Raw genomic sequence first — 230686 nt, 5'->3', positions numbered from 1 at the left:
TCCATTACTGGAGCTTATGAGAATAGCTGAAACAAATGAGGTTAGTTGGGATGAATTTAAAGATGGATATAAGAATGATAGTATCTTTAATGTTACTCCTCATATTGTTAGTTTATTTTATAGACTAGATACAGCAGTCATGCTAGCAAACTTATTTATAGCACATTTGAAAATAAAAGATAAAGGTGTATTCTATAAAGAGCGGGTTAAAGCGCTTCATCACGAAATATATAAAAGTTTATAAGCAATGAGAACGAAGCTTTTAAAATAGGAATTGAGGAGAACATCATGAAATACAAAGTAATACTATTCGACGTAGACGATACATTATTAGATTTCCCTGAAACGGAAAGAAATGCATTACACAATGCGTTTGTACAGTTCGGCATGCCTACAGGGTATAATGATTATCTTGCAAGCTATAAAGAGATTAGTAATGGATTATGGAGAGATTTAGAAAATAAAATGATTACGCTAAGTGAATTAGCAGTAGATCGACTTAGACAATTATTTGCACTTCATAATATAGACGTAGATGCGCAGCAATTTAGTAATGTATATCTTGAAAACTTAGGGAAAGAAGTACATCTTATAGAAGGTGCAGTGCAATTATGTGAAAATCTACAAGATTGCAAGCTAGGTATTATTACAAATGGATATACGAAGGTGCAACAATCAAGAATCGGAAATTCGCCTTTAAGTAATTTCTTTGATCATATTATTATTTCTGAAGAAGTTGGTCATCAAAAGCCAGCACGTGAGATTTTTGATTATGCATTTGAGAAATTTGGAATTACGGATAAATCAAGTGTACTAATGGTCGGAGATTCGCTAACTTCTGATATGAAAGGTGGAGAAGACTACGGCATTGATACGTGTTGGTATAATCCGAGTTTGAAAGAGAATACGACAGATGTTAATCCAACTTATGAAGTGGAGAATCTGCTACAAATTTTAGAAATTGCAGAAGTGGCTGAAGAAAAGGTAGCTTCATTTTAATTGTATTGATATATTTTTAGTTACGGTCATATAGGTAAGAGCTGTGTAACAACTAGAGGTGAATAAAGGATGTTAACGTTTTTATTTGAGTTAGACAAGAATCTCCCGCAGAAGGATGAGCCACGGTATGTTGCTTATACAAATGGTTTTATCGAAGGGGATTTAACAATTTGTATGGGTGACAGAGTATTTTTTCAAAAATCATGTATGAAGGTTGCAGAGCTGGGCATTTATTTAGGTCAGTGGATGGAACAAGTTCAACACGGGCAAAACGTGCCTATGAAATATGAAACGGCTGACCGTGAAGAGGTCATTCTTGGCTTCTTCTATGAAGAGGATCATAACCAATGGAATGTTTCTTCCAGCTGGCAACAATTTGAACTTCAGGAGAGTATCTCGACTACAACATTAGTAGAGAGCGTTCAACGCTATTTATATGAGTTAAATAAGGAACTGCGCGTGATAGAATATCCTGTGACGTTTGATCAGTACTTAAGAGGAGAGCGAATGATGCAGCTCTCTTACAAACGACCGTGTGATAGCAAAGCAGATACGACGCCGATAGAGTTTTATAATGGAAGTGAGCAAGTAGGCGTAGTACGGGGTTATTATAAAAATACGTTGATGAGAGTGCTGGACTTCATTCCGAAAATTGGTAGTAATATCATTTATGAAATAAAGGATAGTAAGGGCAATATTCGCGTCATTGCAAAGGATGTAAGTAGGCAACGCCAAAGAAAGATTTTAGTAACGTACATCGATAATAATGATGCAGAGCATGAAATACTTGTATGTGACGGAAAGTTATTGGATGCAAATTTTATATTTACCTTTACATATAAGGCAGAAGAATATGTTGTTCATAAAACTTCATTTGGAATGGGAAAATTATTACGAAAAGGCTATGTAATCGCAGATTGGAATATTCGTCTTGAGGAAGATATGTATTACATCGAGATGAATGCATATGATGGAGATTACATGGAGGATCAATACTTACTATTAGGCGTATTTCATGCGGTTTTATATGGATAATCGATGAGAAATACCGTCATTCTTCTTGGAAAGAATGACGGTATTTTTTATTTATCCTCAAAAATAAAAATCTCATCAATCGTACTATGTAGTGCCTTCGCTATATCGTGAGCAAGTTGTAAGGAAGGATTGTATTTACCTTTTTCGAGATGACTAATTGTTTCACGTCGCACACCAACGCTCTTTGCTAAATCTTCTTGTGTCATGTTCAATTTGGCGCGGTATTCTTTTATCCTCGTTACGAACGCCATGGTGCATCTTCCATTTCATCAACAGGTTTATCATAAAAGAACATAGAAAAACCGAACGTAAGAATGAGTGTGCCGAAAATAAGAGCGATATCAATTTCTTGTAGCGCCGGGTTTGGAAATAACATTTCAATAAATATAATGATAGCGGTAGTTAGTAATGTAACGATAAATGCATTGCGACACGATTTATTGACAATTTGTTCAAACAGTTCATCGTGTTGAACTGTTCTATACGATGTGAAAAAGGAGAAGAAACAGAACATAGTAAACAATCCTTTTTCATAAAAAAATCCGAGGAAACCGAAGAAACCGAGAAATCCTAAATATTTTATCCAAGTTGTTTTCATGATAGGTCCTCCTTACGTTGTTAGAAATAAGTCACGTTATGTTACAAATATATCACAATTGGATAGGAATGGTAATAATAGTTTTCCAGTTTGCTTCATAATAATAGTAAAAAGAGGAAATATGCTGCGAAATAAAGAGGATAATATTGTAAAATGGTTGTAAGGAGGGGGAGGAAGAAATGCTAACTTGGATCATGATCGTTGTATTACTTGTAGTGATTACTGTCATTGCGACGGTGTTAATTGGGCGGAATGGTGATGCAAATTATAGCAAAGCGACAAAGGGGAATATTAAACGATTAACAATGATTTATATTATACTAGCTGTCGTTTTAGTTGTTGGATTAGGGGTGTATATTTATTTTAAAGGTTAAATAAACTGAAAAATGTAAAAATCTTAAAATAGAAGTATGCTATAATATCAATATAGTTATTTGGTAATTAAGGAAAGGATTGGATGGAATGATTGAAATTAAGAATGTGTCAAAAAGTTATAATGGGTCTACCTATGCAGTAAAAGATTTAAGTTTATCTGTACCTAGCGGCGAAATCTTTGGATTTTTAGGACCGAATGGTGCGGGTAAATCCACGACAATTAAGATGATTACTGGCATTCACGGGGTGGACAAAGGGACTATTACGATTAACGGAAAAAATATTATGGAAGAGCCGATGGAAGCGAAGAAGACGTTTGGTTATGTGCCGGATAGCCCAGATATGTTTTTACGTTTAAAAGGAATTGAATATTTAAACTTTATGGCTGATATGTATGAAGTGCCGAAAGAAGTAAGACAAGAACGAATAGAGTCTTTAGCGAAGAAGTTTGATCTTTATAATGCATTATCTGATCAAATTCAAAGTTATTCGCACGGTATGAGACAAAAAATCGTTATTATTGGTGTGCTCGTGCATGAGCCAGATGTATGGATTTTAGATGAACCGTTAACAGGGCTTGATCCGAAATCTGCATATATTTTAAAAGAAATGATGAGAGAACATGCGGATAAAGGAAAGATTGTATTTTTCTCTACACACGTATTAGAAGTAGCGGAAAAAATATGTGACCGGGTTGCTATTATTAATAAGGGGAATTTGCAGTTTAAAGGAAATTTAGATGAAATGAGAGATCATTTTAAATCCAATGAATCACTTGAAAAAATGTTCTTGGAGATGACGGGCAATGAGTAAAATTTGGACGTTAACGAAGGTACTATTAAAGTTAAATTACGCAGATTTTATAGCAGATAAGAAGAAGCGATGGGCGTATTTATTTTCATTTGCAGCTATTTTATTTGTTGGATTTTTAATATTTGGTTCGATGACGCACGGAATGTATGAAGGTCTGAAACAATTAGGGCAAGGGCCGGGAATGATTATTGCAATGGGACTTGCGATTGCGAGTATATGGGTATTTTTAATGAGTATAACGAACATTTTAACTGTATTTTACTACAGCAATGATATTGAAATGTTACTGCCGTTACCATTAAAACCAGCGCAAATTATTTCGGCAAAATTTTTAACGGTATTAATTACACAATACGTAATGAGTTCATTTATTTTATTACCAATCTTCATTACGTACGGTTTAAAAAGTGGCGCATTTATTACATATTACATATATATGATTTTTATTTACTTACTCTTCCCAATCGTGCCGTTAGTATTAGCTTCGTTACTGATGACAATTATTATGAGGTATACAAATATAGCGAAAAATAAAGATCGAGGAAATATATTTATTGGAATCGTAAGTATATTATTTATTGTAGGAATTAACGTATTTATGCAGTGGAGAAATAAAAGTGCGTTTTCTGGAGATGGGGCTGCGGAATACCTTGTAAATAATCAATCTTCTCTTTTAGTACAAATGACAAATTATTTTCCAACTACATATTTTGGAGCAGTGGCATTAGTAGAAAATGCAAATTGGAAGGGACCTTTATATGTAATAATCTTTGCAGTTATTTCATTTGTCTTCTTTGTGTTGTTTTATTACATAGCAGAGCGTACATATTTAAAAGGGGTTATTGGACTTTCAACGAGTACAGCAAAGAAACAAGTTATTTCGGCGGAAGGTTTACAGAAATCAACAGTACAAAGTTCGCATTTAAAAGCGTATGTGAAAAAAGAATTTAAAACGTTATTCCGTACACCACAATTTTTCTTAAATTGCATTGTACAAACTTTCGTTATGCCAATTATGTTGTTCTTTATTTTATTTGTGCAAGATGGAAACTTAAAGTTTATTACAGAGTATATTAACAATCCAGAGACAACAGGATTTGCAATTGGTGTTGGTCTTTGTGCATCGTTATTTTTAATGGGTAGTAACGTCATTGCAACAACGTCATTTTCGCGAGATGGAAGCTCTTGGTTTGTGAATCGTTATTTACCAGTAAAGGCTTCGGATATCTTTTTTGCGAAAGCAATCACTGCTTGGTTAATTAATGTAATCATTTTAGCAGTATTCGGTATTACGATGGCAGTTGTAGCTGGGATTTCTCCAGTCTTCATGATACTGTGGTTTTTACTAAGTGCGAATGGGTTACTGTTAATTAATTTAATCGGAACACGCTGGGACGCACAAACTGCAGATATTCATTGGGATACAGAGCAGAAATTATTTAAAAGTCGATATACAACTTTATGGAATTTTTTAGCTAATATTTTAATAGCTTTAATTATTGTGGGGGGAGTAAGTGTATTATACTTCTTCCTTCATGTCGGACTGTGGGTTATGTTTATCGTTTTATTTGTAATGTTTACGATTGTAAATTATATCTTTATTAAAATGTTAAAATTAGGTGCTGAACGTATACTGTCAAATATTCAATAAGAAGATAGATCCTCTGTATTCATGCAGGGGATCTGTGTATAGATGGAGGAGAAAAAGGTGAAGAAAATAGCAATTGTAACAGGGGCAACTCGTCTGAATGGAATTGGTGCAGCTGTATGCAAGGTGCTTGCTCAAAAGGGGATAGACATTTTATTCACGTACTGGCCAAAGTATGATAAAGCGATGCCATGGGGAATGAGTGATCAAGAACCCTTTTTGCTGAAAAAGGAAATTGAAAGTTACGATGTTCGATGTGAAATGGCAGAAATCAATTTATCGCAGTCTTATTCGCCAAATCGTTTGTTTTATATGGTATCAGAACGGTTAGGTGATCCATCTATTCTAGTTAATAATGCAGTATATTCTACTCATACGAGAATTGAGGAATTAGATGTAGAGCAGTTGGATAAACATTATACAGTTAATGTTCGGGCTACTATGCTATTAAGTTCATTGTTTATAAAACATTATTCACTTAAAACGGGCGGGAGTATTATTAATCTTACTTCAGGACAGTCAGTAGGTCCAATGCCAGATGAACTAGCATATGCAGCAACGAAAGGGGCAATTGAAGCATTTACAAAGTCAGTAGCACCAGTTGCGATGGAGAAGGGGATTACAGTGAATGCTGTAGATCCAGGACCGACGAATACAGGATGGATTACAGAGGAGCTGAAGCATCATTTAGTATGGAAGTTCCCGCAAGGTAAAGTAGGAGAACCGGTGGATGCTGCGCGCTTAATTTCTTTTTTAGTAAGTGAAGAAGCGAAATGGGTTACTGGGCAAGTCATTCACTCGAATGGTGGTTATTCATAAAAATATTATGTTAACAAATGTTGAGAAACAAAAAACGAAAGAAAATTTTATTTTTTTGTATAAATAAAATGTCAAGAAAGATAAAAATTTGATAGAAGAGTATATCGTCATATGAAGATAGTAATTCTTAATGTGACAATATACTCTTTTTCTTTTACTTGCAAGTAGAAAAATGAAGTAGAAGAAACTCGAATATTAAAATGAGTTTATCAGTTTTTGTACGTATTATTATGAAGATTACTGTCGGAAAGATGATAATTCGTATGAAAAGGGATTTTTTAAGGGGGAATCGAATCGTAAAGGGGAGGATAAATTATGTAAAACATAGGGGGATTTATATGAAAATGAAAAAGGTCGCTATCGCATCGATAACAATTGGTACAATGCTTACTATGGCAGCTTGTAGTCCTTCAGCAGATAAAGAAACGGAAAAGAAAGAGCAAGTAACTGCGCAAAATGATGGAGAAGCAAAAACGACAAGTGCAGATGAAGCGTCAAAAACAACGAAAGATACTGAAAAAGAAACAAATACTTCTTCAAATGAAAAAACAGATAAGGATGCAAAAAATACGAAAGAATCATCAGGAACAGAAAGTAATGGCAAAACGTCAACTCAAAACGAGAATGTAAAAACAAAAGAAAAAGAGACGACAGGAAAAACGAATGATCAAACGACTAGCGGGAAAACAACAGATACAAGCACAAGTACAAACAATAATGGAAAGACAACGAAAGATCCGAAGAAAAGTGTTGCTGTGAAAACGAATGTTAAAGAAGTTGTAGCATTAATTGATAGCTTGGACAAGCAGTTAGCTGCTAATCCGAAATTGGAAACAGTGAATAAGCTTGGCAAACAAATTAATGAAAAGTGGGATGTAATTGAAAAAGAGCTAGAGGCATCACATCCGACGGATTCTAAAACAATCGGTCAAAGTATGTATCCGTTAATTGTAGGAGCGGAGAAAGAAAAAATCGATATTAATAAAATGAAATCTTTAACGACGAAAACGAAAAAAGATTTAAATCAGTTATTGACGAAACTTTCGTAGTTTCAAAAGCCTACTCGTGTGAGTAGGCCTTTTTTGGTTGTTATACTGTGCATAGTATAACTTATTTATTTTCATTTTCAATTACGATGCGAAAAGAACTGAATGCTTGTTGACTGACATAATCTTCTTCGCTAACTTTAAAAGGAAATGGAAAAGCGACGAGTTGAAAATTACTTTCCTGATCCACTGAAGGCAATATGAAATTAAAGATTTGCCTCGTTTCAGGTGCAACTTTAGTATAAACGACTTTTCTATTGTTAAATATTTCAACTTGTTTCCAATCTTTAAAAGCCACGATTGCGTAAGTCATTTCATCATTCGTTTCATTACCGTTTGATAGGGTTAATTGCTTGCCTTCCTTTTCAAAGAAGACAGTTTGTAAGTTCTCTTCACGGTTCGTAACAAATAATGGTTCGTAAAGACCATCTTTTAAAATAGCATCTGGATTTATATGGGAGAGTTTTATTTTTTCGCTTTCTTTCTGAGGAGGATGCATTGAGTATCGCATACTTAGAATATCTTCTAAAATGGCTGCTTTATTTAAGTTATTATCTTTTAATTTGTATTCAGGTTTTTTAATTATTAAAAAGGTTAATTCACTTGCATTAGGAGAAGTGTGTAAAGAGATTTTCGTAGTCATTGAACTGTTTGGTTTCATATCAAAAAAATAGTGTGATATTTCATTAGTAGTATCTTCTATTTTAAAAGGTTTTTGTTCGTAATCTTCTAGAACAATTAATCCATATTTTCGGTTTTCGTTAATAGTATGTACGAATGATAATGATACATTAATTTTATTATCCTCACTAGTAATTGTACTACCGTTGTTAATATGTTGGCCTTGATTATCCTTCAATCCGTAAGAAATAGTATTGGTTTGTTGCCCTCTCTTATTTTCTTTAGAAGGTGGATGAGGTTGTATGATTGAAGTATTGAACAAAATATAAATTGTAAGTAATGAAATGAGTAAAACACCGATAATAATATATATTTGTTTCATAAATAGCACCTCAATATATGTAAAGTATTAGAGAAAAAAGATATGCAAGATGCATATCTTTTTTCTCTTTCTTACCAGAAGGCTTTTGTTTCGTGATTCACATCATTATAACCACTTAATTTATAGGTATGATTACCGATAGCGTAATCATCTCCATAATAAACGCTTGTGTTGGTCGCTGTAGCACTTACAAAGGATGATTTTTTTGCACTATTACTTTTCGTATTTACTAATGAGCCATCGCCATTGAAAGTTCTTGCTTTTGCATAAACATAGTCTTCGGTCGTAGTTGATTTCGATTTAGCAACTGCATATGGGTTACCAAAAAAGGGAGTATATACGCTAATGTTAGAGTCATTCTTAGGTGCAGCTGCAACAGTCAAACTAGGAACACTAGATGTTTTTGTTGATTGAATTGTATCAAAGTCAACTAAAACGGGCTGCCTGTCTACAGTATCGACCTCTGAAGCACTTGCGTTATTAGTAAAACCAAAACCTAAAACCGCTAACCCTAAAGTTGTCACCGATAAAGATTTTTTCATATTCACTAATTTTCCCACCTTTTTAAATTTTTGAGTTCGAACTCAATTCATACAATATATGAAAATTTCGAAACTCTCAATGGTTTATCCCATACTTAACTTTTCTTTTACTTTCGATTCAACATGTCTTCATTTGCAAAAAAGCGAATATATCTTCTAATGCTTAGCCAGCAAGGGATACAGGTTTAATTTTATGAAATTCATGTAAATTTAAATCTATTCATGTCAGAATCTCTGTTATTTTTAAGTTCATATGGGAAACTTATTAAAAAAAGGATGGTGACAAAAATGACAATCGATCGAATTTGTACAATTGGACCCGCAAGTAATAATAAAGAAACATTAGCACAGTTAATAAAGAATGGTATGAAAATTGTTCGACTGAATTTATCGCATGGCACGCATGAAAGTCATAAAGACATCATTCGTTTAGTGAAATCATTAGATGACTCTATTAAATTTTTGGGTGATGTACAAGGACCTAAAATAAGATTAGGTGAAGTGAAGGGAGGGCAAATTACACTTCAGGCAGGAGATTCTTTTATTTTACATACACAACCAGTTACAGGGAGTAATACAGAAGCAAGCGTTGATTATGAAGGAATTGCGAATGATGTGAAAGTAGGCAGTAGAATTTTAATTAATGATGGAGAAGTTGAATTAATTGTTGAAAAGATAAGTACGGATAAAATAGAAACGAAGGTAAAAACAGGTGGCAATATCTCATCTCATAAAGGAGTTAATTTACCAGATGCGGCTGTTCGTTTACCAGCTATTACAGAGAAAGATAAAAAAGATATTCAGTTTCTTTTAGAAGAGAATGTTGATTTTATCGCGTGTTCTTTCGTAAGAAAACCTAGTCATATAAAAGAAATACGAGATTTTATACAACAGTATAAAGAAACGTCACCTAATGTAATTGCAAAAATAGAAACGATGGAAGCAATCGAGAATTTTCAAGATATATGTAAAGAAGCAGATGGAATTATGATTGCAAGGGGCGATTTAGGAGTAGAGTTACCGTATCAATGCATTCCGCTTTTACAGAAAATGATGATTCAGGAATGTAATCGAACGAATACATATGTCATTACAGCAACACAAATGCTTCAATCTATGGTAGATCATTCTATTCCAACAAGAGCAGAGGTGACTGATGTGTTTCAAGCTGTACTGGACGGGACGAATGCAGTTATGCTTTCAGCTGAAAGTGCATCAGGAGAACATCCAATCGAAAGTGTGAGAACATTACGTCTCGTTTCAGAATTTGCAGAGCATGTTAAAAAAGATGGACCTTTTGCGATGAAAGATGTACTGGAGTTACTGCATAAATCACTGAATGAGTGATGAATAAAAAAAAGAGGGTGGATATGCATCCCCCCTCGTGTTTACTCTTGTTCTTGTTCATCTAAAATCTTATCAAAAGCAGCAGATACTTTATCAAACTCTTCATCATTTTCAATGTATGAAAACTCATTATCTTCTTCTACTTTTAAAAAGAAAATATCAATGTCTTCCTCAGTTTCTGTTTGGATATCTTCAACAAAGGCAACTGCAATATATTCTGCACCTTCGACATCCATTGCTCCAAGTACTTCTACTTCCTGATCCTCATTATTCTCATCGCTAAGTGTAAACACTTCGCCAACTTCAATATCAGACATATTCATTCTCCTCCTGTTCGACTCTAAAAATAGAGCACTCAAACTGTATACATACTAACATATCTTTCCATGAAAAACCAAATTCATACGTAAGAAAACAATTGATTCTTCTTTAGTATGAGTATACAGCTATTAGGAGCATTATTTGTCTGTGCTATATTACTTAATCCATTCAACAATTGTATCCATAGTCTGTCTTGTTTTATCACGCTTTGGCTCTTCTTTACGGTAACCAAAGGCAACCATAACTGATACTTCAAGATTATCGCCTTGTATAATGCCTTCTTGACGAAGTAAAGAATCTACTTCCTCTTTATCAAATCCTTCTATTGGACAAGAATCAATACCGATTTGAGCTGCACTCGTCATCATATTACCTAAAGCAATATAAGTTTGTTTAGATGCCCAATCAAATACAGCACGATCGGATTGTAATAAGTTAAAATCTGTTTCCTGGAACTTTTTGAAGAATTCATATCTAATTTTTTGAGTGTCTTCAGGCAATCCAATAATATCGTTCATCATATATTTAATATACTCTGCATCATAATGCATATCTTTAATGTTTCTTGAAAGAACAATAACAAAATGACTAGCTGTTGCAAGTTGCCCACCAGCGCCCCATGAATACGGTTGTAGTTTTTCTCTTAATTCTTTATTTTGTACGACAATAAATTTCCAAGGCTCATATCCAAAAGAAGAAGGAGATAATCTGCCTGTTTCTAAAATAAATTTAAAATCCTCTTCTGAAATTTTGTGCATAGGATCGAATTCTTTACATGCATGTCTGAAATGAAAAGCCTCCATAATCTTTTCTTTTGTAATTTCGTTTGTATTTGTCATAAAAGTTCCTCTTTTCATGAATTTATTTTTGTAAGTAAATTATATTTTTAAAGTAACATAGATACAAGTACGCACATTTATGTAGTATAGTATCAAAAAAGATACTATTGATAAGGGAAGGGATTTATTATGGATTGTTCAAATGAAAATAATATAAATTACCCATTTTTAAATAAATATTCTTGTCCAGTTGAAGCTATGGTTGAGGTGATTGGAGGGAAATGGAAAGGGGTAATTTTGTATCATTTATTAGATGGTACAAAGCGCTTTAATGAATTAAAAAGATTAAAACCAAATATCACACAAAGGATGTTAACGCTGCAGCTGAGAGAACTTGAAGCTGATGGGATTATACATCGTGAAGTATACCGTGAAGTACCACCTAAAGTTGAATATTCGTTAACTGAGCTTGGTGAATCACTACGTCCAGTGATTCTATTAATGATGGAATGGGCAACTCATAATATGGAGAAGGTTTTGGAGAGTAGGAATACACAAAATAAAAGTTAATAGGTAAAGTGCTATAGTAGAGACGGCTGTGGATTTTTCTTGAATTGGTAGTGGGATTGGAAAACCGTATATTATCAGAATAGGTAATGGGATGTTAAAGATTTGTAGGATTAGATTGATTATAATTATTTTATGTAAACTGATTGCTTGGTTATCTATAAAATGAAAATATCTACTTATCGTTGATATAGTGTAAGTTATGATAGATATATTCGAAAAATCGTTAATATAATTTCACTTACGAAGGTGTTGTTCGTTTAGGAAAAAGGGCTGTTATGCGCGGACAGCCCTTTTTTAATTTACCTGATTTACATTTTGAGCACATTTCACAATCATAACGTGCTAGGCATATTACAATAATTATTAAATGGATTATCTTTCAAAGAAGAAAGGGGAACCTTCATCTCACTACCTTCCTTCATATTCCGCAGCACAACAGTGTTTGTACTAAGTTCTTCTTCACCAATAATAAGCACGTAAGGGATATTCTCTTTATTGGCATAATTAAGGGCACGTTTTAATTTGCGTCCTGCTAGTTCAAGTTCAACTTTTAAGGAAGTGGTAGAACGTAATTGCTGGGCAATTTGTAAGCATTGTAATTCTGTCCCGAGTGGGATGATAAATAGATCCGCTGTAGATGAGATTGTTTCTTTCTGCGATAGTGCTGTATAAATAACGTCTAAACCGAATGAAATACCGACTGTTGGATAGTTCATATTATCACCACGGAATGCTCCGATAATGTTATCGTAACGGCCGCCACTACCTATGCTAGATGTAATTGAGCCATCTTTTAGGAAGATTTCATATACAGTCCCTGTATACATTGTGAGTCCTCTTGCTAAAAACGGATTGAATATCGTATTTTCATTTATTCCGAGAGCGATTAAATATTGCTGTAATTGTTGTAATTCGTTTACGCCATCGGCAACGAGTTGGTTATTGAAAGCTTCTTTAAAGTCAGCAATTGTAAGCTTTAGACAAGATAATACAGTATTACATATTGTATCAGCCATTTCTTCAGAAATTCCGCGCTCTAATACATCTTTTCGTACACCATCAATCCCAATCTTTTCGATTTTGTCTAATGATAAAATGACGTCACTCGTTAGTTCAGTAGGGATGTTAATGGACTCGAGAATACCGTTTAATAATTTTCGGTTATTATATTGAATCGTTACTTCTAAGTTTAACGTTCGGAATAGTTCAAACGCCATGCTCATAAGATCAGCTTCTGCCATGACGGATTCTACACCGACTATATCAACGTCGCATTGTATAAATTCACGGAATCTCCCTTGTTTAATTGGCCCATCTCGAAATACTTTCCCAATTTCATAACGTTTAAAAGGGAGGCGAATATTCGGATTCATCGCCACGACTTTTGCGAATGGAATGGTTAAATCGTATCGTAAGGCAAGGTCGCGTTTTCCTTGATCCTTTAGCGTATATATTTCTTTTAATATTTCATCGCCACCGCCGTACTTGTAAGACATAAGCTCATACATATTTAACGTTGGTGCCTCTAACGGTTTGCATCCGTATCGTTCAAACGTATCTTCACAAGCCCTTTTAATTTTATTTCGCAGCACTTGCTCCTCTGGTAAATAGTCTTTTGTGCCTTTTACATTTTTCATTTCCATTGTAATCACTCCTATTTTAAAATTAAAAAAAGCTATGCGGGTATAAAAATACCCACATAGCTTTATGAACGCTTCGTGGGTCAACAGGAAAAGCCCTGTACCCACGAAGAAAAATTTTTCTTCGGATACACGGCGTTACGTATGATGATGAAGTTGGAAAGAAGTATTAAAATTTCGCATTACAAATCTCTCCTTAACATAAGTTTTCCAAATTATATCAGATGATTTTTGAATTATCAATATTTTTAGTTTTGAAATATACGTGAAGTTATGTAGGAGAAATGGAAAAGGGTGTATAATAAAACTTAATAATATGAAATAACCTTTTAAGGAGAACGTTATGAAAAAAGATAAAACAAATGCGATGCGAATATTAGACAAAGAAAAAATTGAATATTCGATGATGTCATATGATCCAGACGATGGGAAAATTGATGGCGTATCAGTAGCCGAGAAAATTGGACGAGAAGTGAGAGAAGTATATAAAACGTTAATCGCTCAAGGGAATAGTAAAAATTATCATGTGTTTATTATTCCGGTAGATGAGGAACTAAATTTAAAAGCTGCCGCAAAAGCAGTAAGTGAAAAGAAGATTGAAATGATTGCTGTGAAAGATATTACAAAAGTGTCAGGATATATTCGTGGTGGTTGTTCACCAGTCGGAATGAAGAAGTTATTTTCTACATGTATTGATGAAAGTGCCCAATCACTTGAAACGATGATAGTAAGTGGCGGGAAAATTGGTATACAAATTGAGCTTAAAGTAGATGACTTGGCGAAAGTGACGAGAGCGCAGTTTGGAGAGGTAACGAAGTAAATATACATAGGAAAAGAAGTTCTTGTTTTATTAAATTTAGATAAAGATTTATAGGATAATTAGTCCATTATGAGGACGGATTATCCTTTTTTCTTGCTACTGATCATGAGACGTTATGTTAACCGAGTGTGTATACAATATTCAACCGAAAACAAACAACATATCAACTCTATAAAATGGTAAAATAGGGAAAAGGGCATTCTGAATAATACCTTTAGAAACCACTATTTATCACATAGGGGTTTTCAAAAAAGTAAAGGGGGGGGATAAATGAAATATATTAATGGATTGTACATAGCACTTATATTGATGATGTTCATTAATTTACTTAATTTCATAATTTTTGATAATAAATACTCAGGGATAACAATGTATCTTTCTTCCGTTATATTCATAATTGGGAGCGCATTTTTTGGAAGTGCAAAACGGCTTAAAATGAGTGAGAAAAAATAAACCTTTTAGGAGGTTATAATCATTAATGAAACAACAAGAACAAGTAATCTTTCGTGAGGTTCAGCGATCCCCAATTTGGGTATGGATACTCATATTAGGGATCTCCATGCTGATGTGGTATGGATTTATTCAACAAATTATTCTTGATATCCCGTTTGGAGATAAACCAGCTTCTAATGGTGTCTTAATTGTTATGTGGTTGTTGTTCGGGATTGCCTTTCCTGTATTAATGCTTGGAGTATTGAAACTGATCATTGAGGTCCGTGAAAAAGGTCTTTATGTCCGCTTTGTTCCTTTTCATTTTCAATATAAGCAGTACCTTTTCAAAGATATACACCATTATGAATGCATTACTTACAGTCCAATAAAACGATTTGGAGGATGGGGAATTCGTTTTAACCTTAAGAATGAAAAGGCCTATAACATGAATGGAAATAAAGGTATAGAGTTAAAGTTGCAATATAACACAGTAGTAATCGGCACTCAAAAATCAGATGAATTAAAAAAAGCACTGGACTCAGTACAAAAAGTATAATGAAAATTAAACTTTAACAAACGGGCACAATTCAACAATTTCTACTAGGTATACCTACTTTAAAAACAACTTAAATTTACTTCCAATATCGAAAATTATGTAAATAAGTTGTTCACTGGATTCCCATAGAAAACTGTGATGAGATGAAATGTTTGATTTTGAAGCACTTCAAAATCTTAGCTAGATGGCTATGTATCGGTACCGACATTAAAAAGGCAGGAACATATCAAATATGTTCCTGCCTTTGATTTTAGACAGATGTTTCCTAACAGTTGATTTTGTAAATGAAAGTCGAATTTAAATCCATATTTTGTGTGAAATATAAAACATATAATAAAAGTATGAGGTGATACAGTGAGAGAGATTCATATTCATAAAATCATTGCGAATAAGAGAAAAGAAAAGGGAATTACGCAGGAAGAGTTAGCGGCGTATATCGGTATTACGAAGGCATCTGTTTCCAAATGGGAGACGGGGCAGAGTTATCCGGATATTACATTTTTACCACTATTAGCATCATACTTTAACATTAGTATAGATGAACTAATTAGTTATACACCACAAATGGAGCAGGAAGATATTAAAAATTTATATCATCGACTAGCCGAAGCTTTTAGTGAAGAACCGTTTGATGAAGTAATGATGGAGTGCAGGGGAATAATCAAAAAATATTATTCTTGTTTTCCATTATTAATTCAAATAGGAATACTTTTTATTAATCATCACATGTTAACAGAGGACACGGATAGAGGAATTGAAATTTTAGAAGAGGCAATGAATCTCTTTAGCAGAGTGCAGGAAGAAAGTGACGATGTTTCTCTTGTGAAAGAGGCGGCATCGTTTCAAGCAACTTGCTATCTTATACTCAATAGACCAAATGAGGTGCTTCAATTACTTGGCGAAACGATACGTCCTAACTTTCCAGAGGAAGATCTAATCGCACAGGCGTATCAAATGCTTGGAAATACTGAGAAGGCAAATGAAGTGATGCAAATTAGTATGTATCAACATTTAATACAACTCGTTGGGACAATACCGAATTATGTAGTAGTAAATGCTTCAAGCGCTGAAAAAGTAGAGGTAATTTTAAATAGAGCTTTTATGTTAATAGATATATATGAATTAGAAACGTTACATCCCAATATGACTTTAAAAGTATACTATGCTGCTGCACAAGTATATTGCATGCAAGGGAATTTTGAAGGTTCATTAGAAATGCTACGGAAATATGCAGCGGTTTGTACGAATAGCTTCACAGTAAATAGCCTGCATTTACACGGCGATTCCTATTTTGATGCGATTGATGGATGGTTTGCAGAATTTCCACTTGGTGCTAAAACAGTTAGAAATGAAGAGATTATAAAGCGAAGCATGCTACAAAGCATTGCAGAGAACCCGGTTTTCGTTCCGATGAAAGATGTAAGAGAGTACAAAAATATAATAGCGAGTTTGAAATTCAAATTAGATATAACGGAATAGAAGGAGGATTAATATAATGATCTTTGATGAATATGAAGTAGCGGTAAAAAGTGAATTAACTTTGCAAGGTACGATTACAAAGCCAAAAGCTGGTGGGAAGTATGCTGCTGTTGTAATTATCGCTGGATCTGGAGAAGTTGATCGTGATGGAACGATAGTACCGCTAAAGCTTGAGTCGAACATATATAAAGATTTAGCACATGTAATGGCGCAACTTGGAGTAGTGACGCTCCGTTTCGATAAGCGCGGAGTAGGAAAGAGTAACGGAGAAATTCTGAAGACTGGAATGTGGGATTTAGTTAGTGATATAGAGGCCATGATAACGTATTTAAAAGAACAACCATTTGTTGATCCAGAAAATATCATTTTAGCTGGTCATAGTGAAGGGTGTATGTTAGCCACTGTAGTAAACGCAAGAACACCAGTTAATGGACTCATACTTATTACAGGAGCTGCAGAATCATTAGAAGAAGCTACAAAAAGACAAAGAGAAATTGCTTATAAAGAACTAAAAGAGCAGAAAGGAATAAAAGGAAAACTAATGCGTCTTCTTAATGTAGAGAAACGCGGAGAAAAACAGATGGAAAAAATAAAAGAGAAAATGATGAACACAGAAAAAGATACGATTAAAGTTGGTTTTAAACCGATGAATGCAAAGTGGTTTAGAGAGCATTTTCAGCATGACATCTATAAAGACTTACAACAAGTAACATGTCCAGTACTAGCTATTGCTGGTGATAAAGATATTCAGGCTGACCCTGAAAGAGCGAAGCGGATCGGTGAGTATGTGAAGGGTGATTCTGAAGTACGTGTAGTAAAAAATATGGATCATAGTTTAAAAAGTTTTGAAGGTGAATTTAAAGCATTAGAGTTTAAAAAGAATTATGAAGAAGGGGCAGGAAAGCCACTTCATCCAGAGTTGGAAGAAATAATTGTGAATTGGATGGATGCGCATTTTATCTCGCAACATGCGGGTAGAAAGATTTCCGGTTCAATATTAGGCGAAAGTGAGGAAGTCGGAAGGGAGAGTAATTGTCTGTAAAAAAAAACGGCTGTTGTAGGTTGATTTAGTTTAGTATATGAATTTATTTTTTTGCGAATTCATTCATTATAAAATGTTCGTTTTTATTAATTAACGCGATAAAAACGAACATTTTTTTATTTTAAATAAATTGGATAATTAAACTATAACATCAATGTGTATCGTTGAATATCATAATAATGTAATGGAGGTGGTGTTATATGGCTCTTACTACAGGACCAATTGAAAACGTAGGAAATCAACCTGCTAATGCAAATAGAGTTAGGGTAAAAATCCTTAACCGTACTGCGGGCCCGCTTACTGGAGTAGCTAGAGTTTTTAGACTTGACGGTTCATTAGTATTAATTGAACAGGTAAACTTCAATGTAAATTCTAATGCTTCTACTTTTGCAACTCTAAGTTTAGTTCATCCTGCTCTTGGACAAGCATTTGAATATGAAGTTCAAATTGTTCCTAATCAACCTGGTGGACTATATAGTGTTTATGGACTAACAGCTGACAGTGTTATCATTACTGCACAACGTATTGTGAACTCAGAATTGACACAGTTTCTTTAATTAAAATAGATTGGTGCCTACATGGTATCCAATCTATTTTTGTACGTATTATTCAGAGAAAGAAAGGTTTTACACAAAAATAAAGACAGTTATGGAAAAAGGAAAAGTCGAGCTATCATCTTGATTTTTATCCCGCTATTTGCCGGGCAGTAAGACCACCACCTCAAAATTCAGCGGAAGCAAAGAAGTTAGGTGAGGGAGGAACGAAATCCCACTGATTAAAGTTTCACTTTATCTGTTTTGTGGCACGGTTTTCTTTGAATGCTTTTTATTCAAACTGTTTTTTTAAGTATTTATCAAATATGCATTATTGCATAAATAAATTTAAATTTATAAGTTAATATTAAACTACTTTTTAATTGTAAAGAATATTTTAATAATCTTTACGGGAGAAGGATATTTCTTGTGAAAAGTAAAATTGTTTGGAAAGTAGATAAACAAAAAGTTTGGAAATGATATAAACTCAATAGAGTTTTGTATTAAATAAAAAGAAAAGGGTGGGTATGGGTTTCTAAAAGTTTTGGGGGGAGAAAGCATTTTTTAGTTAGTAGCTTCAAATTATATTTTAAAGGGGAATGGGTATATGAAGTTTCGAAATACAAAGATTGCTATGATTACGCTATCTTCATTTTTTATTTTAGGTTCTGCATCTCTATCATTCACAGATACTATACACGGTGAAGTAGCTCCTGCATCAGCACAAGAGATTATTGTAAAAAGTTATGACGATACATATTATAATAACGCAATAGGAAAAACGGGCTTAGAATTAAAGAAGGAACTGCATAATATTATTGATAATCATACAAAGTTATCATACAGTGCGGTTTGGGAAGCACTAAGAGATACTGATGAAGATCCAAATAATAAAAATAATGTGATACTCTTATATACTGGTCGTTCGCAAGGGAAGCTTACGAATGGATCAGGAGTAAATAACTGGAACCGTGAGCATGTTTGGGCAAAATCTCACGGTGACTTTGGAACGACTGCAGGACCTGGAACAGATCTACATCATTTAAGAGCGACGGATGTATCTGTAAATAGTTCACGTGGAAATTTAGATTTTGATAATGGTGGTGTGAATCATTCTGAAGCGACAGAATGTAAATATGATAGTGATTCTTGGGAACCTCGTGATAGTGTAAAAGGAGATATTGCTAGAATGCTGTTTTATATGGCTGTTCGTTATGAGGGGGACAACGGCGAAATAGATTTAGAACTAAATGAAAAAGTGAATAACAATAAAGATCCATACATGGGGAAACTATCGGTTTTATTAAAATGGAATGAACAAGACCCGGTCGATGATTTAGAGCGAAAGCGTAATGAAGTGATTTTTACAAAATATCAACATAACCGCAATCCTTTTATTGATCATCCTGAATGGGTAAATAAAATTTGGAACTAAGATTTTTAAAGGTATTATATTTTGATAGAAGGGATTGATCATTATGATCAATCCCTTCTTATATTTTTACTAGAATAAATGATTTTTATAGGATTGAAGAGGAGAATAGGATAGATATTTTATCAAGTTAATTATATATGGGTATTTTAGTACGGTCCCCACTCAATATTCACCCCAACAATAAGAAAAACAAGTCCAATGATAAACCAAATGAGTGCAAGTGGAGCCATGAAACGAATCCATTTTCCATAAGAAATCCCGCTCGCTGCGAGAACGCCCATTAAAACACCAGAAGTTGGATTTAAGCAGTTTACTACACCTTCCCCAAGCATAACAGCCTGTACTGTAACTTGGCGTGTAATATGCATGAAATCAGCTAATGGAGCTAATATCGGAATAAAAATAACCGATTCTCCTGTCCCGGATGAAATAAGGAAATGTAATGCGGCACTACTTACGTACATACCGATAACGCCAAATACAGGGCTTTGTCCTTCAAGAGCTTGTGCGAGTTGGTTAACGATTGTATCAAGTAATTTGCCTTGTTCTAAAATGACTGAAATACAACGAGCCATTCCAACGATTAGAGCACCGTAGATAAGATTTTGGCAGCCAGTTAGAAAAGTAGATGCGATATCGTTTGCTTTCATACCACCTATTATTCCGGCTGTAATTGCTATGAAAATAAAAGTAGCGGTCATTTCTGCGTCCGTCCAATGTAGACGAAAAGCGCCTATTAAAAATACAATTAACGATAAAGCTGAAACGAGTAAAATTAATTTATGACGTATCGTCCAAGGAACTTCTTTTTTCTCCGCTTCTTTTTCGCTTGAAAGAGCGTTACTTGGAAACCAGTTGTCGCCAAGAATGCTTCCTTTATTCGATTTTTTCAAGCACTTTACATACCAATTAATATAAAGGATAGTGGCAAGTAAAAAAGATATATAGATTGCGGTGCGTAAACCAATCCCGGAAAACATCGGAAGTTCTGCGATCTTTTGTGAAATGCCTAAAGGTGAGGGGGATAAAATAGTAGCATTAAAACCAGCATAAGTGCCTAAATAAATAATTGCTACACCGACGATAGCGTCCCATTTTAACGTGCGTGCAACGATGATACCGATGGGGATAAAACCGATAACTGAGTTAACGATAATACCAGTCGTTCCAAGAATAGAAAAGAGCGCAGCAACTATACAAATGAAAAGTAATTGCTGATTCCGAAATTTGTTAATAACATGATAGATTAAACCGTCAAGAGCACCTGTTTTTTCAAGAATTGCAATAGCTCCACCTGTAAATAAAATTAGAAAGATAATAGGAGCAGCAAGTGTCATTCCTTTTTCAATAGCGGTAAAAAAAGAAACAAATCCTACGGGTGATTGCGGAACAGAATGGTAGCTACCTGGTATTGTCGTTGTAACGGTCCCGTTTGTAACCCTTTTAAATTCTCCAGCAGGAACGAAGTACGTAGCAATGGCGCAAAGTAAGGCAATAAAAAATAGTAGTACGTACGCATCAGGCATTTTAAACTTTTGTTTACTAGGTTGTTTTTTTGCCTCAGTTTGTATTTGCATAAAATCCCTCCTTCTTCACTTTGTTAATTTTTAATATTCTGAATTTAATCTGTGAAATAGATTATAATAAAGGTAGCTTCTTAAGGCAATAGTTTTTGTATCCTTTTCCCGCACATACAAATTATTGCAATATTGGACAGGGAAACGATAATAAGCCAAGAATATGTTATGTAGAAAGAAAAAGGAAAAGAGGGAACAAGATGTGGAAAACTACTGATTTATGTGATGAATTTGAAAAGGAATTACAAATATGTCGACAGTCTTTTCGGTCTTTTGGGAAGAAAGAACAATTCTACGGAAAAATTGCAACTGTAAAAGTGAAAGATGATAATGTACTAGTGAAGGAAGGATTGCAAACATTACCAGAAGGAACAGTATTAGTTGTTGATGGCGGAGCGTCTACGAATTGTGCGTTACTCGGTGATAATTTGGCAGCTATTGCGGAAGAAAGAAAGCTAGCAGGAATTATTGTGAATGGGTATGTTCGTGATTCTAGTGAACTAAAGAATATTAATATTGGTATTTTAGCATTAGGAACGATGCCAAATAGAAGTGTGAAAGAAGGAAAAGGAGAACGAAATATTTCATTGCACTTTGGACAAGTAGAATGGAATCCAAATGAATATGTCTATGCGGATGAAGATGGCGTCATTATTAGTGAAAAGAGCTTACATAGTTAAGAGTTAATAAGTTATTATTCTTAGAAAATAAATCCGATAAAGCATGGACAAAATTCTTTGTCAATAGTAAAATAATACAGAAATTTAAAATTTACAGAATGTATAGGTTTATCGTTTTACGATAACTTAAATGGAAGTAAGTTGTGCCAAGAAAAGTGAATGTTATCACAATGATACGTTCATAAACAAAATTATTTTTCCTATACAAATATAGCCGCGAATAATGCGGGTAGGAGGTGTTGTACATTTTTGTTCGACACTTACAAAAAGAGAGTGTCAATCGCACGCCCTTGAAGGGCCTTTTTTTGTGTAAATGGTAGTAAGGGAGGAAATTTTGGGATGGCAATGTTGAAAAAATGGCTGCTTACGTCTTTAATGGCAGTGACACTTGTATTTGTTTCTTTTGCGAATACAGTACATATTACGTTTGCTGAAGGAAATACAGCAAAACTTGCAATTATTGGGGAATCACAAAAAGGCATTATGTTATGTCCGAAAGAAGAGCAAATTAAAGATGGGGAAACAGCTTTAAGTTTGCTGCAAAAGGTCATGGGGGACAAAGTAGAATCTGAAACGATGTCGTTTGGAACATATGTAAAAGGCATCGATGGTTTAATGGCCGGAGCTACAAGTGGTTGGACATACGATGTAAATGATACATCTGCACAAGTTGGGGCAGATAGTTATAAATTAGAGTCTGGAGATGTTGTTGTCTTTCGCTTTGTTTCAGACTGGAGCAATATGAGCCAGGAAACATTGAAAGAAACGTTAGATAAGTTCGGAACGTGTAAAACAGAAGAACCTAACGGTGGCAAAACAGAAGAACCAAAACCAGAAGGTCAAGACGGTAAAACACCAGATGGGAAAAATCAAGGTGACCAAGACGGTAAAACACCAGATGGGAAAAATCAAGGTGACCAAGACGGTAAAACACCAGATGGGAAAAATCAAGGTGACCAAGACGGTAAAACACCAGATGGGAAAAATCAAGGTGACCAAGACGGTAAAACACCAGATGGGAAAAACCAAGGTGATCAAGACGGTGAAAAACCAGATGGGAAAAACCAAGGTGATCAAGACAGTAAAACGCCAGATGAGAAAAACCAAGGTGATCAAGACGGTAAAACGCCAGATGGGAAAAAACCAGAACAACCACAGCAAGAGAACATTCAAGTTCCAAGTGCACAATTAAATGAAGCCATTTCTAAAACATCAGACAAGATGTTACAAGATGGAATTGAAAGTGATTGGGTAGCTGTAGCGCTTTCTCGTTCTGGAAAGAATGTGCCAATTGAGGCAAAATTAAATTATGTTAAGTCAGTAACTGAAAAAGTAGAAAAGCGCATTAATCGTTTTTCAGCGACAGATTTAGCTAGAACAATTATTATGATGAATGCAATGAGTGCAGACCCTAAAAATGTAGGTGGACATAATTTAGTTCAAAAATTGTATGAGTCAGATAAAGTGAATTCTGTTACAGGTTATGCATTTGCTTTACTTGCATTTGATACGAAGAAGTATGAGATTCCAGTTGAATCAAAATGGAACAGAGTTGCTCTAGTGGAAGCACTGTTAAATAATCAGCATACAGACGGTGGATGGACTTATAATAGTTCAGGTAGTAAAGATAGTGCTAGTAGCGTTGATGTAACAGGTATGGTTTTATCAGCATTAGCTCCTTATCAAGAGCGATCAGATGTGAAACCAGCTATACAAAAAGCTGTTGCGTATTTATATAACGAACAGCTGCAAAATGGCGGTTTTTCAGCTGATGGACAAGAAAATTCAAATAGTACTGCGCAAGCAATTATTGGATTATCACTTGTTAAAGATGTAGATCAAAATCGTCTTCATAAGGCAATGCAAAACCTATTATCATATCAACTTTCAAATGGTGAATTTAAATGGTTACCAAGTGATCAAAATGGTAACGGAATGGCTACAGAACAGGCTCTTTTAGCATTACTTCAATTTAAGGAAATGGGAAAATCTATTTATGATTGGTCTAATGTAGACGCTGGTGATGTAATTAAGCCAAAACCGATTGAAGAGCCAGAAAAGGTCGTTGAACCAGAAAATAATGTAGTAGAAAAAGAAGTTACTGAAGAACCGAAAGAACAAAACCAAGTACAACAAGAAACAAAAGATGAAAATCTAAAAGTAGTTGTAGATAACGAACCGGTTAAGAATAAAAAAATCGGAAACGGTAACAGTCTACCAAAAACAGGAGCATCTTCTCATAGTGCAGCAACAGAAGTAGGTATGGGTGTATTATGTATTACTTCTGCATATGTATTATGGAGACGTAAAGCAGCTTAACAAAAAATTAGGAGCAATTATTTGCTCCTAATTTTCGTATGAAAGGTGAGAGATAGGATGAGTAAGGTGAAATGGTTCATTTCTTTACTGCTTTCGCTTGGGCTACTTGCCGGATGTGAAGAGGCAGCTGTAAAGCCTGAGAAGAAGGTAGAACCGAAGCAAGAAGAGGTAGCGAAACAAGAAGAACAAAAAGATGAAGCGAAGCCGGAAGAAAAAACAGAAGAAAAGCAAGCTGAATCAGAGCAAAAGCAGCAAGAAGAGCAGAAAGAGAAACAAGAACAAAAAGTAGAAGAGAAGCCGAAAGAGGAAAAGCCGCAGGCACAACCAGAGGTAAAGAAAGAAGAGAAACAACAGGAACAACCGAAAGAACAGCCGGCTGTAAATAAGCAACCAGAGCAGCAACAAGCACAAGAAGAGAAACAACAACCGAAAGCACCAGAAGTAAAAGAAGAAGCAAAGGTTGTGAATCAGCCGAAAGAAACACCGAAGCAGGAGCAAAAGAAAAAGTCAGAAGAGAACAATAGTGTACCAGCTCCACCAACACCGGTACCACCATCAAACCCAGTGCCACCACCAGTACCACCAGTACCTAAAGCAAAACAAGTAACAATCTCGGTAAAAGGAAATAACGGATATATAATGGGTGCGAAAAAGATGGATGTACAAGATGGCGATACTGTGTATAAAGTATTACAACGTACAGGATTAGATGTTGATGCAAGCGGATCTAGAGATAGTATTTATGTAAAAGGTATTAATGATTTATATGAAAAAGATATTGCGGATACTAGTGGATGGAAATATCGTGTGAACGGTGCTTTTCCAAACCATAGTGCTGGTGTAGCTACGGTAAAACCAGGAGATACAATTGAGTGGGTATACGTATTACAATAAGAAAGGCATTCGGTAAAGGGCTATGAAAATAAGTTTTTCTTCTTTACATCCTTTTGTGAATTTTTTCTATTATATCGGGGTGATGATACTATGTATGATGTGTCTTCATCCTCTTTTTTTAATTGGAGCAATAGTATTAATTATTATGTTAAATGTGATGCAAGGAAATAGCGAAAAGATAAGAAAGATGCTACCGAGCACAATTGTTTTCTTTTTTATGGTAATTTTATTTAATTCGTTATTAACGCATAGAGGTCGAACTACGTTGTTTTGGTTAGGTGATAGCCGTATTAAGCTTGAGGCGATTATGTTTGGAATAGTAATGGGGTTATTACTAGTTGCAGTTATGTTTACGTTTGCGTCATACAATGATATTATTTCCAGTCATAAATTTTTATATTTGTTTTCAAGAATTTCACCGAAAGTTGCATTGTTAACGATGATTACAGTGAGATTTGTTCCTTTGTTTATAAGGCGATTAAAGAAAATCACACTCGTTCAAAAGACGAAAGGTGTGCAGGTAGATTCAGGTTCGATAATTGAACGCGTCAAAAATGGTATGCAATTGCTGCAAGTATTATTAATTTGTTCATTGGAAGATGCACTGCAAACGGCAGATTCTATGCAAGCTCGTGGATTTGGTGTAACGAAACGTACGACATATATTCGCTATAGAATGGAAAAACGAGATTGGTATACGCTCAGTTATTTAAGTATTCTATTTATAATTGCTATCATATGTAGTACGTATGGCGGAGGAAAGTTAATCATTTATCCGAAAGTCGAATCTATTTTATTTCAGCAATACGATGGGATGATGTTTATCGTATTTACGATGTTTATTAGTTTACCAATTATAATGGAAGGAAGGGAGTGGTTATGGTGGCGCATGCAGAAATAAACAATTTATCATTTGTATATGCTGATGAAAACGAAAAAGCGTTACAGCATATTTCTCTTTCTGTTCAAAAAGGAGAGTTTATTGCACTTGCCGGCGGATCAGGATCCGGGAAGACGACTTTATTAAAACATTTTAAAAAAGAATTACTTCCAATTGGTAAGCGTACTGGGGATACATATTATGATGGTACTTTATTAGAAAATGTACCTGATTTGTTATCTGCTCAAGAAATTGGTATGGTATTTCAAAATCCAGAAAATCAACTCGTAATGGATACAGTTATTCAAGAATTAGCATTTTCTTTAGAAAATATTGGGTTACCATCACATATTATTCAAAAACGAATAGTAGAGCTTATTAGCTTTTTAGGATTTCAAGATTTATTGCATCAATCTGTTCACACGTTATCTGGTGGGCAAAAGCAACTTGTTAATTTAGCTGCGGTATTAGTTATGCAGCCAAAGTTATTATTATTAGATGAACCGACAGCACAATTAGATCCAATTGCTGCAAAAGAGTTTTTAGGATTATTAAAACGGATTAATGAAGAACTTGGAATTACGATTATTTTAAGTGAACATCGTTTAGATGAAGTTATCCCGCTTGCAACACGCGTTGTTTGTATGGATAATGGCTGTATTATGTATGATGGTAGTCCTAAAACTGTTATTACGAATATGTGGGGAGTAGAAACATTCCGTCCATTTATTCCGCAAATTCCAAGGCTATTTTTAGAGTGGAATGTGAGAGATATTCCGTTTACGGTGCGAGAGGCGCAAATGAAAATGAATAATTTTTCAGCGATATCATATGTAAATGAGCCAATAGCACAAAGTGAAAAGCAAGAGGTAATTTTAAGCGCAGAGCATATTTCATTCCAGTACGAAAAAAATAGTCCGCTTATTTTACGTGATTTATCAGTTTCGATTGAAAAAGGAAAATGGGTAGCGCTCGTTGGGAAGAACGGTACAGGTAAGTCTACACTGTTAACAATTTTAGCAGGATTACAAAAAGCGAGAAGAGGGAAAGTAAAGTGGAACGGGAAAGTGATACATAAAATTGATTCGAAAGAACGGTTTAAAAGTATTGGGTATGTATCGCAGTATCCATATTATCATTTTACATTTGATACAGTGTGGGATGAGGTGTATGAACGTGCACGTGAATTATATGGAGAACAAGGAAAAGAAATAGCAGAAGATACGCTAAAACAGTTTTGGTTGTATTCGCTTAAAGAACGCCATCCGCATGATTGTAGCGGAGGAGAGCAACAACTTCTTGCATTATGTACAACGTTATTATCAAAGCCAACGTTATTATTACTTGATGAACCGACAAAGGGATTAGATCCATGGAAGAAAGAAAGAGTAGGAGAACTATTTAGGAAGCTGCAAAAAGAAGGAACAACAATTGTAATGGCAACGCATGACATTGAGTTCGCTGCGAAATACGTTGATCAATGTATGATGTTATTTGATGGGACAGTCATTATGAATGATGCACCGAAAGAATTTTTTAGCGGCAACTTCTTTTATACAACATCTATCAATCGATTCATTCGAAAAGAATTGCCATATGCATTAACGTGGGAGGATGTGTACGAAGCGTGTCCAAACGATATGTTGCATTCATAATATGTATTTTTGCAGTAATAATAGGCACATTACTCTTTACTACACTTATTATGGACGGTTATTACATGTTAAGTAGTTTGTTTTTATTAGTTGTTATTATGTTACCTTTCTATATCCGTTTTGAAAGAAAGGCGTTTGTTTCACGTGAAATTGTTCTCGTTGCTGTATTAGCAGCAATTGCAGCAGTTAGCCGCGTACCATTTTCTATTTTACCGAGTGTACAACCAACTTCTTTTGTTATTATCGTTTCTGCAATTGTGTTTGGAAGTGAAGCGGGTTTTATGATCGGTGCAACAGCAGCGATTGTGTCTAACATCTTTTTAGGGCAAGGTCCGTGGACGCCGTGGCAAATGTTTTCATGGGGTATGATTGGTTTTATAGCTGGATTATTGCGTAATACATTTTTAATGAAAAAGCTATGGGGAAGACTCCTGTACGGATTGTTTGTTGGATTTTTATTTGGCTGGATTATGAATTTCTGGGGACTTCTCGGTTTTATACGAGAGGCAACGTGGGAAACAGTCATTTCGTATTACATCGCAAGTTTTTATTTCGATTTGAGCCATGCAATTTCGAATGTTGTCTTCTTACTATTATTTAGTACTTCTTGGATTACGATTCTCACAAGATTTAAAAAGAAATACGGTATATTAGATAAGCATAACATAGCATAGAAAAGCATACTCATATAAGGTAGGGTCGCGACTTACATATTCGTTTGCCTCTTTCATGCTTCTTACATATTGTAAGGAGCATTTTTTATTGTCAAAAAATAGTCCAATATATATCCGTTACTATATAAAATTATTCGTATAATAATAGGTGAGAACTATTTTCAAAAGGGAGGTGTATAGTTAATGAAGTTAGTTATTCCGAAGCAACATGGTGCATGGGCGATGCTTGCTATACCATTTCTATTAAGTGTCATACTTGGAAAACCTACTATATATCACATTCCATTGTTTATAGCTTGGTTCTTTATCTATTTAGCTACGTATCCATTCCTTATGTACATAAAACAAAAACGAAAAAAAGAGTATTTACATGCTTCAATTGTATATTTTATTATTGCGTTCGTATTTGGGATGATTTCTCTATTATATGAATGGCGCATTCTTTTATTCGTAATAGTCATGATTCCACTATTTATAGTAAATATGCATTATGCTCGTCAAAAAAATGAAAGGGCACTATTAAATGATATTTGTGCGATCATTGTGTTTTGTGTTGGTGGGTTAATTAGTTATTATTTTTCAATGAAACAAATCGATCATACAGCATTATTCATTGCACTTATTTCATTCTTATACTTTTTAGGTAGTACGTTTTATGTGAAAACGATGATACGTGAGAAAAATAATCCGAAGTATCGTTTTATATCTTGGGGTTATCATATTCTATTAACAATCATTGTATTTGCAATTAATCCGTGGTGCTCCCTTATTTTTATACCAAGTGTCATTCGAGCCATTATATTGTATGGCAAAAAAATTTCTATTATAAAAGTAGGGATTTTAGAAATTGTGAATTCTGTATATTTTTTAATCATAACGGCAATAATTATGAAGTATGCCATTTGAAAAAACTTCCCACCTTATGATGGGAAGTTTTTTCAATCTTGTTCTAAAATGTGAACGGTGTAATCGCAGCGTTGAATAGCTTGTTCGATCGCATAAAGGGATTGCTCAATACGAGCGCGATTAAAATCTTTTTCAACAGTCTGTAATGCTTCTTCTAAACAATGTTTTGCTTCTTGTAATGATTGAAAAGAATCTTGTACATATCCGCGAGCATTTTGATGCATTTCATAATCCTCCTTGCATATTCATATATGTATAGTATGAACAGTAAAGAAGAAAATATTATTTGTTATATTTGTTTGACAATTAAAATGAAATTACGTATAGTAAGAATTAAGTGAATATTTTCTTATCCAGAGAGGTGGAGGGACTGGCCCGATGAAACCCAGCAACCGCGATGCAGGTGCTAATTCCAGCAGAACATATTTGTTCTGGGAGATAAGACGAAGATATATACGTAACTTCTTCTTATCGGAGAGGTTTTTTTGTTGCAAAAAAACCGATTACGAAAATTTATATTAAGAAGAAAGGGGTTGCGCATTGCTGTGACACTCGAAAAATACGTAAAACTGCGTAGTACAGTTTATGAATATATGATAGAGCAAGATAAGCCAATATCATTGTTAGATATTCAAGAACATATCGTTTCGCATCATGAAGGAAAATTCACGAAAAAGATGTTACATCAATTTTATTTATCAAGACTATTAGATGAACTGAAACTGGATGGGAAAATTACATTAGCTGATGAATATCTCTATACTGAAAAAGGGGTATTTTATAAGGCGAGAAAAGGGAGCTAAGCTCTCTTTTTTTAAAAATAACGGAGTATGTAGAGTAAAAGACTGCTTAAGCAGCCTGATACAGGGAATGGTGTTGAGTGTGTAGTGTCAAAAATTGAATGTGCCTGAAAGAGGCAATTCGTATCGGCTGCAAATGAAAAGAGACACCTTCGCCGAATAGGTGTCAGTCGTTTTGCAAAATAGACTTGCTATTTAACAGTTCTTAGAATAACATGCAGGGGTTTGGAAGTCAAAAGGGAATTAAAGGAAGGGGTACAATTATGTACGCTTACTTATTAAAAGATATAACGAAATGGATCCCAAAGTACGTTGTAGATAAGGGATATGAATATTATGAAGATGGACATGTAGAAGATGTTGAAATACAAGATAACAAAGTGTTTGCTTTCGTTACTGGAAATGCAGGGAATTATGAAGTAGTTATTGATCTCGAAGATTTTTCAAAAAGTAGTTGCGAATGTCCGTATGAAAATTATTGTAAACATATGGCGGCAGTTGTTTATGATATTCAAGGTGCTGGTGAGAGTGCAGTTAAAGAGAAACTGAAAGATTTAGAAAAAGAAGAGTTACTTACTGTATTAAATCGACTGTTGCAAAGTTCGAAAAACATGCAAATTGTAGAGAAGATGTTAAAGAAGGGGAAACTTTAACTTATAGAGGGAGTTGTTATGTAGTGAACGTACTAATTGTATACGCTCATCCTAGTCCTTCAAGTTTTAATGCGGCGATTTTAAATCATGTGCAAAAAGGACTACAGGAAACAAATCATTCAGTTACCGTACTTGATTTATACAAAGAACAATTTGATCCAGTCCTCGTATTTAATGAAGAGAAGAAAAGACGTGATTTAGTAAATGAAGAAGAAACAGCTCGATACAGAACGTTAGTAGAAGAAGCAGATACAATTCTATTCATCTATCCAATATGGTGGTGGGGGATGCCAGCTATTTTAAAAGGTTTTATTGACCGTATTTTCGTAGCTGAATTTGCTTATAAATATGAAGGGGCTCTGCCGAAAGGATTATTGCAAGGGAAAAAAGCGTGGGTTATTAATACGTTAGACTCGCCTCTATGGTACGTCGCATTGTTATATCGATCAGCAGATTGGATTATGATGAAGAGAGGTGTTTTACGTTTTTGTGGCATTCGTGATATAAAACGGTCAGTGTTTCAATCTGTGAAAACGAGTAAAGTATCAAAGCGCGAAAAATGGTTATTACAAATAGAAGAAAAGGCTCGTACATTATGAATGAAGTCGATCGTATTATAAACTGTTGTCAGTATGATAACGAACTTTTTCGAAAGTATATTACGTGTTTACTTCAATTGAAAAAATGCAGCGATACATTTCAACAAATTCAAATAGAGTTAAGAAATGATTATTTAATAAGAGGAATTTGTGAAAGAGAAGTAGATGAGGTAGTAAGGGGAAGTAAAGAATATGAAACATATTTTCTTCCTAAAGCGTTACAGTGGAATTTTTTGAGGGAACATCCATACTTGATTGGAAAAATTTGCGAAGATTTTTTTGCATTTGAGTCATTACATCTTACGGACATAGAGTGGAAGACAGTTATAAATTGCATGGGAAATAAATGATTTATTATGTAAAAAAGCTAGTATAAAACTAGCTTTTCGTTTAAATAAATAAGAAGCATAGACTAATGATAAAACCTGCATATAGTAAGTTCACAACGCAAAATCCCATAATGTCACGAGCACCTAAACCAGCTATCGCTAATGCTGGTAATGCCCAGAAAGGTTGAATTAAATTCGTCCAAGCATCGCCCCACGCAATGGCCATTGCAGTTTTTGCAGCAGGTACACCAAGTTCAGCGCCAGCTGGAATCATAATTGGTGCTTGCACGGCCCATTGACCGCCACCAGATGGAACGAAAATATTAACGATACCAGCACTTAAAAAAGTAAAGAGCGGGAAAGTTGATTCGTTTGAAATGCTAATAAAGAAATTAGAAATAGCTCCTCCAAGTGAAAGTCCTTCACTATTTGCTCCAATCATCATGCCCATAATTCCTGCGTAAAACGGAAATTGAAGTAAAATGCCAGAGGCACTTTTCGTAGAGTCTGAAAAAGCGCGAATATACTGAATCGGAGTGCGGTGGAAAATAAGTCCAGCAATTAATAACATAAAAATCACGATATCGAGAGTAAGATTAAATCCTTTCGTATAAAAGTAATTGAAAATATAAATGAGACCTAACAATCCAACACAAAGTGTAATAATGATGCTATTTTCCATTTTTTCAGCGAATGTATTTTTTTCTACTTCTTGAGCAGCAGCTTCTTCATGGAACACGCTAGGATCTACAGTTATCGTATGTTTTTCATCTGGATGCATCGCTTTATTAATGAGAGGCATCGTAACGAGAAAAATAATAACTGGAACGAGAGCGTATGGTGAGAATAACGTTTCTGTTATCGGAATTGCCTCTTTAATACTTCCAGCAGTCGTTTTAATTAACGTTTCACCGCCTGTTGCTAACGTAAGAGGGATAGAGGCAGAAAGACCGGCATGCCAAATGAGAAATCCAGAGTAAGAAGAGGCAATTGCTAGTCTATAATCTAATCCGTCCAGTTGCCTTGCCACTTCTTTTGCGTATAAAACAGATACAACAATTCCAAAGCCCCAGTTTATGTATGCACCAAGTAAACTTACAATGGAAATGGCAATAATACCTTGTCCATTCGTTTTCGGTAGTCTGGCAGCTTTCGTTAATCCTTTTTTAATAAGAGGAGCATTTGCTAAAGCAGATCCAGTCACGAGTACAAGTGCCATTTGCATAGAAAAGGCGAGGAGTCCCCAAATTCCATTACCCCAGTGATTAATCATTTCTACAGGTGTTTGGTGAATCGCAAACATACCAAAGCAGATAACGAAAACAGTTAGTAAACATGATAAAATAAACGGTTCTGGCAAGAAGCGTTGCACTAAGGCGACGCAACCATTTGTAAAGGAACGAAACAAAATAGATCAACCTCCTTATGTATATGTATTACAATTATTCGAGGTTATTTGGGAGATAATCTTCAATATAAAGAAAATTCAGATATTTATAAGAGTGGTAATTTATTGATAGATTGATATAGAGCCTCGTATCAGATTCTGCTTTTAATATACTAGAAGAAAAACGGTTGTAAATGGGGTAGCACTTATAGGGATAGTATAGAGAAAGGTTACTAGCTGGCTTCAAAGCAACTGTTGCAAACTGGTCAAAAAATAAAGTTCATCATCCCGGAAGAAACTCTATTTTCATCAATAGAAGAAATTTTCGACGAATATGAACAGACAATCTTTGTAAGGGAAGTGTTTTAACGAATTCTCCAAAAGGTGTGGATGTATTAGTTAAACACTTAATTAAACATGTAAACTGCTTATATAAATTTTGATAGGTGTGTTTGAAGCAGTTGTTCTTTCAGTATCTTCTAATATATAGGATTATAAATAAAATATCCCAACAAGAAGAAGCTTCCACTACTGTGGAAGCTTCTCTAAATGATGTGAAATATCAATATACATATTTGAGTAAACTGAATGTATTTCATTACTTGGCGTAGCGTTAGAAGAGAAGTGGACAATTACCATATTTGCTTTCGGATCGATGTAAAGTGTTTGTCCGTAACTACCTAACACTTCAAAAGCACCCTGTTCATTGTGGGGAATCCACCATTGATTATGATAAGAAATGGAAGCTCCAGGGCTAATTGCAAGTTCACCTTCTTGGACATTTTTTATATCTTCAGTAATAGAAGAAGGGAGAATTTGTTTTCCGTTATATTCCCCGTTGTTTAATAGTAATTGCCCGAATCTCGCCATATCTCTAGCAGTTGCATTTAAGCCAGCGCTTGCTTGTTCTATTTTCGTTTCATCTGTAACGTAATACGCGTTTTCTTCCATACCAATTTGAGACCAAATTCGTTCGCTAACATTTTCAGCTAATGATTTACCAGTAATAGTTCGAATAACCCAAGCGAGCGTTTCTGTTGATCCGTTATTGTAAGAAAAGGCAGAACCAGGCGGTGCAGTTTCTTCTGCTTCTTGTAACATATCATAAATTTTCATCGGACCGTCGTAATTTTTGCCGCGGGGTAAAATATTGCTAGCTAAATATAATTGTGCATCTTGATTTTCTAGCCCAGGCTGCTCATATCCGTGGGTCGGGTATTCTGCTGAAACTTGCATGTCCATTAATTGCTGAAGTGTCGCTTTTCCGAACGGTGTGTTTTTTAATTCTTTTATGTAAGTGTCAGCTGTTTTCTCTAAATCGATACGATTTTCTTCAGCGAGAGATTGTATAATTGCCCCGGTAAAGACTTTTGCTAATGATGCCATACCATGAGGTTCATTCTGTTTATACCCATTGAAATATCGTTCATATACAAGTTGTCCATTATGTACAACGACAAAAGCATCCGTTTTGTTATCGTCTAAAAGTTTTTTTAGAGGAGTTGTATTTCCGAATCTACGCTCCACAGCAAAATCGTCTAAGTTTTGCAATGCGAAAGGGAAGTGAGCAATTTGGTCAGGATTGTTTTTTACGTCATTAACTAAAGTGAATTCTTTCATATGGGTATACGACCAACGTAAGTAAGGGTCATTTAACCAGTTTTCTTTTGTCACATTATGTTTTGATGGGGTCGTTTTATTTTGTTTGAAGTAAGTAAACCCAAGCCCTGTAATTACAAATATGAATGTTAGTAAAAGTAAGAGTAGGGGAGATTTTTTTAGTTTCATATATGGCCCTCCTTTTTATTTCTACTATAAGTATACGCTCGTCTTGAAGGAAATACAAAATAAGGAAAGTAAACGGGGAAGTTTACTTTCCTTATTAACGTTAAGCGGAAATTTTTCCGTCTGTAGGTTGTTTTTTGAATTTTTGTTTTCGTCCGTGTAATCCATAATATAAAAGTAAAGTGAAAGCAACGATAATAGCTGCGATAAAATACATATTATGATAACTAGATTTCGCTGCGACAATACCTAAAATGAAAGAACCAAAGCCAATACCACTATCAAAGAATGAGAAATACGTAGCTGTCGCAGAACCACGTCTATGGTTTGGAGCAGCAGAAATCGCAATCGTTTGGAAACTCGGAATTAATGTTCCGTAACCTAAACCGATTAGCATACCTGCGCCAAGGAACCAAAATGAAGTTTGTGCTTGGCTTAATATGAACATTCCGATTGTGAAAATAATGATAGCAGGGTAAACAAGTACATTTTCACCGAAGCGATCAAAAATCTTTCCTGTAAATGGACGAGAAATGACAACGACAAGTGCATATACAATGAAGAAATAACTTGCAATTTCACTTAACCCGAGTTCTTTCGCATAAATAGGAATAAAGGATAAAATACCACTATAAGAAAAGGCTAAAACAAATCCTGTAAGTGCAATCGGAATAGAAGATGGTTCGATTAAGTCTTTCCATTTCATTTTTTCACGTTTTTGTTTGCTCACAGGTGCTTCATGCGGAATATTTACAAGTAGTCCTAATAAAAATGCAAGTAATGAAAATACGGAACAAACGATAAATAACACAGTAAACGAAAAATGAGAAATAATTGTTAAACCTAAAAAAGGACCAATTACCATCGGCAGACTCATAAATACGCCGAAATATGCAAGTGCTTCGCCTCGTCTATGAGCTGGCGCAACATCAGTTACAATCGTACCAGTAGCTGTCGTTGCCATCCCGAACCCAATACCGTGCAAGAAGCGAAGGGCAAGTAATAAGAATAAACTTTGCGCACCGAAATACATAACAGTAGCGGCTAAAAATAATGAAAGTGAAATAAATAATATTTTCTTTCTTCCTAAATCATCGAGCCATTTTCCTGTGAATGGTCTACATAAAACAGAAGAAATAAGAAACACAGTTGCAACTAAACCAATTTCCTCAGGTTTTCCTTTTAGGCCGTCTATTACATAGACAGGCAGAGTAGTCATAAGCATGTAAAATGTTAAGAAGAGAAATAGACTACTAAAACAAGTTCCGAGGAAATCCTTCGTCCAAAGTTTCTCACTTTGCATCGTCATCCCTCCAATTTAATCTAAATTTTTAATAATTTGTTGTAACACTTGAAATGCTTGATGTAAATCATCTTCATTAATACCTTCTAGCGTTTTTTCTTCGAAAGTATCAACTTCTTCTTGCCATACTGGAATCATCTTTATCGCTGTTTCGGATAAAGAAATGAGCTTCTCGCGGCGATCTTTACCTTCTGTACGAATAATCCATCCCATCGTTTCCATACGTGTTAACGTACGAGTCATCGTTGGTGATTCAACATTTAAATATTGGCATAATTCTGTTTGCGTACAAGAACCAGTTTGATTAATGCGGAAAATAACAGCCCACTGCGCACTAAATAATCCAGTTGGAGATACACGTTCATTAAATTTCTTCGTAAACTTTCGAGAAGTCTGGCTGACGATATGAAAAAAATGTTGTTTTTCGTCCATGTATTTTGATCCTTTCAAATTAGTTACCTAGCTAACTATATACTTTTTTATAATAATTGTCTAGTAATAGACATGTTGATTTATGTAAAAAATTCTTATAGGTTTTATGTTGCGAACGTATATTCTACGTGCTATTCTTTAATTAAGTAAAGAATTTTCTTTCTATTAAATAGAATGGGGGAACTTGTGATGATTAAGCCTGCAACAATGGAGTTTGTTTCACTATCGAACGGAGAAACGATTGCATATCAGGAAGTTGGAAGGCGAAATACAGATATTCTTGTACTCATTCACGGGAACATGACATCGTCACAACACTGGGATTTAGTTATTGAAAAGTTGCAAGATCAATACCATATTTACGCTCTTGATTTAAGAGGGTTTGGACAATCAACGTATAATCAGTCCATAGATTCATTACAAGACTTTGCAGACGATGTAAAATTATTTATCGACGAGTTAAAGCTAGAGAAATTCTCATTAATGGGCTGGTCAATGGGCGGTGGCGTTGCGATGCAATTTACAGCGAATCACCCAACTTTTGTAGAAAAGTTAATTTTAGTAGAATCAGTAGGAATGAAAGGATACCCAATTTTTAAAAAAGATACGAATGGGCAGCCGATTGTATCAAGTTTAGTAAAGACGAAAGAAGAAATTGCGCAAGATCCAGTACAAATCGCTCCAGTATTAGATGCGATAAAAAATATGAACAAACTATATTACCGTACAGTATGGAATCTATTAATATATACACATAATCAACCTGAACCGGACCGTTATGAAAAGTATTTAGATGATATGTTAACGCAACGTAATTTCGTAGATGTGAATTATGCGCTCATTACATTTAATATTTCAGATGAACATAATGGGGTTGTAGAGGGAAGTAAACAAATTCATCGTATTAAAGCGCCGACACTCGTCATACAAGGTGATAGAGATTATGTCGTACCGCAAGTAGTCGGTGAGGAATTAGCGAAACATTTGCCAAATGCAGAGTTGAAGGTATTAGAAGATTGCGGTCACTCGCCGTTTATTGATTGTTTAGATGTATTTATAAAACATGTAGAGGATTGGTTAGAATAGAAATAATCCCCGAAATGAACAGTATTGCATATACTATAACATTTGTATGTTAAAGGGGAGATTATCAATGCATCAACCATTTTTCATCGCTTATGCGCCATATAATCATTACGCATATACAAAAATGATGATAAACCCGCTGTATATGCAAGTTTCGCCAGCTGTAGTTCCTTTACAAATGCAATATCCGCAGCCACCAATCGCTAACGCACAGCAATACTTATATGGAACTGCATTTTATAAGAATCCGTATTTCAAGCAATTTCATAACAATGTGAAAGCGCAAGTTTGGGAAGGATAGGAAGCTAAAAGGTTCATTCTTTTAGCTTCTTTTTTATTGTGAATATTCGTACACGCATTTGAAAAAACAGTTTATAATGAAAAGTGGAAGCGTGAGAAGGAGAGGGACAAAGGATGTCAATGCGTTTTACATTTTGGATTATGGTTGGGATTGTAGCAATTTCTGGTTTATCACAAGGAATGCTCTTACCTGCCATTGCAATGATTTTTGAACAAGAAGGGGTTAGTTCAAGTATTAACGGTATTCATGCGACGGCATTGTACATCGGGATATTAGTTATTTCGCCGTTTCTTGAAAAACCGATGCAAAGGTTTGGAATGAAGCCAATTATTGTTATAGGTGGTTTTCTCGTTATTATTTCATTATTCTTTTTTACACAAACATTTTCGTTTTGGGTATGGTTTATCCTTAGATTTCTAGTTGGAGTCGGAGATCATATGCTTCATGTCGGAACACAAACGTGGATCACGACAACATCAGATCCAAGTAAAATAGGGAGACAAGTATCGATATACGGTGTATTCTTCGGAATTGGTTTTGCTGTTGGTCCGTATTTAGCAAGCACTGTGCAGTACGGTCTTGCAACACCATTTATTATATCTACTATACTTTGTTTAATAGGTTGGCTTTTACTACTTCCAACAAAAAATGCATTCCCAGCGCAAGATGAAAGAGAAGTGAAGAGTGAATCATCATTTTCTCGTTATAAACAAGTTGTTGGATTAGGGTGGATTGCGTTACTAGGACCACTTGCATACGGTGTACTTGAGGCCATGTTAAATAGTAACTTACCAGTATACGCACTTCGTAAAGGGTGGTCTGTTTCAGATGTATCCTTCTTATTACCAGCATTTGCAGTTGGGGGTATTATTACACAGATTCCACTCGGTATATTGAGTGATAAATACGGAAGGGATCGTATATTAACGTGGACGTTTAGCATAAGTACGGGCATTTTTCTACTTGCCGCCGTATTTGATCAATATTACTGGATCGTCTTTGCCTGCATGCTTTTAGCGGGTATGGTTATTGGATCGTGTTTCTCTTTAGGGCTTGGATTTATGACTGATTTATTACCGAGACACTTACTACCGGCAGGTAATATATTATCCGGAATCGCTTTTAGTTTAGGAAGTATTATGGGGCCTGTATTAGGCGGCGTATTTATAGAAAAAATACAGTATACAAGCTTTTTTATTGCGGTTATGATTATAATGGGAATTCTAGCAATGTTATACATGGTCTACATGAAGAATCAATTCGCATCAAGAAAAATAGAAAGTAGGTTAGGGCATGACAAAACAACCTAATAAAAAGAAATTTGAAGTACTTGAAAATGAAACAATTACAGACTGCTTAGCACGTATGGAACAAGAAGGCTACGCTCCGTCTCGTCGTATGGAAGAGCCGATCTTTCATGAAGTAAAGAAAGACGGCAAAACAGTAGTTGAGCCGTGCGGTAGGAAGATTGTTTTTGAAGGGAAATTGAAGTAATCCAATAACAAATTCTCTTTATCGTATAGAGCCATCCAATAGCTGGGTGGCTTGTTTTTTTATTAATCAATGAAGGAATTAATTAAAATGAATCTCCCTTTCATTTCTCCTAATTGGCTTCTTTATATGGGTCAAAAGATTGCTACTTTTTTCGTATATTGGTAAAATAAGTTCTTGGGTCTTACTTATTGTTATCGGTATAATGTTTGTCGCTTAACGTAAAGAAATTAGTTACAAAGATTCCATAATATTTAAAGGGGGTACAGCAACGATTCCCTCTTTTTGGAGCCACTCACAAACGTAAAGCAAGAGAAGAGGCTATATGAACTATTCTTCTATCTTGTTTAGATTAAACGAGTTACTGCAATTGGAACAGGTATATGAAACTAGTCGACATCCTGATGGATCATGTTTTTCTAGCAATCTATCAATTCTGATGGAATTGATAGATTGCTAGAGAATGGAAAATGATTATCTGTATATTCCGAAGCAGATGTAACAGAGTGTCCGTCCATAATTAAGGGTAAAACCAAAATACGTTGTTTTAAAGAATGATTTGTTAGAACTGGTTATAAGTAATAAAACAGAAAAGAGGATCACATGTTAGATACTTTACAGAGAAGTAAAAAGTTTTTTTTATTATGTCTTATTTTTTTAGTGCTTTTAACTGCTTGTGGTAATACAGATGTTAAGACATCTAAAGCTTCATTACCACCGGCTGAATCTAATATAGATACATCATTAAAAGCACCAAATTGGGTAGAGAAGAGTCCTATCCAACAGTCTCCTAATTTTACGGAAGATAAAAAAGTAAAATCGGTTGTGAATTTAATAGCAACGGGTGATAATTTATATCATGACGCAGTAATTAAAGATGGCAAACAAAAAGACGGTTCATATGATTATAACTATATTTATGAAAATATCAAAAAAGCTGTTAAATCAAGTGATCTTGCTATCGTGAACCAGGAGACTCCAATTGCAGGAAATAATCTAAAAGTACAGGGATATCCGACTTTCAATACACCTGAAGAAGTAGGCCAATCTTTAGTGGACACTGGATTCAATATAGTGACTCAAGCGACAAATCATGCTATGGATATGGGTATTAAAGGTGTTGCGAATACAAGAGAATACTGGAAGAAATATCCGGATGTTATCCCAGTAGGCATTAATGAGAGTCAAAACGAGCGTAATGAAATAAAAACGATTACAAAAAATGGTATTCGCTTTGCGTTACTAAATTATACATATGGTACGAATGGAATTAAAATTCCGGCTGATAAGTCTTGGGCTTTAAATTTAATTGATAAAAAAGCGATACAAAATGATGTGGAAAAGGCAAAGAGTAGCTCTGATATGGTGATTGTTATGGTGCATTGGGGAGTAGAATATACATCTACACCTTCAAAGCAACAAAAAGAAGTTGCTCAATATTTAACAGATTTAGGTGTAGATGTAGTAATTGGAAATCATCCACATGTAATTCAACCAATTGAGTGGAAACAAAATAAAGATGGACATGAAACGCTAATCTATTATTCTCTTGGAAATCTTATTTCTGCGCAAGAAAAATTAGAAACATTGGTTGGAGGATTATCTTATGTACAATTTGTTAAGTATGAAGATAAAACTTTTGGTATACGACAAGCGGCAATCGTACCGACAGTAACCGACTACGCTGATGGTAAGAAACAATTTAAAATTCAATTTTTAAAAGATTATTCGGATGAAGACTCTAAAAAACATGGAATTAAAAAATTTGTCGGCCCCGTTTCTTTGAAGGATTTCAAGGAGATTCCTAGGAACGTGTTGGGAAATTGGTATAAAGACTAATAAACAAAAAGGGAATGAGATACAATTAAAAAATTTATAATTTTAGCATTGGTATTGGCAATGGGATGGAGTCTTGCTGCTTGTAGTGGAAAGCAAACATCTCAGGAAACTACTAATAATAACGATAAAAATAAAAAAGAGATACATGCGAATAAAAAAGATGTTTTACCTATCTCTGATCCTAATGATTGGAGAATTATTCTTGTAAATAGAGAGCATATGTTATCAAAGGAACTAGGAATTGAATTAACAAGTATTACCCAAAATGCTAAGCCAAATATGAAAATAGATAGTAGAATTGCAACTTCCTATCAGGATATGGTAGCAGCTGCAAAAAAAGAGGGAATCAACCTTTATTTAAGATCAGGTTATCGAGCTATAAAATTACAACAAACGTATTATGATGCTTCAGTTAAAAGCTATAAATCTCAAGGTTTGTCGGACAAAGAAGCTAGTGCTAAAGCATTGGAATATCTTCAGTATCCTGGTGCAAGTGAACATCATACTGGATTAGCGTTAGACATTATTTCAGTTGAATGGCAGAATACTGTAGAAGATTTAAATGCAAAATTTGAAACTACCGATGCATTCAAATGGTTAGATAAGAATGCTGCAGAGTATGGATTTACTCTCCGCTATCCAAAAGATAAAGAGAATATTACTGGCATTAAGTATGAGCCATGGCACTATCGTTATGTAGGAAAAGAAGTTGCTGTTTATCTAAAAGAAAAAGGGTTAACTTTAGAAGAATATAACGAAAAAATTAAGTCTGGTAAGTAAAAATACACTTTGATTCTATTAAAAAGTCAGATTTGGAGGGTGTGTTAATCTTCCTCCTAGAATTGCGAAAACAGTGTATAATAATGTAAGCACGTATGAACCAGTTATCGTGTGAAACGATGTATGTATAAAAAAGTTACATTTATAAAAGAAGCAATGAAAAAGGATCTGATATTCATATCAGATCCTTTTTCATTCACAACATAGAATACTTACTTAACTAAGCCTTAAAGACTGCCTGCTTTTCAGGTACTACAATAGTAACCTCGCTTTTTTATTTTGGATGTTCGTTTTTCTTAGCTTGATAGACATGTGGAAGTAGTTCAAACAATGCGATTAGCATTTTTTTGTTTGCATGATTTGTGCACCGGATATTCACTATTGATTTCAGTTCAGTAATAACGAATTCTACAATAGATGACAGAACGTATATTTGGTATAATGGAAATATACTACTTAAAATAATGTACATGAGTTATAAAATCTATGTAAAGAGGTAAGGACTACATAACAATAACTAAATGTAAAAGTTCTAGTACATATAGGATTCAGTTCATGTTAAGCAAATTCGTTATGAGAAAGGAAAAGATGTAATGAATCAAATTTCATTTGAAGATTTATTTGAAGACGAAAAAGAAAATAAACAAGAAAAGGTAGAGGTAGCCGAGATACCTGCACCTTTATCAGCATTGCAAAAAGATATATTGGAATTAATGGATTCTGAAGAAATAAGTGCACTGGAGTTATGCGAACAATTAATACGATCTGGTAAAATATCAGATGAAAGATTTACAACGAATAAGCCAAAAGCATATGGACAAGTATGCTTAGCATTGGAAGGTTTTGTTACAGAAGGAAAGCTTACTTTTGTTAAAAACGATGAGAAAAGAGATAGGGTGTATAAAGTGAAAGAAGAAATTTCTAACATATAAGTTGTAAAGAGGGAAATGAATGATTTTTAGGGAGGTAGTTCATTTTCTACTTCTACATTAAAAAAAGGTGCCAATCTTTCTTGATTGACACCTTTTTTAATAATCTAACATCTAACGTATTTACGTTTGAAACCAACTCTTCCTCTATCGACTTCTTTCTGAATACTTTCGGAAGCATTTAACAAACTGCTTTTTTTATTATCACGTTTTACTTCAACTATACCAACTTCTTTTGCAGTCTCGACTGCTTTTTCGTGTAGTGGCACATATGAAATTGCTACAGTATTTATAAAATTATTCATAGCAGATTTTGTTCGTTCTGGCGCAGCATGAATTGTATTTTTTACAATTTCAAGCATATCGGAAATTTTGCTTTCGGCAAATTCATTGTCTTTGCGATTTCCTAAAAGCCAGCAGTAGCAACTCCAGCCCGCTGACATTCGTAGCTCATCCCCACTTGCAATCCATTTATCAGCAACGTCTTGGGCGATAGTTGACTCTGATAAAGTTACTGCTACCACATAATCAGATAGCATATAAAAATATGCCCCGTCCATCCAGCGATCAAAATCAGACTCATTCATAGCTTTTGGATCTGCAATAATGCCTGCAAAGTACATAGCATCGTAGTTACCTGTAGCATAAAGTTCCTCAGCTAACTCTTGATTTACTTTTATTTTCTTAGCGATTGGTTTCATAGCACCTGTAGCTACGCCAAAAACCGGCTCGTGTGCACCGTTAGAGATGTATGTTTTTTTCATTCTTTCCTTACCAAGGGCTTCAAGCTCTTGCATGACTGTTTTAAAATCCATAGCTGTGCACTTCCTTCCTTAATATAAGTAATCATCTAGCTTATATATTTTCAATTCTAATACTAATCGTATGTGAGTAGGATGTCTACTTTCTATAATATTCCCGTATTAATTTTGAAAGCCTAGCTATTCATACTTATGAGGATACTATATTAATGTAAAGGGAGGGACAATACGGATGTAAATAATATTTTATCTTTGGCTCTTTCTCTGTATTATCATGTTATTTTATAATAAGGAAATAAATAGCATTTTAAATTTAGTATGTGAGGTTAGTTATAAATGATAAAGAAATTTACTAGAGTAGTATTAACTATGGTTATGCCAATTGGTCTTATTACGGGTTGTGGGGTTACTGAAAAAACTGAAGCACAAAAGCCGAAAGTGGTACAAACGGAGAAAAAGGACTATATGGATTACTCATATGGTAGCAAAGGTATACTAGTAAGCGGAAAAGCGAAAGAACGGCAACAATACGAGATTGGATATATAGATGATAACAAGTTAATTGGGATTGATGAAAATATTGAAGACTGCATTATTTTAGATAATAAAGATGAAGCAGGCCTCATTTGGAAACAAATAGAGCGTGGATCTATCATTGAAGTGCAATACGGTAAGGATCGTAATGATATCGTAGGCGTGCAATTCGTAGGAGATCGTGAGCCATACGAAATTAGTGATAAGTTTGATCGAAATACGATAAACGAAATTGTCGGACAAGTTAAAGGTAATTTGTAATAGTATATAATGTGAAAGAAATAGCATTTACTATAGCTATTAAAGTGTGGATTGTTGAAAATGCTTTTGACGGTATTGGTAATTAGTTGTAAAATAATTTTTGTTGACGGATTTTGTAAAAAGTATGTTAGATGAAATTCATTTGTAGGGATGACATATAAATATTTTCTTAACGGGCATAAAATAATGAAATTTAAATATATAAATAAAAAGAAAATAAATTAGAAGTACATAGTAGATTCATATTTTTAAAATTAATGTGACAACAAAGGGAGGTTGAGATATATACACGGCGAAAATGTGTGTATATCTATTTATAATAATGAATAAGACAATCAAACAACAAGTAATCGCACTATCAACAAGTCTAGTGATTTTAGGGAGTGTACCTTTATCAGCATCAGCAGAAGAGATAAACAAATCTCAAACTGATCAACTAAATATTGCCCAAGGAGAACATGGAACGAGCGGATTAAATTATTCTAATTTCAAGTTGGCAGTTCCTGATTATGTACAAATTAACGAAGCAGAAGTATCTGAAAATGAAAAAATTCTTTTAGAAGAATATAAGCATAAACATGATGAAACAGAAGAATTAAACAAAATGAAAGATGCAAAGAAGGGGCAAGTAGCAGAAAAGGAAGCTATTTCAAATATTGAAAAGGCATTTGAATCTGTAGATGGTCGAAATGATGGATCTGATCGTCAAATGAAACCTGTTGCAAAGCCAAGAGGTATTCAATATAGTGCACCGAGTACGAAGAAATATGGAACACTTGCAGGAGTTCCATTTGTAGAGTGGATTGTTCCAGCAGGAAACTCTGATATTCGTCCTGCAAATCCGATGAAAGCACGTTACATTACAATTCATGAGACGGCAAATACGGCCGCTGGTGCTAATGCTGAAAATCATGCGAAATATCTATATAAGCAAGCAACGGAAGGCACTTTCCGAACAGCTTCATGGCATTTTACTGTAGACGATAAACAAATTTATCAACACTTACCAACAAACGAAAACGGTTGGCATGCAGGAGATGGAGATGGATCAGGAAACAGGGAGTCTATCGGTATCGAGATTGCGGTTAACCAAGACGGTGATTACAATAAAGCTTTAGAAAATGCAAAACGACTTGCAGGTTATTTAATGAACAAAGAAGGAATTGGTGCAGATCATATTTACAAGCATCAACAATGGAGCGGGAAAAAATGTCCTGACATTTTAATTTCACGTGGTAATTGGGCTGGTTTCGTACAAGGAATTCAATGGTATGCAAATATAAATACACAGATTGATACGCCTTTACAAGATAAAAATGACTCATTTGATCCAAATGAAAATAATCCAGCTGAACCTAGCATGGAACTAGTGGTAAATGGTAGTGGCATCAATGTACGTAGTGATGCGGGTATTGAACATCGTGTTGTACGTAAAGCTTCAAACGGAGATCGTTACAAAGTATTAGCGGTTAAAAATGGTTGGTATAAAGTAGGTAATGGAGAATGGATTTTCTATGACCCAAGTTGGATTAAAATTAACTACAATGTACCAAAGGAAGAAGTACAAAAGCCTAAGGAAGAAGTACAAAAACCAAAAGATGATATTACAGGTGGCTGGTTTGAAGGGCATATTCGTAAATTAAACAGTCTAGGTATTATGCAAGGCGAAGGCAATGGTGTATTTGCTCCATATCGAAATGTAACGAGAGCGGAGTTTGCGAAATTAATCTCGAATGCTCTTAAACTACCAGAGGGAAATAAGTCATTTGTAGATATCAATGAGGTACATCCATCACTTCATGACGGTATTAAACGTTGTGCAAGTGCAGGAATTATTAATGGTCGTGGTGAAGGGATTTTTGATCCTAACTCACCAATTACTCGTGAAGAAGTATCTATTATGATTGACAAAGCATTACGATATAAAGGAATTACAGGTGAGTTAGTAGCATTACCATTTACAGATAAGCATTTAATAACATACAAAGAATCGGTTCAACGATTATACAGCTTAAAGGTAGTTAATGGTATTGGAAATAATGAGTTTGATCCTCGAGGCACAGCAACTCGTGGTCAGGCGGCTGCCTTTATTGTGAAGATGTTAGATTCAATGCAAAAATAAAAGGAAACTTTAATCAGTGAGGGTCACTTTCATTGCAATAGAGCAGTTTATTCACCGAATTTTGAAATGAGAGTTTTACTGCCCGCAAATAGCAGAAGAAATTGTATGTAGAAGCTGACATTGGTAGAAGTAAAAAATAAGAAGAATTTGAAAGGAGCTATCCAAAATAATAATTTGGAATAGCTCCTATTTAGTAGGAAGAACAAATTGTATTTCATAGATTGTAATGCAGAATGCCCTTCCAAGCCCTTCATAAGCCCCTACCAAGTAATAAATCACTAAAAAAAACAAAAACAAAAACAACTACAAGAACAAAACAAGCGCGAAAAAATGAAACCGGCGTTGTAGTAGTAAAAAAAATTGTAATTCGAATGCCAAAACCATTCCCGCATTCCTATTTTTATAATGAAGGATTAAAATCTTCCTATTTACTAGCAAAGAGTGGAGGGAAACATATGGCGGTATACCGTAATGTGCAGGTGAACTTTTGGCAAGATGAATTCATATTAGATTTAACGCCAGAGGAGCGTTATTTTTACATATATTTGTTAACTGGTACGAAAACGAAGCAATGTGGTATTTACATATTACCGAAGCGTGTGGCAGAGCTTGAAACAGGTTATAGTATGGAGACTGTTGAGAAGTTGCTAAACAGGTTTGTTGAGTATGGAAAGATTTTATATGATACGGAAACGAAAGAGGTATTCATAATAAACTGGTTACACTATAACCCTATTTCAAATACGAATGTAGAAAAGTGCGTATTACGTGAGTTAAAGACTGTAAAAAGTAATGAGTTCATACATATCTTTTTACGTAAATGCCTTGAAGAAGAATACACGATTCCATTATTATTGCAGCATTTTGGTATGCCAAAAGAAGAGGATAATAGTAGTTCACAAGTAGTTATTGAAGAGAAAGAAGAAGCGGAAGAGGTAGAAAGTATAGAAGAGGACGTTCCAAATAGTGAAGTTTATAAGTTTTATGAACAAAATATTAGTAGTTTATCCCCATATATTGTGAAAGAATTGAAGAATTGGATACAAAGACTTTCTGGAGAGAAAGTGTTAGAGGCACTTAAAATTGCGTTTGAAAATAATCAGAAAACGTTAGCTTATGTGAAGGGGATTTTGAGGAATTGGTGTAGCAAAAAGTTAAAGGATTTTAGTGGGGAGAAGTGTGTAATGGGAAGTTTAGAGAGAAGGAAATGTATGTTGAGTAGTGTATTTTAATTTACATTAATTTAATGTAGAATATACGTTCGTTTTTGTGGGTTTTATGCTATACTACCATTAAATAAGGGTATTTTTATAATAGATAAAAAGATGCGGGGGGTACAAAGTTTGACTACTAGTACATCTGAGTTGTTTCAATATATTAATATGACAGAAGAACAGGAACAATTATCACTACGATATTTACAGACAAAAGAAGAAGAGATTTTAAAAGATATTGAACTAACGACGATTCGTGATCAAAAAAGAATCGATTTTGCGGAGCGATTTATAAACGATTTTAGGAAAGTACATAAACAAGATCCAGGTTTCTTTCGGTTATTTTATCATATACTCGAGGAGCAATTATTAAATGTTCTTGTAGTCCGTTTTGCGCATGTCAGTTTTTCTAAAATGAAGGTTTATTTAGAAAAAAGTGCACTACCTTTGGACAAACTTGTAGCAATTGCATGTAGGTATTTATCTAGTATTTCAAGTTACGTCAATGAAGCAGATGTTTTTCTTAGAGAGTTAACAAAAGAGAAACCGAACTATATAGAGGAACAATTACATACTTTACCAACTAAACAGCAATTAACATTACTTCTCGTAATGTTTGATGTAGAGTATGAAAAGTTTCGTACATATAGTTCTTTATTGAATGAGAGGTTAGAAGAACATACAGAATTTATATTGAAACTGCTAGGGGAAAAGGAAAAGGAAAAGGTTGAAGCAGTTAAATGGTATTTAAAAGGTGAAGATGATAGTGAAGTATTTATAGGTGGGAATTTACCGGAACATATTTGGCGGCTATTATTTTGTGTTCATAAACATTCGAATGTTGCGAGGCGATATATTGAGATATTGGCGAAGAAAAATGTTTGGGGTTTTATAAACTATGCAACACGTTATATGTGTCACACTCTTGGTTAGTCTCAAAACCACAAAAAAACTGGTAGTGTAAATAGAGAAACGTATGAAGAAATTCAAAGTTTTTGTACACAGTTTTGGATTTCTAAGGAAAGATTTTTTGCGCATCGTCTAAGGCAACATGATTTGAATAGTGAGGATTTTTGTAAGACGTATGAATATGAATTGCTATGCTTTATGTTGGAGGAAAATCCTGAATTTATTCAACAAACTTTGCAATATGTAAGTAAAATGAATTATCTCATCATCGCACGAACGCTAGCCGAAAAAGGATATGAGCTAAATAGAGGGAAAATGCGAGAAGAATTTTTTGTTGCTGCTTTGCAAATTAAATTGTCTACATTGCGGGATACATATTGTGATTATTTACTAGGGAAGTTGTCACTTGAGGATATAAAGCAAATACTTAAAAATCCGAAATATAGAAGTATGTATTGGGGTATGCCGGTGTTAGAGGTTGCGCTTCTTTGGGATATAGATGATGTAGCGAAAAGGAAAGCTGTACTTACACTACAGTTTGGAGATAATGATAGTGTTAATTTATACGAACTTCTTTACGAATGTTCTGTCAGAGGAGTAGAGCCGAAACAAGTATTAGAAGATCTGCTTTCGTATGGGTTAAGTAAGGAAAAACTTATCGCTTATGCAGTTGAAGAAGCTGCATGCTACAGTGAAGAGAGAAATAAGGCGAAGGAAGCGCTTGTTTGTGTAATTGTAAAAGAACAAGCATATATAATTGAACGGTTTGATGAGTATTCTGCTATGGCAAAAGCATATATTTTAGAAGAGTTAGCAAAGGATAACATGGTTAAAATGCGTCCGATTTTAATTAAAAGCTTAGGAGATTCATCTAAAAAAATGCGTGAGTCTGTAGTTAAACTGCTTTCAAAAGATGTAGAAGCTGCAGCAGATGTAGCAGTTGAACTTCATAATAAAAAGAAGATTGTTCGTGAAAATGTGATGAAAATACTAATAGAGTATAAGCTTGAAAAATATACGAAACTTGTACAGGAAGCTTTGCAAGAAAGTAAAAATGAATCTTTCGCAGGAAAATTCTCGTTTTTATTTCAAGCGGAGGAAGAAAAGATCGAAGAACTATGTGCACGTATTTTAACGGAACAAACAAGAAATTCACTTCTGCAATTGATTGGGGATGAGCCACAAATCCGTTTACGTGACTCTAATGAAATTGCTGATGCTGCAATTCCGTTAGCCTATTTACAACAGTATATTTCAGATGCTGTTATTGAGAAGAAAGAAACGGCAGAAGTAATTGGTAGAGCTTTAAATGAAGAGGACTTAAAAGAATATGTGCAAACAATATATCAAATATGGATTTCTCAAGACGCAGATGTGAAGAAGCGTGGAATTCTTTCGTTATACGGAATGTATAGTGACGACAAAATGGTCGACATACTTATAAAGCAAATTGATGAATGGGTGCTTCAAATGAGAGGAAAGATAGCAGCGGATGCCGTTCGTGCTTTAGGTTTGTCTTCATCTAAGCTTGCACTTATGTCTATTCATGCAATAGCATTTAAATATAAACATAAGCAAGTACGTAATGCAGCAAAAGAAGCGCTAAGTCTTGCTGCGAAAACACGTGGTATAACAGAGGAAGAGCTGGAAGATCAATTGGTGCCAGACCTTGGCTTTACTATACATGGTGAAAAGATAATTGATTTCGGGAATCGAAGTTTTACTGTCATTTTAACTACAGAGTCAAAAATTGAATTAGAGACAGAGGAAGGAAAACGTATGAAGTCACTTCCAAAGCCGAATGCAAAAGATGATGTAGAAAAGGCTGAAGAGGCTAAAAAAGAATTAGCCTCTTTAAAGAAGGAACTCCGAACTACTCTTTCAATGCAAAAACAACGATTAGAAGCGGCACTTTCGTTAAAGCGTTATTGGTCACATAATGCATGGAAGTCTGTATTTATGGATAATCCAATTATGAAGCAATTTTCTATTTCACTCATTTGGGGTGAGTATAAGGAAGGGAAGTTGCTGAACGCATTCCGTTATGCAGAAGGTGGCGTGTTCTGTACAATTGACGGGAAGAGTTATGAACTTTCATTTGGCACTGTTATTGGTTTCGTTCATCCGTTAGAATTGTCTGGGGCGGAGAAGGAATTATGGAAAGAGCAATTAGAAAGTGCGGGAATTGTTCAGCCGTTCCTACAAATTGAGCGTCCAGTGTTTGTAGTAGAAGAGAATGATGAGAGTGCTATTGAGAGATTTGGTGGTATTTTACTAAATGGTCGTTCGTTATTCGGTAAGATGACGAAGCTTGGATGGATCCGTGGATCTGTTCAAGATGGCGGTGTGTATTATACGTTTTATAAAGAAGATACTCGTACTGGATTAGGGGCAGAGCTTTCATTTAGCGGAGCGCCGATTGGTTATGAAGATGAAGAAGATGTATGTGTATTTGACATTCAATTTTATAAAGCAGGTACAGTGAAGCGTGGTTCATATGAATACGATGAGATTGATGATGAAAGACGCATTGTACCAAAAGAAGTAGATAAACGCTTCTTTAGTGAAATGTTATATGATGTCCAAGTAGCGACAGATTCAAATCTTGGGCATAATGAAAGTTGGCGTAGCGAACGATAAGAAAAACCCCCTTCATTGGTAGGAAAATGAAGGGGGTTTTTCAATGTCTTTAAAAGGTTCTTTCTCAAAAAGAAGCGAATAGTGTGAGAAAGGGGTGGTTATATGGAAGTCGTTATAAAGAAGAAACGAAAAAGGGGAAAAAGAATTTTTATTTGGGCTAGTAGTATCGTTCTTTTGTTAGTTATTTCCGCTGCGATTTTTTTGAACATATATACGCTGAAATCTATGCCAAAGATAGATGGAACGATAAAGCTAGAGGATTTACAACACGCTGTTACGGTGAAGCGGGATAGTAAAGGTGTCCCGCATATTAAATCGGAAAATGCACATGATTTATATTTTTCACAAGGATATGTACAAGCGCAAGATCGGTTGTTTCAAATGGATTTAAGTAGAAGACAAGCTTCTGGTATGTTAAGTGAAGTTGTTGGGGAAGCAGCTGTTGACCGAGATAAATTGTTTCGAACACTCGGTTTACGGCGAGCGGCCGAAGCTTCAGTTAGTCAATATAATGGAGAAGCGAAAGATGCCCTGCAGTCATTTGCTGATGGGGTGAACGCTTTTATACGTGAGGCGAAAAAGGAAAAGAAATTACCAGTTGAGTTTACTATATTAGGTTATGAACCTGCTGAGTGGTCAATTGTTGATACTTTAACGATTGGGAAGTATATGGCGTTTGACTTAGGAGGACATTGGCACGGACAGGCATTTCGATATTGGGCGCTGAAAAATCTTCCGAAAGAGCAAGCGAATGAGCTATTTCCTGCATATCCGAAAGATGCCCCTAGATTGCTAGCTGAACTGAAAAATACAAATGTGGACGTAGTACAAAGTTTTTCAAAAACGATAATTCCGCCGGAGTTTAACGGTAGTAATAACTGGGTTGTGAGTGGTGAGAAGAGTGCGTCAGGTAAGCCAATTTTAGCAGATGATCCTCATTTATCTCTTGCGACACCTTCTATTTGGTATCAAACGAGACTTGAAATGAAAGGTTTAAATGTGAGTGGCGTTATTTTCGCTGGAGTACCAGGTGTTATATTAGGACACAATGACAAAATAGCGTGGGGCGTTACGAATACGGGGCCTGATGTGCAAGATTTATATATTGAGAAGAGAAATCCTAATAATGAAAATGAATTTCTGTATAACGATAAATGGGAGAAAGCTACCGTTGTTGACGAGTCGATTGAAGTAAAAGGCGGGAAGACAATTCCTTATAACGTTACGATTACGAGGCATGGACCAGTAATTTCAGAGTTTGCGGATAAGGGGAAGGAGAAAACGAAAACCGTATTCTCTTTAAAGTGGACTGCTTTAGAACCGTCAGCTGAGCTAAAAGCTGTATTAAATATGAACAAAGCAAAAGACTGGACGGAGTTTGAAACCGCTCTTCAAGATTTCCATACACCAACGCAAAACTTTGTGTTTGCATCAAACGATGGCACGATTGCTTATAAAGCGAATGGAAATATACCAGTGCGTAAAAAAGGTGATGGTAGCTTGCCTGTTCCAGGATGGACAGATGAATATGAATGGGAAGGGTATATTCCATTTGATCAATTACCGAAAGTTGTAAATCCAAAAGAAGGGTTTATTTCAACTGCGAATAATAAAATTGTTGATGATGATTATCCGTATCATATTAGTAATACGTGGGCGCAGCCATATAGGCAAATGCGTATTCAAGAATTTTTGCAAGAGAAGGAAAAGTATACGGTGAAAGATTTAGAAGAGTTACAGATGGATCAAAAGAATTTATACGGGAAAGAGTTTACTCCTATATTTTTAAAAGAGTTAAATAAAGCATCTTTAAATGAGGTAGAGAAAGAAGGTGTAAACCAATTAACAAAGTGGAATTTTTACGATAGTAAAGATGAAGCGGCACCACTAATATTCCATTTATTAATGAAAGAGATTTTAAATACGTTATTTTCAAAAGAAATACCGAAAGATGTAATGGAGTTATTTAAAGGGAAGTCGCAAGTTGTGGATGAATTAATCCGGAAACAAGTAGCAGGAGAAAATAGTGCATGGTTTTCTAAGTACGGAGGTTTCACAAAAGTTGTGCATACATCGTACGAGAATGTAATGAAGAAATTGCAGAAGGAATATGGACCCGATGTTGGGGCCTGGAAGTGGGGCGATTATCATCAACTCGCTTTTACACATCCAATTTCGAAATCATCGAGTATGTTAGCAGTACTAGCTTTTAATCGTGAGAAACCAGTTCCGATTGGTGGGAGCCAAGTTACCGTGCAAGCAGCGAGTTACGGCGAAAACGGCATTGTAAATCACGGAGCGTCTTGGAGATTTATTATTGATACGAAAGATATGTCAAACGGTTATCATATCGTAGGACCAGGACAGTCGGGACATTTTAGAAGCGATTGGTATCATGATCAAATAGATGATTGGGTAAATGGCACGTATCATACGACTACATTGAATACGGAGGGGATAGAGGGGAAGGTGTTAAATTTAGAGCCGAAGTGATAGTGTGTTTTTGTTTGTGGAGGGGACTAGAAATAATCTTTTTGATAATGAAAGCTTATCATTTAGAACATAACCCAGTTCTTAAATAATTTTAACAGCCAGCCTACTATCATTTAATTTGATAGTAGGCTGTTTCCATCTTCGAAATATGCTGTAGCAACTTCTTCAGGATTACGATTATTTCCACATGCTGCAAGTGCTGTAACTAATAAAGCCATTACAACTATTAACATGATTATTCCAGTTTTGAGGGGAATTAGTTAACAAAGACCAGGTATTATTTGCAACAGAACGGTCCCTCTGTACCCCTTGTTTCGTCATTTTTCTACGCCATCCAACTTGACAAATGTTTTTTTATCAAACTACAATGAAAATCATTATCAATAATATAGGGAGGATACTTTTGTCAATAAATGAAAAACAATATATTTATAGGTTAATAACCAGATCTTGTTAAGTCGTATGTACTATTTTTAGTTTAGCGTTGCCCAGAATGTACACCAATTAATCTCGCGAATTACAAGAAAACTATTATTGAAATGAGGCGTGCATTGTGAAGTTGGACGTGAATGAGTTAGCAGAGTATCTTGCCAATAATCCTTTCCGAGTAGAAGGAGTATATCGTTATGCTAAAAACCCAGGTGTGCCTTGTGCTGAGTCTACAGATTCTTTCCTAGGATTTGTATTTCCACTTACAGGGAAGACGCAATTTCAATTTAATGGTACGCCGTATATCCTTTCCCCAGGAAAAGTTATACATGGGGGTGCAAAAATGACATTAGCCCATAAAATGCTTGGTGAAATAAACTGGGAATATATTCTTGTTTTATATCAGATAAGCAATTCAGAACGAGAAGACTCTTGCTTTACTCATCAGCATTTTGAATTATTAACAGGACAATCTCCTCGTCTTGTCGAATTACTTATGCGTCTTTGGGATGTGTATAATCAGCGTGGAGGCATTTCGATGCTTCAGACCGAAATGCTGTTTCGCGAAGCGTTGAATGAAGCTTTATTAAGTGTTGTCAATAGAGAAAACAACTATGAGTCGCATACTTTATTCGAACGAATATCTAGTTACGTTTGCAAATACTATTATAAAGATATTACAATACATATGCTTACAGAACAAAATAATGTTAATCGAAATCGTCTTTCTTACGTGTTTAGAAAGTATGCAGGTATGGGGCCAGCAGAATATTTATTGAACTATCGTATAAAGATGGCTCAAAAAATGTTATGTACAAGTGGTGTGCCTGTACAACAAATTGCGCAGGCTGTTGGAATCGCAGACCCTTTTTATTTTAGTAGAGTTTTCAAGAAGCGAGTTGGCATTTCGCCTACTAAATATCGCGAGAAGTTCATCAATAATCCATACTAATGTCAACAGGGGTCCATTCTTATTTGAAAATCACTGTTCTATACTTATGGAGAGTTAAAGGAAACATTGGATTGAAAGAACTTTCATTGAAATCACTCCTTTGTACTATCTGAATGAAAAGTTCTGGCCGGAGCATTTTCTTTTTAAGCGTAATGACGACTTTTTTACTTAGATTATTGTAATATAGTGGAAGTTAAAGATGAGGAGGGATTATTATCCATTACCAACCTATTAAACTAAATGACGAGTTATCTAAAATTAACGATTATTGGTATCCACGAGTGATTGGTGAAATGAATGATGATCAAATTCAGCTTTTTAAAGCTAATGGAGATTTTATATGGCATGAGCATCCTAATACGGATAAGCTATTTATTGTGCTTGAAGGGGAGATGTTCATCGATTTCCGTGATGGACAGGTGAAAATTTCTAAGGGCGAGATGTTTATTGTCCCGAGAGGCGTTGAGCATAAACCTTTCACTGAAAAGGAATCCCACATCATGTTGGTAGAGCCTAAAAGGGAAATGGATTGATAATCGTAAAAAGATAAAAAAGGAGCGGAAATCCGTTCCTTTTTTATTTATCTTACTATTTTTAGGAGCTTAGTATGAGTAAGATGTGAATAAAGGATGAATAGAATTTTTATCAATAAAAATTTATTGGATTTTTTGTGGAATATATATGAAACGTTGTATAAAATAATCAAGAAAGCCAAAAATTATAGGGGGAAAGTTGTGAAGAAAAATAAGAGTTTAATAAGTTTTTTAGGAGTGTTTATTATGTTGTTTTCTTTTTGTTTTCAAGGAAATGTACAGGCAGATGTAAATACTGTTCAATCTGGAAAAATCAAATCAGGAAACGTAACAGTATGGGAAGTTGGAAATGTAGCGAAAGTATTAGCGGATGTGGAGCGCTTAAATTTAAATACAGTAAATGTACCGATTCAAGTAGATATCCCAAATGTGACTTCTACTAACATGGTAATTAATCAAGCGCAAAAGCAACAAGCTATTATTTTAATTCAAGAATTATTAAAGCGTAATATTCAAGTTATAGTGGAACCGTTCCCGTATATTCAGCAGGGGAATGTTGGAGAGACAGAATGGAACCCAAGTAACATTAATGATTTCTTCTGGAATTGGAAGACGGTTATTCTGCAAGATATTTTTAATTCCATTACAAGTAAATACAATGTGTATGGACTGAAGATTGCTTCTAATTTCGTGAATATGGAGTATGCAGAAGGATACTGGAGCGATACAATTGATTTTGTTCGTAATCAGTATAAAGGAAATGTTTTGTATCAAATGAACTGGTGGTTAACAGCAAGCTGGGACCCTTCTTATGAAGCTAAGTTTAAAGAAAAAATCAATCGCCCGTATTTAAAAAAGGTGGATATTGTTAGTATTGATAGTTGGTTTGAAGTTTCAGGAAAAAGGAATCCAACATATGAAGAAGTGAAACAAAGTTTATTTGCGACAACAGTATATAATCGTGGGCAAAATGTTGTTCAGCAATTGGAACAATTACATAATGCAACAGGAAAGCCAGTTTACTTCGGTGGATTTAACGTTCCAGCGCGTGAACTTGGATTACAAAATCCATGGAATCCAGATGTTTCAAATGTGTTTTCGAAAGATGTACAATTAAATGGATGGCGTGCTTACCGAGATGTATTAGAACCGAAACCATATTTTAAAGGTTTTTCAATTTGGTTTATTGGCTCTAATGATAGTACACATGCGTATCAAATACATAGTAAAGAAGCAGAGGCAGTTATTAGCGGGTGGTACCGAAAATAATTTTTATAAAATAGGTAAGTTTTAAAGTTTACTACATATATTTCTAGTGAAAGGCCTTTCACCATCTTATCACCTAGGGGGCAATCATAATGAAATTTTTGTCTTACCTTACAGTAATTTTGGTGATTCTTGGCGGTTTGAATTGGTTATTGGTAGCGTTAGATTACAATGTAGTTGAGAAATGGTTTGGTTCTATGCCGGCGCTTGTGGACACTATTTATTGGCTCATTGGTCTTTCTGCTATTTATCAAATTTTTGATCGGTTCTTTACGAACGACTAGCTATTATTCTTTCATTATTAGAGTGTTAAGTACGATTATGTACTTAACACTTTTTTATATGTCCATAAAAAAGTCTGCACTTGCAAGCGATTCCATCGCGTCTTGCGCCGTAATAATAGAAAACAAATTGACCGTATATTATATTTTAGGTTATAATTCAGAAAGTTTAAAAAAATCAAATGAGAAATAGGGAGGTTATGAGGGTAATGGAGAGAGTCTATAATTTTTCAGCAGGACCATCAATACTCCCTTTGCCAGTTTTAGAGAAAGTGCAAAAGGAGCTTTTAAATTATAACGGGACAGGCATGTCTATTATGGAAATGAGTCATCGATCTTCTTATTTTCAAAGTATTATAGAGGAAGCGAGTAACTTAATTCGTGAATTAATGAGCATCCCTGATGAGTATGAAGTTTTATTTTTACAAGGCGGTGCGTCATTACAATTCTCTATGATACCACTGAACTTAATGAATACGTATAAAAAAGCTGGATACGTACTAACTGGCTCATGGTCTAAAAAGGCACTACAAGAAGCCGAAAAAGTTGGGGAAGTACAAGTGATTGCTTCTTCCGAGCAAGAGAAGTTTACTACGATTCCTAAACTGGACGGTTTATTAAGTGATGAAAAACTAGATTATGTACATATTACAACGAATAATACAATTGAAGGGACAAAATATGTGGAAATTCCACATGTAGAAAGAGTGCCGCTCGTTGCGGATATGTCCTCAAATATTTTATCAGAGAGATATGATGTTTCGAAGTTTGGTCTTATATATGCGGGGGCGCAAAAGAATTTAGGACCTGCGGGCTTAACGATTGCTATTATAAAAAGAGATTTAATTGGGGGAGCAGATCGCTCTTGTCCGACAATGTTAAATTATGAAACTTACAGTAAAAATAACTCCTTATATAATACACCGCCATCCTTTAGTATTTACGTAACAAAACTTGTACTAGAGTGGTTGAAAGAGCAAGGCGGAGTATCTGCGATTGAAGAACAAAATAGAATGAAATCTTCACTTCTTTATCATTTTTTAGATGAATCTAAATTGTTTACTTCACCAGTTGATCCTGCGTATCGATCACTTATGAACATTCCATTTACAACACCGTCAGAAGAACTTAACAATGAGTTTTTACAAAAGGCGAAGGAACGCGGTTTCGTTACGCTCAAAGGACATCGCTCAGTCGGCGGTATGCGTGCAAGTATTTACAATGCGATGCCAGTGGAAGGTGTAAAACAATTAGTAGATTATATGAAGGAATTTGAGCTTGAGAATAGATAGGGAGATGGGAATATGTTTCGTGTTCAAACGTTAAATCAAATTGCAGAAAAAGGTTTACAAGTTTTTACTGAAGAACGTTATGAAGTAGGGGATAAAATCAATCACCCAGATGGGATTTTGCTTCGTAGCTACTCTTTACATCAAGAAGAGTTTTCAAAAGACTTAAAGGCGATTGCAAGAGCTGGCGCTGGTGTAAATAATATTCCTGTCGAGCGATGTACAGAAAAAGGAATTGTAGTATTTAACACGCCGGGGGCAAATGCAAACGCCGTAAAGGAACTCATTATTGCCAGTCTTATTATGTCTTCACGTAACATTATTAATGGTGTAAGTTGGACGAAAAACTTAGAAGGTGAAGAAGTACCACAGCTTGTTGAATCAGGAAAAAAACAATTTGTTGGATCAGAAATTGCAGGGAAACGTCTAGGTGTTATCGGACTTGGCGCAATCGGTGCTTTAGTTGCGAACGATGCGTTAGCGTTAGGGATGGATGTTATCGGATATGATCCTTATATTTCAGTTGAAACAGCTTGGCGTCTTTCTACACATGTGCAAAGAGCGTTTAGCCTTGATGAAATTTTTGCAACGTGTGATTATATTACACTGCATATTCCTCTTACGAATCAAACGAAGGGGATTATTGGGGAACATGCTGTAGAGAAGATGAAAAGAGGGATGCGTCTATTTAATTTCTCTAGAGGAGAACTTGTAGATGAAAAGGTTCTTCAAAAAGCATTAGAAGAAGATATTATTACACATTACGTAACGGACTTCCCGAATGAAAATGTAATAAAGATGAAAAATGTAACAGCGACGCCTCACCTTGGTGCATCTACGTCTGAATCAGAAGAAAATTGTGCAGTAATGGCAGCACGTCAATTACGTGAATATTTAGAGACAGGAAATATTCGTAATTCAGTAAACTATCCAAACGTCGAGCTTCCGTATATCGGAAAGAAACGTATTACAATTATGCATCAAAACGTTCCAAACATGGTAGGACAAATTACAGGATGTTTAGCAGAACATCATATAAATATTGCTGATATGATTAATCGTAGTAAACATTCTTGGGCATACACAATGATTGATATCGATAACGGAATTGATGATATAATAAAAGAGAATATTGTAGAAAATATAAGCAAAATTACAGGTGTTGTAGCCGTTCGAATGATTGTGTAAAGGAGAGAGGAATGTGGCAAAAATACGACCGTTTCGGGCCATTCGTCCAGTAGAGGAAAAAGCAGCACAAGTGGCAGCTTTACCGTATGACGTATTAAATAGTGAAGAGGCAAGGGAAGTTGTAAAAGGGAATCCATATTCTTTCTTGCATGTTGATAAAGCAGAAATTGATTTAGATCCTGAACTGTCACCGTATGATGATCGGGTGTATGAAAAAGCGGGCGACAATTTAAAGCAATTTATACGAGAAGAAGTGTTCATACAAGATGAAGAGCCAGCGCTATATATTTATGAACTGACGATGCAAGGAAGAACGCAGTCAGGCCTTGTCGTTTGTACATCTATTGATGAATACGAAGATGATACAATTAAAAAACATGAAAGAACACGTCATGAAAAAGAGCTAGATCGTATTCGCCACGTAGATGTGTGTGACGCAAATACAGGTCCGATCTTTTTAACGTACCGTACAAAAGATGAAGTAAAGCATTTAATTAGGAGCTGGAAAGAAGAACATGCGCCAATTTATACATTTACAGCAGAAGATGGTGTTAAGCATGTTGCGTGGAAGATTGCAGATGAAGATGTAATTACGACTTTAGTAAACGCATTTGAAGATATTCCTAATCTTTATATTGCAGATGGGCATCACCGTTCTGCATCAGCTGCAAAAGTAGGACTTATGCGAAGAGAACAATATCCAAATTACACAGGAGAAGAGGAATTTAATTTCTTCTTATCCGTTCTATTCCCTCATGATGAATTATCGATTTGGGACTATAACCGAGTTGTGAAAGATTTAAATGGCTTATCAGAGGAACAGTTTTTAAATCAAATTACGCAGTACTTTTATGTAGAAGGAGCAACTGTTTCTCCGTATAAACCAAATGAGCCCAAATCATTTGGTATGTATGTAAATGAGAAGTGGTATAAGCTTACTGTGAAAGAGGAAACATTTGATGCAAATGATCTTGTTAGAGGTTTAGATGTATCTATCCTGCAAGATCATTTATTAAGCCAAGTGCTTGAAATACATGATCCGCGATCTGATTCACGCATCGACTTTGTCGGAGGAATCCGTGGATTAAAAGAACTAGAACGTCTTGTAAATAGCGGTGAATATAAAGTGGCGTTTTCACTATATCCGACATCAATGGAAGCTTTATTAGCAATCGCAGATGCCGGTGAAGTCATGCCGCCAAAATCAACGTGGTTTGAACCGAAACTTCGCAGCGGGTTGTTTGTTCATTCTTTAAAATAAATAGACTTCTTTAGTTAGAAAAACCGAAATGATTTTTAGTTTCGGTTTTTCTTATTTTACAAGTGTTTTTGAGGAGGGGTATGGATGAAATTGCAAGTAGGCGAAAAAATCACCTTTGAACGAACTTTTACGAAAGAGGATGTTGCGTTATTTACAGAAGTATCAAAAGATGAAGGCGTTCATCATGTTACACCAGATGAGCAGGGAAGATTTGTTGTACAAGGGCTGTTAACATCAACATTGCCTACAAAAATTGGCGGTGATTATAACGTATTAGCTCGCAAAATGGATTTTGAATTTTTACGTCCTGTTTTTAGTGGGGATACGATTCGTTGTGACGTAACTATTGAACAATTTGAGCCTGATGAAAAAAATCGTACAAAAATTATTGCGACGTTTATATGTAGGAATCAACTTGAAAAGGAAGTTATGAAGGGGAGTTTTTCGGGGATTATTCTTTAATTAGTAAAAAAAGAAATGAATAGGTGGGGGCATGATGTCTCTAGGGCGTAGATTTTTAATTCCCCCATGAAGAAAATTTTATGCATTGCTGAATACTGATAATATACTCTGTTCATTTTTAACTTGAATAAACTCGTCAACAAAAAGGACATTCCTAGTATTACAAGAAATGTCCTTTCCACTAAATTATAAGGTATTTTGCTGAAATTCAAACTCTAAAATTAGTTTACTAGTTTGACTTGTAAACTGATAATTATAGGATCCTCTCAGGTTTTCTAAGTTACCGGTAGCTTTAATAATTGTTCCTGGGGAATCTAAATTTCCTTTATCAAATATTCCTTGCTCTAGAGCTGTAAATGTCCCTTGTTGCCCCTTATAAATCCCTTCAAAGTGTAAAAATCCAGAAATTTTAGCAGTAGCTAAGTGACCATCATTTATATTTGAGTCTAAATAATATAATAAGTATTCAACAAAAGCCTTTCCTTTTAATTCCCCATCAATATCATATTCGACATGAGCAATATTAATAGGGAAATCTTTTTTATTATCATCGATTGGTTTTTCATCCCACTTACTTACTGTAAATGTTACTTCCATACACGTAAATCCCCCTTTATCATTTGAAAAGTACTAATTCACAGTCATATCTTATAGGAGTGTTTTTATTTATTTGAGCCCTGTCATATCGCCATCTTATTTCAGAATCACCTGCACCGCCCCATGAAGGACTTACTGTCGCTACGATATCTCCTGGCTGTAATCTCTTTGGCTTTATTAACATATGAATTCCGCCCCTATATAATTTAATGAACTACGGCTATACAAACCGTAGAGTTGAAGAACATTGTACATGACATTAGTTTCTCCGTCTTCAATAAGTTCACCTGCTGTAATTTGAGAATTTAGTATTAGTGCTGAATATAGGAATAATCTACAAATATTTTTTGCTAAAATTTATATTTGAAAATCACAGTATGCATCATTGCATGAGGAAAACGGTTGTTATTTTTATAACCTGTAACTATAATGATTACAGGTTGGTCGATACCAATCAAAAAAATAAAATCATCATGAATGGAGATGTTACATATGGGTATAAAAAAAATAATTTTAGCAGGTGCTTTAGGGATCGCAGCATTATCAGGAACAAATGTACCAGGATTAGAACTAACAAAAGCGAGTGCAGCTTCTATTGAATCGAATTTCTCAACGTTAGAAGGACGAGTAGTAGAAGTAGATAACGGTGTGATTGTTGTAAAATCTAAGCAATATGAGGAACCTGTTAGTGTGTATATTGATTCACTTTCAAACGTGAAAGTAGGAGATGAAGTAAAAGCTACTGGATCTATGATGCGTAATTTTACAGAATATATGGTTGCAACTGCAGTTGAAAATACAACAAACAAGTTAGGTATGCACATGAAAGAAGATGGCTCACCTAATTATGTAATTGGAGAAGTATCAAAAGTAGGAACGATGGAAGATGAGGGAGACGGTGCTACTAAATATGTTGTAGTTGAGTATCCATCGCTAAATGGGAAGAAAGATATTATTGATGTTTTCTTAACAAAGGGACAAGTATTTAATGTGGGTGAGAAAGTGAAAATTGATATGGAGTATGTGGGCTGGGGGGGTATTTCTATTAATTGGAACACAGTTGATCATATTGAAAAAGTTCATGAAGCAAAGACGAACGCTGAAAATAATGATGATGTATGGATTTGGTCTTAATAAGGCGAGTATAAGTCGTTATTTGCAATTTTCTCCAAACAATACATGTAAAAACTAAATGTATCATGCAGTACCCATCAAATTATTATGTGTATAACAATTTGATGGGTACTTTTTGTTTTGTGTTTTTTTGAGAATAACGGATTTCCAATAAGAATATGATGTTAACACTAGAGCGAAGGTGAAAAAATACAAGATTGAAAGAGGTGTTTAAGGGTGGAACAAGATGAGGTTTATTTACGAGCTAAAAAAAGGGTAGAGAATTTAAAAGCTTTTTACATTCATTTAACGGTTTATATACTAGTGAACTTAATGCTTTTTATTATAAATATAAGTTCTGATTCAAGTAAATTATGGTTTTTATATCCACTTGCAGGCTGGGGGATAGGTATCGTTATACACGGTTTGACAACTTTTCCAGTTGGGATATTTGGGAAAGAGTGGGAAGAACGAAAGATTAAAGAATATATGGAGAAAGATAAGTGAATTTATTTCTGAAACGTATGAATATAAAATCCCATATGAATTTCTATGATCACACGCTTGATGCGAAGTCTATTCTATAGCTTCGCTTATTTGCTTTGTATTTGAAGTTTGTGCGAGTGAGAGTGTTTATATTCATTTTTAGGCTGAATTGCATGTGAAATCAAAACTTTAGTTGTAGTACATAATAAATACAGTTATTTTACTTTCTTAATTACAAGTGGATATAGGATAAAGTTGACTTATCATCCTATATTAAAATAAAAATAAACCACTGTTCGATTTGAATATTCCACGATATAATGGTGAGAGTTTATGACAGAATAAATATTTACATAAGAAGTGAGGTACTGTATGAAAAAAAGAACGACAGACATTATTTTTATTATTATCGGTGCATTTCTTTTTGCGTTAGGTGTCAATTTATTTGTTATCCCGAACGAGTTTGGTGAGGGTGGAGTAACAGGTATCACGATTATTACGTACTATTTATTTGAATGGTCACCGGGCTTAGTTAACTTAATTTTAAATGCGATTTTGTTAATAGCCGGTTATAAATTTTTAAATAAGATCACAACAATTTATACAATCATTGCTGTAGTTACAAACTCACTATTTCTTCATTTGACAGAAGGTTGGACGATCGCTTCGGATGAAATGCTCGTAAATGCCATTTTCGGAGGTATATTTATTGGATGTGGGATTGGTCTAATCATTCGTGTTGGCGGAACAACTGCAGGTACTACGATTTTAGCGAGAATGACCCATAAGTATTTAGGCTGGAGTATTAGCTATGGTCTATTGTTCTTCGATTTAATCGTTGCGTTTTCATCTTATTTCATCATTGGTGCAGAAAAACTGATGATAACAATTATTATGCTATATGTAGCAACGAAAGTGATGGAGTTTGTAATTGAAGGTTTAAATCCGAAGAAAGCCATTACGATTATTTCTGATAATCCGAATGAAATTGCCGGGAAGGTAACTACCTTAATGGGCAGAGGGGTTACTGTGTACTCAGGTCATGGCTATTACACGAAAACTCCGAAGGAAATTCTTTATGTTGTTATTAATAAGCAAGAAGTAGTGAAGCTAAAGCGGATTGTTCAAACTACGGATCCGGCGGCGTTCATCGCTATACACGATGTTCGTGATGTGTTCGGAGAAGGATTTGTTGATATTTCGAAGGCTTAAAAATTGTTTTTGATTAAAATAATCTTAATACTAAAACGTGAGAATCTATTTTGAATAATCTTTTTTCAAAATAGATTCTTTTTCTTTTTCTTGCAAAAAATCTAATTGTTTCTTAATGTAGTGATGTAGAAGGATGAACGAGAGAGGGTTTAATGAAGATGATACATATTTTATTAGCTGATGACGATAAACATATTAGAGAGTTGTTGCATTATCATTTACAAAAAGAGGGATTTCAAGTTTTTGAGGCGGAAGATGGAAAGGTAGCGCAAGACGTATTAGAGAAGGAAAATATTCATCTTGCGATCGTAGACATTATGATGCCATTTGTTGATGGCTATACGTTATGTGAAGAAATACGGAAGTATCATGATATTCCTGTTATTTTATTAACTGCGAAAGACCAGTTAGTGGATAAAGAAAAAGGCTTCATTTCTGGTACAGACGATTATATTGTGAAACCATTTGAACCAGCTGAAGTGATTTTCCGTATGAAAGCTTTATTACGTCGTTATCAAATGCTGAGTGCAGATATTATTACGTTGCACGGAACGACAATTGATCGAAAAGGTGTGGAAGTAAAGTGTAACGGTCAAACAATTTTGCTTCCTTTAAAGGAATTTGAGCTATTATCACAACTTGCTAGTTATCCTGGAAGAACATTTTCAAGAGAAGAGCTAATTGAATTAGTATGGGGAATGGATTTTGAAGGGGACGAACGAACGGTTGACGTTCATGTGAAGCGGCTGAGAGATCGTTTCTCAAAACGAACGGATGATTTTCAAATTACGACAGTGCGCGGCCTTGGGTATAAGTTGGAGTTGAAATAAGATGAAATCACTATATTCTAGATTTGTATTTATGACGGTCGGCATTATGCTACTTAGTAGTATTATCGGCTTTTTATTAACGAACGTATATTATCAAGTGAAGTTAAAACCGTATAACAGTGAAAAGATTTTAAAGTATGCTGAAGAAGTTAAATCGTTATATGAAAAGCAAAGTGAAGAAAATCAAGAGGCGTACTTACATTCTATCGCAAAGTTAGGGTATGAAATTTATATTGTCGATGATCAAAAGAATGGAAAGCGTATCGGCAATGCGTTTCGTAAGACGTCTATTAGCGATGCTACTGTTCATAAAGTATTGCAAGGAGAAACGTTTAATGGTGTTTCTACGTATCCAACGCGTCTTTTTATTACAGGATTTTTCGATAATGAATTAATAAATAGTGTTGGTGTACCGGTAAAGCACGGTGATAAACAGTACGCATTATTTATTCGCCCCGACATTCAGAACCAATTTGGCGAAATGCGAATTTTCTTAGCGGTATTACTTGGGTTTATCGTACTATTAAGCATTATCTTTATAGCGATTGCAGCAGGTTATATCGTTCGCCCAATCCGTAAATTTACGAAGGCTACGCAAAAAATTGCGAGTGGGGAATATGAAATTGAATTAGATGTAAAACGAAAAGATGAAATAGGAACGTTATCTACAAGCTTCCAAAAGATGACGAAAAGTATAAAAGAACTAGATGAAATGAGACAAGAATTCGTTTCGAACGTTTCACATGAATTTCAGTCGCCGCTTTCTTCTATACAAGGTTTTTCAAAGACGTTGCAAACAGAAAAGATGAGTGAGGAAGAAAGAAATCATTACTTACAAATTATTGAAGGCGAAAGTAAGCGAATGTCTAGTTTATGTAAACAGTTACTTACACTCGCTTCATTAGATAAGGAGGAAAAGGTTTTACAAATAAAAGACTTTTCCTTACAAAAACAAATTAAAGACGTCATTTTTATGCTTGAATGGAAATGGCGGGAAAAAGATATCGCCGTTGAATTTGATGTGCCAGATATCACTATAAAAGGTGATGAAAACTTACTTCATCAAGTATGGAGTAACATTTTCACGAATAGCATTAAGTTTTCGAACGATGGTGGAACGATTGAGTTTTTCGTGGAAGAGTTAGAGTCTAACGTTATAATTTCTATATCAGACAACGGAATCGGTATGGAGCAAGAAGAAATGGATCGTATTTTTGATCGTTTTTACAAGGTGGATACAGCAAGGGCAAGAAACGTAGAAGGTAGCGGTTTAGGATTGTCGATTGTGCAGAAGATTGTTGAACTACATAAAGGGACCGTTTTGGTATATAGCACGAAAGGGGAAGGGACGACTGTTCGGGTGGAGCTTCCTAAATAGATGAAAGAGGCTGTTTCGGAACGGCCTCTTTTTTGTTCGTTAGTCTATGTGTAAAGTGAAAAGAGTTGTTTTAAAGATGTGAGTAATCCTAATCCATAATTGGACTTGTTTGTAGAATAAGATTAGGAGGAAGTTTATTTGAAAATGTAGAATCTCTACAGAGTTATAAGGATTTTATTGAAAATTTAGCTATTTAGGGAGGAAATTACTTTGAAACGAATTGACTTGTTATTAAACGTACTAGATTCAACATTCGATAAAGAGAGTTGGTATGCACCGTTTAAACATGCTATAGAAGGACTTACAGCTGAACAGGCTATGTGGAAACCAGCTGGAGAGACAACAAATACCATTTGGGAGAATGTTAATCATCTCACTTATTACAAAGAAAGACTTACTGCAAACTTGGAAGGACGTGAATGGACACATAATCTTGACGGTAATGACACCTTTTATCTTACTAAGCAATCTAATAATGATACGGAATGGAAGGAAGTCGTTGAACGCTCTGAAAATGCTCAGCGTAATTTAAGACAGGTGTTAAGTGCAATTTCTGAAAGAGAGCTTGAACAAAATTCACTTGAAGGTAAATTACTGGACATCATGCTTCATGATGCTTATCATACAGGCCAAATTATTCAATTAAGGAAAATGCAGAGGGCATGGCCATCAAAGCGTTAACGGAACCTTTTAGTTGGTGCTATTGTTGAATAAATTTTAGATATTCAAACGACTTTATTGTTATATTTTTAGTGAAGTATTTTACATCCAAAATGAAATAACTATATTTTTAACCCCGTCCCCAATTTAGAACGGGGTTATGTTTGGTTGCTATAAAGCCGCACCTTTCCCGCGTTCTTCCTTAAACCGAAGCTCAAAAGTATCCGCTGTAATTTCATCAGCTTTTGGAAAAGCCCGTAATTTCGGATGAAGTAGCCATACGAGGGAAATGAATAAAATCCCAATGCTAGCAAGCGCGAAAATGAGTTGGCTACTATATACATTCGCAGTGTATCCGCCAATTAAAGAGCCGAGTGGCATAGCAATTGTGCCCATGCTTCGTGTAACTGAATTGATACGCCCAAGATATTGGTTTGGAATTACAATTTGACCAATAGTCGCAAATAATATGTTGGTCGCACCAATTGGTATCCAAGCTAAGCCGAATAAAAAAATGGATAGCCATTGAAACGGTACAACCGTTGAGAGAAACCAAAAGAAAGCGCCAGTCGCAAAGCTAATAATGGAGACACGGCCAACATTATGTTTACCAACCCATGAACTGAATAGTGCTCCAATTAAACAACCGGCGGATATAGCGGCTAAAAAGAAACCATATAATTTTACACCGCCTAAAGAATCAGCGAAAGAAGGGAGTATTGCCATCGTCATACCGATTGAAAAATTAGCGACAACGGAACCAATTAAGAAGACGCCCATTAAGGAACGAAATACGATTGAAAACCCTTCTTTTAAATCAGTAAAATATTGTTTAGTTGAAAGTGTTGTGTCTGGTTCAGTTTGTTTTGGCATTTTTAATGAAAAGAACAAAAGGGCAGTAATCGCGAATGTAAAGGAGTCGATTACATATAAAGTAATGGCGCCAAATAGTGCTACTAATATTCCAGAAAGAGTCGTACAAATTAAATCAATGCCTTGATATGCAAATGAGAAGAGTGAATTTCCTTTTAATAATTGTGTTTTATGCAGTAGAAGTGGTAAAGCTTTTGATTGTGCGGGATAGGCGAATTGTTCAATAAAGGCTACGATTGGCATGATGATGAGTAGTAGGTGGACTGTTAGTAGGTCGAAGTAGTGTGTAATAGGAATGATTAAAATAAGAATGCATTGCAAAACTTGTGTGATGACGAGGGTGTTTTTTATTGACCATCTATCAACGAATGGACCAGTAAGAAATTGTAATGCAGAAGGTAATAACGTAAGGGAACCAGCCAATCCAGAATAAAAAGGATTACCACTTAATTTGTATACGAGCCACATCGCGGCTACATAATACAAACTATCTCCTATGTTGGTGAAAATTCTTCCTAAAAATAATAAGAGGAAATTCCGGTTTTTTAATATGTCCACTTTATCTACTCCTTTATAATAAATTTATTCGGTAAAATAAATTTGGCCGTTTATGTAAAAAAAATCGTATTACGATTTTTCTTCTTTTTTAATAAATTGCTGCATTGTTCTCTCAGCGATTTGAAGTGCAGTAGTAGAAATATAATAAGGTTTACTATTCGGATCTTTATCTGCACCTTTTGTGATTTCGTTTAATTCAGCCATTAATTCATAAAACTTTTTTACCCACACTTGAAATTGTTCTGGCGTAGCATCAAATTCCCAGCAGGATGAAACGTAATTCCACTTAGCTGGATCTTCACTTGCATTTCGTAATGTAAAAGCTTCTTCTGGTGCAGCGAGAATTTGGCTTTTCGTTCTTTCTATCATTTGTAAAAAGATTTGGCGACCTGATTCGCTTAATATTTCTAAATGAGGTAATAGATCTGCAGCAGGGGTGAAGCCTTTCGCGACAGATTGATAAAACTTTTGAATAATCCCATTCTTTTCTTCTGTATAAACGATCTCTATAAGACCATTCTTTTCTAATTCTTTTAAATGATAATGAATTTTCGCCCTTGAAATGCCGAATTTCTCAGATAGTAATTGTCCAGTATAAGGACGTTCGCATAGACGTATCATCATTTCGGCACGTAGTGGATCGCTTAATGCTTTTAGTTGGCTATAAGTAGTTAGTGTTAATACGGGCTTCAACATGATCAACTCCTTGAATTAAATTACTCGGTCAATATTATTTGACTGAATTGTATCAAGGATTCTATTTATTTTCAATACTTTCAGAAAATTTATTTTTTTACTCTGTAATCTTCTGTTCATATTCCGTTCATATTTCTTTTTTATGATTAGTGCATAGAAAGAAAGAGGAAGGAGCGAGCGAAATGTTTTTAGCTCTGCGTGAATTAAAACAATCAAAATTAAGATACGGATTAATCGGACTCATTATGGTGTTACTATCATTTTTAGTCCTTGTTATTTCAGGATTAGCAAATGGATTATCATATGATAATGCTTCATCGATTCAAAATATGGAGGCAAATAAGTTCGTTTTAGCAGATGATGCGGAAAATAAATTACTTCGTTCACAAATTAAGAAAGACGATGTAGATAACGTAGTAAATCAAGTGGGCGAGAAAGAGGCAGTTCCATTTCGGGTGAAAGTTTCAACGTATGAAAAGAAAGATAGTTCGAAAAAGGTTGATATCGCTATTTTCTCAAGTGAACGCGATACATTTTTAGAACCGAACATTGTAAAAGGTGAGAAGTTAGGTACAGCAAACAACGAAATGGTTGCTGATGAATCAATTAAAGAAAAAGGAATCGATATTGGGGATACAATTATCGATCCTGTTTCAAAGAAAGAATTTAAAATCGTCGGATTTACGAAAGATCAAATGTTTAGCCATACACCAGTCGTTTATGTAAATGAAGACGTATGGGGCGCTATTTCACAACCAAACCAAAAAGATTATAGTGCAATCGCACTTAATACAGATAAAGAAGTAAAAAATGCACACGTAATTGACAAAAAAGAAGTGCTGCAAAGTATTCCAGGATTTAAAGAAGAGCAAGGAACGTTAACGATGATTATTGCGTTCTTACTTGTAATCGCTGCATTACTAATTGGTGTATTCTTCTACGTCATTACACTGCAAAAAACACAGCAACTAGGTGTATTAAAAGCAATTGGTACGAAGAACTCGTATTTAGCAAATAGCTTAGTCGTGCAAGCGTTATTCTTATCAGTCGTTGCGATGGTAATCAGTATCGTTCTTGTACAAGGGTTAGAACAAATTTTACCAGCAGGTATGCCGTTCTTATTAACAACACCGATGATTGCACAATATGCAGCAATCTTTATCGTAATTAGTATTTTAGGAACACTTATTTCGTTATACCAAGTATTAAAAGTTGATGCATTAGAAGCAATTGGAGGCGGGATGTAATGACTTCATTATTGAAATTAGACAAAGTAAGTAAAGTGTACGGAGAAGGGAATACGGAAGTAACAGCCCTTCATCCGATGTCGCTTGATGTGAAAGCTGGAGAGTTTATCGGCATCGTCGGTCCTTCTGGATCAGGGAAAAGTACATTATTATCAATCGCGGGTGCACTATTATCACCGTCAAAAGGGGATATTTACATTCGTGATCAAAATATTACACAGTTATCAGAAAAGGAAATGACAGACATTCGTTTGAAAAAAATCGGCTTCATTTTCCAGTTCGCAAATCTTGTTCCATATTTAAATGTGAAAGAACAATTGCTTTACATTGCAAAGCTAAAAAAAGAAAGTAAACAAGAATCAGAAAAGCGTGCGGATCATTTATTAGCGGCATTTGGATTAGGAGAAAGAAAAAATCATTATCCAAATCAACTATCTGGCGGGGAAAAACAAAGGGTAGCAATTGCTCGTGCGTTCATGAACAACCCAGATTTAATATTAGCGGATGAGCCAACGGCAAGCTTAGACTCAAAACGCGCACGTGAAGTTGTTGAAATGATGAAACGTGAAGTGAAAGAGAGCCAAAAAGCAGCAATTATGATTACACATGATGAAAGAATGCTTGATGTATGTGATCGTATATTGACGCTGAGAGATGGACAGTTAATATAAAGAAAAAGGCCAACCGTACATGCGGTTGGCCTTTGTATAATTGTTTTTAATAAGTATAATGGCTTTATTTTGAGAATAAGGTTTTAATTTTATTGCGTGTTACTAATAAAATCCCGCCTAATACAGATAGCATTCCTAGAGCCATATTGTTTGATTGCTCGCTACCAGCGTTAGGAAGTTCTTTAGCGTTATTGTTTTTAGTACCATTATCTGCTTGCGTTTGTTTAGACTGTGATACTTCATTAATCTTGTTATCAACATTTTGCTTCGTTGTATGTAACTCAGCTAATTTGTCGTCAATTTTTTTCTCAGTATGCTTAAAGTCGTTGATTTTAATATCTAAGTCTTGTTTTTTCTTTGATAAATCATCTGAAACAGTTTGTTTCGATTGTTTAATTTCGTTAATTTTATTGATTAAATCTTGTCTAGCTTCTTGTAAAACAGCTAGTTTGTTTTTTACATCTTGTTTAGCTAATTCTAAGTTAGCGGAAAGACTGTCTAAATTGCCTTTAATTTTCTTAAGTTCCTCTAACGTATTACCAGTATTCGGCTTGTTTTCTTTTAGTTCAGCGAGTTTGTCCTCAGCAGTTTGTTTCGCTTTCTTTAACTCAGCTAATTTTTCATCTACTTGTTTTTTAACTTCCTTAAGTTCATTAACCTTTTGATCAATGTTCTCTTTATGTTGCTTCATTTCATTCACTTTTTCATCGACAGTTTGTTTATGTTCTTTAATCTCATTCACTTTGTTATCGATATTTTGCTTATGTTCTTTTACTTCAGCAACTTTATCTTCTACTTGTTTTTTATGCTCTTTAATTTCAGCGATTTTATCTTCGGCGATTTGTTTGTCTTGCTGAAGTTTTGCATCTAGTTCTTGTTTATGCTGTTTAACTTCGTTAATTTTTTCATCAGCAACTTGTTTGCGTTCATGTAGTTCATTCACCTTTGTATCAACATTTTCCTTAACTTTGTTAAGTTCATTTAATGTTTGATCCACGTTTTCTTTGTGTTGCTGTAATTTCGCATCTAACTCTTGTTTATGTTGCTTAATTTCAGCTAATCGATCTCCCGTACTTTGCTGAGGAGTAGCATCATTTACTTCTGCATGAGCAGAGTTTGCGCCAGCAATCATTGCTAAAGCTAGTGTAGACGCAGCGATTGTTTGTTTTGTTTTCATATTTTTGTACCTCTTTTCTTTCATATGCATGAGCTATTTTGTGTAAAAATGAGCATATAGAAGTAGATTCTTCCATCATTATATACCATCTGCGCCGTCTAGAGGAAGTATTTGCATAATAATCTATGATTATGTAATTTTTATAATCTCTTATTTCGGATAGGGGAGAACTCTTTAGCAAGATGGACAATTTTTAATATAGTAGAGTTTACATCCTTACTGTTACGAATAACAAACAAATAATCAGCCTCGTTTTCTATAGGATCTACCACATCATCGTGAAGTGATTCAGTTTGTTGTCGATCAAGTACTTCTTTGAAACTAGAATATCCACCTCTAAAAATATTCGTACTTCGCGTGCTTCTAGCCACTCTTTCGTAAAGTACATCATCTGGGATGTCAAAGTGAACTAATATGCGTACATATTCATTCTGTGGAAATAATTCGTTTAGTAAATAGAACCTTCCGTTTTTACTGCGATTGGAGTTACAAATAATAAGGTGTAAATTTGTATGTTCTTTCGCATAATCAACAATGAATTTTGAAAGACTGTGCTTTAGTGTATTTGATCCTTCTGTCGGCTGTAATTTTTCATAATGTGTGTTAATAAATTCAGCTTGGTTGTCTTGGTCCATAATAAAAGAATTAGGTAACTCTTTTTCTAGCTCTTTTGCAAATGTAGTTTTTCCACTGTGTGTTTTTCCTACTGTAATGATGACTAATCTTTTCATGACGCCCTCCATTTGTATTGTTATGAACTGGAATATTCGGTGTAGATCGAAATCTTCCTGCTAGAGATTACACAAATTGTTGGAGCGTAGTAGGCTGAAAACTTGACAAAAAAACTTATTTATGCTATAATTTACCAATATAAAAATAAGGTGTATAATAGGGTTCTCCTGGCCAGGGGAACCCTATTTTTGTTGTGAACATGAAGGAGAGTGTATGTGCGTGAAACAAGGTGAAGCAAGTGTAACGTCGTTAGTATCAGCTTTCGGAAGGGCGTATCATAGTGAATTTGATAATCCTAAAATCTTTGATGATTATGTAGCTAAAGATTTCATTTCACAAAAAGAACGTAACAATATTGAAACGAACATGGTTCAAGGGATTCACTTTTTCAATAAAGAAATTGCAGAGCAGTTTCAAGACAATCCAAAAGAAATATTAAAATGGATTACGCAAGTTCAGTTATCACCAACACCTTTAGCACGTGCCGCATATTGTGAAAGAGTATTACTACATGAAATTACATTAGGAGCAAAACAATACGCCATACTCGGTGCAGGCTTAGATACGTTCAGTTTTAGACACCGAGAATTAGAAAATAAAATAGAAATATTTGAAGTGGATCATCCTTCTACACAGGCGTTTAAGAAGGAAAGAATAAAAGAAGTAGAACTTGAAGTTCCAAATAACCTTCATTTTGTTTCAATGGATTTTACGAAAGGATTTTCCTATGAACAGTTACGCAATGAAGGATTTGAACATAAAAAGACTTTCTTTAGCCTTTTAGGTGTTACGTACTATTTAACGAAAGAGGAACTTGCTAGTTTATTAGAATGTTTATTCGAGATGGTTCCGGCAGGTAGTTCTATCGTTTTTGATTATCCTGATGAAAACTTGTTTACAGAAAAGGGACTGTCCAATCGAGTTGAAAATATGGTGAAAATGGCTGCGGTAGGCGGAGAACCGATGAAATCATGTTATTCTTATGCTGAAATGGAAGCACTGTTAGAGAAGGCGGGCTTACTCATTTATGAGCATTTATCACCAGAGGATATTGATGTATTATATTTTGAAGGACGAAACGATTATTTAGAAGCTTTTGAGACAGTGCATTATGTACATGCGGTGAAAAGGTAGGAAATTAGTAGGCATAGGGAGGAATCTCTGTGTCTTTTTTTATAAAAAAGGAAATGAGCTGTAGTGGTGGAAAATATAATTATAAATATATAATATCTATAAATTAATGTTTTGTAGAAACTTAAGGAAAGGGGAAATAGAAGATGTTGAAATTACAAGGGAAATACAATGAAGCAAAAGTGTTTACTACGAATGTAGAAAAAACTGCAGCAGGTCAAATTATTGATCTTTGTAACCAACAATTCGTAAAGGATAGCAAGATCCGTATTCTGCCAGATACACATGCGGGCGCAGGTTGTACAATTGGGACAACAATGACAATTCAAGATAAGATTGTTCCTAATTTAGTCGGGGTTAACTAATCGGCTCAGACTTTAAACTACTCACTCAATTGACTGGAAACCCTAACGATAAAAGGCGAGGGCAATCAGCAGCCAGTGGTTATGGTGACATAATCGAATGGTTCAGAGACTTGTACTATGTTAGCAGACTAAGGTACAGAATTATTCCTCATCCATTTTGAATTGAAGAGGAATAATTAATACGGTGAGCCTACAGTAGAGACTGCATATCTCGATGACTGTAGAGAAGGTATAGTCCACTCTTTCAGGAAACTGAGAGGTAAGTACGATATTGGTTGTGGCATGGAAGTTGTTATGATTAATAAGAAAAAAGAGGAAATCAACTTCGATCACTTAGACGAAACGATACGCAGATTTGTCCCAAGTGGTTTTCGTATTCGAGATAAGGAACATAGATTTTCAAAAATGATTGATTTTGATAGTGTAAGAGCCCCGTTTACATTGCAACGTGCTCAAAAAAGTATTGGTACACTTGGCGGGGGCAATCATTTTGTCGAACTGAATGAGGATGATAAAGGAAATGTATACATTGTCATTCATAGTGGTTCGCGTAATTTAGGGAAACAGGTAGCAGAGTATTATCAAAACTTTGCTTACGAGCAACTTATAAACGTTAAATCTATTAAAGAAGAAATCATTGAACGTTTAACGAAAGAAGGTAGACAACAAGAAATACATGAAGCTTTACGTGAAATTAAGAAACCGGTGATTCGCAAAGAATTAGCTTATTTAGAAGGAAAAGGATTTAAAGATTACATGAATGATATGAAAATTGCTCAAAAATATGCGGAGTTAAATCGTAAAGCAATGATTGATGAAATCGTCACTAAAATGGATTGGAAAGTAACAGATCAATTCACTACAATCCATAACTACATCGATATGGACAATATGATTCTAAGAAAAGGTGCTATTTCAGCTCAGAAAGATGAACGAGTAATCATTCCAATTAATATGAGAGACGGTTCTATCATTGCATTTGGTAAAGGAAATCCAGATTGGAACTTTTCTGGCCCTCATGGAGCAGGACGTATTATGAGCCGTAAGAAGGCGAAAGAAGTACTTAACTTAGAGGATTTTCAAAATACAATGACAGAGGTTTGGACTACATCTGTTGCAGAAAGTACTTTAGATGAAGCACCAATGGTATATAAGCCAATGGATGAAATTATTAAGAATACAAAAGAAACAATTGATATTAAACATATTATTAAGCCGATTTATAATTTTAAGGCTAATTAAAAGAGGAGTAACGTTTATTAAATGAAGAGAACTTGAAAAGAGAGCGTATTTTGTGGCGGTTATATAACAAAGATTAAAAAGACAACATATCAAACGAAGAGATTCATCATATTCATTTACATTTATGTAATGTTAAAGACTAGAAAGCTAGATTGGCGCGAATTACTAATTGTGGAGTGTGAAAAAAAGACAAAATCTCTTAAAAAACACTTAATTTTTTATTCCATTAATCTTTACAATCGCCCCCTATAATGTGAATTGGACAAGCACCTAAGAGAAAGCAGAACATGTCAGTTTGTACATTCTATTATTAGGGGGAGAATTTGTATGAAAAAGACAGTTGCTTCGTTAGCAGTTATGGCGGCATTATTACCGACGTTTTCAGTGCATGCGGAAGGGAAAGAGCAAGTCCGAAAATCAGCTACAACTTTTAACGTTATTAGTGATATTCAAGGGGATTTAGGGGATTTTGATCATGTGCTAAAAGATATGAACAAAGTGACTCCACTTTCTAGAGCGCTTATTATGAATGGAGATATAACTCCAACTGGACAACAGTCACAATATGATGATGTAAAGCGTGTGTTAAATAAAAATAAGCATCCAGAAAATGTATGGTCTACTGTTGGGAATCATGAGTTTTATGCTGGTAAATGGACAGCGGATGGGAAACTCTCTCAAAGTACATGGCCAAATGGTGTAAATGAGGAAACTTTATTTAACCGCTATCTGAAATTTAGTGGACAAGAAAAGGTATATCATAAAAAAGAATTAGACGGTTATCCGCTTCTATTTTTAGGAACTGAAAAATATATGAAATACCACGATTCAAAAATGTGGGACGAAGTATATATGAGTGATGAGCAATTAGGTTGGTTAAAACAAAATTTAGAAGAGTACAGTCAAAAAGATAAAAATAAGCCAATCTTTATTTTCTCTCATCACATTTTACCTGATACAGTATCTGGATCAAGGCAATCGCCGTACTTACAAGATTATTTAAACGTGGATAAATTGTACGATATATTAAAAGACTATCCGCAAGTTGTTTTCTTCACGAGTCATACACATTGGGATTTAAACTTACCTGACTGGGCTGGTAAAAAGAAAATTACAGGCGGAGATGAAAAAGGTTTCACTGTTGTAAATACGGGCGGGATTGAAACAGGCTGGATGTCAGCAGGACCAAATGGAGGAGAGAAAACTGCTCCAGATGGCTATTCATTTAAACAAGGGTTACAAGTGAAAGCATATGGTAACGATGTAATTGTGACAGCTTACGATTACAAACGTGATAAGGATATAAAGAAGTTATTAATTAGTGATTCAAAAATTGCGCAGATGGCACCAAATGTAACGGCAGATGATAGTAAAAATATAATTGTCGGTGCAACTGAATATATGGAGTATTCTATAGAAGGAACGAATGAGTGGCATACGTATAGTAAAGCAAACCCTCCGAATTTTGATGGGGATAAAGTCGTATACGTACGTCATAAAGGTGAAATGAATTTAGAGCCGGGATTAACACAGTTACTTCGTTTTTCGGTAAATAAGTGATCGGAGGGAGCCCACATTTGAATGTGTGGGCTCTTTTTTTGTTGATGAGAAAGGGGTTGCCTGTCTGTCGTTTTTTGTCGATAGATCGATATATTAAGAAAATCGTTGATATACTGCAAGTTACGATCGATATATTTGAAAAATCGTTGATATATTGTAAGTAATGAACGATATATTTAAAAAATCGTTGATATAAATTTCATGTACCGTAATTAAGTTAAAATCATTAATACGGTTTTACTTATCAAAATGAAATTCTAATACATTTTTAACCGAGAAAGGTGACTTCACCATTTTTACATGTAATAATAGTAACGTTACATATATTGCGAAAGAAGTACAAAAGGAGCGTTACAATGAATTTAGCTAAATTCCCGAGAAAAAAATATACAGAATCATATACACCAATTGAAAAGTTAAACAATTTGTCTGAAGCACTTGGTGGCCCGACTATTTATTTTAAACGAGATGATTTACTTGGTTTAACAGCCGGTGGCAATAAGACGAGAAAATTAGAATTTTTAGTTGCAGATGCACAGGAAAATGGTGCAGATACGTTAATTACAGCTGGTGGTATTCAGTCAAATCATTGCCGCCTGACACTTGCTGCTGCAGTAAAAGAAAAAATGAAATGTATTCTTGTATTAGAGGAAGGGCTTGAGCCAGAAGAGAAGAGAGACTTTAACGGAAACTATTTCTTATATCACTTATTAGGTGCTGAAAACGTCATTGTTGTACCGAACGGAGCAGACCTGATGGAAGAGATGAATAAAGTAGCGAAAGAAGTAAGTGAAAAAGGTAGTACACCATATGTAATTCCAGTTGGTGGATCAAACCCTACGGGCGCAATGGGATACGTTGCTTGTGCGCAAGAAATTATGGCGCAATCATTTGAGCAAGGAATTGATTTCAGTTCAGTTGTTTGTGTAAGTGGTAGCGGCGGTATGCATGCTGGTTTAATTACTGGTTTTTCTGGAACACAAAGCCATATTCCTGTAATCGGGATTAATGTAAGTAGAGGAAAAGCTGAGCAAGAAGAGAAAGTAGCAAAACTTGTAGATGAAACTTCAGCACATGTTGGTATTCCAAACTTTATCTCGCGCGACGCTGTTACGTGCTTTGATGAATATGTAGGACCAGGCTATGCGTTACCAACGCCGGAAATGGTAGAGGCAGTTCAGTTACTTGCGAAAACAGAAGGTATTTTACTTGATCCAGTGTATACAGGTAAGGCAGTAGCGGGATTAATCGACTTAATTAGAAAAGGTAAATTTAATAAGGAAGACAATATTTTATTCGTACATTCAGGTGGTTCACCAGCTTTATATGCGAATACTTCTTTATTTGCGTAAGTGTAAAAAGCATTGGGTATCCAATGCTTTTTTGTTATATACTGGAATTACCGAGAGGTAGGAGGATGATATGAATTCAAATTTAAAATGGATTATATATACGGCACTCGGCATTTCTATTCTATTAATCTTATTTGTGGCTTATGGGGTGTATTCTTATTTTACATTTTAAAAGCGTAATGGAAGTGAACTATTATATACACTAAAGGCGGAGAGCGCTATGCAAATTAGAAATTTGTATTTAGTCTTCAGCGTGATTTGTTTATTTGTAGTAACCAGCTGTTCAAATAATATAGGAAATCATAATCAAACAATCGAAGTGCAAAAACATGCTGGTGATAATCATTATGAGGATTTGAAGGTAATTACAGACAAGAATAAAGTATTGCAAGTAAAGAAAATATTAAATGATACTAACTTTGAAAATAAAAAGGTGGAAATGTCTCGTTCAGCTGATTATCAGTTTGTTTTTCAGTTTAAAAATCCGAAAATAGAAGCGAAAGCTGTTTTATATCAAATGTGGATTAGTCCTAATAAGGATAAAGTAGAAATAATGGCGGGGGACAATCAGTACGCTCAATTAGCAGAGAAAGACGCAGCTGCTTTTATGAAGATTGTTACTGGTGAGAAGTTAGCTGAATAAAAGTATATGGTAGATTTTGCTCTCTAATTCCCCACTTATTTTTCGCTTTGAGGGATAATTAGTGAGAAATATCGAATGAGAAGTAATCGTGAAATAGTAAAGAATATATTCACTGCTAAAAGAAGAGTTGTTTAAAAAACTCTCCGCATCGTTATGTAATGTTAATAAGAAGAAGTAGAAGGTAGAAGTAAATCTAAATAAAACCAAAAAGGGATAAATAGGAAAATGTAGAATCTTTATATATAAGATGTTCTGAATTTTTAGATATAAGGTAGAGTGGAGGAAGAAAGATGATTCAATTTCCTATGGAAGATGCTGAACAATTTTTTAGATCCTATAGTATTGGTAGGTTTACAGTTAGTGAAGATGAAGGGAAATTAATTTTTAGTACAAACTTAAATGGTCATTCTAATTTATGGGCGATGGATTTACCCAATTTATCCCCTTATCCCTTAACATATTGTAATCAATCAAGCAATTTTATTAAAATGGATTCTTTAAATCGATTTATTTTAGCTGGATTTGATAAAGATGGGGATGAAAATTATCATATTTATGCATTAAAACCAGAGGGTGGTGGATTGCTTGAATTGATTCCAGCAGGAGAGACAGAAAAGGATTACTTTGTGCATTTAACAGAGGATGGGGAACGATTATACTATGTCACAAGTAAAGATAACCCAATGTTCTTAAACTCTCGTTGTTATAATATACGCACAAAAGAAGATACGCTGTTGTTAACTGGTGTGGAGACACCTACATATGTAGAGGCAGTAAGTCCGAATGAATCAAGTTACATTGTTTTAAAGTTATATAGTAATACATATAATGTAGGATATGTAAAAAAAGGAGAAGAACTTATTTGTTTAGTACCTTCCAGTGAGAAAGAACATACTGTAGGCTCCATTTCTTATATTGATGAAAATACAGTGATTTTCGTTACAAATTATGAAGAAGAGTTTTCCTATGTAGCTTCTTTTGATTTAAATAAACAGGAATTCAAACCAATCTGTAAAATAGAGAAGGAAGATATATCCGATATAAAATGGCATGCTGAAACAAAAAATGGCTACATTGTTTCGTCGAAAGGTGTTACAGATAGGTTATATAAATTTGTATGGGATAAAAAAGAGTTAATTCTATTGAATTCTCCGGTAGATACGATAAGTCAAATTGAAATTACAAAATCGGAAAATTTATATTTACTAGGTGAAAGTGCGACGAAAACAGCAAACATCTATTACAAGAAGAATAGAGATACAGAGTGGGCAGCATTAACAAAAAACTATGTTATTGGTCTATCTGAATCTTCTTTTGTTGAACCGGATGTTATAACATATGCCTCTTTTGATGGGTTAAACATAGAAGCATTATTATTCCGGGCGAAAGGAGAAGTACAAAACGGATATACAATATTTTGGCCTCATGGTGGTCCACAAAGTGCTGAGACGAAAGATTTCAGAGCATTATTTCAATATTTATTAAGGCAGGGATATAATATTTTTGCGCCAAACTTTAGAGGTAGTACAAGATATGGTTCAACGTTTACAAAAATGATTGAAGGTGATTGGGGAGAAGCGCCGCGTTTAGATTGTGTAGCAGGGATCGAATGGTTATTTGAACAGGGGATATCAACTCCTGATAAATTATTTGTTATGGGCGGTAGTTATGGAGGATATATGACCTTATTGCTTCACGGGCGTCATTCAGAGTATTTCCGTGCAGCCATTGACATTTTTGGACCTAGCAATTTATTTAGTTTTATCGAATCTATGCCTGAAAATTGGAAACCGCTCGCAGTTAATTTAATAGGTGATATTAATAATGATAAAGATAAGCTTATACAAGATTCACCAATTACTTACTTAAATCAAATGAATAAACCACTCCTTATCATCCAAGGGGCAAATGATCCACGAGTTGTAAAGGAAGAATCGGATCAAATTTTTCAAGCGTTGCAAGAACAAGGAGTAGATGTAGAATACCTAGTATTAGACGATGAAGGGCATGGATTTTCAAAAAAAGAAAATGAAATATATGTATATCGTCGCATAACAGAATTTTTAGCAAAGCATAAGTAAAAGAAATGGCATTTTACGGGTTATGATCATATCGCTATCAGGCTAAAAATGCAGAGAAATGACAATGAAATTATTGAATAAATAAGAATGAAACAACTTAATTGTTACGTAACAAAAACGCTATTCTTTCCCTAGAATCATAGGAAGAGATGGCGTTTTTGTTATGAACTTATCGATTTTTTATGAACTGGAATTGTTGTCTAAAGAGTTGCAACAGATTTTTTTATAAATTGAAAGACAAGGAGACGAACTTGGATGGAGTATTGGAAGCACACAATAAATATATTGAGGAGTACATGTTTGAAAACATTAAATCAATGGAAAATGAAATATTTTGTTGGAATGTCTGAGCTGCGGACCAATTCTATCACTTTAATTAACTAAAAGAAGAACTTCCCCATCCCGATTAGACTACTGATCATTCCTATTCCACTCATGGTGCCTTTTCCTGCTGTAAGTAAGTTTCCAAGCATTCCTAGCTGACCGTTACCTCCGTTATTTCCCCATCCCATTGGGGCCCACGGACTACCCCATCCTGGAGGGTTTCCAAAAACACCCGAGTTATTGGTATTGAAATGAAAAGGCTTGGCTGGCGGCGATAGTAAAGCTGCAAGATGACCTTGTGCGAACATCCCTGTATGATTGAATGGTTGCGCCCAGGGGAAGGGAGGTTTTTGAAAATTAAAACCTGCATGACCTGGTAGTGGAGTCCAATTATCGGGATGTCCTTGGGGCATCATCCCTGCATAATTGATTGGCTGCCCCCAAGAGAAGGGAGGGGGTTGGGGATTGAACCTCGTATAATTGGCTGATGAATCCCAACTAACTGGATAAACTTGGTAACTCCAATTCTCAGGAATCTTCAAATCATTCATTACCTCAGATGTAGTTATTTCGGGCTGTGAATATAATGAAATTTCGTTAGTATATTGTTTCCCGTTTCCCTTTGAATTCAAATACCAATATTGGTCCATACGCTTATTCTCCTCACTTTAAAAATGTAATGTTAGACTTAGCCTATGTAATATTCCTTTTTATGGATGGTTACATAACTAGATCTACAAGCCTGTATTTAAAGGAATGGGTGCGTGGTCTTTTTGATTTTTCTCGCTGCCCGTAAAATACCCATTGATTTAAAGTTTCACTTTATTTTAGAAGGTGATTTTCAGTTGCTTATTTTGTGTATTTCAGCCTAATTTAAATTCCGTTAACAAACGTTTTTATAAAGGTTTCATCAACAAAAAGATTTTAAAATGGTATGTTGAGCAAGTGGAATTGCTAAAAAGAGAATATCCATTCGAAGAGTTTGGCAAAATACTGCAAGGGTAATGTTTTCTTGTGCAAATATGTAAACGATTTAAACGAATCAATGAAATTTATAATGAAGGGGCAATTAAATATATGAGTGAAACATTACATAAAAGAAAACCACCATATTTAATGCTTGTAATCCTTTTTATTGGGGCATTTGTTTCATTTCTAAATAACTCCCTTTTAAATGTAGCCTTGCCATCAATAATGAAAGATTTAAACATTCAAGATTATTCAACGATCCAGTGGCTTTCTACAGGGTATATGCTTGTAAGTGGTATATTAATTCCGGCATCAGCATTTTTAATAACGCGTTTTTCAAATAGGAGCCTATTTATTACATCTATGGTGATTTTTATTCTTGGTACTGCCTTAGCGGCTGTAGCACCGAACTTTGGTTTATTACTTACTGGGCGGATGGTTCAAGCGGCAGGCTCTTCAGTTATGGGACCTTTGTTAATGAATATTATGCTAGTAAGCTTTCCGAGAGAAAAAAGGGGAACAGCAATGGGGATTTTTGGACTAGTTATGATTACAGCTCCAGCAATTGGGCCAACACTATCAGGTTATATTGTAGAGTATTATGACTGGCGTTTGCTGTTTGAAATGATTTTACCGTTAGCAATCATTAGCTTACTGTTAGGGATTTGGAAATCTGAGAATGTCATGAAACAAAACAAAAATGCAAAACTTGATTATCTCTCATTACTATTATCTTCTGTCGGTTTTGGCGGTTTGTTATATGGATTCAGTTCTGCAAGCTCCGATGGTTGGACAAATAAAGTTGTCTTAACAACCTTAATCATAGGCGCTATTGCCCTAATTGCTTTCATTATTCGTCAATTAAAAATGGATGAGCCGTTATTGGATTTACGTGTTTACAAGTACCCAATGTTTGCACTTGCGTCTGTAATTGCAATTGTTAACGCGGTGGCCATGTTTTCGGGTATGATTTTAACACCAGCTTATGTACAAAACGTCCGTGGTATTTCGCCGCTGAGCTCTGGGCTGATGATGCTTCCAGGTGCGGTTATAATGGGGATTATGTCACCAATTACAGGTAAACTATTTGATAAATATGGTCCTCGGATTCTTGGCATAGTGGGGCTTTCCATTACAGCTGTTTCAACTTATATGTTGGCAAGTCTGCAAATTGACTCTAGTCACACACATATTATTCTTATCTACACACTGCGGATGTTTGGGATGGCGATGGTTATGATGCCACTTATGACAAATGGTCTTAATCAATTACCAACTCGCTTAAATCCGCACGGTACAGCTGTTAATAATACGGCTCAACAAGTGTCCGGTTCGATTGGTACTGCTATTCTTGTTACGATTATGAACTCTGTAACAAAAACAAAAGCTGAAAGTTTAATGTCTCATATAGATCCAACAACCTTTACAGAAACTACGAAGGCAATAGTAACTCAAAAGGCTTTATTATCTGGAATTCAATATTCATTCTATGTAGCGCTTGGCATGAATGTTGTTGCACTACTATTAGTTTTTTTCGTTAAACGTGTAGATACAAGTGCGGAAGCTGTCGAGAAGTTAAATCGGTAGAGAAGAATAAAACGCTTGATAATGATTCCTACAAGTTTTTTGCTGCTAAGGTGCCGGTATTTAAAGCTGGAAAAGAACTAAAAGAAGCAGGGAAATAATTATATAGTAAAAGAGGACCTGATGTTCATATCAGGTCCTCTTTCATTAGTAACACGGTATACTTGCTTATCGTATTGGTTTAACTAAACTACTGATTTTTCGAATACTACAATCTTAAGCTCGTCAACTTCTCTATTTTGGGGTGTTTTAGAAGAAAATGAATCAAAATAATCGTTTTTATAAACAAATACAAGAGATGAGATCCGTTTGCAATTTCTCATAAACATTACAAGTTTAGATTATCTTTTAACACCAACATTAAAAGGCTCCAATTATATTTATTCGCTTCATTTTAATTTATTATTTTTCTACAAGTTATAAATCTAATTGCCAAGCTTATACGCAATATCATAATCATGAATAGTTAGGGAAAAGATAAAATAAGGTAATCAATTACATATCTTTATCCCAGGCGATTAGTTGTTATTTCCTCTTTATTAAATGGGATATTTTATCCCGCTATTTGCCGGGCAGTAAGACCCCCACCTCAAAATTCAGCGGAAGCAAAGAAGTTAGGTGGGGGACCAACTGCCCGTAAAAGCCCGATTGGTTCAACTAATAATCAGTGGGAGATGAACAAAACCCCCACTGATTAAAGTTTCACTTTATTTCATGCTTTTTTGAAAGGGTGTTTTAAATGGAAAAAAAAGTATCTGCCATTCCTCAGCCGAAAACATATGGACCGCTGGGTAATCTCCCATTAATCGATAAAGATAAACCGACGCTATCCTTTATCAAGATAGCGGAAGAGTATGGTCCCATTTTTCAAATTCAAACTTTAAGTGATACCATCATTGTCGTTTCTGGACATGAATTGGTAGCAGAAGTCTGTGACGAAACGCGGTTCGATAAAAGTATAGAGGGTGCTTTAGCAAAAGTTCGTGCCTTTGCTGGAGACGGATTATTTACTAGCGAGACTCACGAGCCTAACTGGAAAAAAGCTCATAATATTTTGATGCCTACATTTAGCCAACGGGCAATGAAAGATTACCATGCCATGATGGTTGATATTGCTGTACAACTCGTTCAAAAATGGGCACGGCTTAATCCGAATGAAAACGTAGATGTTCCGGAGGATATGACTCGTCTTACGTTAGATACAATTGGTCTATGTGGTTTTAATTACCGATTCAATAGCTTTTATCGTGAGACACCTCATCCTTTTATTACTAGCATGACCCGTGCTCTAGATGAGGCGATGCACCAATTACAGAGGCTGGATATAGAAGATAAACTCATGTGGAGAACGAAACGTCAATTTCAGCATGATATTCAATCTATGTTTTCTTTAGTAGATAATATTATTGCTGAACGTAAAAGTAATGGGAATCAGGAAGAAAATGATTTACTTTCCCGTATGTTAAATGTACAAGATCCGGAAACTGGTGAAAAATTAGATGATGAAAATATTCGTTTCCAAATTATTACCTTTTTAATAGCTGGACATGAGACAACAAGTGGATTGTTATCTTTTGCAATTTACTTTTTATTAAAGAATCCGGATAAGTTGAAAAAAGCCTATGAAGAAGTAGACCGTGTTTTGACAGATCCTACTCCAACATACCAACAAGTTATGAAACTGAAGTATATACGGATGATTTTAAATGAATCGCTACGTCTATGGCCTACCGCTCCAGCATTCAGTCTCTATGCAAAAGAAGATACAGTGATTGGCGGGAAATACCCAATTAAGAAAGGAGAAGATCGTATTTCTGTTCTTATTCCACAGCTACATAGGGATAAAGATGCATGGGGAGACAATGTGGAAGAATTCCAACCTGAACGATTTGAAGAGCTGGATAAGGTTCCTCATCATGCTTATAAGCCATTTGGAAATGGCCAGAGAGCATGTATCGGTATGCAATTTGCACTTCATGAAGCCACTCTTGTAATGGGAATGCTTCTTCAACATTTTGAATTAATCGATTATCAAAACTATCAGCTGGACGTAAAACAAACATTAACGCTAAAGCCCGGTGATTTTAAGATTAGGATTCTACCCCGAAAACAAACTATTAGTCATCCTACTGTTCTTGCACCTACAGAGGACAAGCTGAAAAACGATGAAATTAAGCAACACGTCCAGAAGACACCTTCTATTATTGGGGCCGATAATCTTTCACTTCTTGTTCTGTATGGCTCGGATACAGGTGTAGCAGAAGGTATTGCAAGAGAATTAGCAGATACAGCTAGTTTAGAAGGAGTTCAAACGGAAGTGGGAGCTCTTAACGATCGAATTGGAAGTTTGCCAAAAGAAGGAGCGGTACTTATTGTGACTTCTTCTTATAATGGAAAACCGCCAAGTAATGCAGGGCAGTTTGTGCAATGGTTGGAGGAACTAAAACCAGATGAGCTAAAAGGGGTTCAATACGCAGTTTTTGGTTGTGGAGATCATAATTGGGCTAGTACCTACCAACGGATTCCAAGATACATTGATGAGCAGATGGCTCAAAAAGGAGCAACAAGATTTTCTAAACGCGGAGAAGCAGATGCAAGTGGTGATTTCGAGGAACAGCTTGAGCAATGGAAACAAAGTATGTGGTCTGATGCGATGAAGGCATTTGGATTGGAACTCAACAAAAATATGGAAAAAGAGCGCAGTACTTTGAGTCTACAATTTGTCAGTCGTCTTGGAGGATCTCCTCTTGCACGAACATATGAAGCAGTTTATGCATCTATACTAGAAAATCGTGAACTCCAATCACCCAGCAGTGATAGAAGTACACGACATATCGAGGTATCTTTGCCAGAAGGCGCTACATATAAAGAAGGAGACCACCTTGGGGTGTTGCCAGTTAATAGCGAGAAAAATATCAACCGAATTTTAAAACGTTTTGGGTTAAATGGGAAGGATCAAGTTATACTGAGTGCAAGTGGACGAAGTATAAATCACATACCTTTAGACAGTCCTGTTAGTTTATTGGACCTTCTTAGTTATAGTGTTGAAGTTCAAGAAGCTGCCACTCGAGCACAAATACGAGAAATGGTAACATTCACAGCATGTCCTCCTCATAAAAAAGAATTGGAAGCATTATTAGAAGAAGGAGTTTACCATGAACAAATACTAAAGAAACGGATTTCAATGTTGGACCTTCTTGAAAAGTATGAGGCTTGTGAAATCCGATTTGAACGCTTTTTAGAACTTCTTCCTGCGCTCAAACCGCGTTACTATTCTATTTCAAGCTCTCCACTCGTTGCACACAATCGTCTGAGCATTACGGTCGGTGTTGTTAATGCGCCTGCATGGAGTGGGGAAGGGACATATGAAGGAGTCGCTTCTAATTACTTAGCTCAGCGTCATAATAAAGATGAGATTATCTGTTTCATTCGAACGCCACAATCAAACTTTGAATTACCTAAAGATCCAGAAACACCAATTATTATGGTTGGGCCAGGTACTGGAATTGCACCATTCCGTGGATTCTTGCAAGCGCGTCGTGTTCAAAAGCAAAAAGGTATTAACTTAGGACAAGCGCATCTATATTTTGGTTGTCGTCATCCTGAAAAAGATTATCTCTATCGTACAGAATTAGAAAATGATGAAAGAGATGGATTAATCTCTTTACACACAGCTTTTTCTCGTCTAGAGGGACATCCAAAAACATATGTACAGCACTTAATAAAACAAGATAGAATCAATTTAATTTCGTTATTAGATAATGGAGCACATCTTTATATATGTGGTGATGGAAGTAAAATGGCTCCGGATGTAGAAGATACCCTTTGTCAAGCATATCAAGAAATTCATGAAGTCAGTGAACAAGAAGCAAGAAATTGGTTGGATCGTGTGCAAGATGAAGGGCGATATGGAAAAGATGTTTGGGCTGGTATATGAATGTTTCTTAATTAGATACATATTAACTAATGAACTTCTTTCCAATAAATTTCACTTTATTAGTATAGTGTATTTAGATGAATAGTGATTAACCGGACTATTTAGTATCTACTAAATAGAAAACAGGACCTGATATTTATCTATCAGGTCCTATTTCACATAGACATTATACATGGATATTTTCCACACATTATCAATGTTTGTAATGTAGTTAGCCTTGTGGGTCAGCGATAAAATCAGATATTATTTTTTCAATATCGAAAGGAGTAATCCCTTTATCCAAAGAAAAAATGCTTTCTGCTTCTTCGATGTCTTGAACGAGTTCACCTCTAGCTTCAATATGTAATCGGAACAAGTCATATAAATTCGGTTTAACTAAATTAGTAAAAGCCTTTCCAACTAGTATCATACCTTTTTGATTAGCCTCGATAGTATTATCATAAGTTAGATCTCTTGTAAGAGACAAATCTGTCCAAATCAATTTTCGTTCCTTTAAGTCTAAAATAACTGGAATAGAGATTTGGGTGTCGGCAGTAATATCCACTTTATCTTGAACAGTAGAAGGTTCAAATATTTCTCCTGAACCAGGATATTGACGAACCATCCAACCAGTAAAGCATTCTGGTAAATCTTTATATGGTTGGTCTGTGTAAGAAAGCAAAGTCATGACTACATAGCGTCCACCATATTTCAGCACAGACGGAATATCGAAATCAATGAATTCAGATGCCCCCTTTGGTGCAGAAGTAATATCTCCGCTATGGTAGGCTTTGAAATTTTTTGAACGTAAGTTCGTGAAGGATACATGTTCTTTGTATTGCCAATCTTCGTCGTACATTGCAGCAGACAAATCAATGTCAACGCGTCCTGTATGTTGTCCATTCACATAGCCTTCTTTCCACCATAGGAAAAAACGAATCGTATCTCCTTCTGGCAAATCTACTTTACTTCCTCGAGATAATGTGCGAAGCGCTTTGCTGGCTGAACGTTGAGAGAAGGGAACTAAGTGATTTTTTAACTGTTCATCCAAAAATACTTTCCCGAGACTTGGAAGTTCTGCGAAGCGATTTTTTAAAGTATCTTCACACATTTTTACAATCATTAAACAAATCTTCTCTGAGATAAATGGAAGTGTATTTTCAATACCTATAGCTTTTGCTACATTGCCCTTTGGAAAAAAGGTACGAAATTCATTTTTATCATTTCGATGCTTAAAATGAGCCGTGAGTTGAAGTAATACAGGAGTAGAAACGTTTCCTATTATACTTAGAAAATCTTCGAGAATATTGAAAACATCTGTTGACTTATTACTACATAAACGGATTAAATGATCCAAACGTCTGGCAAATTCCCCCGGGCGAGTTTTTAAAAGATTTTTCGCTGTCATGATATCATGATTCAACAAAGCTGCTTCTATTTTTCCATTAAATGTTTCAACTTTAATGTTGTTGCGAAGCATCTCAAATGCTCGGTGGGTTTTTGGGAAACGAGTATGATATTCTGCTGGATGAAGAATTTCACCTAAACGAATCCAACGTTTTTTGTATCGAATCATATCTTCGGTAATGTTTCCGCATTGCTCTAACAATCCTAAAAGGAAGCGTCTTTCGGCTCGGTTAAACTTCTTGAATCGAACGGAGGATGCTAAACTCACATCACCTTCAGATAAAGCAACTGCAAGGCGAAGAACATCAGTTGCTGTTTTAAAATACTTTGCAGCAGCATCGGCTGATATTTTTCTGTTTATTAATAAAACCCCAATTATAAAAGACATATTTTCCTTATGAGGAATTACATTAGGTAGAAAACAGGAAACATCTTCAGTGTGTGTAATAGCCCATTCTACATCTGTCTTATCAGTTGAGGAAATAGAGCTGTTTGCACTAATCAATTGAGAAATCATTTGATTGAAATCTTCTTCACTTCCTAAGTCAATAACTTTCAAATCAACGCTATCTAAAAGAGGGAGTCGTTCTTCTACTTTTGATACAGGTAGGCGCAACGTCACATAATGAATAACGGCATTGATGTATAAATCAGCGTCACTTAAATCCATCATTTGTTGCGGAAAGTTTGGATACATAGGAGTAAACTGAATATGTGCACCAACCATTTCTTTTAAATGTTTCACCAACTCTTTGTAAAACGATGTGAATGCATCAACCGAAAGTGTTTGCAACTCTTCTATTAAAGGCTCGGAAAAAGTAAATCCTAAACTTTCCAAGTTTTTTAAAACAGTGGCTAAATACATGTTCGGTAGTTTATTTTCTTCTCTTTTTATAATTACTTTCAAACTTCTTCTTATGTAAATAGAATTTTTCATGAGAACGCCAGCTATTCACTCCTTATAAAAGAGGGGAATAGTCTGACTGTCCTCCTTTCAGTGGTAGATTTTTATTTTTACATGCATAAACACACTAATTGTAGAGAAATGCACTGAGGGTATAAAGCTATTTTTTAGTGAAAAATTAGGGGTATAACATTTAGTTGTTAAGTGGTAATTTGTTAATTAAGAAAAGAAAACCTCTACATCAATGGTTGATAAACTAAAGTTTATCCAATCCCAAAGAAGAAAGAGGTTTTATAGTCTAATTATTTTCATAGGAAATTGACAACTCTAAAACAATTTGAAATTTCTACAAAGAAGGAAGAATTGTCATAGCCTATGTGTTTAGCAGGAAAGTAACATCCCTATTTCGCCAAAGAAGTTAGAAGGAAGGAACGTCATAGCCTGCTTTATTAGTATATTCTCTTGCGGAGAGCAATTCAAGTATACTGTCTGATTTTTTAAAGTTTTCCTAAATGGGAATTTTCATGTTTATCCCGTATTAACAGAGGATTTTTATTTTTGATATATTATGGAATGGAGTTGAATGAGTATTATAAATACAAAAGGTGAAATTAAAAAAACAAAAAGAAAAGTATTACTAACTATACTTACTATGTTAGTAATTATAATTGGATTTGGATATTGGAAACTTTTTAGTTTGCAAGGTGTTCCAAAAGGGGAATTAATTCGAACAGTGAAATCTCCAGATGGAAAATATCTCATCAAGACTTATTTTCATAATGCAGGATCATTAAGTGCGGATGCTGTTAGGGGTGAATTAGTTAACCTTGATACAGATTCAGAGAAAAATATATATTGGAATTATCCAGATACCGATCCATATATTGAATGGGTAAATAAGAATATTGTTAGAATTGGAGATCAAACTTTAGATGTTTCGCAGAAAGAAACCTATGATTGGCGTGATGATGATAAGCACGTTAAAGAAATGCCTAAACAGTTTAGTAGATAAAACAAGAAAATTTAAATGTATTTAATCTTATTTGTTTAACTATAGATAGTATTATATGAGTGAAAGAGTCCATTTAAATCTTCTAAATGGATTCTTTTAGGTTTCTAGATACGACTACTGATAAAAATGGAACAAACTTGTTACTTAGGTTGTCTATTAAGTATACGTATAAAACAGGTGTTCATGATAGTTCAATCATTTGATGAAAAGTGAGATGCAAGAAGAGTGATATCCGATACACTCTTTAATTGTATCGATATGTATAACACCTAGAAAAACTATATATTCTTGAAAGAGGTTGAAAATGTATGATAGTCTTAAACAAGTTTTTTAACTTTTTACATTACAAAAAGATGGTACCTGTAGTATTTCTTTCATGTGCAACGCTTATAGGCTGTTCCGATGGCAATACTCAGTCTGAATTACCTAAACAAACAAAACAAACAAATCAAACCAAACAAGAAACTACTGGTAATGATTCTTTTGCTAAACTTGAAAAAGAATTTGATGCTAAACTCGGTATTTATGCATTGGACACTGATACGAATCAAACTGTTACGTATCAATCAGATAAACGGTTTGCATACGCATCTACCCACAAAGCTTTAGCTGTGGGAGTACTTTTACAAAAGAAATCAATAGAAGATCTAAATCAAAGAGTTTTGTATACTCGTGAAGATCTTGTTAATTACAATCCAATTACAGAAAAGTATGTTGATAGGGGTATGACTCTGAAAGAGCTTGCAGATGCTTCCCTTCGATATAGTGATAATACTGCGCAAAATCTTATTCTTAAGCAATTAGGTGGACCTAGTGAATTCAAAAAATCACTGAGAGAAATAGGAGATACCGTTACAAATCCTGAACGTTTTGAACCAGAGTTAAACGAAGTGCATCCAGGAGACGTACATGATACTAGTACCCCAAAGGCATTAGCTACTAGTCTTCAGGCTTTCACGCTAGGAGATGTACTTTCAACTGAGAAACGGGATTTATTAATAGATTGGATGAAAAGGAATACTACGGGAGACAACTTAATTCGTGCTGGAGTTCCAGGAGGATGGGAAGTAGCTGATAAGACGGGCTCGGGATCTTATGGAACCAGAAATGATATCGCAATTATTTGGCCACCAAATAAAAAGCCAATTGTTCTTGCGATACTTTCTAATCATGATAAAGAGGATGCTAAATACGATGATAAGCTTATTGCAGAAGCAACCAAAATAGCGCTGGGTGTCTTAAAAGCTAAAAATAAATAATAATAGTATTAGTTATTGAAATTTTCTTGTTTTTTCGTCACAATACTGTGACGGTCTTTTTGTGTATTTTACAAAAGATCGTCTTAAGTAAAGAAAGAAGATAGAAACCATCTCTATTAAGTTTATTAACTAAGTAACAACAAATATATGCTTTATTGAATACTTATTGCATTTAATGTGGAGGAATAAAATGGAGTCGAAAATTCTTATTGTTGATGATGATAAAGAGATTAGAAATCTTATCTCGGTATATCTGGAAAATGAAGGCCTAAAAACTCAAAAGGCAGAAGATGCTATACAAGCTTTACAACTGTTAGAAGAAAAGGACTTTGATTTGATTATTTTAGATATTATGATGCCGAATATGGATGGCATTGAAGCATGTATGAAAATTAGGGAAGATCGCAATATGCCTATCATTATGCTATCTGCAAAATCTGAGGATATAGACAAAATTCAGGGCCTAGCCTCTGGTGCAGACGATTATTTATCAAAACCGTTTAACCCACTAGAATTAATTGCTAGGGTAAAATCCCAATTAAGAAGGTTTAAAAAATACAATACGTCCATAGAACATAATAAAAGTATTCTAGAAATTGGTGACTTAACCGTGAATACAGATACTCGTCAAGTATGGGTAAGGGGAAAAGAAACAAGGTTAACTCCAAAAGAGTTTGCTATTCTCGAACTACTCGCCCGCAACAAAGGGATTGTCCTGAGTGTAGCAAAAATATATGAAGCAGTTTGGAAAGAGGTTTTTTATAAATCAGATAATACCGTCATGGTGCATATTACAAAAATAAGAGACAAAATTGAAGAAGATTCTAAACATCCCATTTATATTAAAACTGTTTGGGGAATTGGGTATAAAATATGAAGAATGTTAGTTTCAGAAATAAGATTATTATAAAACTTCTTGGTGCTGTTGCAATTAGTTTTTTTATTTCATTTGGTTTAACAATCCTCATTGTGCAATACGTCATAGATCCATTTTTTATAAAACACGAAGATTTTGGCATGTTTGAAGTGAGACTCGCAATGTTGTTCTTATTTACGTTCGCAATCTTAAACTTTATAGTAATCTTTTTGCTATTGGTTCGAAAGAAAATAGTATATTTGAAGCTCATTTCGGAAAATGTGAATGATATTGCAAATGGAAAACTGGGTTTAACAATTGGGATTAAGGGGAAGGACGAATTGACCCAACTTGCTCAAAATATCAACTATATGTCCAAGGAATTGGAGAATACATTTGAACAAGAAAGACGATTAGAACGTACAAAAAATGAACTTATAACCAATGTATCTCATGACTTACGCACACCGTTAACATCTATTATTGGCTATATAGATTTATTAAAAAGAGGGCAATACAACAGTAAAATACAATTACAGGAATACCTTGAAACCACTTATTTAAAATCAAAGAGATTGAAATATTTAATTGATGAGTTGTTTGAATATACTCGTTTATCAGGCATAGATGCTAAGTTAAATCTTAATGAAGTTGATTTATCGGGTTTGTTGGAGCAAATAGTTGGAGAATACATTCCTATATTTGAAAAGGAAAGCTTAATCGTTCAAAAATCAATCACGCAAGAAACAATACCTATCTTCATAGATGTAGAAAAAATGGTACGTGTTTATGAAAATCTTTTTATGAATGCGATAAAGTACAGCATGAAACCATCCGAATTATCTATATGTCTTGAACTAATAGGTAACAAGGCAATGTTGAAAGTATCAAATAAAGTCGAGAGACCGCCTGTTAGCGATTCAAATAAATTGTTTGAAAGGTTTTTCAGAGGGGACAAGGCAAGAAAAGATGACCAGGGAAATGGACTTGGACTTGCTATCGCAAAAAGAATTGTTGAACTTCATCATGGTAATATACATGCAGAATATAAAGATGGTTGGATGTCTTTTATTGTTGAACATCCAATTAGATAGAAAGCTTATGGAACTACAGGTTCCATGAGCTTTTTTTAAAACTTAAGAAATCTTAAGGATTTTACGGGGTGTTTCCTAATTTTCATAGTTTATCATGGGTGTATTCAAAGTGATGAGGTGAGCAAAGAAGATAAAAGGAAAGATTTCATTGTAGCTTAAGTGTGGAGGTAACATGTCTATTTTGTTAGTAGTAAACAAATTTAGTAGCTTATTGTAATGAAATAAAAAAATGTAGGAGGATATAAATGATAAAGCCAGTTGTAGATGTAAAAAACATTCAAAAATTGTACGGTAAAAAAGGTGAGAATCAATCACACGCATTAAAAGGTGTATCATTCTCAATTCAAGAGGGAGAGTTTGTTGGTATTATGGGGCCTTCTGGTTCTGGTAAAACAACATTATTAAATGTAATTTCAACGTTAGATAAAGCGACAGGCGGCGTTGTTGAAATTGCAGGAACGGATATTACGAGGATGAAGCAGGGTGAACTTTCTGATTTTCGTTCACAAAAGTTAGGATTCATTTTCCAAGACTTTAACTTATTGGAGAATTTATCTATCTATGAAAATATCGCACTCCCACTTTCACTTCAAGGTGTTTCATCTCGTAATATTGGAAAGAAAGTAGAAAAAGTAGCTGATATGTTAGGCATTACAGCGATACTTCAAAAATATCCTTCTGAAGTATCTGGTGGACAAAAGCAACGTTCCGCAGCAGCACGTGCGTTAGTTCATGAACCAGCAATTATTTTGGGAGATGAGCCGACTGGAGCTCTAGATTCTAAAAATGCAACGAGTTTACTTAATGCCATGACAAGCTTAAATAAAGAGCAAGGTGTATCCATTATGATGGTTACGCATGATCCTTACAGCGCAAGTTACTGTCAACGTATTTTATTCATTCAAGATGGTGAGTTATATAAAGAAATTCATCGCGGTAGTACCCGTGAAGAATTCTATAAAGAAATTTTAGATGTGCTTGCAAACTTAGGCACACAAAAAGCGTAAGGAAGGAAGTTCAATCATGTTATTTAAGCTTTCTATGTCAGGCCTAAAAAGTAAGTTGCAAGATTACATTGTTTTACTTGTTGGTCTTATTGTCTCTATTTCAACTTTTTATATGTTTCAAACGCTAGCATCCAATAAAACGTTCCTTGAATCTAACTCTTCTATTAGGGATATTGTGGCTGTCTTTAAAATTGGTTCCGTTTTGTTAGCGATTATCACATTTTTCTATATTTTATATGCAAACTCTTTCTTATCAGCTCTTCGTCAAAAAGAATTTGGTATGTATATGATGTTAGGAGCAAAAAAGCATAAAGTTACCTTACTTATGTTCATTGAAACAATCATATTAGGTGCCACCTCTCTTTTGATTGGAATTACAATTGGTGTAGGACTTGCAGAAGGTATCGGTCAGCTATTAATGAAACAACTCGAGTTTGCTGGCGAAGGTTATAAAGCATTTTATCTGCCATCTATAGCTATTACTTGCATCTTTTTCTTTGCACTCTTTGTATTATCTGCAATTATGAATAGTATTAAATTATCTCGTATTTCTGTACTGCAACTTGTACATGCTGATGAACAAACAGAACGTGTTGCCATAAAAGGAAAAATGACAGTTGTAGTTGCATTCCTTGGTATTCTTTTATTGGGTATTGGTTATGCATCACTTATTTATATATCATATGCAAATTCGCTAATTGTTTTGGGATTAATAGCTGTTGGATTAATCTCAGCAACCGTTGGTACTTACCTTATATTTGGATCACTTCTTCCAGTTATGATTAACAAGTTAAAGAGTAATAAAAAACGTAGTGAAAAAGGCCTTAATGCTTTTACTTTTGCACAATTAAATTTCCGCATTAATAGTCTAACAAATGTGCTTGCAACAGTAGCAATTTTAGTGGCTCTTGGTGCTGGTGGAATTGCTTGTGGTATGGCATTTAAAAACAACATCCTAAAAATTACAGATCAAATACAAATTTACGATTCAGTTATTCATAATCCAACAGCGGAAGAAAAGACAATTTTGGGTAGTATCTTATTTCAAGAAAAACTTGAATATCATTACAAAGTTGATGATAGATATGTTTATTATCTTAAAGAAGATGTAGAGAAAAATCGCCCTTTCTTGCAAGGTATGAAAATAGAGAAAGCTTCAGAGGAAATACCAATTGGTGCATTTTCAATAAAACGGGCTGAAGGAGAGACAGACACAAAACAATGGATTCAGGCTTTCAGAACAATCCAGCCAAATTATTTATATCCTGATTATGAAATGAAAATTGTAGACTATAACATATACAATGGATTGAAGGGTAAAGAAAGTATTGTGTTTATGGGGAAAACAGATGATTTTGGATCATACATAAAAGAATGGAAAAAACTTGATGAATTACAGATAGCAAAATATAAAAATGTGAAAGCGGAAGAATTGGGTAGTAAGTATCAAACATATATTATGAGTCATGATTTTGCCAGCGGACTAATGTTTATGGGTTTCTTCGTTGGAATTGCATTTTTAGCAATGATGGCAAGCTGCTTAATGTTTAAAGTTCTGTCGGGAGCATCAAAAGATGTAACACGTTATCAAATGCTTCATAAAATTGGTGTTCGCCGAGAGTTATTAACAAAATCAATTTATAAAGAGTTATTCTTCATATTCTTATTCCCAGCAATTGTAGGGATTACTCATATATTAGTTGGTATGAACATGTTTAGCCCTCTTGTAATCGATCCGTACTCTCGCATTTGGTTACCACTTGTTATTTTTGTAGTAATTTACTCGATGTATTACTGGATTACTGTTCAATTATTTAAAGGAATTGTACTCCCTAAAAAAGATTAATGTAATGATGTTGTTTATCCCGCATTAACGGGCAGCACGATTGGTGAGGGCTCATAATCAGTGGGGGATGAACAAACCCCACTGATTAAAGTTTCACTTTATCTTTTACTGTACCTTGTAACTACATTTTGCCTTGCTGTAGAGAAACAAAAAAACATTTTTCTTATTCAATAATTCCAATTTCTAGAGCCTTTTGAACAGCTTCTTCTTTGTTGCGGACTCCCAGCTTTGTATAAGCTGTGGAAGCATAATTTCTGACCGTACCATTCGATAAATATAACCTTGATGCTATGGTAGTGTATCGAAGTCCCTTTGCTACTAGCTGCAATATTTCTATCTCCCTAGCTGTTAGCTCATAAGCGGTTGCTTTTGATTGTGGTGTCTCTTTTTGCTCATCAAATTTCTCAAATATTTTGTGAGACATTCCCTGATCAATCAGTGTCCCACCTTTGTGAATAAGTCGGATCGTATTAGTTAGCTCCAATGTTTCAATGGATTTGAGTAAAAAGCCATCCGCACCGTTGCGAAGCGATTCCAACGCCTGTTCGGTATCCTGAAAAGTGGTAAAAATCAATATGCGGATATGCGGCCATTGTTGCTTAATCTTTTTGGTTGCTTCGACTCCATCCATGTGCTGCATATCTAAATCCATAAGTATAACATGGGGTTGAAGGCGCCCACACAAATCGATGGCTTCATTGCCATCCTCGGCCAAACCGATTACATTTAAATCTTCATATCTATCGAGTAGTGTCCTCAAACTTTCCCGAACAAACGGCTGGTCGTCTACAATTAACAAACGAATAAGTCCATCTTTTATTTCAGTTTGGCGCGGTATGGTACATGTAACAAGCATTCCTTCATCTGGCTTTGTATATACAGACAATTGGCCTTGCAAATTCATTGCTCGTTCTTTCATTGCATTCATACCAAAGCCTTCTTGCCATTCTACATTTCCTTTTCCATTATCTTGAACTTCTAATCTCGTATATTGTTGTTCAAACTGCAATGAAACTATAATTTCAGTTCCTTGACCATGACGTACTGCATTCGTAAGGGACTCTTGTAAGCAACGAATGAACGCTATCTTCGCTTGCCGAGACAATTCATATTCCTCTCCGTATGCCCGAAAACTTACATTAACCTGAGCGTGCTCCTGAAATTCGGCTCCAAGATTTTGTAGAGATTGAATTAAGGAAGGCGATTGACACGGAGACTCCATTTGATGTAGGTAACCTCTCACGTCCTCGATGCTTTTACGTCCCATTTCAAGCAGAGAATCTAGCCTCTGTATACCCATTTCAGTAGCAAGTTCGGTGCGCAACGTTTCCATCCCCATAATAATAGAAGTATAAGCGTGACCAACTGTATCATGAAGCTCACTTGACAGTCGGTTTCGTTCTTCCGCCAGTGTAATGCGTTCAATCTGAGACATATATTGCTCAAGTACCGCGTTTTGTTTACGAATTGATTCATTTTGCTTATGATTGACGATTAATAAATGAAAAGCGAAGCCCATTACATATGCGAATCCATAATAGGTGACCATAACCCAATAGCTATTACTTGGCGCAACCGCATAGAAAATTCCAGTTGTTATAAAAACCGTTATTGGAGCTGTCCAATAATAGGACAAATGCTTACTATTCGCAGCAATTAGAAACACTGATATAAGAAATGTGTTGTAAGCCCCTGGAAATAATGAGGTTAAATATATACATAGTCCACCATACAGCAGTATTTCTGTGAACAAATAATATTTATAATTGAATAGTAAGGCTACCCATGGAACAGAGAAGGCAATAATTTCCCAAAGAATAATAATCCAAAGTGGTAATGTTAAACCATCCTGAAAATTTAATGTAGCTAGAATGATAGACACACTAGCAAGTAGGCGTACTCCTAACATAATCCAATCATACCAAAACCAATACTTAACCATATCTAACAAGTCCTTTACCCCCTAAATAGCCTACCATTTTACTTCCTATATAATAATTTAATCCTTCCTGCCTTATTATACTTTTTAATTTAAAACTACGATACTACTCACAGACTGCAAACTTCTATTGATTTAGTTGCCGAATCATACTACGTGTATAGCCCCCAATTTTCTTTGTCAAACCATCGACTATTCTAATACTTATGGCGGTAAATACTATACCCATAAACATTACAAAGAGTGACTTGGCAAAAGTATCTATTTGTATAAATATAATATTCATATCGATGTATCGATACAGTAGTGGTGCCAACAGGAACATAAGTGGCATTACGTAAAAAATGATTGCACTAATGAGACTGAAAATGCCAATCGTAAATTTCTGCATTAGCCAATAGACAGCACACCAAGTGCGACGATCTGTTAGCACTAATTTCACCTGAGACCAGTTCGATGTATCCATTGTTATACTTCTATCGTAAGAGTCTGTTGAAATATCTGTATAAATTTTCGTCTGTATGCGCTCGAATTGGATAAAGGGTGTGGTAGTCTGTAGTACGCGCATAATTAATGGAATCCCAACAACAGTAAATGAAAGGGTTAAACTAAATAGCAGAGCTATTAGGTAAAAACAAAAATAAAACAATCCTGTACCGAAAGTTAGCAATAAAAAATAACCATTATGGATGAATCTTGATTTCATAAAGTTCATCGCTCCTATCTGTGTAATAACCGAATCATACTGCTTTTTTTGTCATTCTCACTAGTGTAAAAGTGTCATATGACAGTTCTAAATGATGTTAAAAAGGGGAGAGCAGCTTACTTCTGGTTAAAAAAGATGCTTTTATCCCGCTATTTACTGGGCAGTAAGACTCCCACCTCAAAATTCAGCGTTAGGTGGGGGCGGGCTGCCGGTAAACGCACGATTGGTGAAGGCTAATAATCAGTGGGGGATGAACAAAAACCTGCTGATTAAAGTTTCACTTTATTAATCCTCCACAAAGCAATCCCGTTCTTACATCTGCAAGAACGGGATTGTTTTGTACTTTTATTTAATATGAGATGGACTTGTTTTTCGAATATGAAAAATAATATCAAATTGCTCAAGCAATGAAGTATCAAAATACACCGAACTGTTCGGGAGGATTTGTCCCCCTATACTTAGTAATGGTCTTTTTGCTTTAACCCATTTTTCTGCTTGTCCTTTAAGGTGACGGTTATCCAATAAAAACATTTTATATGGCACTTTTCCGAGAGTATAATTGAAACTTTTTACATCTTGTGGAATAGTGTCGGTTGTAATCTTACCTCCAGTGGAAGGATCATATTCGCTGTATAAGGTAAAATTCCCCTCCGTAGTTGTACTACCAATTGTGACATAATTATTGTCTAAACGTTCCTTCAAAAACTGCCCCGCAACATAAGGGTATAATTTCTCATCGATAATTCCTTTAGCTATATGAATATTGTGTGCCCATACCATCGTTTTACCACCAAATGTCTCTTGTGCCCACATTGCATGATCGGCCAAGTATTGTTCATGTAGTTTTATTATACTTGGATAGTCGTTAGGGAGTAGCATTGTGGTAAATTTCTCTATTGCACTTGCCGTTGCTTTCGCCCAGATGTACTCGGATGGAATTATTTCTGTGTTGGCTTGTTCATTCTCATCTTTTAGTAATCGGGCTACTCTCTCAGCGTTTGCTTTAAACTTCTCTTTCCTTTCAGGAGCAAGTTTCATATATTCCTGTATACTTCCAGTAAAAGAAGACAATTCTTTATAATTTTCTTTTACTTCTGCCAGCAAATCTGGTCGATGCAGCCTTACATAATCAATTACTTTATTAAAGCTACCTTGGTCCAACGCCTTTAAGTCGAGCCCAATAAATTGGATCTTTTTTTTATTGGATGGATCAGCATTATAATCTTTCATCCACTCAATCATGGCTATAATTTCATCAGTAGGATATAACAATTTTAAAAATTCCCTAGGGTTTCCTTTTCCTGTTTGGATATATTCATTTAGTTTTAAGCCGTTTCCCCAATCTTCTTCCATTGCAAAATTCGTAAAACCCATTTCAGTAACCAAATATTTCACAAGGCGAAACTTCATAGTAAAAATTTCAGAGCTTCCATGAGTATTCTCTCCTAATCCTACATATTGCGCGTTCCCAATCATTTTCTTAAGTGGTTTTAAATCTTCAAATGGTTTTGACGGCTCTATCGTTTTTAATGGGTTAGCCTGTGATTGTATTGATTTAACTATATTTTTTTGGACTGATTGACCTGAATTTTCGACTGCTACAGTTTGAGCGTTTCCTACTTCCGCGCATCCTGTGACTAATAAAGCTGTACTAACCATTGCAATCATTCTTTTCTTATTCATTTTTGCCCACCTCAATTGAATTATTTTTATAAACAAGATTGATTCATGTACTTGCACGAATCAATTGCCTTAATTCAATTGTTATTTATTCCATATCATATTTTCTAGTTACATATTGTCATAAGATTAATTGACACAAGTCATAGGTTAATCATTACACTTTTGTACTATCGGCTATGACAGTTTATAAGTAATAATTAAATTGTTGAATCGCAAGTAAGACTAGATTATGAATTTGGGAGGGATTTTAAAGATGAATGATCTGTATGTCAAAATATTTTTATTCTAAGTTGTAGCTGTTGAAATGACAGGAAGTAAATTTGATAAACAAATGAATAAAAGGGGGAGGGCGGATTACAATGTTATTACACGGAGAAGCATTCCACAATAAAGATAAAATCCAACGTGCTAAAATAGGACTTCAACTCTTTCTAAGTATCTTAACCATTACTTCTATTATTCTAAATGTAGTAGTAATGATTACTAAAAGTATGCCGCTTATTGTGGTATATATGTTTACCCCAGCATTTTCTTCTATTTTGACTCGCATAATATTGAAAGAAGGGTTTAAAGATGTATCTTTTAGTCTCGGTAACTTAAAGATATGGAAGGGGATTGGTTTTGCTCTGCTAATACCTATGATTATTTGTGGAATTACTTATTCTATCGCCTGGTTGAGCGGAATTGCGAGGTTTCAGCCCCCGCAAGGTGGTATGCTAGAACCTATTTACAATATACTTGGATTTCAGTATCTACCGATACCATTAAGTTTCATTTTTATAGTAGTATTGAGCGGAGTATTAGGTAGCTTGCTTAACTTAATTCCAGTTATGGGAGAAGAAATGGGTTGGCGAGGTTATATGCTTACAAGACTAATCGATGCAGAGTTTTCACGCCCAATCCTTATTAGCGGATTGATTTGGGCAACGTGGCATGTTCCAATTGTTATTGCTGGTCTATATGTAGAGGGAACATCTGCCCTACTTTCAGTACTTGGCATCTATTTTTGTATTGTGCCATTCAGTTATATTACAGCTTATTTACGACTTATCACAGGTAGCGTTTGGCCTTCGGTTATCATTCATACTACTTGGAATGCCATTATTCAAGGACCTTTCGCACGTGCAAGTACAGGAGATCAAACTGAGATTTGGATTGGAGAATCTGGTTTGATAACCGCTATTATTATCTTGGCTACTGCAATAATTATGTCTCGAATCGTAAATTTTACTAAATAGCATACGGATTTGTTTTAAATTCAATTAGTGTAATATGACGAGGCTGAAATAAGATGCTCCTAAAAATATTAGAAAAAATCTAGTTGAACGGACTCTTACTTAATCTTAGGCTGCTGGATATATGGAAGGCATCAAGCTAAGGGTTTAATTTATAAAAATAAACTTGATTGCCATAAAAAAATAATGTTTTTCATTTAAAGGCTATGAGATGAAATTTCATCATCTTCATCACATTAGACCTTCAGGAAATAAAAAGTTAAACGATTATACAAATACTCTAACTGAAAAAACGATAGTCCTTTTATCAAAAATGTAGAAGGACTATCGTTTATTTTTTTGACAAAATTAGGGATTGATGTTCATGAAAATGGATAATATAATTCGTATTTTACGTAAAGAGAAAAATTTCCCCCTAGAATATTAAGCTAAATATCTTGGTGTGACGGTTAATTTAAGTTTCACTTTATGACTTGTAAAGGGCTGTTCAATGCATCGTACTATTAAAAAATCTAAATTAAATCATTAAATTGCGATAAAATGTGGTCGGAAATAATGAAATTTTAGGAAAAATAAGGTACACTAGTCTATGATTTTAGTTGAAAATCGTTTGACGTTAATGCATACGGGGGAAAGATTGATGAACAACAATACAACAAATGAATCAGTTGAAGAAATTGATCAAAAACGAGTAAGATCAAAAAAACGTTATACAAATTGGAAGTTTATCGCAGTGGGTATTGGTGTAATTGCACTTCTTATTGGGGGAATGAGTTATTATCAGGCAACTCACTTCAATTCGAATGTTACAATTAATGACACAAAAGTTGGTGGTCTGAGCGCTGATCAGGCAATACAGAAATTAAAGGCATCTGGACTAGCAAACAAAGTCTATGTTGATCAACAACAAATTTTAGATGAAAAAGATACAAAAACGGAACTTACGGAAAAAGATTTGCCTCAAGTTAAGAAACTATTAAAAAGTCAGTGGACATTTTTCCCTTCCTCAAAGGGAGAAAATTATTCATTGCTACCAGAGAAGGCAGATCAGTATCGTAGTGAAACGATGAAAAAACTTGTAGAAGAAACGCTCATCTCTATGAATGAAAAATTAAAAGCGCCTCAAGATGCTATGGCGAAGCTAGAACAAGGGAAAATTGTTATTTCGAAAAGTGTTGAAGGAAAACAGTATGACGTTACTAGTCTACTGAAAGATTACGATAAGCAAAAATATAAAAGCGAAATTCATCTGAAGTCTGCATACATAAAACCTATTAAAGAAGACGATCCGATTGTCAAAAAAGAGGAGAAAGCACTACAGAATCTTCTTGGGCAGTCTGTTGAGTATAAAGTGCAGGATGAAGTTTATCCTTTAAAAGCGAAAGATTTAATTCAAAATGCCTCTATGTCAAAGGATATGAAAGTTACAATTGATGCGAGTGACATTAAGAATAAAATTACTGAAATTAATAATGCCAAATCAACATTAAATAAAGATTTCTCATTTAAAACGCATTCCGGTTCAGTTATATCAGTAAAAGGGCAAGGCTACGGCTGGGCACTAGATGTTGAAAAAGAAACTAAACAAGTTCAACAAGCCTTTGAGAAAGGCGAAAAGGCGCTTTCTGCTTCTAATATTCACGGAAATGGTTGGGAGAAGGAAGGTATCGGTTATAAAACAACAGCGAATAATGGCATCGGAGACACGTATGCGGAAGTTTCAATTGCAGAGCAACAAATTTGGATTTATAAAGATGGAAAATTAGTCGTTACAACAAATGTAGTAACGGGTAAACATAGCACGGGTGAAGATACATCACCAGGTGTGTGGTACGTCCTATACAAACGAACACCATACACGCTAAGAGGTAGCGCAGTAGGGAAAGCTGATTATGCAGTTAAAGTAGATTACTGGGTTCCATTCACCAATAGCGGTCAAGGATTCCACGATGCCGGCTGGCGAAAAGACTGGGGAAATAATGCTTATTTAACAGGAGGATCAGGTGGGTGTGTGAACCTTCTTCCTAATGTTGCAAAAACTGTATATGATAGTTTGAACACGTATGATCCAGTAATTGTGTACTAAAAAATAGCTACGTATCTAGAAATAAACAAAGTAGGAAATCTTACCTGATGGTATATGAAAAAACACCTCTTGCATTCGCATACTAAGTGTGCAAATGTAATGGAGGTGTTTTTGTTTGAATATAAAAGTGTATTGCTTATAAGAAACAAAGTAGAAAGAGATTAAGAATAAGTATTCAAATAATCAATAAAATTGACAATGAATATCATTTTCACTTAATATAGAATCGTCGCATTTAATTAGACATGAATTTTTTGTTAATATAATAGATTTCTATTAAGTTGTCATATTTACGAACTATCATTAAATATTTTAAGAATTTAAACGTAGGAAAGGGTAATATAAAATGAACTGGAAAAAAGGCGGGTTATGGGTTATTATTTTTTTCGTTGTAAAAGGCACGATTTCTACACTTTTAATCGTTACAGGTGCTAAATATTTTGATTTATCATTTATGCAACTTATCTTATTAATTCTGACCTTATTAGTGATTTCTCTAATAAGTCGAAAGTTACTGTATAGACATAAACAAAACAAAAAGCAAAAAGAGCTAAATATATAATGAAGCCCCAGAGACCAATGGATTTCTGGGGTTTTATTTTGATAGTTTTTTCGCATGTATATTAATTTAACAGAATAGGTTGTCCAAAATGATAAAATCGATGATGTTTAAAATGCGTCAGTTATTTTTACATAAGGATTGTAGAGAGCCTTTGAATCAATCTTTATTCTGAAGCGACAGACACGTATAAATTATGCTCTTTTTTCAATTGGTAGTTTAAATGTAAAAGTACTGCCTTCTCCTAATTTACTTTCAACCGTAATTTCTCCTCCATGTAGTTCGACAATCCATTTTACCATCGACAATCCTAAACCTGTGTTTCCGATGTTTGAAGATGTTCGTGCTGCGTCAACTCGATAGAAGCGGTCCCATATTTTAGTAATATGTTGCTCGCTGATGCCGATGCCATTATCGGAGACTTTACCTATTATGTTGATTTCATCACGGAATAGTTGCATATGCACAGTTCCGCTCGCTTTACTATAAGCAATCGCATTCGTTAGTAAATTCATTAATAAACGCATCATCAATGTTTGATCTGCTTTAATAAATAGGTCTTCCTCTATATTAGTTGTTATATCAATCGAAGCTTCTTGAACCATTAATGAAAGCTCTTCTACAACGATTTCCGTTAATTCACTCATATTGATACATTCAAATTGGAAAGTATTATGGTTTCCTTGGTCAGCTCGTGCTAATAATAAGAGTTGTGAGATTAGAGCGGACATTTTACGTGATTGTTTTAAAATTACTTCTAACGATTCTTCCATTTCTTTCGGATTATTTCTCTGCGATAAAGCGTATTCGCATTGCGAAATAATAACAGATGTTGGTGTTCTTAATTCATGAGATGCGTCAGATGTAAATTGTTTTTCACTTTCGAATGATGTCTCCAATCGCTCAAACATTTTGTCAAAGGTTTGTGCTAAATGATACATTTCGTCTTTCGGTGAACCTTGTAAATTAATTCTCTTCGAAAGGTCTTTACCATCACCAATTTTACTGGCTGAATCACTCATTTGTTGCACAGGTCGAAACGCCCTTTGCGTAATAAAATATCCTCCGAATGCCGCAATAAGAATAAGTAATGGGAATGAGATGATTGTTACCACGATAAGCGTATTCATCGTTGAGGATAATTGGTTCATAGTCATTATTCCACGAACCCAGACTTGCTCATCGCCGCCTGCATTATGGAGAAAATCATATACTATCCATTCTTTATTGCCGTCTTTAATGGTTTGTATTTCATCGGATTTAAGCGATATCTTTTTATTAAAGCTTGTTGGACTATGTCCTACCAACAGCTCACCTTGTTTACTATAAATGCTTATATTTACTCCATCTTCTAAGGTTTCAAAATCATCGTCAATCTTTAACTGCCCATGCTTATATTCGATATCTTCCATGCTTTCTTTTACTGTGCTCTTTAATTGATCTTTCATATTAAAAAGCAAAACTTTATCTGAAGAAGTTAAAATAAAAGCTAACACGAGTGCCATAATAATTACAATTAGCCCCGTATACCACAGGGTCACTCTCATTTTTATTGATAGTCTTTTCATGATTCTACTCGCAATACGTAACCAGTTCCGCGCACTGTATGAATTAACTTCGTTTCAAACTGGCTATCAATTTTTTTACGAAGATAGCGGACGTAAACATCAATAATATTCGAGCCGCCGTCATAGTCGTAATTCCACACATGTTGCTCAATTTTATCTCGTGTCAGCACAACTTCTTTATTACGAATCATATATTCTAAAATAGCAAATTCTTTACTGGAAAGAGTGATAACTTGGTCTCCTCGTGTTACTTTATGCATATTGCAATCTACCACTAGGTCAGCGATTTCAAACACATTAGATGTATTTCCTGTTTTTCTTCGCATTAACACTCGAATTCTTGCTAACAGTTCATCAAAAGCAAACGGCTTTACTAAATAATCATCCGCACCTAAGTCGAGTCCTGTTACACGATCATCAATTGTATCTTTAGCTGTAAGAAGCAAGACAGGAGTTGCATTATTGTCCGCGCGTAATCTTTGTAATACGCGTAAACCATCTATTCCGGGAATCATAATGTCAAGGACAATCAAATCGTAGGTAGCCATGTTTATATAATCCAGGGCATCTTCTCCATTCCCACATGCATCGACACTATAATGTTCTGCATTTAATCGTTTCACCAATATATTTTGTAAGTCTTGTTCATCTTCGACAATAAGAACTCGCATTAACATTCTCCTTTTCTTCTTATTAATATGTATCACTATAATTCCAAAACATTAAAGAAAGATTAGAAACTAGTTAATTATATCATTTTATCCCGCATTAACGGGCAGTAAGACTACTCCCTCAAAATTCAGTGAATGCGAGGGAGTTAGGTAGGGATTAACTGCCTGTAAAAGCCTTCACTTTATTTTTTTGTACATTAATCTTCCTTTAATGTTTGTTCGGTAATATAAAGGCAAGGATAAGGTGCACATGTAAAGGGAGGAAAACAGAATGGGAAAATGGATGCTGATGGGAGCAATGTCCTGTTTATTTTTAACAGCTTGTTCTACTCAAGTTGATAACAATACAGAAGTACAACAACTGAAAGTGGAAAATGATAAATTACAAAAAGAAGTCGCTCAACTACAACAAGAACCAAACAAAACACAAGCTGCTACAAATGATAAGAAACAAATACAAGATTTCAAAAACGAAGTCTCATCTATTGTAGAAAAGGCAAATAACACGAAACCAGTTGGAGCAAAAGAAGATAACTTAAATACGTACTTAGCAGCAAAAAAAGAAATTGACCAATTGGATGACAAGATAGATCTATCTGATAATCAGCTAGAAGCAGATTATCACGCTGGAACGATAACTGTTGAGCAATATCAAACGCAAGAAAAAGAACACGATATACTGGAAGATCAATTAGAGCAAGCAGAAAATGCACTTGAAGCAAGATTTGGAATAGATGATTAATCATTAAGGAGTGGATGAAAATGTTAAAACATAAAAAGAAAATAATTATAAGTGTAATTGCTATTTTAGTAAGTGGTATTGCTATTGTTGGTGGATATTATGGTATGGGTTACAATTATGCAAAAAAGAATGAAAACTACACAGAGAAACAAGTTCGTGAAATTTCTTTAGCTCATACAAATGGAGAAATTATTAATGTGAAAAAAGAATTCGAATTAGAAGATGACAACTTAGCACAATCAAAATTTGAATATGAAGTGGAAATCAAGACACCTGATAATCTGTTAAATATTTTAAAAGTTAGTGCTAGAACAGGTACAATAGAACTCAATAATGAAGATTAAATAAATATCGCGTATTTGAAAAAACTCCGAACAAAATTTGTTAGGAGTTTTTTCATGTTTATACTTTACTATTTTGAAATGTGGAAAATCTTCATACTTCTACAATCTATATAAATGGCTCAAGCTTCACATCTTATGAATTCCTTGAAGCGCTAAACCTAAGCAAAATAATGAACTATCCTATGGAAGAAAGTTGAGGGAGCTAATCGCATATGTTTTATTGAAAGGATGTGATTGAATTATGGAACGGCCGAATTGGGGAATTGGAGGATTAGTATTTGTTGGCTGCATGTTTCTTGGCGGAGGAGTGGGGTCTATGTTAGGTGATGCCCACAATGGATGGCTAATAGGGATGGGCGCTGGATTTCTTGGTATGGCTTTAACGAGACTAATCAGAAAGTAATATAATTGGAATTCTTCTTCCGGTAAATAAGGAAATATGTATGTAAGTAATTAATGGCATAAGAGCTCTATAAATTATAGTTAGAAGCTTCTCTATTCTAAATTTCTCCATACATAGATATGATTCTCAAATCGGAGAATGGCACCTTAAGGTGTCTTTTTTATGCTCTTTAAAAATGTCTTAACATATATAGCCGAGTTAATTTAAATAATCAAGAATAATTGAGCTAATAGCTTTCGGTAGATTGTCATCATTTTTTTTTTATAGATTAGATTCATTACCGTTTCAGACCTATGTATTCATTCATAACCTAACAGTAAAAGGGGGGATGATTAAAGGTATGGCGTTTAATGATGAATTAATTTGTCAACAGTTTGCAAGAATTATCGGCGGGCAAGAAGGATTCGCCGGTGGGAAATGCGTGGCAACAATAAACAGGGATGAAATACGAGCAACAATCTTGGGAAAACGTTTTAGAGTAACAACTTCCTTTTCATTCGAATCACGAGACAATAAAACTGGACGGGCATTATGCCTAGGCCGAGTAGCACTCTTACAAAAAGAAGTCACTGAATTTGTGGCGACAATTATTAAACAAGGAATAATTGTTTCGTCTATACACAATGAGTGGTTATGTGATGATCCAAATTTGATTTACGTTAATATCGAAGACGTTGATGATCCACTAAATTTTGCAAGAAAAGTGAGAAGAGCATTGTGCAATTAACTAAGTTTTTTAGTTAAATGAGTGATTACGTTAAATAGAAGATTTCAGCGTGTTGAATGTTATATTTGTAAAATAGATTTAAGTGGATGGTTTTATAAAACGAAAGAAGGTGTTTCATATTTGGAATGCCTTTTCTTTATGTTTTCGTTGCTAATGTGGGTGGTTAACGGATTATATGCTGTTTATCTTGCAACAGCAAGAACTGGATGAGGTATCTTGAAAGGTGTTTGACAGTCTGTAGATACCATATTTTATCAAATTTTATTAGAATATCATAAAACGACAGGGGAGAAATCGCCAGAGAAATACGTCAGATTAGTTATTCCTGCTATAATCTAAGGGTGCGATTTTGTTTTCGAAAAATAATAGGTAAATCATTTGACAATTAAAATAATCTACTTTAATATATGTGCCATAGCATATATATGGTGAAACAAATACATTCATTGTGAATGATTGACTGGTATGCTATATCCTTTTATATCTTAATTTATAGAGGTGATATATGAACTTACATGATTTAATAGGCTATCTTGTTCATCGTACTGATGTGAAAATGACCAATTATTTTACGAAGAAATTAAAGCCTTATGGAGTTACGCCAGAGCAGTGGGGGATTATTAGTGTTCTTTGTAGCCAAAGGAGCACTACTCAAAAAGAGTTGGCGGAAGCTATTGATAAAGATCAAACTACTGTTGTTAGAATGATACAGTCAATGGAGAGAAAAGGGATTGTAAAGAAGGCTTTGAATGACCAAGATAGGCGTTCACATAACCTTTTTTTAACTGAAAAAGGTGACGAGTTAAAGAAAACAATCTTGCCTGTAGTGAAAGACGCTCACCATTTCGTTACGAGTAATTTGAGCGAGGAAGAAATTAAAGTATTACAATCGCTATTAAACAAATTGTATGATACACACTATTAATATTTGTTCCTTATTGATGCTATGCTATTCATAAGGAACAAACTTTGTTTTAGATATTATATATGCTATAGCATATATTTTTCGTTTGGACGAATGGGAAGATAACTTTATTTTGTATCATATCTGATTCAGGTTCATTTTTTTGCTTAGTACCAGTCAAATTTTTGGATTATATATGCTATAGCACATAATTTTCGGCCCTTTAATATTGAGAAGGGTAATGTAAATGGAAGCGACTTCCATACGGGTGATCTCAGGAAATAGGGTAAAGGTAGTGACTACTACCTGAACAATACTGAGTTTTTATCAAATAATAAGAAAGGTGTGATTACTATTTTAATTTTCATCAATATTGTAAAAGTAGTGTTGTTTCTGTTCTTTTTAATGACAGGAATGAAAATTATATCCGGGAAAATGGCAGATGAGTTCAAACGATTTGGTTTACCTTCGTTTTTTAATTTCTTAACTGGAGCTTTTGAGATTGTAGGAGCGATTGGAATGTTGATAGGAATCTGGATTCCAGTAGTAGCTTTATGGGCAGGATTGTTATTAGGCGGTACGATGCTTGCAGCCGCATTAACTCTAATTGTATTAGCGAGAGATCCTTTTAAGAAAGCAATACCTGCGCTTGTTTTGTTTGTCCTTAGTTTAGGGGTAAGTTTGTATCATATTTTTTAAACATAACTGAAAACTATTAAACTTTCACTTTATGCGTTCAAGTTACTATCGTTTTGTGATTATGTTACAAATAGGGGGGATTCTCCAATTAGTGCTTGAATAATAATAGCAATACGAATTTAGACATTACGATCATTCGGATCATAATCAGTAAAAGAATGGCAAGAATTTTATATTAAAAATAGGAGTGAGTGAAAATGGCATATTTATTACAAGTTGATTTTCCGTTTGAAGGTCCTTTTGGTGAAGAAATGGAAAAAGGATTTTGGGATTTAGCAAATAGTATTAACGAAGAAGAAGGATTCCACTGGAAAATATGGACTGAGAATGAAGAAACAAAAGAAGCTGGAGGCATTTATATATTTGAAGAAAAACAAGATGCTGAAAAATACGCGGAAATGCACAAGAACAGACTTGAAGCAGCTGGTGTTAAAGATATTAGAGTAAGAATTTTTAACATCAATGAAAAGTTAACTAAGTTGAATCGTGGTTTTATTAAATAATTCCGACAGTCGGAGCAAGCGTAAAAAGGAGGGGGATAATCCCCTCTTTTTTAATTCTTAAATTGATGGTGAGGGGGCTCGCATAAAAAACAATCAATTATAAAAGTGATTTTGAACGTAAGGAATTTGTAAGGAAGAGGTAAGAAAAAAGAGATTTTCATTGTGTAAGATGAAAATGTAAAGAAGAGTGAGAGGAGAAAAATACTATATATTTCTATAAAAAACAAATCAATTAATAAGACTTGTTTGGAGGAAAAGAGACATTACAAATTCAATGTCGTCCTTTTGCAGTGGGTTAAGAAGAAAGCTGTGTGATTAGTTCCAAACAGCAAATAACCATTTATACAATATGAATAGGGGAGAGGATTATTTTGATGAAAAAGCATAGTCACATTACATGTACAGGCTTAGCTCTATTAATAATTGGAGGTTCCCTGTTTTATACACCTCTAACCTCAAATGTAAAAGCGGAGTCCATTCAAAATGTATCTAGTTCGTTACAAACAAGCACCCAAAGAGATCGTAATTCCGTCAAAGAGGCAATGCGGGATACATTGAAACTAGGATATCCAGGGATACTTGCTAAAACTTCTGAGGGTGGAAAAACATGGAGTTATGCGGCTGGTGTAGCTAATCTGAGTACCAAGAAAGCAATGAAAACAGATTTTCGTTTTCGGATTGGCAGCGTGACAAAGACGTTCACTGCAACAGTTGTACTTCAATTAGCGGGAGAAAACCGCCTAAATCTAGACGATTCTATTGAAAAATGGTTGCCTGGTGTCATTCAAGGAAATGGATATGATGATAAACAGATTACTATCCGGCAATTATTGAATCACACAAGTGGTATCGCTAATTACACAAGGTCAAAGGATTTTAATATGATGGATACAAAAAAATCTTATACTGCTGAAGGATTAGTAAAGATGGGAATATCCATGCCTCCAGATTTTGCTCCAGGAAAGAGCTGGTCGTATTCAAATACAGGATATGTATTACTAGGAATTCTTATTGAAAAAGTAACTGGGAATAGCTATGCGGAAGAGATTGAAAATCGAATTATTGAACCACTTGAATTAGCGAATACATTCTTACTTGGAAATTCAAGCGTCATTCCAGGAACCAAGCATGCCCGTGGATATATCCAATTAGACGGAGCAAGTGAGCCAAAAGATGTTACTTATTATAACCCAAGTATGGGGAGCTCGGCCGGAGATATGATTTCTACAGCTGATGATTTAAACAAATTCTTTTCTTATTTACTTGGGGGCAAGTTATTGAAAGAACAGCAACTAAAGCAAATGCTTACAACAGTCCCTACAGGAGTAGATGAGCTTGGTGATTCCGGGCTTGGAATTTTCAAAATGAAGCTTTCAAACGGTGAATCGATATGGGGGCATGGAGGAACCATTCCTGGCTTTTTAACTTTTGCTGGAGGCACACTTGGAGGCAAGCATACATTGGCAGTCAATTTGAACAGCCTTAAAGCTGATACTCCTGATCCTTTTAAAAATATTTTACTTGCTGAATTTAGCAAGTAGTCTAAAAGTAAAAACGGGTAAAATTTATCATAGTTTCATAGTTAAACAAATGAATGATGAAAACGATCAATTATTTAAGGAGGTATCCGTGATGAAAAATAAGCTAACTGGTGTGTTAGCCACTGCATTAGCGGTAACTATGATTCTACCAACAGGAGCGAAAGCATTTTCTGAAAGTAAGACTACTGTTGTAACTGGTGAAGAAGTAGCTAGTCAGGAACTGAAGAAGATTGCAGCAGAGAAGGCGGAGCTACTTACGAAGTCCCATGGGGCAGCTAGCGTGCAGTATGCACTAATTGATAATGGAAAACTTATTTTGTCGGGTCAGGCTGGCAAGAACGATATGGAAGGGGAAAAGCCGCTAACCAAAGATACTTTATACGGGATTGGTTCAGTTAGTAAAATGTATGCAACAGCGGCTGTAATGAAATTGGTCGATGAAGGAAAAGTCGATTTGGATGCTCCTGTTGTCCGCTATGTTCCTGATTTTAAGATGAAAGACGGTCGATACAAACGTATTACACCGCGTATGTTATTGAATCACTCCTCTGGATTGCAAGGTTCTACGTTAGGTAATGCATTTTTATTTAACGATAATGATACCTATGCCCATGATACTTTGTTACAGCAATTGTCAAATCAAAACTTGAAGGCGGACCCTGGTGCTTTCTCGGTATACTGTAACGATGGTTTTACGCTGGCCGAAATTTTGGTGGAAAGAGTTAGTGGTATGAGCTTTACTGAATTTCTACATCAAAACTTTACAGGGCCTTTAAAAATGAATCATACGAAAACGCCGCAGGACAAATGGAGGGATGAAAATCGGGCTGGACTATATTACCCGGCGTACCAAGGGCAACTTCCAATTGAATCGGTGAATGTTATTGGTACGGGAGGTATATCTTCCACGGCAGAAGATATGGTGCGATTCTCACAACTATTTATGGGACAGGGAAAAGGAATCCTCTCTGATAAGGTAGTTAAGGCAATGGAGCAAGAGGAATATAAAAAAGGAATGTGGCCGGGGGCTAGCGAGAATATTTTTAACTATGGTCTTGGCTGGGATAGTGTGAAACTATACCCATTCAGTGAATATAGGATCAAAGCTTTGGCTAAGGGCGGCGATACGGCATTGCAACATGCTATATTAGTCGTGCTTCCGGAACAGAAAATAGCAGCGGCTGTATTGACATCCGGTGGACGGAGCTCTACAAATCAGCTAATGGCAACTGAATTGCTGCTCGCTACGCTTAAAGAAAAAGGTACTATTAAGGAAATCAAGCCGAACAAATCCTTTGGTAAGCCGGTCAAAGTCAAAATGCCTCAAGGCGTAGCAAAGAAAGCTGGATTTTATGGTAATAGCGAAACTCATTTCAAGATTGAAATTACGAAGAACGGTGAACTATTCTTACCATTTAATCCAGAAGAAAAATATGTATATACTGCTGATGGAAGCTTTATTAATGAGGGGGGTACTTCCAAGCTCAACTTCGTAACCGAGAAGAATGGAAGAACTTATTTGAAGGAGAGCGCATATAAATCTCATCCAGGTTTAGGGCAAAGTGTGATGACCCACTATTTAGCTGAGAAACTAGAAGATAACGTGCTTTCGAAGAAAACCGCTGCTGCATGGGCAAAGAGGGAAGGTGTCAAGTTTTATCGTGTAAACGAGAAATTTAGTTCTATTCAATATCTTGTTCAGTCGAAACATCTTAGTACTCAAATTACTCGCAAGGAAGGCCCAGCAGGCTATTGGGATGGCAGAAAAATTACAGGTCCGAACACCGCGGTGCATCAGATTCAAGTACCCGTGATGAATGGTCGTGATACGACGGAAACGCATTTCTATACAGAAGGCGGCAATGAATATATGGAGATGGCTGGATTGTTATACGTAAGTGAATCTAATGTAAAACCAATTGATGTAGGCCAATCATCCAAAGTTACGTTGGATGCAAATGGGCATGCGAAATGGTTTACAATTCCACAAGCGGCAACAGACAAAAGGATGACCGTGACGCTGCCATCAAATGGTTCATTTGCGGTGTATGATGAGAAGGGAGTTTGCGTCAACTTCACCATTGTGAGTGGCAATAACAAGGTGGAACTTCCGAAGAACGGAACAATCGTATTCGCTGGGGCACCGAAATCGGAATTTGCAATCTCGGTGAACTAGCTATAATTTAAGATGATCTTAAACAAAACCAGTACGGTACAGAAAAGATGTATTACTGGTTTTGTTTGTATTTATGCATTCTCAATGAAAAAGCTTGAATAATATCACTCTCAAGCACTATAAAAACATCAAAACTAGAAAATTAGTATCTCTAGAAGATGTACAGTTTTTTGGGAGTTGAATAATTTTAACAGCGTAGAGAGATTAAATTTCTACTCTTTTTCTTCTTAATTGGGGTACGACCTCAATTAAGAAGGTTTCTTCAATTAATAGAAATGTATGTACATACACATTGTATTTTTATTCCATAACTTTTAAAATTTTGTTCACGATAGTTTGATATTGTAAAAAAAGAAAATATGTGGCACGACATCACTTTGTTTTTTATACAGCTTTGTAATTAAACTATAGTATTGTATTTTTTTTCATTATTGAAATTAGTAATAATAAAATGTATTATTGAAAAGCACAATTTATAATTCAAGTAATCAAGCATATGTACCTATAATAATTTGAACATTCAGAAATTATAATATTGTCTAAAAACGAGGTGAGATTCATAGAAACAGTACATATTAAGTGGTATGGCATGTATAGTATAAATGACTTTTATAATAGGGAAGAAGCTTCTAAGAAGGGGATATTTGCAATCTCTAGAGTATTTGCTAAGAATGTAACATTGCTCTATATAGGACAAACCAAAAGAAGCTTTATACAAAAGATAAGAGAACTTAATAAAGAGTGGACTTTTGATGAGAGCGAATTAAAGATTACATTAGGAATAATAGAATTTCCTAGTGGTGAAATTTACTCTGAAAAGAAGGTAAAAGAGATAAAATCTCTTTTGATTTTACGACATACCCCATTAGAAAACGAAACATCTTTATTATACTATAGAGGGAAATTTAATTTAAAAATTATAAATAAGGGAAGAAGAGGCTTAATTGTTAAAAAGCTTTCTACAGGAGATCTAATGTGGACGTAATTGGAATCACCTTTGAATAAAATTGAAGGTTTCTTAAGTGCAGAAGCTTATCAATTTTTAATGTATTAAACTATTTTGAATAACATATGTCAGATACTTGAAAAAACACAAATTATATTATGATATGAAATCCTGTATGGAAAGTGTAGTTTATTTCTATTGTTTAATAAAAATATTAAGAATTTTAGGGATAATACATAAAGAGTAGAGGAGAAAGTAAAAACGGAGGTTTGAAGAATGGGACAAGTAAGCAGATTTCAAGAAAAACAACAGAATCGTCGTCAAAAGGCAATTTTTAATATTGCATTTACTTTGGTATTAGTGACAGTTGGTATAGTGACATACCAGTTGTTTACCCCTTCTAATACATCAAAGAAAGCAATTGCTCAAGAAAAGAAAGTAACAAAGATAGAAGAGAAGAAAACTAAAGATAAAGAAACAGCAAAGATAGAAGAGAAGAAAACTGAAGATAAAGAAACAGCAAAGATAGAAGAGAAGAAAACTGAAGATAAAGAAATAGCAAAGATAGAAGAGAAGAAAACTGAAGATAAAGAAGCAGCACAGTTAGAAGGGAAACAAAAAGTAGAAAAATCGGTAAAAACGAACGGAACTGAAAATAAAGAGGAAGAAAAAACGGTATCTCAAGAAAAGGATCCTCAAACTAATCCTTCATGGAAGCCAATTGGTACAGAGCAAGGAGCAAAACCTGATATGAAATTTAAAGAAGGAACAGTAGATTGGAGTGAGATGAAAAAAGCAATCTCTTATGCTGTTGATGTTCCAGAGAGCCAATTGATTTTCGATTTTATTGGAAATAATGGTAATAATAAAGCCTACGGTAATGTACGAGATAAACAAAGTAATAAAAAATATAAGGTTAATATTGATTGGGTAGAGAATCAGGGGTGGAAACCAGTATCTGTACAAGTGGTAAAATAAATAGTAGAAATGTAATTATATGTTTAAAAGTTTACTCTTGTAAAACTCATAAAAGAGTTTGTTTCAATCAGGACCCTTTTGCTATGTTGACAGGATTAATTACTCAGGCTCAATTGTGAGATCCTGATGCAGACAAAGTTCGAAGTTTATTAAAATCTATCTAATTTAGTGCTTCGAAAGGTTCAAAATTGCATTTTTAAAGCATTAAATAATTAATGGTACCTTTTGAAATATTTTTGGTCTCATTTCATTAGAAACAATTCCGTCTATATAATATCTTAATGCAAGGTTGGCCTATGTTCTATGAAGATATTAAAGAATTATAGGAAACATTGATAAACGGGAATTATTTTTATTACAATATTTATGCATCTTTAGGCCTAAATAGCTGGGTATTAGCTAAGAAACTTGAGATATTAGACTCCTATTAAGTTAAAAATGGTCTTAAGTGTACTTCCCATAAAGAAAATTATGTAAATAAGCTGTCCATATGGGCAGCTTATTGTATTTTTTGGCTTAGCTTGTTTTTTTCGAAGTGCTGGCGGTTCCTCTACAAGTATTCTTGCATTTAAATTATTTTTAATATATTATATTTATATGGTTATATAGAGATTGATGTATACAAAAAAGACTCAAATCTATTAATAAGATTTAAGTCCTTTTCAAAGATAAAAAGATTGTACCGAAATGGAATACAACTTATACTTTTCTTTTTAATATGTATCTAGTAAAAAGACATTTTTTATCAATAAAATTGTATTTTCAATATAAATGGAAGTTCATTTATATTCAATGATAGGAAATAGTGGGTCTAGAACATAGAGGAACAAAGAACCATACAGAGAAATCTGAAGAACCTGAAAGCTATTGTATGTAGTTTGTTCATCTCAAGTACAATAAAAGAGTCTTACCTCTGTAGGCAAGACTCCACTAGTATCGTTGTATAATATTTACATATCAACTAAAAAACAAAAACCATATAACACCAAGTAGCAGAATCCTAATATTCCTCCTACAGCTAATACTTGTTTAAACCAACTTTTAAATTTTACATTACTATAAATACCTTGAACTTTTTCCATATTTCCTCCTATTAAGGAGAACCCTTAAAGACTCTCACTTCGTTATGGTACCATTAAAGAATGACTAATAGAGGTTAAATATTGTCAAAATGTATAAATATGCAATATTGCATACAGAAATGTATTGTTACAAATGTAAGCGTTTACTATAATAAGGGTATAAAGTTTAATCACATCCCAGTATTAACAAAAGAGGAGGAAATAATATGGAAATCGCAATGGCAGTTTTAAAATTTATAGGTGGAGCAATCCCATTAGTTCAAGAGCTTCTAAAAGCATTTATGTAAATTCACTATTTAGCAATTATTTATAAAAATTATCATTCGTATGAGTAAAGCCCCTTTAACAATATTAGGGGGCTTTTTAAATTTCTAAATATTTAAGGTTACGTCACATTAACATCAAGTTAAAAGTAAATTTTAAGAATAAATCTATAGAGGATATTTTATAGTGAATCAAGATCCTTTTACAAAGTTGTAGGCATTAAACTCCTACGGCTTTTATTATACTTTATTGAAGTAAAAAGTCTCTTCAGAAAATCTAAAAGGACCTTTTTAGATTTTTAAATACATGACCTACTGATAACTGGGGGGTGTAGAGAATATATATTTGATTTTTAAACAAATATGACAAATTACATGTGTAAGTTAGGTCGATCTTTATCGTAGATTAAAGGGACTTGAATAAAGTTCTTTTTTATTTGTAATCACATCCCAGAGTGGCCCCTAATACCGGGAATTGTTTCCTATCCCCTTATACGCTAAGATATTTTTGGAAGTAAAAACCCTAACTTAGACCCCGAATTTGCTTTAACGTGAGGAGAGTCTAATATCGACTGTCAGAAACGTGCTATAAAAGTCTTAAAAGAATTATTAAACACCTACCGAGGACAGAAAGTAGTATTAGGCACTCATGGAGCTGTAATGACTTTGATGTTGTATGAGCTTAGCTTGATAGCGATGGGGTACCGCCAACAAGACTCGAATTTTGCACGCTAAGCAAAAAAACAATAAGCTGTCCACATGGACAGCTTATTTACATAATTCTTGTTATTGGAAGTCGTTTTGAAATTCTATATGTTTACTTTTTTCTTGTTCTTACGAATAAACCACAACACCACAGTTAAAAATAATAAAAAGCTCAGTAAAAAGAGCGGTATTTTTTGAATAAAGAAAAATCCTTTCCAAAAATCTAACCTAGTACTATCAGGAGAATCTGTTGCCATCCCACCTATAAAAAAAGACAACGGAATAGTAAGTATATTTATCCCTAAACCGATCATTACGAATGATAGATTTTTACTCCAGATTTTTGGTAATGCAGCCATAATAAATAAAACTAATGCAGTACCAATTATAAGAAACAGTACTCCAAAATAAAATGCAAAATATAAAATAATTCCCATAATCCCCCTCCAAGACTTTAATTGTACCATCAATAAGGGCAATTTTGGATGAATATGATATTCGTATATAGTGAACACAACGCCCCATTATCGGTAGCAAATAATTTCATAGAATCCTTGTATGTACAGGGGTTCTTGTTTTTTGTCTATGTATCTCTTATATAGGATTTTATACATCATTGATATAGCGGGGATATGAGGGATCCTCGCTTTTCTTTTTTTTATAAAATTTTGTATGAAAACAGTTGAGTTATAATGCTTTATGCTGAAAAATAAAAACTTTTCTTTGAATTTGAAAAGAAGGTGTTACCTTGTCAAGTGTTGAAGAAAATGAGATAGCAACTTTTGCTACAGATAGTGTAGCGGATACAGAACACGAACTTCATCACATGAGGGTCATCCGAAATCGGTACTTGAGTTAATCGTCAGCTGAGGTCTTTGGAATTGAATTGACGGGTAACTTTAACAAAATAAGGAGTACAATTAAACAGCCTAAAATATGCAAGTTTTTATGCGGAACTGCTTGCGTATTTTGGCTGTTTTTGCATTCGTAAAAGATACTGCTATAAGTAAACAGCATTTTTGAATTGCAAAATACCCCCATGACATCAATAGTATAAGTACCAAAAAACGATAATAAAAACTGTATTCATCAGTTTCTACTCCTTATGTGGATCATAAAGTTATTATCCCGTTTATTGTGGGCTGACTAAAGTTTCCCTTTATCTCTCCGTCTCAAAAAACTCAATCCACTCCCCATCAGGACCAGCGAAGAATATGTAACGTGTTCCATCTGGTAATGTTTCGATTTCTTCTCCTAGTAAAAAGGTTACGCCGTGTTTTTGTATTCTTTCAATTTCATCCTCTAATGAATCTACCTTAAAGCAAATGTGATGTACTTTTCCTTCTGCTGGCAAGGAAGAATTGTAGCCTTCAATGAGTTCGAGTATCGTTTCTTTCGATTCTTCCACACCTAAAAAAGCGAGTTTTAAATCTGGATTCGGGTGCCCCATACGTTTAAGGAGCTGTAAGCCGACTACTTCTTCATAAAATGAGATAGATGCTTCTAAGTTTGCAACCATAAGTCCTACGTGTTCAATTCTTCTAACTGGCATGTAGATTCCTTCTTTCTGAAAATTATATACAATATATTATTGAAAATTAAGAAAATAAGCAAGATAAAAACCTTACAAATTTTAGCGTGTTGTATGGTATAGTGAGAAAGTATGTTTGGGGAGAAGGAAGGAGATTATACGATGAATACAACTACTCAAACTCCTTCATTATCAGAAACGATGAAAGAGTGGCATTATGCATTAGCATATGAAATTAAACATTGGAAAACGATAGGTGGTAGTAAAATTTCTATCATGAACGGTCGTTTTTTATATACAGATTATGAGAATACAGTGTATATATTTCAGCTTATTTCGGAAGTAAGCTTACCTGAAGGTTCACCAATTCGAATTGAGTTCGATGGTGAGGAAGCGACAGGAGAAGTATTATCTGTACATGGATTAGAAATAGAACTGAAATTAAATGATTATATACAAGGTGAAATAAGAGAAGCGGTTTTATACAGTGAACCGTGGCAACTTTTAGAGCAACTGCAAGAGCGATTGAAAGAAGCACGTAAAGATAAGCTGAAACGTAATCGTATAAAGCGTCTTGTTGATGGGACGAGCAGTCCGAAACATATTGAGAAGATGAAAAATCCGAAAAATGAACTGGCATATCGTTCGTTTTATAATCCGACAACGTACGTATGGGGACCGCCGGGAACAGGGAAGTCTTACAATTTATCACGTATTATTTCGGCTCATTATCAAAAAGGAAAATCGGTACTTGTGTTAGCTCATAGTAACGCGGCAGTAGACGTATTAATGAGTGAAGTAACGAAGCAAATTGAAAAGAAAAAGAAATGGACGCCTGGCGAAATTGTTCGTTACGGTTATAGTCAGCATGAACATATACGAAATCATGAAACGTTACTTGCATCTAAGTTAGTTGAAACGACGAACGGATCTTGGGGTGAGGAAAGACTCTATTTAGAAGAGACACGACAAGATCTTCGTGAAAAAATCTTATCGTATAAAGCAACATCTGCTGATAAGAAGCGTATACAAGAGATTGAAAGTGATCTTCGAAAGCAAAAGGCTAAAATTAAAGAAGTAGAAAAAGAGTATATTGAAAATGCGAAAGTAATTGGTGCAACTTTATCGAAATGTGCCATTGATTCACTTATTTATGAGCGTACATTCGATTTAGTTGTCGTAGATGAAGTGAGTATGGCGTTCGTTCCGCAAATCGCATTAGCTGCTTCACTTGGAAAACGTATCGTCGTTTGCGGTGATTTTTTACAATTACCTCCAATTGCGATGGCGAACCATGAACTCGTTCGCAAATGGCTTGGGGAAGATATGTTTTACCATGCTGGGATTGTTGAGTCTGTTAATAAATTAGAAGCACATCCGAACCTGTTTATGCTGCAGGAACAAAGACGTATGCATGCGGATATATCTAAGTTTACAAACTCATTTATTTATAAAAATAGAGTTTATGACCATCCGTCTGTTTCAGAACGTAAAGAACTTGCGCGATTGCAACCGTTCGCAAATGAGGCGAGCGTTTTATTTGATACGAGTCAAATGGGAGCCTTTTCGTTAAAAGACGCTGCTTCTGGTTCACGTTTTAACATTATGTCTGGTTTAGTAGCGATGCAAATGATGTTGATCGGACTGTTAGACGGTGTTCAATCCATTGGTGTTGTGACGCCTTACAGGGCGCAGTCTCGCTTTTTATCGACGTGTATTAGAGAAATGTTGCAGAGAACGAAATATCAAAACATACCAGTTTTAGCGGCGACAGTTCATAAGTTCCAAGGTTCTGAAAGAGATATGATGATCTTTGATACAGTTGACAGTTATCCGCAGGAACGACCTGGCGTATTATTCTTTGATCACAAAAACCATCGCCTCGTCAATGTAGCAGTGACAAGGGCGAGAGGGAAGTTCATTCAATTATCAGATTGCCATTATATGCGTAAAAATCTTTCTAGAAAACAAGCGTTATCGCAATTAACAGCTCATATAGAACGTCATGGAGATGTGTATGATCGCACGACATCAAGACAATTGTGGGAACGGAAAATTTCGAAACGTTTACGCTGGTTTATGGAAATGAATCTTGAAGAGCCGAAAGGGCTATTAAAAGATATTCTAGCCGCAAAACGAAAAATTATTATTTCACTTCCAAGTACAAAACAAGTGGATAAGCGAGTATGGCAAGCGTTAATGCGTACAAATGCACAGATAACAGTTTATAGTGATGGACCAGTTCCACTGAAAAATGTAAAGTTACAAAGACAAAATAAAGCATTCCCGTTTATCGTAATTGATGATGAAATCTTCTGGGCAGGCGCACCGCTCACATCTCAAATGATATTTGAAGGTAGCACGGAATTTCCGTACGTATGTGCAAGACTGCAAGCACCAGAAACAATTGGTGTATTAAAAGGATTTTTAGATATTCGGTAAATTCGGATAGGAATTCCTTGACTTTTACTTGGAATGAACTTAGAATAAAAAATAATTTAATATAATTTTATGAAAATTCTTATCACGAGAGGTGGAGGGACTGGCCCTATGATACCTCGGCAGCGGATTCGTTATGAATACTGTGCCAATTCCAGCAAGGTAACTTGAAAGATAAGAAAGAAGCTCATTTTGACTGTATATACAGAAGCCTCTTTCTATCTTTTAGAAAGAGGCTTTTTTACGTGAAAATAAAAGGAGGAAGAACAATGGGAGCGACAGGAGTAACGTCACAAAGAAAAACAATTGAAGAGAGTATCGAAAGAAATAAGGAAAAGTACATAGAAACAAGTCATGATATTCATGCGAATCCAGAGATTGGTAACCAAGAGTTTTATGCATCTAGAACGTTAAGTTTATTGCTAGGCAGTGCAGGATTTCAGTTGCAGCACAATATAGCTGGACATGAAACGGGATTTATCGCGCGAAAAAGCTCTGGAAAACAAGGACCAGCAATCGCATTTTTAGCGGAGTACGACGCTTTACCAGGACTAGGCCATGCGTGTGGTCACAATTTAATCGGCACAATTAGTGTTGCAGCAGCAATTGCATTATCAGAAACGCTTGAAGAAATTGGCGGGGAAGTTGTTGTGTTTGGTACGCCAGCAGAAGAAGGCGGGCCAAATGGTAGCGCGAAATCAAGTTATGTAAAGGCAGGTTTATTTAAAGACATTGATGCGGCGCTTATGATTCATCCGAGCGGAAAAACAGCGACAACGAGTCCTTCACTAGCAGTCGATCCACTTGATTTTCATTTTTACGGAAAAACAGCTCACGCTGCAGCTTCGCCAGAAGAAGGGATTAACGCATTAGATGCGGTTATTCAGCTTTATAACGGTATTAATGCACTTCGCCAACAACTTCCGTCAGACGTGAGAATTCATGGCGTCATTACAGAGGGAGGAAAAGCACCTAATATTATTCCTGACTATGCCGCAGCAAGATTCTTCATCCGCGCAGCAACGCGAAAAAGATGTGCAGAAGTAACAGAAAAAGTAAAAAACATTGCTGAGGGAGCAGCGTTAGCAACAGGTACAAAAGTAAAAATTCATCAATTCCAAAATGAAATCGATGAATTACTCGTAACAAAAACATATAACGATATCGTAGCGGAAGAACTAGAACTATTAGGTGAAGATGTAAATCGTAAAGAAAGAGTAGGGATCGGTTCAACCGACGCAGGAAACGTAAGTCAAGTCGTACCGACAATTCATCCGTACATTAAAATCGGACCAGATGATTTAATTGCACATACGAATGAATTTAGAGAAGCAGCACGTTCAGAACTTGGAGATAAAGCATTAATTACATCGGCAAAAGCATTAGCAAATACGGCGTATCGATTAATTACGGAAGAAGGGTTGTTAGAGAAGGTGAAGGAGGAGTTTAGAGAGGCGCAGAGGAATCAAGGGTAAGGGGATTAAAGTGCTCTTTTCAAAGAGTAATCTAATTAATAAGTAGAGATACAAAAAGAACATTGAAATATCAATGTTCTTTTTTGTTTACTAGTCATTGATTTTGTTGGTTTTTCTCAAGAAAGAGAAACTTTTACTGTTAGTGAGGATAATACGTATCCCTTTATCAAAACGACAATTTCTCCTCAAATTCACTCTTTAATACTATTAAAGGAGATGACAAGCCAAATTGCATTAAGGAGTCTAAAAATGCAGCGAGGGAATCCATCGAATCGCTCATGACCTTCATCATATAATTAAATTCCCCACTAATTCGAAATAAATCTGTTACTTCAGGAGCTGCATTACAATACTGGATAAAATCAGAGCATTGGCTCGTTTTAAACATGATGAATGCTTGAATGTTTTTATTAATTTTTGCAGGCTCAAATTTCGTTCGATAAGCCGCTATAACTCCTTGATCTTCAAGCTTGTTAATACGTTCTTTTACAGCAGGTTGCGTCATGGATATAATTCGTCCTATTTCTGAAACAGAAATTCTCGCATTTTCATACAACAAGTTCATAATTTTATGATCGATTTCATCCAGTTTTACGGCGTTTTGCATTGTGTAGCCTCCTTATTTTTGTTTTCTAAAGTAAATTACGAATTATAACTATAATATCATAAGCGAATGGACTAAATTACCTATAAATCTATATTTAAAATGATTGGTGTTTACATGAAAATATAAGTATAGGTTTTTATCAAACGGAAATTTAGGAAGGATGGAAAAAATGAAGAATCTTGATGGAAAAGTAGCGTTAGTAACAGGAGCGAGTCGCGGAATTGGCCGTGCGATTGCGATGAGATTGGCGAAAGATGGAGCATTAGTTGCGATTCACTACGGCCGAAATAAAACAGCTGCAGATGAAACGATTAGTGAGATTGAATCTAATGGAGGAAAAGCGTTCTTAATTGAAGCTGAACTCAATTCAATTGATGGTGTCAAAAAGCTAGTAAAACAGTTAAAGAATGAATTACAAATAAAAGTTGGTACATCAGAGATTGATATTTTAGTAAACAATGCAGGGATAGGTACACAAGGAACGATTGAAAATACGACAGAAGAAGTTTTTGATGAAATTATGTCTGTGAATATTAAAGCACCATTCTTTTTAATTCAGCAAACATTACCATTAATACGAGCAGAGGGTCGCATTATTAACATTTCATCAGCTGAAGTAAGGCTTGGTTTTACAGGCTCAATTGCATACGGCTTAAGTAAAGGTGCGCTTAATACGATGACACTGCCTCTAGCTAAACACCTTGGAGAAAGAGGTATAACAGTGAATACAATTATGCCTGGATATACGAAGACAGATATCAATGCAAAATTGCTAGATAATCCAGAAATACGAAATTTTGCTACAAACTCATCTGTGTTCGGGCGAATAGGGCAAGTTGAAGATATTGCAGATGCAGTAGCATTCCTTGCTTCTTCTGATAGCCGCTGGGTAACGGGGCAGATTTTAGATGTTTCTGGTGGGTTTTGTTTATAGGGGCACTACTCCATACCTATCAAGATAATCAAGTAAATTACTAGTTATGAAACGATCCTTGTTTCATAACTAGTAATTTATAGAAAGGTAGGGATGATAAAGAAGTCTATTAAAACGTGATTTTTTCGCTAGGCAATTTGAATAAGGGGGCTATTTTTCATTATTCGTAATCTAAAATAATCAAATTTTATTTTACAGTAACAATAAAACAAAATTATTGACCGCATGGTACAAAAAGGGTATTCTATTCATGTTATCTTTAAAATGAGAGGAGGATACGATTGAATAAACGCGGCAGACCTCGAGAGTTTGATTATTCCTCAATTGTAGATGTTGCAATGAAAACATTTTGGTTAAGAGGATATGAAGGGTGTTCTACACAAGATTTATGCAGTGATACAGGACTTGGAAAAGGAAGTTTATACAATACTTTCGGTAGTAAACATGAACTGTATAAACAAGTATTAGAACGCTACCATGAAATTGGGATTAGGGAACAAAGGAAATTGTTACATACTTCAATTCCAGTTAAAGAACGATTAAGTAATTTTTTTGAATGGGCATTGAAAGAAGACTTTGAGAATATGGATCAAAAAGGATGTTTATTGATTAATGCCAGTATAGAACGTGCTAAAAACGATTTAATGGTACAAGAAATTTTCTCGAAGCATGTTGAACTTCTTAAACAAGCTATTGAAACAGTGATGGAGGAAGGATTGCAAACAGGTGAAATTTCAAAGAAGCAATCAGCTGAGGAATTAGCTAGTCTGCTTTTAAGCAGTTATTACGGATTCCGTGTTCTTAATGTATCGATGCAAAATCGGATGTTGTCTGAACAAGTTATCAAAGGAACAATAGAGTCTATTTGTGGCGCTTAGTGCGCTCTTTTTTCGCACTATTTTTGTACCGATCATTACAATAATGAATAAGGAGTGTTTTTATGCCATCGATTATTTATTTATTAGCTTTAGCAATCTTTTGTATGACTACATCAGAATTTATGGTTGCAGGTATGATGAATGAACTTGCTCTTGCATTCCAGGTTCCTGTATCATCTATTGGGTATTTAATTTCAGCTTATGCAGGAGCAATGGTAATAGGAGGCCCCATTTTAACTGCAATCCTCTTACGAATGCGCAGCAAACAAGCATTATTGTTTTTAATGTTCATATTTTTAATTGGTCAATCGCTCGGAGCTATCGCTTGGAACTATGATATTATGATGATTTCACGTATTATAACTGGTATTGCTTCAGCTTCAGCTTTTGGAGTTGCGATTTCCTTTTCTGCGACATTGGTTCACTCTGATTCAAGGGGAAAAGCTGCATCAATTGTACTTGCAGGTTTAATGTTCGCAACTGTATTAGGTTTACCTATAACGACCGTTATTTCGCAATATTTTGGCTGGCGTATTAGTTTTGGGGCTGTTTCTGTTCTTGTGCTAGTATCAGGGATTATGATTCAACGGTTGTTACCATCCTCTTCAAATAAAGAGCAATTAAATTGGAAAGACGAACTTCTGCGATTTAAGAATATTCATCTTTGGGCAGCGTATATAACAAGTATGTTCATTATTGGTGGTACGTTTGCAGCATTTAGTTATTTCACTCCTATCTTTACAAATGTTACAGGGTTTTCAAGTGCAAGTATTCCATATTTACTTGCTCTCTATGGTAGTGCGACGGTAATTGGGAATATAATAATTGGCAAGTTTGCTGATAAATTTACAATGAAAATACTTACGGGTGGATTAATTATATTAATCATAGCGTTGTCTTTATTTGCTTTAAGTGCAGAGAATAAATACATTGCAGTGATTTCTACGATTTTTATTGGTTTAACTGGTGTAGCATTGAATCCAGCTATGGTTGCGAGGGTGATGAAGACAGCTAGTAATGGCATAATGATAAATACCGTTCATAGTTCTTTTATTACGCTAGGTATTGTTATTGGTTCGTCACTAGGTGGTATTGGGATCAGTAAAGGATATGGTTTTGTATCTCCGCTATGGATTGGAGCTTGTTTAGCTATCCTTGGGGTAATTTCGTTATTCCCATATTTACATAAAAGCAAGGCAGATTAAGATGTTTAAAATTTCTTTATATGGGGTACCGCCGCATCACCATCAAGCTAATACTTCCATATTCCCCTAAATTAAAATTTTCTTTCTCTACAGATAGCTATTCTGAGAAGCCGCTCATTTTTTCGTTTTTGAGGCATTTCTTTTTCTTAAGTTGATGGGCAGGTATGGTGACCTCTATTAGACGATAGTGAATGAACAATTTCGGGGTTCAGTTCAACTTTATTCAAAATAAGATTTTTTTGCAGTAAAATTAATGTTAGTGGAACTTTTTTAATCAAACTTTTTTAAAAATTAACATAAATACTTGCGATATTTAAATTAGTACTATATAGTTCTAGTTATGACAAAGATAAAATTAATGAATCAAAAACGTGTGATTGAAGTAGCTGCAACATTATTTTTAGAAAAAGGGTTTGCTTATACAAGTATGGATGAATTAGTACGTGTAAGCAAAGTTTCAAAGTCTAATGTGTATTATCACTTTTCTAATAAGGAAGTATTATTAGAAGGGGTCGTTGATTATTGGATTGAAATGTATCAATCTGCAATTGATGACATACTTTCTCAGAACCAATTTTTAGTTGAAGATCGTATCCAACTGTTTTTAAAGCAATTATCACAAGGAGTTCAGTCGAGAGAGTATAAGGGGAGCTGTCCATTTATTACTCTTTATATTCAAAGTCCTAAACAGGCCACGCAAATAAAAGAAAAAATAGGTCTTTTTTTTACAGGATTACAAAAGAAAGTTTCTCTATTACTTAAACAAGGGGTAGAGAATGGAGAATTTAGAAATACGATTAATATTGATGAGGTTGCATCACTTTTTATTACAAATCTTGAAGGAGCGTTATTTATTTCAGAAACATTGAAGGATGCAACTGTAATCACGAAAACAGCAGATCATTTTTTAAAATTGCTTCGATAAAAGAAGCATTTTTTTTACATCAAATTAGTACTGATTAGTACTAAAAAGGAGATCTTATATGAGAACACTATTTTTAATTGGTGGAACAGGCTTTATTGGAAAGCAATTAGTGAAAGAATTAGCCAAAGAGGATGTTAAAATTCTTCTTTTAGTGAGGTCGAAAAGTAAAGCAATACGCCTTTTTCAAGAAAGAGGCATCTTAAAAAAGGAAGTTATGCACTTTATTGAAGGTGATTTGACGAAAATAGATTTAGGTCTAAGTGCTGAAGATAAGGAGAGGGTATTGAAAACGGATGTGATTATTCACGCAGGAGGCCCCATGGATATTCAAGCGACAAGTAAAGAGGCAGCTTCCGTATTTTTAAATGGTGCCAAACATATTAGTGAATTAGCTAAAAGTATTCATCAATTGAAGGGCTTGCAACAATTTATTCATGTTGTAGGTTATATGAGTCCCTTTGATGATAAAAATAGCAAGATTGCAATTGATGTGTTTAAAGAAGGAAACAATTATTTGAAAATAAAAAATTCATATGAGAGAACAAAATTTTTAGCAGATCTTTATATCCGTCACCAGGCATCAGCAGTAGGTTATCCGCTTTCTGTAATTAATCCGCCAACTGTAGTCGGTAGTAGTAAAACAGGGAGTACAGAACAGATAGCAGGATTAGGTTTGCTTGTGATGAGTATGCGAAGAGGGCTCATGCCAGTGATTCCTGGAGGTAAGGGATATAGGTTACCACTTATTTCAAACGATGAGCTTGCGAAGTTTATTGTGCAGGTTTTCAGATTGGAGCAACCGACTATTCAAACATATACACTTGTTGAAGACAAACAGTACGATCAGAACATCGCTGAATTATTAAGTATTATGTCGGAAAGTATGAATATGAGGGCACCAAAAATCTCTGTCCCAATGCCACTTATGAAAGCAATTATGAATAGTGGAGTAAGTAAAATAACAAAAATTCCTTCTGATGGACTGAATTTTATTACAAAACGAAAATTTTCAAATGTTTCAGCGAAAAAAATTATGGGAGGAGATTGGTTTAAGAAGAGGAGTGTAATGAAATTTTTCCCTGCCGTAGTAGCTGATCTGGATTATCGAATGATGTATCAAAATGGCCGGCATAATCATTTATTTAAACGAACATTATGTGATAACAATACCCTTTACCAATTACAAGGAGAGGGTAAACCGTTTATATTATTACATGGTTTATTGAGTGATGGAGAGGACTTATTTCCTTTAGCACAAGAGCTTCATGAAAAAACTGGTCAACCTGTATGGATCTTGGATCTTCCAGGTTTGGGACGGTCTCCTTTTAAACAAGAGAAAAATCTTCTAGATATCTATTTGAATGTAGTGAAAAAGTTATTGGAGAAAGCTACGAATGGTGCACATCTAATTGGCCATTCATTCGGTGCGTTTATTCTTCTGGAAGCATTGGTACAAGAGTACATAGATGAGAAGTATGCAATCACTTTACTTCAGCCACCTGTTGCTAAAAAAAATGCTAAATCGCTAAATGTTCCTCAATTTATAAACAAATGGACATTAAAATTGGCAACTACTAATTTGATAGGGCGTTATTTATTAAGTAATGGTTTGTTTGAAAGTATGGAGAGTATCCCTGAACATTATATTGAAAAAATAAGAAACAGTTTTACTTCTCCCAGAATTTTAAATACTACGGTTCAGCTTAACAGTGTACTACTGAAAAACGATCAAGGTGATTTCAATGAAGTAACAAAGTATAATCTTCACATTATTTGGGGGGAGTATGACAGAGCCTATTCTGCTCCATCGCATCTTGGTAAGGTTGATTTTGTTCCATATGGCCATCATTTTCCTCTTAGCCATCCGAGTGAAACGGCAACATTAGTAATAAAAAATAGTAATACTAGCAGATGAGAGTGTGGGATAACTAAAAAGTGTGTAGTAAGATCGTTGTGTCTTTGAAATAAAATCGTACTGTTTGGGGTCCCGCCACATAGCTATCAAGTTAATATTTTAAATTACCCCCATAACGAAAATTTTATATCACTACAACAGTCATTTATGAGAAGTTAGGCCATTTTATTTATTGCTATGCTGTTTTCTTGTGACACAGAGTACAATTATAGGCAACATCTAAAATATTAAAGACTTTCTTTTTTTCATAACAGTGGAACTTTCGCCGTTTTTCTGTAGGAGGATAAACAGGCGAAGCAGGATTACTTGAGTTGAAAGCTCTTGATACAATCCGATATAAGCTTCGTAAATTTCGTGGGTTTGTCCTGGTTATAGCTGGAATGAATTTGACAATTGTTACAGAAAAAAGAACTGACATTCTTACAAATCTGGAAAATTGATAATGGCTGTTTATGAAACTTTCAATATTTATAATTAAAGTTGGTGCTACTTCTTTATTGCATTAGATAGCAATGTAATTTATAATACGTTTAAATGATTAAATTATTAAACGGAAGGTAATGTTAGCGAAATGAACTGTAATGATAAAGTAATGCATATTTTAGAAAATTTAAGACCATGTTTCCAAGGGTTGGGAGATCCAACTCGTCAGCAAATTGTATCGCTTTTAATTGATAAAGATAGCTTGAATGTGACACAAATTGCGGAGCATATTCCCATGTCAAGACCTACTGTATCTCATCATTTGAAAATATTGAAACAATCAGGGTTACTTCGAGTTCAGAAAAAAGGCACTGAAATGTATTATTGTCTTGAATTTTATGAAACAATAAATCTTTTAAAAGAACTTGTTTCTTTAGTTGAAGATGAATGTAAGAATTAGGTACTCATTTATAGTTTAGGGACAGCTTTTGTCCCTTTTTTTAGCGACATTATGTTAAAAGGTTTAAGTTTTTAATCATTTGAACATATGATCTCACACTAATTAAAATGGAGGTTTCAGATGAATAAGAAAACAGTATTAATTGTTGGTGGGTATGGTGTTGTTGGTAGTCAAATTGCTCAAATTTTACATGATCGACATCCTGATTTGGAAATTAGATTAGGAGGAAGAACTTTAGGGAAAGCGTTACCTTTTGAATCAGATAGAGTAAAAATAGTCACTGTAGACAACACATTAGATGATCCGTTAAGAAATTTGGATGATAATTTCACATTAGTTGTTAATGCGGTTAATGACCCGCAAGATAGACTACTTCTATCTGCAGTTCAAAAAAAAATTCCATTGGTTGACATTACTCGTTGGACTGAACGTTTTAAGAGTTCTATTGATCGATTAAAAAATGTTGAGGTCCAATCCCCTGTTGTATTAGCTTCAGGGTGGATGGGAGGGACAGCAGCTCTTTTTGCTAAAATGTATTCAAAAGAACTTCAAGAGGTTACGGTTGATATCAACGCACTATATTCTCTTCAAGACAAAGCGGGACCAAATTCAACAGCATATATGGACCGGTTAACGATTCCATTTGAAGTCAAAGCTCGAGAGGGAATGCGACAGGCTTATCCAATGACTGATCCAATCAAAGTCCGCTTTCCAAACGGTTATATAACCAAATGTTATCGTTTGGATACTCCTGATCACGTAACCCTGCTAGAATCAATTCATGCTGTTTCGGCTAACTTCCGGATTGCTTTTGATAGTAAAATATCTACATATGGACTGGTTTCTCTGGTGAATACAGGAATTTGGAAACTGATCAGTGGAGAAAAATTTAATGACTTACGAAAAAATATTCTTTATAAACCCGGAAGTGGAAGTGCACATAACATAGTTATTCACCTTAAAGGTTATGATGCTAATGGTGTATTGCATAGACGATGTGTGAACATATCAGATCCGTTAGGACAGACACATCTTACTGCTTTAGGAGCAGCTGTCCAAGCAGAGAATATTTTACAAACATCTGATATTGTGGTTCCGGATGCTAAAATTTACTTTCCGGAAAATTTATTAGATTTGGGTATGAATGCATCTGTAATTTTAGATTTTTATAGGGAATATGGGGTTAATATTACGAAAGAAAATATATAAAAGGTATCGTTCTATTCGTGGTAGTACACATATGGCTATCAAGCAAAGAAGAGCAAATACCCCGAATAACTTAATGGCAGTTTAGTTTAATAAGAACCAATGGTAAAATGATGAGAATTAATTATGCTATGGGGCTGGTCAGTTGTAATTTTATAAAGGAGTTGTGAAAAGTTGAAATATCGCAAAGCAAATATCGATGATATTGATAAATTGGTCGAGTTAAGAAAAAAGCAATTAGTTGATGAGGGGATAGAACCTAATATAGATATTGGTAGAGAACTATATGCTTTCTTTAAAAATAAACTAAGTGAAGGTACTTTAATTCAATGGCTAGTGGAAGATAATGAAGAAACTATAGCTTGTGGTGCAGTAATTTTTTATGAATTTCCACCTTGTTACACCAATAAGACTGGAAAAAAGGCTTATATCACAAATATGTATACTAATGAAAATTATCGTGGGCAAGGAATCGCAACAAAGCTGTTAACTAAATTAGTTGATGAAGTTAAGATTTCAGGTATCTCACAAATATGGCTTGGGGCTTCAAAAATGGGTAGACCAGTGTATAAAAAGTTTGGTTTTATGGAAACTGATGAATTTCTAGAATTAGGGTGTTTGTGCCCATCCACCGAAAAAGGGGAATAAGACAAGATATTCCAATGTGGAAAAGTAACTCTAAAATCAACCTTTATTGTATATTTTGGAGTTACTTGACGTTTACTTTTCTACGGAAAGTTGACACTTTTATCCTATGCCTAAAGGCGGATTGAATTCCTGCATAGGCTTTCCAGTATCACTGAATTTGTAAAGAAAAGTTGTGAACAATTGAAAAAATAATGGCTGAAATAATGAAAGGTGAGAAGGAGTTTATTTCTAATAAGCGAAATATTATATTGTAATGTTTTATCCTAAATTATTTGTAAAGGTGGATACATAATGACAGTAAAGAAGCTTTATTTCCTCCCAGCAGGTCGTTGTATGTTGGATCATTCTTCAGTTAATAGTACACTTACACCGGGTAAACTACTAAACTTACCTGTTTGGTGCTATCTTTTGGACACAGAAGAGGGACTTATTTTAGTAGATACAGGTATGCCAGAAAGTGCTCTTAATAATGAGAATCTTTTTAAAGGTACATTTGTTGAAGGACAAGTTTTACCTAAAATGAATGAGAACGATAGGATCATAAATATTTTAAAGCGTGCCGGATATGAGCCAGATGATCTTCTTTATATCATTAGTTCTCACTTGCATTTTGATCATGCAGGAGGAAATGGCGTTTTTACAAATACACCAATTATTGTACAGCGTGCTGAATATGAGGTAGCACTCCACAGAGAGGAATATTTGAAAGAATGTATATTGCCGAATTTAAACTATAAAATCATTGAAGGGGATTATGAAGTAGTGCCAGGTGTGCAATTAATATATACACCGGGACATACGCCAGGGCATCAGTCATTATTAATTGAGACGGAAAAATCAGGTTCAGTGTTGCTAACTATTGATGCATCATATACGAAAGAAAACTTTGAAAATGAAGTACCGTTTGCTGGATTTGATTTGGATTTAGCTTTATCTTCAATAAAACGTTTAAAAGATGTTGTTAAGAAAGAAAATCCGATTATTTTCTTTGGACATGATATGGAGCAAGAAAAGGGCTGTAAAGTATTCCCAGATTATTTGTGATATAGCATATAAAAAGTCATGGGCTCGTTTGGGGTGCCCCCTGAAAGTTAGCTCATGACTTTTTGTTTTGGGTTGTTATAAAATTCTTAAGTTGATGGGCATGGGGTCCCGCCACATACCCATCAAGCTAAAATTTTATAGTACCCCCCAGAACGGAATTTTGTACTAACCTGTAACAAATTGCTCATTTTTTCGTTTTGAGGTATTTGCATTTCTTAGCTTGATGGTGATGGGGGGTACCCCTACTAGAAAGATTGTCTCCGCGTGAACGTGAAGAACTTGAAAAAATAAAAAAAAGAAGCAATGAAAGAACCACCGGATTTCTTTGAATATATTCAGTCTACCGAAAAAGATAATAAATGATACATAATGCCTCGAATAGAATATTTATCAAATTGATAACATATGTATCCCTTTCTTTTTTTACAGAAATTGTAATATTATAAGTGTATGCATATAGAAGAGGAGGCATAGTTTCTATGAAAAATGTTAAGTTTTATGGGTTGATTCTAGCATTCATCTTGCTACTGGCAGCTTGTAGTAGTAATTCCTTTGAAGATTATACATCAAAAGCTGATAAGAACATTAAGGATAAAAAATATAGCGAAGCTATAAAGAATTATCAAGAGGCTTTGAAGTTGAAGGATGATAAGAAGATTAAAAGTAAGTTAGAACAAACCGAAAATTTAAAGAAAGCGCAAGATGCTTTTGATAAACATGAAATCGGGAAAGCTATGAATAATATTCAAAAGGCAAAAAGTGATGAAAATAAAGAATTAACAAAGCAAGCCAATGCATTGCAAGGTGAGATTCAACAAGAATTTTTAGCTACATTTAATAAGTTGAACATGAATGATATTACTGGCGATGTAAAAGAAGCTCGTAAATCTTTAGATGATCTTATGGCTTGGATACAACAATCTGATCTATTAAAATCTCAAAAGGATTTTGTTGATACGTTACCTGAAAAAGAAGCAAATATCTCTAAACTAGAGGAAAGTAAAAAATAAAGAAAAGAGGTTGCCTAAAAGTAACTATGCAGCGACTTTTGGGACAACCTCTTCTTATTGTTGTAGATTTCCGAGAAAATTTAGAATAAAATGAAAATATGGCCATCTACCTATTATTCACTGATGAAAAGAAAAGGGGGTAGCGAAATGCAACTGAAGTATGGGAAGCACATTAATATATTATCTATTGTTTTAACTTTGTTCTCTTTTTCCGTAATTGTAAGTTTCTCTACCTGGTTGAGTGGATATTCAATCCCCAACCTTTCTACAATGCTTAAGGTAACAATGTTGAGTGCATTTATTCTTGGAATTATAGGGTTTAGACAAGAGAAAAGCACACTAGCGATTATAATTATGGGAATATGTGCCTTTGCTCTAGTCGTTCTATATACTTATGCGGTTATAAGTTTTCTTGAGCATTAAACACCATGAAAAAGAAACGAATATTTTTGTTCGTTTCTTTTTCATGGTGTTGGATGATTATTATAAAATAGCTTCTTCTAATGATTGAGTGCTGAATCCAAGAATTGATTTTTGAGTGTTATTTTCATGATCTTTTACAATGATATATGGAACACCCTGTACGTTAAAGGATTAGGGGTACCGCCACATGCCTATCAACCTAACAAAACAGCTTACCCCCAAAACGATAAAAATGAACTTCGGTGTTATAAAAAAACAAAATTCCCGTTTAGGGGATACGATAAAATCTTAGCTTGATGGGTATGTGGTGCTACCCCTAATGTGAAATGGAACAATTGGTTGCCCTTTACTACCAATCTGTTTCATTTCCATTGCAATACCCTATCTTTCTTAATTTAATTGAATATGTTTTCTATTACCCGTTTCAAGCTTTTTCCCATACCTTTTACTGCCCATACTAGTTTAAGGAACACTTTAAAGATAGCATCCCATACGTGTTCATTAATAAAAAATTCATATACTTTCTTTAACCACTCTTTCGGGGATTTACTCTTACGTTTAAACCTTTGCCAATGCGTTTCTTCACTAGTTTTCATAACTATCCCTTCTTTCTTAATCGAATATGCTTTCTATTAGAAGTTTTAACACCTTTCCAATACCCCTAACACTCCTAATTTTAAATTAAATTCATTATATAACGATCTCTAAATTTTTAGTTAATTACCGGTGAGAATTAAGCAAAATTTAAACAAAAACACCTATATTAGGATTCAGTTACAGGTTCCCCCCTATAAAATCAACTATTTGCGCCACCAACTATGGGGTACGCGAATTACTTTGATATTATCTTTGAACGAACAAAATAACTCCTTTCGAAAAACAAATGAACCGATATTAATCAACTTCCAATAACGAATTTTATGTAAATAAGCTGTCCATATGGACAGCTTATTTTTTACTTAGCGTGGTTTTTTTCCGAAATGCTGTTGATACCCCATGCCCATCAACTTAAGAAATTAATTGTTCCCCAAAACGAAAAAAGTGAGATGAAATCTCATAAATAACTGTGAAAAGGTAAATTTTTTGTTTTTTGGGGTTCTCGAATTATTAGCTTGATAGATATGGGGTACCGCCAACAAGACGCGAATTTTGTACGCTAAGCAAAAAAACAATAAGCTGTCTACATGGACAGCTTATTTACATTATTCTCGTTATTGGAAGTTACTTTTAACTTTTCCTGATCCGAAAGAGTCAATCTTTGTTTTGTTCTTCTAACAGTTGAATAACCTTATCTAATTTTTGTTCAACTGAATCTTGCTTTTTACGATTGTTAATATGTCGAATTATAAGTATAATTCCCCCGAACATTGCACCGATGATTGCTAAAATAATAGCAACTCCTATGTAATAAATAGAGTTTTCTAAAGGTATTATTTAGAATCTCCTTTTTCCCTATTTTACCCTTTAAAAGGATTGATATATTGTTTGATTTTGGTTGTATATTCTATACATGTCTAGTTAATATGACATCTAATTTTTATAAATTAATATATGTATTATCTTATAAAAAAACTCAACAGGATTTATTCTGATGAGTTTTTTTGTTTATATAATTTATCAATAATTATTCTTTTTTCTCCGGCTGATAGGAAAGAATAACGACACCTGAACTGGTCGTTCTTGTTTCTATAAGTTTTAATGCTTTTGTATTGCTCTGGTCTTTAAAGAGACGCTTTCCGCTTCCTACGATAACGGGATTGACTATAAAGTGATATTCATCAATGAGGTCATGTTGCATTAATGTTTGTGTAAGATCACTGCTGCCATAGATTAAAAGGTTCTGACCTAGCTGTTCCTTCAGTTTCGATATTTTTTCTATAATATTACCTTTGATAAGATTTGCATTCCATTCGGTTTTTTCCAAAGTTGTTGAAGCAACAAATTTAGGCATGCTGTTCATCTTATTAGCAAAACCCTCTTCATCAATCATAGAAGGCCAAGCAGCTGCAAAACCTTGATAAGTTACTCGCCCTAGTAGAAGCGCTTCACTTTCAAACAGTAAATCGGATTGAAACTTTGCTACTTCTTCATTGAAGTATGGAGCAGTCCAAGCTGGTTCCTCCATGACACCATCTAGTGAGAGGTACATCGATACAATTATTTGTCCATTTTGTTCTCCTTTAGTTTTAAATTGAGATTTTTACATATTGGTAACACAATTATTAATTCTTCAGTTAGAGAAATTCTTCTTTTTTAATAGTTTCGACAAAATGTATTTATGTATGTTTCGGAATAACTCAATATATATTAATAACTTCGAAATATTGTATAACAGATAATTTTTATGCGTTATTGATTAGCATTGCTTATTGTGCTAACGAATTAGGATAATGTGGCGACCGACCAACTAAATAGTTGCTTATCCTCAATTATTAGAAGGAACGTTCTATCATTTCGCGAATTTATTAGACATAGACGAGTGCTATAATTTTCTATATCTACATAAAGAGGTGACTACGCATGAATCAAAGACCGTCAGAAGAAGAATACGCCGGGAGCTCCGGCGAATATATCCGTTTGGTGCCGGACGGTAACATCATCGATATTCTGCTCGCCCAGGAAAAGAAAATGACCGAGCTCCTGGCATCGTTGACCGAAAGCCAGGCCGCATATCGGTATGCGGAAGGGAAATGGACGCTGAAAGAAGTCGTGGGCCACATTGCAGACGCGGAACGCGTCATGACCTACCGCCTGCTCCGGTTCGCAAGAGGGGACCAGACGCCTCTGACCGGTTTCGATCAGGAATTGTTCATACCTCCTTTCGGAAGCTGGACAACCGCGCAATTGGCCGAAGACTACCGGGCCGTACGGCAATCAACGGTTACATTGCTGCGCGGGCTACCGCCGGAGGCATGGAATCGTAAGGGCACAGCCAACAACCTAAGCATTACGGCGCGCGCCCTCGCGTACGGCGTCGCAGGACACGAGCTTCATCACATGGGGGTCATCCGAAATCGGTATTTGAGTTAATCGCCGGCTGAGGCCATTGGAATGGAACTAACACCTCTCATACAATCTTAGATAACGTTCTTATGGGGGTCCCGTCCCACAACCATCTTAGACTATTTTTGAAATTAAAAGCACGTTACTATTCTCTTATGTTAATGAGAAAGGGTGACGTGCTTTTTATGAATATGTACCAAAAACAAGAGTTATCTTTATTTGCGGAAGAGTTATATCGATTTTTCTCATTTGGGGGTATTTGTTTTTCTTAGATTGAGGGGGATGGGGCACTACTCTATAATGATCAAATTAAAATTTAAAATAGTTATAGAGACTCCATTTCTCGGAAATATTGTAACTATTAAGTTGTAAAAAGAACCGTAGTTTTTCATTTTTGAAAAGGTTATGGTCTTTTTTAATTGCAACAAAGATATGATGCGAGGAAGTTTTTTAGATAAATCAAAAAAACTTGATTAATAAGTTGCATATAGAACTCATCTACGTATATACTATAAATATCAAAAAAAGTTGATGAAGGGAAGTGAACTACAGTGGCACAAAATTTTCAGCTCTATGAGAAAAAGTTTAAAGCGTTGGCGGATCAGAAACGTTTAGAAATCATGTATGAACTTTGCCAGCGAGGACAGACGTGTGTATGTGATTTAACAGAAGTTTTTGAAATGACGCAATCTAAATTATCATATCATTTAAAAATTTTATTAGATGCAGGTTTGATTGTAAAAGAAACAAAAGGTACGTGGAGTTATTATGATTTAAATGATGCGGAAGTGGATAATTTATTATCAGAAGAATTGTGCTGTATCTTTAGAAAAACAGGGAAAGGTAGTTGTTGTTAAAATTTTGTAATATTAATCAAAAAAACTTGATTAATGACATATAAAGAGGAGGAATAAGGTATGAGATATGTTCACGTCGGTATAAACGTTACGGATTTAGAGAAGTCTATTGAATTTTATGAAAAAGTATTTGGTGTATTACCAGTTAAAGTGAAAACAGATTATGCAAAATTTTTATTAGAGACGCCAGGACTTAATTTCACGCTGAACGTGCGAGATGAAGTGAAGGGAAATCAAGTAAATCACTTTGGTTTCCAAGTGGATACAGCTGAAGAAATTACATTACATAAAGAACGATTAGAAAAAGAAGGTTTCTTTGCGCGTGATGAGATGGATACGACTTGTTGCTATGCAGTACAAGATAAGTTTTGGGTAACGGATCCCGATGGTAATGAGTGGGAGTTCTTTTATACAAAAGCAGATAGTGATGTTCATAAAATAGAAGATCCATCTTGTTGCACGACTTCAAATGAGATAGTTAAAAATTCTTGCTGTTAATAGGAGATGGAAAATAAAATGAAACGTTTATCTTTTCTAGACCGATATTTAACACTATGGATCTTTCTAGCGATGGCTGTTGGGATTGGTTTAGGGTTTGTGTTCCCTAGTGTAGTAGACGGACTGAATACATTACAGGTTGGAACGACGTCTATTCCGCTTGCTGTTGGATTAATTATAATGATGTATCCACCGTTAGCGAAAGTTCGCTATGAGGAAATGGGCCGAGTATTTAAAGATGTAAAAGTGTTAGTGCTATCTTTAGTACAAAATTGGATTATTGGTCCGGTACTTATGTTTGTGTTAGCAATTATTTTTCTTCCTGATAAACCAGAATACATGGTTGGTCTCATTATGATTGGGTTAGCACGTTGTATTGCAATGGTAATTGTTTGGAACGATCTTGCTGATGGGGATAAAGAGTATGCGGCAGGTTTAGTTGCTTTTAATTCGGTATTTCAAATGCTCTTTTTCTCAGTTTATGCATACGTATTTGTAACTGTAATTCCAGAATGGTTAGGGATTGAAGGTGCTATTGTCGATATTACAATGATAGAAGTAGCAAAATCAGTATTTATCTATTTGGGAATTCCTTTTATAGCAGGTATGTTGACACGCTTTGTACTAGTTAAGTTAAAAGGAAGACAGTGGTATGAAAAGGTGTTTATACCTAAAATTAGTCCACTTACATTACTTGCATTGCTATTTACGATCATCGTTATGTTCTCTTTAAAAGGAGAGATGATTGTTAGCGTGCCACTAGATGTGGTAAGAATAGCGATTCCGTTATTAATCTATTTTATTGTAATGTTTTTTGTTTCTTTCTTTATGGGAAGAAAAATTGGTGCAAACTATCCGGTAACAACAACGTTAGCATTTACAGCAGGTAGTAATAACTTTGAGTTAGCGATTGCTGTAGCGGTTGGTGTGTTTGGTATTCATTCGGGCGCAGCATTCGCAGCTGTCATTGGACCGTTAGTCGAAGTACCTGTCATGATTGCACTTGTAAATGTCGCTTTTTGGTTTAAACGTAAATATTTTAATGATCAATCAACTTAAAAACAAAGGTGGAAAACAACATGGCAAACAAAAAGACAATTTACTTTTTATGCACAGGAAATTCATGCCGAAGCCAAATGGCAGAAGCATGGGGAAAACAATATTTAGGGGATAAGTGGAATGTGTATTCTGCAGGTATTGAAGCACATGGAGTGAATCCAAATGCGATTAAAGCAATGAATGAAGTGAATATCGATATAACAAATCAAACATCAGATATAATTGATGCAAACATTTTAAATAGTGCTGATTTAGTCGTTACACTTTGTAGTCATGCGGATTCTGTTTGTCCATCTACTCCGCCGCATGTGAATCGTGTTCACTGGGGATTTGATGATCCAGCAGGAAAAGAGTGGTCTGAATTTCAACGTGTTCGCGATGAAATTGGTGAACGTATAAAGCGATTTTCTGAAATTGGGGAATAAATAAAGGCAAGAGCCAATCTTCTATTGTGTTGGAGATTGGCTCTTTTTTATTATGTATTTCATTTACTTATCGCATCGCTTTAAAACCACTCTTAGGAGTAATACAGAATATTATGTGAAGATGGTAAAGTTTCATTTTATAAATTTTACTTTATTAAAAGTTGATTTGTTAGAAAGGATAATCATTTATTGCTATAATGAATGGATGCGTGGCAGGAAATAGATAGAAAGATACTGCTAGTAATTTATACTTCAAATGTAGGGAGATTGAACAGAGTTATGGGGAATGAAAAGGAAATTAGTTCCGCTAAATTAATATGGAAGATGACGCGCCCGCATACATTAACGGCGACGTTTTCTCCTGTAATTTTAGGGACAGTGGCATCACTTTATGTTGCCAAAATTGATTGGCTTTTATTTATTGCGATGATGCTTGCATGTTTAGCGCTGCAAATAGCAACGAACTTATTTAATGAGTACTATGATTTCAAACGTGGATTAGATACCGCTGAATCCGTTGGCATCGGTGGCGGAATTGTCCGTCATGGATTGAAGCCAAAAAATGTGTTAACAGTTGCGCTTTTATTATATGTCGTAGCAGCTTTTATTGGCATTTATATTTGTATGAATAGTAGTTGGTGGTTAGTGGTTATTGGTTTAATTGGGATGGCAGTTGGCTATTTATATACAGGCGGTCCATTACCAATTGCGTACACCCCGTTTGGAGAATTAGTTTCTGGGTTGTTAATGGGGACATGTTTTGTACTCATTGCTTTCTTTATTCAAACGAATACTGTAACGATTGAAAGTGTATTGATTTCCATTCCAATTGGAATTTTAGTAGGTGCAATCAATATGTCAAATAACATCCGAGATATCGAAGAAGATATTAAAGGTGGAAGAAAGACATTAGTAATCCTCCTTGGGAGAGAAAAAGCTGTGGTAACACTAGCGGTAGCCTTTTTCATTGCGTATTTATGGATTGCCGTAATTGTATTAATGGGTTATATAAGCCCTTGGGCATTAGTTATGTTCTTAGGTTTGAGAAAGCCAATTTCTGCGATTCAAAGTTTCCAAAAAGGGGCAAAGGATCCTGGATATATGCGCATCGCAATGAAATCAACAGCGATGACAAATACGATTTTCGGCTTCTTGTTGTCAGCAGGATTATTAATTAGTTATTTGTTTTAAATAACTTAACCCCAATTTCTCGATTTTAATATAGAGAAATTGGGGTTTTATTTTGAGTTTTTTTACGTTATAAACTATTATCATTTGAAATGTATATACCAATAAATTGCAACTTCATCACTTGTCTTATCCAAACCTTTATAAACAAGAAAATCAAACCCACCAATTACAAATCCACATTTTTCATAAAATTTACATGCTGCGACATTATTATTTTGCGTTTCAAGCATGATACCTGGCATATTTCCTTTTTTTGCCCACTGCTTTGCTTGATCAACTAATTTTTTGCCAACTCCGATTGTACGATATTTTTTATCTACCGTTATATCTTCTATGTAAGCATAGTGGTTCCAATTCTTTTTCAATACCATTAATCCAATGATTTGGTTATGTAACAGAGCTATGTAAATGACTTGATTAGGTTTATTTATATATTCATTGTAAGCCAGTTCTTCATTATCATCTTGATTTTGTAAATAACTTTTTTCATAACTTGGAACGTCTTCTACTGTATATTCTATGCGTCTATTTCCTTTGGAAAGAGAAAGAATTAACCGAGCATTCACTATAAAACTGTCATCAATCTCCGGGAGATTATCTAAATCATTTGTTTCTAACTCTCTAATTACAAGGTTCATCGGAGTACCTCCACATAATAATATTTCTTCTAGTTCTTCATTTGGTTCAAATGAATTCCAATTACAAAATTATAATAGAATTTCAATAGTACGGCCATCTCTGTATTTTATCTTTATACCGGTATGCTATTATCTTGATGTAAAAATGTTATTTAGAAAGAGTAGTATTTTTTATTTTGGATGTATATGCAGTTTTCAAATTTAACTGTAGTAGAGAAACAAATATTTTTTTAAAGAGTGGATGTAATAGGCTATTCTTTAACTAATTTCGACATTATCTGCATTTTATCTTCACCTTCCTCTATTAATCTATTTATTGTAAATATCAGCTGAAGTTAATGTTTAGCTGCATAAATAATGAATATGAAAATGAGTAGGGAAAGGATCGAAACATAATGAAAGAATCACAAAATAAGAAAAAAACAAGTGTAGTAACTAAGGCAATACTATCTCTAGGAGTTGTTTTAGCAACGACCTTTTTCACGTTCTTTTTAATAGGGAAATGGAACTCTATCCCAGCGAAAGGGGTAGCTAATGAAAATATTAGGCTAGCTAATACGCAACAACAAAAAAAGAAAGAGGACACATCACTGGCAAAACAGAAAAGACCTGATGGAAAACCAGTAGGACAGGTTGTTTATTTAACATTTGATGACGGTCCTAGCGAATTAACTGGGAAATTTTTAGATGTACTAAAAGAGCAACATGTTGCTTCGACATTTTTTATGCAAGGTAGCAATTTACAGAATACCGGTTTTCAGGAAAATGTAAAACGAGCAGTAAAAGAAGGACATTATATTGGTGCACATAGTATGACACATAATAGTGATAAGCTATACAAAAAAGGACAATTTGTAACGGAGATGAAAGAAACGTTAGCTCTTATTCATAATATTACAGGTACAACTCCTAAACTAGTCCGTCCCCCATACGGATCTGCACCAGGATTAAAGGGGCAGGACATTCGTAACAAAATTGTAGAAGCAGGAATAAAAGTTTGGGATTGGACGATAGATTCAAATGATTGGAAATTAAAAGGTAACCCACAGCAAATTATAGAAAATGTAAAGCGTACAACAACAGAAGATGTGGAAGTAGTTCTAATGCATGAAAAACCACAGACATTACAAGCGCTTCCGGAAATTATTAAATTTTATAAGGAAAAAGGATATGAATTCGGGGTATACAATGAAGCGGATCATTTTCAACTAAACTTCCAGAAAGATCAACGTCTATAGTATAAACATAATTATTTTAAAAAGGTGTTTTCCATTACTAAATCCATAACTAAGCCAAAAGTCGATTTCTTATTTTATAAAGAAATCGGCTTTTTCATTTGTATATTACGTTACAAGAGTTTCCTTATTTTCTCCGGAATGTCCTTTTTAGAAATCTATGCAACAGAGTCTTTATAGTAAGAGTATTTTGTTGGGGGTAATCAAAAAAACGTATATTGCAATATAAAAATTCACTTTAATACTAAAGGATACATGACAACGATTCCTATAAATTCTTCTCAATAATTGAAAATAAAATCAATCCAGATTATTATATTGTTATTGTAATTATAAATGTAATTACATTTTATTGAAGGAGGATACAAAGATGAAAAACTCAAAAGGCTCTATTGAATCAGAGATAAGCAAAGCAATTACTCACTGGGAAAAGGACTACCTAGGACGCGGGTCTATATCCGTTAAGACAGATATATTACGGGATATGATTATCGTAAATTTACAAGGTATTTTAACGCCGGCTGAATATACGGTTTGCGAAACGAAAGACGGTATGCTAACGATAAAGAAAAATCGTTCGGAGCTAGTTGAATCTGGAATTGAAGATTTGAAAGAGATTATACTAGAATTAACTGAAGAAAAAGTGAAAAGCTTTCATACGGATATAAGCTCCCGCACTGGTGAACGAGTAATGATTTTTAAATTGTTTCATAATCTTGAGGAAAAATTTTAAAAATTAAAACCACCGTAGGGTTAGTGGGAGATAATTAAGAAACCTAAAAGTTTTGCGCTTTATTTAAATTTATTAACATGATAATAATTAAAAACTTGAAATTATTTACGTATACTGAATTTTAATTGGAATAACGCTCAAAAAAACTGATAAATAAATTGACAAACTGCTTAATATAGTTTATCTTATAATTGTTTTAAAAAATTAATAGATGCTTATTTTAACTGTTTGCTATAATTAAGGCTTTAGCATTTTTTTAATATGTAATATTGACTAAATGAAAAAGTTTCTTAATTGAAAGATAGCGCATAACATAAATTGATATATTGATTGCATAATCTAGGAGATCAGAGATATACTGTTATTTTTAATAGGAGTAATACATACATTACTATCCTCTATAAAATGGGAGCTCTTCAAAAAACTTTATTGAAGTTAGTTGAAGTGAAACCGACAATCTCCATAATTCAATGATGATATAAAATCATTGAATTATGGAAGTTGTCGGTTTTTTTTATGGGAAAAAACGATGCACGAAAAAGAGTGAATGAAAATTGAAATTTAAAAAACTATCGTAATTAAAAGGAATTTTTATAGGCTATTTTCGCTTAGAAGGGAGTATTTAACATGTTAATTTCGCTGAGTTCATCAACACTGTTAACTTTATTTTTTATGGCGCTTAGTGCTTCTTGGCTAAGTGGATTATTGTTTTTACATGCAAGGGTACCTTTACGTTTTGTTCATATCCATATTGGTATCGCTGCTTTACCTTCATTGGTTTCTTTACTCGCACTTGTTAATAACAATGGAGATAGAGTTGTGGGGCCTTGGCATCTAGATACTTTAGCTTGGTTAATGGCTTTCTTTGTTCTTACAATTGGTTTAATCATTCAGCGTTTCTCTGTACGTTACTTAATGGGGGATCACTCATATCGAAAATACTTTGCACTTTTTACATTTACTACAGGTGTATCTTCGGTTGCATGGTTAAGTGATGATCTTCGTTTAATGCTCATTTGTTGGGGAGCAACGCTTATAGGATTGGTTCTACTCATAGGGCTAAATAAAGGTTGGAAAGTAGTTAGTGAAGCAACTAAAATCTCTGGCTATTTATTTACAATAAGTTGGATTGCCTTACTATCAGCTATCATTTGGCTTTTTCAAGTAACAGGACAGTGGCAGTTAACATCAGTTTTAACGAATGAAAATGTAGCGCTACATGGAACATTGGAGAGAACAGGAATTAACTTATTAATTATATTAGCTGTGATGATTCCAGCAGCACAATGGCCTTTTCAAAGATGGTTAATTGAGTCTGCTGTTGCTCCAACTCCTGTTTCTGCTATTATGCATGCGGGTTTAGTAAATGCTGGCGGTATCATGTTAACTAGATTTTCACCTCTTTTTCATGATGATATTGCACAAATAATTTTACTAATTTTCTCTAGTATTTCTGTCTTAATAGGTACAGGAATTAGTTTAGTCCAAGTTGATTATAAACGTCAGCTAGTAGGTTCAACTATTGCACAAATGGGATTTATGCTTATTCAATGTGCATTAGGCGCCTATTTAGCAGCTGTTATTCATTTAATTTTACATGGTTTGTTTAAAGCTACACTATTTTTACAAGCTGGTTCTTCCGTGCAACGTTTTGGGGTAGTGAATCAGTCTAATGAAAAGATGTCCAATTTGTGGAGTATAGTTGGACGTGTTTTAGGATCATTTATAGCAATTACTTTCTGGTTTATGACTTCTGGAGAGGGGTATCAACTAGTTAGTGCGTTAATCTTAGGATGGTCACTATACTTTTCATGGAAACAGCTTGTTGTTTTTGGAGAGGGAAGAATGGGACGAATTGCTGGCTTAATTGTTTTGATTGGATTTTCTCTCATTTACTTTACTGTTCATAATTCTCTTTATAAATGGTTGCATACTGATATTTATCAAAGTGTTCAACCTTCAGCTCCAGCCGTTATCTTTGTTATATGTATTTTACTATTTAGTAGTATTATTAGTACTTTCGTTACTCGTCATCAATCTTCTGCTTTATTCGCTGTACTTTATCTTTGGTTAGTTCGAGTAGGTGAGGCGAGAAGAAAGTCAGTAGAAAGTCACCCAAGCTATCTGAAACATTATGTATCAAAGGGAGGTAATTCGTGATGAGCATACCGTCAATATTAAAGAAAGATACAAACATTGATATGCAAGAAAATAATATAAATGATTTAGTTGCATCTGCTAGCCGAGTTATTGCACCACTTTGGCCTATCTCGACGTTTGCAGCTCACCACCCTTGGATGGGACTTGAAAAGCAATCATTTGAACAAGTCGCAAATTGGTTAAAAGAAGCTCGTAATGTGGATATTTATCCTAGTGCCTCCATGATTCATTCGGCAAAAGCAAAAGGTGAGATTGAGGAATCATTTTTACAAATGAGTTTGTCTCGTTGGCTGGATTCACAATCTTTTAATATTCCGCGAGAGAAAGCAGAGCGATTTTGCCAAGCAGCTTTAAAGTTAGAAAAATTACCTTCTAGTCTATTATCATCGCCAGAAGTAAATAAATTGGCAGAAGAAATAAGTTATATAAATACAGCAAGTATGAAAGCGTCTGTTATGCAGCCAATAAGTTCGCTTATAGAGAATCAAAATAGTGAAAACCTATCTGATGTTCTTAATTATCATATCATTAAATGGTGTAAATTATATCTTGATGACTCTGGATCAAGTTGGACGATGCCAAATCGAGAGAAAGGTTTTTATCGTGCATGGCAACACCTTATTAAATTTGATCCAGCGCTCAGTAAAAATGAGCGTAAAGTTTTAAAAGATTGGCCACAAGATGCCGAAGTAGCTTTAGCGAGAGCATTATCTGAACTAGGAATTTCTGAATCTAACATACAATCTTACCTTGAAGGGCACTTGCTTTCTTTGCCTGGGTGGGCAGGAATGATACGATGGCGCTCACAACAATCAATTCAGGAACAGGAACTTCTCATAGAATATTTAGCAGTTCGAATTTCTATGGAGCTGGCTATTGCAAAACCTTATTTACCTTTAAAAAATCAAAAGGTTGAGAAAAAAGTTTCGATCGACCCACTTATAGCTTCTTGGATCTATTGGGGGAATATTTCAACACGGGAATGGTTACAAATGCCTGCTGCTGAACAAAGTGAATTATTAGTATTCGCTTATCGTTTTGATGAAAATATTCGCAGAAAACTTTGGCTGGAAGCTTGGGAACAAACGCATGCAGAGCAATTAAGGGAGAAGATTGCTTCTACACAACGTGCAACCGATGATAAAAAGCGTGTATTAGCTCAATTAGCATTCTGTATTGATGTACGTTCAGAACCGTTTCGTCGCCATCTTGAAAAATTAGGTCCGTTTGAAACATTTGGGATAGCTGGTTTCTTTGGATTACCAATTGCAACTAGTGAACTAGGTAGCAATAACAACCATCCTTCTTTGCCAGTTATACTCAAACCGAAACATCAAATAAAAGAGCTCACAAATGAAAATGAACTTAAATCTTATGAGCAACGTAAGAGGGTAGGCAGTTCGGTACGTTATACATTTAAAACGATGAAACAGAACGTACTGACAAGTATGGCGCTACCTGAGTTAAGTGGTCCTTTACTTGGTCTACAGATGGTGACAAGAAGTTTTGTCCCAAGAGGAGTTGGTGGTTTCATTCGTAACCTTCGTAAAACTATGTTACAAAAACCTGATACAACATTCTCGCTTAATCATGTTCATGACACAAAGGGTGAGATACCTATCGGTTTTACGAAAGAAGAAAAAGTGAACTATGTGCGTCAAGCTTTAAAAATGGTGGGACTGACAGAAAAATTTGCTCCTTTAGTTGTAATGTGCGGACATAGTAGTCAAAGTACGAACAATCCTTATGCTGCAGCACTTGAGTGTGGTGCTTGTGGCGGAGCAGCAGGGGGATTCAATGCAAGAGTTTTTGCTACTTTATGTAATCTTCCAGAAGTGAGAGAAGCGTTGTTTGCTGAAGGTATTAAAATTCCTGAGGATACCATTTTTGCAGCAGCTGAACATAAAACAACATTGGATGAATTGGAATGGATTTACGTCCCAGAACTTTCGGAAACTGCGCAAGAAGCATTTGATTGTATCGAGTCGATTATGCCAAATGTGAGCCAACATGCAAATAGAGAGCGTTTAACGCAATTACCAAATTTTAAAACGAAAATAAAAAATGCGAGTAAAGAGGCACATCGATTTGCAGAAGATTGGAGTGAAATACGTCCAGAATGGGGATTAGCTCGTAATGCATCTTTTATTATCGGGCAACGAGAATTAACTCAGGATTGTGACTTAGAAGGTAGGGCTTTCCTCCATAATTATGATTGGAAACAGGATGAAAGTGGCGATATATTAGCTAACATTATTGCAGGACCAGGAACAGTAGCTCAGTGGATAAATCTACAATACTACGCTTCAACTGTAGCTCCTCATTATTATGGTAGTGGAAACAAAACAACCCAAACCGTAACGGCGGGTCTTGGTGTTATGCAGGGAAATGCAAGTGATTTGTTGCCAGGCTTACCTTGGCAATCCGTTATGCAGTCAGATAGTGAGACGTATCATTCACCACTTCGTTTACTAATTGTAATTCAAGCGCCTATTCAATATATAGAACGTTTGCTAAATAATGATTTCACATTTAGAGAAAAAGCTCAAAATGGATGGGTTAGACTTGCAAGTGTTGATCCAGAGGGACGCTGGAAAAATTGGTAACAATCATGCAATGCATAATCAACTATTGTTACTAGCTTAAAAATTTCATAAATACAATAATGAAGAAGGAGTGCTCCATATGAATTCAAAGAATAAAAAAGTTTTATTGTTAACAGACATTGAACATGGAATAGAGCCTATTATCCAACAAGTAACTAACATTCAACAAGAAAACATGTTGACTATACACAGCTACGATTCTGTAATTGTACATCCTTATGGAGATATAATGAGATCTATTATTATTGCTATTTATCAAGAAAATGTTGAAGAAATTATTGTTGTAGGAATAGAGGATAAAGAAACTGATGTAGTTAATCTACAAATTCAACGTGATTCCATAAAAAATAACAGGGAACTAGATTATCTCTTTGAAAATTGCATGCCTGAATTTTCAAATGGTAGCCTTGATGAATGGCTAAGTGGAAAAGAAAATGTTAGTGAAAATATTGAGAAGAGTATAGATATGATTTGTCATCATCCACTAGTACCGTCTGATGTTAAAGTTCATGGTTTCAAGATTGATAGAACAAGGGGAAAAGAAACGGTCGTTAAAATTCCTACTAAAAAAATAGTTGAAAAAGTTAACTAATTTATTAAAGACAAATAAATTCTTATGTAAAAATTGCTGTTGTATAATAAAATTTATTATGTTTTAAAAATCAGAAAGGATAGCCATGCAAAATAAAATTATTGTTATGTTTCAAAAAGATTTTCGTTTATATGATAACCCAGCTCTATTTGAGGCTGTTCAGTCTGGTGAGGTTCTTCCTGTATATATACAAGATGAAACTTTTTCAATAGGAAGTGCGTCAAAGTGGTGGTTGCACCATGCTGTAATAGATGTAAAGAAGCAACTTGAGGCATTGGGCTCTACTTTAATAATTCGTAAAGGACGTACGGAGGAAGAAATACTTTCTCTCATAGAGCAATTAGATATAACGGCTGTATATTGGAATATTTGTTATGATCCGGACAGATTACAATCTAATCAAAAAATGAAAATGATGTTAGAGGATAAAGGTATTATCTGTAAAGAATTTAATTCGCATTTATTATTAGAACCGTGGGTTATTAAAAAGAAAGATAACACTGAATATAAGGTGTTTACGCCTTTTTACAATGCATTTCAAAAGCAGGTAATACCTAAACCTATTAGCAGAGTGCAGAGTATAAAGTGGGGAAACTCTTTACCAGCAAGCTTATCTGTTTCAGAATTACACTTGTTGCCGACTATACCGTGGACATCTCATATGGAAGTAATATGGGATCCGACAGAAGAAGGGGCATATAAAACATTCAAGAAATTTTTCTCTAGCAAATTAGTCTCTTATAGTGAAGGAAGAGATTTTCCAGATCAAAATGTCCATTCGATGTTGGCACCGTATCTTTCATTTGGTCAAATATCAGTAAAGCTAATGTTTCATTACTTAATAAATAAAAGTACCGAAAGACAATGTAGTCTTTTTGAAAAACAAGTTAATAGCTTTATACGTCAATTAATTTGGCGAGAGTTTTCTTATTATTTACTATATCATTATCCATTTACAGTATATAGACCTCTTAATAAGAGCTTTGAAAATTTCCCGTGGGATAAGGAAGAGGAGTTATTAAGAGTATGGCAAAAGGGGAAAACGGGTTATCCATTTATTGATGCGGGAATGCGAGAACTATGGCAAACAGGTTTTATGCATAACCGGGCAAGAATGGCTGTAGCCTCTTTTCTTGTAAAGCATTTGTTAATTCCGTGGCAAGAAGGAGCAAAATGGTTTATGGATACACTACTAGATGCTGATATTGCAAATAATACAATGGGATGGCAATGGGTTGCTGGAAGCGGAGCAGATGCATCACCGTACTTTCGTATTTTTAACCCCATCACACAAGGAGAAAAGTTTGATGAAAATGGAGAGTATATAAGAAGATGGGTACCAGAATTAAAAGATATCCCAAACAAATATATATATAAGCCTTGGGAAGCACCTGAGCATATTTTACAAAAATCCAATATAAAACTTGGGGATACATATCCTTATCCGATTGTTGATCATAAGGCAGCACGAGAGAGAGCCCTTTGTGCATATAAAAGTATGAAAGAATTTGTATGAAATAGGTTAAACAATATGTATTTGGAATTTAAATATTAGGATTTTATCCATTACAAGGACATACTAATCATATAAAGTTTCTATAATCTTCTAGTAAAAAGGAGAATGTTTATGAAAAAATCTAGTATTATATTATTTTTACTAACATATGGTTTGTTTTATGTTTCTAGTGTTTTATTCCCTATTGATCGTACTTGGTATGATGCGTTAGAAAAGCCGTCTTGGACACCTCCAGGTATGACAATCGGAATGATATGGGCTGTATTATTTGGACTTATTGCATTATCAGTTGCAATTATTTACAACAACTATGGATTCAAGCCAAAAACATTTTGGTTTTTATTCCTTTTAAATTATATATTCAATCAAGCGTTCAGCTACTTTCAATTTAGCCAAAAGAATTTGTTTTTAGCAACAGTAGATTGTTTACTAGTCGCTATTACTACGTTACTTCTCATTATGTTTTCTTCCAATTTATCTAAAGTATCGGCATGGTTGCTAATCCCATATTTTTTATGGGCTACATTTGCTACATATTTATCTTGGACAATTTATAGTATAAATTAAAGACGTAAATGAAAACTTGAGCACAATGAAAATGCTCGAGTTTTTATGTTTATTAATGGTAATCTAAAGTATAGAATATACACATCTTAGGGAGGGCATATATGTGAAGAAATGGATAAAAATTACTCTGTACTCTTTACTAGGTATTTTAATTATGGGAAGTGTTACTTTTTTAACGTGGTCTCAGTTTACTTACAAACCAACGAAAGAGGCTTTGTCTTTAGTAGATGATAAAAAAGATGAAAATTATATAGTTTTTGGAGAGAAAGATGCAAAAATAGGAGTTATTTTTTATCAAGGAGCTAAAGTAGAAGCGGAGGCTTATAGTTACTTAGGAGAAGCACTTGCAAAAGATGGGCATTTTGTAGTAATGCCTAAGTTACCATTAAACTTAGCGATATTTGGAATAAATGAGGTAGATAGTGTAATTGAACAGTATCCTGAAGTTCAAAAATGGTATGTTGCTGGGCATTCAATGGGTGGAGCTATGATTTCTAGGTATGCCTTTCAACATGAAGAAAAGGTAGACGGGATTATTTTCTTAGGTTCGTATCCTGCAGATGACTTCTCTACTAAGTCGATTCCAATGTTATCAATTTACGGGGAAGTAGATGCTTTAGCAACTGTAGAAAAAATAGAGAACAATAAAAAGTTTATGTCAAAAAATACAACTATGCACATGATAAAAGGGGGGAATCATGCTAATTTTGGCATGTACGGTGAGCAAAAAAGTGATAATGCGAGTTTAATTACGCCAAAAGCACAACGAGATGAAACAGTGAAAGTAATTGAAGAATGGTTATTGAAACAATGATAACGAATTTAATAAATCTACCGAAAGAATTCTCCCAGCGGTAGATGGAAGAGAGAATAAAGAGCCAACTCGTATGAATTGGCTCTTTTATTTATTTGCTATCTCCAATTGTCCCCTTATTTTCTCCGGAATATCCTCTTTAGAAATAATATCGTAAGAATACACATACTTTCCTTTTACATGAATTTTTAAGTAAGTTTTTCTTATAAAATCATTAGGCGTGTTCGTTCCAACATTATATTCTTTTTCATTGCTTAATTCATCAACAGCTTTTAGTGAGTACATAGCTTTTCCTTTTTGATGATAATCCGGAACACCATATCCTTTCGCAACGGCATATACATTTTTTTCTTCAGCAATCGGATTAAATCTGTCTAAATCCCCGCGTAATATGAAAGGTAGTAAGTATATAGGAAGGCCTATTCCTAATATGCAAATTACAAATTTTCTCATTATCGTTTCTCCTCTTGTTCATTTACATGCTTCAGTATAGAAAAAAATTCTTATGAATAAAGGGAGATTTTCTTAAGTTTTTCTTAAAAGAGTTTAAAGGTTATTTTAACCAAACATTATGTCACTAGAACATATAGAAGAGAAAAGAAAAACTATCATCAACATGTTAAACATGTATCTTTATAGGGTAGCGAGTATTGGGGAATTTACACAATTTAGATTCTGAAATTTTAAAATTAGTAGTTGTTAGGGAAGAGAGAGGGTTTAGAGTTTCAAATGTGTGTCAGTTACAATTGAAAAGTTACATCAACAACAAAAAGGAATACATGAGTAAAAAAGACAGCAAGAAATGTATCTAATGTCTTAAAAGTGTAATTGTAGGAACTATTAGGATATTTTTCCTTAATATATGCATACTAAACATACTATAAAAGGTACATAGAAAGTGAGGGAATCATGGCTAAATTTTTGAGGCGTTTAAAATATAGAGACAACCCTAAGTCATGTTCAATACGAGACAATACTCATTTTCAGGAAAAAAATATTGAAGACTCCCTCTTAGACGCTGATTTATCCAAAAACATAGCTCATATTCAGAATATATTTCGTCAAGCGCCTGATTTAGTAATTCGGCAGTTTCAAATAACAGTAGGTGGATTAGAAGCAGCCTTAGTATACTTATCTGGATTAACAGATAAAGAATTGATTCAAAATCATGTTCTCAGTCCTTTGATGAATATTGATTTTGATACTAATAGAGAACTTCCAATTCCGTTAGGACAAATTAAGATTATTAATACATTAAGTCAGATTGAAAATGCTATTTTTGGGGGAGATAGTGTTTTATTAATTCACAGTCGAACAACAGCACATCAATTGGATACAAAAGGGTGGCCACAAAGAAGTGTTGAGGACGCACATAACGAAATAGCTCTAAAAGGAGCACATCAAGCTTTCATAGAAACTGGAAGTCAAAATATCGCAATGATTCGAAGATATATTCCTCATCGTGAATTAGCGATAAAAGAAATAATAATTGGTGTACGGAGCAAAACCAAAATTTCTATTTTATATTTGAAAGATGTAGCTTCTGAAGATGTGCTGAAGGAATTAGAAACACGAATTCAAAATATTACAATCGACGCTGTTGCTAGTAATGGCGAACTTATAGAATTCATTGAAGATCACCCTTACTCACCGTTTCCGCAATTTATATTAACTGAAAGACCTGATTTGGCTGTATCTCACATTCTACAGGGTAGATTTGTAACTGTAATGGATCATTCACCTAATGTGTTAATTACTCCAACAAATTTTATTTCCTTTTTTCAAGGAGTCGATGACTACGGTACAAGGTGGTTAGTTGCTTCGTCTATTCGGTTGCTTCGTTTTGTCGCCTTTATGGTTGCTTTATTTCTGCCTGCGAGTTATGTTGCGTTTATTTCCTTTAATTTTGAAGTTATTCCTGTAGAGCTATATTTATCTATTGCTGAATCAAGAACGCGCGTACCCTTTTCCCCAGTTATGGAAGCGTTACTTATGGAAATAACATTGGAAACGATGAGAGAAGGGGCTTTACGGATACCTACTCCGATTGGTCAGACAGTTGGAATTGTAGGTGGTATTGTCATCGGCCAGGCGGCTGTTCAGGCGGGAATTGTAAGCAATATTATGATTATTGTTGTTGCTGTTACCGCCATCTCTTCTTTTGTTATCCCTAACTATGATATGGGAGCGGCAGTAAGACTTTTACGCTTTCCAATGATGCTAGCAGCTGCCTTATTTGGAATTGTAGGACTTGTTATCGGGTGGATGACTTTAATTGGGCATCTAAGTAGTCTTAAATCGTTAGGTACTTCTTACGGAACACCATTAGCACCCTTTCGTTTTGCAGATATGAAAGATGTTTTTGTACGCTTTCCTTTATGGACAATAAGAAGGCGTCCTAAGGGGAATGGAACCGATCAAACTATTCGACAAGGAAAGAATCGTAATAAAAGGTGAAATTATGAAAAAGTATGCCTATAATGAAATCACTCTTATGCAGTATATTATTTTAATTAATGGAGTGCAGGTGGGCACTGGCGTTTTATCGCTTCCACGTGTGCTTGCAGAAAAGGCTGGAACAGATGGATGGATAGCTATATTGATTGGTTGGATTTTCTCCACAATATCAGGTGTGTTTATAGTGAAAACAGCTGCAAGATATCCTGAGGATACGATTTATGATATTCTTATACGATTGTTTGGAAAAATAGTAGGGAAAGCATTCGTTGTTATTTACATGATGTACTTCGCTTTTTATTCTTGTATCGTTCTTATAAACGCTATGCTTTACCTTAAGGGATGGCTTCTCCCGAAAACGCCTGACTATATCGTTATCTTTTTGTTTTCGATTCCTACCTATTTTGTTGCACGTAACGGTCCTAGTATTTTAGGACGATACGCCGAACTTTTTTTTTATATGGCGCTTTGGATTCCGATATTTTTTTTAATCCCTCTTATAGGGAATGGAAGCTGGATGCCTTTCTTTCCGCTTTTAAAAGAAGGGTGGAAACCGATATTAACCGCTGTACCAAGCACTGTTTATGCTTATTTAGGGTTTGATATTGCTTTCTTTTTATATCCATTTTTACAAAAAAAACAGTATGCAGTCCATGGAATGGTTATAGCAAACACCTTAACGATGTTATTTTATTTATTTGCTACTATTGTTTGCTTTGCCTATTTTAGCCCTGATAGCATTACGCAATATAATCAACCGGTAATAAATTTACTGAAAGTAATTGAATTTCGTTTTTTAGAACGTTTTGACATGATTTTATTGGCTGTTTACTTAACCATTGTTTCCACATCATGGATCCCTGCCCTATACTGTTCTGTATTTTGTTCAAGCCAATTACTTGGAAAACAAGATCACAGCTCTCATGTAGTTGTTCTCTTATTGCTTATTATCGGATTCACATTTTGGACTCATCCTAGTTGGAATGAATCTGAAATTTGGCAACAGGTATTATCGAATACTGGATTAGGAGTAACATATATATTACCTATTATTTTATGGCTGTATTGCTGTCTATATGAGAAGTTTCGCCGGAGGAGAATACATTGAAAAGAAAAGTACTATGTTGTATTTTGTTATTGGTGTTCTTGATGACTGGATGCTTCGATCAAAGAAATGTTGAAGATGTTTCTCTTACTCTTATTCTTGGTATCGATTTAGATCCTAATGATAATTTATTAGTGTATATATCAAGCCCTGTTTTCAATAAAGAAGCAAAAATAAAAGAAGAAACTACTGGTGTGAAATCTGCTACGGTTCGAAAAGCAAGAGACCAATTTGATGCTACGGTTATGGCACTTACCGCCGGAAGTAAAACACAGGTTATTTTAGTTGGAAAAAGGCTACTGAAACAAAAAAACTGGGAAATTTACCTTGATCCATTTTACCGTGATCCCAAAAATACAGTTACCGCAAGGGTTGTCGCTGTAGATGGACCTGTTTCAGACGTCATCTTCTATAGTCCAAAAGATAAACCAAGGCTTCCTATATATTTAACAAAACTAGTTGATACCGCTTTTTTAAGAAATATCACGGTGAAAACAACACTTCAAGAATTATATGAACAAAGAGCAGACAAAGGGCTAACAGCAAATATTACTGAACTGAAAAAAAAGAATAAAATATGGGTGACAGGTACAGCCTTATTGGATGAAAAAGGAAAGTATAAATTAACACTGAAACCTGATGAAAACAAACTCTTACGCATTTTGCAACAAGGAACTGCAGGGGAGTTACCATTTACAGTTCCAATTAAGCTAAATTCAGATAGTCAAGATAAAGATTTGATAAGTTTTACTGCCTATGGTATTAAAGTAAAGACAAAGGCAAGATATGATGATCATTTTATATTTAATGTAGATGTAAAGATGAGAATCGGTATTACAGAACGACTTTTTTCGTTTAACACTAGAAAGGACGCAGCAAAATTACAAAAGGCGATTGAAACTAAGCTAGAAGCTGATTTCAAGCAATTAATACAAAAAATACAAACCGCCAAAATTGATCCTATTGGGCTTGGAGGATATGCAAGAACATACACATATCCGAAATGGAAAAAAATACAAAATAATTGGGGTAACGAATTAGCAAAAGGCGATGTAAACGTCAAGGTTAAGATTAAAATTGGTGGAATGGGTACGATTAAGTAACATGAATTCAACTGTGATTCGTACTAAGATTGCAAGTACTGTCTACTTTAGAAGGAGAGATACCTTTAATAGGAATACCGCCACATCGCTATCTGGGCTTTTCCGTTATAGGTAACATTTTTCAATGCGTAAATAAGAAGGTTCTAGTGTAAAAACTTCAGAGCAATTGCGCCAGAATCACTATTGGATCAGTTTAGATCCATAATAAAAAAAGATTCGATATTCTGAAGTTAAAAGTAAAAAATGAAATTATGAAAGGTAAATTTCAAATAATGCTAATGTTTTATAAAGACATTGTATACGAAGGGATGTACCATTTATGATTGACGAGAAAACAATACAAATTGTGCAGTCAACGGCTCCAGTATTAAAAGAACACAGTATAGAAAAGGAATTGATTCATTATGAATCATTTAGCCCATTTGCAATTTTAGGTGAGTAACTAATACCGGATAGGGTTATAGTCATAATAATGTAAGTAAATAGTTTTTTTGCGATACTTCAATAGTGAAGTATCGTTTTCTTTGTATAACTAAAGCCCAACTATGGATTCTGATGTAATGTTGAAAAAGGATCACAAGTAATGAGTGGTCTGTTCTAATACTAAGTAACTATGATGAAATTGAATCTAAAAAGTATTATGCTAATAAAATAGCGAAAAAATTTTGGAAAAGCAAAAAATAATAGAGCTTAGATTTGCAATAATAAATGTTTTTTTCATTAGATAATTACTTTACCAATAATCGGGATGTTTGCGGATACATTTATTTTTGGGATACATAATTATATTTAGAGAATACCCAGTTACAGTATTTGAATTTTTAATAAGAAGGGATGCGAAGGAATGAACTCACAGAGACAAGGCTATGCAGGCTGGTGGCAAGGCGGACACGGTGGTTGGCCGGGTGGACACGGTGGTTGGCAAGGCGGTTGGCAAGGTGGACACGGTGGTTGGCAAGGTGGACACGGTGGTTGGCAAGGTGGACACGGTGGTTGGCAAGGTGGACACGGTGGTTGGCAAGGCGGACACGGTGGTTGGCAAGGCGGACATGGTGGCTGGCAAGGCGGACATGGTGGCTGGCAAGGTGGACATGGTGGTTGGCCGGGCGGACATGGTGGTTGGCAAGGCGGACATGGATATTAAAAAGATACTATAAAATCATTTTTTTATGCAAAGTTTGTATATTTTCATTTGTATAGTAAGGATATAGTGAAAACAGCAAAAAAATCCTGTGAAGTAAGGGTTCTATCCATAAAATTAAAGCAGTGGAAATGTCAAAAGAACAAAAGACACCGCTTTTTATTATTCAAGGAGAACGAGACTATCAAATTCAATCAAAAATTGAAATTCCTCTTTGGAAAGAACAATTAAAAGAACGAGATAATGTAGATTATCGACTATATCCAAAGTTAAATCATTTCTTTACAGAGGGGGATGGGGGAATAAGTAAGCCAGATGAATATTATAGTCCTACTAATATCCCTGAGTATGTTTTAAATGATATTGTTACTTGGGGGCAAGGCAAATCGTAATTAAATTAGCAACCATATGTTTTAATAAAGACTTTCTTTCCGTAATCAAAATAGAAATATTTTTATTAGGTTATATGTTTTTTAAAAGCACTCTTTGAAAAGGAGTGCTTTTTTATTTTTCTATGATTTCTATAAAACAATGGGCTTGCCTTCCAAACAAATCGTTATTTGTAGCGCTTTTATCAAAGCAAAGTTCTTGTGACATTTCTTTGATATTAAAAACATGAATAACCTATTGTGTGAAATTTTTTGAAAATTTAGGTTTAACATCTTTAAAATAGGTGTATTACATATTACATAACAACTAAATAAAAAATAAAAAATCTAAAGGAGGAAAGATACCATGCATACGAATGAAAGAAAAACGGTAGTTTATGAATATCAAAATGAACAGGAAGTAGTTATGAAAGTAAAAGAGCTAGAATTGCAAGGGGTTCGCCACGATGATATTTATGTTTTAGCACATGAAAAACATATAACAAAAAGGATTGCGGATGATACAGACACAAATACGATTGGAGTAAAAGAACAAGGATTGGGAACAAGTATTATCAACTTTTTCTCCAAAAAAGGGGACGAACTTCGAAATCAAATGGAAGAAATGGGGTTGTCGAAGGAGGAAGCTAACTTATATGAAGAAAAACTAGATCAAGGGAAGATTTTACTCCTAGTAACAGCTGAAGTACCAATGGCGAATGATAGGTAGCCGCAAAACTATCATTCTCTGTAATAGATTGCAACATCTGATAAATAGGTAAGGTAATTATTTTAGGTTGTAGCATTGAAGAAAATAAAAATAGAAAAGGATGAGAAAAATGAAACATACAATATTTAAATATGCTGTGATTGGAATTACGACCGGAGTCATAGTCTCCCTATTAAAAAAAGAAAATCGGAAAGCTATACAAACAAAAGGAAAAAGCGTAAAAGAAAAACTACAAGAAGGAAACATAAAGGAAACATTGGAGAAGGTAACTGAGACAAGTAAACAATTTTCTGTAACTGCAGCTAATGTTGCAAAACAAACATTACCACAACTGCTTACAGCCACACCAGTTGTCATTTCTACCATTAAAGACTTAACAGAAAACGAAAATAATAAAAAGAAAACAGGTGAAAAGGATTACGAAATAAATGAAAATAGTAAGAACTTAGACGGGGAAAAAACGAAAAATGAAAAGAAATATGTGAAAGAAGGGAAAGAAGAGAGTGCCTAGATTTAACTCTAAAAATAGAAAGTGAGGAAAAAAGTATGAAATCTCTGTATGCAATTGATGTAGGAATTGGCTTTACCAAAAGGGCATATCGACAGGCTGTAGATTCTGAGATGACAATCAAGAGTGAAGCTTCCACACTAGCCCCTGTACCTAATCATGCTGAAAGTGAAGATTTAACAAAGGTAAGTTTTATAGACTTAGACTTTGCATACTACATGGGAAATGAAGCACATCAATCTGACGCTTCATTTCTTCCTCCATTTGACGATGAAATAGAAAATTATTATGAAAGCGAACGATTTAAACAACAAATATTTGGTTGCATTGCAAAGGATTATAAAGAAAATGTCGTGTTATCTCTAGTTGTTACCGGGCTTCCCATCACTTGTTTTGGTAGTCAGCATGAGCAATTACAACGTGCACTAAAAAAAGAAACTTCCGTGCAAATTGATGGGAAATTTATTCATATTACGGTGGAAAATGCTTTGATTCTTCAGCAACCGGTCGCTTTACATGCCTATTTCTTAAAAGAGGGAATCATTCAGGAACGAGATCGCATCTTAATTATTGATGGTGGATTTCGTACATTAGAAATGACAGATATGAAACAGAATCTCATTTTAAATCATTATGAGACGGAACTAGGATGTAGCAAGCCTTTGAAAAATATTAAGAATATCGTGCAGAATTATGAGGGTGAAAGTAATCAATTGCATATTAACGACATGCCAAACATATTAGAAAAAGGATATGAATGTCGAGAAGAAAATCATGAGACAAGTCAGGTTCATACTTTGATTCAAAAAGAGTTGGATGCACACTTCCAAGACGTCATACGTGTATTACAAGAACAATTTACGTTAGAACAGTATGATACTATTATTTGGACAGGAGGAATAGTAGATCTCCACAAAAAACGAATTGAAAAAATGCAAAGTGAAATTTCTTCTTTCCGTATGGTAGACGCTTCGAAAGAGGCTGCACTTCATGGATACTACATTATTGGGAGTCAAGTATTTGACGACATCACCAATCACTCTGCATATGAATCCAAATTATAATAACGACTGAAATGGAGTTCGTTGAATAGACGTGCCAAATTATGTAGCTTCTTTTCCACATATAATAAATTCTTTATAAGAAAAGATAAAAAGTGATTGTATAGAGGAAATGTTTAAAATTGAGAATAAAAATAATTAATATATAGGGGGTCTTCCTTTTAAAAGAATAAGGCCTCCTATGTCATTTATTTTGTAATTTAGATGATCTAAAAACTTTTCCTCCAAGACATGAATACCTACATACAAATGTCATATTACGGTTATGATTCGATTAAACATAAAACTATTTTGAAAGGAAGAATAATATGGAATGCATAAAAATGACGAAATGGAGTTGGTATCATGTGAAAACTAGTGAGCTTGAAAAACTTTCTTCTATAATCCCTCGTGATGTAACATCTTATTTCGCTCAATTTGTAAAGAAAATAAGTTCTCCTTGTGAAAATGGATTATATGTTTATACGTTATCACCAAGTCAAACTTGTGTATATGGTTCGTTTTTATATGATCAAGATAAAAAAGACGCCAAAATTCAAAAATTTCTTCATTATTTCGTAGCTCATGGAATACTGATAACAGTTCAGGAAAAGGAGGAAGAGGATTTCCAAAAATTAATACATAATATCCCTATGGGTACAAAAAATTGTAATAGTTCTGCTGAAGGATTATGTGCTATCTTATCAATGTTTATATCTCACTATTTGCGAAAGGTTGACTACTTTGAAAACAATTTCAGAAATGTATTATGGGATTTTTATCATCATAATAACATAGCAGTTTTAGAAAGGATTTATCATATTCGTCATGAATTATTTATGAACACACATGTGTTTCGCTTAATACAAGAGGTGTTACAAGGCCTAAAAGAAGCTTGGTTAGAAAAACTAACAAACACCCTTTGTTATAAACAAACACACGTAAAATTAGAGCGTGGATTACAACTTGTTAAAGAGTACCAAGAAGAATTAGACACGATGATTCATTTACAAGAAGTTGTTTCTTCTCATCGTGGGAATGAAATTATGAAAGCTCTTACTGTATTAACTGCTGTGAGTACGCCTTTGACAGCCTTAGGAGCATTATGGGGTATGAATTTTAAATACATGCCTGAACTAGAATGGAAATATAGCTATTTAATCGCTCTCTTATTTATTATTTTCACAACAGCGGGTATGTATATGTATATGCGATTCAAAGGATGGACAGGTGACTTATTACGAGTAAAGAAAAAGAAATCTTTTTTTAAATCTAATTAATCCTGTTTATAAAAAATATGATAGATATATGGTTTGTAATATTTATTAATTGAGATAGCACCATATCCCCATCAAGTTAAAGTTTTGATGTCCTCGCAATGATAAAAATGGTGAATATTTATATGAAAGATTAGAGCCCTCCTTCTTGTAGGAGGGCTCTAATCTTTGTTAAAAAAACTATATCATATACTTGGGGGGGGCAGACTCATCATCTGAAATTTGTCCGAATTCAATTTAGAATATGGCAAAAGAGAACTTGCGATTAAAAACAAGCTCTCTTTAAAAAAAATAACGTAATTGAGATACTTATATATTAACAATTGTTTTCTTCTAATTCCATATGTCATATGTTGAGAAATAAATTATAAATGGATTGATAAAGCTAAAATGAATGATTGACATAATATTTTGACGATAATATAATGAATCTCGAATTCAAGATAACTTGTAAAGGATTGGTAATTATTAGCGTGATTAACGATGAGAGCTTATCTTTAAAGTTATTTGTTATATTATCTAGGGCAATACAGTCAATTACTAAGCGTATTGAAGAGGATATAAAAAGTTATGGACTTAATCCAACAGAATTTGCAGTGCTTGAGCTACTGTATAGTAAAGGCGATCAGCCTATACAAAAAATTGGAGACAAAATATTACTTGCAAGTAGTAGTATCACGTATGTAGTGGATAAGTTGGAAAAGAAGAGGTTCTTAATACGAAAACCATGTCCTAAAGACCGCCGTGTCACGTATGCGTCAATTACTTCAGAAGGTATTGAACTAATGGATATTATTTTTCCTCAGCATAAAGAGGCGATTCAGCAAATATTTGGTGGTTTGGACTATATTGAGAAAAAAATGATAATCGAAAAGTTGAAAAAATTAGGGTATTATGCACTAGAACTATAAATCTTTAGAAATATATCTCGAATTAGTAATGTCCTAATTAAATATAATTTAAATAAATAGGAGGAAAAATTAATAAATGGTAGTAAATTTATTATAATACAAAATGAATAAAGCGTGTAATTTCAATCGGTATAATATGAAATAAAGTTGTTATGTTAACGTATACATATCGTCCTTTAAATTATAAATCTTTCATAAAGCGGAGAGTGGGTATCAAGAATGGAATTACGTCATTTAGAGTATTTTATTCAAGTTTGTAATAATAATAGTTTCACTAAAGCTGCGGAAGTTCTAGGTATTTCACAGCCGACTTTAAGTCAACAAATACGAGTTTTAGAAGGTGAACTTGATACACCCTTGTTTCATCGAGTTGGAAGAGGTATCAAAATGACAGAAGCCGGTAAGCTGCTATTTGATAAAGGAAAATTTATCATGCAACAATTTGATGACGTTTATAATGAAATTTTTGAATTAAAGGGTGTAAAAAGAGGTGTGATTACTATAGGAGGTCTATTAGAGGATCTCACTTATTTAACACCTTATATTATGAAGTTTCAACAACATTATCCCAACATTGTAGTAAAGATTATAGAATCCGAAGTTGCTGTAAATCAAATAGTTGACAAAAATATTGATTTCGGGATTACACGTAGTGCTCAAATTCCAGACACATTAACAAACACCCTTTTGTATAGTGAAGAGCTCGTCCTTGTAATTCCAAAAAATCATCCTTTGAATGATAAATCATTTGTTTCTTTTCGAGAATTAGTGGGGCTCAGTAGAGTAATGGTTTCATGTAGTTGTCGTGAATCTATTAAGATATATTGTGAGAGTTTAGGGTTATCTTTATCTGAAGCAAATATAGAAACAAAATCTTCTATTTCTCTATTGAGCCTTGTATACAATGGACATGGGGTTGCCATAATACCTCTTTCACTGGTTAACTTTGTTAATAATGATACTTTGAGCATAGTTCGTATTACTGATCCAACACCAAGTCAAGATATTAATCTTATACACTTTGATGATAAATTTTTAAGTTTTGCAGCACGCATCTTTATGCAGAAGTTAAATGATTCTCAAAAAGTATCAGTGTAATAGAAATAATAATGATTCTAGTGTAACAATTGAAAAAATTAAAATCTATATTAAAGTCAAAGGACAGTGGGGTTATATGTGTGGTGTAGTCGATCAAAAAGGGGGATACCATTGACTTTTAATTAAGGAAAAAAGGACAGACTTTGCAAGGAGAGAAGGCTATCAAAAACAAGTTAAGTTAATCAATCAATTCTTTGGTCTTATCGCATAGTAACAGATTCCATATGGGGATATACACTGCTATTTTGAATCTACATATCCTTATTGTAGAAAGAAAACCACCGGCATTATACCGGTGGTTTTGATTTAGAAAGCAAAGCAAGTACAACCAATCCCCCATTTAGTTCCATCTTTTCCTATTACGGTATGAGTGTGTTGATGGAGAGGGTTACTACAACTATGTAACTTGTTATCATGGGAATCGTGAGAAAGTATAGTGTTTGCTAGGTTAGCACCACCATAACCATAAACGCCCGTCGGTGACCAATCAGGTGATGCTGGCGGCAATTCAGGTGATAAATTTTTAAATTCATCATTTCCATAAACAATCTGCCCACCCATAATGGTAAGTAATGATTCAAGGTCTTTGATTTCTTCTTCTGGCACAGTAAAGTAGTCAGCAGACAATACAGCAATATCAGCAAACTGACCTACTGCAAGGGTTCCCTTTTTACCTTCATCACCAGAGAACCACGCACTTCCTTTTGAATATAATTCTAGGGCTACTTTTCTATCAAGTTTATTTTTTTCATCGTATATGGAAAGACCACCAATGGTTTTTCCGGCAACCATCCAGTAAAGAGCGACCCAAGGGTTATAGCTGGAAACCCTGGTTGCATCACTACCGGCGCCAACAGGTATACCAAGATCTAACATACGATAAATCGGAGGAGTATGCTTTGCAGCTTCCTTTCCGTATAAGTCAACAAAGTATTCACCTTGAAAAGCCATGCGGTCTTGAATGGCAATACCGCCATTTAAAGCCTTAACACGTTCCATACTACGATCTGAGATTGTTTCTGCATGATCAAACCACCAGCGTAGCCCATTAAAAGGAATTTCTCTGTTAACTTCCTCAAATACATTTAAGAAACGTGTGATTGACTCGTCATAAGTTGCATGTAAACGGAATGGCCAACGGTTTTCCACCAATAGAGAAATTACTTTCTTTAAGTCGGCTTCCATTACTGTAGCTAGTTCGGGCCGTGGCATTTGAAATTTTTCAAAATCGGCTGCCGAGAATACTAACATTTCTCCGGCACCATTCATTTTATACTTATCATTTCCTTGACCAGGAGAAACAATTTTTGCCCATGAAGCAAAGTCTTCATATTCATGATTAGGATTTTGCGTAAATAGATTATAAGCAATACGCAAAGTTAATTGTTCCTTCTCGGCTAAATGTTCAACAACTTTGTAGTCATCAGGGTAATTTTGGAAACCACCACCTGCGTCGATGGCGCTTGTAATACCTAATCTATTTAATTCACGCATAAAATGGCGAGTTGAGTTAATCTGGTCGTCAAGATTAAGTACTGGAGCTTTACCCAAACTTGAATAAAGAATAGAAGCGTTAGGGTTAGCAATTAAAAGGCCCGTTGGATTACCTCTTTTATCCCGCTGAATTAAACAGCCTGGAGGGTCTGGGGTATCTTTCGTGTATCCCAGTGCACGTAGCCCTGCACGATTTACAAGTGCTCTATCGTAAAGATGTAGCACAAAGACAGGCGTGTCTTCAGAAACAGCATTAATCTCTTCTAATGTTGGCATCCGTCTCTCTTTAAATTGAAATTCAGACCAACCTCCAACTACTCTTACCCACTGAGGAGCAGGTGTACGCCTTGCCTGTTCTTTGAGCATTTCTAGAGCAATAAAAAGTGATGGCACGCCTTCCCAACGTAATTCCATATTATAATGCAGACCACCACGAATAACGTGTATATGAGAGTCATTCAGGCCTGGAATAGCTCTCTTTCTTTTTAGGTCTATTTTTTTTGTTTTTTCCGTGGCACTATTAAGAATCTCATCTCCACCTACTGCAGTGACTAAACCATCAGTTATGGCGATAGCAGATACCTCAGGCTGAGAAGGGTCAAGGGTAGTAATTTTTCCGTTATATAAGATCATATCCGGTAAATTCATGTTCACACCTCGTCTACTTTCTATTATTTTGTAACCATGGATGAAATAATTTACCGAAAATCGGCATGACTACCCATGATAGCAAGGACACTATACATACAGAAACAAAAAAAGCTGACATAATAGGATTCATATGTTTTATAATAGGTCCTATCACTTTAGGAACTAACATGCTAAGAGGCCATACACCCAGAAGGGTAACGATAGACATTTTCCATTTTGGAGGTGGAACTGGCGTTTTCGGAGTAACAAACCAATAAGCCAAACTGCTTTCAGTTTTGTAAGTTGGATTAGTGGCTTGAAATTGCTCGGCCGTTTTTAACAAATCCCGGCGAACATCTGATTCTTGCCAAGCACGTAGATGCTCATACGTATCAAAGCGAAAAATAACAGTATACTCTCTGGATTCGTTACTTGGGACTATTAGATTTACACCTAAATGTCCTGGGAATTTAGTAGCCGCAGCCTCAATTTCATGTCTCCATGTTTCAAACTGTTTTTCTCTACCTTCTTGAATTTCCCATGTAACAATCGTTGTTACTGGATTGCCAGCATCCATCGTGTTCCCTGTATAAGTCTCTTCGACAGCTACTCCTTCTTGTTTCATATTTTCCTGCTTGGAAGTGCGCCATGCACCATAGTATATGCGTATTCTACACCTTGACCATAAGCACCAGTGTGTTCCTTTACAATCTCCATTACAGCATCATAAGTGTCTTTGTGTGCCCAGTCACGTTGGTATTCAAGTAAAACTTGAATTGCTGTCACTGGAATTGCACCAGCTTGTTCTACACGACGCATAGCAGCGTTATGTGCTGTCAAACTAGTACCACCTGAAGCATCATCAACTGCATACACCTCATAGCCAGCTTTAATTGCTTCAAGCACAGGGAATGCAAGGCAAACTTCAGTCCAAAGTGCTGCAAATATTAATTTCTTTCTACCGGTTGCTTTAACTGCCTCAACAAATTTCGGATCTTCCCAAGAGTTCATTGAACTACGTTCTATAATTTCATGGTTTGGGAATATATCAAGAATTTGTGGCCAAAAATAACCAGAAAAGCTGCGTGTTTCAACTGTAGTAAGAATAGTAGGTACGTTAAAAGTTTTTGCTGATTTAGCAAGCAGCATAACGTTATTAATCAATGTTTGTCTATCAATACTTGCAACTCCAAAAGTCATTTGAGGTTGAAAATCAATTAAAATTAATGCACTGTTCTCCGGATTTAATAATTCTAAATTACTCATAATAAACAGCTCCTTTTTTAATTGTTTAAAATTAATATTATTGAAAAAATATATTTTCTGTTAATTAAACCTGTAATCGTAAAAATAAAATATTTGCTATACCTTTTAATTTAAAAGAGAGTGCTGATTTAATCAGCACTAAATGTATACTATCTAGTTTTTTGAAAGAAAAGCTATTATGCATTTTGTTTACTAAGATCTCGCTGCGCGCCCATATAGCTTCCAATTATATTTTGATAGCCTGGAAGATTGCTAGCAAGCAAATTGCCAAAACCTTCGACATCGTTGCGCCAATCGCGTTGTAATTCGCAAGCTACGCTAAACCAGTTCATAAGTTGCACACCACTATGTGCCATACGAGTATTTGCAGCATCTGCAACTTGTTTACTGAAAGTTCCTGAAGCATCAGTAACAGCAAATACTTCATATCCAGCTTTTATAGCGGAAAGTGCAGGGAAAGCAACACAAACGTCCGTAACTACGCCGGCGATGATAAGTTGCTTTTTTCCAGTTTCTTCGATTGCTTTTACGAAATCATCATTATCCCATGCGTTAATTTGTCCAGGTCGAGCTATTTTTGGTGCATGAGGAAAGAGATCAACCAATTCTTGCATTAAAGGTCCGTTAGGTCCGTTTTCAAAACTTGTTGTTAAAATAACTGGTAAATCAAAAAACTTAGCAGTATGAGCAAGAGCTAAAACATTGTTCTTGAATTCATCAACACCATAGTCACGTACTAGTCCGGACATAAGACCAGTTTGATGGTCTACTAAAAGAACGACAGCATCATCTTTGTTAATACGAGAATAGAGATCAGTCATTATGTATTCCTCCTAAAAATTAAGTAATCGAAGAAAGTTTAAATAGTCGAATACTATCATAAGTTTCTTCGTTTATAACTAAGCTGACCAATAATATTGGTCATAGCAGCATTCACAGAACATGAAGTGCTATACAAATTTATAGTATTTGAAAACTGATTCATTAATCAATTCTAAATTATCTATAATTTGTATAGGTCGTAACTATAGTTGTTTTCACTATAAAATAGATTGGTTTTACCTATACATCCTATAGATAGAACAATATTGATAGTCACCTATTTTTGTTATTACAATTGAATATGAGTAATGTTCAGTAATTATTTTATGATGAAAAAGGTATTAGAGGGGGGATTGTTCCAAAAGGAGAAAATGAATGCATTGGAACAATAGAGTTTCATACTTAGAGTTCACAACATAAACGTGCATGAATAGATTGTGAGATTCATCCGGATTATTGAAGAAAAGGATACATATTAGAATACTTTTTGGAGGTAGAAGCATGGCTAAAATTACTGTGGGAACCGAAAATCAAGCACCAATTGAGATATATTATGAGGATCATGGCACAGGAAAACCAGTTGTACTAATTCATGGTTGGCCGTTAAGTGGTCGATCTTGGGAATACCAAGTTCCAGCTCTTGTTGAGGCTGGATACAGAGTTATAACGTATGATCGTCGAGGGTTTGGAAAATCATCTCAGCCGTGGGAAGGGTATGAATATGATACCTTTACTTCTGATTTACATCAACTATTAGAACATTTAGAGCTTCAAAATGTCACACTTGTTGGTTTTTCTATGGGTGGAGGCGAGGTAGCCCGGTATATTAGTACGTATGGAACAGATCGTATTGAAAAGGCTGTTTTTGCTGGAGCAGTACCTCCATATTTATACAAATCAGAGGATCATCCTGAAGGGGCATTAGATGATGCTACAATTGAAGCATTCAAAAGTGGTGTGATAAATGACCGCCTTGCATTTCTTGATGAATTTACTAAGGGATTTTTCGCGGCTGGTAATCGAACAGATTTAGTTAGTGAGCCATTCCGTTTATATAATTGGGATATTGCAGCCAGTGCATCACCTAAAGGAACGCTTGATTGTATTACCGCCTTTAGTAAGACAGATTTTAGAAAAGACCTGGAGAAGTTTAATATACCTACTCTTATTATTCATGGTGACTCTGATGCAACTGTACCTTTTGAATTAAGTGGAAAACGTACATATGATGCCATTCCTGGTAGTAAACTCGCTTTAATAAAGGGTGGTCCACATGGGCTAAATGCAACGCATGCTAAAGAATTTAATGAAGCACTCCTATTATTTTTAAATGACTGATTACAACTATATAATTGTTAATTGATAAATTATAAACAAGTAAAAAATAAAGCTTTATAAAAGATGCTCTTGGATAAATCCAGGAGCATCTTTTTAAATGGTGATATTGAGATGTTAGGTTGATAAATCCCTATTAATTTTGGATTGAATACTCTTCTTAACAGCTAAAATATATTGATTAGAGTTTTTTAGATTTCTTAGAAGTATTGTTATATTACTAGCAAGATAATATTTTGAATAATCCTCAAAACAAAGAAATGTACATTTTTTTGAGGAAGAAATATCTTGTCAGAAAACAATAAAATCTTATTAATTTTTATAATTGGTAGAAATTTTATGGAAATAATTCTCTTAATATATTAAAATAACATCGTATTATGTCAGATTTTAATTAGGGGAGAGAAATTTTATGTTGAAAAAAATCATTCCAGTTGCTTTAGCATTAAGTACAGTTACTTTTACTAGTGTATTTGCTGCGCCTTCAATCCAAGCGAGTACAGAACAAAACCGCTACATAGATGTACAAATGCTCGGTATTAACGATTTTCATGGGCAACTAGACACTGTAAAAAAAATTAACAATAAAGATGCAGGGGGAATTGAGTACTTAGGGGCTTATTTACGTGATCGTGAAAAACAAAATCCAAATACATTAAAGGTACATGCTGGAGATGTTGTTGGAGCAAGTACTCCTGTTTCAGCATTATTACAAGACGAACCTACAATTGAATTTCTAAATGATTTGAAATTCGATGTTGGAACGATAGGAAATCATGAATTTGATGAAGGTGTTGAGGAAATGCATCGTCTTATTTATGGTGGATACCATGAGAAAACAGGTAATTTTAAAGGAGCAAAATTCCCATATGTTGCTGCGAATTTCTATAATAAATCCACCGGTCGTTTATTTTTACCACCATTCACTATAAAAAAGGTACAAGGAGTTCCTGTTGGATTTATCGGAGTCGTGACAACAGATGTTCCTAACCTTGTTATGCCTACTATGCTAAAGAATGTAGAAATTACAGATGAAGTTGAAGCTATTAACAAATCCGTAAAGCAATTAAAAAAACTAGGCGTTAAATCTATCGTTGTTCTTGCGCATAACGGAGGTATAACAGATGGGAACGGCGTAACAAATGGTGATATCGTCCGATTAGCAAATGAGACTGATCCAGAAGTCGATGTTATTTTTGGTGGGCATAGCCACACTTATGTAAATGGAACTGTTAATAATAAACTTGTCGTACAAGCAAATTCATATGGTATGGCTTTTGCTGATGTTGATGTAAAGATTGATCGTAAGACACAAGATATTGTTGAGAAAAAAGCAGAAATTGTTACAACTTACCATGAAGGCATGGAGCCTGATAAAAAAATAAAGAAGAAGATGGAGAAATATCAAGCAAAAATCGCACCTCTTGTTAATGAAGTTGTAGGTAAGTCTATTGCTCCACTAGATCGCAAACTCAATACGGCTGGTGAATCTACTCTGGGAAATTTGGTTGCTGATGCCCAGCGTGCAACAATGCAATCCCAAATTGCACTTATGAATCCTGGTGGTATTCGTAATGACTTAGATGCTGGTGATATTACATGGGGAGAGATATATGGTATTCAACCATTCGGAAATCAATTAATAAAAGTAAATTTAACAGGTCAAGACATTCGTGATATTTTAAATCAACAATGGCAAAAAGATATAACAAGAATGCTTCAAATTTCAGGGATCCAATACACTTGGGATGCGAACAAGCCTAATGGAGAAAAAGTAACAAGTATTCGCTTAACAAATGGAGAAGAAATTACTCCATCTAAAACTTACAGCGTCGTTGCTAACGCATTTCTAGCTTCAGGTGGAGATGGATTTGTATCCTTTAAAAACGGTAAAGATGCTGAAACAGGACCAACTGATTTTGAAGCATTAGTAGATTATATAAAAAAATCAAAAGAACCAATTCAGTCTATTATTGATGGAAGAATTCAAAAAATAAATTAGTCTTTTATTAATCTCAAAAACAACTAGATTATCTGTGCGCTATACTTTTTAGTGTACAGGTAATCTATTTTTTTGATTTGAAATAAAGTCTTACTGTGGCCAATTAATAGCAATGGTGAATTCGGCCCATACGGAACATTAAAATCGGATGATCCAAACAGTTATAACTACATTTTTGGACAGGTGAAAAAAGATCAATTTTTTATTGATTTACGTAAGGCGAACGGCGTGACAAAAACGTGGTTAAACGAACAACATCCAATTTTCGCTGGAATAACTACCGAAGGGCCTGATATACCAAAAACTATTGATATATCATTAGGTAAAGCGTTTGATATACTCGTTCAAATTCAAAAAGTGAGTCCATCTCAACTACATTAATAAATTTAGAATAATGTGCCTTAATGACAACTTGAGAAGTGTTTCATATAATACTATGAAATTTGTTTTATATAGTAAGAAGAATAATCGTATTAGAAAAAATCAGCAATTTAACCTGTTAAGAGTAAAATGAATCTTCAATATGTAAAGCGCAAAAAACACTGAAGCGAAAAGCATCGGTGTTTTTTGCGCTTTCGGGCACAGATGCTACTTCAACCCTAGTGTACAAGTGATTTTGAATGTAAGGAATTTGTAAGGAATAGGTAAGAAAAAAGAGATTTTCATTGTGTAGGATAAAAATATAAGGAGGCGTGAAGGGGGGAACAATTACGGCCTACATATAAAATAAACAATCAGTAACAAGAGTGTTTTGTGAAAATAATGAGTACAATGATTGCAAATGCATTGTTGCCTTTTCATCATTTGGAGAATGGATAGCTGTGTGGTTCGTATATGACACTTCTATCAACTATCTATACAATTTTAATAGAAGAGAGGAATTCTTTATGAAAACACGCAGTAAAATTACATGTGCAAGTCTAGCACTTTTAATAGGTGGAAGTTCCCTGTTATACATAACACCAACATCAGTTGTAAAAGCAGAACCTACGCAAAATGTATCTAGTTCGTTACAAACAAGTACGCAAAGCGATCGTACTTCCGTTAAGAAAGCAATACGAGATGAACTGCAACTTGGATACCCGGGAATACTCGCTCAAATTTCTAAGGGTGGTAAAACTTGGAGTTATACCGCTGGGATAGCGGATCTGAGAACTAAGAAACCAATGAAAGCAGATTTTCGCTTTCGCATTGGCAGTGTGACGAAAACGTTCATTGCAACAGTTCTACTTCAATTATCTGGAGAGAACCGTTTGAATCTAGACGACTCCATTGAAAAATGGTTACCTGGCGTTATTCAAGGAAACGGATATGATGGTAACCAGATTACTATCCGTCAAATATTGAATCATACAAGTGGTATTGCTGATTATATAAATTCAAAAGACTTCGATATTATGGATACAAAAAAATCGTATACGGCTGAAGAATTCGTCAAAATGGGGATTTCTCTTCCCCCAGATTTTGCACCAGGAAAGGGTTGGTCTTATTCAAACACAGGTTACGTATTACTGGGGATTCTTATTGAAAAAGTAACTGGCAACAGTTATGCGGAAGAGGTTGAAAACCGAATTATTGAACCGCTTGATTTGTCAAATACATTTCTACCTGGTAATTCAAGTGTGATTCCAGGCACCAAGCATGCCCGTGGCTATTTGCAACTAGACGGAGCGAGTGAGCTAAAAGACGTTACTTATATTAACCCAGGTAGCTCGGATGGAGATATGATTTCTACTGCTGACGATTTAAACAAATTCTTCTCTTACTTACTAGGTGGTAAATTACTGAAGGAACAGCAGTTAAAACAAATGCTTACTACAGTTCCTACAAATAGAGAGGGAACCGGATATGGTCTTGGAATCCTTGAAATTAAGCTTCCGAATGGTGTCTCGGTATGGGGACACAGAGGTGGCGTTCTAGGGTTTTCCACTTTTGCTGGTGGAACACTTGGAGGCAAACATACATTGGCCGTCAATTCGAACAGTTTTAAGATTAATAATCCAGAGTCTTTTAAAAACGTTTTAATTGCTGAATTTAGCAAGTAGGCAAAAAGGAAAACTGGATACATTTATCATTTGTAATTTTAATCGGAATAGATTACCGATTAAAATTAGTATAGAGGGAATTAAGTATCTAGAAACAATCAATCCGATAATGAGAGATGGCTAAGTAAAAGGATTGGTTTATATATTGTATTCTCTCCAGCCGATTAAAGAAGTAACAGATATAATGAGTGATTATTATGTATATATTATTGTAGTCGTGTTTGTATCGTCACTGATTATAAATTTGTATAAGGTGCGAAGTCTAATTTAAGACTTCGCACCTTTGCTGTTTAACAGCTTTTATTACTAAGCTATTAATAATAGCAAAAAGGAGAATGTAACTAGTTATGCAGATGAATCTTGGCACAGGTGCTATAGGAGATTTTGCTGAAAATAAATTTAGAAGAATATATGAATTAGAGACATGAAAGCTGAAATGAATTTTAGTATTTTTTATGTTCATCAGTTACTTGAAATTCTAGCTGTTTTGTATACAGAGTTTTTCCAACCGTGATTGATAGCGCGTAAATATCATTCTTAATTATATGTAGTATGCATTGAGTGAGATTTTTTAGAACTAAATACAGTGTCATCTCCTAATGGTGAAAACAGTATTTGAATATTGTAGGGCTCTTAAGTGTTTTTAGATTTTTAAAGCCCGGTCATTTTAACCAAAATTTTCATAGAAATACCTTTTAAAAGAACGTAAGTTCGTATATAATAAGAACAAACGTTCTTCCGTTAGGAGTGATAACCTTGTATGATTATTCTCTTTTACCGAATCGTATTATTCTTTGTGTAGACCTTCGTAGCTTTTATGCAAGCGTATCATGTATTAAAAAAGGACTTGATCCAAGATATACAAAATTGGCTGTCGTAGGGGATGTGAATCAGAGCGGATCAATTGTATTAGCAGCAACACCGCCATTAAAAGCGTTAGGAATAAAGAAGATGACTCGTTTTTACGAAATACCGAAGCGACCAGATATTATTATTGTGAATCCAATTATGCATACGTATATGAAGTGTTCAACTTTCATAACGGGTTTGGCTTTGCAATATGTCGCACCGGAAGATTTTCATCAATATAGTATCGATGAATTTTTTATGGATATGACTGCAAGTATTCATTTGTTTGCCAGTAATCCGCGCGAATTCGCATTAAAGTTTAAGCGAGAAATATATGAACGTACAAGGATTGAAAGTACGATTGGTATTGGGCCGAATTTATTATTAAGTAAAGTAGCGATGGATGTGGAAGCGAAAAAGAATAGGGATGGAATAGCGCAGTGGACGTATGACGATATACCCGAGAAGTTATGGAGTATTAGACCGCTCAGTAAATTTTGGGGTATATCGTATAAAACAGAAATGAAATTGAATCGAAAAGGTATACATACCATTGGAGAATTAGCTCAGTATCCTTTGAAATATTTAAAGCAATCATTCGGTGTAATAGGAGAAGAATTACATCTACATAGTAACGGAATTGATTTTAGTAGAATAGCAGAAAAATATGTTCCAGCGACAACATCTATAGCGAAAAGCCAAATATTATTGCGTGATTATTCGGTAGAAGAGTTCATAGTTATTTTATTAGAGCATATAGAAGAAGTTTGTTATAGATTGAGACGAGAAAAGAAATGCGCGCAAACAATTCATTTTTCAGTTGGATATAGCAAGGAATACGGTAGGGGAATAAAAAAGGCACATACGTTAAATAGAGCAACAAACTTAACGATGGATATTTATAATGTTTGTACATATTTTTTATATGAGCGCCATACAGGAGAGCCGATTCGATCAGTAAGTGTTTCATTAACAAACCTTATTAATGAAGGGGAAGAGCAAATTTCGCTTTTCGATAACATTATACAAAGAGAAAAAGAAATACGATTAACGAAAGTTATGGACGAAATTCGAACACGATTTGGTAAGAACAGTATTTTACGTGGGATTTCTTACACAAGCGTCGCAACAGCAAGATATAGAAACACATTATTAGGAGGGCACAAATCGTGAAGAATGCTAATATGCCAAAAGGAAGAGGTATGGTAAAGTGGCAGCCGTTTGCCAGTATGCCGGAGCAGTTCGCAGTTATTAAAGAAATGATAAAGGAGCAAACGAAAGCCTCGCGTCCAATTGTAACACAAGATGCAAAAGAAATGATTGAAAATAAGCTATTAACTTCATTTTTAGGTGAGGAAGAGGTTTTACTTACATATTATAAAGATGGTTATTTATATAAAAATTACATAACAGTAGTGGATATTAATCCATTAATGGAGACGATTACTTGTACCGATGCTTTTCATAATCAAAGAATGTTAAAGTTTGGCGATGTAATTGAGGTTGATTAGAATACTTTTCTATGCAGTAGGTTTATTTTTAGCAGTCTACTGCATAGAAAAATAAAAGGTTCAGTCACATAACAATTTTCAAGGTTTTAAAATAACTTTAATACAATCATCTTCACGATTATTAAAAATCTGATAACCATAGCTCGCTTCTTCAAGGGGAATTTTGTGTGTAATAATCTCTTTTGGATCAAATTCTTTATTTGTTATTTTTTCAAATAGTTCCGGCATAAAATGAATGACAGGTGCTTGTCCCATTTTAAGATTAATATTTCTAACCCAAAATGCCCCGAGTGGAAAGGCGTTATAATTGCCACCATAAACGCCGGTCATTTGAACCGTTCCATATTTTCTTACGGCTTTCGTAGCGATTTGAATAGGACCGAGAGTTCCACCTTGTAATTTTAATTTTTGTTCCAGAAATTCTAGAGGCGATTTTTTTCCATCCATCCCCACACAATCAATAACTACATCAGCACCGCCATGTGTAATTTCCTTTAAATGTTCTCCCATATCGGGGAATTTTGTAAACTCAAATACCTCAACATTGTTAATCTTTTTTGCATAATTCATCCGATAATCTAAGTAATCCACTGCAATTACACGTTTAGCACCTTGCATCCAAGCGAATTTTTGTGTCATTAATCCAACAGGTCCACAACCAAGGACGATAACAGTATCACCTGGCTTAACGCCTGCGTTTATTACACTCCAATAGGCTGTTGGTAAAACATCTGATAAAAATAGTAGGGATTCATCTTCAAGTTCGCATGATTCCGGTATAACAAATGGAGTGAAATTACCAAATGGAACTTTTAAATATTCTGCTTGTCCTCCTGGATGATTACCAAATTTCTCTGTATAACCAAAGTATCCACCAGAATCGTAATGAGGGTTTGAGTTATCACATTGACTTTCCATTTCATGTTGGCAATAGAAACAATGTCCACAAGAAACGTTGAAGGGGATGACAACACGATCGCCTTTTTTCACTCTAGTGACATCTGGCCCGACTTCTTCAACGATTCCCATTGGTTCATGGCCGATAATGTATCCTTGAGGTAAGGGCATGTTGCCTTGATATAAATGTAAATCAGAACCACAAATAGCGGTTGAAGTAATTCTTACAATAATATCATCTTTTTTTTCTAATTTTGCATCATCCACTTGTTTAACCTGTACTTGGTTTGGTCCTTGATAGGTTACAGCTTTCATCTCATATCTCCTTTTGAATTATGTCTCAAAACATAATTTTATTTAATCTCTTGGTGAAATAGAAATCTTTCTTTTATTTACTGAAGGGAATTAGAAAGTATACATAGTGTTGTTATGAAAGTATGTTATATCAGTTATTCTTTCTTATATGTTTTGCCCTACTTTAAGAAAAAAATCAATTTTTATCCATAATACAATTACCATAAAAAGGATAATTGTTTTTTCATAATTTGTAGCATATTAACAACATCGGAGGTGAAACAATATGGCAAACAATAATAGTGGAAGTCGTAATGAATTATTAGTTCGAGGCGCTGAACAAGCTCTTGATCAAATGAAATATGAAATTGCACAAGAGTTTGGTGTACAACTTGGTGCAGATACAACAGCTCGTTCAAACGGATCTGTTGGTGGTGAAATTACAAAACGTTTAGTAGCAATGGCAGAACAACAACTTGGTGGTAGAGCTAACCGCTAAGTAAATTGGCATAAAATATAGCAAATATGTAAATCAATTTCTTTTGTGTATTCATAAAAATAAAAGCCCTTATATTAAACAGATCCTCACTCAAAGATTATTGATAATCTTCTTTCATAATCTTTGAGTCTTTTATTTGTAAACTACTTTCCTAAACAATAAACACGCAGTGTTGGAAAGGTGTTTTCCATGTATAGTAGAAAATCTTTTGCAGGAAAAAGCATACTTAAAAATTTGATTTCAATATTGAAATCAATATTTATTATGATATTTTCGAAAGGTAGGAATTTAAAAATGGGTATATTAAGTGGAAATCCTCACAATGAACCTTTACATTACGGAGAAGTGTTTGATACTTGATGAGTTCAATTATTCCCCCAACATGATCAAAATGGCCGTGAGTTAAAATAATTGCTTTTGGGCGACTAGTGGTACCAAATCGATCTTTAGCGATAGAGATAATTTCAGCTGCACATTTAGGTATTCCAGCATCAACTAAAACAAATTCATTGGTCTCAGGATTTCCAACAAAGCATATATTGACGATTTGAATCGTGTAACAAAATAAGTCTGGTAATACTTCGATGCCGTGACCACTTTCAATTGAAGTTGCTGGAATAAACTTGTAATCATTTCCATAATCCATTTCATTGTCCAATTTTTCTCCACCTTAATATATTTTAATACGACATTATAGTTCCCTAATCTTGAAAATTCATTTTGGCGAATTTATGGCTTAATAAAAGGTATATAAGGATATTAAAATGTGGGTTTATATAAAAAATACATAACAAAGGTCGATAGAAATCCATTATGTCTAATGATTGCTTTTCATAATCAAAGAATGTTTAAGTTTGGTGATGTAATTGAAGTGAATTAGAGAGGGAAATAGGAGTGATGATCTCTTCCTAACTTAATTATATCATGTAATTTACGTTCGAAATAGACTGTTTCTTCTCATTTACTACTGTTACAATCAAGAGCACATGAATAGTAAGGAGAGGTGCCAAATGAGTTCTTTCGTCCTCGATTTTCAGGAAATAGAAAAAATGCAGCTTTTTCTCGTTGGTGGAAAAGGATTGAATTTAGGGGAGTTATCCAATATTCAAGGGATACAAGTGCCAGAAGGATTTTGTGTTACAACGGTAGGGTATGAACAGGCCATCGGAAAAAAGGGAGCGTTTCAAACTTTATTGAATCAATTAGCAATGCTAAAAATTGAGGAACGAGATCAAATTGGTGAAATTAGTAAGAAGATTAGAGAAGTCATTATGGCGGTGGAAATTCCAGTTGATGTAGTGGAATCAGTAGCTCATTATCTCTCGCACTTTGGCGATGAACATGCATATGCAGTGCGTTCGAGTGCTACTGCTGAAGATTTACCGTATGCCTCGTTTGCTGGTCAACAAGATACGTATTTAAATGTTATTGGAAAAGAAAACATTTTGCAGCATATTAAAAAATGCTGGGCTTCTTTATTTACAGATCGAGCGGTTATATACCGAATGCAAAATGGTTTTGATCATAATCAAGTTTCTATATGTGTTGTCGTTCAAAAAATGGTTTTCCCTGAGGTTTCAGGGATTTTATTTACTGCGGATCCGATTACTTCGAATAGGAAGGTGTTATCAATCGATGCCAGCTTTGGACTTGGCGAGGCGCTAGTATCTGGATTGGTTTCTGCCGATAATTATAAGGTAAAAGAAGACGAAATCGTCGAAAAGGTCATCGCAACGAAAAAATTAGCTATCTATGGACGAAAAGAAGGCGGAACAGAGACAAAGAAAATTTCTCCTAATCAGCAAAAAGTTCAAACACTTACTGAACAACAAATTTTACAACTAGCACGCATCGGAAGACAAATCGAAGCTTATTTTGGTTGTCCACAAGATATTGAATGGTGCTTAGTTGATGATACATTTTATATAGTCCAAAGTAGGCCGATTACGACTTTATATCCAATTCCAGAAGTAAATGATGGGGAAAATCACGTGTATGTATCGGTTGGTCACCAGCAAATGATGACGGATGCGATGAAACCATTAGGTTTATCTTTTTTCCTGTTAACGACTAGTGCACCTATGTGTAAAGCTGGAGGAAGACTATTTGTTGATGCTACGCAAAGACTAGCTTCACCTGCTAGCAGAGATTACTTAATAAACACTTTAGGTAAATCGGATCCGCTCATACGAGATGCATTAACGACTGTAATTGAGCGAGAGAATTTTATTAAATTGTTATCGGATGATGAAAAAGAAAAGAATCTTAGTAAAAATGTGCCACCTGCAAGTTCGCAACAACAACCTGAAAATGATCCGGAAATCGTTACGAATTTAATAAAGAATAGTCAATCATCAATAGAAGAGTTAAAACGAAACATGCAAACGAAATCAGGGGTGGATGTACTTGATTTTATTTTAGAAGACATTCAGCAATTAAAGAAAGTATTATTTAACTCGCAAAGTATAGCTATTATTATGGCAGGTATGAATGCTTCATCATGGATTAATGAAAAGATGGAACAATGGCTAGGGGAAAAGAATGCAGCAGATGTACTTTCACAATCTGTACAACATAATATTACGTCAGAAATGGGGCTAGCTTTATTGGATGTGGCAGATGTGATCCGGCCGTATCCGGAAGTCATTATGTATTTACAGCATGTAGAAGATGACAGCTTTTTAGATGAATTAATTCAGTTTAAAGGCGGGAAAAAAGTTCGGGATGCAATCGATGCCTTTCTAAATAAATATGGAATGAGATGCAGCGGAGAAATCGACATTACGAAAACTCGCTGGAGTGAACAGCCAGCTACAATTATACCGATGATTTTAAATCATATAAGGGACTTTGAATATGGTGCTAGTAAACGGAAGTTTGAAGAAGGGCTGCAGGAAGCTTTGAAAAAAGAAGCAGAGCTGTTAGAGCGATTGCAGCACTTGCCGGATGGGGAACAAAAAGTAGAAGAGACGAAGAGAATGATTTGTAACCTCCGCAATTCCATCGGTTATCGTGAATATCCGAAATACGGCATGATTCATCGTTATTTCATATATAAGCAGGCATTACTGAAAGAAGCAGAGAAACTTGAGCAAAATAATGTTCTGGATGAAATAGAAGATATATACTATCTAACTTTTGAAGAACTTTACGAAGTCGTCCGCACAAATAAACTAGATTACAAGATTATTCATAAACAAAAAAATGAGTACAAATTATATGGAAAACTAACACCCCCGCGTGTTATCACGTCTGATGGAGAAATCATTACAGGTAAGTACAAACGTGAAAATCTCCCGGCTGAAGCAATTGTAGGTTTGCCTGTTTCTTCTGGAGTGGTTGAGGGGAGAGCACGCGTTATTTTAAATATGGAAGACGCGAATTTGGAAGATGGAGATATATTAGTTACGGCATTTACTGATCCTGGCTGGACCCCGTTGTTTGTTTCTATAAAAGGGTTAGTCACTGAAGTCGGCGGGCTTATGACGCACGGAGCAGTGATTGCACGTGAGTATGGCCTGCCAGCAGTTGTTGGAGTAGAGAACGCTACGAAACTAATAAAAGATGGGCAACGAATTCGGGTACATGGAACAGAAGGATATATTGAAGTGCTATAGTTGTATTTTAGATAAATAAAGAAATCGTCCACTAAATATAGTGGACGATTTCTTTATGATTTTAATTGAAACGGAAGAATGAAATAAAAAGGAGCATATGATATACAGAGATTTTAATAGTTTTATCAACTTTCATCAATATTTTCTGAAATATTGATGAATCAGAATGTATGTTCATCTAAAACAAAGGAATTTTTCAAAAATATTACAAATTCAGACAATGCATTGATAATTATCTGAATTTTCCGTAATATATAAACGTTGTATCGTATTTAATATTGGGGAGGAATAGGGATGAAGAAAAAGCCTTTTAAAGTGCTGTCTACGCTTGCGGCGGCAGCTGTGCTTAGTTGCACATTTGGGTATGGGGGTCAATCTGTTTATGCGGCAACGTCGTCTAATGGAGGAACTTTAAGTCCGATTGATGAAAATTTAATTCAAGAGGAGCGTTTAGCAGATGCGCTCAAGAAACGCGGTGTAATTAGTGAATCTACGTCGAAAGAAGACACATTAAAAGCTGTTGAAAAATACGTAGAGAAGAAAAAAGGAGAAAATGCGGGAAAAGAACCCGCAACGGGGGATAGTGTTACGAGAGAAGCTGCTGACTTTTTGAAAAAAGTTAAAGATGCAAAAGCAGATGAGAAAGAAAAAGCAGATCAACCTGCTAGTGGTCCAGTAGCGGGACAAGAGCCGATTAAAGGGGGATTAAACGGCAAAGTACCAACTACTTCAGCGAAGCAAAAACAATATAACGGTGATGTTCGTAAAGATAAAGTTCTCGTATTGCTAGTAGAGTTTGCTGACTTTAAGCATAACAATATTGATCAAGTACCAGGTTATATGTATTCAAATGATTTTAATCCAGAACATTATCAAAAAATGTTATTTGGTAATGAGCCATTTACACTCTTTGACGGTTCAAAAGTACCAACATTTAAACAATATTATGAAGAGCAATCTGGTGGTAGTTATACAGTAGATGGCACAGTAACAAAGTGGTTGACAGTTCCTGGTAATGCGGCAGATTATGGCGCAGATGCAGGAGATGGCGGTCATGATAATCTGGGACCGAAAGGACCTCGTGATTTTGTAAAAGAGGCATTAAATGCGGCTGTAGAAAGCGGTATTGATTTATCTGAATTTGACGAATACGATCAATATGACAATAATGGTAATGGCAATAAAAATGAACCAGATGGTCTAATCGATCACTTAATGGTCATTCACGCTGGAGTTGGGCAAGATGGGGGCGGTGGTAGACTAGGTGATGATGCAATTTGGTCACATCGTTGGCACCTTGGAACACCATATCCAATTGAAGGAACAAAAGCAAAAGTTGATAACTGGGGCGGTAAGATGGCAGCATACGACTACACAATTGAGCCAGAAGACGGAGCAGTTGGTGTATTCGCACATGAATTTGGTCATGATTTAGGTCTTCCAGATGAGTATGATACGAAGTACACAGGAGCAGGTGAGCCAATTAACTCCTGGTCTGTTATGAGTGGCGGTAGCTGGGCTGGTAAGATTGCAGGAACAACGCCACCGAGTTTCTCTCCGCAAAACAAAGAGTTCTTTCAAAAGAACATAGGTGGAAACTGGGCCAATATTGTAGAGGTTGACTATAATAAATTAAATCGTGGTATTGGCTATGCGACGTATTTAGATCAAAGTGTAACGAAATCAAATCGTCCTGGACTGATTCGCGTTAACTTACCAGATAAAGAGGTGAAAGGTATTCAGCCTGCATTCGGTAAGAAGTACTACTATAGTACAAAAGGTGATAACCTTCATACAACATTAGAAACGCCAGTGTTTGATTTAACAAATGCAACAAACGCGAAGTTTGATTACAAATCAATGTATGAAATCGAAACGGATTATGACTTCCTTGAAGTACATGCAGTGAAAGAAGATGGCACGAAAACGTTAGTGGATCGAATTGGTGAAAAGAATGTGAAAAATGGTCTAGACACAACAGATGGTAAATGGGTAGATAAGTCTTATGATTTAAGCAAATTCAAAGGTCAAAAAGTAAAATTAGTATTCGAATACATTACAGATGGTGGTTTAGCGCCGACCGGTTTTACTTTTGATAATGCTACATTAACTGTAGATGGAAATGTTGTGTTCTCTGATGATGCAGAAGGCGAAACGAAATTTAAATTAAATGGTTTCGTTGTAGCAGACGGTTTTGATAAGAAAAAGCATAACTACTATTTAGAGTGGAGAAACTATGCTGGTGCTGATCAAGCGTTAAAATATAGCAATGGTGTACCGTATAATACAGGTCTTCTAGTATGGTATGCAGACTCTAGCTTTACAGATAATTGGGTTGGTTTACATCCAGGTGAAGGTTTCTTAGGAGTTGTTGACTCTCACCCAGAGGCAATTGTTGGAACTCTAAACGGAAAACCAACTGTTAAAAATAGTACACGATTCCAAATCGCAGATGCTGCGTTCTCCCTTAACCAAACGCCAGCATGGAAAGTCGTATCTCCAACACGCGGAACATATGATTACAAAGGATTACCAGGTGTAACGAAGTTTGATGACTCTAAATTGTATATAAATGATTTAATCCCAGATGCAGGACGTAAATTACCGAAATTTGGATTGAAATTTGAAGTAGTTGGAAAAGCAGATGATAATTCTGCAGGTGCAGTTCGTTTATATCGTTAATAATGTAGAAGCTGTTGAAGGGGAGTCCTTTCAACAGCTTTTTTTACAGAAACATAAATTTCAAGTTATTAATAAAATGATAGAAATCACTAAGCAAGCGGGCTTATTTCTTTAAGCCAGCTGCATAAAAAGGTCCATGAACTGCGATTATTGATAAAATATGGGCAATTTCCCCAGGTGATTCTTTTTGCCCGCTATTTAACCATTGCTGGATGACACCTATATGTGCAGATGCCATATAAGAAGCTAAGTATTGGCTTGGAACAAGTAAACTCTCCTTATTAATGAGAGGACCGTTCGTATCTTCAAATAATGTTTTCCACATAAACTCTTTCAGTTTTGTTTGGAATGATAAATCTCCTTTTGGGCTAAGTACAGCTTTTATAAAACCACTATTTTCATTTAGAAATTCAAGAATAGAAGTGATAAGTAGAAACGGCATTGTTGGGGAAGGATTTGATCCAAGATCCGCAATCACTTCTGGAAATTTTTTTTTTGCAATGCTAGACATCTCATGCATAATTTCTTCTTGGCATTTTGTCATTAAATCAAATTTATCTTGATAGTGCGCATAGAAAGTACCTCGATTAATGTTTGCTTTCGTTGTAATATCTTTCACTGTAATGGCGTCAAAACCCTTTTCTTCAATTAGCTCCACCAATGCATTTCGTATGGCAGTTTTCGTACGAATGACGCGTAAATCTAAATTACTATCGCGCAAGGCATGTCCCTCCTTTATTTTTTCAACACATTTAGAAAATGTGTCTTATAACCGACACATTCGAGATTTTTGATTATTGAATAAGGCTTAACTCAAACATATAATTCAAAATATAAATAAACAACACGTTGTCCGCTTATTGTAACTGAAGTTAAAGGAGGAGAAAAGAGAATGTTGAAAAACAAACTGTTATTTTTATCACCAGTTATTGCACTACTTATTGTTTTTATTTTTTCATTAACATTATTCCCGACAGTTCAACCTCAGCCGAAAAACCTGCCAATTGCAATTGTAAATGAGGATCAAGGTGTAGAAATTCCAAATCAATCGAAAATGAATATGGGGCAAACAATTGTTGATATGGTGAAAAAATCATCGAAATCAGATGAAGAACCTGCGGTAAAGTGGGTAGAAGTGAAAAATAAGGAAGCAGTTCAAAAAGGGTTAAATAATAAAGAGTATTATGCAGCGTTAGTCATTCCGAAAGAATTTAGCGCAAAACAAGCATCGTTACGAACGCCACAGCCATCTTCACCTGAGATAGAAATATATATTAATCAGGGAATGAATACGGCTGCATCAACTATGGCAGGACAAATATTAAATGGCGTGGTTGATAATATGAACAATAATGTTCGTACGCAAATATTAGAAGGGTTGAAAGCAAAAGGAGCTACTGTAACAACAGATCAAGCTGAGAAATTAGTAACACCTATTGTAAAGAACGTGAAAAATGTGAATGAGGTCGGCAAAAATAGTGCGAACGGTAATTCACCAATATCATTGTTCCAGCCGTTATGGATTGCAAGTTTAGCGAGCGCAGCGATTATTTTTATTGCGATTAGTAAAATACCGGTAAGTTCACGAAAAGAAAACTTTATATTGAAAGTAAAACAAATCGTAACAGGAGCTATTGCGGCACTTGTAATTGGATTTGGTCTTACATGGATTGCAGATGGGATGGTAGGATTAAATATTTCGAACTTCACGGATACAGCTCTATTCTTATCCATTACTTCTTTTAGTTTCTTCTTAATGATATCTGCGGTACTTTCATTAGTTGGGCTAAAAGGAATCGGTTTATTCGCTTTATTACTATTCTTCGGGGCACCGTTATTATCATTAGCACCTGAGATGTTGTCTCCGTTTTATCAAGACTGGGTTTACTCATGGTTACCAATGAAATTTATGATTGAAGGCCTAAGAGAAATCTTCTTCTTCGGAAAAGGGTTAAGCTGGAATACAGCTGTTACTGTACTCGTTTGGATTGGTATAGTAAGTATGGTTACTATATTAGCAACTGCATTCAAACGTAGTGTAGTAAAAGGACATAAAACAGAATTGAACGGCTTTTTTGTGATGAAATCTAAAAGCTGAAGAATGAGTATCTGCTGTTGTCGCCTTAGAATTAAGTCGGAATCTCTAAAGATCGCGTACGTTCCAAACAATTTCACCACGTTCGTCATCCCACGTACTGTGATGCCGCTTAAATCCTATCTTTTCTAGTACCCGGAGGGAAGCGATATTCCAAGCGCCTACAGTCGACCAAAGTCTTTGGCGTCCAGTAGCAATCGCCGCGTCCAGCACAACAGATGCCGCCTCAGTCGCATAACCTTTACCATGAGCGCTGCGGAACAACTCGTATGTAATCTCTGGCTCTTCAAGTGTGGAACGTCCAATAATTAAGCCACAGTATCCGATGAAATCACCTTCATTGCGCCTTCGAATAGTGAGAAGGGAAATGCCATTTTCCTCTGTCTTCTTGCGCATCTCAATGAGCCGGTTACGAACGGAATCAACGGCTGGAATGTCCACACCACGTTCGCCAATTAATTTGCTCAGCCAAACGGAATCGGATTCCTCCCACATACTAAGCTCAAGTCTTTCGGTTTTCAGCTGGAAGGCCATAGGTTTAAATAAAGATGGCATAGTGGTACCTCCTAGTTATATGATTGGATTCATAATAGCTTCGCATCTCAACACCACATCTGGTTGGAAACCTGATTCATTCGCGAATTTATAGCAACAGCGTACAAAAAAATAGTGATATTTTATCAGCTATTTGCCGTGTAGTAAAATCCCCACTGATTATAGTTTCACTTTATGAATAAGCAATTCCTTTACAAAATAGACCCTTTTCTCAAACTTTTCTTTCAATCTAAAGCCGTCCCGTTATATACACAGGCTCCTACTATTTCTAAATGCATAAAATGTTAAGCGAAAGTATGGGGGGATATGATGTATAATTCGAATTATTATGATTGGTATAGGCAGAATGATAAGTTAATTAGTGATATTGAAAAAGCTATAAATGGAGAGTATAGCGCTATAAGCTGCTATGCAAAATTAGCGAATATGGCTCCAAATCAAGTAGAACAAAAACAAATTCTTGAAATTCGTAATGATGAAATAAAGCATTTCCACAACTTTGTACAAATTTATACGAACTTAACTGGTAGGCAGCCAAAACCACAAATTACTGAAGACTGCCCAAATACGTATTTACAAGGATTAGAGTTCGCTATACAAGATGAACAAAAAACAGTAGATTTTTATTTGGAAATTTCAGATGAGACATCGGATGCACATTTGAAAGAGTTGTTACGGAGAATAGCTGCGGATGAACAAAATCATGCAGTATGGTTTTTATATTACTTCGTGAAGTCGAAGTGAGCATTAAGAATGAACGACTGATGTGGTGCATATATTAAAAAACATTTTAAAACGTAGCGCAACAATTGAATAAGATATGTAAATATAAGCAGAAGGAAACCGTTTCGCTAGTAGTGGAGCGGTTTTTTTATGATGTACATATGTATCTACAAAATATAGTAATTACATTTGATATATAATGTATGAAACGAAAATGAATAAGTTAGGAGCAAGCATATGAAAAGAGGGATTACAGTAGATATTCTAGATGGATATGATAATTTACTTTGGAAAGTGTTAAAGCCAATTGATATTACTGCATTTGATTGGCAATCCATGGGAAGGGAGGAAGCTTATATAATAGTAGGGAATGAATTAGGTCCAGAATTATTTTCAGAAGATAACGAGATCATGGCAGGTTCAGCTTTAAAAAAGCTAATAAAAGACAACATATATTATCTTTTATTTGTAGACTTAAAAGCATATCCAAAAGGGGAAGTACTAGGAGAAATTGAAACATATGAAGAATTTAAGGAGAGTAAGTGTGAAGTAGTCGTATTAGTAGCGGATGGTGATTACATACAAATTTATGTGAAAAACCAAGAAGAGATTGAAATGATGTATGAAAACGCACGGAATCAAGGATTGTATGTAGAATATATTACAGATGAAAATGATGGAAGGACTCGTATGTCAGTATGGTAGTAATGTGAAAGGGGAACAGCAATATGGAGAGAAATCTAAGTAAAGAATATACAATTCGAATTGCTACCGAAAATGAGAGTGATAGTATTAAAACTCTATTAAAAGAGGTAGCACAATGGCTACAATATAAAGAAGTGGATCAGTGGCAGTATCTTTTAGGAGAGGAAGCTACGGCTGAAATACTAGAATGTATAAGAGAGAAATATACATATGTTGTTCTGAAAGAAGATGAAATAGTTGGTACGGTTACAGTTTCTCCTAAACAAAATGAATGGGATGAACATATTTTTGGTAAAGAGGAAGTTTCTAATTCATTATATATTCATAGATTTGCGGTGAAACGGAAGTATAAGTGGAACGGAATTGGAGAATGGATTTTACAGTGGATAGAAGAGAATGTACAACATGACAAAGAGTATTTGAAGTTAGATTGCGTGGGGCATAATCGTACGTTGAATGATTTTTATAAGAAAAATGAGTTTGAATATGTTGGGAGTACGGATGGGCTTAGTAAGTTTCAAAAGAAAAGGAGAATGTGAATGCATCCAATTAACGTAAGTTTAGTTGAAAAGTTAATACAGGAACAGTTTCCTGAATGGGCCCATTTAGAAGTGAAACCTGTAAAGTTTAGTGGGCATGATAATAGGACGTTTCACTTAGGGGATGAGATGAGTGTAAGATTGCCAAGTGATGTGGCATATGCACCGCAAGTAGAGAAAGAAAATAGTTGGCTCCCTATATTAAGTAAGGGACTTTCTTTACCAATTTCTACACCAATTGCGAAAGGAAATCCGTCTGAAGCGTATCCATTGCCTTGGTCTATTAATAAGTGGATAGAGGGAGAAACAGTTACGAAACAAAACGTTCGTGATTTAAATGAATTTGCAGCGGACTTAGGATCTTTTTTAGTAAAATTGCAATCTATTAATGCGAGTAAAGGCCCTTTAGCTGGACCGCATAATTTTTACCGGGGCGGACTTATATCGGTATATGATGAAGAGGCGAGAGTTGCTATTGAAAATAATAAGGATGTTTTTGACGAGGCATTATTAAAGCACCTTTGGAATTTAGCACTTAGTTCAATATGGGACCGTAAGCCAGTTTGGATTCATGGAGATGTAGCACCGGGGAATTTACTCGTTAAAGATGGAAAACTTTGTGCTGTAATTGATTTTGGTATTTTAGGCGTAGGAGATCCTGCTTGTGATGCAGCGATGGCTTGGACGTTTTTTGATGAAAATAGTAGAAATGTATTTAAAGAAGTATTACGCATGGATGAAGAAACGTGGAATAGAGCGAGAGGATGGGCACTTTGGAAGGCGTTAATTACATATGACGCGAATAGGGATAGTAATGAGAAGGTGGCAGAAGAATCTTATCGTGTCATTCAAGTGATTGTGGATGATTATAAAGGGTAATAGAAAAGCCTATTTTAAAATAGGCTTTTTCATATGATTAAATAGTAGAAATGGAAAGAAGGAATACAACATTATTATACAGAATATTTAGATAATAGGAGGTGTCGAATTTTGAGTGAAATTGAATTAAAGAGTAATGTAATTAAGACAGGGCGAGAGAAGGGGATTATTCTTCGGTTTATACTTGCTAGTCTCGTTGGGGTGTTTATGTTTTTCGTTCCTGTTACGATAAACGGTGAATCGTCTATTATGATTGATCATATCGTATCGTGGATTAGGGCTTCAGTTCCAGGCGTAGTACCTTATTATGCATTATTTGTTATGGCGATTGGTGCGATTTATCCATTTTATACGAAGAAATGGAATGCATCTATCGTAGACATTTGTTTTTCTATTTTAAAAGTAGTTGGCGTTGTTTTCGGCATATTATATTGTTTAAAAGTAGGACCAGCTTGGTTCTTTGCGCCAGATGTTGGGCCGTTTTTGTATGAGAAGCTAGTCATATCAGTAAGTTTGCTCGTTCCAATTGGCTCGGCGTTTTTAGCGTTATTAGTCGGATATGGATTGCTTGAATTTATCGGTACATTTTGTCGTCCGATTATGAGGCCATTATGGAATACGCCTGGGAGATCGGCGATTGATGCAGTTGCGTCCTTCGTTGGAAGTTATTCGCTTGCCCTTCTTATTACGAACCGCGTGTATAAAGAAGGAAAGTATACGACAAAAGAAGCGGCGATTATCGCTACAGGATTTTCTACAGTATCCGCTACATTTATGATCATCATCGCAAAAACATTAGATATTATGCATTTATGGAATGTTTATTTTTGGACTACGCTTGTTGTAACATTCATCGTGACTGCTATCACCGTAAGAATCCCGCCCCTCAGTAGAAAACCAGATACATATGTAACAGAAGAAGGGTTCCCAGAGCCTGTTTATAAAGAGAAAATGTTAGAACGTGCTTGGGAAGATGCGTTAAAAGTATCAAAGTCTGCACCGAGCATTATGAAAAATATTGCAGTGAATTTAAAAGATGGATTTATTATGACGATGGGAATTTTACCATCCATTATGTCAGTAGGATTAATTGGTATCGTCTTAGCGAAGTTCACGCCAATATTTGATTGGATCAGTTATATTTTCTATCCATTTACATGGCTATTACAATTACCGGAAGCAGACTTAGCTGCTAAAGCCGCATCAGTTGGTATTGCAGAAATGTTTTTACCGTCATTATTAGTAGTAAGTGCACCACTCGTGACAAAGTTTGTTATTGCAGTTGTTTCCGTATCATCTATTTTGTTTTTCTCCGCTTCCATTCCTTGTATATTATCAACAGATATTCCGTTAAAAGTATCTGAACTTATTATTCTGTATGTGCAGAGAACGATTTTAACGTTGCTTATCATTACGCCGATTGCTTATTTGTTGCTTTGAACTATAATGTAAGTTCTAAATATATGGCGTTTACTAACTTGTGTAAATAAATATTTATCTTAAAATCGTAGGTAGTGCGAAATTATAAGTGCGATGCTTGAATAAAGGCATCGCATTTTTTATTTTTAGATGTACTATATATTTATGGTGTGAATTTATTTTATATATTAATAAAACGATGTTAATGATATGTTATAGTAACAACAAAGGGGGCTTAAAAATGGAAATTATTCACGAAAGAGCAAAGTTGCGGTTAATGGATAATACTGATGTCGAAACTTTGTTTTCGATTGTAGAAGGAAATCGGGATATTTGGGCGTATTTAATCTCTAAAATGGATAGTGTGCAAGATATGCAACAATACGTTCAAAAAGCGATAAAGGGTTACGGAAGAGGTACTCAAATACCTTTCGTAGTCGTAGATCAACAGACGAATAAGATTGTAGGAAGTACACGTTTATATAATATTTCAGTAGAAGATAAGACAGTTGAGTTAGGGCAAACGTGGTATCATCCGAGTGTGCAACGTACGAGTATAAATACAGAGTGTAAGTATATGCTTCTTCAGTATGCTTTTGAAAAATTGCATATGCTGAGAGTGCAAATTAAGACGGATGCAAGAAATGAAAAAGCACAACGAGCAATTGAAAGGTTAGGCGCAGTAAAAGAGGGTGTGCTTAGAAATGAAAGAAAATTACCGAATGGTTATGTGAGAGATGCGGTGGTGTACAGTATTATCTCGAGTGAATGGCCAGGCGTAAAAGAGAAAATGTTAGAAAAATCAGAGTTGTATAAAGAAAAGTTATAATTCGTGTTTTGAAAGGTATATTGTTCGTGAGGCATGAAAAATATACCTTTTTTCTTACAAAATGCTACTTTATTTTAATTCCTTTTGTTTCATCGTTCCCTTCTGAGAAAAAATTCGTTACAATGTAGTTGTATGGTAATAAACTTATGAATTTAAAAAATGTAATGAAAACCGCAAATGAAAATGAATTGATAATCCTCAATTTTAAATGAAAACCCTTTTATACATAAATAACAAGTAAAGTTCCTTCTTTTAAATAAACTCAAACAAAACGATTTGATATAAATGTTTTTTATAGAAGTATGGATGATGTACGGAGGCAATTACAAATGAAAGAAAATAAGAAGAGTAAGAAAAGACGAATCTTTCAAGTATTTTTACTAATGATTTGTTCTGCTATTTTATATGTAAGTTATGCAGCTTACGATATTTGGAGTTATCGTTTTAAAGCAAATGATGACGTGAAAACGGATGCTGGTATCGTACTAGGCGCAGCTTCATGGAACGGAAAACCATCTCCTGTATTTAAAGAAAGAATTAATCATGCGATTTCTTTATATAGGAACGGAAATATTAAAAAGATTATTTTTACAGGTGGTACAAAGTTCGAGGCAGAACTTGAGGAAGCACGTACTGCAAGAGTATATGCAATGAAACAAGGTGTAAAAGAGGAAGATATTTTAATTGAAACTAAATCCCTTTTCACTGAAGAAAATTTAAAAAATGCGAAGCAAGTTGGAATAGAGAACGGCATACAAACATACACGATTGTAAGTGATCCACTTCATATGAAACGCGCAATGAGAATCGCAAAACATATTAATATTGAAGCGTATGCTTCACCAACGCCGACATCAGCATATAAAACGTTAGATACAGAAATACCATTCTTCTTTAAAGAATTATTCTCGTATATTGGATATGTAACCTCTTTGCCGTTAAAAGCATTGAAGGGGGACTAATATAAGAAAAGGATCTAGCCTTAAATAGGCACTTTTCTTATTAGTCAAAAACATTGTATTTTTATCGGAATAGTGAAACAATAGAGAGGTAGCTTCATATAATCATAATGACAAAATGAACGGTTTATGAATCGAGCATAAAGTGAAACTATAATCAGTGGGTGGGTTTCTCACTGATTATTAGTTGAACCAATCGGGCGTTAACGGGCAGTTGATCTCCCACCTAACTTCCTTTGCTTCACCTGAATTTTTAGGTGGGAGTTTTATTGCCCGCAAATAGCGGGATAAAGGAGATTATAGTATGGCACTCTCATTTGTTGAAACAGAAGAACAGTCTTTAATTATTGAGAAAATAAATAAATTGATTCCGAAGTTCATGGAAAGGGAGCATCAGCTAAGTGAATTAGGATCATTTCCGTATGAAAATATAAATGATTTGAAAGATATCGGATATACGAAATTAACGTTACCGAAGGAATTTGGTGGTAGTGCGATTTCTTTATATGACTTCGTTTTATTTCAAGAGAAAATCGCGGAAGGCTGCGGAGCTACTGCATTATCGATTGGCTGGCATCTTGGCATTGTGAAGGAGCTAGCGGAAAATCGCTCTTGGAATGATGAGATGTTCAAATGGTTTTGCGAAAAAGTACGTAATGGTGCGCTCTTTAACAGGGCAGCAACAGAACCGAAAACAGGGAGTCCGACGCGTGGCGGCAAACCAGAAACAATAGCGGTTCAACAAGGCGAGAAGTGGGTTATAAATGGAAGGAAAACTTTTACAACGATGGCGCCAGTACTTGATTATTTTATTATTTCAGCAAGTATGGAAGGCCAAGAAGAAGTTGGTGAGTTTGTTATTCCAAGAAATACACTCGGTGTATCTATTGAAGAAACGTGGGATAGCGTTGCAATGCGAGGGACTGCTAGCCACGACCTTGTCTTACAAAATGTAGAGATAGACAACCGCTTTTTTACGGATGTAAAAGGCGGGAAAGTGAAACAAAAGGGTATTGGCTGGTTGCTACATATACCAGCATGTTATTTAGGAATCGCACAATCAGCAAGAAATTATGCAGTTCAATTTGCGGGATCATACAAGCCAAATAGTTTAAACCATTCTATTAGTTTATTACCGAATGTTAGAAAATTAGTTGGAGAATTAGAACTCGAGCTTATGCAAGCTCGCGTCTTTTTATATCAAATTGCGAAAAAATACGATGAGGCAGAAGATAAACTGTCACTGCAAGCAGAATTAGCGGCAGTGAAATACGCCGTAACAAATGCGGCGATATCCATAGTGGATAAATCAATGCGCATCGTAGGAGCAAAAAGTTTATCAGAAAAAAATCCGCTTCATCGTTACTATTTAAATGTCAGAGCAGGATTACACAATCCACCGATGGATGATGCAACATTGTCTATGCTGGCGGATGCGGCGTTTCGGTCGTGATTTTTGAAGTTTACATTTTATTGTTTATGGATATTATAGTTGTTTTGAAAGCACGGGTTTGATTAGTAATCAAACCCGTGCTTTTTATGTGTATGAAGTACTTAATGGAGATGTAGGTTTTTAATATAAATGATTATCATGGTGTTGTGATTGTTTCTTGTTGAAAAATTCTTATTGTAATGCCAGTTTGGAGGCTGTATAAACATTTTTCGTATTTAATCCCAAATTAAAGGTCTTTCCAAGTTAACCATTCGCAAATATTGTAAAAATTGACCCGCATGGACCGCATCATGATAGGCAATTCGTAATAGCATATCACCTAAATATCGTTGATAGCCAACATCACTTCTATCAATAAGTCTTGAATCTAGCTCGGCTATGCTTATTGATTGAACATATTCTATGAAGTCAGTAAAGTGTGATTGTGCCAATTCAATTTCTTTTTTTACACAAGTAATTGGCTCGTCATCATACGGGGTACGTATGTCGTTTATTGAACCGTTGTTTTTTATAATCATATGATAGTAAAAAGTTGAGCTCCATACGTGACGAATCATTTCACCTAAGGACATAGCCTCAGGATCAGGCTTCCAATTAAGAAAATTATCGGGAAGAGAATTCCATAATTTTTCTGAGCGCCTTCTCGTTTCTTTTAAATTTAATATACTAAGATCAATTGCATTCATAATACATTCTCCTTTACTATTAAACTTAAAATAATTGTATCAATTTAACAGTTAGGGTATCATCGAAATATGAATGTATATCCGAATATCTCATATATAGCTAAACTAATTGCTGAACCTACAAGAGCAATCATCTTAGATTGTCTAATGAATAATCAGGCACTACCTGCTAGTGAATTGGCTTATATGGCAAAAGTGTCACATCCAACAATTAGTTCGCATCTTTCTAAATTAGTAGAAGGGAATTTACTTACAGTTGAACAACATGGTAGACATCGTTACTATCGACTTGCTAATCAAGAAGTTGCAGAAGTGCTTGAAAAGTTAGGGACAATTGCACCAACAGTTCAAGTTCGCTCTTTAAAACAATCAAGCCAACTAAAACAAATTCGTTATGCTCGAACTTGTTATGATCATCTTGCAGGCAAACTCGGTGTAGAGATAACTGAAAAATTACTAGATAGGCAATTTATAATTTTAGAGGATGGAGAATACATTGTAACGGAACAAGGTAAGAAATGGTTTCTGAATTTTGGAATAAATGTTGATGAGGCAGATACAAAAAGGAGGGTATTTGCAAAACCTTGCCTTGATTGGAGTGAACGGCGTTACCATATTTCTGGTTGGTTAGGGTCTGCAATTGCAAAACTGCTTTTTGAACAGGGATGGATTACGAAAACGGATAAGAACCGAGCTGTCCATCTTACAAAGAAAGGTGTAAAGTTATTGGAAGATCAATTAGGCATTGATATGAAAACTGAGGAAAGAAAAGCTTGGAATTAGAAAAGTCCGTCAAAATGACGGGTTTTTTCATTATGGTAGGAGTGTACATGAATAATAGGATGTCACAAATAATTGTTGCCAATAAAAAAATCTTTCTTTTCATTCTTCTTTTTTAAGTTTTAAAGGAGAAAGCTAGGCTTCTTATTTTTACTAATGTTATAATAAGAAAAAAGCACGAAAAGAGGTCATCTCATGCTAGAGGTTATTGCAACATGTTTAGAAGATGTAAAACGAATTGAAAGTGCTGGCGGGAAGCGGATTGAATTAATTTCATCTTATACAGAAGGTGGTTTAACACCGAGTTATGCTTTTATAAAAAAAGCGGTAGAAGCGGTAAGTATACCAATTCATGTTATGATTCGTCCGCATGCGAAGTCTTTTACATATACGGAAGAAGAAATTGAAATGATGAAAGAAGATATTATAGTTGCACAGAAGTTAGGAGCAGCTGGTGTAGTATTAGGCGTATTAAGCGAACGAAATGAAGTGGATGAAGAGAAATTAGCGGATTTACTATCTGTTGTAGATGGAATAAATGTAACGTACCACCGTGCGATAGATGATATAAAAAATCCAGTAGAAGCGATGAACACTTTAAAGAAGTTTCATAAAGTGTCTCACGTTTTAACTTCAGGTGGACAAGGAAATATAGTAGAGAATATTCCGGTGCTTACTGAAATGCAAAAGGTAAGTGATGGTCAAATTCAGCTTGTAGCTGGAGCTGGCGTGACGAAAGAAAATATAAAGCGATTGCTAGATGAAACAGGAATCACGCAGGCGCATGTCGGTACAGCGGTAAGAGAAGGAAAATCATGTTTTTCTGAAATAGATCCTAATTTAGTACAAGAATTAGTTGAAATCATAAAATAAGTGCTTAAGAAAGAGGAGAAACGATGAAGGAAAATACGAAGAAAGAATTATTCTCTTGGGCTAAAACAATAGGGTTTACCCTTGTATTAATTGCTATTATTCGCGGTGTTTTATTTACACCTTCTTTAGTGCAAGGTGAATCAATGATGCCCACTTTAAAAAATAACGAACGAGTTCTCGTGAATAAGATTGGTTATAGTATAAGTGGATTAGATCGCTTTGATATTATCGTCTTCCACGGAAAAGAAGGATACGATTTAGTAAAACGAGTAATTGGTTTGCCAGGCGATACAGTTGAGTATAAAAATGATGTTTTATATGTAAACGGAAAAGCGATGGAAGAACCATATTTAAAAAAGTTTAAAGAAAAAGCAGTAGGCCGTGTATTAACTCCAGACTTTACGTTAGAACAAATCACTGGGAAAACGAAAGTGCCAGAAGGCCAAGTATTTGTTTTAGGGGATAATCGTGAAGTTTCTAAGGATGGTCGCATGTTTGGCTTTATTTCAGAAGATGAAATTGTCGGAAAAGGACAAGCTGTTTTCTGGCCGTTAAAACAAGTAAGAGCGTTATAAAGTGTGGTGAAGTATGGGAGAGATATTCTTCCATACTTTTTTATTTGCTTAAAATCTATTGATTGAATTGAAAGAATATTTTATAATTTTAAATTATATGTTTGTTTCGAAAAATGGAATTTAAGTTCCGTAATTCGGAACGAAAGGGAGATAGAATGAGTATAAATAAAACGGCAGTTAAGACAATGGATATTTTAGAGTTGTTTTATGAGCATGAAGAGCTAAGTTTAACTGAGATGGTTCAGCTTACAAATATGCCGAAAACATCTGTTTATCGTTTAATTGGCTCGTTAGAAGAGATGGAGTTTTTACAAAAAAACGAAAAGGGGAAATATCGTTTAGGGGTCGTATTTTTACGGTTCGGTCAACTTGTTTCACAACGATTATCAGTAAGGAATATAGCAATTCCTTATATGAAAGAGCTTAGAGATAGTTTAGGACAGGCAGTTAATTTAATAATTCAAGATGGTAATGACGCAATTTATGTTGAAAAGATGGAAGGTGTTCAGCCAGTACGCGTGTATACGGCGGTTGGAAGAAGAGCACCGCTTTATGCTGGTGCATGTCCGAGAATTTTACTATCGTATTTTTCTGAGGAAGAGAAACGGAGATACATAGAGGAAGTGGATTTAAAACAGTTTGCAGATGGAACAATTGTGGATAAGGAACAATTGCTAGAAGTGTTGCAAATGGCAAAAAAGGAAGGCTACACAATTAGTTATTCTGAGTTAGAAAATCATACAGCCGCAATAGCAGCGCCCATTTACGCAAGTGATGGAACGGTTGTAGCAGGTATGAGTATTTCGGGATTAGCAATTGAGTACAGCGAAAGTAACATTTCATATTTTATCGCTAAGGTGAAAGAAACAGCACATCGCATTTCGAAAGAACTCGGCTTTTTGGTATAGAAAGAGGGAGTAGGATGAAATTTTCTGCGTTAGGGGATCAAGCAATTATTGTTACATTTGGTGAAGAAATTAAGATGGATATATATGAGAAAGTACAGCGGTTATTTCAAGCACTGCAGCAACATCCGTTTGCAGGAATGATTGAGTGCGTTCCGTCGTTTACTTCATTAGCTGTTTACTACAATGTATACGAAGTATGGAAGAGAAATGAGAGAAGTGAAAGGTCATATGATTACGTTCGCCAGTATATAAAGGAGCTGTGTGATTCTTATAAAGAAGAAGTAAAACAGGATGTGAAACATATTTCTATACCAGTGTGCTACGGGGGAGAATATGGACCTGATTTAGAAGAGGTTGCACATTATAAAGGTTTACAAGTAGAAGATGTGATTCGAATACATAGTGAAACTACATATTTTGTATATATGTTAGGTTTTACACCAGGGTTCCCGTATTTAGGAGGACTATCAAAAGAATTAGAAACACCTAGAAAAGAAATACCGCGGTTACAAATCTCACCTGGTTCGGTAGGAATCGGCGGAAATCAAACAGGTATTTATCCACTTGAAACACCGGGTGGATGGAATATTATTGGTCGAACACCAATCTCCTTATTTAATCCGGAAGAAGAAACACCAACCTTTATTCAAAGCGGTATGTATTTACGATTTATCCCAATAACGAAGGAAGAGTACGTATCACTTGAGGGGGCTAAAGAATGGATGTAGAGGTTTTGCATGCAGGAATGTTTACAACAGTCCAAGATTTAGGGCGATCTCATTATCAACAATACGGTGTACCAGTTGGCGGGACTATGGATCAAAGTGCACTTCGGATGATCAATATGTTAGTTGGTAATGAGGAGAATGAAGCGGGACTCGAAATGACGATTATGGGACCTAAATTGTTAATAAAGAAAACGACTTTACTTGCGATTGGCGGAGCAGATATGGAACCGTTATTGAATGGAGAACGTATCCCGTTATGGCGTCCCATTTTAGCGGAAGAAGGTAGTATGCTTTGTTTTGGAAAAGTGAAAAGTGGTTGCAGAGCGTATGTAACTTTTGCGGGTGGTATACATATTGAGCGTACAATGGGAAGCAAAAGTACGTACATACGTGCTGCGATTGGTGGTATAGAAGGAAGAATGCTGAAAAAGGGTGACTACTTCCAAATTGGTGCACAACCAGAAATGGCGAGTCGTTTCATTCTAGACTTACAAAAAGATGCGAGAATAAAAACGAAATGGGCAATTAGCAACAGCGTACTACCAAAGTATAAGAAACATCCAAAGCTTCGTGTCATAACTGACTTTGAATATGATCAATTTACAGAAGAAAGTAGAAAGGCATTTTTTACGAAAGAGTATAAGGTATCTAATTATGCTGACCGTATGGGCTATAGGGTTGAGGGAGAAGTTTTAAATAGGAATGAAGAAAAAGAGATTTTATCGAGTCCTGTTACATTTGGAACCATTCAAGTTCCTAATGGTGGACAGCCGATTATATTAATGGCAGATAGGCAAACGACAGGTGGCTATCCGAGAATGGGAAATATCATTTCAGTAGATTTACCTCTTCTTGCCCAGCTAAAGCCGGGGGACTATGTTTCTTTTGAGAAAATTACGCTTGAAGAAGCGGAACAATTGTACATAGAACAAGAAGTAAATATGAATTTATTAAAGAAATTCATCGCTTTACGAAGCTGAAATTAGGAGGAATACATTATGACTACAATCGATTTAAACTGTGATTTAGGAGAAAGTTTTGGCGCTTATAAAATGGGGAATGATGATGAGATTCTTCCGTTCGTTTCCTCTATAAACGTTGCTTGCGGTTTTCATGCGGGTGATCCGTCTATTATGCGTCAAACTGTTGAAAAAGCTTTGGAGCATAACGTAGCAATAGGGGCGCATCCTGGATTTCCTGATTTAATTGGATTTGGTAGAAGAAACATGAATGTTTCAGCAAGTGAAGTATACGATTATGTTCTATATCAAACAGGCGCATTAGACGCATTTGTGAAAGCGGCAGGCGGGAAAATGCAGCATGTAAAGCCGCACGGTGCCTTATATAATATGGCGGCGTCTAATCAGGAAATTGCAGATGCAATTGCAAAGGCAATTTATCATATAAATCCAAGTCTATTACTTTATGGATTAGCAAATAGCGAGGCGTTTATACAGGCTGCAGAAAAATACAAAGTAACTCTTGTACAAGAGGCTTTTGCGGATCGTACATATAAGCAAGATGGTACATTAACGAGCCGTACAGAAGAAAATGCGCTTATAAAAGATGAAGACGAAGCGATAAAGCAAGTACTTCAAATGGTGAAAGAAGGCCATGTAAATGCGGTCAATGGAGAGAAAGTAGCAGTTCAGGCGCAAACGATTTGTTTACACGGTGATGGGGAAAAAGCAGTGCAATTTGCAGAAAGAATATACAGAACATTCAAACTTAATAATATTTCTATTTGTGCACCGAAATAAAAAATAGGGGGAAGTGCTGGGATGATTAAATTAATCGGAATACTACTTGTTGCAGTGGGCTTTTTATTTAGATTAAATACACTTTTAGTAGTTATGGTTGCAGGTATTGTTACTGGTATGGTTTCAGGATTAAGTTTTTATGATGTGATCAGCATGTTCGGTAAATTTTTCATAGAAAATAGATATATGTCTATGCCAATTATATTAACTTTACCGGTAATCGGAATTTTAGAGCGTTACGGTTTAAAAGAAAGAGCAGAAGCACTTATAACGAAATCAAAAGGAGCAACAACTGGAAGAGTATTAATGTCATATTTTACGATAAGAGAATCATCAGCAGCACTAGGGCTTAATATTGGTGGGCATGCGCAAACAGTAAGGCCGCTCGTTGCACCGATGGCAGAAGGGGCCGCGCAAGGTAAATATGGTAAACTTCCTGAAAAATTAAGAGAAAAGATTAAAGCAAACGCAGCAGCTGCTGAAAATACAGCTTGGTTTTTCGGAGAAGATATTTTCATCGCAACTGGAGCTATTTTATTAATGAAAGGATTCTTCGATTCAGTAGGTATGCATGTCGGAGTATGGGATATGGCACTTTGGGGCATTCCGACAGCAATATCTGCACTTATTGTAAGCTGGATTAGATTTAGAAAGTTTGATAAATATATAGAGAAAACAATGAAGGCAGAAGGAAAAGAAGAGAAGGAGGCAATTTAATATGAACATCATCACAATGGATACAATCTATTATGTATTAGGGATAATCGTTGCTTTTATCGCTGTTCGTATCGCATTCGATCGTGAACATCCAAACAGATTCGGTTCTAGTTTATTTTGGGCATTGTTTGCAGTTACATTTTTATTCGGAAATGTAATTCCTTCGTTTTACGTTGGCTGTATAGTGCTCGCTATGGTCGTTTTAGCTTCACTAAATAAAGTAACAAAATCAGAGGAAAAAGAAGTTCCAGTACAAGAACGTGTGAAACATGCTGAGAAATTAAAAAATAAAATTTTTATGCCTGCACTATTAATTCCTATTTTTACAATTATCGGTACGTTGACGTTAGGGAAAATTAAATGGGGAAATGTCTCTCTTGTTGATCCAGATAAAGTAACATTAGTTGCATTAGCGCTTGGTGCATTACTCGCATTCGTTGCGGCGATGCGTATTACAAAATCAAAAATAACAACGCCTGTACAAGAAGGAAGCAGACTATTACAAGCTGTCGGCTGGGCTGTTATTTTGCCACAAATGTTAGCAGCACTTGGCGGTATATTCGCGAAGTCTGGCGTTGGACAAGTTGTTTCAGACTTAGTTGGACAAGTGCTACCGACAGAGTATCCGTTCGTTGCTGTTATGGCGTACTGTTTAGGCATGATGCTATTTACAGTCGTAATGGGAAATGCATTCGCAGCGTTTGCTGTTATTACTGGCGGAATTGGCTTACCTTTAATAGTTCAAATGCACGGCGGAAACCCAGCAATTATGGCAGCACTCGGTATGTTTGCTGGATATTGCGGAACGCTGCTTACTCCAATGGCAGCAAACTTTAATATCGTTCCGGCAATGCTTTTAGAGCTAAAAGATAAGAATGCAGTTATTAAAGCGCAAGTACCAATTGCTCTTTCCATCTTTATTATCAATATGTTTATTATGTACGGCCTTGTATATCGTTTCTAATTAGGAGGGAAAACTATGAAAACAGTATTATTAACAGGGTTCGACCCGTTCGGCGGAGAAAGCATCAATCCAGCTTGGGAAGTCGCAAAAAGTTTGCATGAAAAAACAATCGGAGAATACAAGATTATTAGTAAACAAGTACCAACTGTATTTCATAAATCAATACAAGTTTTAAAAGAATATATAGAAGAACTAACACCGGAAATAATTATATGTATCGGACAAGCTGGGGGCAGACCAGATATTACGGTAGAGCGTGTCGCAATTAATATTGATGATGCAAGAATTGCTGACAATGAAGGGAATCAGCCAGTAGATGTGCCGGTTATAGAAGAAGGACCGGCTGCTTATTGGTCTACACTTCCGATGAAAGCAATTGTAAAAAGACTTCACGAAGAAGGGATACCAGCTTCCGTTTCACAAACAGCAGGTACATTCGTTTGTAATCATTTATTCTACGGTCTCATGCATGAACTAGAGAAACAGGATAAGAAAATAAAAGCCGGATTTATTCATATTCCGTTCCTACCAGAGCAAGCGAGTAACTATCCAGGCCAACCGAGTATGTCACTTTCTACTATTCGTAAAGGGATAGAATTGGCAGTTGAGATAACGACGACGGTTGAGGTGGATATTGTGGAAGTTGGGGGTACGACACATTAAGTAAGATGTTGGGGTAGTACCGAAGTGCGTATGTAGTTGTTATTTTTGTTTGAAGGAAAGATGTATCGTTAGGTTGATAATAATAGGATACATTGCACATTTTAAACTCTCCCATTTTCATGTATAATTATTATAAAAATCGGAATTTTTAAAAATGAGGTGGGTATCTTGAAAAGTTTTGGTATGTTAGTAATCTCTACCGTGCTTTCAGCGGGCCTATTATATTATAATGCTCAATCCTTTTATAATAGGTTTGCCTCTGGAAATACATATTATTGGGTAAACGGTATCCTAGCAGTAATCTTCTTTGTATTCCTTTACAAAAATGCAAAAGATATCATCAAGAAAAACTATATAAAATAAGGAAGTTTAAAGAGTTCTTTATACAAAGACAACACCTCCTGTAAACAACTGGTATAATAAGTATAGGAAAATACATAGAGGTGATTTTTGTGCAATTTGAAGAAGTACGTTCAATTTTAGAAAAAGCGAAGAAAATTACAGTGTTAACAGGTGCTGGTGCAAGTACGGAAAGTGGTATCCCAGATTTCCGTTCAGCAAATGGATTGTATGCCGATGCGAATGTGGAAATGTATTTATCAAGGGGATATTATAATAGGAGTCCGAAAGAATTTTGGAAGCATTATAAAGAAATCTTTCAAATTAATACGTTTCATCAATATAAACCAAATCACGGCCATCGCTTTTTAGCTGAATTAGAAGAACAAGGGAAAGATATTACGATTTTAACGCAAAATATTGACGGTTTACATCAATTAGGCGGTAGTAAGCATGTCATTGATTTACATGGAACACTTCAAACAGCACATTGTCCGAAGTGTAAAGCGGGATATGATTTGCAGTATATGATTGATCATGAAGTGCCTCGCTGCGAGAAGTGTAATTTCATTTTAAATCCAGACGTTGTTTTATATGGAGATACATTGCCGCAATATCAAAATGCGATAACACGTTTATATGAAACAGATGTATTTATCGTTATGGGAACGTCATTAAAAGTGCAACCCGTCGCTTCATTCCCGCAAATCGCAAAGAGGGAAATAGGGGCAACGACAATTTTAGTAAATGAAGAGTTAACAGGGCAAGAATATAACTTTGATTTTGTTTTTCAAAATAAGATTGGTGAGTTTGTTGAAGGGTTATCGTCGGTTAAATAAGTTATTATTTTTATGAAAAACTGAGGTGTATAGAGAACACCTCAGTTTTTTGTTTGAATAAAATTCATGTTATGACTTATGAAGGGGAATGGTAATAAATAGGTTATAAAATTAAAAAACTGAAAATTAAATCTTTTATTTCTTTAGTAATTAATATAAAATTCTATATATATCATATAAATAAATTTGATACATAATGATTTTGCGTAGAAATGTTAATAGAATGAAGCGAGGGAGCGAAATGAGACAGAAAAAGGAGCAGAAAAAACAATCGAAAAAGAAAAAGACTCATATTCCATTTCGGTTAAATGTACTATTTTTTATTGTCTTTCTTTTATTTTCAGCTATTATAATTCAATTAGGTAAAGTACAAATCATTGATGGAGAAACGTATAGAAATGAAGTAAACAAAAAGGAAGATGTAACGGTAAGTACTCCCGTTCCTAGAGGGAAAATGTTTGATCGACAAGGTCACGTTATTGTAAATAATAAACCATTACGAACCGTTACATATACGAAAATGAGAGGAGTGGACTCAAAAGAAGTTTTACAAGTAGCAAGAGATTTAGCTAAGCTAATTGAAATGTCGCAAGAGGACATGGATAAGTTAACAGAGACAGATAAAAAAGATTTTTGGATGCAGTTAAATGAAAAGCGGGCAGCAGCGAAAGTAACGAAAGAAGATGAGAGTAAATTTAGAAAGCAAGAAATAGAAGGAAAAGAGTTAGATAAAAAAGTAGAAGAACTGCGCCGGGAAAGAATTACACAAGAAGAATTAAATGAGCTTTCAAAGGAAGATATAGAAGTATTAGTAATTAAAAGCAAAATGAATGCGGGATATAAAATGACTCCGCAAATCGTTAAAAAAGACGTAAGTGAAAATGAATATGCTGTCGTTAGTGAAAGGTTGGCAAGTTTACCGGGAGTGGATACAACAGTAGATTGGGAACGTGAATACCCAAATGATAAAATACTGCGCTCTATACTAGGTAGCGTTTCTAATGAAAATGAAGGGTTGCCAAGAGAACAATTAGATTATTATTTAGTTCGTGATTATAATCGAAACGACCGTATTGGTAAAAGTTACATCGAAAAACAATACGAAGATGCACTACATGGAACGAAAGAACAGTCTAAAAATATTATGGATAAAGCAGGGAAGATTGTTCGAACAGAAAAAGTGACTGAAGGAAAAAGTGGAAATAACTTGATGTTAACAGTCGATATGGATTTACAGAAAAGAGTAGAGGGAAGCCTTGAAAAGAATTTACGAGCCTTTCATGCTGCAGAGCCGATGATGGATCGTGCGTTCGTAGTAATGATGAATCCGAAAAACGGTCAAATTTTATCAATGGCAGGAAAGAAAATTGTAAATAAAGATGGTGGTATGCAAATAGAAGATTATGCATTAGGAACGATGACAAGTTCTTATGAGTTAGGGTCAACTGTAAAAGGGGCTACTTTATTAACTGGATATCAAACAGAAGCGATTAAGCCGTATACACACTTCTTTGATGCGCCAATGTATTTTAAAGGAAGTTCTAAGCCGAAGAAATCGTGGAAAGAATTTGGGGATATTGATGATTTAAGAGCTTTGCAAGTGTCATCGAACGTTTATATGTTTAATACAGCTTTAAAAATTGCAGGCATTAATTATGTTCCAAACAATCCATTAGATATTAAACAAGAAACATTTAATAAAATGCGCTACTATTTTAGACAATTTGGCCTAGGTGTGTCGACTGGTATTGACCTGCCAAATGAATCAATCGGTCAAATAGGTAGAACTGATAACATACCCGGATTTTTACTTGATTACGCGATTGGACAGTATGATACATATACGCCGCTTCAGCTTGCGCAATATATTTCAACCATTGCAAATGGCGGTTACCGAATGAAACCACAAATTGTACAAGAAGTTAGAGAGCAACCGAATAGACCAGAGGATGCAGGAAAAGTTGTTCGGTCGATTGAACCAGTTGTATTAAATAGAGTGGATATGGAAACTTCGTACATTAATCATGTAAAAGAAGGATTTAGAAGAGTTTTTCAAGAAGCTGACGGAACCGGAACCGGAACATTTAAAGGTCTACCATATAAACCAGCGGGAAAAACAGGAACAGCTGAGACAATATATGGTGGAGAAAGTGATATTGGAAGAGATGAGAACAACAACCGAAAAAAATGTTATAATTTAACTCTTGCCGGTTATGCACCATATGATGCGGATCCGGAAGTAGCTTTTTCAGTTGTTGTACCATGGGTGAATGATGATAAATCAGGAATTAATTCTGCGATTGGTAAAGAGATTTTGGATGCGTATTTTGAATTAAAAACAAATAGATCAAATACAAATTCAATTCCAGTAGAACAACCGAACAAGGCACAGTAAAAATAGTATCACTGCATGGAAACATATTGTGCAGTGATATATTTTTTGAGTTAAAAAGCGCTTTATAAGGTGGGAATGGATATGAAAAAGGAGATTAAGAGAGGCTGGGGAAAGTACATACTATTTATATTGGTGATAGTCATAGGCTACCATTCTTTTACTTTATGTAAGGTGGAAGGGGAATCGATGCAGCCGACTTTATATGAAGAAGACTACGTATTTGTAAATAAAGCGGTAGTACGTCTTTCTAATTTACAACACGGAGAAATTGTCATTATAAAAGAAGAGGATGAATCGAAATATTATGTGAAACGTGTAATAGGGCTTCCTGGTGATGTAATTAACATAACGAACGGAAAGGTATATGTGAACGATAAAAAGCAAGAAGAACCATATACGAACAAAGATTTATTTAACAACACACAAGTGTTTTATAACTTTCAAAAGACAAAAATTCCGCCAAATAAGTTATTTGTAATGGGAGATAACCGCGAAGTAAGTAGAGATAGTCGCAATGGCTTAGGATATATTGAAGAAGATAACATAATTGGCAAGGTGGAATTTGTATATTATCCTTTTTCAAAAATGAAAATGATAGAATAAGTGGGGGATGAGCAAAACCCCACTTATTAAAGTTTCACTTTATTTTCTTTAAAAAACCTTTTGGATTAAATGATATGAAAAATTTATGTTTAGACTCGTCGATTATGAAGTTATTGTTTTTAGTTAAAAACTCTTCCACAGCTTCCATTGGGCCAGGACCCCAATCGGGAAGAAGCGGATTTCCGTTAATGGAGGTATCTTCTACAATTATATAACTGCCAGTAGTGACGATAGATTTATATAGCAAGAGTTCTTTGGAAACATGCTCTTTACTATGATCAGAATCTAAAATAACTAAAATCACATCATCAGGTTTGCGCATACTTACTATTGTTTGGATGGCCTGCACAGAAACAGAAGATGCTGTTAAATACGTAATCCGATTATGTGATGGCCGATTTGGCTGCGGAGTTATATCGATAGTAAGTACGTGACCTTTTCCAATTAAATCTAACATAGAAGTTAAATACAGTGCACTACCACCGTGAAAAGTCCCGCATTCAATAATTAAATCGGGCTTTAATTCATAAATAATTTCTTGATACAAAAAGAGATCAGAGGGAAGTTTACAGATTGGAACCCCGAACCAGTGTGTATCGTTTAACCACACGATGCCGTTGTAATATTGGTTTAAAAATTCATTACTTATATTATCGATTTTAAATTCTCCTTTCTAAAAAGGATTCTCTCGTTTGACGTAAAGTGTTTACGCATGAAAGTTGTACTATATATTATGTAGTAAGGAATTATAAGGCGAGTGTTTTTAATTGAAAATAAGCCAAATAACTCATGTGGAAAATGAAAGGAAATGGTCGTATGTACAAATACACAATTTGCTTTATTAGAAAAAGCGATAAAATACTGCTATTAAATAGAAATAAAAAGCCGAATATGGGGATGTGGAATGGTGTTGGAGGAAAAATAGAAGAGAATGAAACGCCATACGAAGGAATAATTAGAGAAACGTTTGAGGAAACGGGCATAGAACTTTCAAGTGTAACGTATAAAGGGACTGTTGGTTTTAAAGGTAAAGATCAGCCCCAGGCTAGTGAAGGAATGTATGTGTTCGTTGCTGATTTGCCAGATGGAATGCAAATGAATACACCATTACGTACGGCTGAAGGCTTATTAGAATGGAAAGAAATTGATTGGATATTAGATGGTGATAATAGAGGTGTAGTTAGCAATTTACCAAAATACTTACCGACAGTATTAACAGAAGAAAATAAGTTAAAACATATATTCACGTACGATAACCGGAATATTATTAATTACACAACTGTATGTTTGAAAGAAGATGATGCGAACAAGCGATATGAAAAACAACTTGTTTCTCAATAGAAAGAATACGAAAACAATCAATCTTATAATCTAGTAGAGAATATTTTAATAGAGCAATCGACATTTATAAGTTGATTGCTCTCATTATTTAACTGAGAAAAAGACATGTTTAAAGTGCTCCTTATTATATGTCTATAACTTTATCGTGTAACATAATTTGAAATATAGTATGTACATTGAATAACTTGCTATGGTTCTCTATTAATCTTTCATAATTGTCTAAGCAGTTACTAGATTGCTAGCATAGAATATATTGTCTTCTGCAATTTTAGGAAGATAATCCTATAAAATTTTAGGAGGAATATACTATGGAAATAGAAAATCGACAAGTAGATCCAGTATTTGAAAATCTATGTCAACGCTTTTTTGATATTCTAGGTGGTACTGATCATTCAATTGATCCAGGACCTGTATGTACTGTAACTCGAACTAGAATATTTGATGAAACAGTATTAGGAAGAAAATCAAATTCACCTTTGGTTAATTATCAATTTTTTTCGTTTGAATCTCTTGATGAATCAGGAAATGCACTTTGTTTAGGGGAAACTGCAGCTTTTGAAAATCAGGTTGAACAAGTCCTTACTAATCTTCGTGATCGCGGTATTATCGTATCAGGTTTGCACAATCACTGGATAAATGAAAATCCACGTTTATTTTATATTCACTGGGAATCGATAGATGATCCGATTGCATTTGCGAGAAAATCAAGAGAATCTATTGATTTCTTAGGTCCAGTATTACCACCAGATTTGCCACCACCTGTAGTATCTCCAGAATTTCAAGCATTATGTGATGAATTTACTGCTACATTAGGTGGTGAAGGTGAAATTGAACCAGGGCCTGTATGTTTTGTTATGCGGAATGTGAATTTTGGAGCGACTATCTTTGGAAGACCTGCAAATTCACCTCTTGTGGGGCATCAACTTTTTTCGTTCGAATCCCTCGATCCATCCGAAGTTGCACTTTGTTTAGGTGAAACGGCAACGACTCAAGATCAGACTGATCAACTAATTTCACAACTTCTGAGATTTGGCTTTAAAGTATCGGCATTTCACAATCATTGGCTAGATGATAATCCTCATTTAATATATGTTCACTGGGAATCGATAGAAGATCCAATTGCATTTGCGAGAAAAACGAAAAATGCGATTGCGTTTTTGGGTTAGTTTTAATAAGGTAATTTAACTAAAAGAACTTGCTATTTTATAATAATTGGCAGAGTCGTAACCGCCTTTTGGCAGTAAATGTGCCAGTTGTTTTAGAATCAACGTGATATATTTGTATTGTGAGCGGCGGCAGAAAACATTGCTCATACAATTCCTTATAACTGAAAATGGATCGTCATAACCGATGGCGATGGTTGCAGAGTGAATGAATAGTTGAATTGCAATTTCACATTCAATTGCAATTCACGTTGTGTATACGGAGAAGGGCTTTTGCTCTTCTTCTAACTATTTAATAAAGTATGTAATGAAGATAGATTTAACAACATTAGGTAGCTGAAAGAAAAATGAAATTTCATGTACCTTATTTGAATTACAATATAATAAGTAATTACATAGTATCCAGGGAGGATGCTTTTTATTTTGGAGGAAAGTGAAGGTAATGGGAAACAAGAATATAGTATTAGTTAAGTTTACTGGCAAGGATGATACAGTTGAATATTATTATGAAGGGAAAGTTATGACTCAAGCTATTATCAAATATATGGACAAAATTAAAGCGATGTTTTTAATTTGATTAAAACAATATTAATGCTTGTAGGCGCAACCTTTATTTGGTTAGCGTCTTATTTGTTGTTAAGGAAAGATAGGTAGAAAAAATAGACTAGTAAACAAGCCGTATTTGAAATTTAAACATAGAATAGGATGAGTCTTATTAAAAAGAGGAGGGTCTGGTAGTTATGGGGTGTAATTGTAATTTTAGACATTTCCGAAATTGTAATAGATTTTGGGATGATTTAATGTTTTGTAGATGTAGACATAGAGACTGTGATGAATGTCGTTGTAAACGTGACCGTGATTGCGATTGTGATAAATGTCGACGTAAACGTAATCATGATCGTGACTGTGATTGTGATGAACGTAAAGAGTGGTAAATTTTTTAGGAAGAGTGCTTTGAAGAAAAGCACTCTTTTTGTATTTAGTATTTTATATTACCAGCCTCGAATGGCCTTAATGATAAAGCGATGTTGCTTCACATCAAAATATCCTTTTTGCAAGATAATCTCATGTATACGATATAACTCCTCATAATACCTTTCGACAGTGAAATCAGGAATTTGCCACGGAATTGCTTTTAAATAATAGACGATAGCGCCAATATCATAAAAGCGTTGGAAAGGGAATTCTTCTTTTGTTTCTAAGATAGTAAATCCGTTTTCCTGTAGTTCATTACATGCCGCTTCAAGCGACCAACTTGCAAATTCACTATTTAGTGGTGTGTCAAATTGGTCATTAAGTTCCGCGCAATCGAGACCGCCAACTTGTTGTGTAAGAAATGTTCCATTTGGAGAAAGGATTCTTTTTACTTCAGAAGCAGCATATGATTCATGTTGGTTTAGGATTAGATTAAACTGACCATCTTGAAATGGCAATGCAGTATCATCGTTCACCTCTACAACAGTAACCCCTAAAGGCTCTAATTTCTTTCGAGAAATTGGCACGTTTGGAGCGTAGCCCTCAGTAGCATAAATAGTTGACGGGAACGGTTGTAACATAGATAAAAACTCTCCGCCGCCAGTACCCATATCGAGCATTGATTCTGCATGTTGCATAAGCTGGAAAGCAGTACTGCCGTACGACCACGATAAAGGCTCACTCTTCATTCGACCCGCTTCTGAAATGAAAGAAAAATCCCAGCCGCTAAAATGTGTATTTGCACTTTCTAATAAAGTTAAAAATAATGGATCACGTTTCATAATTGTATCCTCCTATTTTGTAAGTAAATGATATGGTGAGAAAAGAAAAAAGGAGGACCTCTTATGAAAGGGGAACGGTTTTACGTTTCGTGTTCGAATAGATTCATATAAATTCGCTCCTTGTGAGAATAGTAATTTATATATTCGGGATAATCGAGTGGGAATCCTTTGAAATTATAGGAGAAGGTAGTTGTTTGATGAAAGATTGGATGGAGTGTACAGAAAAAGGGTGCACTCAAACTTTAGAAAAGGTATTTAGTAAACTTAAATTTCCGCCCAGCCCTTTTATGAGATATGTGATATTTCTCACTACTATTAAGTAACAATAAAGTCGTACTGTTTATAAAAGAAGTGACGTTTTTGTATCCCTTTGGATTTACTTATCTATGGGATAAGTAAAGAAGTAGACATATAAACTGAATATAAAAACGTTTTAATTCTTTGGAAACATTCCATAATTTAGTATTGTTATATATGGAATAATTTATTTGTACGAAAAGAGGAATAAGATGTTTATACAAAAGTATAAGGGTTTGATGCTAGGGATAGTTGGTGCTGTATTAGGAGTAATATCCTTTGTTTATTTTAAAGATTTAGATTATATATAAGACGGGCCTTAAGTTATTATCTGTAACATTAATCATTATAGGTCGGGTTATTGCCTGTGATTCGACCCGTTTCAATAAAAAAGAGAATAATAACGTATAAGATTATTATTATATAAATTTAGCTTGTTGAGCATGGGGAATACTAATCTTACAAAATTGTAAGATTAGAAGTCACATAGTTAGATAGAAGTCATTAACTTATGAAAAAAACTCATCTATAATCCAGATATAAATCATTTACTAAAGGAGTATTCTAATGAAAAAAATTATAAGTTATACGGTTGTTATTGCTATTTTTATAGGAATAGGATTAGGAGTAAAACGTTATGTGCAAGGTCCAGGACAACCAGTCGATGGGATTCTAGTTAGTGGTACTGCAACTGACGTAGAAAAAGTTAAACAAGAGTTTAAAGATGACACTAAACAATCAATAGACTATAAGGTAAAGTACGTCACAACAACAAAAAGGATTCCATTATCAGAAGAAGATAAGAAACAAAATGATACAAATGAAGAATTTGAAATCAACACTACAGAATATGCAGTTATTAATAGTTCTACCGCGGTAAAATTATTTAATAAGGGACTTCTAAGAGCTAGAAAAGATCCAAATTTAGCATCTATTATTTCTGAGAGGGTGAAAGATAAAAATAAAGTATCTAGTGATCAGAATCTATTATTTTCTTATGCGGCTAAGGATTCTATGGTTGATAATTTTGAAAATAACCAGTTGAATTTGAACGGTAAGATGGTATCTGCCCAGTATGTTAAACAGCAAATTTGGATTGGGTATGTTCCAATGAACCTTGTTATTCTAAACGACCAAGACTATAATACAATTTCTGAATCAGAGTCAATAATGAAATTGATTCAATTTCAAAAACGTAATTTTGATTATAAAAACAAACAAGAAGTAGACAAAGTTTTACAACAGATTGATAAGCTCTCTTCGAATAATCAGAATAAAATAAACTTTGTAGAGGTACAAGACTAAATTAAAATGAAAATAAGGTGATATAAATGGAAATCGTAAGAATAGAAAATGTAGTCAAAAGTTATGGTGAAGGAAATAGTAGGGTAGATGCTTTGAAGGGCATAAATCTTTCTATACAGCAAGGGGAATTTGTTTCAATCGTAGGAGCTTCTGGCTCAGGTAAAAGTACATTGTTGCATATTTTGGGAGGGTTGGACCGTCCGAGTTCAGGACAAGTATTTATTGGAGAGAACAATATTTATAATTATTCAGATAATGAACTTTCGATATTTAGAAGAAGAAAAGTTGGTTTTATATTTCAGTTCTTTAATTTAATTCCTGTATTGAATGTGCAAGAGAATATAGCTTTGCCCACTTTACTAGATAATGAACCTGTAGATAATCCTTATATGGACGAAATTATTGAAATTCTGGGACTTCATGAAAGACGAAATCATTTACCATCTGAATTATCAGGAGGTCAGCAACAACGGGTTTCGATTGGGAGGGCACTTATAAATCGCCCACATTTAATCTTAGCTGATGAACCTACAGGAAATCTGGATACTCAAAACACAAAAGAAGTCATGGATTTATTAAGATTGACAGCAAAAAAATATAATCAAACTATTGTATTGATTACTCACGATTTAAAAATTGCATCAACTTCTGACCGTATTATTACAATTGAAGATGGCCAAATCATTTCCGATCAGTGGCTATCCACGAATAAGCCTAAGACGGGAGGAAACTAATCTTGATTGGTAATTATAAACAATTAAGCAGGAGATACTTAAAGGGAAATAAGAAACGAACAATTTTAACTTTGATAGGAATCGTACTCTCTGTATCGTTAATTTCTACAATCGGCCTATTTATGAACGGTACTCAGATTTCTCAAATCGAGAATACGAAAAAGAGGCAAGGGTATTCTTTTCATGCCGTTGTATTAAATTACGATGAATCGATATTGAAAAAAATTAAATATAACCCGCAAATTGAATCATTTGGTTTAATGTCACAGGGAGAAACAGTCCAAGTTGGAGAGGCTGCTGTAAAAATGAATTTTGCTGATGATAACGCCTTGGAATTTTTAAAATACAGTATTATTAAGGGCAGATTGCCATCTAATGATCAAGAAGTTGCTGTTGATCCCTGGGTATTACCTTATATAAAAGAAAATATTCAAATAGGTGATTCATTCGAATTAAATGAAAAAAAATACAAATTGGTTGGTTTTCTAAGTGATAGTACATATACACAGGAAAATAAGGTGGGACGGTTACTAACCTATAAGAGTAAGTTTAGCGCTGGTGAAGGAAAAATATTAGTTGGAATTAGCTCAAAAGCAAACTTTAATGAGGTTTTAGAGGGACTCAAGACCATTTCCGGAGAAAATAATATTAATATAAGTAATGAATTAATTCAATTAGAGAAACCAGGTTACAATAATTCGATTATGGCTACGCTAATTATTACAATCAGCATTGTTGTGATAGCGACAATTGTTGTGATTTACAACGCTTTTCAAATCAGTGTCGTAGAACGAACGAGGCAGTTTGGCTTGTTGAGAAGCATTGGTGCAACACGAAAGCAAATTAGACAAATCGTTCTGAGAGAAGCTACTTTTCTGGCTGTTATCGCTATACCAATTGGAATTATATGTAGCCTAATAGCACTTGCCTCTCTGCAGTTCACTTTTTCACTTTTAATGGAAAATAGTAAAGCGGTCTCGATATTTTATGTTGATTGGAATATTTTACTAGTAAGTTCGATTATTACCTTGCTTTCTGTAATAGCGTCAAGTTTGTACCCAGCTTATTTTGCAGGGAAAATCTCCCCTTTGTTGGCAATTAGTAGCAGGTTGTCAATTAAAAAGGAACAAATCAAAAAACAAAAGAATTCCATGGTGAAAAAACCTTTATCTATTCCTTTGAGCATGGCTATGAAAAATGTTAAGCGAAATAAAAATCGCTATACCATTACAATCTTATCAATTATTATAAGTAGTGTGTTATTTATTACTTTCTCGTATTTAATGAGTGTTGCATTTGCATCTAAATCTGTTGATAAGTTATCTATTAAATCGGATATTACAATTAAGATAGTGGATAATAATCCAGATCATTTAGCTGAAGGTGAACAAGTTTTGTATCAATTGAAATCACTTGAAAATATATCTAAAGTATACGAAAAAAAGGAGAATAGCTTTGAAACTAAATTAAAGGATGTAACTCAATCTTCCGCGACAGTAAAGGAAATAGAAAACACGATTGGAAAAAGCTATTCCATTACAATCGTAAATAATTATCAAGAAAATAAAACAAAAAAAGAAGAAAAACTTACTTTACAAGTGCTTGCATATGGTTTCATCACAGTCATTTCTTTAATTAGTAGCGTTAATATCCTCAATACTATAACTATAAGTATCATGACTAGACGAAAAGAATTGGCCGCTTTGAAATCCATTGGTATGTCACAAAAGGATTTGAAAAAAATGATTACCTATGAAGCTTTGATTTACGGTTTTTCTGGAAGTTTACAAGGAATCTTTTTTGGCTGTATATTGTCTTATATTATATATTTAGCTATATCTGATATGTTGAAAATGACATGGACGATTCCCTATGAGGCTTGTATCATTACGTTTGTTTCAGCTTTAATAATTAGTTATTTAGCAGTCTTAAATCCATTGAAAAAAATTCAACAAGATAATATTATTGATAATATCAGAGAACAATAATATTATAAGCCTGGCTAGATTATAGCCAGGCTATTGTAATTGGAGTATAAGCTAGGGGAAAAAAAGGAGAGGGCATACTTGAATAAAAAAATATTACTAGTTGAAGATGATGAAGCTCTTGGCATAGCCATCGAATTTTCATTGAGAAATGAAGGTTATGAGGTGATTAGAGCGTCCAGTGTAAAAGAAGCTAAACACCAGTTTGTTCACAATACATTTGATTTGTCCATCCTTGATATCGGCCTACCAGATGGTAATGGTTATGACTTATGTTTGTATTTTAAAAAGAAAAACGAGAATTCGATTATTATTTTCTTAACTGCACTAGATGAAGAAGCAAATGTGGTAATGGGGCTGGATATAGGCGGTGATGATTATATAACCAAACCTTTTCGGGTTAGGGAACTCATGGCCAGAGTGAAAGTACAATTGCGTAAACAAGCGTCGCTAGAAACGCCATCTCAAATTTTAAGATCTGAGAATATAAGAATCGATACGAACCTAGTCAAGGTTTATAAAAATTGTGAAAGTATTACATTGACGAATTTAGAATACAAGCTGCTATTGAATTTCATGAAGAATTCTCACAAAGCATTAAAAAGAGATGAACTCCTACAACAAATAACAGAAGGAGAAAATGTTTTTTTTGATGAAAACACGTTATCTGTATACATAAAGCGTTTAAGAGCTAAAGTTGAAGACAATCCTCAAAAACCACAGTTTATCGTTACCGAAAGAGGATATGGTTATCGTTGGAGCAAGGACGTGATTGGGTGAGCAAGATAATGAAAAATACCGAGTTAAAAAGCTATATGACGATACTAGCCGTCCTTTTATCTATATTTGTGATTTACCAATTTATTATTCAACAATTATTTTATGATCATTTGAAAAGAGACTCTATTGCAACATGGGGGGAAATTACAGCTAGGTTGGTAGAGCAGAATCCAGAAAATGAAGCGGAAATTATGAAAGTCTTATCAAGTCATTCGTCTCACTCAAGTAAATATCAGGAAAAAGGGACAGAGATCCTAAAGCAATATGGATTATATGAAGACTTGGATTCAAAATTTTTTCCTCACTTAAATAATCTAATTATTAATCACAATCAATTTATGATGTGGGGATTGATTGCTTTTGGATTTTTACTTTTTGTTGCAAACTACATGCAACAAAAAATTATTTTCAATAAGATTAGCCAGCTTACTAGAGCTGCAAAAAAGATAATCGAGGGAGATTACTCGGTTGTCATCAATGAAAATAAAGAGGGGGATTTCGCGAAACTGGCGATTTCATTTCGTTCAATGAGGGATATCATTAGAAAAAATATGCATGATTTGCTTGAAGAGAAACGGTTTTTAGGAGAAATGTTGCAGGATATATCTCATCAGTTAAAAACGCCGCTTTCAACTATTTCTATCTATAATGAAATGTTGTTAAATGAGAAACTATCCCGAGAGCAACAAGCTCAATTACTACAAAATAATGATATTCAGATTTCTAGAATGAATGTCTTAATTCAGAATTTGTTAAAAGTAGCAAAAATTGATGCAAAAGCGATTTCGTTTGATAAAGAGCCAGGGAATTTAGTAGATACGACTGAGGAAGTACTAAATCGCTTGCAAAGCATGATAAGTGATAAAAATATTTTGATTGATTGGAATGCACCAAGAGAAATAGTCGTTATTCACGACAAATTATGGATGCAGGAAGCTTTGTTAAACCTGTTGAAGAATGCAATCGAACATTCTAAACCCGGTGGTAAAATAATGATTCAGGCCAAAAATTCTCCAATCTATACAGAACTAGTAATCCAAGACTTTGGAGAGGGAATTTCAGCTGAAGAATTACCTCATATTTTTGAACGATTCTATAAATCAAGTAGTTCTAAAAAGCACGGATCGACCGGAATTGGATTGGCACTTGTCAAAGCTATTATAGAGGCACATCACGCCTTAATTACAGTTGAAAGTGAAAAAAATGCTTATACAAAATTTACAATTATTTTTATGAAATTTTAATAACAGTTTGGTATATATTTTAATCTTTTTAATATAAAGGGGTTTTTTTATGTTTAATAGATTGAAGTGTTTTCTTTTATCTGAGAAAGAAATAGTTGATACTGTGAAAAAATACAAGGAGGAAAAAATACACGTTTCCATAATAAAAGATTTTTTAGGGGATTTAATCATAATAAGAACTTTTACATTTTTAATGTTTGTTCCAGTATCAACTTTTATTTTTTCAGTTATAATTTATGGAGCTGTTTTCTTTTTATCAGGCATTAAGATTACTGTTTGGGGCATCACTATAATGTTATTAGTTCCAATAACATTACTTTTCTATATGAATATAACTAATACATCAATTATTATTACTGATTTAGTGAGAAAATTTTTATTAACCATAAAATATCTAAATCCATTTTACTCAATCATAAATAAACCTTGGCTCTTTATTTTTGAATTATTAATTGGTTTTTTATATGTATTTCTGCTATCTTTATTTTCTATTTGGATAGTATTACATTCATTAGAAATAGATTTTTCTGAATTTAGTTCGGAGGACAATCGAAGTTTTCAATTTTCAATTATTATTTTACATACAGCAATTTATTTGTTTATAAGAGTTCATGGCCAGTATTGTAAGACAACTAAGCAAAAAATTAAAAAGCTGAAAATGAAGTTTTATTTATGGTTTTGTTCTATGATTGCAAGTATTGTATATATATTTGAATCACTCTTTAATTATATGAATGGAATCCAAGCAATTTATTTTATTTTTGTTTTAATGATTGCTTTAGAAAGAACAGTGACACATTATAAGAAATTTATAGATTTTTTAGAATGTGAAAATTTGTATGAAAAATATTTTTAGAGAGAAAAGTCTTTTGAAATATAAAAAGTTATACCTACTAAATGCTGGACGAGTAAAAAAACGCTATTCTTTTTCTAGAATCATAGGAAAAGATAGCGTTTTTATTTAATATACTCAAAAACAAAAATCTTTTGGTAAAGTACCATTTTTAATCACCGTTCGTAACCCATGCTTTATAATCCAAGAGTTAATAGGATGCTGTTTATCACGTAATTGCTGTAACCACTGAAAAACGAGTTCTTTATCTTCTTTCGTAATATCGTTAATATGATTGGCTACAGATTTTTGAACATATTTAGAAGGGTCATTCATTAATGGTTCAAGAAGTTGTAAATTGTACTTAAAATCACCTTTTAGAGCTCCTATTTTTTTAGCCCAAGGAAGCCTTGGTCTTGTACCTTCAGAAACTAATCTCCTAATGTGGCTGTTTTCGTCATGAATCCACTGTTGTAATATGTTTAGTGTATCTTCATGGTATGTTTCAAGAAAGGGCCGAATGGCATATTCAGCAGTATTCCTTTTCGTTATTTCATACATTGCATTAAACGAGATTTTAAAATCGTTAAGCCCATATTTTTCAACGTATTTTGCAACAGGCATGTACATATATCCATTTGTAAATGTGCCTACTTCTGTTGTATTTTCTGGTCCTAATGTTTTCAGTAATATATGTATTGCGGCATTAAAATCTTTTTGTAAAGCATTGTGTAATTCATCTGCAATTACTTCAATACGCTGTTTTAACTCTAAATTTTCAACTTTACAAGCTACAGAATCTACAAAGATGCTTTTAGAGAAACAAGGATCGTGTTTACAAATAGAATCAGCTATTTTTTCTGCTAATTCTTCATTAAATAAAAATTTTAACGGAACATATTTACCCATTTTTTCACCTCGGTGGTCAAATGAAAACAATTTTTATTTTTTAATCGACAATCCATAAACCAAAGTCTCACTCGGAGTCGTAACACTAAAACCTGTCGTCTTATAATCAAGTTTCACCGTATCACCAGTGTAGTCTTTCGTGAATGAATCCATTTGTACGATAAGCTCTGCATCTTCATATACAACATCATCTGCGTTATATGTATCCCAAATTAAATCGACATCAACGAAAATACTACAAGAGTTCGTCATTGTTCCTCTAATGCGAACGATTTTTTTATCTTCACGTTCTAATCTATGTATAGCTGCTTTCGCTTCATCAGTAATGCGAATGTTCATTATATCCCAACCTTTATTTATATTTCCTTTATTATTGCAAAAACAGGAGCAATAGGGAAGTAAAGAGGTTTGCAACAAAAAACGAGCAAACAAATTTGTTTGCTCGTTTCACTTTATTTTAGTTCACATTTATCAAGTGGAATCACTTTTGTTTTTTTCGTAAATTTATAACCTAACCATAGTACTAAGAAGAGTGGTAAACCGATGTAAGAAACGAGTACACCGTTCCAATCAATTGCTTCACCCATAAATGCGCCGTAGTTTTGTCCTAAAATTACGATGATACAAAGTGTAAATGCGAAGATTGGACCGAATGGGAACCATTTTGCTCTATATGGTAAGTCATTTAAATCTTTTCCTTGTGCGATATATGCTTTACGGAAACGGTAATGACTAATTGCAATTCCAACCCATGCGATAAAACCAGACATTCCGGATGCGTTTAATAACCAAATGTATACAACACCATCACCGAATAAAGAAGCAATGAAAGCAATACTACCAACAATTGACGTTACGATTAACGCGTTAACAGGTACACCGCGGCTATCTAATTTACCAAGAAACTTTGGTGCTTTTCCTTGGCGTGCTAAATCCCAAAGCATACGAGTTGATGCATACATACCAGAGTTACCAGCAGATAGTACAGCAGTTAAAATAACAGCGTTCATAACAGAAGCAGCAAAGGCAACGCCCGCTTTTTCAAAAATAAGTGTAAACGGACTTACTGTAACATCACTTGCAGCAAGGCTTTCAGTTGTATAAGGAATTAATAAACCGATAACGAGAATCGCAAGGATATAGAATAAAAGAATACGCCAAAAGATTGAACGAATTGCTTTTGGGATATTACGTTCTGGATCAGACGTTTCACCAGCAGCTACTCCTAATAGTTCAGTACCTTGGAATGAGAAACCAGCTGCCATAAACACACCGATAATTGCCATGATACCGCCGTTAAATGGTGCATCTGCAACAGTGAAGTTTTTAAATCCAACCGTTTCACCGCCCATAATTCCAAAAATCATCATGAAACCAACAATTAAAAAGATAATAATTGTAACTACTTTAATAAGTGCGAACCAATATTCAGATTCACCAAACCCTTTAACAGATAAATAGTTTAAAAGGAAAATAATAGCTAAACATAATCCGCTCCAAATAAGAGAAGGGGTATCTGGGAACCAAAATTTCATAATTAATGTTACGGCTGCAAGTTCAGCAGCAATCGTAATTGCCCAGTTATACCAATAGTTCCATCCAAGTGCAAAGCCAAGTGATGGATCAACAAATTTTGTTGCATACGTGCTAAAAGATCCAGTAACAGGCATGTAAGCTGCAAGTTCAGCTAAGCTTGTCATTAAAAAATAAACCATAATTCCAATTGCGGCGTATGCAATTAATGCGCCACCAGGTCCAGCTGTATGGATGACACCACCGCTGGCAAGAAATAGTCCGGTACCAATTGTACCACCGAGAGAAATCATCGTAAGGTGACGAGATTTTAATCCGCGTTTTAATTCACCTTGTCCTTGTGTAGTTTGCGTTTTAGAGGTAGATTGATTTGTTGCGCTATTCATGTTCAACACTCCTTTTCTTGTAGGTTAGGAAGGAGCGGGGGAGAAAAATACAAAAAACCGCCAAAGGAATTTGGCGGAACGTTTCACAAATAACCACCCCATCATACCCTTCCGTTAAGATAGCACCCCACGTTTACACGGTAATTTTGTAAACGTGACAGTTCTGTTCCTTTCGGAGACAGCCCCAGCTCATATTTCCAGAGAAGAAATATAAACTTCGGCAACTTTTCCTTTCAAACGGAGTCAGCTGACATTCTCTGTGTCTCGTCCGTTTTACTATTAAAAGTCGCAACCTCTACCTCATCGGATTGATGAGGATTTATATATTGCTAAGATTTTTAATATATGGCAATTGTAATGACTTTCTGAATATATTGCAAGATATTTTGTTAGGAAAAGTCAAAAAATATCGGTTATTGTATAGGAAACGCTTGCAAAACTCCACCCGAACCTACTATTATGTAGCAATAAGCAAAGAAAAAATTGTTATACAAATGTTTCGCAAAAAATATTGAAAAACCCTCTAAATTAAAAGAAAATTCAGAAAAATATAATTCGACATTCATAATAAAGCCATATTATTTGTTATAATTAGAGTAACGTTTAAGCAAAAAGGGGAAATCAAAATGAAATTAGAAACAGAAAGGCTCTATATAGTGCCGTGTACAGAAGAGAGGATTCAAGTCGCTAACGAGCAAGGATACAATAGCGGCCCGCATATTGTAGGGCATGTAAAGAATGTAAAACAAGATGCAACTTTATTGCCATGGGGGGCGTGGTATGTTCTTCGAAAAGAAGATGATAGCATTTTAGGTGATATTGGGTTTAAAGGGAAACCAAACGAGGATCAAACAGTAGAAATTGGCTATGGATTCATTGAGAAATATTGGAATCAGGGCTATGCAACAGAAGCTGTAAAAGAACTAATCGATTGGGCTTTCAAAACAGGTGAGGTAGAAACAATAATTGCAGAGACACTTCTAGATAATTATAGTTCGATGCGTGTTTTAGAAAAGTTACATATGAAGAGAGTAAATGCTACAGAAACGATGATTAATTGGAAAATAGAAAAATAAAAAATACCGCTCTAAATTGGGCGGTATTTCTTATAGTTATGGTAGCATTTGCTTCTGATCATTCGGATACTCAGCCGTTGACGTATTAGGACGATTGGAATGATTACGAACAGCAATGAAAATAGAAATAATAACGACAAGACCAACTGCAACGTAAGAAAGTGAAATAATAGTTGGATCCACTTTAAATGTAGTAAGCAGTGTACGAATGTTTGTAAAGATAATAAGACCACCAACTAATACGCCAAGTAAATGAGAAGGAACGATGCGAACTAGCCATGCCGCGATTGGTGCCGCTACGATACCACCGAGCATGAGAGAAAATACCCAAACCCAGCTTACTTGTTCCCAGCCAAGTGAGATGAAGAAGCCAATTGTTGCAGCAAGTGAAACAGGAAATTCACTCGTATCTACAGATCCAATAACTTTTCTAGCTTCATTTCCTCTTGCTAGAAGAACGGGGGTCGTAATCGGCCCCCAACCACCGCCACCAGTTGAATCAACGAACCCAGCGAATAAACCAAGCGGTACAAGTTGTTTTGCAGACATACGCTTATTTGAAGTGACAATTTGTTTTTGAATGATGAATCGTAATAAAATATAAACCCCTAAAGTAAATAAAAATACGGAAATGTACGGTTTGATTACATCTCCAGGCAAGTTACTTAAAAAACATGCCCCAACAAATGCGCCGATTGCCCCAGGTAATGTAAGCCTGGAAACTGTATATTTATCAACGTTTCCAAATTTGATATGAGATGCGCCAGAAGCTGCAGTTGTAACGACTTCAGCTAAATGAACCGATGCGGAAGCTACAGCCGGTGCAATACCAAACATTAATAATAGTGAAGTAGACGTTACCCCATACGCCATTCCGAGTGCTCCATCGATCAATTGAGCGAAAAATCCAATAATAGCAAAGACAATTAATTTCTGCATAAATAATCCTCCTGTAATAATAAATGAAAAAGACACTTTTCCCGTATGAGAAAAGTGCCTTTGGTTTTTCCAATCAGCAATAATTAAATTTGTTTCATTATAATACATATTAATCGTATAAATCAACTAGGTTTTAAAGTTTTTGAATTGAATGAAAGAAAAATAAAATATACAATAAAAGGATGGAGAGAAAGGGGAGAAAGAATATGTTAGCATTTGATCATCTCGTTCACGCAGTGCAATCTACACCGGAGGAAGCGGCAAAACAAATGCAGAAGCTTGGATTTCATACCGCACTAGGCGGAGAGCATACTACTTGGGGTACTTGGAATAGTTTAAGTTATTTTGATTTATCATCTATAGAATTTTTAGCAGTTCAGCATGAAGAAAAAGCGAAAGAAGCAGAAAATCCATTAGTACAAGAAACAGTGGTGAAACTACAAAATGGAGAAGGAATGCTACAAATCGCGATCCGAACAGATGCAATTGAGGAGCTAGCAGTTAACTTTAATAAGTACGGCTTACATACGATAGGGCCATTTGAAGGGAAACGCATGAGAAAAGATGGCCGGCTTTTAGAATGGAAAATGTTATTTGTTAAGCAAGAAGAGAACGGACCGAAATTACCTTTCTTTATACAGTGGAATGAAACGGACGAAGAAAGAAGAAACGATTTACGTAACAGTGGGACGATCACTGAACATAAAAACAAAGTGCAACAAATTGAAACGATTCATTACGCAGTAAAAAACGTTCGAGAAACAGTACGGAAATGGAAAAAAGTAATGGGACTATCTACAAGCTCAGTTGTGAAAAATGAAAAATGGAATGCTGAGAGTCAAAGTGTAGTGTTTGGAAATATTCATGTGCAGTTTTGTGAACCGATTGGAGAAGGGCTAGTACTAGAACATTTGAATAAGAATGGCGAATATCCATTTGCAGTAGAGTTTAAAGGTGGAAATAAACGAGAGCATGAAGTGTTAGGGAGTTTGTACATATATTAATAGAGGTGAACGTTGTGGAAGAAATGTTTAGAGAGATAGAGAGAATACTAGAATGGCCTCGCATGTTAAAAGCGACTGTTATTTCAAAAGGCTTTTCATTCGATGAGAAATATAAAATTGAATTAGAGAGTGGGGCCTCGTATTTTATTAAAGTATGCGATTCATCATATTTTGAACGGAAGCAGGAAGAATATGAATATATGCAGCAGCTAGATTCTTTACATATTCCTATGCCAAAATTAATTCATTTTATTAGTCTTACTAAATTCAATAAATGTGTACAAGTTTTTGAATGGATTGATGGATTAGATGGTGAAGATATATTAAGAACGTTGTCTACAGAAGAGCAGTATAGGGCTGGAAAAAAGGCTGGAGAAGTACTAAAAAAGATTCATTTAGTTGAAAAAGAAGATAAAAGTAATTCATGGGAAATGTCTATATGGAGTAAATATGAGAGATACTTAGAAGCGTTGAAAGAATATGAAGTAGACTTTTTTCGTTTAAATACAGTGATAGATTTTGTAGGAAATCATAAAGATTTATTAAAAAATCGTCCCATCGTATTTTTACATGACGATTTTCATCCGGCTAATATAATGATTGACCAAAATGAGTTTCGGGCTGTCATTGATTTTGCTAGATGCGATATTGGTGATCCTATTCATGATTTTTATAAAGTAGCACTATTTACAACGAATATAAGCAAACCATTTGCGGTTGGACAAGTTCACGGTTATTGCGGAGGAGAACCTGATCTACATTTTTGGAAACTGTACTCATTATATGCAGCAATGATATTCCCGGCTGATATCGTATGGACAAACCGAAGCACACCATATTTATTAGATGATATGAAGGAAAGGTTAAATGGAATTTTAGAAGATCATAATCATTTTTCATCTTATATTCCAAAATGGTATCAATCAAGTGAATTTAATAAATAAAGGAGTAATTTATATGGATAAAATAGCAGTAATTTCAGATATTCACGGTAATATTCAAGCATTAGAATCCGTGTTAAATGATATTAAATTAAGAGGAATCGAGCGCATTATTTGTCTTGGAGATTTAGTAGGAAAAGGACCTCATTCCAGTGAAGCAATTGAAATCATTCGTAAAGAATGTGAAGTAGTCGTAATGGGAAACTGGGATGATTTTATTACAAAGCCGACTGAATTTGAAGCATTAAAATGGCATCAAAAACAATTATCAGAAGAACAAAACGACTATTTAAGAAGTTTACCATTTTCAATCGAATTTTTTATGAGTGGCAAACTCATTCGTATGTTCCACGCCTCACCGAGAAGTTTATATGAAAGAATTCAACCACACGCTTTAAGAGAAGAACGTATTAGTATGTTCGAAAATAGTGATTTGACGGAAAATATAGAAGGGGAAAGAAAACCAGATGTCGTTTGTTACGGTGATGTTCACCAAGCGTTCGTTCAAAATTTCAGAGGGAAAACGTTATGTAACGCCGGTAGCGTAGGAAACCCACTTGAAATAACGCAAGCTTCCTATTTAATATTTGAAGGAATATATAATGAAAAAGAAGCGGCGAGCTTTTCTATTCAACTTGTACGAGTACCGTATGATATTGAGTTAGCTATCAGATTAGCAGAAGAACTCGAAATGCCAGAAATTGAAGAGTATAAGCAAGAGTTACGGACGGCCTTATATCGGGGGTTTAAGGGGAAGTAAGCTAATAATATATCAACAATTTTTCAAATATATCTATCATAACTTAAAATATATCAACGATTCGACAAAGGATATCAATTTACCGTCAAATAGTGACATGGATTGTTACTTATAATTATATTATGCAAACTAATTATAAAGGGAGATATCATGAACCGAAAACAACGAATCAAAGAAATTGCAGATCATATTGTAAAGCTAAACTTAACCTATCCAACAAAAGTTGGAGTAAGTGGTATTACAGCATCAGGAAAAACAACATTTGCAAACGAATTAGCGGAAGAAATAAAAAAACGAGGATTACCAGTAACACGCGCAAGCATTGATGATTTTCATAATCCAAGAGTGATTCGCTATGCAAAAGGAAAAGAATCTGCAAGAGGGTATTATGAAGATGCACACGATTATACAGCTTTCAAAGAAAGATTATTAATGCCTTTAGGACCTAACGGGACTTTACAGTATGAAACGATTTCTCATAATTTAATAACGGATATGTCTGTACATAATGAGCCGCTATTGGCCACGCAAAATATGATATTAATAGTAGATGGAACGTTTCTATTGAAAAAAGACGTTGCGTATTTATTTGATTACAAAATCTTTGTAGATACAAATTTTGAGATTGCGAGAAAACGTGGTGCGAAGCGGGAAACTGAAGCTTTTGGAAGTTATGAAGAAGCAGAGAAGATGTTTTTGAACAGATATCATGCGGCCTGTAAGTTGTATATAGATGAGCATAATCCAAAAGAGTGTGCGAATGTTATATTTAAGAATAGTGATTTAGGAAATCCAGAAGTTATATTTCATGAAAGAGCGTAATACATAATCAGAAATATATGTATAGCCTTTTGTTTATTGTTATAATTAAATTAATTTTATGAAGCAAATAAAAGGGGATAAGACAATAAAAAACGCAAAAAGGGGACAAGAAATATAATGAATGAAGTACTCGAACTAAAAGAAGAACTACTACAAATTAAAAATAACAATTATGCTGTACCAGAAGACGTAGATGCATATCCATATGCGCAATGGATGCTAGATT

General features: G+C 34.8%; 217 protein-coding genes, 9 pseudogenes and 3 riboswitches (2 of these 229 running past the window's edge). Of the genes and pseudogenes, 173 read left to right on the top strand and 53 right to left on the bottom strand.

The genetic code is table 11. The annotated features are described in order from the left end of the window. From ACW0JX_RS16060 to ACW0JX_RS16050, 3 genes are all read left to right on the top strand, one after another. On the top strand, positions 1 to 244 hold the 3' portion of the coding sequence (locus ACW0JX_RS16060; RefSeq protein WP_459244919.1) for a phosphotransferase family protein. 671 nt of this gene lie to the left of the window's left edge; the window shows 244 of its 915 coding nt (coding positions 672-915); its start codon lies off the left edge, out of view; the stop codon is at positions 242 to 244. Between the two features lie 44 nt (positions 245 to 288). Continuing rightward, the gene (locus ACW0JX_RS16055) at positions 289 to 999 is read left to right on the top strand and encodes a YjjG family noncanonical pyrimidine nucleotidase (RefSeq protein WP_459244918.1); all 711 of its coding nucleotides are present in this window, start codon (positions 289 to 291) and stop codon (positions 997 to 999) included. A gap of 69 nt (positions 1000 to 1068) precedes the next feature. Next, positions 1069 to 2034, top strand: a complete 966-nt coding sequence (locus ACW0JX_RS16050) for a tubby C-terminal domain-like protein (RefSeq protein WP_459244917.1) — start codon at positions 1069 to 1071, stop codon at positions 2032 to 2034. A 47-nt stretch (positions 2035 to 2081) separates the two neighbouring features. Here the strand turns inward: ACW0JX_RS16050 and ACW0JX_RS16045 are convergent, their stop codons facing one another. Together ACW0JX_RS16045 and ACW0JX_RS16040 are read right to left on the bottom strand one after the other, a co-directional pair. After that, on the bottom strand, positions 2082 to 2285 hold the full coding sequence (locus ACW0JX_RS16045; protein WP_016122876.1) for a helix-turn-helix transcriptional regulator: 204 nt from the start codon (positions 2283 to 2285) through the stop codon (positions 2082 to 2084). Next, entirely contained in the window at positions 2273 to 2632 is a 360-nt protein-coding gene (locus tag ACW0JX_RS16040) for a DUF3796 domain-containing protein (protein ID WP_000859208.1), read from the bottom strand. Before ACW0JX_RS16040 ends, ACW0JX_RS16045 begins: the two co-directional genes overlap by 13 nt. A 179-nt stretch (positions 2633 to 2811) precedes the next feature. Here ACW0JX_RS16040 and ACW0JX_RS16035 point away from each other — a divergent pair, with 179 nt between their 5' ends. From ACW0JX_RS16035 to ACW0JX_RS16015, 5 genes are all read left to right on the top strand, one after another. Continuing rightward, positions 2812 to 3006: a hypothetical protein gene (locus ACW0JX_RS16035; RefSeq protein ID WP_000958863.1), complete on the top strand. Its 195-nt coding sequence runs from the start codon at positions 2812 to 2814 to the stop codon at positions 3004 to 3006. A gap of 88 nt (positions 3007 to 3094) precedes the next feature. Beyond that, complete coding sequence (locus tag ACW0JX_RS16030) at positions 3095 to 3820, top strand: ABC transporter ATP-binding protein (RefSeq protein ID WP_095690489.1); 726 nt, start codon at positions 3095 to 3097, stop codon at positions 3818 to 3820. Continuing rightward, positions 3813 to 5471: a putative ABC transporter permease subunit gene (locus tag ACW0JX_RS16025; protein ID WP_095690490.1), complete on the top strand. Its 1659-nt coding sequence runs from the start codon at positions 3813 to 3815 to the stop codon at positions 5469 to 5471. Before ACW0JX_RS16030 ends, ACW0JX_RS16025 begins: the two co-directional genes overlap by 8 nt. 57 nt (positions 5472 to 5528) lie before the next feature. Next, complete coding sequence (locus ACW0JX_RS16020; protein ID WP_459244916.1) at positions 5529 to 6287, top strand: SDR family oxidoreductase; 759 nt, start codon at positions 5529 to 5531, stop codon at positions 6285 to 6287. A gap of 338 nt (positions 6288 to 6625) precedes the next feature. Next, positions 6626 to 7336 (top strand): hypothetical protein, encoded by a 711-nt coding sequence (locus tag ACW0JX_RS16015; RefSeq protein ID WP_095690491.1) that lies wholly within the window; start codon positions 6626 to 6628, stop codon positions 7334 to 7336. 61 nt (positions 7337 to 7397) lie between these two features. On the opposite strand, the gene ACW0JX_RS16010 is transcribed toward ACW0JX_RS16015, so the two are convergent. Then, positions 7398 to 8336: a hypothetical protein gene (locus ACW0JX_RS16010; RefSeq protein ID WP_095690492.1), complete on the bottom strand. Its 939-nt coding sequence runs from the start codon at positions 8334 to 8336 to the stop codon at positions 7398 to 7400. A gap of 71 nt (positions 8337 to 8407) precedes the next feature. After that, the gene (locus ACW0JX_RS16005) at positions 8408 to 8884 is read right to left on the bottom strand and encodes a hypothetical protein (protein WP_001056361.1); all 477 of its coding nucleotides are present in this window, start codon (positions 8882 to 8884) and stop codon (positions 8408 to 8410) included. Between the two features lie 282 nt (positions 8885 to 9166). Between ACW0JX_RS16005 and ACW0JX_RS16000 the strand changes: the two genes are divergently transcribed. Then, positions 9167 to 10225 carry a pyruvate kinase gene (locus tag ACW0JX_RS16000; RefSeq protein WP_141241012.1) on the top strand — a complete coding sequence of 353 codons (1059 nt, stop codon included), beginning with the start codon at positions 9167 to 9169 and terminating at the stop codon, positions 10223 to 10225. Positions 10226 to 10266: 41 nt separating this feature from the next. On the opposite strand, the gene ACW0JX_RS15995 is transcribed toward ACW0JX_RS16000, so the two are convergent. Both ACW0JX_RS15995 and ACW0JX_RS15990 read right to left on the bottom strand, forming a co-directional pair. Further along, the gene (locus tag ACW0JX_RS15995; RefSeq protein ID WP_003271045.1) at positions 10267 to 10548 is read right to left on the bottom strand and encodes a DUF1292 domain-containing protein; all 282 of its coding nucleotides are present in this window, start codon (positions 10546 to 10548) and stop codon (positions 10267 to 10269) included. A gap of 153 nt (positions 10549 to 10701) precedes the next feature. Continuing rightward, positions 10702 to 11385, bottom strand: coding sequence for an NAD(P)H-dependent oxidoreductase (locus tag ACW0JX_RS15990; protein ID WP_000185715.1), 684 nt, complete (start codon positions 11383 to 11385; stop codon positions 10702 to 10704). Between the two features lie 129 nt (positions 11386 to 11514). Between ACW0JX_RS15990 and ACW0JX_RS15985 the strand changes: the two genes are divergently transcribed. Next, positions 11515 to 11895: a winged helix-turn-helix transcriptional regulator gene (locus ACW0JX_RS15985; RefSeq protein WP_048564578.1), complete on the top strand. Its 381-nt coding sequence runs from the start codon at positions 11515 to 11517 to the stop codon at positions 11893 to 11895. A gap of 332 nt (positions 11896 to 12227) precedes the next feature. On the opposite strand, the gene ACW0JX_RS15980 is transcribed toward ACW0JX_RS15985, so the two are convergent. Next, the gene (locus ACW0JX_RS15980; RefSeq protein ID WP_459244915.1) at positions 12228 to 13538 is read right to left on the bottom strand and encodes a histidine--tRNA ligase; all 1311 of its coding nucleotides are present in this window, start codon (positions 13536 to 13538) and stop codon (positions 12228 to 12230) included. A gap of 340 nt (positions 13539 to 13878) precedes the next feature. On the opposite strand from ACW0JX_RS15980, the gene ybaK reads away from it, so the two are divergent. The 7 genes from ybaK (at position 13879) to ACW0JX_RS15945 (ending at position 19832) form a co-directional block, all read left to right on the top strand. Further along, positions 13879 to 14355 (top strand): Cys-tRNA(Pro) deacylase, encoded by a 477-nt coding sequence (ybaK, locus tag ACW0JX_RS15975; RefSeq protein WP_000710852.1) that lies wholly within the window; start codon positions 13879 to 13881, stop codon positions 14353 to 14355. A gap of 270 nt (positions 14356 to 14625) precedes the next feature. After that, the gene (locus tag ACW0JX_RS15970; RefSeq protein ID WP_459244914.1) at positions 14626 to 14808 is read left to right on the top strand and encodes a hypothetical protein; all 183 of its coding nucleotides are present in this window, start codon (positions 14626 to 14628) and stop codon (positions 14806 to 14808) included. A gap of 25 nt (positions 14809 to 14833) precedes the next feature. Then, complete coding sequence (locus ACW0JX_RS15965) at positions 14834 to 15343, top strand: DUF6141 family protein (protein ID WP_000813121.1); 510 nt, start codon at positions 14834 to 14836, stop codon at positions 15341 to 15343. A gap of 354 nt (positions 15344 to 15697) precedes the next feature. Then, entirely contained in the window at positions 15698 to 16822 is a 1125-nt protein-coding gene (locus ACW0JX_RS15960; protein ID WP_095690495.1) for a helix-turn-helix domain-containing protein, read from the top strand. Positions 16823 to 16838: 16 nt separating this feature from the next. Then, complete coding sequence (locus ACW0JX_RS15955) at positions 16839 to 17864, top strand: alpha/beta hydrolase family protein (RefSeq protein ID WP_095690496.1); 1026 nt, start codon at positions 16839 to 16841, stop codon at positions 17862 to 17864. Between the two features lie 200 nt (positions 17865 to 18064). After that, complete coding sequence (locus ACW0JX_RS15950) at positions 18065 to 18421, top strand: hypothetical protein (RefSeq protein WP_001229424.1); 357 nt, start codon at positions 18065 to 18067, stop codon at positions 18419 to 18421. A 583-nt stretch (positions 18422 to 19004) separates the two neighbouring features. Then, positions 19005 to 19832, top strand: a complete 828-nt coding sequence (locus ACW0JX_RS15945) for an endonuclease I family protein (RefSeq protein WP_053563973.1) — start codon at positions 19005 to 19007, stop codon at positions 19830 to 19832. A 146-nt stretch (positions 19833 to 19978) separates the two neighbouring features. On the opposite strand, the gene ACW0JX_RS15940 is transcribed toward ACW0JX_RS15945, so the two are convergent. Continuing rightward, positions 19979 to 21409, bottom strand: a complete 1431-nt coding sequence (locus ACW0JX_RS15940) for a YfcC family protein (RefSeq protein ID WP_366987418.1) — start codon at positions 21407 to 21409, stop codon at positions 19979 to 19981. 200 nt (positions 21410 to 21609) lie between these two features. Between ACW0JX_RS15940 and rraA the strand changes: the two genes are divergently transcribed. The 7 genes from rraA to ACW0JX_RS15905 all read left to right on the top strand — a co-directional run bounded on the left by rraA (position 21610) and on the right by ACW0JX_RS15905 (position 29417). Continuing rightward, complete coding sequence (gene rraA / locus ACW0JX_RS15935; RefSeq protein ID WP_000266049.1) at positions 21610 to 22089, top strand: ribonuclease E activity regulator RraA; 480 nt, start codon at positions 21610 to 21612, stop codon at positions 22087 to 22089. Positions 22090 to 22428: 339 nt separating this feature from the next. Beyond that, positions 22429 to 24408, top strand: coding sequence for a DUF4430 domain-containing protein (locus ACW0JX_RS15930; protein WP_459244913.1), 1980 nt, complete (start codon positions 22429 to 22431; stop codon positions 24406 to 24408). Between the two features lie 57 nt (positions 24409 to 24465). Continuing rightward, entirely contained in the window at positions 24466 to 25302 is an 837-nt protein-coding gene (locus ACW0JX_RS15925; RefSeq protein ID WP_095690499.1) for a DUF4430 domain-containing protein, read from the top strand. 22 nt (positions 25303 to 25324) lie between these two features. Next, positions 25325 to 26203: an energy-coupling factor transporter transmembrane component T gene (locus ACW0JX_RS15920; protein WP_015055161.1), complete on the top strand. Its 879-nt coding sequence runs from the start codon at positions 25325 to 25327 to the stop codon at positions 26201 to 26203. Further along, positions 26182 to 27837, top strand: a complete 1656-nt coding sequence (locus tag ACW0JX_RS15915) for an ABC transporter ATP-binding protein (RefSeq protein WP_459244912.1) — start codon at positions 26182 to 26184, stop codon at positions 27835 to 27837. The genes ACW0JX_RS15920 and ACW0JX_RS15915 overlap by 22 nt, the downstream gene beginning before the upstream one ends. Continuing rightward, positions 27810 to 28511 (top strand): ECF transporter S component, encoded by a 702-nt coding sequence (locus tag ACW0JX_RS15910; RefSeq protein ID WP_023522507.1) that lies wholly within the window; start codon positions 27810 to 27812, stop codon positions 28509 to 28511. The genes ACW0JX_RS15915 and ACW0JX_RS15910 overlap by 28 nt, the downstream gene beginning before the upstream one ends. 183 nt (positions 28512 to 28694) lie before the next feature. Next, entirely contained in the window at positions 28695 to 29417 is a 723-nt protein-coding gene (locus tag ACW0JX_RS15905) for a YwiC-like family protein (protein ID WP_069355944.1), read from the top strand. Between the two features lie 32 nt (positions 29418 to 29449). Here the strand turns inward: ACW0JX_RS15905 and ACW0JX_RS15900 are convergent, their stop codons facing one another. Then, on the bottom strand, positions 29450 to 29641 hold the full coding sequence (locus ACW0JX_RS15900) for a hypothetical protein (protein ID WP_000554029.1): 192 nt from the start codon (positions 29639 to 29641) through the stop codon (positions 29450 to 29452). A gap of 122 nt (positions 29642 to 29763) precedes the next feature. Beyond that, positions 29764 to 29862: riboswitch (SAM riboswitch) on the top strand. 40 nt (positions 29863 to 29902) lie between these two features. Between ACW0JX_RS15900 and ACW0JX_RS15895 the strand changes: the two genes are divergently transcribed. The 4 genes from ACW0JX_RS15895 (at position 29903) to ACW0JX_RS15880 (ending at position 31819) form a co-directional block, all read left to right on the top strand. Beyond that, positions 29903 to 30220: a hypothetical protein gene (locus ACW0JX_RS15895; RefSeq protein ID WP_002094089.1), complete on the top strand. Its 318-nt coding sequence runs from the start codon at positions 29903 to 29905 to the stop codon at positions 30218 to 30220. A 260-nt stretch (positions 30221 to 30480) separates the two neighbouring features. After that, a complete protein-coding gene (locus tag ACW0JX_RS15890) occupies positions 30481 to 30870 on the top strand; it encodes an SWIM zinc finger family protein (protein ID WP_366987413.1) in 390 nt (129 codons plus the stop codon). A 23-nt stretch (positions 30871 to 30893) separates the two neighbouring features. Then, positions 30894 to 31469, top strand: a complete 576-nt coding sequence (locus ACW0JX_RS15885) for an NAD(P)H-dependent oxidoreductase (RefSeq protein ID WP_423096950.1) — start codon at positions 30894 to 30896, stop codon at positions 31467 to 31469. Further along, on the top strand, positions 31466 to 31819 hold the full coding sequence (locus ACW0JX_RS15880; protein ID WP_459244911.1) for a group-specific protein: 354 nt from the start codon (positions 31466 to 31468) through the stop codon (positions 31817 to 31819). Before ACW0JX_RS15885 ends, ACW0JX_RS15880 begins: the two co-directional genes overlap by 4 nt. 40 nt (positions 31820 to 31859) lie before the next feature. On the opposite strand, the gene ACW0JX_RS15875 is transcribed toward ACW0JX_RS15880, so the two are convergent. From ACW0JX_RS15875 to ACW0JX_RS15860, 4 genes are all read right to left on the bottom strand, one after another. Beyond that, positions 31860 to 33206 carry a short-chain fatty acid transporter gene (locus ACW0JX_RS15875; protein WP_459244910.1) on the bottom strand — a complete coding sequence of 449 codons (1347 nt, stop codon included), beginning with the start codon at positions 33204 to 33206 and terminating at the stop codon, positions 31860 to 31862. 507 nt (positions 33207 to 33713) lie between these two features. Then, positions 33714 to 34973, bottom strand: coding sequence for a serine hydrolase domain-containing protein (locus ACW0JX_RS15870; RefSeq protein WP_423096944.1), 1260 nt, complete (start codon positions 34971 to 34973; stop codon positions 33714 to 33716). A gap of 100 nt (positions 34974 to 35073) precedes the next feature. Next, positions 35074 to 36273, bottom strand: coding sequence for an MFS transporter (locus ACW0JX_RS15865; RefSeq protein ID WP_001190333.1), 1200 nt, complete (start codon positions 36271 to 36273; stop codon positions 35074 to 35076). A 15-nt stretch (positions 36274 to 36288) separates the two neighbouring features. Further along, a complete protein-coding gene (locus tag ACW0JX_RS15860) occupies positions 36289 to 36705 on the bottom strand; it encodes a MarR family winged helix-turn-helix transcriptional regulator (protein WP_000343680.1) in 417 nt (138 codons plus the stop codon). A gap of 189 nt (positions 36706 to 36894) precedes the next feature. On the opposite strand from ACW0JX_RS15860, the gene phaZ reads away from it, so the two are divergent. The 7 genes from phaZ to ACW0JX_RS15825 all read left to right on the top strand — a co-directional run bounded on the left by phaZ (position 36895) and on the right by ACW0JX_RS15825 (position 43134). After that, a complete protein-coding gene (phaZ, locus tag ACW0JX_RS15855) occupies positions 36895 to 37791 on the top strand; it encodes an intracellular short-chain-length polyhydroxyalkanoate depolymerase (protein ID WP_095690506.1) in 897 nt (298 codons plus the stop codon). Between the two features lie 67 nt (positions 37792 to 37858). After that, entirely contained in the window at positions 37859 to 38092 is a 234-nt protein-coding gene (locus ACW0JX_RS15850) for a hypothetical protein (RefSeq protein ID WP_141241014.1), read from the top strand. Positions 38093 to 38205: 113 nt separating this feature from the next. After that, a complete protein-coding gene (locus ACW0JX_RS15845) occupies positions 38206 to 39402 on the top strand; it encodes an MFS transporter (protein WP_000062798.1) in 1197 nt (398 codons plus the stop codon). Then, on the top strand, positions 39386 to 39586 hold the full coding sequence (locus ACW0JX_RS15840; protein ID WP_000166303.1) for an NETI motif-containing protein: 201 nt from the start codon (positions 39386 to 39388) through the stop codon (positions 39584 to 39586). Before ACW0JX_RS15845 ends, ACW0JX_RS15840 begins: the two co-directional genes overlap by 17 nt. Positions 39587 to 40186: 600 nt before the next feature. Next, complete coding sequence (locus ACW0JX_RS15835; RefSeq protein WP_459244909.1) at positions 40187 to 41422, top strand: CapA family protein; 1236 nt, start codon at positions 40187 to 40189, stop codon at positions 41420 to 41422. A gap of 48 nt (positions 41423 to 41470) precedes the next feature. Next, the gene (locus ACW0JX_RS15830) at positions 41471 to 42202 is read left to right on the top strand and encodes a M15 family metallopeptidase (protein ID WP_000241993.1); all 732 of its coding nucleotides are present in this window, start codon (positions 41471 to 41473) and stop codon (positions 42200 to 42202) included. Positions 42203 to 42795: 593 nt separating this feature from the next. Beyond that, positions 42796 to 43134: a DUF3895 domain-containing protein gene (locus ACW0JX_RS15825; RefSeq protein ID WP_063547964.1), complete on the top strand. Its 339-nt coding sequence runs from the start codon at positions 42796 to 42798 to the stop codon at positions 43132 to 43134. A gap of 104 nt (positions 43135 to 43238) precedes the next feature. On the opposite strand, the gene ACW0JX_RS15820 is transcribed toward ACW0JX_RS15825, so the two are convergent. Beyond that, positions 43239 to 43946 carry a DNA alkylation repair protein gene (locus ACW0JX_RS15820; protein ID WP_459244908.1) on the bottom strand — a complete coding sequence of 236 codons (708 nt, stop codon included), beginning with the start codon at positions 43944 to 43946 and terminating at the stop codon, positions 43239 to 43241. A gap of 282 nt (positions 43947 to 44228) precedes the next feature. On the opposite strand from ACW0JX_RS15820, the gene ACW0JX_RS15815 reads away from it, so the two are divergent. From ACW0JX_RS15815 to ACW0JX_RS15755, 13 genes and pseudogenes are all read left to right on the top strand, one after another. Continuing rightward, on the top strand, positions 44229 to 44687 hold the full coding sequence (locus ACW0JX_RS15815; protein ID WP_459244907.1) for a hypothetical protein: 459 nt from the start codon (positions 44229 to 44231) through the stop codon (positions 44685 to 44687). A 322-nt stretch (positions 44688 to 45009) separates the two neighbouring features. Further along, positions 45010 to 46809: an S-layer homology domain-containing protein gene (locus tag ACW0JX_RS15810; protein ID WP_459244906.1), complete on the top strand. Its 1800-nt coding sequence runs from the start codon at positions 45010 to 45012 to the stop codon at positions 46807 to 46809. 455 nt (positions 46810 to 47264) lie between these two features. Then, positions 47265 to 48041, top strand: coding sequence for a DnaD domain-containing protein (locus ACW0JX_RS15805; protein WP_089172135.1), 777 nt, complete (start codon positions 47265 to 47267; stop codon positions 48039 to 48041). Positions 48042 to 48152: 111 nt separating this feature from the next. After that, positions 48153 to 51572: pseudogene (locus tag ACW0JX_RS15800) on the top strand (DUF4132 domain-containing protein). Between the two features lie 102 nt (positions 51573 to 51674). After that, positions 51675 to 54065 carry a penicillin acylase family protein gene (locus ACW0JX_RS15795; protein WP_459244905.1) on the top strand — a complete coding sequence of 797 codons (2391 nt, stop codon included), beginning with the start codon at positions 51675 to 51677 and terminating at the stop codon, positions 54063 to 54065. Positions 54066 to 54618: 553 nt separating this feature from the next. Then, positions 54619 to 55446 carry a helix-turn-helix transcriptional regulator gene (locus tag ACW0JX_RS15790; RefSeq protein WP_459244904.1) on the top strand — a complete coding sequence of 276 codons (828 nt, stop codon included), beginning with the start codon at positions 54619 to 54621 and terminating at the stop codon, positions 55444 to 55446. Positions 55447 to 55739: 293 nt separating this feature from the next. Continuing rightward, entirely contained in the window at positions 55740 to 55979 is a 240-nt protein-coding gene (locus ACW0JX_RS15785) for a cupin domain-containing protein (protein ID WP_000997182.1), read from the top strand. Positions 55980 to 56180: 201 nt separating this feature from the next. Then, positions 56181 to 57248 carry a glycoside hydrolase family 113 gene (locus ACW0JX_RS15780; RefSeq protein ID WP_049108450.1) on the top strand — a complete coding sequence of 356 codons (1068 nt, stop codon included), beginning with the start codon at positions 56181 to 56183 and terminating at the stop codon, positions 57246 to 57248. Positions 57249 to 57337: 89 nt separating this feature from the next. Continuing rightward, complete coding sequence (locus ACW0JX_RS15775; protein WP_000670805.1) at positions 57338 to 57529, top strand: DUF378 domain-containing protein; 192 nt, start codon at positions 57338 to 57340, stop codon at positions 57527 to 57529. A gap of 206 nt (positions 57530 to 57735) precedes the next feature. Continuing rightward, positions 57736 to 58818: a 3-phosphoserine/phosphohydroxythreonine transaminase gene (gene serC / locus ACW0JX_RS15770; RefSeq protein WP_098126796.1), complete on the top strand. Its 1083-nt coding sequence runs from the start codon at positions 57736 to 57738 to the stop codon at positions 58816 to 58818. Between the two features lie 12 nt (positions 58819 to 58830). After that, entirely contained in the window at positions 58831 to 60003 is a 1173-nt protein-coding gene (locus ACW0JX_RS15765) for a 3-phosphoglycerate dehydrogenase family protein (RefSeq protein WP_000490222.1), read from the top strand. A gap of 13 nt (positions 60004 to 60016) precedes the next feature. Continuing rightward, positions 60017 to 61264: a DUF1015 domain-containing protein gene (locus ACW0JX_RS15760; RefSeq protein ID WP_053563992.1), complete on the top strand. Its 1248-nt coding sequence runs from the start codon at positions 60017 to 60019 to the stop codon at positions 61262 to 61264. Between the two features lie 84 nt (positions 61265 to 61348). Next, positions 61349 to 61726: a MaoC family dehydratase gene (locus tag ACW0JX_RS15755; RefSeq protein WP_000776360.1), complete on the top strand. Its 378-nt coding sequence runs from the start codon at positions 61349 to 61351 to the stop codon at positions 61724 to 61726. Between the two features lie 186 nt (positions 61727 to 61912). On the opposite strand, the gene ACW0JX_RS15750 is transcribed toward ACW0JX_RS15755, so the two are convergent. Both ACW0JX_RS15750 and ACW0JX_RS15745 read right to left on the bottom strand, forming a co-directional pair. Continuing rightward, positions 61913 to 62323: a DUF3224 domain-containing protein gene (locus ACW0JX_RS15750; RefSeq protein WP_366988853.1), complete on the bottom strand. Its 411-nt coding sequence runs from the start codon at positions 62321 to 62323 to the stop codon at positions 61913 to 61915. A 79-nt stretch (positions 62324 to 62402) separates the two neighbouring features. Next, a pseudogene (locus ACW0JX_RS15745) lies at positions 62403 to 62507 on the bottom strand (LD-carboxypeptidase); the annotation flags it as partial. Between the two features lie 308 nt (positions 62508 to 62815). Between ACW0JX_RS15745 and ACW0JX_RS15740 the strand changes: the two are divergent. The 6 genes from ACW0JX_RS15740 to ACW0JX_RS15715 all read left to right on the top strand — a co-directional run bounded on the left by ACW0JX_RS15740 (position 62816) and on the right by ACW0JX_RS15715 (position 68023). Next, complete coding sequence (locus ACW0JX_RS15740) at positions 62816 to 63457, top strand: ATP F0F1 synthase subunit alpha (protein ID WP_098126791.1); 642 nt, start codon at positions 62816 to 62818, stop codon at positions 63455 to 63457. 216 nt (positions 63458 to 63673) lie between these two features. Continuing rightward, on the top strand, positions 63674 to 63943 hold the full coding sequence (locus ACW0JX_RS15735; RefSeq protein WP_000434263.1) for a 2TM domain-containing protein: 270 nt from the start codon (positions 63674 to 63676) through the stop codon (positions 63941 to 63943). 351 nt (positions 63944 to 64294) lie between these two features. Next, positions 64295 to 65134: a YitT family protein gene (locus tag ACW0JX_RS15730; protein WP_000747488.1), complete on the top strand. Its 840-nt coding sequence runs from the start codon at positions 64295 to 64297 to the stop codon at positions 65132 to 65134. 152 nt (positions 65135 to 65286) lie between these two features. Continuing rightward, positions 65287 to 65964, top strand: a complete 678-nt coding sequence (locus tag ACW0JX_RS15725) for a response regulator transcription factor (RefSeq protein ID WP_000781973.1) — start codon at positions 65287 to 65289, stop codon at positions 65962 to 65964. Between the two features lies 1 nt (position 65965). Next, positions 65966 to 67342, top strand: a complete 1377-nt coding sequence (locus tag ACW0JX_RS15720; protein ID WP_000839489.1) for a sensor histidine kinase — start codon at positions 65966 to 65968, stop codon at positions 67340 to 67342. A gap of 210 nt (positions 67343 to 67552) precedes the next feature. Continuing rightward, on the top strand, positions 67553 to 68023 hold the full coding sequence (locus tag ACW0JX_RS15715) for a DinB family protein (protein WP_095690518.1): 471 nt from the start codon (positions 67553 to 67555) through the stop codon (positions 68021 to 68023). A 150-nt stretch (positions 68024 to 68173) separates the two neighbouring features. Here the strand turns inward: ACW0JX_RS15715 and ACW0JX_RS15710 are convergent, their stop codons facing one another. Both ACW0JX_RS15710 and ACW0JX_RS15705 read right to left on the bottom strand, forming a co-directional pair. Further along, positions 68174 to 69433, bottom strand: coding sequence for an MFS transporter (locus ACW0JX_RS15710; protein WP_095690519.1), 1260 nt, complete (start codon positions 69431 to 69433; stop codon positions 68174 to 68176). Positions 69434 to 69502: 69 nt separating this feature from the next. Beyond that, entirely contained in the window at positions 69503 to 70126 is a 624-nt protein-coding gene (locus ACW0JX_RS15705; protein WP_024927960.1) for an ArsR/SmtB family transcription factor, read from the bottom strand. A gap of 185 nt (positions 70127 to 70311) precedes the next feature. On the opposite strand from ACW0JX_RS15705, the gene ACW0JX_RS15700 reads away from it, so the two are divergent. After that, positions 70312 to 71376 carry an ABC transporter permease gene (locus ACW0JX_RS15700; protein ID WP_089171419.1) on the top strand — a complete coding sequence of 355 codons (1065 nt, stop codon included), beginning with the start codon at positions 70312 to 70314 and terminating at the stop codon, positions 71374 to 71376. Continuing rightward, positions 71376 to 72047 carry an ABC transporter ATP-binding protein gene (locus ACW0JX_RS15695; RefSeq protein ID WP_459244903.1) on the top strand — a complete coding sequence of 224 codons (672 nt, stop codon included), beginning with the start codon at positions 71376 to 71378 and terminating at the stop codon, positions 72045 to 72047. Before ACW0JX_RS15700 ends, ACW0JX_RS15695 begins: the two co-directional genes overlap by 1 nt. Before the next feature lie 64 nt (positions 72048 to 72111). Here the strand turns inward: ACW0JX_RS15695 and ACW0JX_RS15690 are convergent, their stop codons facing one another. Both ACW0JX_RS15690 and ACW0JX_RS15685 read right to left on the bottom strand, forming a co-directional pair. After that, a complete protein-coding gene (locus tag ACW0JX_RS15690; RefSeq protein ID WP_459244902.1) occupies positions 72112 to 73224 on the bottom strand; it encodes an LPXTG cell wall anchor domain-containing protein in 1113 nt (370 codons plus the stop codon). 140 nt (positions 73225 to 73364) lie between these two features. Then, positions 73365 to 73955, bottom strand: a complete 591-nt coding sequence (locus ACW0JX_RS15685; protein ID WP_459244901.1) for an ATP-binding protein — start codon at positions 73953 to 73955, stop codon at positions 73365 to 73367. Between the two features lie 214 nt (positions 73956 to 74169). Between ACW0JX_RS15685 and ACW0JX_RS15680 the strand changes: the two genes are divergently transcribed. The 7 genes from ACW0JX_RS15680 (at position 74170) to ACW0JX_RS15650 (ending at position 82330) form a co-directional block, all read left to right on the top strand. Continuing rightward, positions 74170 to 75090 carry a class I SAM-dependent methyltransferase gene (locus ACW0JX_RS15680; RefSeq protein WP_089171416.1) on the top strand — a complete coding sequence of 307 codons (921 nt, stop codon included), beginning with the start codon at positions 74170 to 74172 and terminating at the stop codon, positions 75088 to 75090. A 143-nt stretch (positions 75091 to 75233) separates the two neighbouring features. Further along, entirely contained in the window at positions 75234 to 75452 is a 219-nt protein-coding gene (locus tag ACW0JX_RS15675) for a hypothetical protein (RefSeq protein WP_459244900.1), read from the top strand. Between the two features lie 282 nt (positions 75453 to 75734). Further along, entirely contained in the window at positions 75735 to 76694 is a 960-nt protein-coding gene (locus ACW0JX_RS15670) for an RtcB family protein (RefSeq protein WP_459244899.1), read from the top strand. Positions 76695 to 77021: 327 nt separating this feature from the next. Further along, the gene (locus tag ACW0JX_RS15665; protein ID WP_459244898.1) at positions 77022 to 78254 is read left to right on the top strand and encodes a DUF4073 domain-containing protein; all 1233 of its coding nucleotides are present in this window, start codon (positions 77022 to 77024) and stop codon (positions 78252 to 78254) included. 356 nt (positions 78255 to 78610) lie between these two features. Further along, entirely contained in the window at positions 78611 to 79606 is a 996-nt protein-coding gene (gene cuyA, locus ACW0JX_RS15660) for a D-cysteate sulfo-lyase (RefSeq protein WP_459244897.1), read from the top strand. A gap of 220 nt (positions 79607 to 79826) precedes the next feature. Continuing rightward, entirely contained in the window at positions 79827 to 80249 is a 423-nt protein-coding gene (locus ACW0JX_RS15655; RefSeq protein WP_001167092.1) for a hypothetical protein, read from the top strand. A 290-nt stretch (positions 80250 to 80539) separates the two neighbouring features. Continuing rightward, on the top strand, positions 80540 to 82330 hold the full coding sequence (locus ACW0JX_RS15650) for a S9 family peptidase (RefSeq protein ID WP_459244896.1): 1791 nt from the start codon (positions 80540 to 80542) through the stop codon (positions 82328 to 82330). A 380-nt stretch (positions 82331 to 82710) separates the two neighbouring features. Here the strand turns inward: ACW0JX_RS15650 and ACW0JX_RS15645 are convergent, their stop codons facing one another. Continuing rightward, the gene (locus ACW0JX_RS15645; RefSeq protein ID WP_459244895.1) at positions 82711 to 83304 is read right to left on the bottom strand and encodes a hypothetical protein; all 594 of its coding nucleotides are present in this window, start codon (positions 83302 to 83304) and stop codon (positions 82711 to 82713) included. 427 nt (positions 83305 to 83731) lie between these two features. Between ACW0JX_RS15645 and ACW0JX_RS15640 the strand changes: the two genes are divergently transcribed. After that, positions 83732 to 85210 (top strand): DHA2 family efflux MFS transporter permease subunit, encoded by a 1479-nt coding sequence (locus ACW0JX_RS15640; protein WP_327905396.1) that lies wholly within the window; start codon positions 83732 to 83734, stop codon positions 85208 to 85210. A 736-nt stretch (positions 85211 to 85946) separates the two neighbouring features. Next, positions 85947 to 89144 (top strand): bifunctional P-450/NADPH--P450 reductase, encoded by a 3198-nt coding sequence (cypD, locus tag ACW0JX_RS15635; protein WP_459244894.1) that lies wholly within the window; start codon positions 85947 to 85949, stop codon positions 89142 to 89144. Positions 89145 to 89355: 211 nt separating this feature from the next. Here cypD and ACW0JX_RS15630 read toward each other — a convergent pair whose 3' ends face one another. Next, positions 89356 to 91467, bottom strand: coding sequence for a TerD family protein (locus ACW0JX_RS15630; protein WP_157676113.1), 2112 nt, complete (start codon positions 91465 to 91467; stop codon positions 89356 to 89358). Between the two features lie 550 nt (positions 91468 to 92017). Between ACW0JX_RS15630 and ACW0JX_RS15625 the strand changes: the two genes are divergently transcribed. The 6 genes from ACW0JX_RS15625 (at position 92018) to ACW0JX_RS15600 (ending at position 98508) form a co-directional block, all read left to right on the top strand. Next, positions 92018 to 92446, top strand: a complete 429-nt coding sequence (locus tag ACW0JX_RS15625) for a DUF5412 domain-containing protein (protein WP_000022543.1) — start codon at positions 92018 to 92020, stop codon at positions 92444 to 92446. Between the two features lie 308 nt (positions 92447 to 92754). Continuing rightward, positions 92755 to 93705 (top strand): class A beta-lactamase, encoded by a 951-nt coding sequence (bla, locus tag ACW0JX_RS15620; protein ID WP_089171408.1) that lies wholly within the window; start codon positions 92755 to 92757, stop codon positions 93703 to 93705. 190 nt (positions 93706 to 93895) lie between these two features. Next, complete coding sequence (locus tag ACW0JX_RS15615; RefSeq protein ID WP_075678214.1) at positions 93896 to 94582, top strand: response regulator transcription factor; 687 nt, start codon at positions 93896 to 93898, stop codon at positions 94580 to 94582. Beyond that, positions 94579 to 95655, top strand: coding sequence for a HAMP domain-containing sensor histidine kinase (locus ACW0JX_RS15610; protein ID WP_459244893.1), 1077 nt, complete (start codon positions 94579 to 94581; stop codon positions 95653 to 95655). Before ACW0JX_RS15615 ends, ACW0JX_RS15610 begins: the two co-directional genes overlap by 4 nt. A gap of 245 nt (positions 95656 to 95900) precedes the next feature. Then, entirely contained in the window at positions 95901 to 96662 is a 762-nt protein-coding gene (locus ACW0JX_RS15605) for an ABC transporter ATP-binding protein (RefSeq protein WP_000595170.1), read from the top strand. A 16-nt stretch (positions 96663 to 96678) separates the two neighbouring features. Continuing rightward, the gene (locus ACW0JX_RS15600) at positions 96679 to 98508 is read left to right on the top strand and encodes an FtsX-like permease family protein (protein ID WP_459244892.1); all 1830 of its coding nucleotides are present in this window, start codon (positions 96679 to 96681) and stop codon (positions 98506 to 98508) included. 163 nt (positions 98509 to 98671) lie between these two features. Here ACW0JX_RS15600 and ACW0JX_RS15595 read toward each other — a convergent pair whose 3' ends face one another. The 3 genes from ACW0JX_RS15595 to ACW0JX_RS15585 all read right to left on the bottom strand — a co-directional run bounded on the left by ACW0JX_RS15595 (position 98672) and on the right by ACW0JX_RS15585 (position 102836). Further along, a complete protein-coding gene (locus tag ACW0JX_RS15595; RefSeq protein WP_459244891.1) occupies positions 98672 to 100459 on the bottom strand; it encodes a response regulator in 1788 nt (595 codons plus the stop codon). Positions 100460 to 100574: 115 nt separating this feature from the next. Then, positions 100575 to 101153, bottom strand: a complete 579-nt coding sequence (locus ACW0JX_RS15590) for a sensor domain-containing protein (RefSeq protein WP_000842190.1) — start codon at positions 101151 to 101153, stop codon at positions 100575 to 100577. Between the two features lie 345 nt (positions 101154 to 101498). Next, positions 101499 to 102836, bottom strand: coding sequence for an erythromycin esterase family protein (locus ACW0JX_RS15585; protein ID WP_459244890.1), 1338 nt, complete (start codon positions 102834 to 102836; stop codon positions 101499 to 101501). Positions 102837 to 103195: 359 nt separating this feature from the next. Here ACW0JX_RS15585 and ACW0JX_RS15580 point away from each other — a divergent pair, with 359 nt between their 5' ends. The 3 genes from ACW0JX_RS15580 (at position 103196) to ACW0JX_RS15570 (ending at position 106719) form a co-directional block, all read left to right on the top strand. Then, positions 103196 to 104074 (top strand): CPBP family intramembrane glutamic endopeptidase, encoded by an 879-nt coding sequence (locus ACW0JX_RS15580; protein WP_000924281.1) that lies wholly within the window; start codon positions 103196 to 103198, stop codon positions 104072 to 104074. 637 nt (positions 104075 to 104711) lie between these two features. Next, on the top strand, positions 104712 to 106157 hold the full coding sequence (locus tag ACW0JX_RS15575) for a L,D-transpeptidase family protein (RefSeq protein ID WP_459244889.1): 1446 nt from the start codon (positions 104712 to 104714) through the stop codon (positions 106155 to 106157). A gap of 346 nt (positions 106158 to 106503) precedes the next feature. Continuing rightward, positions 106504 to 106719, top strand: coding sequence for a hypothetical protein (locus ACW0JX_RS15570; protein WP_001104104.1), 216 nt, complete (start codon positions 106504 to 106506; stop codon positions 106717 to 106719). Positions 106720 to 106910: 191 nt separating this feature from the next. Here the strand turns inward: ACW0JX_RS15570 and ACW0JX_RS15565 are convergent, their stop codons facing one another. Both ACW0JX_RS15565 and ACW0JX_RS15560 read right to left on the bottom strand, forming a co-directional pair. Continuing rightward, the gene (locus tag ACW0JX_RS15565) at positions 106911 to 108284 is read right to left on the bottom strand and encodes a sensor histidine kinase (RefSeq protein WP_459244888.1); all 1374 of its coding nucleotides are present in this window, start codon (positions 108282 to 108284) and stop codon (positions 106911 to 106913) included. Next, positions 108281 to 108955 (bottom strand): response regulator transcription factor, encoded by a 675-nt coding sequence (locus ACW0JX_RS15560; protein ID WP_033695812.1) that lies wholly within the window; start codon positions 108953 to 108955, stop codon positions 108281 to 108283. Before ACW0JX_RS15560 ends, ACW0JX_RS15565 begins: the two co-directional genes overlap by 4 nt. 271 nt (positions 108956 to 109226) lie before the next feature. Between ACW0JX_RS15560 and ACW0JX_RS15555 the strand changes: the two genes are divergently transcribed. The 11 genes from ACW0JX_RS15555 (at position 109227) to ACW0JX_RS15505 (ending at position 118918) form a co-directional block, all read left to right on the top strand. Further along, a complete protein-coding gene (locus ACW0JX_RS15555) occupies positions 109227 to 109697 on the top strand; it encodes a hypothetical protein (RefSeq protein WP_088024236.1) in 471 nt (156 codons plus the stop codon). 20 nt (positions 109698 to 109717) lie between these two features. Continuing rightward, positions 109718 to 110041, top strand: a complete 324-nt coding sequence (locus ACW0JX_RS15550; protein ID WP_000912131.1) for a PepSY domain-containing protein — start codon at positions 109718 to 109720, stop codon at positions 110039 to 110041. A 241-nt stretch (positions 110042 to 110282) separates the two neighbouring features. Beyond that, the gene (locus ACW0JX_RS15545; protein WP_043315290.1) at positions 110283 to 110444 is read left to right on the top strand and encodes a hypothetical protein; all 162 of its coding nucleotides are present in this window, start codon (positions 110283 to 110285) and stop codon (positions 110442 to 110444) included. 328 nt (positions 110445 to 110772) lie between these two features. Continuing rightward, positions 110773 to 111171, top strand: coding sequence for a DUF1259 domain-containing protein (locus tag ACW0JX_RS15540; protein WP_000589729.1), 399 nt, complete (start codon positions 110773 to 110775; stop codon positions 111169 to 111171). A gap of 505 nt (positions 111172 to 111676) precedes the next feature. Further along, the gene (locus ACW0JX_RS15535) at positions 111677 to 112096 is read left to right on the top strand and encodes a MarR family winged helix-turn-helix transcriptional regulator (protein WP_001048563.1); all 420 of its coding nucleotides are present in this window, start codon (positions 111677 to 111679) and stop codon (positions 112094 to 112096) included. A 327-nt stretch (positions 112097 to 112423) separates the two neighbouring features. Next, a complete protein-coding gene (locus tag ACW0JX_RS15530) occupies positions 112424 to 112774 on the top strand; it encodes a DoxX family protein (protein WP_031312939.1) in 351 nt (116 codons plus the stop codon). Between the two features lie 197 nt (positions 112775 to 112971). Then, complete coding sequence (locus ACW0JX_RS15525) at positions 112972 to 113277, top strand: monooxygenase (protein ID WP_095690577.1); 306 nt, start codon at positions 112972 to 112974, stop codon at positions 113275 to 113277. 374 nt (positions 113278 to 113651) lie between these two features. Continuing rightward, positions 113652 to 114818, top strand: coding sequence for a serine hydrolase domain-containing protein (locus ACW0JX_RS15520; RefSeq protein WP_459245788.1), 1167 nt, complete (start codon positions 113652 to 113654; stop codon positions 114816 to 114818). 91 nt (positions 114819 to 114909) lie between these two features. Beyond that, the gene (locus tag ACW0JX_RS15515) at positions 114910 to 116994 is read left to right on the top strand and encodes a serine hydrolase domain-containing protein (protein ID WP_459244887.1); all 2085 of its coding nucleotides are present in this window, start codon (positions 114910 to 114912) and stop codon (positions 116992 to 116994) included. A 550-nt stretch (positions 116995 to 117544) separates the two neighbouring features. Beyond that, on the top strand, positions 117545 to 117979 hold the full coding sequence (locus tag ACW0JX_RS15510) for a hypothetical protein (protein ID WP_015055158.1): 435 nt from the start codon (positions 117545 to 117547) through the stop codon (positions 117977 to 117979). A gap of 237 nt (positions 117980 to 118216) precedes the next feature. Continuing rightward, entirely contained in the window at positions 118217 to 118918 is a 702-nt protein-coding gene (locus tag ACW0JX_RS15505) for a YrrS family protein (protein WP_095690579.1), read from the top strand. A gap of 950 nt (positions 118919 to 119868) precedes the next feature. On the opposite strand, the gene ACW0JX_RS15500 is transcribed toward ACW0JX_RS15505, so the two are convergent. Further along, positions 119869 to 120000 carry a hypothetical protein gene (locus ACW0JX_RS15500; RefSeq protein ID WP_255255480.1) on the bottom strand — a complete coding sequence of 44 codons (132 nt, stop codon included), beginning with the start codon at positions 119998 to 120000 and terminating at the stop codon, positions 119869 to 119871. Between the two features lie 99 nt (positions 120001 to 120099). Here ACW0JX_RS15500 and ACW0JX_RS15495 point away from each other — a divergent pair. Together ACW0JX_RS15495 and ACW0JX_RS15490 are read left to right on the top strand one after the other, a co-directional pair. After that, positions 120100 to 120287 (top strand): annotated as a pseudogene (locus ACW0JX_RS15495) (hypothetical protein). A gap of 492 nt (positions 120288 to 120779) precedes the next feature. After that, positions 120780 to 120938, top strand: a pseudogene (locus ACW0JX_RS15490) (histidine phosphatase family protein); the annotation flags it as partial. A 134-nt stretch (positions 120939 to 121072) separates the two neighbouring features. Here ACW0JX_RS15490 and ACW0JX_RS15485 read toward each other — a convergent pair. Further along, positions 121073 to 121405 (bottom strand): hypothetical protein, encoded by a 333-nt coding sequence (locus tag ACW0JX_RS15485; RefSeq protein WP_000511402.1) that lies wholly within the window; start codon positions 121403 to 121405, stop codon positions 121073 to 121075. Between the two features lie 722 nt (positions 121406 to 122127). Next, the gene (locus tag ACW0JX_RS15480; protein ID WP_001145268.1) at positions 122128 to 122520 is read right to left on the bottom strand and encodes a VOC family protein; all 393 of its coding nucleotides are present in this window, start codon (positions 122518 to 122520) and stop codon (positions 122128 to 122130) included. Between the two features lie 111 nt (positions 122521 to 122631). On the opposite strand from ACW0JX_RS15480, the gene ACW0JX_RS15475 reads away from it, so the two are divergent. Together ACW0JX_RS15475 and ACW0JX_RS15470 are read left to right on the top strand one after the other, a co-directional pair. Beyond that, positions 122632 to 124941 carry an AAA domain-containing protein gene (locus ACW0JX_RS15475; protein ID WP_459244886.1) on the top strand — a complete coding sequence of 770 codons (2310 nt, stop codon included), beginning with the start codon at positions 122632 to 122634 and terminating at the stop codon, positions 124939 to 124941. 76 nt (positions 124942 to 125017) lie between these two features. After that, positions 125018 to 125119, top strand: a riboswitch (SAM riboswitch). Positions 125120 to 125207: 88 nt separating this feature from the next. After that, a complete protein-coding gene (locus ACW0JX_RS15470; protein ID WP_000501365.1) occupies positions 125208 to 126413 on the top strand; it encodes a M20 family metallopeptidase in 1206 nt (401 codons plus the stop codon). A 166-nt stretch (positions 126414 to 126579) separates the two neighbouring features. Here ACW0JX_RS15470 and ACW0JX_RS15465 read toward each other — a convergent pair whose 3' ends face one another. Further along, entirely contained in the window at positions 126580 to 127020 is a 441-nt protein-coding gene (locus tag ACW0JX_RS15465; protein ID WP_001178563.1) for an Lrp/AsnC family transcriptional regulator, read from the bottom strand. 169 nt (positions 127021 to 127189) lie between these two features. Here ACW0JX_RS15465 and ACW0JX_RS15460 point away from each other — a divergent pair, with 169 nt between their 5' ends. From ACW0JX_RS15460 to ACW0JX_RS15440, 5 genes are all read left to right on the top strand, one after another. Then, positions 127190 to 127954 carry an SDR family oxidoreductase gene (locus tag ACW0JX_RS15460; protein WP_142307432.1) on the top strand — a complete coding sequence of 255 codons (765 nt, stop codon included), beginning with the start codon at positions 127190 to 127192 and terminating at the stop codon, positions 127952 to 127954. A 281-nt stretch (positions 127955 to 128235) separates the two neighbouring features. Then, positions 128236 to 128832, top strand: coding sequence for a TetR/AcrR family transcriptional regulator (locus tag ACW0JX_RS15455; protein ID WP_001042196.1), 597 nt, complete (start codon positions 128236 to 128238; stop codon positions 128830 to 128832). A 62-nt stretch (positions 128833 to 128894) separates the two neighbouring features. Further along, entirely contained in the window at positions 128895 to 130037 is a 1143-nt protein-coding gene (locus ACW0JX_RS15450) for an MFS transporter (RefSeq protein WP_098126755.1), read from the top strand. Between the two features lie 358 nt (positions 130038 to 130395). Further along, on the top strand, positions 130396 to 130962 hold the full coding sequence (locus ACW0JX_RS15445) for a TetR/AcrR family transcriptional regulator (RefSeq protein WP_001072312.1): 567 nt from the start codon (positions 130396 to 130398) through the stop codon (positions 130960 to 130962). Positions 130963 to 131020: 58 nt separating this feature from the next. Then, positions 131021 to 132877 (top strand): alpha/beta fold hydrolase, encoded by a 1857-nt coding sequence (locus ACW0JX_RS15440; protein ID WP_459244885.1) that lies wholly within the window; start codon positions 131021 to 131023, stop codon positions 132875 to 132877. Between the two features lie 175 nt (positions 132878 to 133052). Here the strand turns inward: ACW0JX_RS15440 and ACW0JX_RS15435 are convergent. Beyond that, positions 133053 to 133201 (bottom strand): annotated as a pseudogene (locus ACW0JX_RS15435) (IS4 family transposase); the annotation flags it as partial. Between the two features lie 247 nt (positions 133202 to 133448). Between ACW0JX_RS15435 and ACW0JX_RS15430 the strand changes: the two are divergent. The 6 genes from ACW0JX_RS15430 to ACW0JX_RS15405 all read left to right on the top strand — a co-directional run bounded on the left by ACW0JX_RS15430 (position 133449) and on the right by ACW0JX_RS15405 (position 138091). Beyond that, on the top strand, positions 133449 to 133760 hold the full coding sequence (locus ACW0JX_RS15430; RefSeq protein WP_050845349.1) for an ArsR/SmtB family transcription factor: 312 nt from the start codon (positions 133449 to 133451) through the stop codon (positions 133758 to 133760). A 120-nt stretch (positions 133761 to 133880) separates the two neighbouring features. Further along, entirely contained in the window at positions 133881 to 134969 is a 1089-nt protein-coding gene (locus tag ACW0JX_RS15425; protein ID WP_144465348.1) for a saccharopine dehydrogenase family protein, read from the top strand. A 171-nt stretch (positions 134970 to 135140) separates the two neighbouring features. Next, on the top strand, positions 135141 to 135614 hold the full coding sequence (locus tag ACW0JX_RS15420) for a GNAT family N-acetyltransferase (RefSeq protein ID WP_075717172.1): 474 nt from the start codon (positions 135141 to 135143) through the stop codon (positions 135612 to 135614). 291 nt (positions 135615 to 135905) lie between these two features. Next, positions 135906 to 136658: a quorum-quenching N-acyl homoserine lactonase AiiA gene (gene aiiA / locus ACW0JX_RS15415; protein WP_144465346.1), complete on the top strand. Its 753-nt coding sequence runs from the start codon at positions 135906 to 135908 to the stop codon at positions 136656 to 136658. Between the two features lie 479 nt (positions 136659 to 137137). After that, positions 137138 to 137668 carry a hypothetical protein gene (locus ACW0JX_RS15410; RefSeq protein ID WP_226640503.1) on the top strand — a complete coding sequence of 177 codons (531 nt, stop codon included), beginning with the start codon at positions 137138 to 137140 and terminating at the stop codon, positions 137666 to 137668. A 147-nt stretch (positions 137669 to 137815) separates the two neighbouring features. After that, positions 137816 to 138091, top strand: coding sequence for a hypothetical protein (locus ACW0JX_RS15405; protein WP_088021911.1), 276 nt, complete (start codon positions 137816 to 137818; stop codon positions 138089 to 138091). A 395-nt stretch (positions 138092 to 138486) separates the two neighbouring features. Here ACW0JX_RS15405 and ACW0JX_RS15400 read toward each other — a convergent pair whose 3' ends face one another. The 3 genes from ACW0JX_RS15400 to ACW0JX_RS15390 all read right to left on the bottom strand — a co-directional run bounded on the left by ACW0JX_RS15400 (position 138487) and on the right by ACW0JX_RS15390 (position 140216). Continuing rightward, positions 138487 to 138687 carry a hypothetical protein gene (locus tag ACW0JX_RS15400; RefSeq protein WP_000858032.1) on the bottom strand — a complete coding sequence of 67 codons (201 nt, stop codon included), beginning with the start codon at positions 138685 to 138687 and terminating at the stop codon, positions 138487 to 138489. 655 nt (positions 138688 to 139342) lie between these two features. Further along, positions 139343 to 139522 (bottom strand): DUF4083 family protein, encoded by a 180-nt coding sequence (locus tag ACW0JX_RS15395; RefSeq protein WP_088021909.1) that lies wholly within the window; start codon positions 139520 to 139522, stop codon positions 139343 to 139345. 193 nt (positions 139523 to 139715) lie between these two features. Then, positions 139716 to 140216: a dihydrofolate reductase family protein gene (locus tag ACW0JX_RS15390; protein ID WP_459244884.1), complete on the bottom strand. Its 501-nt coding sequence runs from the start codon at positions 140214 to 140216 to the stop codon at positions 139716 to 139718. Positions 140217 to 140611: 395 nt separating this feature from the next. On the opposite strand from ACW0JX_RS15390, the gene ACW0JX_RS15385 reads away from it, so the two are divergent. The 6 genes from ACW0JX_RS15385 to menA all read left to right on the top strand — a co-directional run bounded on the left by ACW0JX_RS15385 (position 140612) and on the right by menA (position 145124). Then, positions 140612 to 141121 carry a DinB family protein gene (locus tag ACW0JX_RS15385; protein WP_459244883.1) on the top strand — a complete coding sequence of 170 codons (510 nt, stop codon included), beginning with the start codon at positions 140612 to 140614 and terminating at the stop codon, positions 141119 to 141121. 524 nt (positions 141122 to 141645) lie between these two features. Continuing rightward, a complete protein-coding gene (arsR, locus tag ACW0JX_RS15380; protein ID WP_071731954.1) occupies positions 141646 to 141951 on the top strand; it encodes an arsenical resistance operon transcriptional regulator ArsR in 306 nt (101 codons plus the stop codon). A gap of 60 nt (positions 141952 to 142011) precedes the next feature. After that, on the top strand, positions 142012 to 142449 hold the full coding sequence (locus ACW0JX_RS15375; RefSeq protein WP_071731955.1) for an ArsI/CadI family heavy metal resistance metalloenzyme: 438 nt from the start codon (positions 142012 to 142014) through the stop codon (positions 142447 to 142449). 18 nt (positions 142450 to 142467) lie between these two features. Further along, positions 142468 to 143508: an ACR3 family arsenite efflux transporter gene (gene arsB / locus ACW0JX_RS15370; RefSeq protein WP_000826550.1), complete on the top strand. Its 1041-nt coding sequence runs from the start codon at positions 142468 to 142470 to the stop codon at positions 143506 to 143508. A 20-nt stretch (positions 143509 to 143528) separates the two neighbouring features. After that, the gene (arsC, locus tag ACW0JX_RS15365; RefSeq protein ID WP_001284548.1) at positions 143529 to 143933 is read left to right on the top strand and encodes an arsenate reductase (thioredoxin); all 405 of its coding nucleotides are present in this window, start codon (positions 143529 to 143531) and stop codon (positions 143931 to 143933) included. Between the two features lie 279 nt (positions 143934 to 144212). Next, on the top strand, positions 144213 to 145124 hold the full coding sequence (menA, locus tag ACW0JX_RS15360; RefSeq protein WP_000526090.1) for a 1,4-dihydroxy-2-naphthoate polyprenyltransferase: 912 nt from the start codon (positions 144213 to 144215) through the stop codon (positions 145122 to 145124). A gap of 80 nt (positions 145125 to 145204) precedes the next feature. On the opposite strand, the gene satA is transcribed toward menA, so the two are convergent. Beyond that, positions 145205 to 145762 carry a streptothricin N-acetyltransferase SatA gene (gene satA / locus ACW0JX_RS15355; RefSeq protein WP_001054996.1) on the bottom strand — a complete coding sequence of 186 codons (558 nt, stop codon included), beginning with the start codon at positions 145760 to 145762 and terminating at the stop codon, positions 145205 to 145207. A 395-nt stretch (positions 145763 to 146157) separates the two neighbouring features. Here satA and ACW0JX_RS15350 point away from each other — a divergent pair, with 395 nt between their 5' ends. The 8 genes from ACW0JX_RS15350 to ACW0JX_RS15315 all read left to right on the top strand — a co-directional run bounded on the left by ACW0JX_RS15350 (position 146158) and on the right by ACW0JX_RS15315 (position 155985). Then, positions 146158 to 147000: a polysaccharide deacetylase family protein gene (locus ACW0JX_RS15350; protein ID WP_459244882.1), complete on the top strand. Its 843-nt coding sequence runs from the start codon at positions 146158 to 146160 to the stop codon at positions 146998 to 147000. 367 nt (positions 147001 to 147367) lie between these two features. Continuing rightward, positions 147368 to 147730: a Na-translocating system protein MpsC family protein gene (locus ACW0JX_RS15345; RefSeq protein WP_000798161.1), complete on the top strand. Its 363-nt coding sequence runs from the start codon at positions 147368 to 147370 to the stop codon at positions 147728 to 147730. Between the two features lie 627 nt (positions 147731 to 148357). Continuing rightward, positions 148358 to 149890: an NADH dehydrogenase subunit 5 gene (locus ACW0JX_RS15340; RefSeq protein WP_144465339.1), complete on the top strand. Its 1533-nt coding sequence runs from the start codon at positions 148358 to 148360 to the stop codon at positions 149888 to 149890. Next, positions 149890 to 152496, top strand: a complete 2607-nt coding sequence (locus ACW0JX_RS15335) for a DUF2309 domain-containing protein (RefSeq protein WP_459244881.1) — start codon at positions 149890 to 149892, stop codon at positions 152494 to 152496. The genes ACW0JX_RS15340 and ACW0JX_RS15335 overlap by 1 nt, the downstream gene beginning before the upstream one ends. 79 nt (positions 152497 to 152575) lie before the next feature. Further along, complete coding sequence (locus ACW0JX_RS15330) at positions 152576 to 153088, top strand: carbonic anhydrase (RefSeq protein WP_097987684.1); 513 nt, start codon at positions 152576 to 152578, stop codon at positions 153086 to 153088. An 85-nt stretch (positions 153089 to 153173) separates the two neighbouring features. Continuing rightward, positions 153174 to 154604, top strand: coding sequence for a cryptochrome/photolyase family protein (locus ACW0JX_RS15325; protein ID WP_459244880.1), 1431 nt, complete (start codon positions 153174 to 153176; stop codon positions 154602 to 154604). Positions 154605 to 154715: 111 nt separating this feature from the next. Next, complete coding sequence (locus ACW0JX_RS15320) at positions 154716 to 155171, top strand: TspO/MBR family protein (protein WP_459244879.1); 456 nt, start codon at positions 154716 to 154718, stop codon at positions 155169 to 155171. Between the two features lie 103 nt (positions 155172 to 155274). Further along, complete coding sequence (locus ACW0JX_RS15315; RefSeq protein WP_095690597.1) at positions 155275 to 155985, top strand: alpha/beta hydrolase; 711 nt, start codon at positions 155275 to 155277, stop codon at positions 155983 to 155985. Positions 155986 to 156072: 87 nt separating this feature from the next. On the opposite strand, the gene ACW0JX_RS15310 is transcribed toward ACW0JX_RS15315, so the two are convergent. After that, complete coding sequence (locus tag ACW0JX_RS15310) at positions 156073 to 156438, bottom strand: YxeA family protein (RefSeq protein WP_001225224.1); 366 nt, start codon at positions 156436 to 156438, stop codon at positions 156073 to 156075. 456 nt (positions 156439 to 156894) lie between these two features. Here ACW0JX_RS15310 and ACW0JX_RS15305 point away from each other — a divergent pair, with 456 nt between their 5' ends. The 6 genes and pseudogenes from ACW0JX_RS15305 to ACW0JX_RS15280 all read left to right on the top strand — a co-directional run. Further along, positions 156895 to 158442, top strand: coding sequence for a spore germination protein (locus ACW0JX_RS15305; RefSeq protein ID WP_053564049.1), 1548 nt, complete (start codon positions 156895 to 156897; stop codon positions 158440 to 158442). A gap of 4 nt (positions 158443 to 158446) precedes the next feature. Further along, positions 158447 to 159550 carry a GerAB/ArcD/ProY family transporter gene (locus tag ACW0JX_RS15300; RefSeq protein ID WP_003270936.1) on the top strand — a complete coding sequence of 368 codons (1104 nt, stop codon included), beginning with the start codon at positions 158447 to 158449 and terminating at the stop codon, positions 159548 to 159550. Beyond that, positions 159547 to 160650 carry a Ger(x)C family spore germination protein gene (locus ACW0JX_RS15295; protein ID WP_053564050.1) on the top strand — a complete coding sequence of 368 codons (1104 nt, stop codon included), beginning with the start codon at positions 159547 to 159549 and terminating at the stop codon, positions 160648 to 160650. Before ACW0JX_RS15300 ends, ACW0JX_RS15295 begins: the two co-directional genes overlap by 4 nt. Positions 160651 to 160969: 319 nt before the next feature. Next, the gene (locus tag ACW0JX_RS15290) at positions 160970 to 161092 is read left to right on the top strand and encodes a flavoprotein (protein ID WP_000564622.1); all 123 of its coding nucleotides are present in this window, start codon (positions 160970 to 160972) and stop codon (positions 161090 to 161092) included. A gap of 402 nt (positions 161093 to 161494) precedes the next feature. Next, a complete protein-coding gene (locus ACW0JX_RS15285; RefSeq protein WP_459244878.1) occupies positions 161495 to 161794 on the top strand; it encodes a hypothetical protein in 300 nt (99 codons plus the stop codon). Positions 161795 to 161895: 101 nt separating this feature from the next. Further along, positions 161896 to 162183: pseudogene (locus ACW0JX_RS15280) on the top strand (alpha/beta hydrolase); the annotation flags it as partial. A gap of 127 nt (positions 162184 to 162310) precedes the next feature. On the opposite strand, the pseudogene ACW0JX_RS15275 reads toward ACW0JX_RS15280, so the two are convergent. Then, a pseudogene (locus tag ACW0JX_RS15275) lies at positions 162311 to 162388 on the bottom strand (acyl dehydratase); the annotation flags it as partial. Positions 162389 to 162526: 138 nt separating this feature from the next. On the opposite strand from ACW0JX_RS15275, the gene ACW0JX_RS15270 reads away from it, so the two are divergent. The 6 genes from ACW0JX_RS15270 to ACW0JX_RS15245 all read left to right on the top strand — a co-directional run bounded on the left by ACW0JX_RS15270 (position 162527) and on the right by ACW0JX_RS15245 (position 167723). After that, the gene (locus tag ACW0JX_RS15270) at positions 162527 to 162889 is read left to right on the top strand and encodes a general stress protein (protein ID WP_459244877.1); all 363 of its coding nucleotides are present in this window, start codon (positions 162527 to 162529) and stop codon (positions 162887 to 162889) included. Positions 162890 to 162998: 109 nt separating this feature from the next. After that, a complete protein-coding gene (locus ACW0JX_RS15265; RefSeq protein ID WP_000683216.1) occupies positions 162999 to 163400 on the top strand; it encodes a hypothetical protein in 402 nt (133 codons plus the stop codon). 35 nt (positions 163401 to 163435) lie between these two features. Then, positions 163436 to 164461, top strand: a complete 1026-nt coding sequence (locus tag ACW0JX_RS15260; protein WP_459244876.1) for a ParM/StbA family protein — start codon at positions 163436 to 163438, stop codon at positions 164459 to 164461. A gap of 305 nt (positions 164462 to 164766) precedes the next feature. Beyond that, positions 164767 to 165717, top strand: coding sequence for a magnesium transporter CorA family protein (locus tag ACW0JX_RS15255; RefSeq protein WP_098852383.1), 951 nt, complete (start codon positions 164767 to 164769; stop codon positions 165715 to 165717). A gap of 464 nt (positions 165718 to 166181) precedes the next feature. Further along, positions 166182 to 166625 (top strand): MarR family winged helix-turn-helix transcriptional regulator, encoded by a 444-nt coding sequence (locus ACW0JX_RS15250; RefSeq protein ID WP_016122794.1) that lies wholly within the window; start codon positions 166182 to 166184, stop codon positions 166623 to 166625. A gap of 219 nt (positions 166626 to 166844) precedes the next feature. Beyond that, the gene (locus ACW0JX_RS15245) at positions 166845 to 167723 is read left to right on the top strand and encodes a LysR family transcriptional regulator (RefSeq protein WP_000423186.1); all 879 of its coding nucleotides are present in this window, start codon (positions 166845 to 166847) and stop codon (positions 167721 to 167723) included. A gap of 306 nt (positions 167724 to 168029) precedes the next feature. Here ACW0JX_RS15245 and ACW0JX_RS15240 read toward each other — a convergent pair whose 3' ends face one another. The 4 genes from ACW0JX_RS15240 to ycaC form a co-directional block, all read right to left on the bottom strand. Further along, the gene (locus tag ACW0JX_RS15240; protein WP_416474396.1) at positions 168030 to 169865 is read right to left on the bottom strand and encodes an amidohydrolase; all 1836 of its coding nucleotides are present in this window, start codon (positions 169863 to 169865) and stop codon (positions 168030 to 168032) included. A gap of 13 nt (positions 169866 to 169878) precedes the next feature. Beyond that, complete coding sequence (locus tag ACW0JX_RS15235; RefSeq protein ID WP_000806856.1) at positions 169879 to 170472, bottom strand: antibiotic biosynthesis monooxygenase; 594 nt, start codon at positions 170470 to 170472, stop codon at positions 169879 to 169881. Next, positions 170469 to 171113 carry a hydrolase gene (locus ACW0JX_RS15230; RefSeq protein WP_000067162.1) on the bottom strand — a complete coding sequence of 215 codons (645 nt, stop codon included), beginning with the start codon at positions 171111 to 171113 and terminating at the stop codon, positions 170469 to 170471. Before ACW0JX_RS15230 ends, ACW0JX_RS15235 begins: the two co-directional genes overlap by 4 nt. A gap of 176 nt (positions 171114 to 171289) precedes the next feature. Beyond that, entirely contained in the window at positions 171290 to 171934 is a 645-nt protein-coding gene (gene ycaC, locus ACW0JX_RS15225) for an isochorismate family cysteine hydrolase YcaC (RefSeq protein ID WP_000131213.1), read from the bottom strand. Between the two features lie 502 nt (positions 171935 to 172436). On the opposite strand from ycaC, the gene ACW0JX_RS15220 reads away from it, so the two are divergent. From ACW0JX_RS15220 to ACW0JX_RS15195, 6 genes and pseudogenes are all read left to right on the top strand, one after another. Further along, complete coding sequence (locus tag ACW0JX_RS15220; RefSeq protein WP_416474395.1) at positions 172437 to 173273, top strand: bromoperoxidase; 837 nt, start codon at positions 172437 to 172439, stop codon at positions 173271 to 173273. A gap of 409 nt (positions 173274 to 173682) precedes the next feature. Further along, positions 173683 to 175272: a bifunctional metallophosphatase/5'-nucleotidase gene (locus ACW0JX_RS15215; protein ID WP_000913775.1), complete on the top strand. Its 1590-nt coding sequence runs from the start codon at positions 173683 to 173685 to the stop codon at positions 175270 to 175272. A 105-nt stretch (positions 175273 to 175377) separates the two neighbouring features. Further along, positions 175378 to 175653, top strand: a pseudogene (locus ACW0JX_RS15210) (erythromycin esterase family protein); the annotation flags it as partial. A 506-nt stretch (positions 175654 to 176159) separates the two neighbouring features. Beyond that, positions 176160 to 177317: a serine hydrolase domain-containing protein gene (locus ACW0JX_RS15205; RefSeq protein WP_071731978.1), complete on the top strand. Its 1158-nt coding sequence runs from the start codon at positions 176160 to 176162 to the stop codon at positions 177315 to 177317. Positions 177318 to 178073: 756 nt separating this feature from the next. Further along, complete coding sequence (locus ACW0JX_RS15200) at positions 178074 to 179339, top strand: Y-family DNA polymerase (protein ID WP_459244875.1); 1266 nt, start codon at positions 178074 to 178076, stop codon at positions 179337 to 179339. Further along, positions 179336 to 179677, top strand: coding sequence for a YolD-like family protein (locus ACW0JX_RS15195; RefSeq protein WP_078400233.1), 342 nt, complete (start codon positions 179336 to 179338; stop codon positions 179675 to 179677). The genes ACW0JX_RS15200 and ACW0JX_RS15195 overlap by 4 nt, the downstream gene beginning before the upstream one ends. 78 nt (positions 179678 to 179755) lie before the next feature. Here the strand turns inward: ACW0JX_RS15195 and ACW0JX_RS15190 are convergent, their stop codons facing one another. Then, positions 179756 to 180889, bottom strand: a complete 1134-nt coding sequence (locus ACW0JX_RS15190; protein WP_071731980.1) for a zinc-dependent alcohol dehydrogenase — start codon at positions 180887 to 180889, stop codon at positions 179756 to 179758. 265 nt (positions 180890 to 181154) lie between these two features. On the opposite strand from ACW0JX_RS15190, the gene sasP reads away from it, so the two are divergent. Next, complete coding sequence (sasP, locus tag ACW0JX_RS15185; RefSeq protein WP_000002841.1) at positions 181155 to 181367, top strand: small acid-soluble spore protein, SasP family; 213 nt, start codon at positions 181155 to 181157, stop codon at positions 181365 to 181367. Between the two features lie 352 nt (positions 181368 to 181719). Here sasP and ACW0JX_RS15180 read toward each other — a convergent pair. Next, positions 181720 to 182025, bottom strand: a pseudogene (locus tag ACW0JX_RS15180) (MBL fold metallo-hydrolase); the annotation flags it as partial. A gap of 352 nt (positions 182026 to 182377) precedes the next feature. Here ACW0JX_RS15180 and ppsA point away from each other — a divergent pair. Continuing rightward, positions 182378 to 184984 (top strand): phosphoenolpyruvate synthase, encoded by a 2607-nt coding sequence (gene ppsA / locus ACW0JX_RS15175; RefSeq protein WP_459244874.1) that lies wholly within the window; start codon positions 182378 to 182380, stop codon positions 184982 to 184984. A gap of 294 nt (positions 184985 to 185278) precedes the next feature. After that, a complete protein-coding gene (locus ACW0JX_RS15170; protein ID WP_459244873.1) occupies positions 185279 to 187666 on the top strand; it encodes an immune inhibitor A domain-containing protein in 2388 nt (795 codons plus the stop codon). Between the two features lie 103 nt (positions 187667 to 187769). On the opposite strand, the gene ACW0JX_RS15165 is transcribed toward ACW0JX_RS15170, so the two are convergent. Further along, entirely contained in the window at positions 187770 to 188387 is a 618-nt protein-coding gene (locus ACW0JX_RS15165) for a TetR/AcrR family transcriptional regulator (protein WP_001205675.1), read from the bottom strand. A 171-nt stretch (positions 188388 to 188558) separates the two neighbouring features. Between ACW0JX_RS15165 and ACW0JX_RS15160 the strand changes: the two genes are divergently transcribed. Next, positions 188559 to 189764 (top strand): YhgE/Pip domain-containing protein, encoded by a 1206-nt coding sequence (locus tag ACW0JX_RS15160; RefSeq protein WP_459244872.1) that lies wholly within the window; start codon positions 188559 to 188561, stop codon positions 189762 to 189764. Between the two features lie 45 nt (positions 189765 to 189809). Here the strand turns inward: ACW0JX_RS15160 and ACW0JX_RS15155 are convergent, their stop codons facing one another. Next, positions 189810 to 190316 carry a GNAT family N-acetyltransferase gene (locus ACW0JX_RS15155; RefSeq protein WP_459244871.1) on the bottom strand — a complete coding sequence of 169 codons (507 nt, stop codon included), beginning with the start codon at positions 190314 to 190316 and terminating at the stop codon, positions 189810 to 189812. A gap of 309 nt (positions 190317 to 190625) precedes the next feature. On the opposite strand from ACW0JX_RS15155, the gene ACW0JX_RS15150 reads away from it, so the two are divergent. The 8 genes from ACW0JX_RS15150 (at position 190626) to ACW0JX_RS15115 (ending at position 197822) form a co-directional block, all read left to right on the top strand. Beyond that, positions 190626 to 191060: a ferritin-like domain-containing protein gene (locus tag ACW0JX_RS15150; RefSeq protein ID WP_000282830.1), complete on the top strand. Its 435-nt coding sequence runs from the start codon at positions 190626 to 190628 to the stop codon at positions 191058 to 191060. 216 nt (positions 191061 to 191276) lie between these two features. Then, positions 191277 to 191744: a DUF2691 family protein gene (locus ACW0JX_RS15145; protein ID WP_098127579.1), complete on the top strand. Its 468-nt coding sequence runs from the start codon at positions 191277 to 191279 to the stop codon at positions 191742 to 191744. 23 nt (positions 191745 to 191767) lie between these two features. Further along, positions 191768 to 192283 (top strand): GNAT family N-acetyltransferase, encoded by a 516-nt coding sequence (locus tag ACW0JX_RS15140; RefSeq protein WP_459244870.1) that lies wholly within the window; start codon positions 191768 to 191770, stop codon positions 192281 to 192283. Beyond that, positions 192284 to 193162, top strand: coding sequence for an aminoglycoside phosphotransferase family protein (locus ACW0JX_RS15135; RefSeq protein WP_459244869.1), 879 nt, complete (start codon positions 192284 to 192286; stop codon positions 193160 to 193162). A 111-nt stretch (positions 193163 to 193273) separates the two neighbouring features. Continuing rightward, positions 193274 to 194602, top strand: a complete 1329-nt coding sequence (locus ACW0JX_RS15130) for a YjiH family protein (protein ID WP_459244868.1) — start codon at positions 193274 to 193276, stop codon at positions 194600 to 194602. Between the two features lie 220 nt (positions 194603 to 194822). Beyond that, positions 194823 to 195410, top strand: coding sequence for a GNAT family N-acetyltransferase (locus ACW0JX_RS15125; protein WP_089171358.1), 588 nt, complete (start codon positions 194823 to 194825; stop codon positions 195408 to 195410). Between the two features lie 329 nt (positions 195411 to 195739). Next, complete coding sequence (locus ACW0JX_RS15120) at positions 195740 to 196372, top strand: YdcF family protein (RefSeq protein WP_000662218.1); 633 nt, start codon at positions 195740 to 195742, stop codon at positions 196370 to 196372. Positions 196373 to 196673: 301 nt separating this feature from the next. After that, the gene (locus tag ACW0JX_RS15115; protein WP_089171357.1) at positions 196674 to 197822 is read left to right on the top strand and encodes an acyl-CoA dehydrogenase family protein; all 1149 of its coding nucleotides are present in this window, start codon (positions 196674 to 196676) and stop codon (positions 197820 to 197822) included. Positions 197823 to 198037: 215 nt separating this feature from the next. Here ACW0JX_RS15115 and ACW0JX_RS15110 read toward each other — a convergent pair whose 3' ends face one another. Further along, the gene (locus tag ACW0JX_RS15110) at positions 198038 to 198508 is read right to left on the bottom strand and encodes a DinB family protein (RefSeq protein WP_168410589.1); all 471 of its coding nucleotides are present in this window, start codon (positions 198506 to 198508) and stop codon (positions 198038 to 198040) included. 69 nt (positions 198509 to 198577) lie between these two features. Between ACW0JX_RS15110 and ACW0JX_RS15105 the strand changes: the two genes are divergently transcribed. The 14 genes from ACW0JX_RS15105 to lepB (ACW0JX_RS15040) all read left to right on the top strand — a co-directional run bounded on the left by ACW0JX_RS15105 (position 198578) and on the right by lepB (ACW0JX_RS15040) (position 210652). After that, the gene (locus tag ACW0JX_RS15105) at positions 198578 to 199291 is read left to right on the top strand and encodes an ArsR/SmtB family transcription factor (protein WP_095690622.1); all 714 of its coding nucleotides are present in this window, start codon (positions 198578 to 198580) and stop codon (positions 199289 to 199291) included. Positions 199292 to 199483: 192 nt separating this feature from the next. Beyond that, positions 199484 to 200161, top strand: coding sequence for a copper homeostasis protein CutC (locus ACW0JX_RS15100; protein WP_095690623.1), 678 nt, complete (start codon positions 199484 to 199486; stop codon positions 200159 to 200161). Positions 200162 to 200184: 23 nt separating this feature from the next. Further along, entirely contained in the window at positions 200185 to 200736 is a 552-nt protein-coding gene (gene lepB, locus ACW0JX_RS15095) for a signal peptidase I (RefSeq protein WP_000662499.1), read from the top strand. A 155-nt stretch (positions 200737 to 200891) separates the two neighbouring features. Then, the gene (locus ACW0JX_RS15090; protein ID WP_095690624.1) at positions 200892 to 201644 is read left to right on the top strand and encodes an IclR family transcriptional regulator; all 753 of its coding nucleotides are present in this window, start codon (positions 200892 to 200894) and stop codon (positions 201642 to 201644) included. Positions 201645 to 201658: 14 nt separating this feature from the next. After that, positions 201659 to 202372, top strand: coding sequence for a 5-oxoprolinase subunit PxpB (gene pxpB / locus ACW0JX_RS15085; protein WP_000672267.1), 714 nt, complete (start codon positions 201659 to 201661; stop codon positions 202370 to 202372). Beyond that, positions 202363 to 203352: a 5-oxoprolinase subunit C family protein gene (locus ACW0JX_RS15080; RefSeq protein ID WP_053564100.1), complete on the top strand. Its 990-nt coding sequence runs from the start codon at positions 202363 to 202365 to the stop codon at positions 203350 to 203352. The genes pxpB and ACW0JX_RS15080 overlap by 10 nt, the downstream gene beginning before the upstream one ends. A gap of 18 nt (positions 203353 to 203370) precedes the next feature. Continuing rightward, positions 203371 to 204132, top strand: a complete 762-nt coding sequence (pxpA, locus tag ACW0JX_RS15075) for a 5-oxoprolinase subunit PxpA (RefSeq protein ID WP_095690625.1) — start codon at positions 203371 to 203373, stop codon at positions 204130 to 204132. Positions 204133 to 204153: 21 nt separating this feature from the next. Then, positions 204154 to 204849 carry a DUF969 domain-containing protein gene (locus ACW0JX_RS15070; RefSeq protein WP_095690626.1) on the top strand — a complete coding sequence of 232 codons (696 nt, stop codon included), beginning with the start codon at positions 204154 to 204156 and terminating at the stop codon, positions 204847 to 204849. Between the two features lies 1 nt (position 204850). Beyond that, on the top strand, positions 204851 to 205813 hold the full coding sequence (locus tag ACW0JX_RS15065) for a DUF979 domain-containing protein (protein WP_001021658.1): 963 nt from the start codon (positions 204851 to 204853) through the stop codon (positions 205811 to 205813). A gap of 15 nt (positions 205814 to 205828) precedes the next feature. After that, positions 205829 to 206476: a pyroglutamyl-peptidase I gene (gene pcp / locus ACW0JX_RS15060; RefSeq protein WP_095690627.1), complete on the top strand. Its 648-nt coding sequence runs from the start codon at positions 205829 to 205831 to the stop codon at positions 206474 to 206476. A gap of 168 nt (positions 206477 to 206644) precedes the next feature. Next, entirely contained in the window at positions 206645 to 206839 is a 195-nt protein-coding gene (locus ACW0JX_RS15055) for a hypothetical protein (RefSeq protein ID WP_073515524.1), read from the top strand. Between the two features lie 89 nt (positions 206840 to 206928). Continuing rightward, positions 206929 to 207654, top strand: a complete 726-nt coding sequence (locus tag ACW0JX_RS15050; protein ID WP_141241024.1) for an NAD-dependent protein deacylase — start codon at positions 206929 to 206931, stop codon at positions 207652 to 207654. A gap of 241 nt (positions 207655 to 207895) precedes the next feature. After that, positions 207896 to 210049 carry a peptidoglycan D,D-transpeptidase FtsI family protein gene (locus ACW0JX_RS15045; RefSeq protein ID WP_095690629.1) on the top strand — a complete coding sequence of 718 codons (2154 nt, stop codon included), beginning with the start codon at positions 207896 to 207898 and terminating at the stop codon, positions 210047 to 210049. Positions 210050 to 210130: 81 nt separating this feature from the next. Then, on the top strand, positions 210131 to 210652 hold the full coding sequence (gene lepB, locus ACW0JX_RS15040) for a signal peptidase I (RefSeq protein WP_002094069.1): 522 nt from the start codon (positions 210131 to 210133) through the stop codon (positions 210650 to 210652). 34 nt (positions 210653 to 210686) lie between these two features. Here the strand turns inward: lepB (ACW0JX_RS15040) and ACW0JX_RS15035 are convergent, their stop codons facing one another. Beyond that, the gene (locus ACW0JX_RS15035; protein ID WP_276565494.1) at positions 210687 to 211310 is read right to left on the bottom strand and encodes a cephalosporin hydroxylase family protein; all 624 of its coding nucleotides are present in this window, start codon (positions 211308 to 211310) and stop codon (positions 210687 to 210689) included. Between the two features lie 158 nt (positions 211311 to 211468). Here ACW0JX_RS15035 and ACW0JX_RS15030 point away from each other — a divergent pair, with 158 nt between their 5' ends. From ACW0JX_RS15030 to ACW0JX_RS15020, 3 genes are all read left to right on the top strand, one after another. Then, a complete protein-coding gene (locus ACW0JX_RS15030; protein ID WP_095690631.1) occupies positions 211469 to 211993 on the top strand; it encodes an NUDIX hydrolase in 525 nt (174 codons plus the stop codon). A 308-nt stretch (positions 211994 to 212301) separates the two neighbouring features. Beyond that, positions 212302 to 213159 carry a DUF1259 domain-containing protein gene (locus ACW0JX_RS15025; protein WP_095690632.1) on the top strand — a complete coding sequence of 286 codons (858 nt, stop codon included), beginning with the start codon at positions 212302 to 212304 and terminating at the stop codon, positions 213157 to 213159. A gap of 737 nt (positions 213160 to 213896) precedes the next feature. Then, positions 213897 to 214091 (top strand): hypothetical protein, encoded by a 195-nt coding sequence (locus ACW0JX_RS15020; protein WP_089171353.1) that lies wholly within the window; start codon positions 213897 to 213899, stop codon positions 214089 to 214091. Between the two features lie 57 nt (positions 214092 to 214148). Here ACW0JX_RS15020 and ACW0JX_RS15015 read toward each other — a convergent pair whose 3' ends face one another. Then, positions 214149 to 214913 (bottom strand): class I SAM-dependent methyltransferase, encoded by a 765-nt coding sequence (locus ACW0JX_RS15015; protein ID WP_089171352.1) that lies wholly within the window; start codon positions 214911 to 214913, stop codon positions 214149 to 214151. Positions 214914 to 215777: 864 nt separating this feature from the next. Between ACW0JX_RS15015 and ACW0JX_RS15010 the strand changes: the two genes are divergently transcribed. The 6 genes from ACW0JX_RS15010 (at position 215778) to ACW0JX_RS14985 (ending at position 222114) form a co-directional block, all read left to right on the top strand. Continuing rightward, positions 215778 to 216515: a lipoprotein BA_5634 family protein gene (locus ACW0JX_RS15010; RefSeq protein WP_089171351.1), complete on the top strand. Its 738-nt coding sequence runs from the start codon at positions 215778 to 215780 to the stop codon at positions 216513 to 216515. 26 nt (positions 216516 to 216541) lie between these two features. Next, positions 216542 to 217249 carry an ABC transporter ATP-binding protein gene (locus ACW0JX_RS15005; protein WP_000407086.1) on the top strand — a complete coding sequence of 236 codons (708 nt, stop codon included), beginning with the start codon at positions 216542 to 216544 and terminating at the stop codon, positions 217247 to 217249. A 2-nt stretch (positions 217250 to 217251) separates the two neighbouring features. Then, positions 217252 to 219237, top strand: coding sequence for an ABC transporter permease (locus tag ACW0JX_RS15000; RefSeq protein ID WP_098976361.1), 1986 nt, complete (start codon positions 217252 to 217254; stop codon positions 219235 to 219237). A 78-nt stretch (positions 219238 to 219315) separates the two neighbouring features. Then, positions 219316 to 220014, top strand: a complete 699-nt coding sequence (locus tag ACW0JX_RS14995; RefSeq protein ID WP_001035094.1) for a response regulator transcription factor — start codon at positions 219316 to 219318, stop codon at positions 220012 to 220014. A gap of 8 nt (positions 220015 to 220022) precedes the next feature. Then, positions 220023 to 221258 (top strand): HAMP domain-containing sensor histidine kinase, encoded by a 1236-nt coding sequence (locus tag ACW0JX_RS14990; RefSeq protein WP_000798888.1) that lies wholly within the window; start codon positions 220023 to 220025, stop codon positions 221256 to 221258. A gap of 49 nt (positions 221259 to 221307) precedes the next feature. Next, positions 221308 to 222114, top strand: a complete 807-nt coding sequence (locus ACW0JX_RS14985; RefSeq protein WP_053564107.1) for a hypothetical protein — start codon at positions 221308 to 221310, stop codon at positions 222112 to 222114. Between the two features lie 114 nt (positions 222115 to 222228). Here the strand turns inward: ACW0JX_RS14985 and ACW0JX_RS14980 are convergent, their stop codons facing one another. The 3 genes from ACW0JX_RS14980 to ACW0JX_RS14970 form a co-directional block, all read right to left on the bottom strand. Then, entirely contained in the window at positions 222229 to 222999 is a 771-nt protein-coding gene (locus ACW0JX_RS14980) for a DNA alkylation repair protein (RefSeq protein ID WP_089171348.1), read from the bottom strand. 33 nt (positions 223000 to 223032) lie between these two features. Continuing rightward, positions 223033 to 223338 carry an iron-sulfur cluster biosynthesis family protein gene (locus ACW0JX_RS14975; RefSeq protein WP_141241025.1) on the bottom strand — a complete coding sequence of 102 codons (306 nt, stop codon included), beginning with the start codon at positions 223336 to 223338 and terminating at the stop codon, positions 223033 to 223035. A 113-nt stretch (positions 223339 to 223451) separates the two neighbouring features. Continuing rightward, positions 223452 to 224918, bottom strand: a complete 1467-nt coding sequence (locus ACW0JX_RS14970; RefSeq protein ID WP_001083396.1) for an amino acid permease — start codon at positions 224916 to 224918, stop codon at positions 223452 to 223454. A gap of 112 nt (positions 224919 to 225030) precedes the next feature. After that, positions 225031 to 225224: riboswitch (Lysine riboswitch) on the bottom strand. Between the two features lie 320 nt (positions 225225 to 225544). On the opposite strand from ACW0JX_RS14970, the gene ACW0JX_RS14965 reads away from it, so the two are divergent. Next, a complete protein-coding gene (locus tag ACW0JX_RS14965) occupies positions 225545 to 225994 on the top strand; it encodes a GNAT family N-acetyltransferase (RefSeq protein WP_095690633.1) in 450 nt (149 codons plus the stop codon). 36 nt (positions 225995 to 226030) lie between these two features. Here ACW0JX_RS14965 and ACW0JX_RS14960 read toward each other — a convergent pair whose 3' ends face one another. Beyond that, the gene (locus tag ACW0JX_RS14960) at positions 226031 to 227041 is read right to left on the bottom strand and encodes a sulfite exporter TauE/SafE family protein (protein WP_002024365.1); all 1011 of its coding nucleotides are present in this window, start codon (positions 227039 to 227041) and stop codon (positions 226031 to 226033) included. A 98-nt stretch (positions 227042 to 227139) separates the two neighbouring features. On the opposite strand from ACW0JX_RS14960, the gene ACW0JX_RS14955 reads away from it, so the two are divergent. The 5 genes from ACW0JX_RS14955 to ACW0JX_RS14935 all read left to right on the top strand — a co-directional run. Next, positions 227140 to 227937: a VOC family protein gene (locus tag ACW0JX_RS14955; protein ID WP_459244867.1), complete on the top strand. Its 798-nt coding sequence runs from the start codon at positions 227140 to 227142 to the stop codon at positions 227935 to 227937. Between the two features lie 14 nt (positions 227938 to 227951). After that, positions 227952 to 228881: an aminoglycoside phosphotransferase family protein gene (locus ACW0JX_RS14950; RefSeq protein WP_459244866.1), complete on the top strand. Its 930-nt coding sequence runs from the start codon at positions 227952 to 227954 to the stop codon at positions 228879 to 228881. Between the two features lie 13 nt (positions 228882 to 228894). After that, positions 228895 to 229638, top strand: a complete 744-nt coding sequence (locus ACW0JX_RS14945) for a metallophosphoesterase family protein (protein ID WP_089171344.1) — start codon at positions 228895 to 228897, stop codon at positions 229636 to 229638. 150 nt (positions 229639 to 229788) lie between these two features. After that, the gene (locus ACW0JX_RS14940; RefSeq protein ID WP_095690634.1) at positions 229789 to 230460 is read left to right on the top strand and encodes a nucleoside/nucleotide kinase family protein; all 672 of its coding nucleotides are present in this window, start codon (positions 229789 to 229791) and stop codon (positions 230458 to 230460) included. Between the two features lie 117 nt (positions 230461 to 230577). Beyond that, on the top strand, positions 230578 to 230686 hold the 5' end (the start) of the coding sequence (locus ACW0JX_RS14935) for a DUF2785 domain-containing protein (RefSeq protein ID WP_001006685.1). It continues 716 nt past the right edge of the window; the window shows 109 of its 825 coding nt (coding positions 1-109); its start codon is at positions 230578 to 230580; its stop codon lies beyond the right edge, outside the window.

It is taken from the genome of Bacillus sp. C-3-6, assembly GCF_054509685.1.
Note: the sequence above shows the minus strand (reverse complement) of the source record. Positions and strands in the feature narration are given on the sequence as shown.

What these genes read in the sequence shown, in the direction of transcription:
- ACW0JX_RS15805 (WP_089172135.1), top strand. Translation starts at nt 47,265, where the DNA reads ATGGCGGTATACCGTAATGTGCAGGTGAACTTTTGGCAAGATGAATTC.
- ACW0JX_RS16000 (WP_141241012.1), top strand. Translation starts at nt 9,167, where the DNA reads ATGACAATCGATCGAATTTGTACAATTGGACCCGCAAGTAATAATAAA.
- lepB (WP_000662499.1), top strand. Translation starts at nt 200,185, where the DNA reads ATGAAGGAAAATACGAAGAAAGAATTATTCTCTTGGGCTAAAACAATA.
- ACW0JX_RS15995 (WP_003271045.1), bottom strand. Translation starts at nt 10,548, where the DNA reads ATGAATATGTCTGATATTGAAGTTGGCGAAGTGTTTACACTTAGCGAT.
- ACW0JX_RS15470 (WP_000501365.1), top strand. Translation starts at nt 125,208, where the DNA reads ATGGGAGCGACAGGAGTAACGTCACAAAGAAAAACAATTGAAGAGAGT.
- ACW0JX_RS15150 (WP_000282830.1), top strand. Translation starts at nt 190,626, where the DNA reads ATGTATAATTCGAATTATTATGATTGGTATAGGCAGAATGATAAGTTA.
- ACW0JX_RS14940 (WP_095690634.1), top strand. Translation starts at nt 229,789, where the DNA reads ATGAACCGAAAACAACGAATCAAAGAAATTGCAGATCATATTGTAAAG.
- ACW0JX_RS15685 (WP_459244901.1), bottom strand. Translation starts at nt 73,955, where the DNA reads ATGAAAAGATTAGTCATCATTACAGTAGGAAAAACACACAGTGGAAAA.
- ACW0JX_RS14975 (WP_141241025.1), bottom strand. Translation starts at nt 223,338, where the DNA reads ATGAACATTCGCATTACTGATGAAGCGAAAGCAGCTATACATAGATTA.
- ACW0JX_RS15630 (WP_157676113.1), bottom strand. Translation starts at nt 91,467, where the DNA reads ATGAAAAATTCTATTTACATAAGAAGAAGTTTGAAAGTAATTATAAAA.
- ACW0JX_RS15330 (WP_097987684.1), top strand. Translation starts at nt 152,576, where the DNA reads ATGAATTCAAAGAATAAAAAAGTTTTATTGTTAACAGACATTGAACAT.
- ACW0JX_RS16035 (WP_000958863.1), top strand. Translation starts at nt 2,812, where the DNA reads ATGCTAACTTGGATCATGATCGTTGTATTACTTGTAGTGATTACTGTC.
- ACW0JX_RS15695 (WP_459244903.1), top strand. Translation starts at nt 71,376, where the DNA reads ATGACTTCATTATTGAAATTAGACAAAGTAAGTAAAGTGTACGGAGAA.
- cuyA (WP_459244897.1), top strand. Translation starts at nt 78,611, where the DNA reads ATGAATTTAGCTAAATTCCCGAGAAAAAAATATACAGAATCATATACA.
- arsC (WP_001284548.1), top strand. Translation starts at nt 143,529, where the DNA reads ATGGCAAACAAAAAGACAATTTACTTTTTATGCACAGGAAATTCATGC.
- ACW0JX_RS15665 (WP_459244898.1), top strand. Translation starts at nt 77,022, where the DNA reads ATGAAAAAGACAGTTGCTTCGTTAGCAGTTATGGCGGCATTATTACCG.
- ybaK (WP_000710852.1), top strand. Translation starts at nt 13,879, where the DNA reads ATGAAAAAAGATAAAACAAATGCGATGCGAATATTAGACAAAGAAAAA.
- ACW0JX_RS15465 (WP_001178563.1), bottom strand. Translation starts at nt 127,020, where the DNA reads ATGCAAAACGCCGTAAAACTGGATGAAATCGATCATAAAATTATGAAC.
- ACW0JX_RS15545 (WP_043315290.1), top strand. Translation starts at nt 110,283, where the DNA reads ATGGAACGGCCGAATTGGGGAATTGGAGGATTAGTATTTGTTGGCTGC.
- ACW0JX_RS15080 (WP_053564100.1), top strand. Translation starts at nt 202,363, where the DNA reads ATGGATGTAGAGGTTTTGCATGCAGGAATGTTTACAACAGTCCAAGAT.
- rraA (WP_000266049.1), top strand. Translation starts at nt 21,610, where the DNA reads ATGTGGAAAACTACTGATTTATGTGATGAATTTGAAAAGGAATTACAA.
- ACW0JX_RS15375 (WP_071731955.1), top strand. Translation starts at nt 142,012, where the DNA reads ATGAGATATGTTCACGTCGGTATAAACGTTACGGATTTAGAGAAGTCT.
- ACW0JX_RS15625 (WP_000022543.1), top strand. Translation starts at nt 92,018, where the DNA reads ATGAGTATTATAAATACAAAAGGTGAAATTAAAAAAACAAAAAGAAAA.
- ACW0JX_RS15030 (WP_095690631.1), top strand. Translation starts at nt 211,469, where the DNA reads ATGTACAAATACACAATTTGCTTTATTAGAAAAAGCGATAAAATACTG.
- satA (WP_001054996.1), bottom strand. Translation starts at nt 145,762, where the DNA reads ATGAACCTTGTAATTAGAGAGTTAGAAACAAATGATTTAGATAATCTC.
- ACW0JX_RS15940 (WP_366987418.1), bottom strand. Translation starts at nt 21,409, where the DNA reads ATGCAAATACAAACTGAGGCAAAAAAACAACCTAGTAAACAAAAGTTT.
- ACW0JX_RS15010 (WP_089171351.1), top strand. Translation starts at nt 215,778, where the DNA reads ATGAAAAAAATTATAAGTTATACGGTTGTTATTGCTATTTTTATAGGA.
- phaZ (WP_095690506.1), top strand. Translation starts at nt 36,895, where the DNA reads ATGATTAAGCCTGCAACAATGGAGTTTGTTTCACTATCGAACGGAGAA.
- ACW0JX_RS15520 (WP_459245788.1), top strand. Translation starts at nt 113,652, where the DNA reads ATGAAAAAGCATAGTCACATTACATGTACAGGCTTAGCTCTATTAATA.
- ACW0JX_RS15820 (WP_459244908.1), bottom strand. Translation starts at nt 43,946, where the DNA reads ATGGATTTTAAAACAGTCATGCAAGAGCTTGAAGCCCTTGGTAAGGAA.
- ACW0JX_RS15325 (WP_459244880.1), top strand. Translation starts at nt 153,174, where the DNA reads ATGCAAAATAAAATTATTGTTATGTTTCAAAAAGATTTTCGTTTATAT.
- ACW0JX_RS15870 (WP_423096944.1), bottom strand. Translation starts at nt 34,973, where the DNA reads ATGAAACTAAAAAAATCTCCCCTACTCTTACTTTTACTAACATTCATA.
- ACW0JX_RS15675 (WP_459244900.1), top strand. Translation starts at nt 75,234, where the DNA reads ATGTTGAAATTACAAGGGAAATACAATGAAGCAAAAGTGTTTACTACG.
- ACW0JX_RS15305 (WP_053564049.1), top strand. Translation starts at nt 156,895, where the DNA reads ATGGCTAAATTTTTGAGGCGTTTAAAATATAGAGACAACCCTAAGTCA.
- ACW0JX_RS15400 (WP_000858032.1), bottom strand. Translation starts at nt 138,687, where the DNA reads ATGAAAACTAGTGAAGAAACGCATTGGCAAAGGTTTAAACGTAAGAGT.
- ACW0JX_RS15235 (WP_000806856.1), bottom strand. Translation starts at nt 170,472, where the DNA reads ATGAAACAAGAAGGAGTAGCTGTCGAAGAGACTTATACAGGGAACACG.
- ACW0JX_RS15570 (WP_001104104.1), top strand. Translation starts at nt 106,504, where the DNA reads ATGAACTGGAAAAAAGGCGGGTTATGGGTTATTATTTTTTTCGTTGTA.
- ACW0JX_RS15680 (WP_089171416.1), top strand. Translation starts at nt 74,170, where the DNA reads ATGTGCGTGAAACAAGGTGAAGCAAGTGTAACGTCGTTAGTATCAGCT.
- ACW0JX_RS15120 (WP_000662218.1), top strand. Translation starts at nt 195,740, where the DNA reads ATGAAAGAAAATAAGAAGAGTAAGAAAAGACGAATCTTTCAAGTATTT.
- ACW0JX_RS15160 (WP_459244872.1), top strand. Translation starts at nt 188,559, where the DNA reads ATGTTGAAAAACAAACTGTTATTTTTATCACCAGTTATTGCACTACTT.
- ACW0JX_RS15385 (WP_459244883.1), top strand. Translation starts at nt 140,612, where the DNA reads ATGAATCAAAGACCGTCAGAAGAAGAATACGCCGGGAGCTCCGGCGAA.
- pxpB (WP_000672267.1), top strand. Translation starts at nt 201,659, where the DNA reads ATGAAATTTTCTGCGTTAGGGGATCAAGCAATTATTGTTACATTTGGT.
- ACW0JX_RS15350 (WP_459244882.1), top strand. Translation starts at nt 146,158, where the DNA reads ATGAAAGAATCACAAAATAAGAAAAAAACAAGTGTAGTAACTAAGGCA.
- ACW0JX_RS15850 (WP_141241014.1), top strand. Translation starts at nt 37,859, where the DNA reads ATGCATCAACCATTTTTCATCGCTTATGCGCCATATAATCATTACGCA.
- ACW0JX_RS15990 (WP_000185715.1), bottom strand. Translation starts at nt 11,385, where the DNA reads ATGACAAATACAAACGAAATTACAAAAGAAAAGATTATGGAGGCTTTT.
- ACW0JX_RS15980 (WP_459244915.1), bottom strand. Translation starts at nt 13,538, where the DNA reads ATGGAAATGAAAAATGTAAAAGGCACAAAAGACTATTTACCAGAGGAG.
- ACW0JX_RS15290 (WP_000564622.1), top strand. Translation starts at nt 160,970, where the DNA reads ATGATTGACGAGAAAACAATACAAATTGTGCAGTCAACGGCTCCAGTA.
- ACW0JX_RS15440 (WP_459244885.1), top strand. Translation starts at nt 131,021, where the DNA reads ATGAGAACACTATTTTTAATTGGTGGAACAGGCTTTATTGGAAAGCAA.
- ACW0JX_RS15090 (WP_095690624.1), top strand. Translation starts at nt 200,892, where the DNA reads ATGAGTATAAATAAAACGGCAGTTAAGACAATGGATATTTTAGAGTTG.
- menA (WP_000526090.1), top strand. Translation starts at nt 144,213, where the DNA reads ATGGGGAATGAAAAGGAAATTAGTTCCGCTAAATTAATATGGAAGATG.
- ACW0JX_RS15555 (WP_088024236.1), top strand. Translation starts at nt 109,227, where the DNA reads ATGGGAAAATGGATGCTGATGGGAGCAATGTCCTGTTTATTTTTAACA.
- ACW0JX_RS15260 (WP_459244876.1), top strand. Translation starts at nt 163,436, where the DNA reads ATGAAATCTCTGTATGCAATTGATGTAGGAATTGGCTTTACCAAAAGG.
- ACW0JX_RS15505 (WP_095690579.1), top strand. Translation starts at nt 118,217, where the DNA reads ATGGGACAAGTAAGCAGATTTCAAGAAAAACAACAGAATCGTCGTCAA.
- ACW0JX_RS15690 (WP_459244902.1), bottom strand. Translation starts at nt 73,224, where the DNA reads ATGAAAACAAAACAAACAATCGCTGCGTCTACACTAGCTTTAGCAATG.
- serC (WP_098126796.1), top strand. Translation starts at nt 57,736, where the DNA reads ATGGAGAGAGTCTATAATTTTTCAGCAGGACCATCAATACTCCCTTTG.
- ACW0JX_RS15955 (WP_095690496.1), top strand. Translation starts at nt 16,839, where the DNA reads ATGATCTTTGATGAATATGAAGTAGCGGTAAAAAGTGAATTAACTTTG.
- ACW0JX_RS15550 (WP_000912131.1), top strand. Translation starts at nt 109,718, where the DNA reads ATGTTAAAACATAAAAAGAAAATAATTATAAGTGTAATTGCTATTTTA.
- ACW0JX_RS15445 (WP_001072312.1), top strand. Translation starts at nt 130,396, where the DNA reads ATGAATCAAAAACGTGTGATTGAAGTAGCTGCAACATTATTTTTAGAA.
- ppsA (WP_459244874.1), top strand. Translation starts at nt 182,378, where the DNA reads ATGAGTTCTTTCGTCCTCGATTTTCAGGAAATAGAAAAAATGCAGCTT.
- sasP (WP_000002841.1), top strand. Translation starts at nt 181,155, where the DNA reads ATGGCAAACAATAATAGTGGAAGTCGTAATGAATTATTAGTTCGAGGC.
- ACW0JX_RS15335 (WP_459244881.1), top strand. Translation starts at nt 149,890, where the DNA reads ATGAGCATACCGTCAATATTAAAGAAAGATACAAACATTGATATGCAA.
- ACW0JX_RS15815 (WP_459244907.1), top strand. Translation starts at nt 44,229, where the DNA reads ATGATAAAGAAATTTACTAGAGTAGTATTAACTATGGTTATGCCAATT.
- ACW0JX_RS15145 (WP_098127579.1), top strand. Translation starts at nt 191,277, where the DNA reads ATGAAAAGAGGGATTACAGTAGATATTCTAGATGGATATGATAATTTA.
- ACW0JX_RS15915 (WP_459244912.1), top strand. Translation starts at nt 26,182, where the DNA reads ATGGTGGCGCATGCAGAAATAAACAATTTATCATTTGTATATGCTGAT.
- ACW0JX_RS15905 (WP_069355944.1), top strand. Translation starts at nt 28,695, where the DNA reads ATGAAGTTAGTTATTCCGAAGCAACATGGTGCATGGGCGATGCTTGCT.
- ACW0JX_RS15220 (WP_416474395.1), top strand. Translation starts at nt 172,437, where the DNA reads ATGGCTAAAATTACTGTGGGAACCGAAAATCAAGCACCAATTGAGATA.
- cypD (WP_459244894.1), top strand. Translation starts at nt 85,947, where the DNA reads ATGGAAAAAAAAGTATCTGCCATTCCTCAGCCGAAAACATATGGACCG.
- ACW0JX_RS15345 (WP_000798161.1), top strand. Translation starts at nt 147,368, where the DNA reads ATGAAAAACTCAAAAGGCTCTATTGAATCAGAGATAAGCAAAGCAATT.
- ACW0JX_RS15600 (WP_459244892.1), top strand. Translation starts at nt 96,679, where the DNA reads ATGTTATTTAAGCTTTCTATGTCAGGCCTAAAAAGTAAGTTGCAAGAT.
- ACW0JX_RS14980 (WP_089171348.1), bottom strand. Translation starts at nt 222,999, where the DNA reads ATGGGTAAATATGTTCCGTTAAAATTTTTATTTAATGAAGAATTAGCA.
- ACW0JX_RS15170 (WP_459244873.1), top strand. Translation starts at nt 185,279, where the DNA reads ATGAAGAAAAAGCCTTTTAAAGTGCTGTCTACGCTTGCGGCGGCAGCT.
- ACW0JX_RS15585 (WP_459244890.1), bottom strand. Translation starts at nt 102,836, where the DNA reads ATGAATAAGAAAAGAATGATTGCAATGGTTAGTACAGCTTTATTAGTC.
- ACW0JX_RS15925 (WP_095690499.1), top strand. Translation starts at nt 24,466, where the DNA reads ATGAGTAAGGTGAAATGGTTCATTTCTTTACTGCTTTCGCTTGGGCTA.
- ACW0JX_RS15920 (WP_015055161.1), top strand. Translation starts at nt 25,325, where the DNA reads ATGAAAATAAGTTTTTCTTCTTTACATCCTTTTGTGAATTTTTTCTAT.
- ACW0JX_RS15970 (WP_459244914.1), top strand. Translation starts at nt 14,626, where the DNA reads ATGAAATATATTAATGGATTGTACATAGCACTTATATTGATGATGTTC.
- ACW0JX_RS15070 (WP_095690626.1), top strand. Translation starts at nt 204,154, where the DNA reads ATGATTAAATTAATCGGAATACTACTTGTTGCAGTGGGCTTTTTATTT.
- ACW0JX_RS15840 (WP_000166303.1), top strand. Translation starts at nt 39,386, where the DNA reads ATGACAAAACAACCTAATAAAAAGAAATTTGAAGTACTTGAAAATGAA.
- ACW0JX_RS15460 (WP_142307432.1), top strand. Translation starts at nt 127,190, where the DNA reads ATGAAGAATCTTGATGGAAAAGTAGCGTTAGTAACAGGAGCGAGTCGC.
- ACW0JX_RS15860 (WP_000343680.1), bottom strand. Translation starts at nt 36,705, where the DNA reads ATGGACGAAAAACAACATTTTTTTCATATCGTCAGCCAGACTTCTCGA.
- ACW0JX_RS15450 (WP_098126755.1), top strand. Translation starts at nt 128,895, where the DNA reads ATGCCATCGATTATTTATTTATTAGCTTTAGCAATCTTTTGTATGACT.
- ACW0JX_RS16015 (WP_095690491.1), top strand. Translation starts at nt 6,626, where the DNA reads ATGAAAATGAAAAAGGTCGCTATCGCATCGATAACAATTGGTACAATG.
- ACW0JX_RS16010 (WP_095690492.1), bottom strand. Translation starts at nt 8,336, where the DNA reads ATGAAACAAATATATATTATTATCGGTGTTTTACTCATTTCATTACTT.
- ACW0JX_RS15105 (WP_095690622.1), top strand. Translation starts at nt 198,578, where the DNA reads ATGAATGTATATCCGAATATCTCATATATAGCTAAACTAATTGCTGAA.
- ACW0JX_RS15255 (WP_098852383.1), top strand. Translation starts at nt 164,767, where the DNA reads ATGGAATGCATAAAAATGACGAAATGGAGTTGGTATCATGTGAAAACT.
- lepB (WP_002094069.1), top strand. Translation starts at nt 210,131, where the DNA reads ATGAAAAAGGAGATTAAGAGAGGCTGGGGAAAGTACATACTATTTATA.
- ACW0JX_RS15845 (WP_000062798.1), top strand. Translation starts at nt 38,206, where the DNA reads ATGTCAATGCGTTTTACATTTTGGATTATGGTTGGGATTGTAGCAATT.
- ACW0JX_RS15590 (WP_000842190.1), bottom strand. Translation starts at nt 101,153, where the DNA reads ATGAAATCAAGATTCATCCATAATGGTTATTTTTTATTGCTAACTTTC.
- ACW0JX_RS15485 (WP_000511402.1), bottom strand. Translation starts at nt 121,405, where the DNA reads ATGGGAATTATTTTATATTTTGCATTTTATTTTGGAGTACTGTTTCTT.
- ACW0JX_RS15720 (WP_000839489.1), top strand. Translation starts at nt 65,966, where the DNA reads ATGAAATCACTATATTCTAGATTTGTATTTATGACGGTCGGCATTATG.
- ACW0JX_RS15930 (WP_459244913.1), top strand. Translation starts at nt 22,429, where the DNA reads ATGGCAATGTTGAAAAAATGGCTGCTTACGTCTTTAATGGCAGTGACA.
- ACW0JX_RS15110 (WP_168410589.1), bottom strand. Translation starts at nt 198,508, where the DNA reads ATGAATGCAATTGATCTTAGTATATTAAATTTAAAAGAAACGAGAAGG.
- ACW0JX_RS16025 (WP_095690490.1), top strand. Translation starts at nt 3,813, where the DNA reads ATGAGTAAAATTTGGACGTTAACGAAGGTACTATTAAAGTTAAATTAC.
- ACW0JX_RS15810 (WP_459244906.1), top strand. Translation starts at nt 45,010, where the DNA reads ATGAATAAGACAATCAAACAACAAGTAATCGCACTATCAACAAGTCTA.
- ACW0JX_RS15900 (WP_000554029.1), bottom strand. Translation starts at nt 29,641, where the DNA reads ATGCATCAAAATGCTCGCGGATATGTACAAGATTCTTTTCAATCATTA.
- ACW0JX_RS15155 (WP_459244871.1), bottom strand. Translation starts at nt 190,316, where the DNA reads ATGCCATCTTTATTTAAACCTATGGCCTTCCAGCTGAAAACCGAAAGA.
- ACW0JX_RS15310 (WP_001225224.1), bottom strand. Translation starts at nt 156,438, where the DNA reads ATGAGAAAATTTGTAATTTGCATATTAGGAATAGGCCTTCCTATATAC.
- ACW0JX_RS15525 (WP_095690577.1), top strand. Translation starts at nt 112,972, where the DNA reads ATGGCATATTTATTACAAGTTGATTTTCCGTTTGAAGGTCCTTTTGGT.
- ACW0JX_RS15700 (WP_089171419.1), top strand. Translation starts at nt 70,312, where the DNA reads ATGTTTTTAGCTCTGCGTGAATTAAAACAATCAAAATTAAGATACGGA.
- ACW0JX_RS15890 (WP_366987413.1), top strand. Translation starts at nt 30,481, where the DNA reads ATGTACGCTTACTTATTAAAAGATATAACGAAATGGATCCCAAAGTAC.
- ACW0JX_RS15500 (WP_255255480.1), bottom strand. Translation starts at nt 120,000, where the DNA reads ATGGAAAAAGTTCAAGGTATTTATAGTAATGTAAAATTTAAAAGTTGG.
- ACW0JX_RS15865 (WP_001190333.1), bottom strand. Translation starts at nt 36,273, where the DNA reads ATGCAAAGTGAGAAACTTTGGACGAAGGATTTCCTCGGAACTTGTTTT.
- ACW0JX_RS15020 (WP_089171353.1), top strand. Translation starts at nt 213,897, where the DNA reads ATGGGGTGTAATTGTAATTTTAGACATTTCCGAAATTGTAATAGATTT.
- ACW0JX_RS15320 (WP_459244879.1), top strand. Translation starts at nt 154,716, where the DNA reads ATGAAAAAATCTAGTATTATATTATTTTTACTAACATATGGTTTGTTT.
- ACW0JX_RS15340 (WP_144465339.1), top strand. Translation starts at nt 148,358, where the DNA reads ATGTTAATTTCGCTGAGTTCATCAACACTGTTAACTTTATTTTTTATG.
- ACW0JX_RS15610 (WP_459244893.1), top strand. Translation starts at nt 94,579, where the DNA reads ATGAAGAATGTTAGTTTCAGAAATAAGATTATTATAAAACTTCTTGGT.
- ACW0JX_RS15650 (WP_459244896.1), top strand. Translation starts at nt 80,540, where the DNA reads ATGATTCAATTTCCTATGGAAGATGCTGAACAATTTTTTAGATCCTAT.
- ACW0JX_RS15270 (WP_459244877.1), top strand. Translation starts at nt 162,527, where the DNA reads ATGCATACGAATGAAAGAAAAACGGTAGTTTATGAATATCAAAATGAA.
- ACW0JX_RS15575 (WP_459244889.1), top strand. Translation starts at nt 104,712, where the DNA reads ATGAACAACAATACAACAAATGAATCAGTTGAAGAAATTGATCAAAAA.
- ACW0JX_RS15730 (WP_000747488.1), top strand. Translation starts at nt 64,295, where the DNA reads ATGAAAAAAAGAACGACAGACATTATTTTTATTATTATCGGTGCATTT.
- ACW0JX_RS15390 (WP_459244884.1), bottom strand. Translation starts at nt 140,216, where the DNA reads ATGGAGGAACCAGCTTGGACTGCTCCATACTTCAATGAAGAAGTAGCA.
- ACW0JX_RS15125 (WP_089171358.1), top strand. Translation starts at nt 194,823, where the DNA reads ATGGAAATTATTCACGAAAGAGCAAAGTTGCGGTTAATGGATAATACT.
- ACW0JX_RS15205 (WP_071731978.1), top strand. Translation starts at nt 176,160, where the DNA reads ATGAAAACACGCAGTAAAATTACATGTGCAAGTCTAGCACTTTTAATA.
- ACW0JX_RS15750 (WP_366988853.1), bottom strand. Translation starts at nt 62,323, where the DNA reads ATGGAAGTAACATTTACAGTAAGTAAGTGGGATGAAAAACCAATCGAT.
- pcp (WP_095690627.1), top strand. Translation starts at nt 205,829, where the DNA reads ATGAAAACAGTATTATTAACAGGGTTCGACCCGTTCGGCGGAGAAAGC.
- ACW0JX_RS14945 (WP_089171344.1), top strand. Translation starts at nt 228,895, where the DNA reads ATGGATAAAATAGCAGTAATTTCAGATATTCACGGTAATATTCAAGCA.
- pxpA (WP_095690625.1), top strand. Translation starts at nt 203,371, where the DNA reads ATGACTACAATCGATTTAAACTGTGATTTAGGAGAAAGTTTTGGCGCT.
- ACW0JX_RS15825 (WP_063547964.1), top strand. Translation starts at nt 42,796, where the DNA reads ATGAATCAAATTTCATTTGAAGATTTATTTGAAGACGAAAAAGAAAAT.
- ACW0JX_RS15785 (WP_000997182.1), top strand. Translation starts at nt 55,740, where the DNA reads ATGAATGATGATCAAATTCAGCTTTTTAAAGCTAATGGAGATTTTATA.
- ACW0JX_RS15580 (WP_000924281.1), top strand. Translation starts at nt 103,196, where the DNA reads ATGTTATTACACGGAGAAGCATTCCACAATAAAGATAAAATCCAACGT.
- ACW0JX_RS15540 (WP_000589729.1), top strand. Translation starts at nt 110,773, where the DNA reads ATGATTAAAGGTATGGCGTTTAATGATGAATTAATTTGTCAACAGTTT.
- ACW0JX_RS15230 (WP_000067162.1), bottom strand. Translation starts at nt 171,113, where the DNA reads ATGAGTAATTTAGAATTATTAAATCCGGAGAACAGTGCATTAATTTTA.
- ACW0JX_RS15285 (WP_459244878.1), top strand. Translation starts at nt 161,495, where the DNA reads ATGAACTCACAGAGACAAGGCTATGCAGGCTGGTGGCAAGGCGGACAC.
- ACW0JX_RS15240 (WP_416474396.1), bottom strand. Translation starts at nt 169,865, where the DNA reads ATGAATTTACCGGATATGATCTTATATAACGGAAAAATTACTACCCTT.
- ACW0JX_RS15045 (WP_095690629.1), top strand. Translation starts at nt 207,896, where the DNA reads ATGAGACAGAAAAAGGAGCAGAAAAAACAATCGAAAAAGAAAAAGACT.
- ACW0JX_RS15950 (WP_001229424.1), top strand. Translation starts at nt 18,065, where the DNA reads ATGGCTCTTACTACAGGACCAATTGAAAACGTAGGAAATCAACCTGCT.
- ACW0JX_RS15765 (WP_000490222.1), top strand. Translation starts at nt 58,831, where the DNA reads ATGTTTCGTGTTCAAACGTTAAATCAAATTGCAGAAAAAGGTTTACAA.
- ACW0JX_RS15945 (WP_053563973.1), top strand. Translation starts at nt 19,005, where the DNA reads ATGAAGTTTCGAAATACAAAGATTGCTATGATTACGCTATCTTCATTT.
- ACW0JX_RS15135 (WP_459244869.1), top strand. Translation starts at nt 192,284, where the DNA reads ATGCATCCAATTAACGTAAGTTTAGTTGAAAAGTTAATACAGGAACAG.
- ACW0JX_RS15065 (WP_001021658.1), top strand. Translation starts at nt 204,851, where the DNA reads ATGAACATCATCACAATGGATACAATCTATTATGTATTAGGGATAATC.
- ACW0JX_RS16045 (WP_016122876.1), bottom strand. Translation starts at nt 2,285, where the DNA reads ATGGCGTTCGTAACGAGGATAAAAGAATACCGCGCCAAATTGAACATG.
- ACW0JX_RS14970 (WP_001083396.1), bottom strand. Translation starts at nt 224,918, where the DNA reads ATGAATAGCGCAACAAATCAATCTACCTCTAAAACGCAAACTACACAA.
- ACW0JX_RS14990 (WP_000798888.1), top strand. Translation starts at nt 220,023, where the DNA reads ATGAAAAATACCGAGTTAAAAAGCTATATGACGATACTAGCCGTCCTT.
- ACW0JX_RS15640 (WP_327905396.1), top strand. Translation starts at nt 83,732, where the DNA reads ATGAGTGAAACATTACATAAAAGAAAACCACCATATTTAATGCTTGTA.
- ACW0JX_RS15655 (WP_001167092.1), top strand. Translation starts at nt 79,827, where the DNA reads ATGCAAATTAGAAATTTGTATTTAGTCTTCAGCGTGATTTGTTTATTT.
- ACW0JX_RS15565 (WP_459244888.1), bottom strand. Translation starts at nt 108,284, where the DNA reads ATGAAAAGACTATCAATAAAAATGAGAGTGACCCTGTGGTATACGGGG.
- ACW0JX_RS15775 (WP_000670805.1), top strand. Translation starts at nt 57,338, where the DNA reads ATGAAATTTTTGTCTTACCTTACAGTAATTTTGGTGATTCTTGGCGGT.
- ACW0JX_RS15535 (WP_001048563.1), top strand. Translation starts at nt 111,677, where the DNA reads ATGAACTTACATGATTTAATAGGCTATCTTGTTCATCGTACTGATGTG.
- ACW0JX_RS15755 (WP_000776360.1), top strand. Translation starts at nt 61,349, where the DNA reads ATGAAATTGCAAGTAGGCGAAAAAATCACCTTTGAACGAACTTTTACG.
- ACW0JX_RS15015 (WP_089171352.1), bottom strand. Translation starts at nt 214,913, where the DNA reads ATGAAACGTGATCCATTATTTTTAACTTTATTAGAAAGTGCAAATACA.
- ACW0JX_RS15430 (WP_050845349.1), top strand. Translation starts at nt 133,449, where the DNA reads ATGAACTGTAATGATAAAGTAATGCATATTTTAGAAAATTTAAGACCA.
- ACW0JX_RS16030 (WP_095690489.1), top strand. Translation starts at nt 3,095, where the DNA reads ATGATTGAAATTAAGAATGTGTCAAAAAGTTATAATGGGTCTACCTAT.
- ACW0JX_RS15100 (WP_095690623.1), top strand. Translation starts at nt 199,484, where the DNA reads ATGCTAGAGGTTATTGCAACATGTTTAGAAGATGTAAAACGAATTGAA.
- ACW0JX_RS15985 (WP_048564578.1), top strand. Translation starts at nt 11,515, where the DNA reads ATGGATTGTTCAAATGAAAATAATATAAATTACCCATTTTTAAATAAA.
- ACW0JX_RS15265 (WP_000683216.1), top strand. Translation starts at nt 162,999, where the DNA reads ATGAAACATACAATATTTAAATATGCTGTGATTGGAATTACGACCGGA.
- ACW0JX_RS15215 (WP_000913775.1), top strand. Translation starts at nt 173,683, where the DNA reads ATGTTGAAAAAAATCATTCCAGTTGCTTTAGCATTAAGTACAGTTACT.
- ACW0JX_RS15605 (WP_000595170.1), top strand. Translation starts at nt 95,901, where the DNA reads ATGATAAAGCCAGTTGTAGATGTAAAAAACATTCAAAAATTGTACGGT.
- ACW0JX_RS15670 (WP_459244899.1), top strand. Translation starts at nt 75,735, where the DNA reads ATGGAAGTTGTTATGATTAATAAGAAAAAAGAGGAAATCAACTTCGAT.
- ACW0JX_RS15115 (WP_089171357.1), top strand. Translation starts at nt 196,674, where the DNA reads ATGGCACTCTCATTTGTTGAAACAGAAGAACAGTCTTTAATTATTGAG.
- ACW0JX_RS15965 (WP_000813121.1), top strand. Translation starts at nt 14,834, where the DNA reads ATGAAACAACAAGAACAAGTAATCTTTCGTGAGGTTCAGCGATCCCCA.
- bla (WP_089171408.1), top strand. Translation starts at nt 92,755, where the DNA reads ATGATAGTCTTAAACAAGTTTTTTAACTTTTTACATTACAAAAAGATG.
- ACW0JX_RS14965 (WP_095690633.1), top strand. Translation starts at nt 225,545, where the DNA reads ATGAAATTAGAAACAGAAAGGCTCTATATAGTGCCGTGTACAGAAGAG.
- ACW0JX_RS15300 (WP_003270936.1), top strand. Translation starts at nt 158,447, where the DNA reads ATGAAAAAGTATGCCTATAATGAAATCACTCTTATGCAGTATATTATT.
- ACW0JX_RS16055 (WP_459244918.1), top strand. Translation starts at nt 289, where the DNA reads ATGAAATACAAAGTAATACTATTCGACGTAGACGATACATTATTAGAT.
- ACW0JX_RS15795 (WP_459244905.1), top strand. Translation starts at nt 51,675, where the DNA reads ATGGAAGTCGTTATAAAGAAGAAACGAAAAAGGGGAAAAAGAATTTTT.
- arsB (WP_000826550.1), top strand. Translation starts at nt 142,468, where the DNA reads ATGAAACGTTTATCTTTTCTAGACCGATATTTAACACTATGGATCTTT.
- aiiA (WP_144465346.1), top strand. Translation starts at nt 135,906, where the DNA reads ATGACAGTAAAGAAGCTTTATTTCCTCCCAGCAGGTCGTTGTATGTTG.
- ycaC (WP_000131213.1), bottom strand. Translation starts at nt 171,934, where the DNA reads ATGACTGATCTCTATTCTCGTATTAACAAAGATGATGCTGTCGTTCTT.
- ACW0JX_RS14960 (WP_002024365.1), bottom strand. Translation starts at nt 227,041, where the DNA reads ATGTATTATAATGAAACAAATTTAATTATTGCTGATTGGAAAAACCAA.
- ACW0JX_RS14985 (WP_053564107.1), top strand. Translation starts at nt 221,308, where the DNA reads ATGTTTAATAGATTGAAGTGTTTTCTTTTATCTGAGAAAGAAATAGTT.
- ACW0JX_RS15140 (WP_459244870.1), top strand. Translation starts at nt 191,768, where the DNA reads ATGGAGAGAAATCTAAGTAAAGAATATACAATTCGAATTGCTACCGAA.
- ACW0JX_RS15560 (WP_033695812.1), bottom strand. Translation starts at nt 108,955, where the DNA reads ATGCGAGTTCTTATTGTCGAAGATGAACAAGACTTACAAAATATATTG.
- ACW0JX_RS15025 (WP_095690632.1), top strand. Translation starts at nt 212,302, where the DNA reads ATGGAAATAGAAAATCGACAAGTAGATCCAGTATTTGAAAATCTATGT.
- ACW0JX_RS15405 (WP_088021911.1), top strand. Translation starts at nt 137,816, where the DNA reads ATGCAACTGAAGTATGGGAAGCACATTAATATATTATCTATTGTTTTA.
- ACW0JX_RS16040 (WP_000859208.1), bottom strand. Translation starts at nt 2,632, where the DNA reads ATGAAAACAACTTGGATAAAATATTTAGGATTTCTCGGTTTCTTCGGT.
- ACW0JX_RS14955 (WP_459244867.1), top strand. Translation starts at nt 227,140, where the DNA reads ATGTTAGCATTTGATCATCTCGTTCACGCAGTGCAATCTACACCGGAG.
- ACW0JX_RS16050 (WP_459244917.1), top strand. Translation starts at nt 1,069, where the DNA reads ATGTTAACGTTTTTATTTGAGTTAGACAAGAATCTCCCGCAGAAGGAT.
- ACW0JX_RS15190 (WP_071731980.1), bottom strand. Translation starts at nt 180,889, where the DNA reads ATGAAAGCTGTAACCTATCAAGGACCAAACCAAGTACAGGTTAAACAA.
- ACW0JX_RS15005 (WP_000407086.1), top strand. Translation starts at nt 216,542, where the DNA reads ATGGAAATCGTAAGAATAGAAAATGTAGTCAAAAGTTATGGTGAAGGA.
- ACW0JX_RS15645 (WP_459244895.1), bottom strand. Translation starts at nt 83,304, where the DNA reads ATGGACCAATATTGGTATTTGAATTCAAAGGGAAACGGGAAACAATAT.
- ACW0JX_RS15410 (WP_226640503.1), top strand. Translation starts at nt 137,138, where the DNA reads ATGAAAAATGTTAAGTTTTATGGGTTGATTCTAGCATTCATCTTGCTA.
- ACW0JX_RS15740 (WP_098126791.1), top strand. Translation starts at nt 62,816, where the DNA reads ATGGGTATAAAAAAAATAATTTTAGCAGGTGCTTTAGGGATCGCAGCA.
- ACW0JX_RS15880 (WP_459244911.1), top strand. Translation starts at nt 31,466, where the DNA reads ATGAATGAAGTCGATCGTATTATAAACTGTTGTCAGTATGATAACGAA.
- ACW0JX_RS15425 (WP_144465348.1), top strand. Translation starts at nt 133,881, where the DNA reads ATGAATAAGAAAACAGTATTAATTGTTGGTGGGTATGGTGTTGTTGGT.
- ACW0JX_RS15725 (WP_000781973.1), top strand. Translation starts at nt 65,287, where the DNA reads ATGAAGATGATACATATTTTATTAGCTGATGACGATAAACATATTAGA.
- ACW0JX_RS15245 (WP_000423186.1), top strand. Translation starts at nt 166,845, where the DNA reads ATGGAATTACGTCATTTAGAGTATTTTATTCAAGTTTGTAATAATAAT.
- ACW0JX_RS15615 (WP_075678214.1), top strand. Translation starts at nt 93,896, where the DNA reads ATGGAGTCGAAAATTCTTATTGTTGATGATGATAAAGAGATTAGAAAT.
- ACW0JX_RS15480 (WP_001145268.1), bottom strand. Translation starts at nt 122,520, where the DNA reads ATGCCAGTTAGAAGAATTGAACACGTAGGACTTATGGTTGCAAACTTA.
- ACW0JX_RS15835 (WP_459244909.1), top strand. Translation starts at nt 40,187, where the DNA reads ATGTTAGATACTTTACAGAGAAGTAAAAAGTTTTTTTTATTATGTCTT.
- ACW0JX_RS15475 (WP_459244886.1), top strand. Translation starts at nt 122,632, where the DNA reads ATGTTTGGGGAGAAGGAAGGAGATTATACGATGAATACAACTACTCAA.
- ACW0JX_RS15515 (WP_459244887.1), top strand. Translation starts at nt 114,910, where the DNA reads ATGAAAAATAAGCTAACTGGTGTGTTAGCCACTGCATTAGCGGTAACT.